This is a genomic window from Sphingobium sp. B1D7B (assembly GCF_025961965.1).
Lineage (GTDB): Bacteria > Pseudomonadota > Alphaproteobacteria > Sphingomonadales > Sphingomonadaceae > Sphingobium.
Genome location: NZ_JAOQOR010000001.1, coordinates 532086 through 757012, shown reverse-complemented (window position 1 = coordinate 757012; position 224927 = coordinate 532086). Strand labels below are relative to the sequence as shown.

Annotated in this window: 220 protein-coding genes, 2 tRNA genes, 1 other RNA gene and 1 riboswitch (2 of these 224 cut by a window edge); of the genes, 128 read left to right on the top strand and 95 right to left on the bottom strand. The window is 65.4% G+C overall.

The window, feature by feature from the left end:
* A protein-coding gene (locus M2336_RS03545; protein ID WP_264573993.1) for a GNAT family N-acetyltransferase crosses the window boundary here: on the top strand, nt 1-1074 show its 3' portion. 84 nt of this gene lie to the left of the window's left edge; 1074 of the gene's 1158 nt are visible here — the last part of the coding sequence; its start codon lies off the left edge, out of view; its stop codon occupies nt 1072-1074.
* 91 nt (nt 1075-1165) lie between these two features.
* Nucleotides 1166-1600, top strand: a complete 435-nt coding sequence (locus M2336_RS03540; RefSeq protein WP_181561090.1) for a TIGR01244 family sulfur transferase — start codon at nt 1166-1168, stop codon at nt 1598-1600.
* A 22-nt stretch (nt 1601-1622) separates the two neighbouring features.
* On the opposite strand, the gene M2336_RS03535 is transcribed toward M2336_RS03540, so the two are convergent.
* The 4 genes from M2336_RS03535 to M2336_RS03520 form a co-directional block, all read right to left on the bottom strand.
* Nucleotides 1623-2024: an MAPEG family protein gene (locus M2336_RS03535; protein ID WP_181561091.1), complete on the bottom strand. Its 402-nt coding sequence runs from the start codon at nt 2022-2024 to the stop codon at nt 1623-1625.
* 199 nt (nt 2025-2223) lie between these two features.
* The gene (locus M2336_RS03530; protein ID WP_264573992.1) at nt 2224-3555 is read right to left on the bottom strand and encodes an ammonium transporter; all 1332 of its coding nucleotides are present in this window, start codon (nt 3553-3555) and stop codon (nt 2224-2226) included.
* A 17-nt stretch (nt 3556-3572) separates the two neighbouring features.
* Nucleotides 3573-3911 (bottom strand): P-II family nitrogen regulator, encoded by a 339-nt coding sequence (locus tag M2336_RS03525; protein WP_181561093.1) that lies wholly within the window; start codon nt 3909-3911, stop codon nt 3573-3575.
* 198 nt (nt 3912-4109) lie between these two features.
* Nucleotides 4110-5000, bottom strand: a complete 891-nt coding sequence (locus M2336_RS03520; protein WP_264573991.1) for a prephenate dehydratase — start codon at nt 4998-5000, stop codon at nt 4110-4112.
* Nucleotides 5001-5185: 185 nt separating this feature from the next.
* Here M2336_RS03520 and M2336_RS03515 point away from each other — a divergent pair, with 185 nt between their 5' ends.
* On the top strand, nt 5186-5824 hold the full coding sequence (locus M2336_RS03515) for a c-type cytochrome (RefSeq protein ID WP_264573990.1): 639 nt from the start codon (nt 5186-5188) through the stop codon (nt 5822-5824).
* A gap of 117 nt (nt 5825-5941) precedes the next feature.
* Here the strand turns inward: M2336_RS03515 and M2336_RS03510 are convergent, their stop codons facing one another.
* Both M2336_RS03510 and M2336_RS03505 read right to left on the bottom strand, forming a co-directional pair.
* Nucleotides 5942-6817, bottom strand: a complete 876-nt coding sequence (locus M2336_RS03510) for an LOG family protein (protein WP_181561096.1) — start codon at nt 6815-6817, stop codon at nt 5942-5944.
* A gap of 44 nt (nt 6818-6861) precedes the next feature.
* Complete coding sequence (locus M2336_RS03505; RefSeq protein WP_264573989.1) at nt 6862-7569, bottom strand: extensin family protein; 708 nt, start codon at nt 7567-7569, stop codon at nt 6862-6864.
* A gap of 223 nt (nt 7570-7792) precedes the next feature.
* Here M2336_RS03505 and M2336_RS03500 point away from each other — a divergent pair, with 223 nt between their 5' ends.
* The 4 genes from M2336_RS03500 to M2336_RS03485 all read left to right on the top strand — a co-directional run bounded on the left by M2336_RS03500 (nt 7793) and on the right by M2336_RS03485 (nt 13492).
* Nucleotides 7793-8941 carry a phosphoserine transaminase gene (locus tag M2336_RS03500; protein ID WP_264573988.1) on the top strand — a complete coding sequence of 383 codons (1149 nt, stop codon included), beginning with the start codon at nt 7793-7795 and terminating at the stop codon, nt 8939-8941.
* 149 nt (nt 8942-9090) lie between these two features.
* Complete coding sequence (serA, locus tag M2336_RS03495) at nt 9091-10674, top strand: phosphoglycerate dehydrogenase (protein WP_264571656.1); 1584 nt, start codon at nt 9091-9093, stop codon at nt 10672-10674.
* A gap of 92 nt (nt 10675-10766) precedes the next feature.
* The gene (locus M2336_RS03490; protein WP_264592556.1) at nt 10767-11903 is read left to right on the top strand and encodes an ATP phosphoribosyltransferase regulatory subunit; all 1137 of its coding nucleotides are present in this window, start codon (nt 10767-10769) and stop codon (nt 11901-11903) included.
* A 98-nt stretch (nt 11904-12001) separates the two neighbouring features.
* On the top strand, nt 12002-13492 hold the full coding sequence (locus tag M2336_RS03485; protein ID WP_264592555.1) for a DUF389 domain-containing protein: 1491 nt from the start codon (nt 12002-12004) through the stop codon (nt 13490-13492).
* 27 nt (nt 13493-13519) lie between these two features.
* Here the strand turns inward: M2336_RS03485 and M2336_RS17995 are convergent, their stop codons facing one another.
* The gene (locus M2336_RS17995; protein WP_319801637.1) at nt 13520-14635 is read right to left on the bottom strand and encodes a DUF924 family protein; all 1116 of its coding nucleotides are present in this window, start codon (nt 14633-14635) and stop codon (nt 13520-13522) included.
* A 68-nt stretch (nt 14636-14703) separates the two neighbouring features.
* Between M2336_RS17995 and M2336_RS03470 the strand changes: the two genes are divergently transcribed.
* Nucleotides 14704-14949, top strand: coding sequence for a type II toxin-antitoxin system CcdA family antitoxin (locus M2336_RS03470; RefSeq protein WP_181561102.1), 246 nt, complete (start codon nt 14704-14706; stop codon nt 14947-14949).
* Nucleotides 14949-15245 carry a CcdB family protein gene (locus M2336_RS03465; RefSeq protein ID WP_181561103.1) on the top strand — a complete coding sequence of 99 codons (297 nt, stop codon included), beginning with the start codon at nt 14949-14951 and terminating at the stop codon, nt 15243-15245. Before M2336_RS03470 ends, M2336_RS03465 begins: the two co-directional genes overlap by 1 nt.
* A gap of 30 nt (nt 15246-15275) precedes the next feature.
* Here M2336_RS03465 and tldD read toward each other — a convergent pair whose 3' ends face one another.
* Nucleotides 15276-16718, bottom strand: coding sequence for a metalloprotease TldD (tldD, locus tag M2336_RS03460; protein ID WP_264574947.1), 1443 nt, complete (start codon nt 16716-16718; stop codon nt 15276-15278).
* Nucleotides 16719-16795: 77 nt separating this feature from the next.
* Between tldD and M2336_RS03455 the strand changes: the two genes are divergently transcribed.
* Entirely contained in the window at nt 16796-17797 is a 1002-nt protein-coding gene (locus M2336_RS03455; RefSeq protein WP_264573985.1) for a ligase-associated DNA damage response exonuclease, read from the top strand.
* Nucleotides 17797-19428, top strand: a complete 1632-nt coding sequence (locus M2336_RS03450) for a cisplatin damage response ATP-dependent DNA ligase (RefSeq protein WP_264573984.1) — start codon at nt 17797-17799, stop codon at nt 19426-19428. The genes M2336_RS03455 and M2336_RS03450 overlap by 1 nt, the downstream gene beginning before the upstream one ends.
* A 15-nt stretch (nt 19429-19443) precedes the next feature.
* Here M2336_RS03450 and M2336_RS03445 read toward each other — a convergent pair whose 3' ends face one another.
* On the bottom strand, nt 19444-20073 hold the full coding sequence (locus tag M2336_RS03445; protein WP_264573983.1) for a TlpA family protein disulfide reductase: 630 nt from the start codon (nt 20071-20073) through the stop codon (nt 19444-19446).
* 31 nt (nt 20074-20104) lie between these two features.
* Here M2336_RS03445 and argH point away from each other — a divergent pair, with 31 nt between their 5' ends.
* From argH to pepN, 3 genes are all read left to right on the top strand, one after another.
* Nucleotides 20105-21487: an argininosuccinate lyase gene (gene argH / locus M2336_RS03440; protein WP_264574946.1), complete on the top strand. Its 1383-nt coding sequence runs from the start codon at nt 20105-20107 to the stop codon at nt 21485-21487.
* On the top strand, nt 21484-21783 hold the full coding sequence (locus M2336_RS03435; protein ID WP_264573982.1) for a hypothetical protein: 300 nt from the start codon (nt 21484-21486) through the stop codon (nt 21781-21783). The genes argH and M2336_RS03435 overlap by 4 nt, the downstream gene beginning before the upstream one ends.
* Before the next feature lie 212 nt (nt 21784-21995).
* The gene (gene pepN, locus M2336_RS03430; RefSeq protein WP_264573981.1) at nt 21996-24596 is read left to right on the top strand and encodes an aminopeptidase N; all 2601 of its coding nucleotides are present in this window, start codon (nt 21996-21998) and stop codon (nt 24594-24596) included.
* A gap of 23 nt (nt 24597-24619) precedes the next feature.
* Here pepN and M2336_RS03425 read toward each other — a convergent pair whose 3' ends face one another.
* The 4 genes from M2336_RS03425 to M2336_RS03410 all read right to left on the bottom strand — a co-directional run bounded on the left by M2336_RS03425 (nt 24620) and on the right by M2336_RS03410 (nt 28213).
* Nucleotides 24620-25273, bottom strand: a complete 654-nt coding sequence (locus M2336_RS03425; RefSeq protein WP_264573980.1) for an ABC-type transport auxiliary lipoprotein family protein — start codon at nt 25271-25273, stop codon at nt 24620-24622.
* The gene (locus M2336_RS03420) at nt 25270-26232 is read right to left on the bottom strand and encodes an MlaD family protein (RefSeq protein WP_181561110.1); all 963 of its coding nucleotides are present in this window, start codon (nt 26230-26232) and stop codon (nt 25270-25272) included. Before M2336_RS03420 ends, M2336_RS03425 begins: the two co-directional genes overlap by 4 nt.
* A 74-nt stretch (nt 26233-26306) precedes the next feature.
* Nucleotides 26307-27107 carry an ABC transporter ATP-binding protein gene (locus M2336_RS03415; RefSeq protein ID WP_264573979.1) on the bottom strand — a complete coding sequence of 267 codons (801 nt, stop codon included), beginning with the start codon at nt 27105-27107 and terminating at the stop codon, nt 26307-26309.
* Nucleotides 27104-28213 carry an ABC transporter permease gene (locus tag M2336_RS03410; RefSeq protein ID WP_264573978.1) on the bottom strand — a complete coding sequence of 370 codons (1110 nt, stop codon included), beginning with the start codon at nt 28211-28213 and terminating at the stop codon, nt 27104-27106. The genes M2336_RS03415 and M2336_RS03410 overlap by 4 nt, the downstream gene beginning before the upstream one ends.
* A 116-nt stretch (nt 28214-28329) precedes the next feature.
* On the opposite strand from M2336_RS03410, the gene M2336_RS03405 reads away from it, so the two are divergent.
* The gene (locus M2336_RS03405) at nt 28330-28974 is read left to right on the top strand and encodes an HAD family hydrolase (protein ID WP_264574945.1); all 645 of its coding nucleotides are present in this window, start codon (nt 28330-28332) and stop codon (nt 28972-28974) included.
* 28 nt (nt 28975-29002) lie between these two features.
* On the opposite strand, the gene pgeF is transcribed toward M2336_RS03405, so the two are convergent.
* From pgeF to M2336_RS03385, 4 genes are all read right to left on the bottom strand, one after another.
* Nucleotides 29003-29767, bottom strand: coding sequence for a peptidoglycan editing factor PgeF (pgeF, locus tag M2336_RS03400; protein WP_264573977.1), 765 nt, complete (start codon nt 29765-29767; stop codon nt 29003-29005).
* Complete coding sequence (locus tag M2336_RS03395) at nt 29764-30783, bottom strand: class I SAM-dependent methyltransferase (RefSeq protein ID WP_264573976.1); 1020 nt, start codon at nt 30781-30783, stop codon at nt 29764-29766. Before M2336_RS03395 ends, pgeF begins: the two co-directional genes overlap by 4 nt.
* Nucleotides 30773-31636: a prolipoprotein diacylglyceryl transferase gene (gene lgt / locus M2336_RS03390; RefSeq protein ID WP_264573975.1), complete on the bottom strand. Its 864-nt coding sequence runs from the start codon at nt 31634-31636 to the stop codon at nt 30773-30775. Before lgt ends, M2336_RS03395 begins: the two co-directional genes overlap by 11 nt.
* A 125-nt stretch (nt 31637-31761) precedes the next feature.
* Nucleotides 31762-32262, bottom strand: coding sequence for a sterol desaturase family protein (locus M2336_RS03385; RefSeq protein WP_264573974.1), 501 nt, complete (start codon nt 32260-32262; stop codon nt 31762-31764).
* 314 nt (nt 32263-32576) lie between these two features.
* Here M2336_RS03385 and M2336_RS03380 point away from each other — a divergent pair, with 314 nt between their 5' ends.
* Nucleotides 32577-33122 (top strand): peptidylprolyl isomerase, encoded by a 546-nt coding sequence (locus tag M2336_RS03380; RefSeq protein ID WP_264574944.1) that lies wholly within the window; start codon nt 32577-32579, stop codon nt 33120-33122.
* Between the two features lie 128 nt (nt 33123-33250).
* Here M2336_RS03380 and M2336_RS03375 read toward each other — a convergent pair whose 3' ends face one another.
* The 3 genes from M2336_RS03375 to sseA all read right to left on the bottom strand — a co-directional run bounded on the left by M2336_RS03375 (nt 33251) and on the right by sseA (nt 36395).
* A complete protein-coding gene (locus tag M2336_RS03375) occupies nt 33251-33988 on the bottom strand; it encodes a TorF family putative porin (protein WP_264571674.1) in 738 nt (245 codons plus the stop codon).
* 320 nt (nt 33989-34308) lie between these two features.
* Nucleotides 34309-35553 carry a cystathionine beta-lyase gene (metC, locus tag M2336_RS03370; protein ID WP_264573973.1) on the bottom strand — a complete coding sequence of 415 codons (1245 nt, stop codon included), beginning with the start codon at nt 35551-35553 and terminating at the stop codon, nt 34309-34311.
* Complete coding sequence (sseA, locus tag M2336_RS03365) at nt 35550-36395, bottom strand: 3-mercaptopyruvate sulfurtransferase (protein WP_264573972.1); 846 nt, start codon at nt 36393-36395, stop codon at nt 35550-35552. Before sseA ends, metC begins: the two co-directional genes overlap by 4 nt.
* Nucleotides 36396-36470: 75 nt before the next feature.
* Here sseA and queF point away from each other — a divergent pair, with 75 nt between their 5' ends.
* A complete protein-coding gene (gene queF, locus M2336_RS03360) occupies nt 36471-36917 on the top strand; it encodes a preQ(1) synthase (RefSeq protein ID WP_264573971.1) in 447 nt (148 codons plus the stop codon).
* Nucleotides 36918-36937: 20 nt separating this feature from the next.
* Here the strand turns inward: queF and M2336_RS03355 are convergent, their stop codons facing one another.
* From M2336_RS03355 to hflK, 4 genes are all read right to left on the bottom strand, one after another.
* A complete protein-coding gene (locus tag M2336_RS03355; protein WP_264573970.1) occupies nt 36938-38539 on the bottom strand; it encodes a DUF853 domain-containing protein in 1602 nt (533 codons plus the stop codon).
* Between the two features lie 116 nt (nt 38540-38655).
* On the bottom strand, nt 38656-40155 hold the full coding sequence (locus M2336_RS03350; protein ID WP_264574943.1) for a DegQ family serine endoprotease: 1500 nt from the start codon (nt 40153-40155) through the stop codon (nt 38656-38658).
* 151 nt (nt 40156-40306) lie between these two features.
* The gene (gene hflC, locus M2336_RS03345; protein ID WP_264571680.1) at nt 40307-41152 is read right to left on the bottom strand and encodes a protease modulator HflC; all 846 of its coding nucleotides are present in this window, start codon (nt 41150-41152) and stop codon (nt 40307-40309) included.
* Entirely contained in the window at nt 41149-42273 is a 1125-nt protein-coding gene (hflK, locus tag M2336_RS03340; protein ID WP_264573969.1) for an FtsH protease activity modulator HflK, read from the bottom strand. The genes hflC and hflK overlap by 4 nt, the downstream gene beginning before the upstream one ends.
* A gap of 124 nt (nt 42274-42397) precedes the next feature.
* Between hflK and M2336_RS03335 the strand changes: the two genes are divergently transcribed.
* From M2336_RS03335 to M2336_RS03315, 5 genes are read left to right on the top strand one after another with little or no spacing between them, the layout of a single operon-like run.
* Entirely contained in the window at nt 42398-43411 is a 1014-nt protein-coding gene (locus tag M2336_RS03335; RefSeq protein WP_319801486.1) for an Mrp/NBP35 family ATP-binding protein, read from the top strand.
* 20 nt (nt 43412-43431) lie between these two features.
* Nucleotides 43432-45711: a xanthine dehydrogenase family protein molybdopterin-binding subunit gene (locus M2336_RS03330; protein ID WP_264574942.1), complete on the top strand. Its 2280-nt coding sequence runs from the start codon at nt 43432-43434 to the stop codon at nt 45709-45711.
* The gene (gene hemH, locus M2336_RS03325; protein WP_264573968.1) at nt 45708-46730 is read left to right on the top strand and encodes a ferrochelatase; all 1023 of its coding nucleotides are present in this window, start codon (nt 45708-45710) and stop codon (nt 46728-46730) included. Before M2336_RS03330 ends, hemH begins: the two co-directional genes overlap by 4 nt.
* A gap of 34 nt (nt 46731-46764) precedes the next feature.
* Entirely contained in the window at nt 46765-47487 is a 723-nt protein-coding gene (gene phbB / locus M2336_RS03320; protein WP_181561125.1) for an acetoacetyl-CoA reductase, read from the top strand.
* A gap of 8 nt (nt 47488-47495) precedes the next feature.
* A complete protein-coding gene (locus tag M2336_RS03315) occupies nt 47496-47735 on the top strand; it encodes a ribbon-helix-helix domain-containing protein (protein ID WP_264573967.1) in 240 nt (79 codons plus the stop codon).
* Nucleotides 47736-47763: 28 nt separating this feature from the next.
* Here M2336_RS03315 and M2336_RS03310 read toward each other — a convergent pair whose 3' ends face one another.
* The gene (locus M2336_RS03310) at nt 47764-48774 is read right to left on the bottom strand and encodes an adenosine kinase (RefSeq protein WP_264573966.1); all 1011 of its coding nucleotides are present in this window, start codon (nt 48772-48774) and stop codon (nt 47764-47766) included.
* A 129-nt stretch (nt 48775-48903) separates the two neighbouring features.
* Between M2336_RS03310 and M2336_RS03305 the strand changes: the two genes are divergently transcribed.
* The 3 genes from M2336_RS03305 to rnk all read left to right on the top strand — a co-directional run bounded on the left by M2336_RS03305 (nt 48904) and on the right by rnk (nt 50579).
* Nucleotides 48904-49569, top strand: a complete 666-nt coding sequence (locus tag M2336_RS03305) for an EI24 domain-containing protein (protein ID WP_264573965.1) — start codon at nt 48904-48906, stop codon at nt 49567-49569.
* Between the two features lie 4 nt (nt 49570-49573).
* Complete coding sequence (locus tag M2336_RS03300; RefSeq protein ID WP_264571685.1) at nt 49574-49939, top strand: hypothetical protein; 366 nt, start codon at nt 49574-49576, stop codon at nt 49937-49939.
* Nucleotides 49940-50180: 241 nt separating this feature from the next.
* Nucleotides 50181-50579 carry a nucleoside diphosphate kinase regulator gene (gene rnk / locus M2336_RS03295; protein ID WP_264571686.1) on the top strand — a complete coding sequence of 133 codons (399 nt, stop codon included), beginning with the start codon at nt 50181-50183 and terminating at the stop codon, nt 50577-50579.
* 44 nt (nt 50580-50623) lie between these two features.
* Here rnk and M2336_RS03290 read toward each other — a convergent pair whose 3' ends face one another.
* Nucleotides 50624-52228 (bottom strand): S1C family serine protease, encoded by a 1605-nt coding sequence (locus M2336_RS03290; protein ID WP_264592554.1) that lies wholly within the window; start codon nt 52226-52228, stop codon nt 50624-50626.
* A 199-nt stretch (nt 52229-52427) separates the two neighbouring features.
* Here M2336_RS03290 and ada point away from each other — a divergent pair, with 199 nt between their 5' ends.
* Together ada and M2336_RS03280 are read left to right on the top strand one after the other, a co-directional pair.
* Entirely contained in the window at nt 52428-53471 is a 1044-nt protein-coding gene (gene ada / locus M2336_RS03285; RefSeq protein WP_264592553.1) for a bifunctional DNA-binding transcriptional regulator/O6-methylguanine-DNA methyltransferase Ada, read from the top strand.
* Nucleotides 53472-54176: 705 nt separating this feature from the next.
* On the top strand, nt 54177-54743 hold the full coding sequence (locus M2336_RS03280) for an LPXTG cell wall anchor domain-containing protein (protein ID WP_264592552.1): 567 nt from the start codon (nt 54177-54179) through the stop codon (nt 54741-54743).
* 78 nt (nt 54744-54821) lie between these two features.
* On the opposite strand, the gene M2336_RS03275 is transcribed toward M2336_RS03280, so the two are convergent.
* Nucleotides 54822-56990 carry a primosomal protein N' gene (locus M2336_RS03275; RefSeq protein WP_264592551.1) on the bottom strand — a complete coding sequence of 723 codons (2169 nt, stop codon included), beginning with the start codon at nt 56988-56990 and terminating at the stop codon, nt 54822-54824.
* A gap of 144 nt (nt 56991-57134) precedes the next feature.
* On the opposite strand from M2336_RS03275, the gene fsa reads away from it, so the two are divergent.
* The gene (gene fsa / locus M2336_RS03270; RefSeq protein WP_181561134.1) at nt 57135-57788 is read left to right on the top strand and encodes a fructose-6-phosphate aldolase; all 654 of its coding nucleotides are present in this window, start codon (nt 57135-57137) and stop codon (nt 57786-57788) included.
* 81 nt (nt 57789-57869) lie between these two features.
* On the opposite strand, the gene M2336_RS03265 is transcribed toward fsa, so the two are convergent.
* Nucleotides 57870-59084 carry a penicillin-binding protein activator gene (locus tag M2336_RS03265; RefSeq protein WP_413716175.1) on the bottom strand — a complete coding sequence of 405 codons (1215 nt, stop codon included), beginning with the start codon at nt 59082-59084 and terminating at the stop codon, nt 57870-57872.
* 10 nt (nt 59085-59094) lie between these two features.
* Between M2336_RS03265 and rsmI the strand changes: the two genes are divergently transcribed.
* The 4 genes from rsmI (at nt 59095) to M2336_RS03245 (ending at nt 62016) form a co-directional block, all read left to right on the top strand.
* Nucleotides 59095-59931, top strand: a complete 837-nt coding sequence (rsmI, locus tag M2336_RS03260; protein WP_264573960.1) for a 16S rRNA (cytidine(1402)-2'-O)-methyltransferase — start codon at nt 59095-59097, stop codon at nt 59929-59931.
* Nucleotides 59928-60302, top strand: a complete 375-nt coding sequence (locus tag M2336_RS03255) for a YraN family protein (protein WP_264571693.1) — start codon at nt 59928-59930, stop codon at nt 60300-60302. Before rsmI ends, M2336_RS03255 begins: the two co-directional genes overlap by 4 nt.
* Nucleotides 60303-60394: 92 nt before the next feature.
* Entirely contained in the window at nt 60395-61354 is a 960-nt protein-coding gene (gene gshB / locus M2336_RS03250; protein ID WP_264573959.1) for a glutathione synthase, read from the top strand.
* 50 nt (nt 61355-61404) lie between these two features.
* Nucleotides 61405-62016, top strand: coding sequence for a DedA family protein (locus M2336_RS03245; protein ID WP_264573958.1), 612 nt, complete (start codon nt 61405-61407; stop codon nt 62014-62016).
* A gap of 4 nt (nt 62017-62020) precedes the next feature.
* Here M2336_RS03245 and M2336_RS03240 read toward each other — a convergent pair whose 3' ends face one another.
* Genes M2336_RS03240 through M2336_RS03230 form a run of 3 tightly spaced genes read right to left on the bottom strand, consistent with a single transcriptional unit; the run spans nt 62021 to nt 63673 of the window.
* On the bottom strand, nt 62021-62929 hold the full coding sequence (locus M2336_RS03240) for a tyrosine recombinase XerC (protein ID WP_264573957.1): 909 nt from the start codon (nt 62927-62929) through the stop codon (nt 62021-62023).
* Nucleotides 62926-63426 (bottom strand): NUDIX hydrolase, encoded by a 501-nt coding sequence (locus M2336_RS03235; protein WP_264588102.1) that lies wholly within the window; start codon nt 63424-63426, stop codon nt 62926-62928. The genes M2336_RS03240 and M2336_RS03235 overlap by 4 nt, the downstream gene beginning before the upstream one ends.
* Nucleotides 63389-63673 carry a BolA family protein gene (locus tag M2336_RS03230; protein WP_181561141.1) on the bottom strand — a complete coding sequence of 95 codons (285 nt, stop codon included), beginning with the start codon at nt 63671-63673 and terminating at the stop codon, nt 63389-63391. Before M2336_RS03230 ends, M2336_RS03235 begins: the two co-directional genes overlap by 38 nt.
* Nucleotides 63674-63723: 50 nt before the next feature.
* On the opposite strand from M2336_RS03230, the gene M2336_RS03225 reads away from it, so the two are divergent.
* From M2336_RS03225 to cobS, 3 genes are all read left to right on the top strand, one after another.
* On the top strand, nt 63724-64347 hold the full coding sequence (locus tag M2336_RS03225) for a J domain-containing protein (protein ID WP_264573955.1): 624 nt from the start codon (nt 63724-63726) through the stop codon (nt 64345-64347).
* Nucleotides 64348-64412: 65 nt separating this feature from the next.
* Nucleotides 64413-65723, top strand: coding sequence for an Hsp70 family protein (locus tag M2336_RS03220; RefSeq protein WP_264573954.1), 1311 nt, complete (start codon nt 64413-64415; stop codon nt 65721-65723).
* Nucleotides 65724-65807: 84 nt separating this feature from the next.
* Nucleotides 65808-66815 carry a cobaltochelatase subunit CobS gene (gene cobS, locus M2336_RS03215; RefSeq protein ID WP_264573953.1) on the top strand — a complete coding sequence of 336 codons (1008 nt, stop codon included), beginning with the start codon at nt 65808-65810 and terminating at the stop codon, nt 66813-66815.
* 45 nt (nt 66816-66860) lie between these two features.
* Here the strand turns inward: cobS and M2336_RS03210 are convergent, their stop codons facing one another.
* Nucleotides 66861-67475 carry a PEPxxWA-CTERM sorting domain-containing protein gene (locus M2336_RS03210; protein ID WP_264573952.1) on the bottom strand — a complete coding sequence of 205 codons (615 nt, stop codon included), beginning with the start codon at nt 67473-67475 and terminating at the stop codon, nt 66861-66863.
* A 242-nt stretch (nt 67476-67717) separates the two neighbouring features.
* On the opposite strand from M2336_RS03210, the gene cobT reads away from it, so the two are divergent.
* Nucleotides 67718-69544, top strand: a complete 1827-nt coding sequence (gene cobT, locus M2336_RS03205) for a cobaltochelatase subunit CobT (RefSeq protein ID WP_264573951.1) — start codon at nt 67718-67720, stop codon at nt 69542-69544.
* A 320-nt stretch (nt 69545-69864) separates the two neighbouring features.
* On the opposite strand, the gene M2336_RS03200 is transcribed toward cobT, so the two are convergent.
* The 3 genes from M2336_RS03200 to pabB form a co-directional block, all read right to left on the bottom strand.
* On the bottom strand, nt 69865-71067 hold the full coding sequence (locus M2336_RS03200) for a pyridoxal phosphate-dependent aminotransferase (RefSeq protein ID WP_264573950.1): 1203 nt from the start codon (nt 71065-71067) through the stop codon (nt 69865-69867).
* Between the two features lie 74 nt (nt 71068-71141).
* On the bottom strand, nt 71142-71735 hold the full coding sequence (locus tag M2336_RS03195; protein ID WP_264574940.1) for an aminotransferase class IV: 594 nt from the start codon (nt 71733-71735) through the stop codon (nt 71142-71144).
* Nucleotides 71736-71770: 35 nt separating this feature from the next.
* Complete coding sequence (gene pabB / locus M2336_RS03190) at nt 71771-72958, bottom strand: aminodeoxychorismate synthase component I (protein ID WP_264592550.1); 1188 nt, start codon at nt 72956-72958, stop codon at nt 71771-71773.
* Nucleotides 72959-73059: 101 nt separating this feature from the next.
* Between pabB and M2336_RS03185 the strand changes: the two genes are divergently transcribed.
* Nucleotides 73060-73761, top strand: a complete 702-nt coding sequence (locus M2336_RS03185) for an NnrU family protein (RefSeq protein WP_264573948.1) — start codon at nt 73060-73062, stop codon at nt 73759-73761.
* Nucleotides 73762-73927: 166 nt separating this feature from the next.
* The gene (locus M2336_RS03180) at nt 73928-74065 is read left to right on the top strand and encodes a hypothetical protein (protein ID WP_264573947.1); all 138 of its coding nucleotides are present in this window, start codon (nt 73928-73930) and stop codon (nt 74063-74065) included.
* 32 nt (nt 74066-74097) lie between these two features.
* Here M2336_RS03180 and M2336_RS03175 read toward each other — a convergent pair whose 3' ends face one another.
* The gene (locus M2336_RS03175) at nt 74098-75033 is read right to left on the bottom strand and encodes a ribose-phosphate pyrophosphokinase (protein WP_181561149.1); all 936 of its coding nucleotides are present in this window, start codon (nt 75031-75033) and stop codon (nt 74098-74100) included.
* Nucleotides 75034-75207: 174 nt separating this feature from the next.
* On the opposite strand from M2336_RS03175, the gene M2336_RS03170 reads away from it, so the two are divergent.
* From M2336_RS03170 to M2336_RS03100, 15 genes are all read left to right on the top strand, one after another.
* Nucleotides 75208-76872, top strand: a complete 1665-nt coding sequence (locus M2336_RS03170) for an NAD+ synthase (protein WP_264573946.1) — start codon at nt 75208-75210, stop codon at nt 76870-76872.
* A gap of 3 nt (nt 76873-76875) precedes the next feature.
* Nucleotides 76876-78216, top strand: coding sequence for a glutamate--tRNA ligase (gene gltX / locus M2336_RS03165; RefSeq protein ID WP_264592549.1), 1341 nt, complete (start codon nt 76876-76878; stop codon nt 78214-78216).
* A gap of 128 nt (nt 78217-78344) precedes the next feature.
* Nucleotides 78345-79025 carry an energy transducer TonB gene (locus M2336_RS03160; protein WP_264592548.1) on the top strand — a complete coding sequence of 227 codons (681 nt, stop codon included), beginning with the start codon at nt 78345-78347 and terminating at the stop codon, nt 79023-79025.
* A gap of 60 nt (nt 79026-79085) precedes the next feature.
* Complete coding sequence (locus M2336_RS03155) at nt 79086-79544, top strand: OmpH family outer membrane protein (protein ID WP_181561153.1); 459 nt, start codon at nt 79086-79088, stop codon at nt 79542-79544.
* A gap of 26 nt (nt 79545-79570) precedes the next feature.
* Entirely contained in the window at nt 79571-80527 is a 957-nt protein-coding gene (gene ribD / locus M2336_RS03150; protein ID WP_264592547.1) for a bifunctional diaminohydroxyphosphoribosylaminopyrimidine deaminase/5-amino-6-(5-phosphoribosylamino)uracil reductase RibD, read from the top strand.
* A 10-nt stretch (nt 80528-80537) separates the two neighbouring features.
* Entirely contained in the window at nt 80538-81146 is a 609-nt protein-coding gene (locus tag M2336_RS03145) for a riboflavin synthase (RefSeq protein ID WP_264592546.1), read from the top strand.
* Between the two features lie 55 nt (nt 81147-81201).
* Nucleotides 81202-82488, top strand: a complete 1287-nt coding sequence (gene ribB, locus M2336_RS03140) for a 3,4-dihydroxy-2-butanone-4-phosphate synthase (protein ID WP_264592545.1) — start codon at nt 81202-81204, stop codon at nt 82486-82488.
* A gap of 2 nt (nt 82489-82490) precedes the next feature.
* On the top strand, nt 82491-83354 hold the full coding sequence (locus M2336_RS03135) for a DMT family transporter (RefSeq protein WP_264573942.1): 864 nt from the start codon (nt 82491-82493) through the stop codon (nt 83352-83354).
* Nucleotides 83355-83386: 32 nt separating this feature from the next.
* Nucleotides 83387-83806: a 6,7-dimethyl-8-ribityllumazine synthase gene (gene ribH, locus M2336_RS03130; RefSeq protein ID WP_181561158.1), complete on the top strand. Its 420-nt coding sequence runs from the start codon at nt 83387-83389 to the stop codon at nt 83804-83806.
* A gap of 61 nt (nt 83807-83867) precedes the next feature.
* On the top strand, nt 83868-84563 hold the full coding sequence (locus tag M2336_RS03125) for a COQ9 family protein (protein WP_264573941.1): 696 nt from the start codon (nt 83868-83870) through the stop codon (nt 84561-84563).
* Nucleotides 84564-84667: 104 nt separating this feature from the next.
* On the top strand, nt 84668-84931 hold the full coding sequence (locus M2336_RS03120) for a FeoA family protein (RefSeq protein WP_264573940.1): 264 nt from the start codon (nt 84668-84670) through the stop codon (nt 84929-84931).
* Complete coding sequence (feoB, locus tag M2336_RS03115; RefSeq protein ID WP_264573939.1) at nt 84931-86796, top strand: ferrous iron transporter B; 1866 nt, start codon at nt 84931-84933, stop codon at nt 86794-86796. The genes M2336_RS03120 and feoB overlap by 1 nt, the downstream gene beginning before the upstream one ends.
* A gap of 108 nt (nt 86797-86904) precedes the next feature.
* Nucleotides 86905-87432 carry a single-stranded DNA-binding protein gene (ssb, locus tag M2336_RS03110; protein WP_264573938.1) on the top strand — a complete coding sequence of 176 codons (528 nt, stop codon included), beginning with the start codon at nt 86905-86907 and terminating at the stop codon, nt 87430-87432.
* Nucleotides 87433-87884: 452 nt separating this feature from the next.
* Nucleotides 87885-87964, top strand: a riboswitch (cyclic di-GMP riboswitch).
* A 435-nt stretch (nt 87965-88399) separates the two neighbouring features.
* Complete coding sequence (locus tag M2336_RS03105) at nt 88400-90061, top strand: ShlB/FhaC/HecB family hemolysin secretion/activation protein (protein ID WP_264573937.1); 1662 nt, start codon at nt 88400-88402, stop codon at nt 90059-90061.
* Nucleotides 90062-90112: 51 nt separating this feature from the next.
* Nucleotides 90113-97033 carry a beta strand repeat-containing protein gene (locus M2336_RS03100; RefSeq protein WP_264573936.1) on the top strand — a complete coding sequence of 2307 codons (6921 nt, stop codon included), beginning with the start codon at nt 90113-90115 and terminating at the stop codon, nt 97031-97033.
* 23 nt (nt 97034-97056) lie between these two features.
* On the opposite strand, the gene M2336_RS03095 is transcribed toward M2336_RS03100, so the two are convergent.
* Together M2336_RS03095 and M2336_RS03090 are read right to left on the bottom strand one after the other, a co-directional pair.
* Nucleotides 97057-97623 (bottom strand): hypothetical protein, encoded by a 567-nt coding sequence (locus tag M2336_RS03095; RefSeq protein ID WP_181561165.1) that lies wholly within the window; start codon nt 97621-97623, stop codon nt 97057-97059.
* A gap of 226 nt (nt 97624-97849) precedes the next feature.
* Nucleotides 97850-98014, bottom strand: coding sequence for a DUF1674 domain-containing protein (locus M2336_RS03090; protein ID WP_264573935.1), 165 nt, complete (start codon nt 98012-98014; stop codon nt 97850-97852).
* A gap of 108 nt (nt 98015-98122) precedes the next feature.
* Here M2336_RS03090 and M2336_RS03085 point away from each other — a divergent pair, with 108 nt between their 5' ends.
* The 5 genes from M2336_RS03085 (at nt 98123) to M2336_RS03065 (ending at nt 104370) form a co-directional block, all read left to right on the top strand.
* The gene (locus M2336_RS03085; RefSeq protein WP_264573934.1) at nt 98123-99433 is read left to right on the top strand and encodes an RsmB/NOP family class I SAM-dependent RNA methyltransferase; all 1311 of its coding nucleotides are present in this window, start codon (nt 98123-98125) and stop codon (nt 99431-99433) included.
* A 79-nt stretch (nt 99434-99512) separates the two neighbouring features.
* The gene (rpe, locus tag M2336_RS03080; protein ID WP_264573933.1) at nt 99513-100175 is read left to right on the top strand and encodes a ribulose-phosphate 3-epimerase; all 663 of its coding nucleotides are present in this window, start codon (nt 99513-99515) and stop codon (nt 100173-100175) included.
* Nucleotides 100172-101929: a heparinase II/III family protein gene (locus M2336_RS03075; RefSeq protein ID WP_264573932.1), complete on the top strand. Its 1758-nt coding sequence runs from the start codon at nt 100172-100174 to the stop codon at nt 101927-101929. The genes rpe and M2336_RS03075 overlap by 4 nt, the downstream gene beginning before the upstream one ends.
* 11 nt (nt 101930-101940) lie before the next feature.
* A complete protein-coding gene (gene purH / locus M2336_RS03070) occupies nt 101941-103530 on the top strand; it encodes a bifunctional phosphoribosylaminoimidazolecarboxamide formyltransferase/IMP cyclohydrolase (RefSeq protein ID WP_264573931.1) in 1590 nt (529 codons plus the stop codon).
* Between the two features lie 138 nt (nt 103531-103668).
* Nucleotides 103669-104370, top strand: a complete 702-nt coding sequence (locus M2336_RS03065; protein ID WP_413716095.1) for a peptidylprolyl isomerase — start codon at nt 103669-103671, stop codon at nt 104368-104370.
* Here the strand turns inward: M2336_RS03065 and M2336_RS03060 are convergent.
* Both M2336_RS03060 and M2336_RS03055 read right to left on the bottom strand, forming a co-directional pair.
* Nucleotides 104367-109022 (bottom strand): NAD-glutamate dehydrogenase, encoded by a 4656-nt coding sequence (locus M2336_RS03060; protein WP_413715953.1) that lies wholly within the window; start codon nt 109020-109022, stop codon nt 104367-104369. The genes M2336_RS03065 and M2336_RS03060 overlap by 4 nt on opposite strands.
* A gap of 139 nt (nt 109023-109161) precedes the next feature.
* A complete protein-coding gene (locus M2336_RS03055) occupies nt 109162-110484 on the bottom strand; it encodes a hypothetical protein (protein WP_264573928.1) in 1323 nt (440 codons plus the stop codon).
* Nucleotides 110485-110708: 224 nt separating this feature from the next.
* On the opposite strand from M2336_RS03055, the gene M2336_RS03050 reads away from it, so the two are divergent.
* The 5 genes from M2336_RS03050 (at nt 110709) to M2336_RS03030 (ending at nt 114586) form a co-directional block, all read left to right on the top strand.
* Nucleotides 110709-110784: transfer RNA gene (locus M2336_RS03050), tRNA-Thr, on the top strand.
* Between the two features lie 200 nt (nt 110785-110984).
* Nucleotides 110985-112055: a hypothetical protein gene (locus tag M2336_RS03045; protein WP_264573914.1), complete on the top strand. Its 1071-nt coding sequence runs from the start codon at nt 110985-110987 to the stop codon at nt 112053-112055.
* Nucleotides 112056-112066: 11 nt separating this feature from the next.
* The gene (locus M2336_RS03040) at nt 112067-112363 is read left to right on the top strand and encodes a hypothetical protein (protein ID WP_264573913.1); all 297 of its coding nucleotides are present in this window, start codon (nt 112067-112069) and stop codon (nt 112361-112363) included.
* Between the two features lie 315 nt (nt 112364-112678).
* Nucleotides 112679-112990: a hypothetical protein gene (locus M2336_RS03035; RefSeq protein ID WP_264573912.1), complete on the top strand. Its 312-nt coding sequence runs from the start codon at nt 112679-112681 to the stop codon at nt 112988-112990.
* Between the two features lie 300 nt (nt 112991-113290).
* Complete coding sequence (locus M2336_RS03030) at nt 113291-114586, top strand: YceI family protein (RefSeq protein WP_264573911.1); 1296 nt, start codon at nt 113291-113293, stop codon at nt 114584-114586.
* A gap of 39 nt (nt 114587-114625) precedes the next feature.
* Here M2336_RS03030 and M2336_RS03025 read toward each other — a convergent pair whose 3' ends face one another.
* The gene (locus M2336_RS03025) at nt 114626-115105 is read right to left on the bottom strand and encodes an SspB family protein (RefSeq protein WP_181561177.1); all 480 of its coding nucleotides are present in this window, start codon (nt 115103-115105) and stop codon (nt 114626-114628) included.
* A 109-nt stretch (nt 115106-115214) separates the two neighbouring features.
* Here M2336_RS03025 and hisB point away from each other — a divergent pair, with 109 nt between their 5' ends.
* From hisB to M2336_RS02990, 7 genes are all read left to right on the top strand, one after another.
* On the top strand, nt 115215-115808 hold the full coding sequence (hisB, locus tag M2336_RS03020; RefSeq protein ID WP_264571726.1) for an imidazoleglycerol-phosphate dehydratase HisB: 594 nt from the start codon (nt 115215-115217) through the stop codon (nt 115806-115808).
* A gap of 6 nt (nt 115809-115814) precedes the next feature.
* On the top strand, nt 115815-116429 hold the full coding sequence (gene hisH / locus M2336_RS03015; RefSeq protein ID WP_264573910.1) for an imidazole glycerol phosphate synthase subunit HisH: 615 nt from the start codon (nt 115815-115817) through the stop codon (nt 116427-116429).
* Nucleotides 116426-117172, top strand: coding sequence for a 1-(5-phosphoribosyl)-5-[(5-phosphoribosylamino)methylideneamino]imidazole-4-carboxamide isomerase (gene hisA, locus M2336_RS03010; protein WP_264573909.1), 747 nt, complete (start codon nt 116426-116428; stop codon nt 117170-117172). Before hisH ends, hisA begins: the two co-directional genes overlap by 4 nt.
* Nucleotides 117173-117282: 110 nt before the next feature.
* Complete coding sequence (gene hisF, locus M2336_RS03005; protein WP_264573908.1) at nt 117283-118047, top strand: imidazole glycerol phosphate synthase subunit HisF; 765 nt, start codon at nt 117283-117285, stop codon at nt 118045-118047.
* Between the two features lie 60 nt (nt 118048-118107).
* A complete protein-coding gene (locus M2336_RS03000; RefSeq protein ID WP_264573907.1) occupies nt 118108-118422 on the top strand; it encodes a phosphoribosyl-ATP diphosphatase in 315 nt (104 codons plus the stop codon).
* 20 nt (nt 118423-118442) lie between these two features.
* A complete protein-coding gene (locus tag M2336_RS02995; RefSeq protein WP_264573906.1) occupies nt 118443-118820 on the top strand; it encodes a histidine triad nucleotide-binding protein in 378 nt (125 codons plus the stop codon).
* A gap of 125 nt (nt 118821-118945) precedes the next feature.
* On the top strand, nt 118946-120469 hold the full coding sequence (locus M2336_RS02990; RefSeq protein WP_264573905.1) for an amino acid permease: 1524 nt from the start codon (nt 118946-118948) through the stop codon (nt 120467-120469).
* Between the two features lie 32 nt (nt 120470-120501).
* Here M2336_RS02990 and M2336_RS02985 read toward each other — a convergent pair whose 3' ends face one another.
* From M2336_RS02985 to M2336_RS02930, 12 genes are all read right to left on the bottom strand, one after another.
* Nucleotides 120502-120816 (bottom strand): (2Fe-2S) ferredoxin domain-containing protein, encoded by a 315-nt coding sequence (locus M2336_RS02985; RefSeq protein ID WP_181561185.1) that lies wholly within the window; start codon nt 120814-120816, stop codon nt 120502-120504.
* Nucleotides 120813-121352, bottom strand: coding sequence for a J domain-containing protein (locus tag M2336_RS02980; RefSeq protein WP_264573904.1), 540 nt, complete (start codon nt 121350-121352; stop codon nt 120813-120815). Before M2336_RS02980 ends, M2336_RS02985 begins: the two co-directional genes overlap by 4 nt.
* Nucleotides 121353-121453: 101 nt before the next feature.
* Nucleotides 121454-121884: RNase P RNA component class A (gene rnpB, locus M2336_RS02975), an RNA gene on the bottom strand.
* A 78-nt stretch (nt 121885-121962) separates the two neighbouring features.
* Nucleotides 121963-123738, bottom strand: coding sequence for an SLC13 family permease (locus tag M2336_RS02970; protein WP_264573903.1), 1776 nt, complete (start codon nt 123736-123738; stop codon nt 121963-121965).
* Between the two features lie 131 nt (nt 123739-123869).
* On the bottom strand, nt 123870-124553 hold the full coding sequence (locus M2336_RS02965; RefSeq protein ID WP_264572348.1) for an N-acetylmuramoyl-L-alanine amidase: 684 nt from the start codon (nt 124551-124553) through the stop codon (nt 123870-123872).
* 53 nt (nt 124554-124606) lie between these two features.
* Nucleotides 124607-125494, bottom strand: a complete 888-nt coding sequence (locus tag M2336_RS02960; RefSeq protein WP_264592544.1) for a CheR family methyltransferase — start codon at nt 125492-125494, stop codon at nt 124607-124609.
* 2 nt (nt 125495-125496) lie between these two features.
* The gene (locus M2336_RS02955; RefSeq protein WP_264573901.1) at nt 125497-126585 is read right to left on the bottom strand and encodes a chemotaxis protein CheB; all 1089 of its coding nucleotides are present in this window, start codon (nt 126583-126585) and stop codon (nt 125497-125499) included.
* A gap of 19 nt (nt 126586-126604) precedes the next feature.
* A complete protein-coding gene (locus tag M2336_RS02950) occupies nt 126605-126970 on the bottom strand; it encodes a response regulator (protein ID WP_181561191.1) in 366 nt (121 codons plus the stop codon).
* 78 nt (nt 126971-127048) lie between these two features.
* Nucleotides 127049-127489 (bottom strand): chemotaxis protein CheW, encoded by a 441-nt coding sequence (locus tag M2336_RS02945; RefSeq protein ID WP_264573900.1) that lies wholly within the window; start codon nt 127487-127489, stop codon nt 127049-127051.
* Complete coding sequence (locus M2336_RS02940; protein WP_264573899.1) at nt 127486-129936, bottom strand: chemotaxis protein CheA; 2451 nt, start codon at nt 129934-129936, stop codon at nt 127486-127488. The genes M2336_RS02945 and M2336_RS02940 overlap by 4 nt, the downstream gene beginning before the upstream one ends.
* A gap of 92 nt (nt 129937-130028) precedes the next feature.
* A complete protein-coding gene (locus M2336_RS02935; RefSeq protein ID WP_264574939.1) occupies nt 130029-130682 on the bottom strand; it encodes a histidine phosphotransferase family protein in 654 nt (217 codons plus the stop codon).
* 9 nt (nt 130683-130691) lie between these two features.
* On the bottom strand, nt 130692-131183 hold the full coding sequence (locus M2336_RS02930; protein ID WP_264573898.1) for a M67 family metallopeptidase: 492 nt from the start codon (nt 131181-131183) through the stop codon (nt 130692-130694).
* 22 nt (nt 131184-131205) lie between these two features.
* Here M2336_RS02930 and M2336_RS02925 point away from each other — a divergent pair, with 22 nt between their 5' ends.
* The 8 genes from M2336_RS02925 to M2336_RS02890 all read left to right on the top strand — a co-directional run bounded on the left by M2336_RS02925 (nt 131206) and on the right by M2336_RS02890 (nt 138994).
* On the top strand, nt 131206-132153 hold the full coding sequence (locus M2336_RS02925; protein ID WP_413715983.1) for an RluA family pseudouridine synthase: 948 nt from the start codon (nt 131206-131208) through the stop codon (nt 132151-132153).
* Between the two features lie 52 nt (nt 132154-132205).
* Complete coding sequence (rpoH, locus tag M2336_RS02920) at nt 132206-133114, top strand: RNA polymerase sigma factor RpoH (protein WP_264573896.1); 909 nt, start codon at nt 132206-132208, stop codon at nt 133112-133114.
* Between the two features lie 64 nt (nt 133115-133178).
* On the top strand, nt 133179-134504 hold the full coding sequence (locus tag M2336_RS02915) for a hypothetical protein (RefSeq protein ID WP_264573895.1): 1326 nt from the start codon (nt 133179-133181) through the stop codon (nt 134502-134504).
* Between the two features lie 73 nt (nt 134505-134577).
* Nucleotides 134578-134964: a fluoride efflux transporter CrcB gene (crcB, locus tag M2336_RS02910; protein WP_264592543.1), complete on the top strand. Its 387-nt coding sequence runs from the start codon at nt 134578-134580 to the stop codon at nt 134962-134964.
* A complete protein-coding gene (locus M2336_RS02905; protein ID WP_264573893.1) occupies nt 134961-136202 on the top strand; it encodes an RluA family pseudouridine synthase in 1242 nt (413 codons plus the stop codon). Before crcB ends, M2336_RS02905 begins: the two co-directional genes overlap by 4 nt.
* 236 nt (nt 136203-136438) lie before the next feature.
* A complete protein-coding gene (gene ligA / locus M2336_RS02900; RefSeq protein WP_264571743.1) occupies nt 136439-136840 on the top strand; it encodes a protocatechuate 4,5-dioxygenase subunit alpha in 402 nt (133 codons plus the stop codon).
* A gap of 1 nt (nt 136841) precedes the next feature.
* On the top strand, nt 136842-137714 hold the full coding sequence (locus M2336_RS02895) for a class III extradiol dioxygenase subunit beta (protein ID WP_264573892.1): 873 nt from the start codon (nt 136842-136844) through the stop codon (nt 137712-137714).
* 170 nt (nt 137715-137884) lie between these two features.
* On the top strand, nt 137885-138994 hold the full coding sequence (locus M2336_RS02890; protein ID WP_264573891.1) for a 5-methyltetrahydropteroyltriglutamate--homocysteine S-methyltransferase: 1110 nt from the start codon (nt 137885-137887) through the stop codon (nt 138992-138994).
* A gap of 55 nt (nt 138995-139049) precedes the next feature.
* Here M2336_RS02890 and M2336_RS02885 read toward each other — a convergent pair whose 3' ends face one another.
* The 3 genes from M2336_RS02885 to M2336_RS02875 form a co-directional block, all read right to left on the bottom strand.
* Entirely contained in the window at nt 139050-140366 is a 1317-nt protein-coding gene (locus M2336_RS02885; RefSeq protein ID WP_264592542.1) for an MFS transporter, read from the bottom strand.
* Nucleotides 140367-140514: 148 nt separating this feature from the next.
* A complete protein-coding gene (locus M2336_RS02880) occupies nt 140515-141186 on the bottom strand; it encodes an RlmE family RNA methyltransferase (protein ID WP_181561204.1) in 672 nt (223 codons plus the stop codon).
* The gene (locus tag M2336_RS02875) at nt 141186-142256 is read right to left on the bottom strand and encodes a Ppx/GppA phosphatase family protein (protein WP_264573889.1); all 1071 of its coding nucleotides are present in this window, start codon (nt 142254-142256) and stop codon (nt 141186-141188) included. The genes M2336_RS02880 and M2336_RS02875 overlap by 1 nt, the downstream gene beginning before the upstream one ends.
* 158 nt (nt 142257-142414) lie before the next feature.
* Between M2336_RS02875 and M2336_RS02870 the strand changes: the two genes are divergently transcribed.
* Nucleotides 142415-142488: transfer RNA gene (locus tag M2336_RS02870), tRNA-Gln, on the top strand.
* 72 nt (nt 142489-142560) lie between these two features.
* Here the strand turns inward: M2336_RS02870 and M2336_RS02865 are convergent.
* The 4 genes from M2336_RS02865 to ispG all read right to left on the bottom strand — a co-directional run bounded on the left by M2336_RS02865 (nt 142561) and on the right by ispG (nt 147276).
* Nucleotides 142561-143169 carry a LolA family protein gene (locus M2336_RS02865; RefSeq protein WP_264573888.1) on the bottom strand — a complete coding sequence of 203 codons (609 nt, stop codon included), beginning with the start codon at nt 143167-143169 and terminating at the stop codon, nt 142561-142563.
* Between the two features lie 139 nt (nt 143170-143308).
* Nucleotides 143309-145639 carry an FtsK/SpoIIIE family DNA translocase gene (locus M2336_RS02860; protein ID WP_264573887.1) on the bottom strand — a complete coding sequence of 777 codons (2331 nt, stop codon included), beginning with the start codon at nt 145637-145639 and terminating at the stop codon, nt 143309-143311.
* A 156-nt stretch (nt 145640-145795) separates the two neighbouring features.
* Nucleotides 145796-146113, bottom strand: a complete 318-nt coding sequence (locus tag M2336_RS02855; protein WP_264573886.1) for a hypothetical protein — start codon at nt 146111-146113, stop codon at nt 145796-145798.
* Nucleotides 146110-147276, bottom strand: a complete 1167-nt coding sequence (ispG, locus tag M2336_RS02850; RefSeq protein WP_264571752.1) for a flavodoxin-dependent (E)-4-hydroxy-3-methylbut-2-enyl-diphosphate synthase — start codon at nt 147274-147276, stop codon at nt 146110-146112. Before ispG ends, M2336_RS02855 begins: the two co-directional genes overlap by 4 nt.
* 252 nt (nt 147277-147528) lie before the next feature.
* On the opposite strand from ispG, the gene M2336_RS02845 reads away from it, so the two are divergent.
* Complete coding sequence (locus tag M2336_RS02845; RefSeq protein WP_264573884.1) at nt 147529-147804, top strand: hypothetical protein; 276 nt, start codon at nt 147529-147531, stop codon at nt 147802-147804.
* Here M2336_RS02845 and M2336_RS02840 read toward each other — a convergent pair.
* Genes M2336_RS02840 through lysA form a run of 3 tightly spaced genes read right to left on the bottom strand, consistent with a single transcriptional unit; the run spans nt 147801 to nt 150841 of the window.
* Nucleotides 147801-148706, bottom strand: a complete 906-nt coding sequence (locus M2336_RS02840; RefSeq protein ID WP_264573883.1) for an SMP-30/gluconolactonase/LRE family protein — start codon at nt 148704-148706, stop codon at nt 147801-147803. The two genes, M2336_RS02845 and M2336_RS02840, sit on opposite strands and share 4 nt — an antisense overlap.
* Before the next feature lie 49 nt (nt 148707-148755).
* Nucleotides 148756-149526 (bottom strand): siroheme synthase, encoded by a 771-nt coding sequence (locus tag M2336_RS02835; protein ID WP_264571755.1) that lies wholly within the window; start codon nt 149524-149526, stop codon nt 148756-148758.
* Between the two features lie 52 nt (nt 149527-149578).
* Complete coding sequence (lysA, locus tag M2336_RS02830) at nt 149579-150841, bottom strand: diaminopimelate decarboxylase (RefSeq protein WP_264573882.1); 1263 nt, start codon at nt 150839-150841, stop codon at nt 149579-149581.
* A gap of 152 nt (nt 150842-150993) precedes the next feature.
* Here lysA and msrP point away from each other — a divergent pair, with 152 nt between their 5' ends.
* The 3 genes from msrP to M2336_RS02815 are packed head-to-tail and all read left to right on the top strand — an operon-like array spanning nt 150994 to nt 153504.
* Nucleotides 150994-151932, top strand: coding sequence for a protein-methionine-sulfoxide reductase catalytic subunit MsrP (msrP, locus tag M2336_RS02825; RefSeq protein WP_264573881.1), 939 nt, complete (start codon nt 150994-150996; stop codon nt 151930-151932).
* A 4-nt stretch (nt 151933-151936) separates the two neighbouring features.
* Nucleotides 151937-152584 carry a sulfite oxidase heme-binding subunit YedZ gene (locus M2336_RS02820; RefSeq protein ID WP_264573880.1) on the top strand — a complete coding sequence of 216 codons (648 nt, stop codon included), beginning with the start codon at nt 151937-151939 and terminating at the stop codon, nt 152582-152584.
* 32 nt (nt 152585-152616) lie between these two features.
* On the top strand, nt 152617-153504 hold the full coding sequence (locus M2336_RS02815) for a CHAD domain-containing protein (RefSeq protein ID WP_264573879.1): 888 nt from the start codon (nt 152617-152619) through the stop codon (nt 153502-153504).
* A gap of 5 nt (nt 153505-153509) precedes the next feature.
* Here the strand turns inward: M2336_RS02815 and galE are convergent, their stop codons facing one another.
* The 9 genes from galE to M2336_RS02770 all read right to left on the bottom strand — a co-directional run bounded on the left by galE (nt 153510) and on the right by M2336_RS02770 (nt 162785).
* On the bottom strand, nt 153510-154517 hold the full coding sequence (gene galE / locus M2336_RS02810; RefSeq protein ID WP_264573878.1) for a UDP-glucose 4-epimerase GalE: 1008 nt from the start codon (nt 154515-154517) through the stop codon (nt 153510-153512).
* A 155-nt stretch (nt 154518-154672) separates the two neighbouring features.
* Nucleotides 154673-155728: a mannose-1-phosphate guanylyltransferase/mannose-6-phosphate isomerase gene (locus M2336_RS02805; protein ID WP_264573877.1), complete on the bottom strand. Its 1056-nt coding sequence runs from the start codon at nt 155726-155728 to the stop codon at nt 154673-154675.
* Between the two features lie 95 nt (nt 155729-155823).
* Entirely contained in the window at nt 155824-156810 is a 987-nt protein-coding gene (locus M2336_RS02800; protein WP_264592541.1) for a type II secretion system F family protein, read from the bottom strand.
* A 15-nt stretch (nt 156811-156825) separates the two neighbouring features.
* Complete coding sequence (locus tag M2336_RS02795; protein ID WP_264573875.1) at nt 156826-157821, bottom strand: type II secretion system F family protein; 996 nt, start codon at nt 157819-157821, stop codon at nt 156826-156828.
* A gap of 46 nt (nt 157822-157867) precedes the next feature.
* Nucleotides 157868-159157, bottom strand: coding sequence for an AAA family ATPase (locus M2336_RS02790; protein WP_264573874.1), 1290 nt, complete (start codon nt 159155-159157; stop codon nt 157868-157870).
* Nucleotide 159158: 1 nt separating this feature from the next.
* The gene (locus M2336_RS02785) at nt 159159-159818 is read right to left on the bottom strand and encodes a CpaD family pilus assembly protein (RefSeq protein WP_264573873.1); all 660 of its coding nucleotides are present in this window, start codon (nt 159816-159818) and stop codon (nt 159159-159161) included.
* Nucleotides 159819-159834: 16 nt separating this feature from the next.
* Nucleotides 159835-161283, bottom strand: coding sequence for a type II and III secretion system protein family protein (locus M2336_RS02780; protein WP_264573872.1), 1449 nt, complete (start codon nt 161281-161283; stop codon nt 159835-159837).
* Between the two features lies 1 nt (nt 161284).
* Nucleotides 161285-162256 carry a Flp pilus assembly protein CpaB gene (cpaB, locus tag M2336_RS02775; protein WP_181561222.1) on the bottom strand — a complete coding sequence of 324 codons (972 nt, stop codon included), beginning with the start codon at nt 162254-162256 and terminating at the stop codon, nt 161285-161287.
* A gap of 55 nt (nt 162257-162311) precedes the next feature.
* A complete protein-coding gene (locus tag M2336_RS02770) occupies nt 162312-162785 on the bottom strand; it encodes a prepilin peptidase (RefSeq protein WP_181561223.1) in 474 nt (157 codons plus the stop codon).
* Nucleotides 162786-162885: 100 nt separating this feature from the next.
* On the opposite strand from M2336_RS02770, the gene M2336_RS02765 reads away from it, so the two are divergent.
* Nucleotides 162886-164007: an NAD(P)/FAD-dependent oxidoreductase gene (locus tag M2336_RS02765; protein ID WP_264573871.1), complete on the top strand. Its 1122-nt coding sequence runs from the start codon at nt 162886-162888 to the stop codon at nt 164005-164007.
* A gap of 36 nt (nt 164008-164043) precedes the next feature.
* On the opposite strand, the gene M2336_RS02760 is transcribed toward M2336_RS02765, so the two are convergent.
* Nucleotides 164044-164691: a c-type cytochrome gene (locus M2336_RS02760; protein WP_181561225.1), complete on the bottom strand. Its 648-nt coding sequence runs from the start codon at nt 164689-164691 to the stop codon at nt 164044-164046.
* A gap of 231 nt (nt 164692-164922) precedes the next feature.
* On the opposite strand from M2336_RS02760, the gene M2336_RS02755 reads away from it, so the two are divergent.
* The 5 genes from M2336_RS02755 (at nt 164923) to M2336_RS02735 (ending at nt 170034) form a co-directional block, all read left to right on the top strand.
* Complete coding sequence (locus M2336_RS02755; protein WP_181561226.1) at nt 164923-165423, top strand: MarR family winged helix-turn-helix transcriptional regulator; 501 nt, start codon at nt 164923-164925, stop codon at nt 165421-165423.
* Nucleotides 165424-165512: 89 nt separating this feature from the next.
* Nucleotides 165513-166481: an NAD(P)-dependent oxidoreductase gene (locus tag M2336_RS02750; protein ID WP_264573870.1), complete on the top strand. Its 969-nt coding sequence runs from the start codon at nt 165513-165515 to the stop codon at nt 166479-166481.
* On the top strand, nt 166482-167708 hold the full coding sequence (locus M2336_RS02745) for a glycerate kinase (protein ID WP_264592540.1): 1227 nt from the start codon (nt 166482-166484) through the stop codon (nt 167706-167708).
* A gap of 88 nt (nt 167709-167796) precedes the next feature.
* Nucleotides 167797-168696 (top strand): TauD/TfdA dioxygenase family protein, encoded by a 900-nt coding sequence (locus M2336_RS02740; RefSeq protein ID WP_264573868.1) that lies wholly within the window; start codon nt 167797-167799, stop codon nt 168694-168696.
* Between the two features lie 168 nt (nt 168697-168864).
* Complete coding sequence (locus tag M2336_RS02735; RefSeq protein ID WP_264571772.1) at nt 168865-170034, top strand: amidohydrolase family protein; 1170 nt, start codon at nt 168865-168867, stop codon at nt 170032-170034.
* Nucleotides 170035-170108: 74 nt separating this feature from the next.
* On the opposite strand, the gene M2336_RS02730 is transcribed toward M2336_RS02735, so the two are convergent.
* The 4 genes from M2336_RS02730 to M2336_RS02715 all read right to left on the bottom strand — a co-directional run bounded on the left by M2336_RS02730 (nt 170109) and on the right by M2336_RS02715 (nt 173875).
* The gene (locus tag M2336_RS02730; protein WP_264592539.1) at nt 170109-171104 is read right to left on the bottom strand and encodes an alpha/beta hydrolase; all 996 of its coding nucleotides are present in this window, start codon (nt 171102-171104) and stop codon (nt 170109-170111) included.
* 32 nt (nt 171105-171136) lie between these two features.
* The gene (locus M2336_RS02725; RefSeq protein ID WP_264592538.1) at nt 171137-172123 is read right to left on the bottom strand and encodes a zinc-dependent alcohol dehydrogenase family protein; all 987 of its coding nucleotides are present in this window, start codon (nt 172121-172123) and stop codon (nt 171137-171139) included.
* Nucleotides 172124-172156: 33 nt separating this feature from the next.
* The gene (locus M2336_RS02720; protein WP_264573865.1) at nt 172157-173092 is read right to left on the bottom strand and encodes an SDR family NAD(P)-dependent oxidoreductase; all 936 of its coding nucleotides are present in this window, start codon (nt 173090-173092) and stop codon (nt 172157-172159) included.
* Nucleotides 173093-173311: 219 nt separating this feature from the next.
* Nucleotides 173312-173875, bottom strand: a complete 564-nt coding sequence (locus tag M2336_RS02715) for a hypothetical protein (protein WP_264573864.1) — start codon at nt 173873-173875, stop codon at nt 173312-173314.
* A 217-nt stretch (nt 173876-174092) separates the two neighbouring features.
* On the opposite strand from M2336_RS02715, the gene M2336_RS02710 reads away from it, so the two are divergent.
* On the top strand, nt 174093-175643 hold the full coding sequence (locus M2336_RS02710) for a TetR/AcrR family transcriptional regulator C-terminal domain-containing protein (protein ID WP_264573863.1): 1551 nt from the start codon (nt 174093-174095) through the stop codon (nt 175641-175643).
* 31 nt (nt 175644-175674) lie between these two features.
* Here M2336_RS02710 and M2336_RS02705 read toward each other — a convergent pair whose 3' ends face one another.
* From M2336_RS02705 to M2336_RS02660, 10 genes are all read right to left on the bottom strand, one after another.
* Complete coding sequence (locus M2336_RS02705; RefSeq protein WP_264573862.1) at nt 175675-176571, bottom strand: pirin family protein; 897 nt, start codon at nt 176569-176571, stop codon at nt 175675-175677.
* A 70-nt stretch (nt 176572-176641) separates the two neighbouring features.
* On the bottom strand, nt 176642-177739 hold the full coding sequence (locus M2336_RS02700; protein ID WP_413715952.1) for a branched-chain amino acid aminotransferase: 1098 nt from the start codon (nt 177737-177739) through the stop codon (nt 176642-176644).
* 114 nt (nt 177740-177853) lie between these two features.
* Complete coding sequence (locus M2336_RS02695) at nt 177854-179104, bottom strand: MgtC/SapB family protein (protein ID WP_264573861.1); 1251 nt, start codon at nt 179102-179104, stop codon at nt 177854-177856.
* Nucleotides 179105-179106: 2 nt separating this feature from the next.
* Nucleotides 179107-179481 carry a DsrE family protein gene (locus M2336_RS02690; protein WP_264573860.1) on the bottom strand — a complete coding sequence of 125 codons (375 nt, stop codon included), beginning with the start codon at nt 179479-179481 and terminating at the stop codon, nt 179107-179109.
* Nucleotides 179478-180236, bottom strand: coding sequence for a HesA/MoeB/ThiF family protein (locus tag M2336_RS02685; RefSeq protein ID WP_264573859.1), 759 nt, complete (start codon nt 180234-180236; stop codon nt 179478-179480). Before M2336_RS02685 ends, M2336_RS02690 begins: the two co-directional genes overlap by 4 nt.
* 15 nt (nt 180237-180251) lie before the next feature.
* Nucleotides 180252-180710 carry a dUTP diphosphatase gene (gene dut / locus M2336_RS02680; protein WP_264573858.1) on the bottom strand — a complete coding sequence of 153 codons (459 nt, stop codon included), beginning with the start codon at nt 180708-180710 and terminating at the stop codon, nt 180252-180254.
* Nucleotides 180691-181944 (bottom strand): bifunctional phosphopantothenoylcysteine decarboxylase/phosphopantothenate--cysteine ligase CoaBC, encoded by a 1254-nt coding sequence (gene coaBC, locus M2336_RS02675; RefSeq protein ID WP_264573857.1) that lies wholly within the window; start codon nt 181942-181944, stop codon nt 180691-180693. The genes dut and coaBC overlap by 20 nt, the downstream gene beginning before the upstream one ends.
* Before the next feature lie 57 nt (nt 181945-182001).
* On the bottom strand, nt 182002-183540 hold the full coding sequence (ubiB, locus tag M2336_RS02670; RefSeq protein WP_264573856.1) for a 2-polyprenylphenol 6-hydroxylase: 1539 nt from the start codon (nt 183538-183540) through the stop codon (nt 182002-182004).
* 48 nt (nt 183541-183588) lie between these two features.
* Nucleotides 183589-184320: a class I SAM-dependent methyltransferase gene (locus M2336_RS02665; RefSeq protein ID WP_264573855.1), complete on the bottom strand. Its 732-nt coding sequence runs from the start codon at nt 184318-184320 to the stop codon at nt 183589-183591.
* Between the two features lie 89 nt (nt 184321-184409).
* Nucleotides 184410-184934 (bottom strand): DUF1993 family protein, encoded by a 525-nt coding sequence (locus M2336_RS02660; RefSeq protein WP_264573854.1) that lies wholly within the window; start codon nt 184932-184934, stop codon nt 184410-184412.
* Between the two features lie 372 nt (nt 184935-185306).
* Here M2336_RS02660 and rpsL point away from each other — a divergent pair, with 372 nt between their 5' ends.
* The 24 genes from rpsL (at nt 185307) to rpmD (ending at nt 199210) form a co-directional block, all read left to right on the top strand.
* Complete coding sequence (gene rpsL, locus M2336_RS02655; RefSeq protein WP_181561246.1) at nt 185307-185678, top strand: 30S ribosomal protein S12; 372 nt, start codon at nt 185307-185309, stop codon at nt 185676-185678.
* A gap of 18 nt (nt 185679-185696) precedes the next feature.
* Nucleotides 185697-186167, top strand: coding sequence for a 30S ribosomal protein S7 (rpsG, locus tag M2336_RS02650; RefSeq protein ID WP_181561247.1), 471 nt, complete (start codon nt 185697-185699; stop codon nt 186165-186167).
* A 183-nt stretch (nt 186168-186350) separates the two neighbouring features.
* The gene (gene fusA, locus M2336_RS02645; protein WP_264571786.1) at nt 186351-188444 is read left to right on the top strand and encodes an elongation factor G; all 2094 of its coding nucleotides are present in this window, start codon (nt 186351-186353) and stop codon (nt 188442-188444) included.
* 106 nt (nt 188445-188550) lie between these two features.
* A complete protein-coding gene (tuf, locus tag M2336_RS02640; protein WP_181561249.1) occupies nt 188551-189741 on the top strand; it encodes an elongation factor Tu in 1191 nt (396 codons plus the stop codon).
* Nucleotides 189742-189885: 144 nt separating this feature from the next.
* Entirely contained in the window at nt 189886-190197 is a 312-nt protein-coding gene (gene rpsJ, locus M2336_RS02635) for a 30S ribosomal protein S10 (protein WP_014077880.1), read from the top strand.
* Nucleotides 190198-190433: 236 nt separating this feature from the next.
* On the top strand, nt 190434-191192 hold the full coding sequence (gene rplC, locus M2336_RS02630; protein ID WP_264573853.1) for a 50S ribosomal protein L3: 759 nt from the start codon (nt 190434-190436) through the stop codon (nt 191190-191192).
* 3 nt (nt 191193-191195) lie between these two features.
* On the top strand, nt 191196-191822 hold the full coding sequence (gene rplD / locus M2336_RS02625) for a 50S ribosomal protein L4 (protein WP_264571787.1): 627 nt from the start codon (nt 191196-191198) through the stop codon (nt 191820-191822).
* A complete protein-coding gene (locus M2336_RS02620) occupies nt 191815-192129 on the top strand; it encodes a 50S ribosomal protein L23 (protein ID WP_181561252.1) in 315 nt (104 codons plus the stop codon). Before rplD ends, M2336_RS02620 begins: the two co-directional genes overlap by 8 nt.
* 14 nt (nt 192130-192143) lie before the next feature.
* Nucleotides 192144-192980 carry a 50S ribosomal protein L2 gene (gene rplB, locus M2336_RS02615; protein WP_181561253.1) on the top strand — a complete coding sequence of 279 codons (837 nt, stop codon included), beginning with the start codon at nt 192144-192146 and terminating at the stop codon, nt 192978-192980.
* A 3-nt stretch (nt 192981-192983) separates the two neighbouring features.
* Nucleotides 192984-193262, top strand: a complete 279-nt coding sequence (gene rpsS / locus M2336_RS02610; RefSeq protein ID WP_181561254.1) for a 30S ribosomal protein S19 — start codon at nt 192984-192986, stop codon at nt 193260-193262.
* The gene (gene rplV / locus M2336_RS02605) at nt 193262-193645 is read left to right on the top strand and encodes a 50S ribosomal protein L22 (protein ID WP_181561255.1); all 384 of its coding nucleotides are present in this window, start codon (nt 193262-193264) and stop codon (nt 193643-193645) included. The genes rpsS and rplV overlap by 1 nt, the downstream gene beginning before the upstream one ends.
* 3 nt (nt 193646-193648) lie before the next feature.
* Nucleotides 193649-194344: a 30S ribosomal protein S3 gene (gene rpsC, locus M2336_RS02600; protein ID WP_181561256.1), complete on the top strand. Its 696-nt coding sequence runs from the start codon at nt 193649-193651 to the stop codon at nt 194342-194344.
* A gap of 24 nt (nt 194345-194368) precedes the next feature.
* Nucleotides 194369-194800 carry a 50S ribosomal protein L16 gene (rplP, locus tag M2336_RS02595; RefSeq protein ID WP_181561257.1) on the top strand — a complete coding sequence of 144 codons (432 nt, stop codon included), beginning with the start codon at nt 194369-194371 and terminating at the stop codon, nt 194798-194800.
* 5 nt (nt 194801-194805) lie between these two features.
* Nucleotides 194806-195009, top strand: coding sequence for a 50S ribosomal protein L29 (rpmC, locus tag M2336_RS02590; RefSeq protein ID WP_181561258.1), 204 nt, complete (start codon nt 194806-194808; stop codon nt 195007-195009).
* A 15-nt stretch (nt 195010-195024) separates the two neighbouring features.
* Nucleotides 195025-195303, top strand: coding sequence for a 30S ribosomal protein S17 (rpsQ, locus tag M2336_RS02585; RefSeq protein WP_181561259.1), 279 nt, complete (start codon nt 195025-195027; stop codon nt 195301-195303).
* 81 nt (nt 195304-195384) lie between these two features.
* The gene (gene rplN, locus M2336_RS02580) at nt 195385-195753 is read left to right on the top strand and encodes a 50S ribosomal protein L14 (protein WP_014077869.1); all 369 of its coding nucleotides are present in this window, start codon (nt 195385-195387) and stop codon (nt 195751-195753) included.
* Entirely contained in the window at nt 195753-196061 is a 309-nt protein-coding gene (rplX, locus tag M2336_RS02575; protein ID WP_264573852.1) for a 50S ribosomal protein L24, read from the top strand. The genes rplN and rplX overlap by 1 nt, the downstream gene beginning before the upstream one ends.
* Nucleotides 196061-196636 carry a 50S ribosomal protein L5 gene (rplE, locus tag M2336_RS02570; protein WP_264573851.1) on the top strand — a complete coding sequence of 192 codons (576 nt, stop codon included), beginning with the start codon at nt 196061-196063 and terminating at the stop codon, nt 196634-196636. The genes rplX and rplE overlap by 1 nt, the downstream gene beginning before the upstream one ends.
* 41 nt (nt 196637-196677) lie before the next feature.
* Nucleotides 196678-196983, top strand: a complete 306-nt coding sequence (rpsN, locus tag M2336_RS02565; RefSeq protein ID WP_181561262.1) for a 30S ribosomal protein S14 — start codon at nt 196678-196680, stop codon at nt 196981-196983.
* 10 nt (nt 196984-196993) lie between these two features.
* Nucleotides 196994-197389 carry a 30S ribosomal protein S8 gene (gene rpsH, locus M2336_RS02560; RefSeq protein ID WP_181561263.1) on the top strand — a complete coding sequence of 132 codons (396 nt, stop codon included), beginning with the start codon at nt 196994-196996 and terminating at the stop codon, nt 197387-197389.
* Complete coding sequence (gene rplF, locus M2336_RS02555; RefSeq protein WP_181561264.1) at nt 197389-197922, top strand: 50S ribosomal protein L6; 534 nt, start codon at nt 197389-197391, stop codon at nt 197920-197922. Before rpsH ends, rplF begins: the two co-directional genes overlap by 1 nt.
* Nucleotides 197923-197925: 3 nt before the next feature.
* Nucleotides 197926-198279, top strand: a complete 354-nt coding sequence (gene rplR, locus M2336_RS02550) for a 50S ribosomal protein L18 (RefSeq protein ID WP_181561265.1) — start codon at nt 197926-197928, stop codon at nt 198277-198279.
* 2 nt (nt 198280-198281) lie between these two features.
* A complete protein-coding gene (rpsE, locus tag M2336_RS02545) occupies nt 198282-199025 on the top strand; it encodes a 30S ribosomal protein S5 (RefSeq protein ID WP_264572349.1) in 744 nt (247 codons plus the stop codon).
* Nucleotides 199026-199030: 5 nt separating this feature from the next.
* Complete coding sequence (rpmD, locus tag M2336_RS02540) at nt 199031-199210, top strand: 50S ribosomal protein L30 (protein ID WP_181561266.1); 180 nt, start codon at nt 199031-199033, stop codon at nt 199208-199210.
* Nucleotides 199211-199312: 102 nt separating this feature from the next.
* Here the strand turns inward: rpmD and M2336_RS02535 are convergent, their stop codons facing one another.
* On the bottom strand, nt 199313-200428 hold the full coding sequence (locus tag M2336_RS02535) for an acyltransferase family protein (RefSeq protein ID WP_264573849.1): 1116 nt from the start codon (nt 200426-200428) through the stop codon (nt 199313-199315).
* A 227-nt stretch (nt 200429-200655) separates the two neighbouring features.
* On the opposite strand from M2336_RS02535, the gene rplO reads away from it, so the two are divergent.
* From rplO to M2336_RS02515, 4 genes are all read left to right on the top strand, one after another.
* Complete coding sequence (gene rplO / locus M2336_RS02530; RefSeq protein WP_264573848.1) at nt 200656-201138, top strand: 50S ribosomal protein L15; 483 nt, start codon at nt 200656-200658, stop codon at nt 201136-201138.
* A gap of 201 nt (nt 201139-201339) precedes the next feature.
* Nucleotides 201340-202707 carry a preprotein translocase subunit SecY gene (secY, locus tag M2336_RS02525; RefSeq protein ID WP_181558375.1) on the top strand — a complete coding sequence of 456 codons (1368 nt, stop codon included), beginning with the start codon at nt 201340-201342 and terminating at the stop codon, nt 202705-202707.
* Nucleotides 202708-202765: 58 nt separating this feature from the next.
* Nucleotides 202766-203413 (top strand): adenylate kinase, encoded by a 648-nt coding sequence (locus M2336_RS02520; protein WP_264573847.1) that lies wholly within the window; start codon nt 202766-202768, stop codon nt 203411-203413.
* A 61-nt stretch (nt 203414-203474) separates the two neighbouring features.
* On the top strand, nt 203475-204665 hold the full coding sequence (locus M2336_RS02515; RefSeq protein WP_264573846.1) for a glycosyltransferase: 1191 nt from the start codon (nt 203475-203477) through the stop codon (nt 204663-204665).
* A gap of 9 nt (nt 204666-204674) precedes the next feature.
* Here M2336_RS02515 and M2336_RS02510 read toward each other — a convergent pair whose 3' ends face one another.
* Nucleotides 204675-206201, bottom strand: a complete 1527-nt coding sequence (locus M2336_RS02510; protein ID WP_264592537.1) for a lipopolysaccharide biosynthesis protein — start codon at nt 206199-206201, stop codon at nt 204675-204677.
* Between the two features lie 265 nt (nt 206202-206466).
* On the opposite strand from M2336_RS02510, the gene rpsM reads away from it, so the two are divergent.
* From rpsM to rplQ, 5 genes are all read left to right on the top strand, one after another.
* Nucleotides 206467-206835, top strand: a complete 369-nt coding sequence (gene rpsM / locus M2336_RS02505; RefSeq protein ID WP_181558379.1) for a 30S ribosomal protein S13 — start codon at nt 206467-206469, stop codon at nt 206833-206835.
* 491 nt (nt 206836-207326) lie between these two features.
* Entirely contained in the window at nt 207327-207716 is a 390-nt protein-coding gene (gene rpsK / locus M2336_RS02500; RefSeq protein WP_014077853.1) for a 30S ribosomal protein S11, read from the top strand.
* A gap of 128 nt (nt 207717-207844) precedes the next feature.
* Nucleotides 207845-208909, top strand: a complete 1065-nt coding sequence (locus M2336_RS02495) for a DNA-directed RNA polymerase subunit alpha (RefSeq protein WP_181558380.1) — start codon at nt 207845-207847, stop codon at nt 208907-208909.
* 175 nt (nt 208910-209084) lie between these two features.
* Entirely contained in the window at nt 209085-210170 is a 1086-nt protein-coding gene (locus M2336_RS02490; RefSeq protein ID WP_264577179.1) for a radical SAM/SPASM domain-containing protein, read from the top strand.
* A gap of 157 nt (nt 210171-210327) precedes the next feature.
* Complete coding sequence (gene rplQ, locus M2336_RS02485; RefSeq protein ID WP_181558381.1) at nt 210328-210753, top strand: 50S ribosomal protein L17; 426 nt, start codon at nt 210328-210330, stop codon at nt 210751-210753.
* Nucleotides 210754-210933: 180 nt separating this feature from the next.
* On the opposite strand, the gene M2336_RS02480 is transcribed toward rplQ, so the two are convergent.
* The 6 genes from M2336_RS02480 to M2336_RS02455 all read right to left on the bottom strand — a co-directional run bounded on the left by M2336_RS02480 (nt 210934) and on the right by M2336_RS02455 (nt 219494).
* On the bottom strand, nt 210934-211734 hold the full coding sequence (locus M2336_RS02480; RefSeq protein ID WP_181558382.1) for an IclR family transcriptional regulator: 801 nt from the start codon (nt 211732-211734) through the stop codon (nt 210934-210936).
* A 138-nt stretch (nt 211735-211872) separates the two neighbouring features.
* Entirely contained in the window at nt 211873-212817 is a 945-nt protein-coding gene (locus tag M2336_RS02475) for a hypothetical protein (RefSeq protein ID WP_264573843.1), read from the bottom strand.
* A gap of 88 nt (nt 212818-212905) precedes the next feature.
* Nucleotides 212906-215509 (bottom strand): TonB-dependent receptor, encoded by a 2604-nt coding sequence (locus M2336_RS02470; protein WP_264573842.1) that lies wholly within the window; start codon nt 215507-215509, stop codon nt 212906-212908.
* A gap of 244 nt (nt 215510-215753) precedes the next feature.
* Entirely contained in the window at nt 215754-217331 is a 1578-nt protein-coding gene (locus M2336_RS02465; RefSeq protein WP_264573841.1) for a tannase/feruloyl esterase family alpha/beta hydrolase, read from the bottom strand.
* A complete protein-coding gene (locus M2336_RS02460) occupies nt 217328-217816 on the bottom strand; it encodes a DUF3237 domain-containing protein (RefSeq protein WP_264571798.1) in 489 nt (162 codons plus the stop codon). Before M2336_RS02460 ends, M2336_RS02465 begins: the two co-directional genes overlap by 4 nt.
* A gap of 16 nt (nt 217817-217832) precedes the next feature.
* Nucleotides 217833-219494: a carboxylesterase/lipase family protein gene (locus M2336_RS02455; protein WP_264592536.1), complete on the bottom strand. Its 1662-nt coding sequence runs from the start codon at nt 219492-219494 to the stop codon at nt 217833-217835.
* A 355-nt stretch (nt 219495-219849) separates the two neighbouring features.
* Here M2336_RS02455 and M2336_RS02450 point away from each other — a divergent pair, with 355 nt between their 5' ends.
* From M2336_RS02450 to M2336_RS02430, 5 genes are all read left to right on the top strand, one after another.
* Nucleotides 219850-220326: a nuclear transport factor 2 family protein gene (locus M2336_RS02450; protein WP_264592535.1), complete on the top strand. Its 477-nt coding sequence runs from the start codon at nt 219850-219852 to the stop codon at nt 220324-220326.
* Nucleotides 220327-220385: 59 nt separating this feature from the next.
* On the top strand, nt 220386-220865 hold the full coding sequence (locus M2336_RS02445) for a nuclear transport factor 2 family protein (RefSeq protein ID WP_264592534.1): 480 nt from the start codon (nt 220386-220388) through the stop codon (nt 220863-220865).
* Between the two features lie 3 nt (nt 220866-220868).
* Entirely contained in the window at nt 220869-223100 is a 2232-nt protein-coding gene (locus tag M2336_RS02440) for a PQQ-dependent dehydrogenase, methanol/ethanol family (protein ID WP_264592533.1), read from the top strand.
* Nucleotides 223101-223229: 129 nt separating this feature from the next.
* On the top strand, nt 223230-224651 hold the full coding sequence (locus M2336_RS02435; RefSeq protein WP_264592532.1) for an MFS transporter: 1422 nt from the start codon (nt 223230-223232) through the stop codon (nt 224649-224651).
* 46 nt (nt 224652-224697) lie between these two features.
* Nucleotides 224698-224927: the 5' end (the start) of a DUF3237 domain-containing protein gene (locus tag M2336_RS02430; RefSeq protein WP_181558391.1), read on the top strand. The gene runs 235 nt beyond the window's last position; 230 of the gene's 465 nt are visible here — the first part of the coding sequence; it begins with the start codon at nt 224698-224700; its stop codon lies off the right edge, out of view.

The window sequence follows — 224927 nt, the reverse complement described above, 5'->3', positions numbered from 1 at the left end:
GCCGATGATCCCCATTGGGTGCCGCCGCTGAAGAGCGAAGTGCGCGGCCTGCTGACACCGGGCAAGAACCCGTTTCACGAACATGCCGAGCATCAATATTTCCTCGCCCGGCGCGGTGGCAAGGTCGTAGGGCGCATCAGCGCGCATATCGATCATCTCGCCATTTCCATGCCTGCCGAGCAGGGCATGGGGCCGGGGACAGGCAATTTCGGCATGTTCGAAGCCATGGATGAAGCAACCGCGCACGCGCTGATCGAGACGGCGGAAGGCTGGCTGCGCGAGCGGGGGATGACCCGGGTGCTCGGCCCGATCTCGCTCTCCATCTGGGAGGAGCCAGGCCTTCTCGTGAAGGGCTTCGACCATTCCCCTACGGTGATGATGGGCCACAACAGGCCGGAATATCGCGCCTGGATCGAATCGGCTGGCTATGCCCATGCCAAGCAGCTCGATACTTATGAGCTCGACATCACGCAGGAATTTCCGCCGCTGATCCAGCGGATCGTCCAATCCGGCGAGCGTAACGAGCGCATTCGCATTCGCCATGTCGACAAGAGCGAGTTCGACCGGGATGCGGCAATCATCCTGCACATTCTCAACGATGCCTGGGGCCGCAACTGGGGCTTTGTGCCGATTACCGACCATGAGGTTGCGCATTTCGGCAAGGCGCTCAAGCCGCTGGTGTTCGAGGATCTGATTCGCATCGCTGAGCTGGATGGCGAGCCGGTGGCCTTCATGATGACGCTGCCGGACATGAACGAAGCGCTCGCCCGCCTTAACGGCACGCTCTTCCCCTTCGGCTGGGCAAAGCTGCTCTGGTGGCTGCGCAAGCCCAAGGTCCGCACCATGCGCGTGCCGCTGATGGGCGTGGTCCAGCGGCTCCAATCCTCGCGCATGGCGAGCCAGCTGGCCTTCATGATGATCGAATATATCCGCCGCGATGCCATCACCCATTATGGCGCGACGCGTGGGGAGATCGGCTGGATCCTCGATGATAATCAGGGCATGAAAGCCATTGCCGAGGCGATCGAGAGCCGCATTAACCGCAGCTATGTGATCTACCAGAAGGCGCTTTGACCGCTTCGCAAATCCGTACCGGCAACCCCTCTCTTGCGCGCAGGGGACTGCCGGGCCTAGGGACGGGCAAGGCCCTTATCGGAGACGCGCCATGTTGCGGCAACTGACCCCATCCCTATTCGTCGCCCCGCAGATCGATGCGGATGTCGTGGCGCAGGCTGCGGCGATGGGCATCTCGCTCATCGTGAACAACCGACCCGAGGGTGAGTCCGCAGACCAGACCTCCGGCGACACGATCGAGGCGGCGGCGCGGGAGGCGGGGCTCGATTATGTCGCCATTCCCGTCTCGCATAGCGGCTTTGCGCCCTGGCAGCTCGATGCGCTGGATGAGGCACTCGCGAAGAATGGCGAGGGCAAGGCGCTCTGTTATTGCCGCTCCGGCACCCGCAGCACGCTGCTTTGGGCCTTGGCGCGGGCGCGGGCGGGCGATTCGCCCGATGTCCTGGCCGAGCAGGCGGCCGCGGCGGGCTATGATCTCTCGCCTATTCGCGAGATGATGCACGCACTGGCCAACCAGAGGGGCTGACGGCCCCCGCCAGCACTCCTGTTCAGAACGCGAGGCGTAGCGCCGGCCAGAGCAGCATCAGCACGCCGATCATGCTGATGCCGAATACCATCGTCCGCACCACGGGAACCCCTGCAGCATAAAGCGGCAGATACACGATGCGCGCGCCGAGCCAGAGCGCGGCGCCAATGGCCGTCCACCGATCGAACAGGCCGAGCTGCGCATCGATGAGGATGGCGATGGCGACGATCGGAAAGGTCTCGAAATAATTTGCCTGCGCTCGCGCCAGCCGCCCGACGAGGGGCTTGGGCTCGGGCAGCGACTGATCGCGCGCGCCGACATTCCAGGCGGTGCCATATTGCGCGGTCTTGGCCCGCACGGCGGCGAAGATGTGAACGAGGGCCAGCAGGCAGCCCCAGGCCAGAATGATCAGTTCAATCGGCATCGTTCAGTCTCCTCATCGGGCGTCTTTCGCCGGACGAGGAATAGGACGGTCAGGCGCGAAATGAAATTGCCGTATCCGGGAAGGCAATCGTCAGCTTGCGGGAGCCCGAAAAAAAAGGCCGGCGCTTTCACGCCGGCCCAGGGATGTTCGCAGGAGGAACAACGGACGGCGGGGACCTTTCGCCCCCGCCGAATTCGGATCAGTTGTAAGCGCGCTCGCCGTGCTCGCCGAGGTCGAGGCCTTCCTGCTCGACTTCGGTGCTCACCCGCAGGCCAGTGAGGGCCTTGGCGATGAACATGGCGATGACGGTGCCGACGGTGGCGATGACGATCGTGGCAAGCACGGCCGTGATCTGGGTGACCAGCTGGTCGCCCATCGCATAGTCGGCGCCACCAGGGCCGCCGAGCGAGGGCGAATAGACCACTGCGGTGCCGATGGCGCCGATGATGCCGCCCACGCCGTGGATGCCGAAGGCGTCCAGCGAGTCGTCATAACCCAGCGCCGGCTTCACCTTCGCGACGAAGAAGTAGCAGACGATGGAGGCAACGGCACCGAGAACGATGGCACCGAACGGACCGGAGTTGCCCGCAGCGGGTGTCACGGCGACGAGGCCGGCGATGATGCCCGAGCAGAAGCCGAGAGCCGAACCCTTGTGGCCCATCACGCGCTCGGTGAGCATCCAGAAGAGACCAGCCGAGGCGGTGGCAACGAAGGTGTTGATCATGGCGAGCGCCGCAGAGCCATTGGCCTCAAGCGCCGAACCGGCGTTGAAGCCGAACCAGCCGACCCACAGCAGGCCGGTGCCGACCATGGTCAGCGTCAGGCTGTGCGGGGGCATCGGCTCGCTGGGGAAGCCCTTGCGCTTGCCGAGGATCAGGGCGGCGACCAGCGCGGACACGCCCGCATTGATGTGCACCACCGTACCGCCGGCGAAGTCCAGAGCGCCCATGGCGAAGAACACGCCGCGCGCTTCCCAGACCATATGGGCGACCGGGAAGTAGACGATGGTCAGCCAGACGATGGCAAAGACCATGATGGCCGAGAACTTCATGCGCTCGACGATGCCGCCAAGCACGAGGGCGATGGTGATCGCGGCGAAGGTCATCTGGAAGCTGACGAACACATATTCCGAGATCACTTCAGACGTGAAGGTCGCGGCGGTCGAATCCGGCGTGATGCCAGCAAGGAAGAACTTGCCCCAGCTGATGAACTGATTGCCTTCAGGACCGAAGGCGAGGCCGTAGCCGTACATCACCCAGATGAGCATCGCGAGCGCCGCAACGGCGCCGATCTGAGTCATGGTGGCGATCATGTTTTTGGAACGCGTCAGGCCGCCGTAGAACAGGGCAAGGCCAGGCAGGATCATGAGGAGAACGAGGACGGTGGCCGTCATCATCCATGCGTTGTTACCCGGATTGGGAACGGCAGGCGCAGCTTCCGCTGCGGCCTCCTGCGCCCATGCGGGCAAGGCGGCGAAGAGCGAAAGGCCCAGAGCCCCCGCCGCGCCGCAGAATGTCTTGAAAGGTGTCATGCGTTACCCCCTTTAACTTACAGCGCGGTTTCGCCGGTTTCGCCGGTGCGGATGCGGATGGCCTGTCCCACGTCGAGGACGAAGATTTTGCCATCGCCGATGGCGCCGCTGTTGGCGGCCTGCTGCACGGCTTCCACGACACGCGGCGCGAGGGCATCGTCACAGACGACCTCGACCTTGATCTTCGGAACCATGTTGGTGGAATATTCCGCACCGCGGTAGATTTCGGTCTGGCCCTTCTGGCGGCCAAAACCCTTCACTTCACTTACTGTCATGCCAGCCACGCCCAGCGCAGAGAGAGCTTCACGCACCTCGTCCAGCTTGAACGGCTTGATGATTGCCATAATGAGTTTCATCTCTTGCGCCCCCATTGGTTGCAGGGGAATGCCAAGCAAGAGATGTGCCAAATCATAAACGAGGCGTTAAAGCGGTTGGCAGTCGAGCCTCGTTGAGGCGATTGCCTCAAATTGAGGCGGCACGTGTGGGCAGTGCTTAAAAAGTACGCACAGATCGTTGGCAGTTATCAGGTAGATGGGCATCGAGGCCCAGCGACGTCAGATCGAGCGGGAGCGCCCCTGCGGATAACTGCCCAGCAGACGGACCCATTTGCTGTGGAACGCCAGTTCTTCCAGCGCGCGATCGACGGCGGGGTCGCCCGGCATCCCCTCAATATCGGCGTAGAATTCCGTCGCCGAGAAGCTGGCGCCGCGCTGATAGCTCTCCAGCTTGGTCATATTGACCCCGTTGGTCGCAAAGCCGCCCATTGCCTTGTAGAGCGCGGCGGGGATGTTTTTCACCTCGAAGAGGAAGCTCGTCATCACCGGCCCGTCGCGCGAGGGCATGATCGCATCGCGGCCCAGCACGACGAAGCGCGTCATGTTGTCGCTGCTGTCCTCGATCTTCTCATCATGGATCGTGAGGCCATAGAGTCGCGCGGCGAGCGAGGGCGCAATCGCCGCTGCGCCGGGCTCGCGGACCTCGGCGACCAGCGCGGCCGCGCCGGCGGTGTCGGCATAGACGATCGGGCGGATGCCACGGCTGCGCAGATATTTCCGGCACTGCCCCAGCGCCTGCACATGGCTGAGCGCGCTGACCGGCGGCGTATCGTCGGCGCTCATCAGGCTGTGGTGGATGGGGAGGAAATATTCGTCGATGATCGACAGGCCGGACTCGGGCAGCAGGAAGTGCATGTCCGCAACCCTCCCGTGCAGCGAATTCTCGATGGGAATCATCGCGCGGTCGGCGCGGCCATCGCGCACGGCATCCAGCGCGTCTTCGAAGCTGAAGCAGGGCAGGGGCAGGCCGTCCGGCGCAAAATCCATCACAGCCAGATGCGAATTGGCGCCCGGCGCGCCCTGAAAGCTGATCGCACGCTCAGGCGCGCGCGCGGCGGCGTCCGTCATCTCGGCGACAAGGCGCTGCGCGGGGAGCGGATAGGTGTCCATGATGGCCGCTGCGCTTAGGGCTTTGGGCCCTGCCGCGCAAGGCACCGGCGCATGTGTCGCGACACAGGCCTTCCGACAGGCTTGCACCCGCGCAATGCAGTCATTAAGGGGAGCGCCGACGGGCACCGGCAGCGCCGCGATTGAGGAGGTCGCGCGTCGGGTAGATTTCTGGAGATTGAGGGCGCATGAGCGATCGTTTCAATACCATTGCAGGCTGGGCACTGTTTGGCGGCATCATTGCGCTTGGCAGCGGCATTGTGAGCAGCAAGCTGTTTCACGCCGAGCGTCCCGAGCCGATGGGCTACGCGATCGAGGGCGTTGAGGCGGAAGGCGAGGGCGGTGCGTCCGGTCCTTCGCTGAACACGCTGCTCGCCTCGGCGGACGTGGCAGCCGGTGAGAAGGTCTTCGCCAAGTGCGTGGCCTGCCACACGGTCAATCAGGGCGGCGCCAATGGCATCGGCCCCAACCTCTGGGCCATCGTTGGCGACCCGATCGGCCATGGCCGTGGCGGCTTCGCTTTCTCGGATGCGCTCAAGAAGGTGGGCGGCAACTGGACCTTCGAGCAGCTGGATCACTGGCTGACCTCGCCGCGTTCCTTCGCCAACGGCACCAAGATGAGCTTCGCCGGTCTCAGCAAGCCTGAAGATCGCGCCAATCTGATCGCCTATCTCAACACGCAGGGCTCGAACCTGCCTCTCCCGGCTGCCGATGCACCGGCCGAGGCTGCGGCAGAAGGTGGCGCCGACAATGCGGCTGCTGCAGACAATGCGGCGGAAGCGGGCGCCGAGGGCGCTGCCGCCAACGCTGCGACGCCGCACGAATAATCTCATTAGCCAGAGCCCAGGCTTGGGTTCGGCCAAATATTCAAGCAGGCGCGGGGCAACCCGCGCCGCTTTTGTTATCCGACCCGCTGGTATCAGCGAGCCGGACGGGCGCGGACCTCAGCAGCCCGGCTGGCTATCCGCATAAAAGCTCTCGACCACGGCCCAGCCTTCTTCTGCCGTTTCGACCCAGCTGATCAGATCGAGATCGCGCGGGCTGATCACGCCTTCCTCGGCCAAAGCCTCGAAATTGACGACGCGTGTCCAGAAGTCCTTGCCGAACAGCAGGATAGGAATGCGCTTCATCTTGCCGGTCTGCACCAGCGTGAGCAGCTCGAAAAATTCGTCGAACGTGCCGAAACCACCGGGGAACACAGCCAGCGCGCGAGCGCGCAGGGTGAAGTGCATCTTGCGCAGCGCGAAATAGTGGAACTGGAAGGATAGATCCGGCGTCACATAGGGGTTGGGTGCCTGCTCGTGCGGCAGCACGATGTTGAGCCCGATGGTTTGCGCGCCGACGTCCGCCGCGCCCCGATTGGCCGCCTCCATGATAGAGGGGCCGCCGCCCGAACACACGACGAAGTGATGGCAGCCAGCTTCGTTCGGCGGACATTGCGCCGCGATTCGCGCCAGCTTGCGGGCTTCCTCATAATAACGCGCCTTTTCGGCGAGGCGCTCGGCGACTTTCCGGGCGCGCTCGTCGGGCGCGGCATCGATCAGCGCCTGCGTGGCCTCTGGCTCAGGAATGCGCGCCGAGCCATAGAAGACGAAGGTCGAGGCGATCTTCGCTTCATCGAGCAGCAGCTCCGGCTTCATCAACTCGAGCTGGAAGCGGACCGGCCGCAGGTCTTCCCGCAGCAGAAACTCGTTGTCCTGGAAGGCCAGCTTGTAGGATTTGCTTTCTGTCTGCGGGGTGGGGATGATCCGCTTGGCATCGATGGCTTCTTCGCGGGCACGGCGAAACTTGCTTTCGCGCACTGTAGGCTGGTCTGTCATCCAGTGGCGCTAGACGATTTCCGCGGAGAAGAAAACCGGCGGGTTCAGCGGCAAAAACTGCCCCGCCCGCCCATGTCGAAATGGAAATGGTCGCGGTGGGCGCTGTTATAGTCCGGGCCGAGCACGGTGCGGAATCGCTTGCACGCGCTCTGGTGGAGGACCCGCAGGAACTGGGCGTGGGTGCTCTCGCCCTGCCAATCGTTCACCAAGCTGATTCGGCGCCCGTCGGCCAGCACGAAGGCGGAAATGTCCACGGCATTGGCGTGCGCATGTTCGCTACGCTTGCCGGCGATTGTCCCGCCGGTGCCACGGACATCGCGGCAGGCATAAGTGCCGAAGGTCTCGACGCGCACCACTTCGCTGCGCAAATAGAGTCGCGCGGCGGGGCGCACCGCATATTGCACCCAGGCCGCGAAATTGGCGGCGAGGGGGCAGGTCATCGGCCCCAGATTGGCCACTGGCGTACCGATCTCCAGCAGGCGGATGGTATCGATTGTCGTGCAGCCGCCGCCCCGATCCTGATTGGGCAGCGGCTCAAAGCGGACCTTCGCGGTCGAGAGGCGCGCCGCGCACATGCGATAGCTCTCGCTGTTCGGCATCGTGCGCTGTGCCGGCGCGGCGGCCACCGGCGCCCTTACACCCGTGCGCGGGCTGGGGCGGTCGGCGCAGGCGGCAAGACTGGTGACCAGCAGAAGGCCGACCAGCCTGCGCGTTCCCGCCCCCAATCCCACCGATGACGCCCAATGGATCATGGCGCCGTTTATCACGCATCGCAGCTGAACAAAACCTAGACGGTGCAAGGGGATGCTTCGACCGCCGCGCGCGGTCTGGCGCCTGTCCGCCGAGGCTCCGTTCACCCCGGGCACGGCACGCCGGTCCCGATCTTACATTGACACCCGTCTGCAAATCTCTATGGCCGCCGGCGGGCCACGCGGTCCCAACGCCGCGCGTGCTCTCTGCAAGGAGACGCATACCATGACTGACGTTACGAAGCCGGCGACCACGCCGGCCCGCCCCCATTTCTCGTCCGGCCCCTGCGCCAAGCCGCCCGGCTATGATCCAGCGAAGCTGGCCACCGAAGTGCTCGGACGCTCCCACCGCTCAAAGCTCGGCAAGGATCGCCTCGCTTATTGCATCGCCCTGATGCGCGAGCTGCTGAACCTGCCCGAGACGCACCGCATCGGCATCGTGCCCGGCTCCGACACTGGCGCCTTCGAGATGGCGATGTGGACGATGCTGGGCGCGCGCCCGGTTACGACGCTCGCTTGGGAGAGCTTCGGTGAAGGTTGGGTCACCGATGCCGCCAAGCAGCTCAAGCTCGATCCGACGGTGCTGCGCGCCGACTATGGCCAGATCCCCGATCTGAATGCGGTCGACTGGTCGAATGACGTGCTCTTCACCTGGAATGGCACCACCTCGGGCGTGCGCGTGCCCAATGGCGATTGGATCGCCGACGACCGCGAGGGCCTCTCCTTCGCGGACGCCACCAGCGCCGTGTTCGCCTACGACCTGCCGTGGGACAAGATCGACGTCGCCACCTTCTCGTGGCAGAAGGTGCTGGGCGGTGAGGGCGGCCATGGCGTGCTGATCCTTGGCCCGCGTGCCGTCGAACGGCTTGAGCAGTACACGCCGAGCTGGCCGCTGCCCAAAGTGTTCCGCCTGATGTCCAAGGGCAAGCTCGCTGAGGGCGTGTTCAAGGGCGAGACGATCAACACGCCGTCCATGCTGGCGGTCGAAGATGCGATCTTCGCGCTCGAATGGTCCAAGACCATCGGTGGCGCCAAGGGCCTCATCGCCCGCGCGCAGGCCAATGCCGATGCGCTCAATGCCATTGTGGAATCGCGCGACTGGCTCGGGCATCTCGCTGCCGATCCGGCGACCCGCTCGATCACCAGCGTATGCCTCACCGTCGAGGGCGCCGATGCCGACTTCATCAAGAAGATGGCCTCGCTGCTCGAGAAGGCGGATGCCGCTTATGACGTCGCAGGTTATCGCGACGCCCCGGCTGGCCTGCGCATCTGGTGCGGTGCCACGGTCGACACCGCGGACATCGAGGCGCTCGGCCCTTGGCTCGATTGGGCCTATGCCGAGACCAAGGCCGCGCTGAGCGCGACTGCCGCCTGATATCTTGCCCGCTCCCCTTGAGGGGAGAGGGTTGGGAGAGGGGCAAACAACCTCTCCTATATCGCTCCATTCATTTAATAAAAGGGCCGGCGCCGAGAGGCATTCCCCTCTCCCCGGCCCTCTCCCCAAAAGGGGAGAGGGAGATTCAAATGACCAAGCCCAAAGTTCTCATTTCCGACAAGATGGACCCGCAGGCCGCGCAGATTTTCCGCGAGCGCGGTTGCGAGGTGGACGAGATCACCGGACTGAAGCCCGACGAGCTCAAGGAAATCATCGGCAAATATGATGGTCTGGCGATCCGCTCGGCCACCAAGGTGACCAAGGAGATCATCGACGCGGCGACCAATCTCAAGGTCATCGGCCGCGCCGGCATCGGCGTCGACAATGTCGATATTCCCTACGCTTCGGCCAAGGGCATCGTGGTGATGAACACGCCCTTCGGCAACTCGATCACCACCGCCGAGCACGCCATCGCCCTCATGTTCGCCCTCGCCCGCCAGCTGCCGGAGGCCGATGCCTCCACGCAGGCCGGCAAGTGGGAGAAGAACCGCTTCATGGGTGTCGAGGTCACGGGCAAGACGCTCGGCCTGATCGGTGCCGGCAACATCGGCTCCATCGTCGCCAGCCGCGCGCTGGGCCTCAAGATGAAGGTCGTTGCCTTCGACCCGTTCCTGACGCCCGAGCGCGCCATCGAAATGGGCGTGGAAAAGGCAGATCTGGACACGCTGCTGGCCAAGGCGGATTTCATCACGCTGCACACGCCGCTGACCGACCAGACCCGCAACATCCTCTCGGCCGAGAATCTGGCCAAGACCAAGAAGGGCGTGCGCATCATCAACTGCGCGCGCGGCGGCCTGATCGACGAGGCGGCGCTGAAGGCCGGTCTCGACAGCGGCCACATCGGCGGCGCGGCGCTGGACGTGTTCCAGACCGAGCCGGCGACGGACAGCCCGCTGTTCGGCACGCCCAACTTCATCTCGACCCCGCACCTTGGCGCGTCCACCAGCGAAGCGCAGGTGAACGTGGCGCTGCAGGTCGCCGAGCAGCTCAGCGACTATCTGCTGAGCGGCGGTGTCACCAACGCGCTCAACATGCCGAGCCTGTCGGCTGAGGAAGCGCCCAAGCTCAAGCCCTATATGGCGCTGGCCGAGAAGCTGGGCAGCCTGGTCGGCCAGCTTTCGCGTGACGTCATCCCCCGGATCTCGATCCACAGCGAGGGCGCGGCGGCTGAGCTCAATCAGAAGCCCATCGTCTCGGCCGTTCTCGCCGGTTTCCTGCGCACGCAGACGGACACGGTGAACATGGTCAACGCACCCTTCCTCGCCCGCGAGCGCGGCATCGAGGTGCGCGAGATCAAGACCGAGCGCGAGGGCGACTACAGCACCCTGATCCGCGTCTCGGTGAAGACCTCGCAGGGCGAGCGGTCGGTGGCCGGCACGCTGTTCGGCAATGGCGCCCCGCGCCTGGTCGAGCTGTTCGGCATCAAGGTCGAGGCCGATCTCGATGGCACCATGCTCTACATCGCCAATGTCGATGCGCCGGGCTTCATCGGTGGCGTCGGTGGCATTCTTGGCGAGGCCAAGATCAACATCGGCACCTTCCACCTTGGCCGTCGTGAGGCCGGTGGCGAGGCGATTCTGCTGCTCTCGGTCGACGAGACCGTGCCGCAGACGCTGGTCGACAAGATCTGCGCCCTGCCGAACGTGCACCGGGTCTGCCCGCTCAAGTTCTAAATCACGGCCCGGCCCGGCGTGTCATCACGTCGGGCCGGTCACGCTTGTAATTTATCCTCGCTTGGCGAGCGGAATCGGCTAAATGCCGCGCTATGACTGAAGCCATCGCTCCCGGATTGCTGCCCGAAGGGCTTGCCGATCGTCTGCCGCCCAAGGCGGAGGCCTCCGCCCGCCTTGTGCGCGAAGTGCTCGATACCGTCGCATCGTATGGCTATCGGCGCGTGATGCCGGCCCTGGCCGAGTTTGAGGAAACGCTGGTCGCGCGCCTGCAGTCGGCCCGCGCCGAAGATCTGCTCCGCGCCGTCGATCCACTCTCCCAACGCAGCCTGGCGATCCGGCCGGACATGACCGCCCAGATCGGCCGCATCGCCGCCACCCGCATGGCCGCGACCCCGCGTCCGCTGCGCCTGTGCTATGGCGGGCCGGTGATGAAGCTGCGAGCCGACCAACTGCGGCCCGAGCGCGAGCGGATGCAGGTCGGCGCCGAGATCATCGGCACAGACAGCGTCGCGGCGGCAGTCGAGATCGTCAATGTCGCCATCGAAGCGCTGCAGCGCGCGGGTGTCAGCGGCATCACCATCGACTTCACCTTGCCCGATCTCGTGACGATGCTGGCCGATGGCCCGATGCCGCTCCCTCAGGGCGATGTCGAGGCGGTCCGCGACAGTCTCGACGCGAAGGATGCAGGCTCGCTGGCGGCGCTGGGCGAAGCGGCGCGGCCCTATCTGGCCCTCATCGAGGCGACCGGGCCATTCCACCCCGCCATGGAGCGGCTGCAGGCCTTCAACGCGGGGCCGGCCAAAGGCAAGCTGGATAACCTCATCGCGGCGCTGCGCGCGATTGCCAAGCCGATCGGCTGGGATATCACGCTGACGCTCGATCCCACCGAGCGCCACGGTTTTGAATATCAGAGCTGGTTCGGCTTTTCTGTCTTTGCCGAGGGCTTCATCGGCGAGATCGGCCGGGGCGGCAGCTATGCGGTGGCGGGCGCGGACGGCAAGGCTGAGCCGGCCATGGGCTTCTCGCTCTACCCTGATCCGCTCATCGATGCCGGGTTCGGCACCACGGCCGCGCAGCGGGCTTTTTTGCCCATTGGACATGATGGCGCCCGGGCTGCGGCGCTCCGGGTGGAAGGCTGGGTGACCATCGCCGCGCTGGACGAGGCCGACGACCCACTGGCGCTGGGTTGCGGAGCGATTTTGGACGGCACCGAGCTTCGGCGGTTGTAAGGTCCCGGCTCGCCCGCAGGGGCAGCGGACTGGAAACGCAGCAATTTTCCCTGCTAGGGCGTCGGTGGAATGACGGACGTGGCAGAGGAGCCGATCGCTTGACCAACAAGACCTACGCGGTTTCGCGCAACCCCCTCTGGGTCAGCTGGCGGGAACGCTCGATTGCGACGGTGGATCACGACGCAATCCTGCGGAGGATCGTCGAGGAATCCGGCTGGTCGCCGCGCTACGTCTTCATGACGGTCATATCCGCCGGTATCGCCATTCTCGGACTGCTGCTGCCGTCCAGCGCGGTCCTCATCGGCGCCATGCTGCTGTCTCCGTTGATGATGCCGATCATCGGCCTGGGCTTTGCGCTCGCGACGCTGGACTTTGCGGAAATGCGCGCATCCGGCTTCGCGCTGGCGGTCGGGGCGGTGATCGCCATTGCGTTCACCGCGCTGTTCGTCCTCGTTTCACCGGTGCAGACCGTGACGACGGAAATTGCAGCCCGCACGCGGCCCAATCTCTTCGACCTCCTCGTCGCGTTCTTCTCGGCGCTCGCGGGCGGCTATGCGCTTATTCGCGGGCGGGGCGAGACGGTCGTGGGCGTTGCCATCGCCATCGCCCTCATGCCGCCGTTGGCCGCCGTCGGCTTCGGCATCGCCACATGGAACTGGACCATTGCCGGCGGTGCTTTCCTGCTCTTCATGACCAACACGGTCACGATCACGCTCACGGCCGCATTCATGGCGCGGCTCTACGGCTTTGGCTCCCACCTCACGCCGGCGCATACTCGACTGCAAAGCATTGTGATGGTGGTCTGCATGACCGCGCTTTCGGTGCCGCTGGCGCTTACCTTGCGACATATCGCCTGGGAGACGTTGGCCGCCCGCCAGGTGCGGGACGTGATCCAGCGCCAGTTCCCCCAGACGGCACGCATCAGCGATCTGGAAACGGATTTCAATCGCCAGCCCGTGCGGGTCGTCGCCACCGTGCTCACACCTACCTATGCGAAGGATGCCGAGCGAGACACCGCGACCAGCCTGCGCGACGCGCTGCAGCGGGATCTGGATGTCACCATCGACCAGATCCAGGTGGGGGCGGGCAATAGCGAGGCGGCTCAGGTGGCGGCCGCCCAGTCCCGCGAGCGCACGCAGAGCCTTGAGCGCTTTGCGACGACGGCCGTGGACCGGCTTGCCCTGGTCGCGGGCGTGTCCAGCGATGCGGTGCTGGTGGATCGGGGCCGGCGCCAGGCCACGGTTGCGGCCGAGCCGCTGTCCGGCGCGTCGCTCGATCTCTACCGCCAGCTGGAACGGCGCGCATCCGACGGGCTGGATGGCTGGACGCTGGTGCTGACGCCGCCGCCCGCCCCGCTGCCGGTCATCGGCTTTTCGGGCGAGGCATTGACGCAGCAGGGCGCTGCCGACCTCGATCTGGCCGTGTGGGCGGCGCGGCGGGTGCCATTGGGCATCACCATTACGGGGCAGGCCGCACGCGCCGAGATGGTGCGCGAGATCCTGCGCGCCCAACAAATTCCGGACCAGCGCCTGCTGATCGCGCCCAACGGCGATTCAGATGTCCGCCTGAACTGGCGCCTGCCGGACTGATGCCGATCCGCTGCGAGCGGCGGTGGGTTACCAGTCGCTGCCCTCCGCCACCGCCTCTTGCTCCTCGGGGCGCGTCTCGCGGCTAAGCGCGGCATTGCGATGCGGGAAGCGGCCGAAGCGGGCGATAATCTCGCGGTGGGCCTTGGCGAATTTCAGATTGTGCTCGAAGCCCGGCTCGCTGAACAACGCCACGCACAAATCCTGATCGGCCAGATTTTCGCTGTGCATGAACGGCATGTAGAAGAAGGCGCGGGCGCCCTCGACGAATGCTTTGTCGAAGCCACGCTCCAATGCCGTCCGGGCGATCTCGCGGGCGAGCGGATCGGTCGCGAAGGCGCGAGCCTCGCCCCGGAACATGTTGCGCGGAAACTGGTCGAAGAGGATCAGGGCGGCGAGCGCCGTGTCGGCATCGGCGAGGAACATATCGGCAGGCTTGTCGCGCTGCGCTTCCCAAAGCGAGCGGAAGAGGTGCGTCAGTCGCACATCCTCTTCCTCGCTTGAATCGAACCAGCCATCCGGGCCGATCTCATTGAGCCAGTGATTGAGCACCGCCGGCACCCAGTCGGGATCGACATGCACCCGCGCCGGCTTGCGCTCGGGGAAATGGTCCTGCACGCGCAGCGGCAGGCCATCGATGCTTTGCGTCCGGGTTGAGATGCGCGCCAGCCGTTCCGGCGTTTCGTTCTGCTCATGATAACGAGAGAGCGTGTCGCGATCCTTCTCGTGCCGCATGAAGGGCACGCCCCAGCCGCAACTCTCCTGCACGCTCTCCACCGCGATCATGAAAATCTGTCGGGTACCGGGCAGGATGGTGAAGGGCCGCGAGGCGAAATCCCATTCATCATCCTGAGGCAGCACCGCCTTGCCTCGCCCATAGAGTCGCAGGATCAGCGGGGGCTGGTCGAACGCACAGAACATGATGGTGATGCGCCCGTCCGCTGAAAGATGGGCCTGGGTCTCGTTGCCGGATCCACCCACATCCAGATAGCCGACCAGATTGGGCCCCAGCACGCGGAAGCTGTCCATGCCCTTGGGACTGAGGTTGATCCGCGCGCCGTCCGCAGCGGTGGCGACAAAGAAGACCGGCTGTTTCTCGATGAAGCTGCGTTGCTTGTCGGAAATGGCAGTGAAGAATTCAGACATGGGGCCTCAGGTCTTGCTGGTCGGATGCGCACATTGACGCGCATGGTTCATGCGCATAGCTTGCGCATATGAAGCTTGATCCTATCGCGTCCGGCAAGCGCAAGCCAGTCAATCTCTCGCTCGATACTGGCGTGGTGGAGGCCGCGCGGGAGGCCGGGATCAATCTCTCCCAGACCTGCGAAGCGGCCCTGCGCGCGGCGGCGAAGGCAGAGCGCGAGCGGCGCTGGCAGGAGGAGAACAAGGAGTGGGTCGAAGCCCACAACGCGTGGGTTGAGAAGAACGGCCTTCCCCTTGCCCGTTACCGCATGTTTTAATGGCCCAATATGATGTCGTTCGGCTGAGGTCGGGGCAGTATGTCGTAGACTGTCAGGCTGAGGTGCTGTCGGGCATCAACACACGGTTTGTCGTTCCGCTGGCTTACCCAAACGACGCGCCGCCGCCCCGGCCGGGCCTCAATCCCCGCTTTCGTATGCAGGGCGAAGACTGGGTGCTTGTCACCCAGTTTGCAGGTGCAGTGTCGGTGTCGGAAATCCAAGAAATCGCCGGCTCCCTCGCGCAAGAAGAATACCGGATCAAGAACGCGCTCGACATGTTGCTGACTGGGGTGTGACGGCGTTGTCTGGTCGTTCCGACCGGCGCCTCAACCCCCGGTGCCGCCGACCGTCAGCCCTTCGAGCAGCAGCGTCGGCTGGCCCACGCCCGCGGGCACGCCCTGACCCGCCTTGCCGCACATGCCGATGCCTTCATCGAGTGCGAGGTCGTTGCCGATGCCGACGATGCGGTGCAGTGCGGCGGGGCCATCGCCGATCAGCGTTGCGCCCTTGATGGGGTCGCCGATCCTGCCATTCTCGACCTTGTACGCCTCGGTGCAGGAGAAGACGAACTTGCCCGAGACGATGTCCACCTGTCCGCCGCCAAAGCTGCGCGCGAAGATGCCGGTCTTCACGCGGCCGAGCAGCTCGGCGGGATCGTCGTTGCCCGCGCGCGCATAAGTGTTGGTCATGCGTGGCATCGGCGCATGGGCATAGCTTTCGCGCCGGCCGTTGCCAGTGGGTGCCACGCCCATCAACCGCGCGTTGAGCCGGTCCTGCATGTAGCCGCGCAGAATGCCGTCTTCGATCAGCACATTCTCCTGCGTGGGGGTACCCTCATCGTCGATGCTAAGCGACCCGCGTCGCGCGTCCATCGCGCCATTGTCGACCACCGTCACGCCCGGCGCCGCCACGCGCTCGCCGATCTTGCCCGAGAAGGCGCTGGTGCCCTTGCGGTTGAAATCGCCCTCCAGGCCATGACCGACGGCCTCATGCAGCATCACGCCCGGCCAGCCAGGGCCAAGCAGCACGGTCATCTCGCCCACCGGTGCGGGCACCGAGCGGAGGTTGACCTGCGCCTGTTTAAGCGCCTCGTCGATCGCGCGCTGCCAGGTCGCCTCCTCGAACAGGGAATCGTAGAGATAGCGCCCGCCAATGCCAAAATAGCCGGTTTCGCGCCGCCCATTCTCTTCCATGATGATCGAGACGTTGAGGCGGACGAGGGGACGCACGTCGGTCGCCACGAAGCCGTCCGGCCGCACGATCTCAACGACCGACCAACTACCGGCCAGCACTGCAGAGACCTGCACCACGCGCGGATCGCGGGCCCGGGCTGCTGCGTCGATCTTGGCCATCAGGTCGACCTTCTGCGCGAAGGGGACGAGATCGAGCGGGTTGGCGTCCGTATAGAGATGCCGATTGGTGCGTTGCGGCGGCGTGGCCATGGCCTGCTGTGCCGGGTCGAGCAACTTCAGCGTCTGCGCTGCCTTGCGGATCGCCCGCTCGCTGATGTCATTGGCGTGCGCGAAGCCGGTCATCTCGCCAGAGACGCCGCGCAGGCCAAATCCGGCATCGGTGGAATAATCCGCTGTCTTCAGCCGCCCATCATCGAAGCCGAAGCTCTCGGTCGCGACATATTGCAAGTAAAGCTCGCCATCCTCGCAGCCGGTCAGCGCCTCGGCGGTGAGCCGGCGGGCGCTATCCGGGTCGAGAGACCCATCGCGATACAGGAAGGAACGCACGTCTGTGGTCTGGGGAGCAGCATCTGTCATGGCCATGATATAGGTCCTTTGGGGCACATCGCAAAGCCGCGCTGGAACCGGGACGTGCCGGTCGCCATTTAGAGGCCATGGCCGACTTCTCCTGGATTCGCGCAGAGGCGCATGGGCTGCATGTCGTGCCGGCCAAGGCGTGGGTCGATCCGGCCGATCCGGTGGAGACAGCCCTCGTCACGCACGGCCATGCCGATCATGCCCGGGGCGGCCATGGCCGCTGCATCGCGACGCCGGAGACGCTGGCCATCATGGACCTGCGGTACGGTCCGCCCGGCGCCGCGCAACCGGTGGCCTACGGCGAGACGATCAGCCTGCCGGGGAGCGTGCAGGCGACCTTCCTGCCGGCTGGGCATGTGCTCGGGTCCGCGCAGATCCTGTTTGAACATGCCGGCGAGCGGGTGATCGTCACTGGTGACTATAAGCGCCGGGCCGATCCGACATGCCCGCCTTTTCAGGTTACGCCCTGCGATGTGTTCATCACCGAAGCCACGTTCGGCCTGCCGGTCTTCCGTCACCCCCCGATTGGCGAGGAAATCGGCAAGCTGCTCAAGGCGCGCGAGGCCAATCCCGAGCGCTGCATCCTTGTGGGGGCCTATGCGCTGGGCAAGGCGCAGCGGGTCATCGCCGAGCTGCGCCAAGCTGGTTATGTCGAGCCGATCTATCTGCACGGCGCGCTGGAGCGGATGTGCCGGTTGTATGAAGACCTCGGCGTCGATTTGGGCGAGCTGAGATTGATCGCCGGAATGCCCAAGGGTGCGCTGGCCGGGCAGATCATCCTGTGTCCGCCCTCGGCGCTCAACGATCGCTGGAGCCGTCGCCTGCCCGATCCGGTCACGGCCATGGCAAGCGGCTGGATGCGGGTGCGACAGCGTGCGCGGCAGCGCAATGTCGAGCTGCCCCTGGTGATCTCGGACCATGCCGACTGGGCGGAACTGACGACCACGATCGCGGAAGTGAATCCGGCGCAGACCTGGATCACCCATGGCCGGGAAGATGCGTTGCTGCGCTGGTGCGAGCTGCACCAACGCCGGGCCCGCGCGCTCGCCCTTGTCGGCTATGAGGATGAGGACGACTGATGGAGGCCTTCGCTGCCCTGTTGGATGCGCTCGTCTACACCCGCTCGCGCAACGGCAAGCTCGCCCTGATCGCTGCCTATCTGCGCGAGACGCCCGATCCTGACAGGGGCTGGGCGCTTGCTGCGTTGACGGACGGCCTCGATTTTCCGGCGGTGAAGGCCGGCACGATCCGCGCCTTGCTGATGGATCGCGTCGATCCGGTTCTGTTCAAGCTCAGCCGCGATTTTGTCGGGGATACGGCGGAGACGGCGAGTCTGCTCTGGCCGGACAATCCCGCTGCGCTCGATCCCCCAAGCCTGAGCGAAACGGTGGCGGCGCTGTCCGCTATGACCCGCCAGTCCGTCGCCCCAGCGCTGGCGCGGCTCATGGATCGGCTAGATGTGAATGGCCGCTACGCGCTCATCAAGATGGCGACGGGTGCGATGCGCATCGGCATTTCGGCGCGGCTCGCCAAGGTCGCCTTCGCGCAGGCGTTCGATGTGCCGGTGGACGATGTCGAGGAATATTGGCACGGCCAGACGCCGCCCTATGGCGCGCTATTCGACTGGGCCGCGAAGGGTGGCCCTCCGCCGCGCGTCGACCATATCCCCACCTTCCGTCCCTTCATGCTCGCGCACCCGCTGGAAGATGATGTCATCGCGCGCGAAACGCTCGACATGGCCGACTATGCCGCCGAGTGGAAATGGGATGGCATCCGCGTGCAGATGGTTCATGTGCCGGAGTCGGATGGCGCGGGGCCGGGCGGGGATACGCGGCTCTTCTCACGCACCGGCGATGATATCACCGGCAGCTTCCCGGATATCGCGGCGGCGTTTCGCGAGCCCGGCGTGCTGGATGGCGAACTGCTGGTGCGCGGCACGCATCAGGGCGGCGAAGAGGGCGGCGCGGCGAGCTTCAACGCCTTGCAGCAGCGGCTGGGGCGCAAGACTGTCTCTAAGGCGATGCTCACCGATTTTCCCGCCTTCGTCCGCCTCTACGATGTCTTGCTCTCCGACGGCGAGGATCATCGCGCGTTGAGCTGGGAGCAGCGCCGCGCCGTGCTGGAGACGCTGGTGCCCCGGCTCGACTCCGCCCGCTTCGACATTTCGCCGCTGATCGAGGCTGCAAGCCTTGCCGATCTTGCCGCCATTCGCGAGCGCGCACGCGATGATGCCATCGAGGGCGTGATGCTCAAGCGGCGGGATAGCCCTTATGTCGCCGGCCGCCGCACGGGCCTATGGTACAAGTGGAAGCGCGATCCCCTGCTCGCCGATTGCGTGCTGATGTATGCCCAGCGCGGCAGCGGCAAGCGCTCCTCCTTCTACAGCGATTTCACTTTCGGCTGCTGGGATGGCGATCCCGATGCCGGCGCCGAGCTGCTGCCTGTCGGCAAGGCCTATTTCGGCTTTACCGACGAGGAGCTGAAGTGGCTCGATTCTCACGTCCGCCGCCACACCGTCAATCGCTTCGGCCCGGTGCGCGAGACGGATAAGAGCCTGGTCTTCGAAGTCGCGTTCGATTCGATCCACGAGAGCAAGCGCCACAAGTCCGGCCTCGCCATGCGCTTCCCGCGCATCAGCCGCATCCGCAATGACAAGCCCGCCCATGAGGCCGACCGGATCGAAAGCTTGCGGGCGATGATCTCCGGCTAGGGGAGCTGGGACGGCTTACCCGCCGATTTCGGCGATCAGTTTCTGCCCATCTTCCTCGTCCCACTCCAGCGCACCGACGATGCGGGCGACTTCCTTGCCCGCGCCATCGTAGAGAATGGTCGTGGGCAACGTGCCGGTGCCGTAATCGAAGCCGAGCGCATTCTCCCGGTCCAACCAGGTCTGCAGCGTAGAGAGCTTGCGGGCCGACCAGAAGGCGGGAACGCCATCAGGTTCCATGTCCTGCGAAACGGCAATCACCTTGACGCCCTTGGCTTCCGCAGCCTTGGCGGCGCGGTCGAGGGCAGGCAGTTCGGCCACGCAAGGCGCGCACCAGGTCGCCCACAGATTGACCAGCATCGGCTTGCCCTGCGCAATGGCCTTGAGCGTCGCCGGCTTGCCCTCGATGGTGGTGAAGGGCTTGTCCGGCATCGCCTCGCCCTTGCGGCTGCGGTCGATGACATGGGAGAAGGTCTTGCCCGCGCTCCCCGGTGCGGCTTCGTCCGGGCTCACTTCATCGGGGGAGAGGGCATTGCCCACTGCGGCGGCGTTGCCGGCGCCTTGCGCGTTTTGAGCGGATTGCCTATCGCAGCCGCTCGCGGCCAGTGAGAGGCCGATCAGCATAGCAAGGGCAGAAATAGAGCGCATGGCAGACTCCGCAAGCAAGGGCGCGAACAGCATGTGGGGCGGTCGCTTCGCGGCCGGGCCGGCCGCCGTCATGCGCGAGATAAATGCCTCGCTTCCGTTCGACAAGCGCTTGTGGCGGCAGGACATTGCCGGCTCCATCGCGCACGCCCGGATGCTCGGCGCGCAAGGCATCCTTGCGCAGGACGAGGCAGCGACGATCATCGGCGGGCTGGAGGCGATCCAGGCCGAGTATGAAGCCGGTGATCTGCCCGAAGATCTCGACCTTGAGGACATTCATATGGCCACCGAGGCGCGGCTGGCCGAGAAGATCGGTCCCGTCGCCGGGCGGCTGCACACGGCGCGCTCGCGCAACGATCAGGTGGCGACCGATTTCCGCCTCTTCGTACGCGATGCTATCGATGAGGTCGATGCCAGCCTCAAGGCGCTGCAGCGGGCGCTGATCGGTCGGGCGGGCGAGCATGCGCAGAGCGTGATGCCCGGTTTCACCCATTTGCAAAGCGCTCAGCCGGTGACGCTCGGCCATCACCTCATGGCCTATTATGAGATGATCGCGCGGGATCGCTCGCGCTTTGCCGATGCGCGCGCCCGGCTCAACCTCTCACCGCTGGGTGCGGCCGCGCTGGCAGGGACGGGCTTCCCCACCGATCGCCATATGACCGCGCAAGCGCTCGGCTTCGACGGGCCGACGCGCAACAGCCTCGACAGCGTTTCCGACCGGGATTTCGCGCTCGATTACCTCATGGCCGCCACCCAATGCAGCCTGCACCTCTCGCGGCTGGCGGAAGAGTTCGTGATCTGGGCGAGCCAGCCCTTCGGCTTCATTTCGTTGCCCGACGCTTATTCCACCGGCAGCTCGATCATGCCGCAAAAGCGCAATCCCGATGCCGCCGAGCTGGTGCGCGGCCATTCCGGGCGGATCATGGGCTGCATGACGTCGCTGTGCGTCACCATGAAGGGCCTGCCGCTGGCTTACTCCAAGGACATGCAGGACGATAAGCCGCCTTTGTTCGAGGCGCATGATCTGCTCGGCCTCTCTATCACCGCGATGACCGGCATGGTGGAGACGACGACCTTCCGCACCGAGCGGATGCGGGCGCTGGCGGAAAGCGGCTTCGCAACCGCAACCGACCTTGCCGACTGGCTGGTGCGGGAAGGCAATGTGCCGTTTCGCGAGGCGCATCACATCACCGGGCGTGCGGTCAAGGCCGCGGAAGAGGCGGGTGTGCAGCTTGCCGCGCTGCCGATCGAAGCGCTCAAGGCCATTGATGCGCGGATCGACGAGCGCGTCTTTGCGGTGCTGACGGTGGATGCCTCCGTTGCCAGCCGCAAGAGCTACGGGGGCACCGCACCCGATCAGGTGCGCGCGCGGATTGCCGAAGCGCAAGCCGCGCTGGATGGAGAGACCGGTCGATGAAGGCGATGAATCACAAGATGATCGCGCGTGCCGCTCTGGCGCTGCTCGTGGCGGCTGGTCTTTCGGGCTGCGGCTCGGTGAAGGATTTGCGCCCCAAGGAGGGCATGGGTCAGGTGCCCAAGGCCGCCGCCGCGCCTGAGCGGGAGACGCCCAAGCAGCTCATGACGCCATCCACTCAGGCAAAGCCGGACCGGCAGGCGGATCTGCTCGACCGCTCCATGGAGCGCGCGGAGGACCCGTTCGATCTGCCGCCCGGGCCGAACAACGGGCGGAGTGGCGCAAACACCACGGAATAAGCAGCGCAACATCCGTTCGTGTCGAGCCCTTCGACTGCTCGCAGGGCGGGCGCTCAGGATAAACTACAGCCTCGGGCTGAAGTCGAGACACCAAGGACGGTCCTAACGTGTCTCGACTTCGCTCGACACGAACGGGAACGTGGTGGTGGAGTTCTCGCCATCGGCGGCTTCCCCCGCTTGTGCCTCGCCTGATGCGGGCATAGGACTGGGGCATGGATATTCAGACCACCCAAGCCGCCGCCACGCCGCCTGTCATCCGCCGCGAGGATTATCGTCCGCCGCTCTGGCAGGTCCCGCAGATCGGCCTCGACTTCGATCTCGATGCCCGCGCCACCCGCGTCAAGGCCCGGCTTGAGGTCACCCGCACCGGCGACCATGCGCAGTCGCTGCGACTGGATGGCGACGGACTGACGCCGCTGCGGGTCGCCGTCGACGGCCGCACGCTCGCCCCCTCCGATTGGAAGCTCGAGGACGGCGACCTGCTGATCCCGCTGACCGGCGAGAGCCACGTCGTCGAGACCGAGGTCGAGATCAATCCTGCAGCGAATACACAGCTAATGGGGCTCTACGCCTCTGGCGGCCTGCTCTGCACCCAGTGCGAGCCGGAGGGCTTCCGTCGTATCACCTTCTTCCCGGACCGGCCGGATGTGCTCTCGCGTTATGATGTGACCCTACGCGCCGACAAGGCGACCTATCCCGTGCTGCTCGCCAATGGCGATCCTGTCGAGGCGGGCGATCTGGAGGGCGGGCGGCATTGGGCGCGCTGGACCGATCCGTTCCCCAAGCCGAGCTACCTGTTCGCGCTGGTCGCGGGCAATCTCGCCTGCAATGCGGACAGCTTCACGACCATGAGCGGCCGGCCGGTGAAGCTCGGCATCTGGGTGGCAGAAAGCGATCTGCCGCGCACGGATCATGCCATGAAGGCGCTCAAGGATTCAATGGCGTGGGACGAGCGCGTCTATGGCCGCGAATATGATCTCGATGTGTTCAACATCGTGGCGGTGGCGGATTTCAACTTCGGCGCGATGGAGAACAAGGGCCTCAACATCTTCAACACGCGCTACATTCTGGCAGACCCGGAAACGGCAACCGACCCGGATTATGACGCCATTGAGGCGGTTGTGGCGCACGAATATTTCCACAACTGGTCGGGCGACCGGGTGACCTGCCGGGACTGGTTCCAGCTCTCCCTCAAGGAAGGTTTCACCGTCTATCGCGATCAGGAATTTTCTGCCGACATGGGCTCGGCAGCGGTCAAGAGGATCGAGGATGTGCGCGTGCTGCGCGCGGCGCAGTTCCAGGAAGATGGCGGTCCGCTCGCCCATCCGGTGCGGCCAGAATCCTATATGGAGATCAGCAACTTCTATACGGCAACCGTCTATAACAAGGGCGCCGAGCTGATCCGCATGATGGCCCGGTTGCTGGGGCCGGAGCGGTTCCGCAAGGGCACTGACCTCTATTTCGACCGGCATGACGGGCAGGCGGCGACCTGCGAGGATTTCGTGCGCGCGATGGAAGATGGCGGCGGCATCGATCTCGCGCAGTTCCGGCTCTGGTACAGCCAGGCCGGCACCCCGCGCGTGACGGTCGAGACCGCGCATGATGCGACGAGCGGCACGGTGACGCTCACCTTGCGCCAGACCGTGCCGCCGACGCCGGGGCAGGGCGAGAAGCAGCCCATGGCGATCCCATTCCTCTTCGCCTTGTTCGACCGGGAAAGGGGCGCCCATGCCGGCGAGGAGTTGGAGGTGCTGACGCAGGCGGAGACGGTCATCACGCGCACCGGCTTCGCGCAGCCACCGGTGCTGTCGCTCAATCGCAGCTTCTCCGCGCCAGTCGTGGTGGACGCCGAGCAGAGCGCCGAGGATCTGGCCTTTCTCGCCGCGCGCGATGACGATGCGTTCAGCCGCTATGAGGCGCTGCAGCAGCTCATGATCAATGGCCTGCTCAGCCATATTGCTGGCGGACCGCTGGAGAGCGGCGTCATCATCGACTCGATCCGCCGGACGATCAGCGACGACACGCTGGACCGGGCGCTGATCGCCGAAGCGGTGAAGCTGCCGAGCGAGGCCTATCTCGGCGATCAGATGCAGGTCGTTGATCCGGATGCCATCCATGCGGCGCGCGAGGCGCTGCAGCACGAGATCGGCGCGCAACTGGAGCAGGACTGGCGCAGGCTCCATGCCGATTGCGCGCGTAACGGCTTCTCGCTGTCGGCGGATGCGCGCGCGGCCCGCAAGCTGCGCGGGGTTGCCTTGAGCTATCTGGTCGCATCAGGCGCATCGGATGGCCCGGCGCTTGCCTTCGCCCAGTTCGAGCAGGCGGATAATATGACCGAGCGCCAGGCCGCGCTGGCTGTTCTCGCCAACGGCACGGCGGCAGAGCGGGACGCAGCACTGGCGGCGTTCCACGCGCGCTATGCGGGCAATGCGTTGGTCATCGACAAATGGTTCCAGACTCAGGCTTTGGCCTTCCATCCGGAGACGGTCGATAATGTCGCGGCGCTGAGCAGCCACCCCGACTTCACACTCGCCAACCCCAACCGCGCCCGCGCGCTTTATGGCGCGTTTGCCGCCAACCAATGGGCGTTCCACCGGGCGGACGGCAAGGGCTATGAGATGGTGGCAGGCGCTATTATCGCGCTGGACAAGCTCAATCCGCAGACCGCCGCGCGGCTCGTGCCGCCACTTGGTCGCTGGCGCCGGTTCGATGCGCAGCGGGGTGCCGCGATGCGCGCGGCGCTGGAGCGGATCATCGCCGAACCCGGCCTTTCGCGGGACGTGATGGAGCAGGCGACGAAGAGCCTCGCCTGAGCGGGATAGGGCTGCGGCCGGCGTCAGGTCCGGCTGGAGACCCAGGTCGCCACGGCATTGGCGACATCATTGGCGGCGGCGCTGATCGCCGGGGCGACGCCATCTGCGTCGATGCGGCTGACCGGCGCGGAGGCGGTGAAGCGCTGGCGCGTCACCGTCAGGCCGTCCGGCGAGAGCATGGTCGCGTCGAACGTGACGACCGCTTCCCGGCGCGTCGCATCGATACCGAATTCGACCAGATCGCCATTGAGAATGTAGCCGGTGCGGGCGAGATACTGGCCGGGGTCGAGCACCAGGATATTGCTGCGCGACCGGATCGTCTCCGATAGGAGAGACTGGAATTGCCGGGCCGGCGTATCGACCCAGATCGCATCCTTCACATAGGCAAAGCTGGTGCTGTTCTCGCGCACCGCCACGCGCGGGGTCGCGAGGGCTTTGGGCACGTTCGGCACGTCGATGAACAGGGCGGATTCGCTTGCACTGGACGCCGACACGCCAGCCGGCACCGTCGCCGTGCTGGCAATGGCGAGCAGCCGGTCGGGCGGCTCGGCACCGAACTTCACGCACCCGGCCGCCGAGATCAGCAGACCCGTGATCAGGGCCGCCCGCGCTGCCTTGCGCATCGCTACTCCGCTGGTCGCCGGGGCTGTCTGCACGTTCGCTCTGCTGTTCGTCATGGCTTGTAATCCGGCAATTTGGGCGAGCCGATCAAGGCGCCTGCACCCTGTTGTTCAACGGTATCCGTCACAGCCTGAAGCGAACGGGAGACCTGACGCAGATCGCGGACCAGCAAGCCGATTTGCGGCATGGTGTCGCGGGTGAAGGTCCGCATGCCAGGCTGTGCTTCCTTCAGGGTCGCATCCAGCGTTTCCAGCGTCGCGCCGGCATTGCGGATCGTCGTGCGCAGGTCGCGGATGAGGGGGCGACCCTCTTCGTTCACCAGCGCATTGGTGTTGTTCGCAGCTTGGGCGAGCGATTCGGCAGCCTTGGAGGCATTTTCGAGCGTCAGCTTGGCTTGTGTGATGGTATCAGCCAATTCCGGCCCACGCGCGGCGATGTCGCCGGTCAGCTTGTCGAGATTCTGCAGGATGCCGGCAATATGCTTCTGGTTGCGATCATCCAGCAGCTCGGTCAATCGCTCGGTGAGCGTCGTCAGCCGCTCCAGCAGCATTGGAGCGCTGTTGAGCAGTTCGCCCAGCGCACCGGGTTTGGTCGGGATGACGGGCACGCCTTCAGGGCAGACCGACTGCGCATTGCGCTCCGGGCAGACGATCGGCGGTGCGCCGCGTACCGCGCCCTCAAGCTGAATTTCCGAGACGCCGGTAAAGCCTACGCCATTGATCGTCGCGGTCGTGCCTTGCAGGACGGGCGTCGTCCGGCTGACGACGATGCGCACGCGCACGAACTGGGGGTCGCGCTCCCAAAGCTCGATCGACTGGACCTGCCCCGAGGGTACGCCAGCATAAGTCACCGCCGAGCCGCGGGCGATGCCGCTCACCGACTGCTTGAAGAAGATGTCGTATTCCTTGCGATCGGATTCGCCGATGCGTGAGAACCAGAAGGCTGCCCCGACCGTCAAGGCCATCAGGAGCAGGACGACCGCGCCCACGAACACATTGTTGGATCGTGTTTCCATCTATTTCCTGCTTTCCCCCAACGGCTTTATGGCGCCGTGGTTCCACCCTGTCCATGTCTGCGGCCGATTGTGCATCACGCGCCTCTCATCTTGGCGCTCTGGCCATGGGCAACGCGCCCGCGCGGCCCGTTGAAATATTCCTGGATCCAGGGATGATCGAGCGCCAGCAACTCGTCGATCGTCCCGACCGCGATGACCTTTTGATCGGCGAGCACGGCAACGCGGTCGCAAATGGCGTGGAGCGTGTCGAGATCGTGGGTAATCAGGAACACGGTGAGGCCCAGTGTCTCCTGCAAGGCCCGTGTCTGCTCGTCGAACGCCGCAGCACCGATGGGATCAAGCCCCGCGGTCGGCTCATCGAGAAATAGCAGGGCGGGATCGAGGGCCAGCGCGCGGGCGAGGCCGGCGCGCTTGCGCATCCCGCCGGAGAGCTCGGAGGGGAATTTCGGCCCCGCATTATCCGGAAGGCCGGTCATCAGAATCTTGTAGGCGGCGATTTCCTCGCGCAGCTGAACCGGCAGATCGGGATAATATTCGCGCAGCGGCACCTGCACATTCTCGGAGACGGTCAGCGTGGAGAACAGCGCGCCGTTCTGGAACAGGATGCCCCAGCGCTTGCGGATTGCCAGCAATTCCGGGTCCGCAGGGTCGCGGTCCAGCATCTGTTCGCCGAACACCTCGATGGAGCCGTCATAAGGGCTTTGCAGTCCGATGATCGAGCGCATCAGCACCGACTTGCCGGTGCCTGATCCACCCACCACGCCAAGAATCTCGCCGCGCCGCACGTCGAGGTCCAGCCCGTCATGCACGGTCTGGTCGCCGAAGCGATTGACCAGTCCCCGGATGGAGATGACGGGATCGTCACTAGCGCTCATTTCCACCCCAGCCAGGTGAAGAACACCGCGAAGATGGCATCGAGCACGATGACGATGAAGATCGCCTGCACCACAGCGGCCGTGGTGCGTAGGCCGACTTCCTCGGCATTGCCACGCACCTGCAGGCCCTGGAAGCAGCCGGCGATCGCGATGATCAGGCCAAAGACCGGCGCCTTGATAAGGCCGATGTAAAGGTCGGTCAGCGGCACGACTTCACGCAGCCGCTGGAAGAAGGTAACGGGCGGAATATCGAGCGAGACCGCGCACAGGAAGGCCCCGCCGATCACCGCCATGACCGAGGCATAGAAGCCGAGCAGCGGCATCATGATGACCGCGGCCATGATGCGCGGCATCACCAGCGCTTCCATGGGCGAGACGCCGATGGTGCGCATCGCGTCCACTTCTTCATTGAGCTGCATCGTGCCGATCTGCGCGGCAAAGGCCGATCCCGAGCGGCCGGCGACCATGATGGCCGTCATCAGCACGCCCAGTTCGCGGAAGGTCAGGCGCCCGACGAGATTGACGGTGAGCACCTCCATGCCGAACTGCTCGAGCTGCACCGACCCTTGCTGCGCGATCACGATGCCGACGAGGAAGCTCATCAGCCCGATGATGAAGAGCGCCGAGATTCCGACGACCTCGATACGCTGGACGACCGCGATCAGACGGATGCGAGACGGATGCCGCAGCAGCATGAATGATGTGATGACGACGGCGCCCAGAAAGCCGAGCAGGCCGATCATCGTGTTGAAGGTCATCCGGGTTGCAACACCCACTTCCTCCAGAATGCGCACGATCGGATGGGGCGGCACATTGCGCGTTTCCAGCGGTTGATCGTTGCGCGAGACGACGTCGATCAGCCGCATTGCGTCGTCACTGGCGCCGGTGATTTCCGCCTGCGTGCGTTTGGCGAGGCTGTGGACGATCCACGCGCCGATTGTGTCGATCTGGGTGACCTGCGTGAGGTCGATCCGGGCGACATCGCCCTCTATCGCCTCGGTGCGATTGGGCAGATCGCCGATCTGGGCGAGCGCAAGGCTGCCGGTGAAGGCAACCGTCCGGCCTGTTGCATCGTTGCTCTCGATGAGGTCGGCAGATTGCGTCATCTGAGCCACAGTGGGCCAGTTTGCGTTGCACGGCAAGCCGAATTGGACCATCTGGCGGGCCGCAGCCCGAGAGTACAGGGAGACATTGAGCGGTGCAGAGGATCGCGATCTACGACATGGACCGCACGATCACCGTGCGCGGCACCTATGCGGCGTTTCTCACGCACATGGCTCTCTCGCTGGCGCCGTGGCGGCTGATTTTCCTGCCTTTGGCGGGTATCGTCATGCTCGGCTACGTGCTGCGGCTGGTCGATCGTGGCCGGGCGAAGGAACTCAATCAGGCCCTGTTGATCGGGCGACGGGTCAATCGCGAGAGGATCCGCCCGGCCGTGGAGGCCTATGCCGACAAGGTGATTGCGCGCAACATCCGCGCCGGCGCGCTGGCCCAGATCGCGCAGGATCGCGCCTCCGGCTGCCGGCTGGTGATCGCTTCGGCATCCTTCCGGCTTTATGTCGAGCCGATTGCGAAGAGGCTGGGCTTCGATGATGTGATTGCTACCGATCATTTCAGCCAGGGTGTCGACTACATCCGGGCGCGCATTGCAGGAGAGAACTGCTATGACGTCGCAAAGTTGCGGATGATCGAGGCGTGGATGTCCCGCGAAGGGATTGCCCGGGACGATGCGCACGTCCGCGCCTATAGCGATCATGTCACTGATGCGCCGCTGTTGGGCTTTGCGGACGAGGGCTATGCGGCCAATCCCCATCGCGCCTTGGCGTCACTGGCGGCGGAAGAGGGCTGGCCGGTTCTTCACTGGTGAAGTTGCGCGGCGCGACACAAGGCCGCGCTTAAGCCGGCAATCCGATCAGCGAAATCTGCCGCCCATAGCCGGGTTCTCCGGCATGGCAGGCGCGACGGTAGGAGAAGAATCGCGCGGGCTGGCTGTATGTGTCCTCGTCGAGCAACGTGACTGTACCGATGCCCGCCTGCGCCAGCCGCGATCCAACATAGCCGGCAATGTCGAACTGCAGATGGCCAGGGCGGCCCTCGGCGAAAAAGCGCTCGTCATCCGGATCGCGTTCGAGGAACGGGCGCTCGAAACCGGCACTCACCTCATAGCTCGCCTTGCCGATGCATGGGCCGATGGCGCAGGCGATGGTGGCGCGTGTCGCGCCCAAGGACGTCATTGCGTCAATGGTCGCTTCCGCCACGCCGTGGAGCGCGCCTTTCCACCCCGCATGGGCCGCCCCCACGACACCATGGGTGGGATCGGCAAAGAGGATCGGCACGCAATCGGCAGTGAGAACGCCCAGCAGCAGCCCGGGGCGGGCTGTCACCAGCGCATCGGCTTCCGGTCGGGCGTCGAGCGGAAAGGCAGCGTCTGCAATGACAACCCGTGCGGAATGCACCTGGTGAAGCGTCACCAGCGTCGCTTGCGGCAGTACGGCTTCGCGCGCCAGATCGCGATTTGTCAGGACGGCATCGCGTTCGTCATCCGAACCCAAGCCGACATTCAGCCCGGCGTGAATGCCGGTTGAAACGCCGCCCGTGCGCCCAAGAAAGCCGTGGGGTACATCGCCCAGCGCGCCGGCGCGCAGCACTTCGATGCTCATGCGAACCCCGCCGATGCCGGCCAGTCCGGGTGACGCAAGGCGAGGGCCTTGAACAGCGTGCCCATCTGATCGGGCTCGACCAGCCGGTCACGCGCTACACGGAGATCATCGGCACGTGCCGGATTTGCGCGGGTCAGCGTGGCTGCGCGCGCATCGATGCCCAGCGCCGTGAGCAGGGCGCCCTGCCCGATGCATGGCTGTGGTCGCAGTCCGTGCGCCCGGCCGACGGCGGCGATCATGCCGAAGTCGACATGGACGGTCAGGTCGCGGGTGCCCGGGGCATCGAGCGGATCGGCAAAGCGGTGCTGGCTCATCGCTTGCAGCGTATCGCCCGATGCCGGTCCCTCATAGCCATAATCGATGGTCAGCAGCGCGCCGCCCTGTCGGCAGAGCCGCTGTGCGAGATCGGCGACGATGGCTTCGGCCGCAAAATTGCGCTCGACCATGGACCCCAAAGGCGCGTCGCCGAGCGGGAGAGGAATGTGCTGGCCGCAATCTTCCCAGCCAAGGATGAAGTCGCCGGGCTCGCGCTGCACGAAGCGTTCGCGCCAGCCTCCGCCAGTACGCTGGAACTGGCGGATCGGCAGCGCATCGAAAAACTCGTTGGCGATGATAATGAGCGGGCGATCGTCGGGCAGCGTCGCCACGCTGTCATGCCAGATCGCCCCCGGCACCGCGGCCTGCTGGCGTGCGCGCAGTGTGGGGCTGGTCTCGACGAGATGGACCGGCGGCGAGAGCCTGGCTTGGCCCATCGCTCGCAGGGCGTCGGCCGCGAGTGTCCCCCGGCCCGGTCCCAGCTCGACATAGGCGAAGGAAGGGCCGACACCGGCGCGCAAGGCAAGATCGGCCACCCAAAGCCCGATCAACTCGCCGAACATCTGGCTGATCTCCGGCGCGGTGATGAAGTCGCCGCGCGCGCCCAAAGGGTCGCGCCCGGCATAATAAGCGGCATTGGCTGCCGCCATGAAGTCGTGGAGCGAGAGAGTGTCGCGGCCCTGCCAGATGTCAGGCGACACTGTCCTGCCCGGCAATCGGCTCGACGCGGGTCCGGCGGCCCTTCGCGGTCACCACCAGATAGAGGCCCAGCACCAGCATCGGCAGGGTCAGCCACTGGCCCATATGCAGGCCGGTGCGTTCCGCGAACTCCATCAACTGGGAATCCGCCTCGCGGTAGAACTCGACGAAGAAGCGGGCAGCGCCGTAGCAGAGCGCGGCAATGCCAAACAGCTTGCCGGGCTCGTAGCGGGCCTTGGTCTTCCAGAAGAAAAAGGCGAGGATCGCGAACATCAGCGGCCCTTCCAGCAGCGCTTCGTAGAGCTGGCTGGGATGCCGGGGCATGTCGCCTCCGCCGGGGAAAACGATACCCCATGGCACGGTGGTGACCTTGCCCCACAGTTCGCCATTCACGAAGTTGGCGAGACGGCCGAAGAACAACCCGAACGGCACGACGCAGGCGATATAGTCCGCCACCCGCAGGAAGGAGAGCTTCTCGCGCCGGGCCATCCACCAGATCGCGGCGACGACGCCTATGGTGCCGCCATGCAGCGACATGCCGCCTTCCCACAGCTTGAAGATGTCGATGGGGTTCTGGAGGATCGACGGCTGATAGAAGAGAATATAGCCGAGCCGTCCGCCCACGATGATGCCGAGCGTGGCATTGAAGATGAAATCGTCGGCATGGCGACGTGCCATGGGTGCGCCGGGCTGGCGGAGTAGCACCGTCAGATACCAGTAGCCGATCAGAATGCCCGCGAGATAGGCCAGACTATACCATTTGATCGCGAAGAAGCCGAGATCGAGGGCGACCGGATCGAGCCCGAGATTCTGGAAATAGATGGGCTGAGCAGCGGCCAGGACAGCAAGCGTCAAGTGTTTTCCCCGTCAGTTTTGCGCTGCATAGTGCAAGACGTCAGCAACACCAAGGCCGGAGAATGACAGGCCGCGCTGCAAGCCATATCCTCGGCAGGGAAATCAGCCGTGGCGGCGGGAGCCTCCTACCGGCCCCGGGCATCGCGGATGCGGCCCGCGTCCATGCCAGCGAGTTGTCGCTTGAGGTCTTCCGGCGCCGGCGCGATCAGGAAGCCGAAGCTCACATTGCCCTCGCGCGTTTCCACCACATGATGCAGGCGATGCGCCTGCACGATGCGCTTCATGTAAGGCGAGCGGGCCACGTAACGATGCTTCACCCGCTGGTGAACGATGATGTCGTGGAAGCCGAGGTAGATGGCGCCATAAGCGGCGATTCCGGCGCCGACAGCGGTCGCCCAGTTGCCCCAGCCCCATTGCACGCCGCCGAGCAACATCAGGATCGAGGGCAGGGCGAAGATCACGAAATAGAGATCGTTGAGCTCCCAATTGCCCTTTCGCGGCCGATGATGGCTGGCATGCAGAAACCAGCCGGGGCCGTGCATCACCCAGCGGTGCATCACATAGGCAAAGCCCTCCATCAGTGCGACGGTAAGGATGAAGAGAGCGGCAAGGCTGAGGAACGACATGGCGCTCCCGCCTATAGGCGCGCAGTCACGGGCTGTGAAGCGAAAGGGCTGCCTTGTCTTGCGGGGAGCGGGCGGGTTAGCATGGCGTCATGATGACCCTCGCGTGCCTTCGCCGGCTGACGATGCCCGTCGCCTTGACCCTCCTGTCTGTAGTGGCGCTGGCCCCGGCCCACGCCCAGCGATCCGAAGCCGAGATTCAGGCGAAGATCGACGCCGAGCTGGAAGCGATCAATCGCGCCGAGGCCGACGCGCGGGCGGCCGAAGCGGCCGCGGCCCAACGCAAGGCTGAGGAGGAGGCTGCCAAGGCGCGGGAGGTGGTCGAGACGCAGGTCTTTGAGACCGTGCCCGTCGTCCTGACGACCAGCGCCGGCACCATCACCCTTGCGATCGAGACAGAGCGTGCACCCGTGACTGCGGCCAATTTCCTCGCCTATGTCGATGGGAAGCGGCTCGATGGCACGTTCTTCTATCGCGCCTTCAAATGGGAGGATGGCACGCCCGGTGGATTCATCCAGGGCGGGACGCAGAACGATCCAAAGCGCATCCTGAAACCCGTGCCGCATGAGCCGACCAGCAAGACCGGGCTGAGCCATATAGAAGGCGTCATTTCCATGGCACAAGGTGCGCCGGGGACGGCGACGGGCGATTTCTTCATCATCGTCGGCGACATGCGTGGCTTCGACGCAACGCAGGATCAGCCGGGTTTTGCCGCTTTCGGCCGGGTGATCGACGGCATGGATGTCATTCGCAGCATCTGGAACGCGCCGCGCAGCGCGACGAAGGGTGAAGGCGTGATGAAGGGGCAGATGCTCGAGCCTGCCATTCGCATCATCACGGCCCGGCGGGCCAAGGCCGACTGACCTGGTTCAGGATCGGTTTGTAAGAGCGCGGCCGCTCCCTCGTCGCCCATAATAAAAAGGGGCCGCGACGGATGTCGCGACCCCTTTGTTCAGCCGTCTCCCCCCGGTGACGGCCGCACTTTATTCGATCAGAACGCTGCGCCGACCGAGAACACGACCGCTGCGTCGCTGCCGCGGATCTGGCCGGGCTCGTCGGTGTCGACATAGCGCACGCCGAAGGTCAGCTGCTTCCAGCTGGCGCTCACGCCAGCCGACCAGTCGAACACTTCGCCGTCAACGCCGCCGAGGAAGCTGTCGCTCGTTGCGTAGCCGATGCTGCCGTCAACGGTGAAGGGCGTGCCGGGGATGGCGAGCGACGGAGCGGCCTTGATGTAGAAGGCATCGTTCTTGCCGAGCGCGTCCTGCTTCCAGGCGTAGTTCGCCGTGACTGCCAGGCCGACCGGGCCGAGCGTGGTCTTGACCGTGACATAGGGCTCGAAGAAGTCGGTCGCGACGTCGGTGACCGTGTCCTTGGGGTACAGATAGTAGAGCAGACCGGCGTCGACCGTCACGCCCGGAGCCAGCTCCGTGGAGTAGCCCGCGAAGAAGTCGAGCTCAGCGGTCGCGCCATTGCCAGCGCCGTCGAGATCCGGGAAGTCGACGTTCGAACCCCAGGTGCCGAAGTAGAAACCGCTGTCGTGCGTGACGGTGATGCCGGCCTGGATGGCAGCATTCTGCTTCGTCTGCGAGAAGCCGCGGAAGCGGTAGTCGGACACAACGGTGGCGGAGCCGGAAACGGTCAGGCCGCTGTCATCGTCCTGCGCGAGAGCAGGGGTGGCAGTGGCAAAAATAGCGAGGGCCGAGAGGCCCAGAATGGACTTACGCATGGGATTCCCCTTAACGAGATAAAAATGCGATCGTCCCTGCCTGCAGCGCCGGGCGATCGCTTCATTTTGGATCCGCATTTTGTTGCGGTTGAGCGGACTTGCCGGCAAGCCGCGATCCTGATGCCTCTGTCTTGTGCGACGCACAAGACAGAAACTGCACATATGTGTTGCGAACTCATGAAGTGTTGCAGCCGCGCCACGCTGGCTATCGACCGAAACCGTAAGGGAAGCAGGCGCATCTGGAGGTTTCGCCAGACTTGCTCAGGCGCGAAGTGCCCCCATGAGCGGTCAGCCAGGGTGCAGTGCAAGCGGCGGGCGACTCAAGGAGCGGCGTGGTCCTCCATCGCAAGCTGCCAACGCTGAAGCCCCTGTTCGAGGTCTGCGATGAGATCGTCAGGCTCTTCCAGCCCGACATTGATCCGCACCAGCAAACCCTTGGTCTCCCACTGTCGCGCCGTGCGCAGGCTGGCGGGATCGACCGGCAGGGCAAGGCTCTCGAACCCGCCCCAGCTATAGCCGATGCCGAACAGCGCCAGCGCGTCGATAAAGGCGGTGCGGGCCGAGTCTTCGTTGCTCGCCAGTTCGAAAGCAAACAAGCCGGCGCTCCCGGCGAAATCGCGACGCCACGCTGCATGACCGGGGCAGGATGCCAAAGCAGGGTGCAGCACGCGCGCAACTTCGGGCCGCGCTTCCAGCCAGCGGGCCAGCGCCAGCGCGCTTTCGCCCTGATGCTTGAGGCGCACGGCCAGCGTCCGCATGCCGCGCAACACCAGCCAGGCATCGTCCGGACTGACGGTCTGGCCGAGCATGTGGCCGCGCTTGTGGATGGCGGGCCACAGCGCAGCATTTGCGGTGACGGACCCCATCATGACGTCACTATGGCCGCAAAGATACTTTGTGCAGGCGAGGATCGACACATCGACCCCCAGGCCGAGGGCCGGCAGCAGCAAGGGTGTCGCCCAGGTGTTGTCGATCAGCGTGATGATCCCGCGCGCCTTTGCCACCGCGACGATGGCGGGCACGTCCTGCACCTCGAAGGTCAGGCTGCCGGGGCTTTCGAGGAAGATTGCCCGGGTTCGCTCGGTGCAAAGCGCAGCGATATCGGCGCCGATCAGCGGATCGTAATAGATCGTCCGCACGCCGAACTCGCGCAGCATTCCATCGCACATCGCGCGGGTCGGGCCATAGACGCTGTCGACCATCAGCAGTTCGTCGCCGGGCTTCAGCACCGCGAGCAAGGCGCCGGCAATGGCGGCGACGCCCGAGGGGTAGAGCATCGTGCCGGCCGCTTCCGGCTCCAACTGGGTGATGGCCTCAGTCAACGACCAGCTCGTGGGCGCGCCACGCCGGCCATAATAGAGGCGGTGCGGATCGGCGGTCGAAGCGCTGCGCAGATGCGCCACGTCCTCATACAATATGGTGGATGCGCGCCAGACGGGTGGGTTGACGATCCCGCCGGGTTGCCCGGGCATCCCGGTCCATTCCGGGCGGCGACCGGCCTGGACCAGTCTTGTGCCGGGGCCAAGAGGTTTGCCGGTCTTTCCGTCGTCGTGGGTGCCGCTCATGCCGGGCCGACCGCCTTGGGCGTCGCAGGATCGGCACCCCATTCGGACCAGCTCCCGTCGTAAATCTGCACATCCTCCTTGCCGAGCAGGGCGGCGCCGAACAGCAGATTGCAGGCGGTGACGCCGCTGCCACAGCTCATGATCAGCGGCTTGTCGAGGTCGACGCCTGCATCGTCAAAGGCTTGCCGCAGCGCGTCGCTCTGCTTCCAGCGTCCCTGTTCGTCCAGCAACAGGTTTGACGGCAGATTGGCCGAACCGGGGATATGGCCTTCCGCCATGCCGGGGCGCGGCTCGGCGGCATCGCCCCGGAACCGGTCGGCGCTGCGGGCATCCACGACTTGCGCGGCGCAACTCTCCAGATTGGCGAGCACATCGGCCTTGCTGACAATGGCGCTGTCATCGCGGGCGGCGGTGAATGCACCGCTGTTGGAGCTGGTTGCCTCGCCTGCTTCGGTCGGGCGGCCTTCGGCGGTCCAGCGCGCCAACCCGCCATCCAAAATAGCGACCTGACGCGCGCCAAAGATGCGCAGCAGCCACCACGCCCGGCCCGCGCTGCTCAGCGGGCTATTGTCGTAGATGACGATGCGGTCGTCCTGCCCGATGCCGAGGGCAGCCATCCGCTCGGCGAACTGGGCGTTGGTCGGCACCATCGCGGGGCGTGGATCGCCCATATCGTTGAGCGTCGAGAGATCGAGGAACACAGCGCCGGGAATATGCTGCGCCAGATATTCCGCCTTCGGGTCGCGCGGGGTGCCCGGCAAGAAGGCCGTGGCATCGAGGACCTTGAGGTCCGGGGCGCCGAGCGCCTTTGCGAGCCAATCGGTGGAAACCAGCATATCCATGGAGACGCATCCTTGAGGTGGGTTGGTTGGCGCAAGGGGTTCGCGCCGGCCGCGAATCATATTAAGGCGCGTGGCATGACACTCAAGCATCTCGGTCAGACAAGCGGCCTTCCGGCAAGCCCGGAGGAGGCCGTTCTCGATTACGTGCCCAATCCCCGCAAGGGCCGGCCCTATCTGGTGCGCTTCACCGCGCCGGAGTTCACATCGCTTTGCCCCGTCACCGGCCAGCCCGATTTCGCGCATCTGGTCATCGATTATGTGCCGGGCAAAACGATCGTGGAATCCAAGTCGCTCAAGCTCTTCCTCGGCAGTTTCCGCAACCATGCCGGTTTCCACGAGGATTGCACGGTCGGCATCGGTGAACGGCTGACGGCCGAAATGCAGCCGCTCTGGCTGCGCATCGGCGGTTATTGGTATCCGCGTGGTGGCATTCCCATTGACGTGTTCTGGCAGTCCGGTCCGCCGCTGGAGGGCGTATGGCTTCCCGCTCAGGATGTCCCCGGCTATCGCGGCCGGGGCTAAGCGGGCGCTAGGGCGAACCGTTATTTGAGCAGTCCGCCCAGCACGCCGCGTACGAGACGCCCGACCAGCCCGCCGCTGCTCTTGCGACTCGATCCGCCGAGAATCGCCTTGCCGATCTCATTGGCGACCTGCCGGCCCACCGATGAGGCAGCCGAGCGCGTCGCGGACTGAATGGCGCGGTCGAGATTGCTTGGCCTGGCAGCTTCCCGCGCCTGAGCGCGCGCTTCTGCTTCGCGCTGCTTGGCTTCCAGACTGGCCTGCTGTGCAGCGGCCTTGTCCGCCTGGGCTTGTGCCTTGGCTGCATCTGCGGCCGCGGCTGCGGCCTGCGTGCGGGCCAGCAGGATCTCCTCGGCTGATTCGCGGTTGATCGCCTCGTCATATTTGCCGTCGCAGGGCGAAATGGACTGGATGATCGCGCGCTCCTTCGCGTCCAGCACGCCCAGCCGCGAGCGGGGTGGCGCGATCAGCGTGCGCTGGACCATCGATGGCGCGCCATCTTCCTGCAGCAGGGAGACGAGTGCCTCGCCCACGCGCAGTTCGATGATCGCGGTTTCGACGTTCAGAGCGGGATTGGCGCGGAACGTCTCGGCGGCGGCCTTGATCGCCTTCTGCTCGCGCGGGGTGAAGGCGCGCAGGGCATGTTGCACTCGGTTGCCGAGTTGCCCCGCCACATCCTCCGGCACGTCGATGGGATTCTGCGTGACGAAATACACGCCCACGCCCTTGGACCGGATCAGGCGCACGACCTGCTCGATCTTGTCGACCAGCGCCTTGGGGGCATCGTCGAACAGCAGATGCGCTTCATCGAAGAAGAAGACGAGCACGGGTTTTGCAGGGTCGCCGACTTCCGGCAGCGTCTCGAAGAGCTCGGACAGCAGCCAGAGCAGGAAGGTCGCATACAGCTTCGGGCTGCGCATCAGCTTGTCGGCGGCGAGGATGTTGATGAACCCGCGGCCCTTCTCATCGGTGCGGATCAGGTCGCTGATCTCCAGCGCGGGCTCGCCGAAGAATTTGTCGCCACCCTGCGATTCGAGCTGCAAAAGCTGGCGCTGGATGGCGCCCATGCTGGCCTTGGTCACATTTCCATAGCGGCTGGTGAGCATGTCGGCATTGTCAGCGCAATAAGCCAGCATCGCCTGCAGATCGCCCAGGTCGAGCAGGAGCAGCCCTTCGTCGTCCGCATAGCGGAAGGCGATGGTCAGCACGCCTTCCTGCGTTTCGTTCAGCCCCATCAGCCGGGCGAGCAGCAACGGCCCCATTTCGGAAATGGTGGCGCGGACCGGATGGCCCTGTTCGCCATAAAGATCCCAGAAGATCGCCGGATTGTCCGAGAAGGCATAGTCAGCCATGCCGATTTCCTGCGCGCGGGCTATCAGCTTGTCGGCGTTCTTTGCCGTCGGCGAGCCAGCCATGGCGATGCCGGACAGGTCGCCCTTCACATCGGCAAGAAAGACCGGAACGCCCTGCGCCGAAAAGCTCTCGGCCAGCCCCTGCAGCGTCACCGTCTTGCCGGTTCCGGTCGCGCCGGCAATCAGGCCGTGCCGGTTGGCGCGACGCAGTACCAGACGCTGCGGTTCGCCGTCGAGACTTTGGCCAATGAAGATGCTCGTGTCGTCGCTCATGCCCGTTCTCCAACCACAGGCCAGAGGTAGCTTGGCAAAGGGAGCAAGAAAAGCGGCACAAACAGAAAAGGGCGCGAGGTCATCGCGCCCTTTCACTCCGTCGGGATGCCCCGCGCTTACATGCCGCGCAGGCGGATCGGCACGAAGGCCGGCGGCGATCCGCGGCGGACCACCTGCAGGAGCACGGCGTTGCGGCCGGCATCCTTGGCAGCCTGCGCGGCCTTGCCCAGTTCCGCCTCGCTGGCGACCGGCTGGCCATTGGCCGTGGTAATGACGAAGCCGCGGCGCAGCCCCTTCTGTCCGGCATCGGTCGCGGGGTCGACAGCCGTCACCACCACGCCGCGCGTATCCGCCGGCACGCCAAGCTGGCGGGCGATGGCGGGCGTCAGCGACTGAACGGCGATGCCTAGCAACTGCTGCGAGGCTTCCTTGGTGGCCTGGGCATCCTGGTCCGAGAAATCGTCCTCGGCCGGCTGGCTGAAGTTGGCCAGTTCCTCTTCCGCCGGACGCTCCTCGATCGTCGCGCGAATGGTCATGCGCTTGCCATTGCGGATCAGCTCGATCGGCACGCTGGAGCCAACCGGCAGATTGGCGACGATGTAGGACAGCGTCTCGTCCGGATTCACCTCGCGATCGTTGACCTTCACGATGACATCGCCAGCCTTGATGCCGGCCTTGTCGGCAGCGCGGCCCGGCTCGACGCCATGCACGAACTCGCCACGGTTGCGGGGCAGGCCGAGCGAATCGGCCATGTCTTCGGAAAGCTGTCCGATCTGGATGCCGAGATAGCCGCGCGTGATGGTCTGGCCCTTGCGCAGCGTCTCGATGATCGGGACAGCCTGCTCGGCCGGGATCGCAAAGCCGATGCCGATATTGCCGCCGGTGGGCGAGAGGATCTGGCTGTTAATGCCGATCACATTGCCGTTCATGTCGAACATCGGGCCGCCGCTATTGCCCTGGTTGATCGAAGCGTCGGTCTGGATGAAGCGCTCGCCGCCGCCGGTGTTGCGGTGGAGCGCCGAGATGATCCCGGCGGTGACCGTGCTGCCGATGCCGAAGGGATTGCCGATGGCGATCACCCAGTCACCCACGCGGGCACGGGTCGAGTCGCCGAACTTCACGAAAGGCAGCGGCTTGGTGGTGGAGATCTTGAGCACGGCAAGGTCCGAGCGCGGATCGGTGCCGATCAGCTTGGCCTCATATTCCGTGCGGTCGGGCAGGGTGACGGTGATCGAGTCGACCCGCGCGCCCCGCGCGCCCGGCGCGATCACATGATTGTTGGTGACCACATAGCCATCTGCCGAGATAATGAAGCCCGAGCCGAGCGACTGCGCCTGGCGTGTCTGGGGCTGGTCGCCCGAGCCGAACAGGGCGCCGAACGGCGTGCCTGCAAATGGGTTTTGCACCTGCACGCGCTGGCGGGTGGAAATATTCACCACGGCCGGCTGCAGGCGCTGCGCCATGTCGGCGAAGCTCATTGGCGCGCCACGCGGCGCGGCTGCGGCCATATTTTCGTTCTGCGCGGTCTGCGCGACGACGGTGGATGAATTGGATGTCAGGGCAATGGCGGTGCCGCCGAGGAGGAGGGCTGCGGTAATAGCATAAGCGTAGCGCACGAAGATGTTCCTCTTCTCTTCATCTTTCGCCGGGTGTTCCGGAACGGAAGGCCCGGAGCCGGGGAGTGACCCACCGGCCATGGAATCGCCCGGATGAACGGGCATTGAATGGTCAGGGCGCGACGTAAAGACGCCGCGCCCTCAATCAGCCTCAGCGCCCCCGGAACTGGCGGAGATAGTCGTTGTCTGTGGACAGGACGGCGCTGGTTTCGCCGGGCGCAGTTTCGGCAAAGGTCGTCCGGTAGGACTGCATGGCGCGATAGAAATCGTAGAACTGCGCGTCCTTGCCGAAGCTGGCGGCGTAGACCTTTGCTGCCGCGGCATCGGCATCGGCGCGGATCAGCTGTGCGCGCCGGGCGCCTTCTGCACGGATGGTCAGCGCCTCCTGCTCGCGTGCCGTGCGCATCCGCTGGAACGCGCTCTGCAGCGGCGTACCGTCGGGCAGGTCGGCGCGCATGATCCGCACGTCGATGATCTCCGCGCCATATTGCCGCGCGACCCGGTTCAGGCTGGCGGTAATGTTGTTCATCACCTCGCTACGCTCAGGGCTGAGCAACAGGTCGAAGCGGCGGCGGCCCAGCTCGTTGCGCAGGGCCGAACCCAGGATCGGGCGCAGCGCGTCCTCAACCCGGGTCTCGCTACCGGCCGAGATGAACATGCGCCGGGGGTCGACGATGCGATAGCGCGCAAAAGCATCCACCTGCAGACGCAGCTGATCGGTGGAGAGCACCTGCTGGCGCTCCATGGCTACCGACTGCACGCGCTTGTCGATCCACACGACTTGATCGACGAACGGCAGCCGGACCTTGAGGCCGGCACCGGTGTTCCCGAACACCTCATTGGGCTTGTAGGCATTGTAGATGCGGACCGGTTCGCCGAAGCGCAGCACGACGGCCTGCTTGGTTTCCGGCACGATCGAGAAGGTGCTGGCCAGCAGGATCAGGCCGACTGTCGCCAGAACGGCCAGCAGGATGGGGTTGCGCAAGGAGAGGTTCATTGTGCGCCTCCCTGCTGCTGGGCTTGCGGCTGTACAGGCGTCTCCACGCTCACATTCGCGCGGGGGCGAAGGGCTGGTAGCGGCAGATAGGGCGTCACACCGGGGGTTTCGACAATGGTCTTGTTCACGCCGGAGAGCACACTTTCCATGGTTTCATAATACATGCGGCGACGCGTCACGTCAGGTGCGAGGCGATATTCCTCATACACCTTGTCGAACGCGGCGGCCTCACCCTGTGAGCGGGCAGAGAGCTGCTGCGCATAGGCGCGGGCCTGATTGAGATAGGTTTCGGCAGCCTGCTGCGCAGCGCTGACTTCCTTGAATGCATCGTTCACGGCGGCTGGCGGATCGGCCTGCTTGATGGCGACGCCCTGAATGCGCACGCCCGCGCCGTAGCTGTCGAGAATCTGCTGCATCCGCTCCTGCACCTGTGCCTCGATGGCGTTACGCCCCGCGCCGAGCGCGTCGGTCAGCGAGACCGTCGCCACCACTGCGCGCATGGCGGATTCGGAAACGGCGGTGATCGTTTCCTCGGGATTGGCGATCTGGAAGAGATATTGCTGCGGGTCGCGGATATTCCAGCGGACAGAATAGCCCAGATTGATGATGTTCTGGTCGCCGGTGAGAACCAGCTTCTCGGATTCATCGCCCGCCGAGCCGAGATCGACCGTGCGGATCTCTTCGACGTCGAGGATGGTCACATTTTCGAGCGGGGCGGGCAGCGACCAGTTGATGCCGGGGCCAAGGGTGCGGCTGTAGCTGCCCAGGATGGAGACGATGCCGCGCTCCTGCGGGCCGATCCTGTGAATGCTGGTGGTGGCAATCCACAGCACGACGATGGCGATGGCGGCATAGAACCAGATCGCGCGCCCGCCGGGGCTGCGTGGCGTGCCGCCACCCTGGCCGCCGAAGCTGTCCCGCGCGCGGCGCATCAACTCATCGATTGCGCTCGGGCCGCGCGAATCCGCGCCACCTCTGTCATCCCGGGGCGGTGGGGTCCACGGGTTGCGCGGACCTTCCTTGCCCTTGCCGGAAGACGGCTCCTCGCCCTGCGTGCCCCAAGGACCACCTTCGCTCATTGGCAAAGTCTGGCCGGGATTTTCCATCAATTCCTTACTCATGCCGTGGTTATAGGGACGGTCTTTGCGGAAATACAGGGCCGTGCTGCGATAATTGCCCCTTGGTGAGCGCGTATTCGGGCGCTCTTCGATTCACAAAACAGTCGGCATGTTCTAGAGCGCCCGCATGACTGACTCTCCGATCGATGATGCGTCCGCCCTTCCTCCCGCTCTCACCGCCCGGATCGAAGGCCTGGCAGCGGGCCGCGCCGGGGGACTTCGCATGCGCGACAATGTCCTCAGCCTGGTGCTGGATGTGAGCGGAATGGACGCAGAGCAGCGTGATTCCCTTGCTGCGCAACTCGTTGCCGCGGGGACCAGCGAATTCGGTCTGGAGGATGTCCGGGTCGCGATGACGGCGGAACGCGCCGCGCGCCCCACGATCATCGCGGTGGGGTCGGGCAAGGGCGGGGTCGGCAAGTCGACGCTCTCGGTCAACCTCGCCGTCGCCCTCAAGGCGCTCGGCAAGCGTGTCGGCATGGTGGATGCGGACATTTATGGCCCCTCTCTGCCCCGCCTGCTGGACAGCGAGGATGCCAAACCCAAGGCGGAAGGCAACCGCCTGTTTCCGGTGCAGAACGCCTATGGCATCCCGATGCTGTCCATGGGGCATCTGGCCAAAAAGGGGCAGGCGATTGCCTGGCGTGGGCCGATGGCCGGCAATGCACTCGGGCAATTGCTGGATGCGGACTGGCAGGGCATCGACCTTCTGGTGGTCGATTTGCCGCCGGGCACAGGCGACGTGCAACTTACCATGATCCAGCGCTACAAGCCGGCCGGGGCGGTGATCATCTCCACGCCGCAGGATCTGGCGTTGATCGACGCGACGCGCGCGGTGAGCTTCTTCGATCAGGCGAAGGTGCCGGTCATCGGCATGGTGGAGAATATGGCGGGCTATGTCTGTCCGCATTGCGGGGAGGTGTCCGATCCGTTCGGGTCCGGCGGAGCAGAAGCGAGCGCCGCGCAAATGGGCTTGCCGTTCCTCGGGCGCGTGCCGCTGGATATCGCCGTCCGCACCGCATCGGATGCCGGCAAACCGCCCGCCGCGGATGAGGGCGTGGCCGGTCAGCCATTCCGCGCCATTGCCGAGCGCGTCGCCCGCTGGCTCGATCGAAACGGGTCGGGCGCCACGGCCGGTTGATGCGGACGCCGCGCAACAGGATGGGCAGCAGCGGCGGCGCAGAGAAGTCCGGCAAGGGGCTGCGTTCATCCATCAACCGCCGAACGCTTCTGATCGGGGCGGCGGCGGGCGGCGGACTGGCTCTGGCCTGGGGGCTCTGGCCCCGCGATTATACGCAGACGGCTGACACGACGGAGAGCGAGACCGCGTTCGGCGCGTTCCTGAAGATCGACCGGAACGGGCAGGTCATCGTCATGGTGCCGCAAGCGGAGCTGGGGCAGGGAGTCTTCACGCTGTTCGCGCAACTCGTTGCGGATGAACTCGGCGCTGACTGGCGCACCGTCGCGGTCCAGCCCGCCCCGCCCGGACCGCTTTACGCCAATCCCACGCTCCTGCGGCAATGGTTCTCCGGACCGGTCACCGAGCAGTTCGGGGATCTCAGCGATCGGGCGATCGAGGAATATGCGCGTCGGTATAATCTGGTCCTGACGGGCGGGGCGACCTCGGTTGCCAATTTCCGCGACGCCTTGCGCGAGGCCGGTGCAACCGCGCGGGTGCTGCTCTGCATGGCGGCGGCCGATCGCTGGGGCGTCGGCTGGGAAAGCTGCGACATTGTCGCGGGGATTGTCAGCGATGGGACGAACAAGGCGCGGATCGGCGCGCTGGCCGAGGAGGCCGCCGCTTTCACGCCGCCCGAGCCGCTGCCCTTCCGGCCAGAAGGGCGCGAGGATGCCTTGATCGGCACCGAAGCGCCCCGGTTGGATGTGCCGGCGAAGATCGACGGATCGGCCAATTACGCGGCCGACATTCGGTTGCCGGACATGATCTATGCCTCGATTCGGCAGGGGCCAGTCAACGCCATCGCGCTCGAATCGATCAACGAGGCGGCGGCGCGCGCGGTGCCCGGCATGATCGACATCGTGCAGGAGGCAGGCTGGGTCGCGGTGACCGGCCGCACCTGGTGGGCGGCGAATCAGGCGCTGAGCCGGCTCGATCCCGTGTTCCGGCTCGATGGGCCGGAGTTGGACGACGCAGCCATTGATACCGCGCTGGAAGCGGCGTTCGAGAGCGGTCAGGGCGGGCGCTATTTCCGCCGGGGTGATCTGGAGCCGGTCTTTGCCGGTGCGCAGGTCGTCAGCGCCGTCTACGATGTGGCGCCGGCGCTGCATCTCGCGCTCGAACCCATGGCGGCGACGGCGCGCGTACGGCCGGAGGGCGTGGAGCTGTGGATGCCCACCCAGGCCCCGACGCTGGCTCGCGATGCCGTGGCCAAGGCGCTGAGTGTGTCAGCCCGCGACGTCACCATTTATCCCCTGTTAGCGGGCGGCTCTTTCGGGCTCAAGATGGAGGTCGATGCCGGAGTCCAGGCAGCGCTCATCGCCCGTGCCGCCAATGCGCCGGTGCAACTCATGTGGTCCCGCGCGGAGGACATCATCCGCGATTATCCGCGGCCGCCGGCCCGCGCGCGGATGGTTGCCAAGCTGGGGCCGACCGGTCTGATCGAGGGCTGGTCCGCGAAGGTTGCGGCACCCGCCACGCTGGCCCAGCAGTGGCGACGGATCGCGCATGGCCGCACTCGGGAGGAGGCGCGGGCCGACACGGCAGGCAAGGCCGATGCACTGGCTGTCTCCGGTATGGACCTGCCCTATGCGATTCCCAATTTCGCCGTGGATCATTTCCCCTCCGACCTCGCGCTGGCGACGGGCCGCTGGCGAGGCAATGCGGACAGCTATGGCTGCTTCTTTTCCGAGAGCTTCATCGACGAGCTGGCGGTGGTCTCGCAGGTCGAGCCGCTTTCCTTCCGGATGCAGTTGCTCGGCAACAATCCCCGTCTGGCGCAATGCCTCACCGCCGTCACCGCGCTTGGCGATTGGCAGGGCGGCGTGCCGGGCAGCGGCCAGGGCATCGCCTGCCACAGCATGGCTGGCGGCCACATCGCGGTGCTGGTGGAGGCCGGCTTGTCGCAGGGACGGGTCGCGGTGAAGAAAATCTGCGCGGTCGCCGATTGCGGGAAGCTGATCAATCCGGGGATCGCCCGTCAGCAGATCGAAGGGGGGCTGATCTTCGGCCTCGCCATGGCGCTCGGTGGCGCGCCGGCCTATGCCGGATCGTTGCCAGCCGGTCTGCAGCTTGGCGATTATGCCCTGCCGCGCATGGCGGATGTGGGGGAGGTGAGCGTGGAATTCATCGACAGCAGCGCGGCCCAGTCCGGCCTTGGGGAAATCGGCGTGCCGGCGGTTGCGCCAGCGCTCGCCAGTGCGTTGGCGACGGTCACGGGGCGACGTTACCGTCGCTTGCCGGTCATGGGAGAGGATGGATGAACGAATCGCAGGTGACGGGCAGCGCTATCGGCGCTCAAGGGGGCCGGGTGGCCGTGCTGGTCGTCAATCTCGGTACCCCTGATGCGCCGACGCCGGCAGCGGTGAAGCGCTATCTGCGCGAGTTCCTGTCCGATCCCCGCGTCGTCGAGATTCCGCAGGCAGTCTGGCAGCCGATCTTGCGCGGTGTCGTGCTCAATGTGCGCCCGCGCAAGTCGGCGCATGCCTATCAGCAGGTGTGGACGGACGACGGCTCTCCGCTGGCGATGCACACGCGGGATACGGCGCGGGGCTTGCGGGTCATCTGGGGGGATGCGATCACGGTCGACTGGGCGATGCGCTATGGCGCGCCATCCATTGCCGACCGGCTGACCGCGCTGAAAGAGAGCGGCCATGAGCGCATTCTCATCGCGCCGCTCTATCCCCAATATTGCGGCGCCACTACCGCGAGCGTGATGGATGCGGTCGGCCAGGCGCTGAAAGCGATGCGATGGCAGCCCGCCATCCGCACCCTGCCGCCCTATTTCGACGATCCCGCCTATATCGAAGCATTGCGCGCCCGCACGCAAAGCCAGTTGGCGGCCCTGCCATTCGCGCCGGATCGCCTGCTGGTGAGCTTCCACGGCATGCCCAAGCGCACCCGCGAACTGGGCGATCCTTATTATGTGCAGTGCTTGGAGACGGCCCGTCGGCTCGGCGAGGCGCTCGGGCGTGAGATCATCGTCACCTTCCAGTCCCGCTTCGGGCCCGCCAAATGGCTGGAGCCGGCGACGGACACCGTGCTTGAGGGGCTGCCCGGCCAGGGCGTGCGCTCCGTGGCGGTGATGACGCCGGGCTTCTCGGCGGACTGTCTGGAGACGCTCGAGGAAATCGCCCTGCGCGGCAAGGAGAGCTTCGTCGCCGCGGGGGGCGAGCATTTCGCCTTTTTGCCCTGTCTTAACGCTCAGGCGGACGCTATTGCCATGTATCGGCAGCTTCTCGGGCGAGAACTTGCCGGCTGGGTGGAGCCGTCCAGCATTTGACCGAACCCTTGATGACGCGCAGGAGAGGCATTGAATGAGCAGAGTAGCGATCGTGACCGGCGGAACCCGCGGCATCGGCGAAGCAATCAGTCTGGCACTGCGCGAGAAGGGGTTTGAGGTCGCTGCCAACTATGCGGGCAATAGCGAGCGCGCCAAGGCCTTCACGGACAAGACCGGCATTCGGTCCTACGCGTGGGACGTGGGTGATCATCAGGCCTGCCTCGATGGCTGCGCCCAGGTCGCGTCCGACCTTGGTCCGATCGACGTTGTCGTGAACAACGCCGGCATCACGCGAGACGGCGTGCTCATGAAGATGAGCTTCGAGGACTGGAATGAGGTGATGCGCATCAACCTCGGCGGCTGCTTCAACATGGCCAAGGCCACCTTCCCCGGCATGCGCGAGCGGGGCTGGGGCCGCATCGTCAACATCGGCTCGATCAATGGGCAAGCCGGCCAATATGGCCAGGTGAACTATGCCGCCGCCAAGTCAGGCATCCACGGCTTCACCAAGGCGCTGGCTCAGGAAGGCGCCAAATATGGCGTCACCGTCAACGCGATCGCGCCGGGCTATATCGATACCGACATGGTCGCGGCCGTGCCGGCCGCAGTGCTGGAGAAGATCGTGGCGCGCATTCCCGTCGGGCGTCTGGGCCATGCGGAAGAAATCGCGCGCGGCGTGGCCTTCCTGTGCAGCGAGGATGCCGGGTTCGTGACCGGATCGACCCTGTCGATCAACGGCGGCCAGCACATGTATTGAGCCGGGCGGTGGAAGAGACGCCACCGCTTTATGCCGGCCCGGTCAAGCGCAGCATGACCATTGCCGGCCACACGACCTCGATCAGCCTGGAGCCTGTCTTCTGGCGGGCGCTGGAAGACAGCGCCCGCGCGGCAGACCTGCCGCTGAGCGCGCTCGTCGCCCGCATCGATGCCGAGCGGATTCTACAGAGCGAGCCGCCCAACCTCGCCAGCGCGATCCGGTGCTGGTTGCTGGTGCGGGCAGGATAGGCGCCGGTGTTCCAGCGCCTGCCAAGCCTCAGGCGAGCAGCGTGCCGGCCAGATCCTTGAGATCGGCCTCGGGCCGCGCGCCATAATGTGAGATGACCTCTGCAGCGGCGATGGCGCCGAGCGTGAGGCAGGTCGTCGGGTCCTGCCCACGCACATGGCCGGTCAGGAAGCCGGCGGCGAAGAGATCGCCCGCGCCGGTCGTGTCGATCACCCGCTCGACGGGCGCGGCTGCCACTTCATAGCGGGTGCCGTTCTGGATGGCGATGGCGCCCTTCTCGCTGCGAGTGACGATCAGCGTCGGCAGCTTGTCCGCAAAGCGCGCAATGGCCTCTTCGCAGTCCTGCGTTTGCGCCAGCGAGCAGATCTCGGTTTCGTTGGAGAAGAGGATGTCGATCATCCCGCCGTCGATCAGGCTGATGAAATCCTCGCGATGCCGCTCGATGACGAAGGCGTCGGACAGCGTGAAGGCCACCTCGCGGCCCGCCTCGCGCGCGGCGGCGATGGCATCGCGCATGGCGGCGCGGGGCTGCTCGGGGTCCCACAGATAGCCCTCAAGATAGAGGATGCGGGCCGAGCGGATCATGTCGAGATCGAGCGCGGCCGCGGGCAGGAACTGGGATGCGCCGAGGAAGGTGTTCATCGTGCGCTGAGCGTCGGGCGTCACCATGATGAGGCAGCGCGCGGTCGGCGGACCATCGCTCGCCACGTCTGTGTCATAGCGGATGCCCAGCGCGCGAATGTCGTGCGCGAAGATGCGGCCGAGCTGATCGTCGGCGACCTGGCCGATGAACCCGCATTTGCTGCCCAATGCGGCCATGCCGGCCAGCGTATTGGCTGCCGACCCGCCGGAAATCTCAAGGCCGCTCGCCATATCGGCATAGAGCGCCTCGGCCTGCTCGGCATCGATCAGCTGCATCCCGCCCTTGGTGAGCGCCCGGCTGGCGATGAAGGCATCGTTTTCCTGGGAAATCACATCGACAATGGCATTGCCGATGGCGACGACATCAAGAACAGCTTCGGACAAGAGGCATTCCTTCATGAAGGATGAGGCAGGGCGGGAGAAAGCCCGTCCTTATCCGCCTGATCTCGCCCCGGCAAGCAGCGTGGGGCAGGGCATGAGGAACGCCGGCCGCTTGACCGCCGCGCGTGCTCGGGCAAAACCTGTCCCATGGTGTTTCCCGCCTTGCTGCGCGCCCTCCCGCAAATCCTGTTGCCCGGCATTCGCGCGGTGCTCTGGCAGAGTCTCGCCATCACCGTGGCGATCTTTGCACTTATCGGCGCGGGCGTCTGGTTTGGATTGCGCCTGCTGCTGACCCGGACCGGCTGGCTGGATGCAGACGGTTTCGCCGGCGCAGCGCTCGCCGTCGCAATCGCGCTGGTCATCGGCTGGCTGCTGTTTCGCGCCGTGGCCATCGCCATCGTTGGACTCTATGCGGATCGCATCGTGGCGGTGGTCGAGCAGACGGACTATCCCACACGCCATGCGCAGGCGGCGGCCGTGCCTTTCGCCACTGGAATGCGGATCGCCTTGCGCTCGGCCGGCCGCGCGGTCGGCTGGAATCTGGCGGTGCTGCCGCTCTATGTAGCGCTGCTGGTCACAGGCGTCGGCGCGCCGATCCTGTTTCTCATCCTCAATGCCTATTTGCTCGGCCGCGATCTTGCCGAGCTGATCGAGGGCAGGCATCCGGGCCTCCCGGCATTCACGGCTGGCCAGCGCTGGCAGCTGGGCCTCGTTTCGGCGCTTCTATTCCTGCCACCCGTCGTGAACCTGTTGGCGCCGATCTGGAGCGTGGCTATGGCCGCGCACATGTTCCACGCGCGGCGGAAGACCTGAACAGATGCTCTTGCGCTTTGGCTTTCCCCTGCTTGCCCTGCTCCTCTCCGGCTGCGGCGCGTCGCTGGTCCCGCAGACTGGCGGCCAGGCGCCCGCGGTCGGCTATGCCCCTGCTAAGCGGCCCCAGCCGGGCGGCATCGTCGGGGCGGATGCGCGAGGCCTGCAACGGCTCTTCGGGGAGCCTCGGCTGGACATTCGCGATCCTGCAGTGCGCAAGCTGCAGTTCGCCAACGGCCAGTGCGTGCTGGATGCCTATCTTTATCCCCCGGCTGCGAATCGGGAGCCGGTCGTAACGCATGTCGATGCACGCAACAGCGCGGGCGATGACATGGACGCCGCTGCCTGCGCGGGCCTGCTCCGCAGGCGCTAGGATGGCGCGCCCGGGCGCATCGATTGACTTCCCGATCAGGCAATGACAGCTTGCAGGCATGACTGAGCATGTTGGCCAGCCTTGTTGCCTGTCGGGCAACCGATCTTATCGAGGTCAGATCCTCACGGGACGATAGCCCCGGGAGTCGGTGCGTCTCGCCCCGACTGTCGGGGTGAATTCGCGCATCTTGCCCAGCGTCCCCCCTAGGTGGCGCTGGCCCTCCATCTTGAAAGATCCATCCATGACCAGCACACAGGCGGGCCGCAGGCCGGCCATCCATATGATCGACACCGAAGCCGATCGCCTGACCGAACTGGCGCTCGGCGCCGAAGACCGGTTTCCCGAGGTCAGCGCCTTGTTGCTCGACGAAGTCGGGCGCGCGACAGTGAAGACCGCCAGCCAGATCGGCCCCGATGTTGTGAGGATGCAATCCACGGTGGCGTTCATCGACGAAGAAAGCGGCGCCGAACGGTCTGTCCAACTCGTCTATCCCGGCGAGGCGGACATCAATGCCGGGCGCGTCTCCATCCTCACCCTGATCGGCGCGGCGCTGATCGGCCTGCGCGAGGGTCAGTCGATCAACTGGCCGGATCGCAGCGGCAAGCGGCGGCGGCTGCGCATCCAGTCCGTCAGCCACTGAAGCGCCATGTGGGCAGGCCGGGCGTCGGGACAGGGCGTCGGGACTTAGGGCGCTGTGCCTGGTCCCGCCGTCTCCGGCACCTGCCGCTCGCAGTGATAGACGAGGCGCTCGTTCGGGCTGGATGGCAGCCGCGCCTCGATCTCGCCCTGAATCTGCATCAGCTTGGCGAGCCGCTCGGGGTCGCTCGAGCAGCTGGACCAGCCGATCTTGTCCCGCAGCGCGCGCATCTCGGCGGCGCTCTGTGCGCTCACGAGATAGTTATCGGTGCGATATCGGCCAATACCGGGGTCGAAGCGCCGCACCGAAACAGCGGCCTCGTCAGCCGGCACGAGGGCGCGGGACCAGCCGGTCGCTCCGTTCTGGAACTGGGTGCGCCCGTCAAGGCACCCCTGCTGCGTCCAAGTAAAGCTCAGGTCCGCCGTTTCCGAGACGGTGACTCGGCTCAGCCCCGGTTCGAGCCGGCATAGCCAGCGACCGCTTTCGGCCGACGCAGCGCCGTCCGTCTCGTTGCCGACCGCATTGCCGGCATCCGGCAGCGGCTCGGTCGGTGCGCCGGCGCTGTCGAAACTCGGTCGGAGCGCGAAGGTCAGCACTGCAGCCAGCAGCAGCACGCCTGCCGCCCCGCCAAAGCGCCGGGCGTGGCGGATGTTGCCGCGCGACTGGCCCAACACTGCCGCGCCACCAGTAAGAGCCGCAGCGGCGAGAAGCAGCGCGGCGATGGCAATCATGTTCTCCCGCCGGGCGATGACCTGCTGCTGGGCCTGCTCGCGCGCGGCGATGGCGCGCTCGCGGTCCTTCAGGGCGGCTTCGTTCTGCCGTCGCGCCGCCTCAGCCCGAGCGCGCTCGTCGGCGGCCTGTTGGGCCGCGTCGATTTCCGCCATGGATCGGCAGGTTTCGCTCGATCGGCGTACCTGAACATTGGCCTGCCGCAGAAAGCTCGCAATCTCGCGCGTCGATACCGCAAAACCATATTCAGCATCGCTGCCGTCCGAGAGCGAGCCAAAGCTGTTGATGCCGATGACGCGGCCGCAATCGTCCACTAGCGGCCCGCCACTGTTTCCCGCCGCCAGTGGGGCGGTGTGCAGCACGGTGTCGAACTGGCGGGAGGCGCGCCCTGCCGAGACATTGCCAGAGGTGCGCACGGCGCTCATGGGGCGGATGATATCCTCGATGCTCATGCCCTGCGCGCGATCGACCGAGCCGGGATAGCCAATGGCGGTCACTCGCGTGCCGTCTTCCACCGGGCCGGCCAGGAAGGTCGCTATGGGAATCGACGGCGCGTCATCAACGGCCAGCAAGGCCAGATCATTGCCCGGCGAATAGGCCAGGATGCGGCCGCCATAGCTGTTCGTGCCCTCGGAGGGGATGATGCCGATGACGATGTTGGACTCGCTGCGGGCGAGTTCGACGACATGGGCATTGGTGAGCACGCGGCCCGGCGCGATCATGACGCCGCTGCCATGACCGACGAAATAGGCATTCTGGCCGTCCGTTGCCACCAGCGCCACCCGCACGACGCTGCGCGAGGCGGCGGCGATGTCCTGCACATCTGCCCGTGCCGGCGTCAGGGCAAGAGGCAGCAGTAGCGCAAGGGCGAGGTGGAGGACCGCTTTGAAGGAACCGAACAGTCCGGTGCGAGGCTTGATCATGGGGAACCTTTAACGCGCCCTTCGAGCTCTCGACAGAGGTTTTCACGGTCCACGCGCTTTGAACGCAATTTACGGGAAGCTTACCCGCATTGCCGGTGAGACAAGGACCCGCGGCTGAGCCCGCGCCTTGCGTGAGCATGGCCGGCCCGCTTACATCGGATAGCCTCCGCTCGATTGCGGAAGAGATAGGAAAGTTGTTATGCGCGCCACCGCGCCGGCCATTGATGAAGAGACGGCATGGGCGGCCTTCGCGGCGCGCGACCGCCGCATGGACGGGCGTTTCGTCGTCGCGGTCAAGACGACCGGCATCTATTGTCGCCCGAGCTGCCCCGCACGCCGCCCCCGGCCGGAGCATGTCACGATCCTGCCCGATGGCGGCGCGGCACGAGCGGAGGGTTATCGGCCCTGCCTGCGCTGCCGGCCGGACGATGTCGCGCCGGATCGCGCTGCCGTCACGCAAGCGCTGGCGTTGCTGGAAGCTGGTGAGGTCATGCCGCCGCTGGCCGAGCTGGCACGCGCCGTCGGCTACACGCCCCACCATTTCCAGCGCCTGTTCAAGCGGGCCGTGGGGGTCTCGCCCGCGGCCTACTGGCGCGGTTTGCGGGCGAATCGGCTGACGCGCGCGCTCCACAAGACTGAAAGAATCACAGATGCGATCTACGATGCCGGCTATGAAGCACCCAGCCGCGCTTATGCCGATGCGCGGGCGCGACTTGGCATGACACCGTCCGCTTGGCGCAATGGCGGCGCGGACGTGACGATTCGCTTCACGGTCACGGCGACGTCTCTGGGCGACATGCTCGTTGCGGCGACCAACAAGGGCCTGTGCCGGATCAGCTTCGATGAGGAGGAAAGCGACCTGCGGCGGCATTTCCCGCGCGCGACGATCGTTGCTGGGGGTGCCGATTTTGCGGCATTGGTGGCGCAGGTCGTGGCTTTGGTGGATGATCCCTCACGCGCGGTCGATCTGCCGGTCGATGTCGCCGGTACGGCATTTCAACAAGCGGTATGGGCGGCCTTACGGGCGATCCCCATCGGTGAAACGCGCACCTACACGCAGATCGCAGCAGCGGTCGGCAAGCCGGCTGCCGTCCGCGCGGCGGGGTCGGCCTGTGGCGATAACAAGCTGGCGGTGCTCATTCCCTGCCACCGGGTTCTTCGCAGCGATGGCGGATTGGGCGGTTATGCCTATGGGACGGATCGCAAGACGGTCCTGCTGGAGAAGGAAAAACGGCAGAAGTAGGACTTTACTGCGGGAACATGAGGATAGCGTCGGCCCCCAATAGACCAGTGGCGAAAAAACCACGAAAACTCATTACCTTACGCGCCGGCCGCCAAGTAAATTTTCCATTCAACTTGTCGCCATTGCCTAACAACTGGCCGGATTCAGCCGGGGGACACGAAACCAGCAGACATGTTCGGCGGTTTTTCCCTCACTATGACACGTAACCATGAAACCCCTCGTACAGCGCTGACCGCGATTGCCGCCGTCTTGGCGCTTGGCTCCACCTCGGCTCTGGCGCAGGAGGCCGGAACCGCTCCACCCGCGGTCGATCCCGCAGGTAGCGAGATCGTGATTCCGGATGCGCAGCGTGCGCCTACGGCGGTCCCGCTCCCGACAACCGCGCCGCCGCTGACGACCGTGGCTCCGATCGTCACGCAGAGCCCGGCAGCGCCTTCATCTAGCGCCTTAACCGCTGCGCCCATTGTTGCTCCGGAGGCTACAACCGCCCGTACTGCCGAAAGCCCTCCCCAGGCGCGTCAGGCCGCTCCGGCTTCCGCGGAGACCGCGTCAGCACCTGCAGAGCGTACATCCAGTGCCGGCGCGATATCGACGCGTCCGACTGCGGGGCGTGAACCGGCTCCGCAGCCGGCCGCCAGCGATATTGTTGCACCGGCCGAAGCCCAACCCCAGGCGGTTGAGACAGCCCCCGCGACTACGGCGCCGATGGTCAGTGAGACGCCGCAACCCGCGCCGCTTGAAACCACCGGTGAGTTTGCTTCCAGCGATAACACCGCGATCATCATCGGCGGTGCTGGTGCGCTCGTGCTTCTCGGGGCTGGCTTCATGGCCTTCCGTCGCCGCAAGACCTATGATCGTGAGATCGAAGCAGATGCGATGGAGCGGGAGGTGATCCGTGAGCCCGTCGTCATGCCGAAGCAGGATAGGGTCGTGAACCCAGCCTATGCACCTGCTGTTGCGGCGCGTGCCCCGATGGATTCTTCTGCCCCGCTCATGCAGCGCTCCACTGTCGTCCGCGAGGGCGATCTGGAACAACAGGTGGCCTCGGCGCCGTCGCGGGAGAACCCGTTTCTCACCCGCAAGAATCGTCTGCGTCGCGCCAACTTCCTGATGCGCCATGGCGCACTGCCTGAGGCTGCGCCGGCAACGGTGGACCGCCAGACTGCGGACGCGGCAGCGCCCGCAACCCAGCCGCAAGCCCCTGCGCGTCAGACGGTTTATAGCTTCGGCGGGACGACCGTCCGCCCGACCCAAAAGCCGCGCACGACCTGATCTCCATCGGTCAATAGATTCAGATGCAGCCGCTCTTCCTAACGAGGAGCGGCTGTTTCATTACAGCGCCGTTCGCAATCAGACGAAGCTGTAGGGATCGATATCCACGCTCACCCGCGTCGTAGACTTCCAATCGATCTGGCCCAGCCATTTGCGGACGATGGCCTGCAAATCCACCCCGCGCCGCGCGTGGACGAGCAATCGGAACCGGTGTCGACCGCGCAGCACGGCTAGAGGCGCTTCGGCTGGCCCGTAAACGTCCAGACCATCCTGATGGGGCGCGATCTTCCCGATTCGCTGGGCCGTCTCCCGGGCCAGTGCTCCGTCGGTATCGCTGACGATGATTGCCGCGAAGCGCCCGAAGGGCGGCGCATTGGCGATCCGTCGGCTTTCCGTCTCCATCGCATAGAAGCGCGCGCCATCGCCATCGAGCAAGGCGCGGATCACCGGCGCCTCCGCAGCGCGGGTCTGGATGAAGACCCGTCCAGGCTTCTCGCCACGCCCCGCGCGCCCCGAGACCTGCATGATCTGCTGATAGGTGCGCTCAGCGGCACGCAGGTCGCCGCCATCCAGCCCAAGATCGGCATCGACCACGCCGACCAGCGTGAGTTCGGGGAAGTGGTAGCCCTTGGTGACCAGTTGCGTGCCGATGATGATATCCACGGCCCCGCCCGCCACGTCCCGCACAAAGGCAGCAGCCCGAGCCGGAGACCATAAGGTGTCGGAGGTGACGATGGCGGTGCGTGCCTGCGGGAAGAGCAGCTTCACCTCGTCCGCGATGCGCTCGACGCCGGGGCCGCAGGCGACCAGTGCATCGCTTTCATGGCATTCCGGGCAGGCGTCGGGCGTGGGGATGCTGTGGCCGCAATGATGGCAGGCGAGGCGCCGGGTCAGGCGATGCTCGACCATCCAGGCGGTGCAGTGCGGGCACTGGAAGCGATGGCCGCAATGGCGGCAGAGCGTGAGCGGGGCATAGCCGCGCCGGTTGAGGAACAGCAAGGATTGCTCGCCGCGCTCCAGCGTCTCCGCCATGGCCTTGACCAGCGGCGGCGCGAGCCATCGCCCGCGGTCGGGCGGGTCGCGCGTCAGGTCGAGGCCGATGATCTCCGGCAGTTCGGCGCCGCCAAACCGGCTAGGCAGGGCAATCTCTTCATAGCGGCCCAGCGCGACCTGATGGCGCGTCTCGATGGCCGGCGTCGCCGAGGCGAGGATGATCGGGCAGCTCTCGAACATGCCGCGCATCACCGCGACGTCCCGCGCATGGTAGCGCACGCCTTCTTCCTGCTTGAAGCTGGTCTCATGAGCCTCGTCCACGATGATGAGGCCGAGCTTTGGGTAAGGCAGGAACAGCGCCGAGCGCGCGCCCACCACCACCTGCGCCTCGCCGCGTGAGATCGCCCGCCAGGCGCGACGCCGGTCGGATTGCTTGAGGCCGGAATGCCAGGGCACCGGCTCACAGCCAAAGCGGGCGGTGAACCGGTCGAGAAACGGCTCAGTCAGCGCGATCTCGGGGAGCAGCACCAGCGCCTGCTTGCCCTGCCGCAGAGTCTCGGCCAGCGCCTCGAAATACACCTCCGTCTTGCCCGATCCGGTGACGCCATCGAGCAGCACGGTCTGGAAGGCATGGGCGCGAACATGCTCTGTCAGCCTGTCGGCCGCGGCCTGCTGGTCGGCGCTGAGCGTGACGGTCACGAAGTCGGGGTCCGGATCGGGATAGGGTTGATCGGTGGAGACTTCGACAGCCTCCAGCGCGCCCTGCTTCACCAGCCCGCGAATCACAGCGTCGCTCACCTCGCCAAGGGCGGCGAGTTCACGCACGAGCCCCTGTCGCTCGCCGATGCGTTCCAGCGCCTGCGCGCGCTGGGGCGTCAGCCGATCCGGCACGGCGCCGGTTGGACGATATTCCACCACTGTCTTCTCGCCATCCAGCGCGGACATGGAGGCGAGCGCCATGCGCAGCACGGCAGCGGGCGGGGCAAGGTAATAATCAGCCGTCCACTCGATGAGGCGGCGTAGCGAGGCAGGCAAGGGCGGCGCATCCAGCACGCCGGAAATCGGGCGCAGACGATTGTCGCCGACCGGCGCGACCTCCGGGAAGCGATCCGCTTCCCACACCACGCCGATCATCGGGCGCGGACCCAAAGGCGCGACCACGATCTGCCCCGGCTCCACGCTCATGCCATGCGGCACCCGGTAATCGAGCGGGCCGAGCGCGGCGTTGAGCAGAATGATCCGGGCGCGGGTCATGCCCCGGCCTTAGAGACTGTCTGGCTCGGAGGAAATGGCATCGTCGCTCTGCCTTGGCCCGTCCCGCGGCAGGCGGGCCTTACATCCGGGGGCGTGCGGCGCTATAGGCGGCGCCAATCTCTCCACAACCGGGAACCTCTGGCCATGAAATTCTTCGTCGATACCGCCGACACTGCCGACATTCGCGAGCTTGCCGCCACTGGCCTGCTAGACGGCGTGACGACCAATCCCAGCCTCATCCACAAATCGGGCCGCAAGTTCCTCGAGGTGGTGGAAGAAATCTGCGGGCTGGTCGATGGTCCCGTCTCGGCGGAAGTCGTGGCGCTCGATCATGAGACGATGATGAAGGAAGCCGCCGTGCTCCGGAAGATCGCCGAGAATGTCTGCATCAAGGTGCCGCTCACCATCGATGGCCTCAAGACCTGCAAGGCGCTCACGCAGGATGGCTGCCAGGTCAATGTGACCCTGTGCTTCTCGGCCAATCAGGCCCTACTGGCCGCCAAGGCCGGCGCGACGTTCATCTCGCCCTTCGTCGGGAGGCACGATGACAATGGCTTCGACGGCATGCGGCTGATCGAGGACATCCGGCTGATCTACGACAATTACGCCTTCGAGACGGAAATTCTCGCGGCTTCGCTGCGTCACCCCATCCATGTGCTCGAATGCGCGAAGATCGGTGCGGACGTGATTACGGCGCCGCCAGCGGTCATCAAGTCGCTGGTCAACCATGTGCTGACCGACAAGGGCCTCGCCGCTTTCGCTTCGGACTGGGAGAAGACGGGTCAGTCGATCCTCTGAGTCCTACGGCAGTCCAAAAAGAAGGGCCGCTGTCTCCCGGGAGGCAGCGGCCCTTTTCTTTGGCTCAAAGGACGGCGCGATCTACCGCCCAAAACCCTTCGGCGCGGCATCAACCACGGTCGATCCACTGGCGCCGACCTGCTGGACTTCCAGTGCGCGCTCGGCGATCCCGTCCCTGCCGAAGCGGAAGGCGCCGTCGATGCCGGCGAAGCCCTCGGCGTCGCGTAGCCGCGCCGCCGGGAAGGCGCTCCCGGGCTTCCAGTCCTGCGCGATCCGCACGGTGAGCAGCACCGAATCATAACCGAGCGACGCGAGGCGGTAGGGTGCCGTGCCGTAGGACGAGCGATATTTGGTCGCGAGCGTGCGATAAAGACCATCCGAGACGCCCGCATACCAGGCACCGCGCAGCGCCGTGCTGGCGGAAAGACCGGATTCGGTCGCCCATAGCTCGGTGCCGAGAATGCGCGCGTCCTTGGCGCCGGCGGTGCGCACCAGCGGCGCGGCCTGCAACGCGATGCGACCGACATCTGCGATCAGCAGCGCATCATAGCTGGAACTGGCGGACAGGCGCTGGACCGCCGACTGCACCGAATTCGCCGAGCGATCGAATGTCTCCATCGCCACGACCGTGCCGCCGGCGGCTTTCACCTCGCTGAGGAACGCCTTGCCGGCCCGCTCGCCATATACGCCACGCGGCACGAGCGCCGCGAAATCGCTGAGGCCCCGCGCCCTCGCAAAGCGCACGACGCGCGAGACCGATTGCTCCGGGCTGTAGCCGAGCAGATAGACGCCGTTGCCAGCGACGCTCTCGTCATTGGAATAGCTCAGCACCGGAATGTTGGCGGCGCGCGCAATCGGCGCGACGGCCCGCACCTCGTCCGCCGTCAGCGGGCCGAGGATGAGCTTGTTGCCCTCCGCCACGGCCTTGCGCGCCGCCTCGGCCGGGTTGCGCCCGGTATCATAGGTGGTGACGCGCAGCCGCTCGGTCTTGGTATCCAGCAACGCCATGGTGGTGGCATTGGCCAGCGAGCGCCCGACGCCGGCATTTGTGCCACTCATCGGCACGAGCAGGGCAATGCGGTGCCGCTCCGTATCGGTCGGCAGGCCCTGCGTCACATCCGGCTGCTGTGTCTTGGGCGGCGGAGCAGGCTGCTGCGCCGGCGGCACCACGCGCGTACAGGCCGCCAGCAGCATGGCGCCGATCAGCACAATGCCCTGCAGAATGCGACGGGGCGTCGGGGTGCCTCCAGCCGCGATGTCGAACCTCACTTGCCCCGCAAGGCTCCTCTCTGCCATGGCACACCTCATGTCCGCTTCACTTGAGCCTGGCCTATATATCGTTGCGGGACCGATCGGCAACTTGTCCGACCTCTCGCCCCGCGCTGCCGCCGTGCTGCAGGGTGCGGACGTGGTGGCCGTGGAGGACAGCCGCGTGAGCGCCAAATTGCTGCGCCATGCCGGGTCCGACCGGCCCATGATTCCCTACCATGACCACAGCGATGAGCGGGTTCGCGCCCGTCTGGTCGAGCGCATGGCGAGCGAAGCGGTGGCGCTGCTCTCGGACGCAGGAACGCCGCTCATCTCCGATCCGGGATACAAGCTGGTGCGAGACGCCCGTGCGGCGGGCCGATCCGTGAATACGGTGCCCGGTCCCTGCGCGGCCATTGCGGCGATCACGCTCTCCGGCCTCCCCAGTGACCGTTTTCTGTTCATGGGCTTCCTGCCCCCAAAGACGAAGGCCCGCACTGATACGCTGATGGAAGTGGTGGCGCTCCGTGCGACGCTGGTTTTCTACGAGAGCGGGCCGCGCTGCGCGGCATCGCTGGCGGACATGGCGGCCGTGCTCGGCGATCGTCCGGCCGCGCTCTGTCGAGAGATCAGCAAGGCCTATGAGGAAAGCTTGACCGGCACGCTGACCGAGCTCTCGGCGGCCTGCGCGCAGAAGGAGCCGCGGGGCGAGATTGTGCTGGTGGTCGGCCCGCCGGGAGAGCGCGCCGCGCCGGAAGCCGACGAGATCGATGCGGCGCTGCGCGAGGCGCTGGAGCGGCTGACCGTCTCACAGGCGGCGGGTGAGGTCGCCCGCGCATTGGGGGCGGACCGCAAGGCGCTCTACGCGCGCGCCATGGAACTCAAGGGAAAGTGAAAGGCAGTCCGCCCACGCCGGCGCGGCTTGCGGCCGAGAAGCGGGGCCGGCAGGGCGAGCGGATCGCGGGCTGGTGGTTGCGGCTCAAGGGCTGGACCATTCTTGCGCGGCGGGTGCGTACCCGCGCCGGGGAGATCGACCTGATTGCCCGGCGCGGCAAGATCGTCGCCTTTGTCGAAGTGAAGACGCGGGCCAGCGAGGCGCTGCTCGATGAGGCCATCGACGAGCGGCGGCTGGCGCGCGTTGCGGCGGCGGCGGAAGCGGTCGCCCATAACTGGCTGGGGCCGGATGATGACATGCGCATCGACGTGATGCTGCTTGCGCCGGGTCATCGGCCACGCCATCTGGAAAATGTCTGGCACGGCGGCTAGCGCCTGCGGTCCCGATTGCGTCGCGTGTCAGGGTCTCGGTTCAGAACAAGAACAGGGCTTGAAGCAGCCCGAACGGTGGAAGGTAAGAACGGATGTCGCTCAAGGTCGCTCTGCAGATGGACCCGATGGAGTCGCTGAATATTGCCGGCGATTCGACCTTCCATATCATGATCGCCGCTCAGGCGCGGGGGCACCGGCTCTATCATTATCGCACCGATGATCTGAGCTGGCGCGGCGGACGGCTCTATGCGCAGGCGCGCGAGGTGACGGTGCAGCGTGTGGAGGGCGACCATTATCGCTTCGGCGAGACGATCCGACTGGACCTCGGCCGCGATGTCGATGTGGTCTGGATGCGCCAGGACCCGCCTTTTGACCTCAATTATATCACCGCCACACATTTGCTGGAGCGGATCACCAGCGAAACGCTGGTCGTGAACGATCCAGTGGCCGTGCGCAACGCGCCGGAAAAGCTGTTCGTGCTGGATTTCGCGCGCTTCATGCCGCCGACGATGATCACGCGCAATCTTGAGGAAACGCGCGATTTCCTTACCGAGCATGGCGAGATCGTCGTGAAGCCGCTGTACGGCAATGCCGGCTCGGCGGTGTTTCGCATCGGCGCAGATGGCGCCAATCTCGCCGCACTGGTGGAACTTTTCGGCGAGATGTGGGTCGAAAGCTTCATGGTGCAGGCTTTCCTCAAGGACGTGGCGCAGGGCGACAAGCGGATCGTGCTCGTCGATGGCGAAGTGGCCGGCGCGATCAATCGTATTCCCGGCAAGGGCGAGATTCGCTCGAACCTCGCTGCCGGCGGCACCGCCGCCAAGACCGAGCTGACGGCGGAGGAGCAGGAAATCTGCGCCGCCCTGGGGCCGGAGCTCAAGGAGCGCGGCCTGCTGTTCGTCGGCATCGACGTCATCGGCGGCAAGTGGCTCACGGAAATCAACGTGACGTCACCGACCGGCATTGTCGCCATCGACGCCTTCAACGGCACGGATACCGGCGGCATGATCTGGGATGCGGTCGAGCGTCGCCTGGCGGAGCGGGCGGCCTGAGGCTGCTGCGACAACCAGATGATTGATATGTTGATGATGGGTGACGACAGATGAGCGATTGGGTCGTTCATCTGATCGATGCCGGCGGTTATTGGGGCATCGCTTTGCTGATGGTGCTGGAAAATGTGTTTCCGCCCATCCCTTCCGAGTTGATCATGGGCATTGGCGGCATTCGCGTTGGTCAGGGGAAGATGGACATAGTGCCGCTGCTGGCAGCGGGGACCATCGGCACCACGGTGGGCAATCTTTTCTGGTATCATCTGGGGCTATGCCTCGGCTATGCGCGACTGCGGCCCTTGGTGGAGCGCTATGGTCGCTGGGCGACGGTGCGCTGGCGGGAGGTCGAGTGGCTGGAGCGGATTTTTCTGCGCCATGGCGACAAGATCGTCTTCATCTTCCGCTTCATGCCGGTGTTCCGCACGATCGTCTCGCTGCCGGCGGGGCTGTTCGCCATGCCGTTCTGGCGCTTCGTCATCTGGACGACCGGCGGCGCGCTGATCTGGAACGTGATACTGGTGGGCGCGGGCTATTATCTTGGCGTGCGGTTCGAGCGCATCGATGATTATCTTGGTCCGCTGACCAATATCGCGGTGGCGTTTCTGGTCGTCGGCTATCTTTGGCGGCTGTTCACTTGGAAGTGCGAGCCGCGCGACCGGCCGTAATGTCTTATCCTTCCGCGCGCGGGTGCGCGTTGCGATAGACATCGAGCAGATGCGCCGCATCGACCTGCGTGTAGATTTGCGTCGAGGACAGGCTGGCATGACCGAGCAGTTCCTGCAGTGAGCGCAGGTCCGCGCCGCGCCCGAGCAGATGGGTGGCGAAGCTGTGGCGCAGCGCATGCGGCGTCGTGCGATCGTGCAGGCCAAGGCGCCCGCGTGCCCCCTGAACGGCGCGACGAATCAGCGCCGGGGAAAGGGGGCCGCCGCGCGCGCCCCGGAACAGGGGTGCGTCCTTGCGCGTCGGATAGGGGCAGAGCGCGATATATTCCTCGATCGCGCTGCGCACTTGCGGCAGCAGCGGCACCACCCGCGTCTTGCTCCGCTTGCCCAGCACCCGCAGCGTTTCACCCAGCGGCAGGGCATCGCCGGTCAGTCCCAAGGCTTCGCTGATGCGCAGGCCCGCGCCGTAGAGCAGCATCAGCACGGCCCAGTCGCGCGCCCCGATCCATCCGTCCCGCGCGGTTTCGGCAATGTCCTCGGCGAGCGCGACGGCTTCATCCGGGCTGATCGGTCGCGGCACGCCGGGCTTAACGCGCGGCCCGCGCATCACCGGAATCGTGGCGCCCTCGCCGCCCACAAACCGCAGAAAGGCGCGCAGGGCAGAGAGCTCCCGCGCCGCCGAACTGTTGCCGATGCCTTCCGCCCGGCGCGCCGCCAGAAAGGCGCGCAGATCGCTTGTCGTCAGCGTGGTGATGGCCGCCGATGTCGGCGCGCGGCCGTCCATGTCCGCCATCCAGTCGAGCAGGCGTTCGGCGGTGGAGACATAGGCGCGCACGGTGTGAAGCGAGCGGCGCCGGCCTTCGGCGAGATGCGCGCGCCAGCCTTCCAGCAGCCCTGCCCGCGTTTCGCCGGTCATGACGGCACGGTGCCGGCGAGCAGCTCCTGCCAGATGTCCAGCAAATCGACCGGATACCAGGCCTCGTCATGGGCCGCCAGTTCCTGTGGCGTCCACCAGCGGTGCGAAAGCATGACGGCCTTCTCGAGATCGGTGTGACCCGCCGTGTCGATTCGCGCCTCCGCGACGGGGACCGCGTAAAAGCGCTCCTCGGCATCGACGGGAATGCCCTCGAGCGTGACGAAGGTGACATCGCGCACCGCCACGAGCGGACCGGGTTCGAGGTCGAGCCCTGTCTCCTCGCGCAGTTCGCGCCGCGCGGCCTGCTCAAAGGTTTCGCCCCGATCGACCGCGCCGCCGGGCGTCACCCAAAAAGGCGGGCGATCATCGGGCGTGAAGCGGAAGAGCAGCAGCCGTCCTTGCGGATCGGTGACCAGCAGGCGGGCCGCTGGACGTTTCGCGCGACGGGTCACGCCCCGCTCATTCACCCGGCGCGCGGGCTCGAATGGCGAGGGCATGCACCTTCTCACGCAGCAGATCGGCGAGCGCCGCGTTGACCATGCGCTGCCGCGCAACGCGGGATTGGCCGGTGAAGGAGTCGGCGACGATCTCCACGGTGAAGTGGCTTTCGCCGCTGCCATCATCGCCCATATGCCCGCGATGCTTGGCGCTGTCATTGATGACGGCGAGCTGTTGCGGGGACAGGGCATTTTCCAGCCGCTGTGCGATCTCTTGCCCGACCGGGCCTAGCGAAGCGTCAACCATGCGCCCTATATAAGCGTTTTGGGTCACGCAGCCACAGGGAAGAGACAGTCGTGTCAGGGTCGGGGTTCAATCAGGGTGCATCGCGCCGCCACACGCGCTTTCACGGTCGCGTGGAAGGTGAGGCGCGCCGCTGCTCGCATCCCGGCTGCATGGAAGCAGGTGAGTTCCGCGCGCCGCCCGAGGAAAAGCGCGGCGCACCCGATGGTCCGCCGCAATGGCGCTGGTTCTGCCTGGATCACATCCGCGCGTTCAACACCGAATATAATTACTTCAAGGGCATGAGCCCGGAGGAGATCACGCAGGCGCAGCGCCCTTATGGCGGCTGGGAGCGGGAGACGCGGGCTTTTTCGTCCGCCGCAGCGAGTGGCACGCCGCCGCCGCGCTGGGCCGATTTCTCCGATCCGCTCGATGCCATTGGCGCGCGCTTCAAGATGCGGGCAGCGGAAACCGCGCAAAGGCAGGATGGCAAGCCGCTGTCCGGCGCGGATCGGTCTGCCCTCAAGACGCTCGGCCTTTCGACCGATGCCGACCGGCGCGCCTTGCGCACCCGCTATACCGAGTTGGTCCGCCGCTTTCATCCGGACCATAATGGCGGCGACCGCGCGCATGAGAAAGCGCTGCAAGACGTGATCGCGGCCTATTCCCATCTCCGCAAGGCGCCGGCCTTCGCCTGACGGACCTTGCCGCGCCGGGTCTACGCTGCCATAGGCGCCGGCCCGCTTTCAGGAAGGTGATTGATATGGCGACCGGCACGCCGGCCCGCGCGATGGGCTTCGACTTCGGCACGACGAATAGCGTCGCCGCGATCGCCGAGGGTGGCACGTCGACCATGGTGGAGTTCGCAGGCGACGTGGCGACGGGCGCTGTCTTCCGGTCCGCGCTCTGCTTCTGGGAAGAGGGCGATCGCCGGGCAGCGCTGGCGCGGGAGGCGGGGCCGTGGGCCATCGCGGAATATCTGGAATTTCCACAAGGCTCGCGATTCATCCAGTCATTCAAGTCGGTCGCGGCCAGTCCGCTGTTCGACCAAGCCAGCATCTTCGACCAGCGCATGACCTTCGAGCAGTTGGGCGAGGCATTTCTGGACCGTATGGTTGCGCATGCCGGACGCGCGCTGGGTACGGGGCCAGACGGTCGCCCTGAGCGCATCATGGTTGGACGGCCGGTGCGCTATGCCGGGTCGCGACCGGATGAGGCGCTGGCCCGCACGCGCTACGATGCCATGTTCCGCACCTTCGGCACGGACATCCACTATGTCTATGAGCCGCTCGGCGCCGCCTTCAGCTTTGCCAGCCGCCTGTCCGAGCCGGCGACTGTGCTGGTCGCGGACTTTGGCGGCGGGACGAGCGATTTTTCCATCGTGCGGATGCGCCCCGCCGGCGACGGGCGGCGCTGCGAACCGCTGGGTCATGCCGGTATCGGTATTGCGGGCGACCGGTTCGACTATCGCATCGTCGATCATCTCGTGCTTCCCATGCTCGGCAAGGGCAGCAGCTATCGCTCCTTCGACAAGGTTCTGGAGATCCCCCGGAGCCATTTCGCGGACTTTGCCGATTGGTCGCGGCTCGCCCTGATGCGCAACCGGCGGACCATGGAAGAGCTGGCGCGGCTGCAGCGCGCTGCCGTCGATCCTGCCGCTATCGGCCGGATGATCGCCATCATCGAGCGGGAGCTCGGCTATGCGCTCTACGATGCAGTCGGCCAGCTCAAGCGTGCGCTGTCGAGCGAGGATGGAGCGCATTTCCGCTTCGAGAGCGATGATCTGGCGATCGATGCCGATGTGACGCGCGCCCAGTTCGAGCGCTGGATCGCGCCGGATGTCGCGCGGATCGAGGAGACGGTCGATCAGGCCCTGGCAGACGCCGCATTGGACGCCGGCGCCATCGACCGGGTGTTCCTCACAGGCGGATCGTCCCTCATCCCCGCAATTCGCGCGATATTCGAACGCCGGTTCGGTGCCGAGCGGATCGCGACCGGCGGAGAACTGACGTCCATCGCGCACGGTCTCGCGCTGATCGGGTTGGAGCACGATCCGGCGGAATGGGCGGTCTGATCCGCCTGATGGAACCCTACCTTCTATCGACAGGGCGCGCGGCAATCGGTTAGGGGCTGTGTGACTCGCAGGAAGATGATGACTATGACCGATCTGCCCAACACCAATTCCGACATGCGCAGCGAGGTGCTGCTCGATGCGCCCGATCGCGTCGTGAGCGCGCGCGAGGTGTTCGGGGTCGATATCGACATGGAGATCCCCGCCTTTTCCGAAGCGGACGAGCGCGTTCCGGATACGGACCCCGCCTATGTGTTCGATCCGGACACGACGCTCGCGATCCTGGCGGGCTATGCCTATAATCGCCGGGTGATGGTGCAGGGCTATCACGGCACCGGCAAGTCGACTCACATCGAGCAGATCGCGGCGCGGCTCAACTGGCCCTGCATCCGCATCAACCTCGATGCGCATATCAGCCGCATCGATCTCGTCGGGCGTGACGCCATCGTCCTCAAGGACGGTCAGCAGGTCACCGAGTTCAAGGAGGGCCTGCTGCCCTGGGCCCTGCAGCGTCCGGTGGCGTTGGTGTTCGACGAATATGACGCCGGTCGGCCCGACGTGATGTTCGTCATCCAGCGCGTGCTGGAAGCCGACGGCAAGATGACCCTGCTCGACCAGAACCGGGTGATTCGTCCGAGCCCCTGGTTCCGCATGTTCGCCACCGCCAACACGGTCGGCCTGGGTGACACCACGGGCCTCTATCATGGCACCCAGCAGATCAACCAGGGCCAGATGGACCGCTGGAATCTGGTGGTGACGCTGAACTATCTGCCGGCCGAGACCGAAGCGCAGATCGTGCTCGCCAAGTCCGGCGAATATGATCATCCGGGCGGGCGCGAGGAAGTCGCCAAGATGATCCGCGTCGCGGAACTGACCCGTCAGGGCTTTATCAACGGGGATATTTCCACCGTGATGAGCCCGCGCACGGTGATCTCATGGGCGCAGAACACCCTCATCTTCAAGGATGTCGGCTTCGCCTTCCGCCTGTCGTTCCTCAACAAGTGCGACGAGGCGGAGCGGGCGCTGGTGGCGGAATATTACCAGCGCGTGTTCGGCAAGGATCTGCCGGAAAGCGTCGTCAGCAAGAGCGCCTGACGCGGCAAGGCGGCCCGAGCGCGGGCCGCCTTCGCGAATGGGTGATCAGGCGATGCGCGTGCGGGTCACCCGGTAGCGCAGGGCGACGCCGGCCAGCGCGAAGCCGGCAATCATCATGGCCCAGGTCGCCGGCTCCGGAATGGCGGGCGGCGGCGCCATCATCGCGCGCATCAGCGGGCCGGCGGTCTCCGTGTGCGACGCTGCCTGCGGCTCCGCGGCCTCGTCGAAATAGCTGCCCAGCACCGAATGGGTGAACTTGTAGGGCGCGCCTTCGAACACGGTTGGCGTCGGTTCAGTCACGGTCGCCATCGGCGTGGCAGGTGCCGGACTGGTGAAATAGCTGTCGAGCACGGAGTGGGTGAATTTGTACTGGCCGCCCTCGAAAACGCCTTGCGAATCCGCATAGTGGCCCAGCCAATTGTTGAGCTGGGCATAATTGTTGAAGTTGCGCACGCCATCCAGGCCCTTGAAGACCATCTGCTGGCTGCCGCCGCTGTTGATCGCAAAGCTGAAATCGCGCTGCGAGAAGCTGGCCTCCGTGTGCAGAATGCTGGTCAGCAGGGCGATGCGCGCATTGAGATTGACCGCCGCGCTGACGCTCTGGATCGGCAGGAGTGCGCCGCTCGTCAGCATCGCGGCAAGGCAGGCAGTCCGGATCATGGGCAATCGTCCTATCACAAAAAGCTGCGCGGCCTGGCCGCTCCAGCACCGTCCCTTGGGGACGCTGATAGGCAGGCAGGCCGCGTTCGAAAATGGATTTAACCAAGAAATCCTAATAATTTGGGTGCTGTTCCACAGCGGCACAGCTGCACGCGCAAAGGTTGACGGGCTGAGATGGGCCGCTCTGCCAAAGGGCAGGAGGGTTGACAGGATCGGGGCACTGGACCAGCCCATTGTACATCATGGCTGACCGTTCCCCCCTCGACCGCTTCAAGGAAGTACTCACCGGCGCCTCGCGCGCTGTCGCACATGATGCCGAGGTTGAGCTCGGCTTCACGCCCGATGCACCGCACCTCGCCGGCAAGCAGATCAAGGTGCCCACGCCGATGCGCAATCTGCCGGCGGATCAGGTCGCGCTCGCGCGCGGCTTTGCAGACAGCTTCGCGCTCAAGCTTCGCCACCATGATGCGCGACTCCATTCCGCGCGGGCGCCGAGCGAGCCAGCCGCGCGCGCCGTCTATGATGCCGTCGAGATGGTCCGCTATGAGGCGCTGGGCTCCAAGAACTACGCCGGCATGCGCGCCAATCTCGCTGCCGCGCTGGACATGCGCACCCATTCCGACCCGATCACGCGCGCGCAATCGGCCGATGAAGTGCCGGTGCAGGGCGCCGTTGCCTTGCTGCTGCGCGAGAAGCTGACCGGGGAAGCGCCGCCGCCCGAATCGCTCAAGGGCATCGAATTTCTGCGCGAGTGGATCGACGAGAAGGCCGCTGACGACTTTGAAGGCCTGTCTTTGTGCCTCGACGATCAGCAGGCCTTTCAGGACAAGGTGCTCTCGATGCTCCAGCATCTCGAGCTGGTGCGCGCGGAGGTTCCCCCCGAATCGCCCGATGAGGATGACGAGGACCAGGACGAGCAATCCGAGCAGCAGGATGAGGACAAGGAAGAAGACGAGGGCGAAGAGGACGATCAGTCCCGCGCCGACACGCGCGGCGAGGATAAGGGCGAGCCGGGCGAGGAGATGTCCGAAGAGCGCCAAGAGCAGGACGGCGACTCGGATGAGGATGGCGATGGCGACGCGCAGGATGACGATGGCGCCATGCCCGTGCGCCCCAATCGCCCCTTGTCGGACCTGCCGCCGGACTTCGACTACCACGCCTATACGACGAAGTTCGACGAGGTGGTGACGGCGCTCGACCTGTGCGATGCCGATGAACTCGTGCGCCTGCGTGGTTTTCTTGACCAGCAGCTCGCCCCGTTCCAGGGCGCGGTCTCCAAGCTGGCGCACCGTCTGCAGCGGCGCCTGCAGGCCCAGCAGAACCGCAGCTGGGATTTCGACCAGGAAGAAGGCATGCTCGATGCCGCGCGACTGGCGCGCGTTGTCGTCAATCCCGCGCACTCGCTCTCCTACAAGATGGAGCGGGACACCGATTTCCGCGATACGGTGGTGACGCTGCTGATCGACAATAGCGGCTCTATGCGGGGGCGCCCCATCGGCATCGCAGCGATCAGCGCGGACATCATGGCCCGCACGCTGGAGCGCTGCGGCGTGAAGACCGAGGTGCTGGGCTTCACCACCCGCGCCTGGAAAGGCGGGCAGAGTCGCGAACAATGGCTGGCCGCCGGGCGCCCGCCGCGGCCCGGTCGTCTCAACGATCTGCGCCACATCATCTACAAGAAGGCGGATGAGCCCTGGCGCCGTGCCAAGGCCAGCCTCGGCCTGATGATGCGCGAGGGGCTACTCAAGGAGAATATCGACGGCGAGGCGCTGCTCTGGGCGCACAATCGCCTGCTCGCCCGGTCCGAGGAGCGGCGCATCCTGATGGTGATTTCCGATGGCGCGCCGGTCGACGATTCGACGCTGTCGGTGAACAACGGCACCTATCTGGAGCGGCACCTGCGGCAAGTGATCGGGTGGATCGAAGGGCGCTCACCGGTCGAGCTGATCGCCATCGGCATCGGCCACGACGTCACCCGCTACTACAAGCGCGCCGTGACGATCATGGATGCCGAGCAACTGGGCGGTGCGATGGTTGAGCAACTCGCGGCGCTGTTCGACAAGGACTAGTGGGACGAGCCTTGCGTCGGGGAGCATTTCTTCGCCTGGGGAAGCGCCGATCATGACGCCGAAGCGGTCTTCGCCGATCTTCACCGTTCGTGCTGAGTAGGCTCTGAGGAGCGCCGCAGGCGCATATCGAAGAGCCGTATCGAAGCATCGTAGCGCAGGGGCCGGTCCTTCGATATGCTGCTTCGACGGGCTCAGCAGCTACTCAGGACGAACGGAGAGCTGCTCGAAGAATATCTGTGCCGACGCCGGCAATGGCGCCCATCAGGCGGCGCTGGAGGCAGGCCGGCCCAGCGTTCCCGCTCAGACCGGCCTGTCCTTTATCACTTGAGCGCGGCGCAGGCTTCCTGGATGCGCGTGCAGGCCTTGCGGAGGATTTCTTCCGAGGTCGCGTAGCTCACGCGGAAGGCCGGGGCGAGGCCGAAGGCGCCGCCGTGGACGGCTGCGACGCCCTTGCTCTCGAGGAAATAGGTGATCAGGTCCTCGTCCGTGGCGATGGTCTTGCCCTCGGGCGTGGTCTTGCCGATGCAGCCGGCGGCATCCGGGTAGACGTAGAAGGCGCCTTCCGGCGTCGGGCAGTTGAGGCCCGGCGCGTCGTTCAGCATCGCCACCACCAGATCGCGCCGCTTGCGGAATGCCTCGTTGCGCTCGATGAGGAAGCTCTGGTCGCCATTCAGTGCGGCCGTTGCCGCGGCCTGGCTGATCGAGCAGGGGTTAGAGGTCGACTGCGACTGCAGCTTGGCCATCGCCTTGATGATCCACTGCGGGCCACCGGCGTAGCCGATGCGCCAACCGGTCATCGAATAAGCCTTGGACACGCCGTTCACGGTCAGCGTGCGCTCGTAGAGATCCGGGCAGACCTGCGCGATCGTCTTGAACGGTGTCGGCGCGTACCAGACATGCTCGTACATGTCGTCGGTGAGGATCAGCACATGCGGGTGCTTGCGCAGCACATCGCCGAGCGCCATCAGCTCCTCGCCGGAATAGGCCGCGCCCGTCGGGTTGGAGGGCGAGTTGAGCAGCACCCAGCGCGTCTTGGGCGTGATCGCGGCGTCGAGCTGGGCCGGCGTGATCTTGTAGAGCTGGTCGGCACCGGCCGCGATGATCACCGGCGTGCCGCCGGCAAAGTTCACGATGTCGGGATAGCTCACCCAATAAGGCGCCGGGATGATGACCTCGTCGCCGGCTTCCACCGTCGCGACCAGCGCGTTGAACAGGGTGTGCTTGCCGCCCGAGTTCACGCTGATCTCGCTCGTCTTGTAGGAGAGCTCGTTATCGCGCTTGAACTTGGCGGCGATGGCTTCCTTCAGCTCGGCGGTGCCGTCGACATTGGTATATTTGGTCTGGCCACCGCGGATCGCGGCGATGGCGGCATCCTTCACGAAATCGGGCGTGTCGAAGTCCGGCTCGCCAGCGGAAAGGCCGATGATGTCCTTGCCTTCCCGCTTGAGGGCAATGACCTTGTCGGTCATCGCGAGCGTGGCGCTGGGCTGAATACGGCCGAGGGCGGCGGAAGTCCGGGACATGGAAAGCTCCTGACAGTCAGGGATGATGCGCGTGGCGCCCGGGACGCTCCCGGACGGCGCGGTGCATAGTGCGCTCAGCCTTGCGGTGCAACCAGCCTCGCAGCCATCAGCCCGCGCGCGGCATTGCCGATGAGGAAACCGTCTGCCAGATCTTCCGGCCGCAGGTCGGCCTCCTGCGCCTTGCCCTGGTCGATCAGGCTCTGGCGCAGCACGCCCGGCAGCAGGCCGCGCGCAAGGGGTGGCGTCAGCAGGGTCTCGCCCCGCTGGAGGAACAGGTTGGTGAAGCAACCCTCCGTCAGATAGCCGGCCTCGTCGGTCAGCAGCACTTCGAACGTGCCCGATTGCCGCAGGGGCACTTCATAATGGCGCCGGTCCGTGGTCTTGTGCCGCACGCGAATATCGTCTCCGCCGAGCAGGCGGGGCGCGATGCTCACCGACGTCGGTCCCTCCAGCAAGGGCGGCATTTCGCGAACCTCGATGCTGAGCGTGCCGATCCGGCCGAGCAGGATGCGCACGCGCCTCGGCTCGACAAAGCCGAAGGTCGCGGCCTGCAGTTCGTTGCGCAGCTCATGCCGGTCGAGAATGAAGCCAAGTTCGTGCGCGCTGCGTTCGAGTCGCCGGATGTGGAGGTCGAGAAGCGGCAGCCCGATCTCGGGATCGAAGGCCATGGTTTCGATGAGGTCGAAATGATGGGCCTTTGCGATCAAAGCACGTTCTCCCCAACGGCCAGAAACCGTCCCTTGTCGAGGCATTCCTGCCATTCTGCCTCCGGCTGGCTGTCCGCAACGATGCCGGAGCCCAGCCCGACGATACCCGCCTCAGCGTCCTTCTCCAGCACGATGGTGCGGATGGCGACATTGAACCGTGCGGTGCCGTCCGGTGCAATATGGCCGATGCTGCCCGTATAGAGTCCGCGCCCGAACCGTTCGACCTCGCGGATGATCTCCATGGCGCGCAGCTTGGGCGCGCCGGTGATCGATCCGCAGGGGAAGAGGGCGCGCAGCACGTCCGCCGGCCCGAGTTGCGGTTGCAGCCGGCCCTCGACGACGGAGATCATCTGATGGACCGTGGGATAATGCTCGACATGGAAGAGAGCGGGCACCGCGACGCTACCTGGCTCCGTGACGCGCGAGATATCGTTGCGCAAAAGGTCAACGATCATCAGATTTTCGGCGCGCTGCTTGGGGTCGCTGGCGAGGTCGCGTGCGGCGGCGGCATCGCGGTCCGGATCGGCATCGCGCCGCGCAGTGCCTTTCATCGGCCGGGTCGTCACCATGCCATCGGCCAGCGTGAAGAAGCTCTCGGGCGAGAAAGACAGGACATGCCGGTCATCATGACGCAGCAAGGCGCCGTGGCCGGCGGCGGCGCGGGGCCGGATGGCGCGATAGGCGGCGAGGGGATTGCCATCGATGGCGACGCGGGCGGGAAAGGTCAGGTTCGCCTGATAGATGTCGCCGGCGCGGATATAGTCCAGCACTGTCCCGATGGCGCGGCCATAGTCCGCGCGCGAGATCATCGGCTCGATCGGGCCGATCGTGACGGGCGTCTCCGGCAACAGAGCATCCACGGCATCCGCCGCGATGGGCTGGAGCGCGTCGAACAAGCCGAACCAGAGCAAGGGTCCGGCATCGCCCTCGCGCGGCACACAGCCGTTCAGCCGCGCCTCGAAGGCGTGGCCCGCGGCGTAGGAAAGGTAGCCGGCGGCGTGGAGGCCGGTTTTGACGGCAGCCTCAACCCGCGCCAGCGCAGGCAGCACATCGGCCAGCCGATCGGCTCGGATGATGTCGCACGGGTCGCGGAACAGCGTCGCGCTGCCCGATCCGTCTGCCCGCGCATCATCGAGCAGCACGAAAGGCGCGTCGGACGATATGGGCAGGGCGAGGCGAGTCATGGCGCCCTATTGGCAGCGTGATGGCATCAAGGCCAGCGTTTCAGGACCGTCAGACTCGGTGTAGAAGCTGGACAGGCGGCAGCGTCGAGGAGGTTCGTCTCATGCAGGCTTTGATACATCTGGCTTTGGCGATGGGGAGCTTCGTCGGCACGCACCTTCTCCTGTCCCATCCCCTTCGTGCGCCTCTGGTGGCGCGGCTGGGCGAGCGGGGCTTTCTTGGCCTCTATACCCTCACCGCCTTTGCCACGCTGGGCTGGACGATCCTCGCTTTCCGGGCCGCGCCCGCCGCGCCGCTGCTGTGGATGGCGCCCATCGGCCTGTGGCACCTTGGCGGGCTGGTGATGGCGCTCGCCGGCGTCATGCTGGTTGGCTCGCTCATCGGTAATCCGGCGATGGTCGATCCCACCGGGCAGATGACCGCGCCCGAGCGCGCCCGGGGTGTCTATGCCGTAACGCGCCACCCGATGATGTGGAGCTTCATTCTCTGGGCGCTGGTTCACGCCACGCTCTGGCCATCCGGACGGACGCTGATCCTGAGTGGCGGCATCGCCCTGCTCGCCTGTGTGGGTGCGCTGGGGCAGGACCGGAAGAAGGCGCGGCTCCTGGGTGCGCCATGGCGCCAGTGGCAGGCGCGCACGAGCTTTGTGCCATTCGTCGCGCTCCTGTCCGGGAAGGCGGAGTGGCACGCGCTGTGGCCGGGCGTCGTTCCGGTGCTCGGCGGCGTCATCCTCTGGCTCGGTGCCACCTGGGCGCATCCCTTGCTGGGCGGACCGTTCGTGCCGCCTTGGCTGTGGATTGGATGACACAGTCTCTCCCAAAATCGACGCGCCACCCCGGTTTGGGCCGGCCGGCACCGTCAATGTCGTGGATTGTCAGCCGCTGTTCGGCGCATGGCGAATCCGTGTCATCGGCTATCGCGGGAGCGGAAGGCGTATCATGTTCGGGTTTGGCAGGATCGCAGGCGCAATAATGGCTCTGTTCGCGGCGCTGGGCCTTGCGCTGTTGCTGCGTTCCGCGCCCGAGGCGGCGCGCTGGTCGCTGATGATCTGCGTGATGGGCTTTGTCGGCGCCACCATGCGTCTGCGCCGACTCGACGCCGGTTTCTGATCTGCGGCCGGGTCAGCTGCCCCGGCGCCCGATCAGTCGAACAGCGAGCTGACCGAGCTTTCGTCCGCGATCCGGCGGATCGCTTCACCGAGCAGCGGCGCAATCGGCAACTGACGGATCTTGGTCGAGGCCGCGACGGAGGGCGTGGCGAGAATCGAATCGGTGATGACCAGCTCGCGCAGAGCCGAGCCTTCCACCCGCGCGACTGCGCCGCCCGAGAGCACGCCATGCGTCACATAAGCGACGACGTCGGTCGCGCCGGCATTCTTGAGCGCGGCGGCGGCGTTGCAGAGCGTGCCTGCCGAATCGACGATGTCATCGATCAGGATGCAGAAGCGGCCCTTCACGTCGCCGATGATGTTCATCACTTCCGATTCGCCGGCGCGCTCGCGGCGCTTGTCGACGATGGCGAGCGGCGCATTGTCGAGCCGCTTGGCCAGCGCACGAGCACGGACCACGCCGCCCACGTCCGGCGAGACGACCATCAGATTCTCATTCGGGAAACGGGCCTGAATGTCTGCGGACATCACCGGTGCGCCGAACAGATTGTCGGTCGGGATATCGAAGAAGCCCTGGATCTGTCCGGCATGGAGGTCGACCGAAAGGACACGATTGGCGCCGGCGGTGGTGATGAGGTTTGCCACCAGCTTGGCCGAGATCGGCGTGCGCGGGCCGGGCTTGCGGTCCTGCCGGGCGTAGCCGAAATAGGGAACCACCGCCGTGATGCGCCGCGCCGATGCGCGCTTGAGCGCATCGATCATGATTAGCAGTTCCATGAGATTGTCGTTGGCCGGATAGCTGGTCGACTGCACGACGAACACATCCTCGCCGCGCACATTCTCGTGAATCTCGACGAAGATTTCCTCGTCCGCAAAACGCCGCACGCTCGCATCGGTGAGCGGGAGCTCCACATAATCGGCAATCGCCTGGGCGAGCGGCATGTTGCCGTTGCCAGAGATGATCTTCATGTCGGGGTCCCCATGGCTGCGGTTGTCGCGGCCCCTCTAGCGAGCAGGTGCCCCGCTGAAAAGGCGCTTGTGACGGTTCGGGGACAAGGGGTTGCGGTCAATGGTGCGGCAAGGCCGCATATCCGGCTCGGCGACGCCCTTGCTCCCGCCCCCGCCCGCCCATAAAGCGGCGCTATGACAGCCTCTCTCCGGATCGCCATGGCCCAGCTCAACCAGAGCATGGGTGATATCACGGGTAATGCAGAGGCCATGCTGGCCTGCCGGGACAAAGCACGCGAGCAGGGCACGGATCTGATCGTGTATCCCGAGTTGCAGCTCATCGGCTATCCGCCCGAGGATCTGGTGCTCAAGCCCGCGCTGGCCGCACGCGCCGAGACCGCGCTGCATCGGCTTGCCGAGGCGACGGCGGATGGCGGCCCGGCGATGCTTGTCGGCACGGTCATCGCCAACAAAGGCCTGCTGTTCAATTGCGTGGCGCTGCTCGATGGCGGCAAGGTCGTCGCGATCCGCCAGAAGCGCGAGCTGCCCAACTACGGAACCTTTGATGAGAAGCGCCTGTTCGCGCCCGGGCCGCTGCCCGACCCAGTCGAGTTTCGCGGCGTGAAGCTGGGTCTGCCGATCTGCGAGGACATCTGGTTCCCGTTCGTCACCGGGCATCTGGCGGAAAAGGGCGCGGAGCTGCTCATCTCGATCAACGGCAGCCCCTATGAGGTGGCCAAGGATGATTTCCGCGTCCGCGGCGTGTGCATGGAGCGCGTCAACGAGACAGGCTTGCCGCTCCTGTATCTCAACCGCGTCGGCGGGCAGGACGAGCTCGTGTTCGACGGTGCTTCCTTCGTGCTGAATGCGGATGGCGACATCGCCCATATGCTGCCGGACTGGGAGGAAGCGCTGGTCATCACTCAGTGGGACCGAGGCGACGATGGCCGGTGGTTCTGCAAGCCGGGCGAGGTGCACGCGCTCGATGCGCATCCGGCGGATATTTATCACGCGATGGTCGTGGGCCTGCGCGACTATGTGAATCGCAACCGCTTTCCCGGCGTGGTGCTGGGCCTTTCGGGCGGGATAGACAGCGCGCTTTCCGCAGCTGTGGCGGTGGATGCGCTGGGGGCGGATCGCGTCTGGTGCGTGATGATGCCGTCGCGTTTCACCGGCCAGGAAAGCCTGGACGATGCAGCGGAATGCGCGCGGCTGCTCGGCTGCCGGCTCGATACCATCCCGATTTCGCCCGCTGTCGGCGCGTTCGATGCCATGTTGGCGGAGGCGTTCACCGGGCGGACCGCGGATCTGACCGAGGAGAATATCCAGTCGCGCATTCGCGGTGTGACGCTGATGGCGCTCTCCAACAAGTTCGGCCACATGCTGCTGACCACCGGCAACAAGAGCGAAATGAGCGTGGGCTATGCCACCATTTATGGCGACATGGCCGGCGGCTATTCGGTGCTCAAGGATGCCTATAAGACAACCGTGTTCGATCTCTCGCGCTGGCGCAACGCGGAGAAGCCGTCGCTTGGGCTAGGGCCGGATGGGCCGGTGATGCCGGAGCGGGTCATCACCAAGCCGCCCACCGCAGAGTTGCGCGAGAACCAGAAGGATTCGGACAGCCTGCCGCCTTATGAGGTGCTGGACCCCATCCTCTACGGCCTGGTCGAACAGGAAAAGTCGGTCGATCAGCTTGCTGCCATGGGTTTCGATCGCGCAACCGTCGCCCGCATCGAGCGGCTGCTCTATGTGGCGGAGTATAAGCGTCGTCAGGCGCCGCCGGGGGTGAAGCTGGGTGGCCGCAATTTCGGCCGCGACCGACGTTATCCCATCACCAATGCTTTCCGGACCGCCTGAACCATGACCGTCATCACCCGTTTCGCGCCGTCGCCGACCGGCCATCTGCATGTTGGCAACATCCGCGCGGCGCTGCATAACTGGCTGTGGGCGCGCAAGATGGGCGGGCAGTGCCTGCTGCGCATCGATGATACCGACACCGCGCGCAGCGAAGAGCGCTTTGTCGAGGGCATCCGGGCTGATCTCGCCTGGCTCGGCCTCGATATGGACGGCGAGGTGCGCCAGTCCGCGCGGTTCGATCTCTATGAGGAGAAGTTGGCGGCTCTGCGGGCCGCCGGGCGGGTCTATCCCTGCTTTGAGTCGGCGCAGGAGCTGGACTTGCGGCGCAAGATCCTGCTCGGGCGCGGTCTGCCCCCGGTCTATGATCGCGCGGCGCTGGCGCTGAGCGCAGACGAGATCGCGGTGAAGCAGGCTGCGGGCGAGCAGCCGCACTGGCGCTTCAAGCTGGACCATGATGCGCCGATCGAATGGGTCGACCTGATCCGGGGCGACCAGCATTTCGACCCCAAACTGCTCTCCGATCCCGTGATTCGCCGGGCGGACGGCAGCTGGCTCTATATGCTGCCCTCGGTGATCGACGATATCGACATGGGCGTCACCCATGTGCTGCGCGGCGAGGATCATGTCTCCAACACGGCCACGCAGTTGCAGATGTTTGCGGCGCTGGGTGCGCCGCTGCCGCAGTTCGCTCATATGGCCCTGCTCACCGGCGCGGAAGGCAAGCTCTCCAAGCGACTCGGCGCGGTGGGTGTTGGTGATCTCCGGGAAGCGGGGGTCGAGGCGATCACCATCAGCGCGCTGCTCGCGCGGCTCGGCACCAGCGATCCGGTGGAGCCGGTGATCAACATGGCCCCGCTGATCGAGCGCTTCGATTTCGCGCATTTCGGGCGAGCGCCCGCCCGCTTCTCGGATGAAGAGCTGTTCGGCCTCAACGCCAAGATCGTCCACATGCTGCCCTATGAGGCGGTCGCCGATCGCCTCCCGGCGCAGATCGAAGCTGCCGCCTGGCCAGTCGTGCAGCCCAATCTCGAGACGGTGGCCGGGGCTGCGGACTGGATCGCCGTGCTGAGCGGCGATATCGCGCAGCCTGACCTCGACGCCGAAGACCGCGCGTTCCTTGCCGAGGCGGCCGAGGCTGCGGCGGAGATCGACTTTGCCGCCGATCCCTGGCGGGCGCTGACCGGCGCCCTCAAGCAGAGCAGCGGGCGCAAGGGCAAGGCCTTGTTTCTGCCGTTGCGTCTCGCCCTGACCGGCGTAGACCACGGTCCTGACATGGCCGCGTTGCTGCCGTTGATCGGGCGGGATCGCGCGATTGCCCGGCTGCGGACTGCCGCTAGCAGCTGAGCGATCGTCGGCGCCGCTGAGCCCACTCCCGGCCGACCCATGCGTACTCTGACACCCGATAAAAACCCCTTCGCCTGATCTCTATTTAGTGATAGTATAACATCACAAATAAAATCAGGAGAGGTGTCATGTCCCTTGTGTCGTCTCAATCATCCTATGCACCCCAGAGCGGCTATGCGGCCCGGCGGTCACCGGGCGCGCTGGCAGCGGCCATTGCCTTTAATGGCGGGCTCATCGGGCTGTTGATCGCCTTGCCGGCCACACATTATCTGAGGCCCGCACCGACCCCTCCCATTGATGTGCGGTTCGTGCCGACCGCTCCGTTGCCGCCGCCCGTCACACCGGAGCCGGACGCGAAAGTGGAGACTCAGCCAATTCGTCCGCTCGATACGCCACGCGACCCGGTGAGGGTCGATCCGCAGATCAACCTCGGCACCATGACCGATTTGACGACGAAGCCCTACCCGCCTTTGCCGGACCCAGATGCCGGCAAGACCATCGTCACGCCGCCCGCTGCGCCAGTCATCGTGCCCGCTCAGCCGGATGCGCGGTTTGCTGACCGGTTTCGCCCGCCTTATCCGCCCGCCATGCAGCGCGAAGGGCGCGAGGGCAGCGTCACGGTGCGGGTCAGCATCGACGAGCGTGGACGGGTGACCGCGGTCGAGCAGGTCCGCGCGAGCGATCCGGCCTTCTTCGAGGCGGCCCAGCGCCACGCGCTGCGGGCCTGGCGTTTCCGCCCGGCGACGCGGGATGGCGTGCCGGTCGCGTCCGAGCAGGTGCTCACCTTGCGCTTCGAACTGGAACGTTAAGCGAGGCGTCACGATGACGCGCTGCTTTTCAAGGCCATGGTGGCTCCCTATGTAGGCGCCATGGCCATTTTTCCCCGCCCGGTTTCTCCACGGAGCGCTGCGTCCGATTTGCGCGAGATGTTCGCGCCCGATCGCCCGCACCGCTGGAGCATTCTTGCGCTCTCGGTGACGCTGACTGGCGTTCTGCTGTGGGGGTTCGCGATCGACTCGCGCAAGCCGGAGCAGGAACGGCAGATCATCTACATCGAGAACTGGGAGGCCAACCGGCCGGACAGTGCGATCATCCAGCGCCAGATTGAGGATTTCGCGCGGTATCGGGTGGCGCTTGAGAGCAAGCAGGGCGAGTTTCAACGCCTCGCCGATAGTCTCGGCATCGACTGGCGCGAGGATGCCGCGCGCACCAAGCGTGAGCGCGAAGAACTGTTCGATGCGAAGGAAAAGGAGCTGCAGCAGAAGCTCGCCGCGGCTCTGGCCAAGGAAGGCGGCGTAGCGGGCAATACCGCGACGGCAACGCCCTGACTCTTCCGGGCGACAGCGCCTGGCTGATGGCAGCCATCGCCTTGTCCCACCGCTCACGTGGTCGCACCGCGCCCAATCCCAATGTCGGATGCATAATGCTCGATGCCGCTGGCCGCGTCGTCGGGCGGGGCTGGACCCAAGCGGGCGGCCGCCCCCACGCCGAGGCGATGGCACTGGCCATGGCCGGGGCATCGGCGCGGGGCGGCACGGCCTATGTCAGCCTGGAACCCTGCGCGCACCAATCCGCGCGCGGCCCTTGCTGTTCGGATCTGCTGGTGGAGGCCGGCGTGCGCCGCGTCGTCGTGGCGGCAGGCGATCCCGATCCACGGACCAACGGTCGCGGCATCGCGCGCTTGCGGGACGCGGGGCTGATCGTCGATACTTTGCCAAAGCTGGCGCCCGCGGCGCGGGCCGCAATGGCTGGCTTCTTCATGCGCCAGCAGGCCGGGCGTCCTCAGGTTACACTCAAGCTTGCCACCTCACTCGATGGCTGCATTGCGCTGGAAGACGGGACGAGCCAGTGGATTACCGGCCCGGCGGCGCGGGCACATACCCATCTGGAGCGGGCGCGGCACGAGCTGATCCTGGTTGGGCGCGGCACGCTCGCACAGGATCAGCCCCGGCTGGACGTGCGCCTGCAAGGGCTGGAGTCGCGTTCGCCCGTCCGGGTGCTCCTAAGTCGCAGCGGTGCGGCGCCGGATGATTGGCTTTCGATCCAGACTCCGGCTCAAATCGCGGGCCTTCCCGGCGATCATCTGATGGTCGAGGGCGGCGCTCAGACGGCTGGCGCCTTTCTCGCGGCCGATCTGGTTGATCGTCTGCTGCTGTATCGCGCGCCGATCCTCATCGGGCGCGGCAAGGCTGCGCTGGGCGACATCGGGCTCAATCGTCTGGCCGATGCCCACGGCCGCTGGCGGCTGGTCGACGCGCGCAATTTGGCGCCAGACCGGCTGGAGGTTTACGAACGCGTGCGGCCCGCATAGAGCAGCAGGCATGTTTACCGGCATCATCACCGACATCGGCACCATCCAGAGCGCGCAGCAGCGCGGCGACCTGCGGCTGGTCATCGGCTGCCATTACGACATGGAGGGCGTGGATATCGGCGCTTCCATTGCCTGTTCCGGCGTGTGCCTCACCGTGGTGGACAAGGGCGCCGACTGGTTCGCGGTCGATCTGTCGGCCGAGACCGTCTCGCGGACCGCGCAGGGCGCCTGGGCAGAAGGGCGGTTGCTCAATCTGGAGCGCGCGCTCAAGCTCGGGGACGAGCTGGGCGGGCACATCGTTACGGGTCATGTCGATGGCATCGGCGAAGTCGCAGACATCACAGCCGAAGGTGATTCGCACCGGGTCACCGTGCGGCTTCCGGCCGATCTTGCCCCCTATGTCGCGGCCAAGGGGTCGATCACGGTCGATGGCGTGTCGCTGACCGTGAATGCGGTGGAAGACGGCCCCGAGGGCTCGACTTTCGGCCTCAACATCATCCCGCACACCTGGTCGGTGACAACCTTCGGCGAGCTCGCGCCGGGCCAGCCAGTGAATCTGGAAATCGACGTGCTGGCCCGATATCTGGCGCGCATGAAGGATCATCAGGCCCGCAGCTAAGGCGCAGTTGCCGAGAAATATTGGCAATCACATTGCAATGTGATATTTGCCCTTCATGAGCAGCGACTTGATCGAAAACGTCCGTAAGCTGGTGCGCGATGGCATTCTGTCCCGCTCCGGTCTTGCCCGCGCCGCCGGGCTCCACGCCAACAGCCTGCGTCGGCTGGATGAAGCCGACTGGAATCCGACGGCCGATACGCTGGGCAAGCTGGAAAGCTATCTGCTTGCCCGCGCCCATGGCACCGCGCTGGCCAGCGCCGAGGAGATCATCAACGAGGCGCGCAATGGCCGGATGTTCATTCTGGTCGACGACGAGGATCGCGAGAATGAGGGCGATCTGGTCATACCCGCGCAGATGGCGACCCCGGATGCGATCAACTTCATGGCCACGCACGGCCGCGGCCTCATCTGTCTGGCGCTGACCCGTCAGCGCGTCGAAACGCTGGGCCTCAACCTAATGAGCGCCAGCAACGGCACCCGGCATGAGACGGCTTTCACGGTGTCAATCGAGGCCCGCGAAGGCGTGACCACCGGAATCTCCGCAGCCGATCGTGCACGGACCGTCGCCGTCGCCATCGATGCCTCCAAGGGGCGCGAGTCTATCGTGACGCCGGGCCATGTCTTCCCGCTGATCGCACGCGATGGCGGGGTGCTCGTGCGCACCGGCCATACTGAGGCGGCGGTGGACGTCGCGCGGCTGGCGGGTCTCAATCCCTCCGGCGTGATCTGCGAGATCATGAAGGACGACGGGACCATGGCCCGCCTCGATGATCTCATCCCCTTCGCGCAGAAGCATCGCCTCAAAATCGGCACCATTCGCGATCTCATCGCCTATCGCCGCCGCAACGATCACATGCTGGAGCGGCGCGCGGAGGCCACGTTCACCAGCCGCTGGGGCGGCGAGTGGCGCGCGGTGACCTTCTTCAATCGGGCGACCGAGTCCGAACAGGTTGCGCTCATCAAGGGGCATGTCACCCCCGAGCAGCCGACGCTCGTGCGCATGCATCAGGTGTCCGTCTTCACCGACATTTTCGGGGAAGAGGGGCCGCGCGCCAGCCTGCTCTCCCGCGCGATGGAAATGATCGCCGAGGCAGGGGCCGGCGTCATCGTCGTCATCAATCGCCCGAGCGAAGACCGGTTCAGCCGGCAGATGAAGATCCGTACCGGTGAGGCGAGCCCTGCCGGCATGGACGAGCTACGCGATTATGGCGTCGGCGCGCAGATCCTGGCCGATCTCGGCGTGCATGACATGATCCTGCTCACCAACAGCCACCACAATCTGATCGCGCTGGATGGCTATGATCTGGCGGTTGTCGAGGAGCGGGCGATCACGGGCGTCTGACCATGATCGAAGGGAGCGCTGCGGCGGTTCTGACCGGCCTCCTGCTCGCTTTGTTCTCGGCACTCGCCTCGGCGGCGGCGCATGCGCTGCTCAAATCGGGAGAGAACAAGCTGGCGGTGCTGGCCTGGATTCGCTGCGTCGAATTCGTGCTCGCCCTGCCATTCGTGCTGTGGATCGGCCTGCCACCGGCGGTGCTCTGGCCCTGGCTGCTTGCTGCCGTCGTGGTTCATGCCATCTATCAACTCGTCCTCTCCTGGTCCTATTCGGTCAGCGATTTCAATGCGGCCTATCCCATCGCCCGCGGCTTCGTGCCGGTGTTCACCGCCTTGCTCGGCATGGCGCTGCTGGGGGACCGGCTGGATGGTTTCGTCCTGACTGGGATCGCGGTCGTGAGCGCCGGCATATTGGTGCTGGCGAGCGGCCGCTCCATTTCGCCAGCCGGCTTTGCCGCCGCCGCCATCGCCGGGCTGCTCACCACCTGTTACACGCTGGTCGATGCCAAGGGCGTGCGCGCCGCGCCGGATTCGCTGACCTTCATCGCCTGGTTCTTCCTGCTCGGCTCATTCCCCATGCCGGCCGCTCTGGTGGTGCGCCACGGTCGCAACGCCTTGTCCCTCATGATCCGCGACCGGGTCGCCGGGCTTCGGGCGGGGGTGATGGCCGTGGTTGCGTTTGCCCCGGCGCTGTTCGCGCTCGGTCTGGCGCCAGTCGGCGCGGTGGCGGCGGTGCGCGAATCGAGCATCGTCTTCGGGCTTGTGCTCGGCGCTTGGATGCTCAAGGAGAGGCTCGGCTGGCGCCGCCTGACGGGCGGTCTGCTGGTGATGGCGGGCACGCTCGCGGTGATTGCCGGCACGGCGTTCAGATAAGCTCACGAACATATGTCTTGAAAGGAACCGACATGGCCAAGTTTCTGATCGTCGAAGCACGCTTCTATGACCACCTCAATGATATGCTCATCGCCGGCGCGCGGGCGGCGCTGGAGGCGGCGGGGCATCTGGTCGACGTACTCACCGTGCCCGGCGCGCTGGAGATTCCGGCTGCCGTGTCGCTGGCCGCGGAGAGCGGGCGCTATGAGGGCTTCGTCGCCATCGGCGTCGTGATCCGTGGCGAAACCTATCATTTCGAGATTGTCTCCAACGAGAGCGCGCGTGGACTGATGGCGCTCACCATGGATGGCATCCCGATCGGCAATGGCATTCTGACCGTGGAAAACGAGGCGCAGGCGCTCGAACGTGCCGATCCGGCCCGCAAGAACAAGGGTGGCGAGGCCGCCGTTGCTGCGATCCGCATGCTGGAGATCGCCGAAGAGTATCGCTGAGACGGTCATGGCGATGGCGGCAGCGATTTCCTCGCGCGTGAAAATGCCGTAGAGCAGAGGCATGACCCTCGCGCCCTCCACCGCCGCGCCGCAGACCGCCGGTCTGCTGGCTGATGAGACCCTGGACGACCTGCGACTGCGGCTCGCGCCGTTGATCGCGGCCAATGCCGCCTTCGATGGCTGGTCCGACGCGGCGCTCGCGGTCGCAGCCGACACCGCTGGTGTGGATCGGGACGTGGCGGCGCTGGCTTTCTCCGGCGGCGCTCTGACCATGATCGATGCGTGGTTCGCCAGCGTCGATCAGGCCATGCTCGATGCCCTGCCGGCGGAGCGTCTGGCTGCGATGAAAATTCGTGAGCGGATCACGGCACTGGTCGAAGCCCGGCTTGCGGTGCTGGCGCCCAATCGCGAGGCGCTGCGCCGCGCTCAGGCCGTGCTGGCGATGCCGCTCAACCTGCCGCGGGCGACCCGGCTGGGCTGGCGCGCTGCCGATGCGATGTGGCGTGCCGCTGGCGACCGCGCGGTGGACTATAATCATTATTCCAAGCGCACCACGCTGGCAGGGGTCTATGCCGCGACCCTGCTCGTCTTCGTCAATGACGAGAGCGCAGATTATGCCGACACCCGTGCCTTTCTGGCGCGGCGGATCGAAGGGATCATGCGGTTCGAGAAAGCCAAGGGCCGGCTGACTGGGCAGACCGACCAGCATTTCAGCATGGCGCGCTTCCTGGGCAGGCTGCGCTACCGGGGGCGCTAAACATCTGGCGTCCTGCCGATAAGCCACGGCCGCGCCAGCATCGCCTTGCTTCTATCGGGCGATATTGATAGTCGTTCGCAAAACCACCAGAGATCGATATTGCGTTGCGCCTGACCTCCCTAGAACCCAATCGCCCAGCCTATGTCGACAGTGTCGACTGGAACGCCATATCCGAGATGGACGGTCGCCGCTTGCGTGAGCTCGGCCTGCATGAGGGCGCCAGCGTTGAACTGCTCCATCGCGCCGGATTTACCGGTCGCGGCGCGCATGCCTGCCGCATCGGGCGCATGATCGTCGCCATGAGGGCAGCGCATGCCGATGCCATCCATGTCCGTACTGCGGCTGATGCAGGTGGGGCAGCGGCGTGATGGATGATCGCTTCACCATCGCGCTGGTCGGCAACCCCAATGCCGGCAAGAGCGCGCTCTTCAATGCGCTGACCGGCGCGCACCAGAAGGTCGGCAATTATCCGGGCGTCACCGTTGAGCGCAAGCTCGGAAGGCTGGTGCTGCCGGATGGGCGGACAGCCGATCTCGTCGATCTTCCCGGCACCTATAGTCTCGATGCGAAGAGCCCGGACGAGCAGGTGACCCGCAACGTCGTGTTCGGCCATCAGGAAGGCGAACGGCGGCCGGACCTCCTCGTCATCGTCGTCGATGCCGCCAATCTCGACAATCACCTGCGCTTCGCGCTGGAATTGATCGCGCTCGGCTCGCCCTGCGTTCTGGCGCTGAACATGGTCGATCTGGCGACCCGCGACGGACTGGAACTGGACGCGACGCAGCTTGCGGCCGACCTCGGCGTACCGGTCATCCCGACCGTCGCCGTGCGCCGGCGCGGGCTGGATGATCTGAAGGCGGCCATGGTGGCGGCGGTGCCAGCCCATGCTCCCGCGCCCGCCGTCCTCGCAACGCACGCAGCGCGGGACGCAGATGATCTGCGGCGCGAAGCGCGCCGGATCGCGCAGCGCGCCATCGTCGCCGAAACGCCGACCCGCCGGATCACGGCCCAGATCGACCGGATCGTGCTCCACCCGCTCCTGGGTCCGCTCATCCTGCTGGCGCTGCTGTTCGTCATCTTTCAGGCCGTGTTCGCCTGGTCAGAGGCCCCGATCGCGATGATCGAGGAAGCGTTCGCCTCCCTTCAGGCAGCGATGGAAGCGATCCTGCCCGAAGGCTTCGTGCGCGATCTCATCGTACAGGGCGTCATCAACGGCGTGGGGTCGGTGGTCGTCTTCCTGCCGCAGATCCTCATTCTCTTCTTCTTCATCCTCATGCTGGAGGCGACGGGCTACATGACCCGCGCCGCCTTCCTGATGGATGGTCTGATGGCGCGGGTCGGCCTGTCCGGTCGCGCGTTCATTCCGCTGCTCTCCAGCTTCGCCTGCGCGATTCCCGGCATCATGGCGACGCGGACCATCTCGGACCCAAAGGATCGCCTCACGACCATCCTCATTGCGCCGCTGATGACCTGCTCGGCGCGCTTGCCGGTCTATACGCTGATCATCGCCGCCTTCATCCCCTCGACCACGGTCTGGGGCGGGGTTGGCCTGCAGGGTCTGGTGCTCTTCGCGCTGTATGTCTCCGGCATCATCGGCGCGGTCATCGTCGCGATGCTGCTGCGCATGGGCGTCATCAAGGGGCCGGGCGGCAGCTTCCTGATGGAATTGCCGAAATATCAGATGCCGATGCTGCGCGACGTCATCATCGGCCTGTGGCAGCGTGCGTGGATCTTCCTGCGCCGCGCCGGCACGATCATCTTCGGCACCACCATTGTCCTGTGGCTGCTGCTCTCCTTCCCCAAGCCGCCGGCGGGCAGTTCGGCCAGCCTGGTCGAGTATAGTGCGGCGGGGCGCATCGCGAGCGTGATCGAGCCGGTGCTGCGGCCCGTGGGGTTCAATCATGAAATCGCGCTGGCGCTGATCCCGGCCATGGCAGCGCGTGAGGTCGCGGTGTCGGCGCTCGCGACGGCCAATGCCATCGAGGCCAGTGAGGATGAGGACGAGACCGCCCGCACACTTGGCGAACGCCTGCAGGGGCGCTGGTCGCTGCCGACGGCGCTGGCCTTCCTCGCCTGGTTCGTGTTCGCTCCGCAATGCCTGTCGACCATCGCGGTTGCCCGGCGGGAGACCAATGGCTGGCGCTGGCCGCTCTTCATGACGGCCTATCTGTTCGGGCTGGCCTGGCTGGCCGCGGGCGCGACCTATTGGACGGCCGTCGCCTTCGGCCTTTAATCGACGCAAGGCACATGCAGAGCGGTATTGCGATCTGGACGAGACGCCGTTCAGCTTTATAAGCAGCCGTTCGATTTCCTATCCTCGTCGCGTTTTTCGGAGGGCTCCATGGCAGGCAGCGTCAACAAGGTCATTCTGGTCGGCAATCTCGGTGCCGATCCTGAAGTGAAGAGCTTCAGCAATGGCGGACGCATCTGCAATCTGCGCATCGCGACGTCGGAAAACTGGACCGATCGCGCCTCCGGCGAGCGCCGTGAGCGGACCGAATGGCACAGCGTCGTGATCCGCTCGGATGGCCTGATCGGCATTGCCGAAAAATATCTGCGCAAGGGCAAGAAGGTCTATCTCGAAGGCTCGTTGCAGACCCGCAAATGGCAGGACCAGAACGGGCAGGACCGCTATTCCACCGAGATCGTGCTCTCCGGCCCCGGCGCTGTGATGACGATGCTCGACGGCGGCCAAGGCGGTGGCGGTGGCGGCGGCGGTCAGGGCGGTGGTGGCGGCAGCCGCAACGATAGCTGGGGCGGCGGTAACGACGACTTCGGCGGTGGTCGCTCCTCGTCTGGCGGCAGCGGCGCGCGCTCGAGCAGCAGCGCGTTCGACGACGGGCTGGACGACGACGAAATTCCGTTCTGACGGTCGCCCGGCGCGCCGAGGTGCGCGCGGGTTCCTTCCAGCGATAAAGCTAGCGCCGGCAGTCTGAATGGACGTGCGGAGCGCTTCTGCGCGTGGGTCTGTCCGCGCCTACGGCGTAAGCAGTTGGCCGCCAGGGGAGCGACCGCGCCGCCGATCGCAGTGAGCATGTCAAAATCCCAGGGTCCGCGTCAGTTAAATAGAGTTTAACTATAGTCTTCAGCGCAACCTAGCAGAGCAATTGCGATGCGCGAGTAGCGAAGCCGCAATGCCATAAGACAAATCTCGTTCCTTATCTTGGCGACTGCCCGGATTATTCCGGAATCTACGAAATTTTCACGCGAACGTGGGTCAGCGCGAAATTTCTATTAATCCTTCATCTTTGCAATCGGCTCTCATTAACCTTGACGGGCTCGATTAACTATGCCCATTAACAGACCGATGAGATCGCCTTGATCTCGAAAGGGCAAACCGTCGGTAACGGCGGGACGCAAAGCCTCCGGTCCTGAGCCTTCAGGATAGCGGGGTTGCCGAAAGGTCGAACATGACACCGCGTGATCTTCCGGGCTCCCCCAGGAGCCTTCGAAAGCCGCCATGCTCCGTCGTGGAGCTATGCGGGTTTTCCTTTGAATATCTTGAAAACAGGCGCGTTTTCGCGCGCCGAATGTGGGGCGCGCGATGGCGTAGCCTTGAGCCGCTGACATCGCTGCCACCGCAGAATGAGCGGGCCGGCACGGTGAGGTGGCCCTGCGGAGCCCTGCGATCACGGGCTTTGCAGCAAGAGCAAAAGGCTTGTCGGGCTTCAGCTGGGCCGGGACTTGGCCGCCAGCCTGTCACGGTTACCGACCGCCGCGCGACAACCGCTCTCGTTAAAGATTTCAGAGCCGCCTGACGGCGCTCGCACACCGCGATGCAGGGGGGCTGCATCGTGGCGCTCAATCACTTTCCGATGGGGAACAAGGGGATCGGAATGACCATGACGACTCGTAGCTTATTGCTGGCCGCCATCGCGCTGGCGGGCACATCCGCGCATGCGCAGCAGACTGTCGATCCCGGAAGGGTCGACGAGCGTCTGCGCGGGCAGCCGGCCATGCCCTCGGTCGCGCCGGTGGAACTCCCGCAGGCGCCCACATCGGAGGCTGCGCCGGAGAGCACGGCGCCGCTCCGCCTCTCCCTCATCCGGTTCGAGGGAGCGACCGCGGTGCCGCTCGACGTTCTGAACGCTCTGGCCCAACCCTATCTCAACCGCGACATCACCTTGGCCGACCTTTTCCGGCTCGCGGAAGCGGTGACGACGGAATATCGGCGCCGGGGTTTCGTGCTGTCCCGCGCGGTGGTCGCGCCGCAGCGTATCGAAAACGGCGTTGCGACGATCAACATTGTCGAGGGCTTCATCGGTGACGTGCGCGTCGAGGGCGATCCCGGCGGCTATCGCCCGCTCCTCGAAGGCTATTTCGCGCCGGTGCGGGCCGAGCGGCCGACCTCGGGCGATGATCTCGCACGTGCGCTGCTGCTCGCGCGCGACCTCAAAGGCGCCAGCGTGCGTGCCGTGCTGACCCCGTCGAGCGACGAAGGGGCCGCCGACCTCTCTCTCCTCGTCGCGCGCCAACCGATCGAGGCCTTTGTCGCGGTGGATAATCGCGGATCGCGCTGGCTCGGGCCGGTGCAACTCTTCGGAGGGCTGGTTTTCAACGATCTCGCGCAGCTGGGCGGACGCCTTGCCCTCACCGCGGTGGCCGCCCCTGATGAAAGCGGTGAACTGGCCTTCGTGTCTGGTGCCTATGATCAGCCGCTCGGCGGTTCCGGGCTGCGGATGAGCGGCTTTGCCAGCTTCGCGCGCACCAAGCCGGGCGACGAGCTGCGAGTGCTGGCCGTGAAGGGCAAGAGCTTCAGCTGGGGCCTTGCTCTCCAATACCCCTTGGTGCGCAGCCGGCAGACCAACGTTCTCGGGCGGTTCTCCTGGCAATCGCGGGAGAGCAGTTCCCGCAATCGCCTGATCGATCCGGTTTTCGATGACCGCATTCGCACCGTCACCGCCGAATTGCTGGGCAATCATGCCGACCGGCTGGGCGGCCAGACGACGCTGCGCGCCTCCGTGACGCAGGGGCTCGACGTTTTCGATGCGACAAGGCTGGGCGACCCCGCGAAATCACGAGGGACTGCATCGGCGATGTTCACCCGTCTCAATGGCGAAGTCACGCGGGTGCAGCCCCTCTATCGCGGCCTGCATCTTCTGCTCGGCGCCACGGGTCAGTGGTCGGCCGAAAGCCTGCTGGCCTCTGAGGAGTTCGGCTTGGGTGGCGCCCAATATGGCCGCGCCTATGATCCCTCCGAGATCACCGGGGACAAGGGCATCGCCGGCAAGGTGGAGCTTTTCTACACCATCGCCGCGCGCGGCATGGGGACGGTCGAACCCTATGTCTATTATGAAGGCGGCCGTGTCTGGCAGAACGATCTGCTGCCGGGCGAGCGCCCGCGCGCCGGATTGCGATCCTATGGCGTCGGCCTGCGGGCCGGCATTGCCGACCGTTTCAGCCTCTCGATGGAATACGCCAAGCCCGTCCACCGCGCCGTCAGCGCAGAGGGCAACCGGGATGGCCGCATCTTCGTGTCCCTGAGCGCCGCTTACTGAGCCGGCGCGACCCTCGTCGCGCCGATCGTTCCGATTTCGTGGAGACCTGATATGAGCACGTCCACTCTCGCAGCACAGCCCGCCCTCTCACCCCTTCGTGGCCGCCGGACCGCGCTGCTGCTCTCGGCAGCCATTCTCGCGCTGGCCAGCGCACGCCCCGCTCTCGCGCAGGACGCAAATACTCTGCCGACGGGCGGCGTCGTGGTCGGCGGCAGCGCCATCATCGGCGCGCCTGCTTCCTCCAGCCTCGCCATCACCCAGACGAGCGATCGGGCGCTGATCGAGTGGAACAGCTTCGACATCGGCTCGAATGCGCAGGTCACCTTTTCGCAGCCGGGCGCCAGCGCCGTCGCGCTGAACCGCGTCGTCGGGGGCACCGCGCCATCGCAGATTGCCGGGTCGCTCAATGCCAACGGGATCGTCGGGGTGATCAACAGCAATGGCGTGATGTTTGCCGGCACGGCTGACGTGAATGTCGGCGGTTTGATCGCCAGCAGCGCCAATGTGGTGGATGCCGATTTCATGAACGGCGGCCCGCTCGCCTTCACCGGTATGCAGGGATCGACAGCCGAGATCGTGGTCAGCGCTGGCGCCAATATCAGCATTGCCGATCAGGGCCTTGCCGCGCTTTTTGCGCCGAGCGTGCGCAATCAGGGCGTGATTTCGGCCCGGCTTGGCCGCGTCGTGCTCGCCTCGGGCAGCAGCGCCACACTGGATCTGGATGGCACCGGCTTTCTGGAAATCGGCCTCGGTGCAGACAATGCGCTGGTCGAGAACAGCGGCACGATTGCCGCGCGCGGGGGCCAGATCCTGCTCACGGCCCGGACAGCCGGTGCCCTGATCGATCAGGTGGTCAATAGCGGCACGCTCACGGCGTCCGGCATGACCTCCGAACCCGACGGGACGGTCGTGCTGTTCGCCCAGAGCGGCGACCTTGCGATGAGCGGAACCATCGATGCCGGTGCGGACGGTCTGGTCGGCGCCAGAGCGGCCGGCGGGATCGACGTCACCTCGGCGCTGTCCGTGTCTGGCGATATGCTCGTGGAGGGCGCCCGCATCGGCGGGGCCGGGCAGATCAATGTAGGCAACGGGGCGCTGGAAATGTCCCTCAACATCGGCGGTGCCGATGTGAGCGGCAATGGCGATGTGATCGGGGATGCGCTCGGTGTGATCGGCACCGTCGCCGGTGGCACGCTGCTGAACCTGGGCGAGGGCATCTACGCCGCCGGCGCGACCGTTTCGCGTAACAACGTCACCATAAATGGAGATGGTCTCGCGACAATTTTGCTCCCGCTAACCGGCGGGCAGATCAACGGCCTGACCGTCAATGCCGATGACGTGACGATTACCGGCATGCGGTTCATCGGTAAGCTGCCCGAAGGCGCGACCGCATCGGGTTTTGATTGGGGAGGCTCGGTTACGCGTGGCATCGCGCTGCTCAATAGCGCGGATAACGCAACGATCGCCGGCAACAGCATCATCGGCGTGCGCAACGGCATTCTCGTCGATGGACGCAATGTCGCCGATCTGCGGATCACCGGCAATCTGATCGACAATACAAAGAGCGGCATTTCCCTCCAATATGTCGATGGGTCCGCCCCCGGGTTCGTGATCAGCGGCAACAGCGCGGGTGCTTTCGGCAACGAGTGGGGCATCAACCTGCATCTGAACGGGGTGTGGAACGGCACCACGACCACGTCCGGAAACGGCCTGCTCGGCGCCAATATCTCGCTGGAGGAGCAGGGGCGACTGCTGGCGCTGAGCGGCGCCAATGGCGGTATGTCCGTGTTCAACCAGGCCTATACCGCCTCGAACCGAACGCATGTCACAGTCGCAACAAACGGTTCCGGAGGCGCTCAGGGATCGGCGGCGACGCCTCTGTCGTCGGTACAGGCTGGCGTGAACGCCGTCGTGTCCGGCGGCATGGTGGAGGTGCGGGACGGCACCTACGATCTTGGCAGTTCGCAACTCGTCATCCGCAAGGCGCTGACCCTGACTGGCCAGTCGGAAAGCGGCGTGATCCTCGATGGACGCGCGGTCAGCGGCAACGGGCTCGGGACGATCTCCGTCTTTGCCGACAATGTGTCTCTGTCGAATTTCACGCTATATGGCAGCACGCTCGCCGGCGGTAATTACGGTATCAAGGTCCAGCCCAATCCGGCGGGGCATGTTAGCACGCCGGGCGGAACGAGCGAGCGGGTCCACGACTTTGCGATCAGCAATGTGACGGTGCGTGGCTCGCGGCGAGCCGAGCTGGACCTTAACGGTGTGGTCGGTGCTCGCATCACCAACTTCACCGCCGATGGCCGCAGCGTCGCCGACGACGCAATTCTCACGGAAGGGGCCGGTGTGCAGATCACCGATAGTGCCAATGTGGTGCTGGAGGGCGTGCATACCTTTGGCAATGATTGGGGCGGCGTTGCCCTGTATCAGAGCAACAAGAGCAGCGGCTATAATGGGCAGACGACGAACATCACCATCGATGCTGCTCTCAACAGCTTCGAAGAACAGCTGGGTCTGTTCAGCCAGCTTGAATCGACCACGCAGCAGTTCGGCCAGCTCAACCTCACCGGCTTCGATTATGCGGTGCGCAACAGCGATCATCGCAGCGATGATCTCGACCGGCAGTTCATCTTCTATCGCACCGACCTGGCGGATGCGCTCAGCTTCGCGCGGGACGTGGGCAATGCTGCGGCCAGTTCGATCGAGGGATACGGCCCGGGCGGCCTGACCAACATCTTCACCGTGGCCGAAGGTCTGTCGATCAACACAGCGATCGGCGATGCGCGGTCCGGCGCGGCGGTGAATGTCGCCGCCGGCACCTATGAAGAGACCGCAGCCATCACCAAGGCGCTGACCCTGAGCGGCGCAGGCATGGATGAGACGATCATCACCGGCGGCATGACGATCAGCGGCAGCCCGAGCGGACTGACCCTGCGGAACTTCGCGGTGCGGGGCTCGGCCGGCTCCGCGGTGATCAGCAACAGCGGGACGATCACCGGGCTAACCCTGAGCGGCGTGCGGATCGACGGCGAGAATGTCGCTGGTCGCCACGGCTTCATTGGCGGGCAGATTGGCGGCGATATCGCGATCACCGGCTCGGAATTCCTCAATATCCGTGGCTGGGCAGCGTTCGATACGCGCAGCGGTGCGGGTGGCGCCAATGACGGCGCGCAGATTGGGAGTGTCGTGTTCAGCGGCAATCTGCTCGACCACACGGCAGGGCACATCGCCTTCCGGCAGCAGAGCGGCGACTTCGATTATCCGGATGTAACGATCGCCCAGAATATCGTGCGCAATGGCGGCGATTCGGACCTCTCGTTCGGCGCGATCTTCAAGGCGTTCCGCGCCGGAACCGTCGATTTCGTCGGCAACAGCGTCAGCGATGTCGGCGTGAGCAGTTGGACTCCCGGCGGCGAAGCCACCTACGGCGCCGTGCTGATGATGCGCGGCGTCGAGGCGCTGAACCTCACCGACAACATCTTCACCAACAACAATCAGGTTCTGGCTGTCGAGCCCGGCTTTGGCCTGCCGACGGCGACGACCATCACCGGCAACAGCTTCATCAACAATCGCTATGATTTCTACCTGCCGACCAATGTCGCCGGCGGGGGGACACTCAGCTTCGGCAGCGGCAACAATTTCGTCGCGGGTGACGCCACCGTGCAGCATATTGTGTGGCGCAGCGCGAATGATCTCGATCTGACCGGAGTCAGCTTCAACGGGGTGCTGGCGAGCGCACTGACGCTGGACCAGCTCTTCGCTGTCGAAGATCGGATTACCCATGGCGTCGACGTGGCCGGCGCGGGTCTCGCCCATGTGGTGGCCGGCCAGCTCTTCGTCACCACGGTATCCGGCCCGGATGCTGTGCGGCGCGCCCTGGCGCTGGGCCAAGATGGCAACAGGCTGAACCTGTCGGCGGGCACCCATAGTCTCACCGACACGCTGTTTATCACAAAGGATATCGACGTGGTTGGCCAAGGCTCCGGGCTGACCGTGATCGATGCCAGCGGGCACGGCCATTACGGCATAAGGGTGAATGCCGACGATGTCGCCTTGAGCGGCTTTGCGTTGCTCGGCTCGCAAGCGAACACCAGCTCTACCTATGGCATCAAGGTTGAAAAGCGCGGCGATGCCGACTCCCGCAACACTGGCTTTGCTATTACTGATGTGGCGATCAGCGGATCGCACAAAACCGGTCTCGATCTGAACGCCGTCGTCGGCGCGACCATCGATGGGGTTTCGGTCAGCGGCGTCGTGGCCGGCAACGGCATTTCGATCACCGACAGCGCCAATGTCGTTGTGCGCAACAGCCAGACGGCCGGCAATGCCTGGGGTGGGCTGGCGCTCTATCAGGCCAACAACATCGACGGTGGTGGCAGCACCCAGCAACTCACCAATATCACGATCGAGGCGAGCAACAGCTTCAGTGAATCGAACGGCCTCTACCTGCAGAATTCTTCCACGATGACGGCGCCCGGTGCGATCAACATCCTAGGCTACGATTATATCGTCCGGAATGCGGAGCACCGGCAGGACGGCGCGCAGTTCACCTTCTTCCAGAAGAGCCGGCAGGACGCCTTCAATTATGCCGTCAACCTTGCAGCGGCGAACGCGAGCCTTGTTCAGGGCTGGTCGGGCACGGCGAGCAGCGGCATCTATTATGTCGGCGAGGGGCAGCTCGATGGCGGGGGGACGGCGATGCTCTCGCTCCAGTCGGCCTTCGACGACTCTAACACGGGCGACGCGATCTTCGTCGGCGCCGGGCGCTATAATGAAGCGGCCAGCCTGTCCGGCCTGCGCGCGCTCATCTTCGAGGGCGCGACTGTGGACGGGATGACGCTTGGCGGCGGCGCGGCCGGCAGCAGCATCAGGGGCTCGGTGACGGTGGGGCAGGGTGGCTTTACCGCCGCCGGTCTCCTCACCCTTTCCGGGGATATGGTGATTGGAGCGCAGGCGGGCACGATCAGCTTGGCCTCGGTCGACGGAAACCATGGGCTGAGCCTGAGCGGCAACAATGTGGCGATCAGCAGCGCCGCGATCGGCCGTCTGGACGCCATGGGTACGACGCTCTCGGCCACCAACATCGCCACGACCGCCAGCCAGACCTATACCGGCGCGACCAGCCTCTCCGGCACGTTCAGCACAGGCGGCAGCGCCTTCCGAGTGGATGGCGCGACCACGCTTGGTGGCGCAACCACGTTGGTGACGAACGGCGGAGCTGTCCGTCTGGGTATCGTCAGCGGACCCCAGACGCTGGCCGTGAACGCCGGGCAAGGCGCGATCGAGCTGGGGTCGGTGAACCTCGGCAGCATCACGGCGACCGGCGGTCAGATCATGACCGCAGGTGCTGTCACGACGGGAGCGCAGAGCTACACCGGCGCGACGACGCTGGCCGGCACCTACAGCGCAACCGGCTTCTCCGTGAACGGCGCCACCACGCTGGCCGGCGCCACCACGGTCGATGCGCTGGCGGTGGCCAGTTTCCTCGCCATCAACGGCAGTGCAGGCGGTGGCCAGACGTTTACGCTGAATGCGAGCACGGCGGCTCTGGGCAATATCGGCCAGATCACCCGGCTTGGCGCAACGCGCGTGACCGGCAATCAGGTCGTGCTGAACGGCAGCAGCTACACGGCGAGCGGGCTGGCGTTCAGCGGAACGGCGAGCGGATCAGCGCTGCGCCTGACACAGGCGCTCACCCAGTTCGATGCGCGTCCCGGCGGGTCGATCGCGATCAGCCCCAATCTGATCGGCACCGCCAATGCGGCGCAAAGCGTGGCGTTCCTCACCGGCACCGGTCTTGCGGGTGCCACAGGGGATGGTAACGTCAGCCTCGGCAATCTGGGCAGCGAAAGCGTGCGGCTGGGCAGCCTGTCCGTCACGGGCGGGAACTTCTCCGCCGCAACCGTCAAGCTGGCGGGCGACTTCACCTCGCAATTAAGTGGCAACCAGCTGTTCAGCGCGAACACGCTGGATACGCTCGGCAATGTGAGCGCTTCGGTGACTGGCAGCGAGAGCGGCCCCATCGTGGCGGGTGGCTCCGTGGCGGTCAGCGCGGGCGGTTCGGGCACTGGCTCGATCATAGCGGGCGGCCCGGTGCAGCTTGCCTACACCAGCAATGTCTCGCGCGACGTCAGTTCGCAAAGCAGCGTCTCGCTCACCTCGAGCGGCAGCGTGGGTGGCTCCATCCAGGCGGCCGGGCCGGTGGCGCTGAGTGCGACGGGGCCGGTCAGCTCGTCCGTCACCTCCGGTGGCTCTGCGTCCATCGCCTCGCAGTCGGGCATATCGAGCACGGTCAATGCGGGCGGCGGCGTGAGCGTCTTGGCGGGGTCCGGCAATGTGAGCGGATCGATCAAGGCGACCGGCCCGGTCACCGTGCTGGCCAGTGCCGGGTCGATCAGCTCGCAGATCGTCACGGCGGGCAGCGCGTCGGTCACCTCGGGCACGGGCAGCATTTCCAGCGCGATCAACGCCGGTGGCGCCGTGTCGGTGGCGGCACCGGGCGCGGTGACCAGCACCATCAGCTCGGGCGGCACGATCTCGCTGCAGTCGAACACGCCGCTCAACGTGCAGGTCAACGGCGGCGCGCTCATCGTCGATGCGCCCGGCGGCACCATCGAGGGTGTGTTCAAGGAGATCAGCAGCAATGGCGACGGGTCGTTCGTGGTCAACGATCAGCCTGTGGTGGCTGGCGGCAAGATCAACCCGAACCAGATCATCACGGACACGTTCATCACGCCCGTCGGCGGTCAGGTGACCGGCACGGGCGAGATCATCCTGCCCGCCAATCTCACGCTGGGCGTAATCGCGCCCACCAGCGCTTTGGCTGGGCCAGCGCGGCCTCCGATCGTCGTCAACACGGTCCAGCGGCTGGGCGAGCTGCTGCGGCAGGGCTACAGGGCGATCATCATCCAGATCGACGAGGGCCAGCAGGAGGTGGAGCGGGAGCTGGAACTAGCCAGCGCGCGCTAAGGATCAGCCTCGCCCCCGCTCGCCTAGATTTCCGCGATCTGCGCGCAAATCCGGTCAAGTGAGGCGGCTTCCCGCTCGACTTCCCGCAGGCCGATTTCCAGCGGGCAGTTCTTGATATCCCGGCAGTTCAGGATCTTGCCGGATGCGCCCTGTGCGCCGTCGATGATCAGCTGGCGGAACTGCGCGGTGCGCTGGAGGCTGCCATCGATGGTGGCGATCACCGCCAGCGCATCCTGATCGTGCCGGTCGCGCATGGCGACCAGCGCGCGCAGTTCGGCGAGCAGCTTTTGCAGCGTGGGGCGGGTTCGTCCGCCGACGGAGCGCACATCGCCGAACGACTCGCGCATGGTCGAAACCTTGTCGGCGGTCGTCCGCTCAAGCTGGCCCCAGGCGAGAATCAGGCGGCCGACCGCCTGCAACAGCGCAGCATCGCCATCGGCAGGCGCAGTCGCAGGTCGTGCGCCGGGGAAAAGATCGGGCTGGTCTTCTGAAAGTGGTTCGCCGGTCGGCGTGGGAGAACCGACCGGCGTTCCTTGCTCGACACCGGCATTGTTGCCGGGCGAAGCAGAAGTTCGGTGGGAATCGGACACGTTGCTCATCCGTCAGGCAACAGCGCGCATCGGCATGATGGTGGGATCATCACAGCAGACACAATGGCATCTCGCCCCAAGACCAGCGAACCGACTCTTCGTCCCACTCTCTTTGTGGAGTGTTAAGTGTACTATATGACTGATAGCCGCCGATAGTGCATCCGAAAATTGCGTTGTACCAAGGCGAACGCCAAAAAAATGCAACATTGCGTGCAGGGGGCGGCGCTCAAAAATCAACGGCGATGCCCTTGCGCTCCCAGTCGCCGAAGCGGGTCGGGTCCAGCTCCTCGTCAGAAGGGCGCGGCTGCGCCGGGGCTTCCTCGGGCTGGGGCACCGGCGGGCTTTTCGAAAGGTAGCTCGGCGGCTTGAGATGATCGGGGCGTTTTCCCACGCTTTAGTGCTCCGTTTTCGTGCCAATGGCACGCGGTTCGTGACCTGATGATGCCATAAGCGGCATTTCCCGGCCACGTATCGACTTTAGCTGTTATAGGGCCTAGCCATGTCCCGCCCAACCGCCAAATCGCAGCACGTCCCTCAAAATGCCCAACCTGCCGGTCTGCCTGCGCGGCGAGCGGCGCTCAGCCTGCTCGATGCCGTGATCCGGCGGGGGCAGCCGCTCGAACAGGCGCTGGGGGCTGCGGCCCGCAACATCAGCCATCCGCCAGACCGCGCCTTGGCGCATGGCATCGCGGCCGGGGTGCTGCGTTACATGACGGAACTGGATGCGCTGATCGACAGCGCAACCGCCCGTCCGCTGCCCGTGGACGCGAAGGCGCGCATGGTGCTGCGGCTGGCGCTGGCGCAGGCGCTCATCCTCGAAACACCCCCTCATGCCGTGATTGCGACGTCCCTGCCCCTAGTCGATGGCGGGCCGCGCAAGCTCGTTCATGGCGTTCTGGGCACCTTGTTCCGGCGCCAGCTGGCCGTCCCCGAGGCGCCACGCCTGCCGGACGAAGTCGAGGCGCGCTGGGGCGCGGCGTGGGGCGAAGAGGTCGTCGGCGCGGCGCGGCAGCTGATCGCGCACCGCCCCCCGCTCGATCTCACATTGCGCGATGCCGGAACGACTGACCAATGGACGAAGCGGCTTGGCGGCGTATCGCTCATGCCCGGTCACGTCCGTTTGCCGGCGGATAGCGAGGTAACAGCCCTGCCCGGCTATGCTGAGGGGCAATGGTGGGTGCAGGATCTCGCCGCCTCGCTGCCGGCCCGGCTGCTCGGGGCGGGGGGGGGCCGTTCCGTGCTCGATCTGTGCGCGGCGCCGGGCGGCAAGACCATGCAGCTTGCGGCTGCGGGCTGGCGCGTCACCGCCGTCGACCAGTCCCAGCGCCGGCTGGAGCGGATGCAGGCCAATCTCGCGCGCACCGGGCTTGAGGCAGCTGTGCTGCGCGCCGACCTCACCAACTGGGCGCCGGACGCACCTGTCGACGCGATCCTGCTCGATGCGCCCTGTAGCGCGACCGGCATTTTCCGGCGTCACCCGGATGTGTTGCACCGCGTTGGCCCGCGACAGATTGCCGAGATGGCCGAAATCCAGGCGGCGCTCGTCGCGCGCGTGTCAGGCTGGCTGAAGCCTGGCGGCGTGTTGGTCTACGCCACCTGTTCGCTGGAGTCCGAGGAGGGCGAGGCGCAGATGGACACCCTGCGTGCGAACCATCCCGACATGCTGCCACGGCCGATCGACACGGCCTTGCTGCCCGAGGGACTCGTGGCAGAAGGGCATGTGCTGCGCCTTCTCCCCGGCGCGTTGATGCCGGCGGGCGGGCTGGATGGATTCTTCATCGCCAGCCTGTCCCGCTCTGACTCGGTTTAGGGCACGCGCGGCGCAATCCATCCACAACTTTCGGCCTGTGGCAGTTGCACTGTCCGAATCGCAGGGTTAAGCGAAATTCATGATGCCATCCGTGCGTATTTCCCCGTCGATCCTCTCCGCTGACTTCGCGCGCCTGGGCGAGGAGGTCCGCGCGGTCGACGAGGCGGGTGCCGACTGGATCCATGTCGACGTGATGGACGGACATTTCGTGCCCAACATCACCATCGGCCCGATGGTCGTGAAGGCGCTGCGGCCGCACACTCAAAAGCCGCTTGACGTGCATCTGATGATCTCGCCGGTGGACAGCTTCCTCGATGCGTTTGCGGAGGCCGGCGCGGATATCCTGACCGTGCATCCCGAGGCCGGGCCGCACATTCACCGCACGGTTCAGCGGATCAAGGCGCTGGGCAAGAAGGCGGGCGTCTCGCTCAATCCCGGCACGCCGGCCAAGATGCTGGACTATCTGCTCGAGGATCTCGATCTGGTCCTCATCATGAGCGTGAACCCCGGCTTTGGCGGGCAGAGCTTCATCGACAGCCAGCTGCGCAAGATCGAGGCGGTCCGCAAGGCCATCGACAAGACCGGCAAGGAGATTGCGCTGGAAGTCGACGGCGGCGTGGATGCTATCACCGCCCCGCGCGTCATTGCGGCGGGGGCCGATGTGCTGGTGGCGGGCACCGCGACCTTCCGGGGTGGCCCCGCATCCTATGCCGACAACATCCGGATGCTGAGGGGCGGATGAGCGCCCGGCCGCTCCCCACGCCTACGCCGCCCCCGGAACCCCCGGTGGAAGACGGTATTGAGCGGGGCAAGCGGCTGATTCGCGTCTCGGATGATCGCGGCGTGTCGCTGACCGAGCGGCTCGCCAATCATTTCTACCGCCTGAGCTGGGCGACGCCGTTCCACAATATGCGGCTCAAGGGCAAATATCCGCTCAAGCTGCTCGCCGTGCCGGATGACGGCATTCCGGGCGACGCGCGGGCGGGCAAGGCGCTGCGGGCGGGCTATTTCCTGTTTCGCGGCCTCAAGCAGCCCGTGGCCACGCTGGACTGGCGCCGCATCGAGCAGCCGGCGGAGTTCGTGGATTATCTCCACAGCTTCCGCTGGATGCGCGATCTGGCGGCCGCCACCACGCGGGACAATGCGGTGCCCGTCGCCGAGGCACAGATGCGGGCCTGGCTGACCGCCCATGCCGAAAAGCCGACCGACCCTGCCTGGCGCGCCGATAATGCCGGCTGGCGTATCCTGTACTGGACGGCCTATTCGCCGCTGATCCTCTCGAGCAACGATCTCGTCTACCGCAGCCTGGTGCTCAACAGCATCGCGCGCACGGCGCGCCATCTCGATCGGGGCGCGGACAAGGCGCCGCTGGGCCTGCCGCGCGTGATCGCGTGGACCGGCATCGTTGCGGCCGGCCTGCTGCTGCCCGGTGGCGATCCGCGACGGATGTTTGGCGAGGCCGGGCTGCGGCGCGCGCTGGAGACGGGCTTTTCGAGCGATGGCGGCATCATTTCCCGCTCGCCGCTGGAGCAGGTCGAGGCGATCACGCTGCTTGCGATGCTGCGCGCCGTCTATGACGTCCGCCGCGCCGACCTGCCGGCCTGGCTGGCTGAAACGATGGAGCGCATCGTCGCGGCTCTGCTCGGCATATTGCATGGCGATGGCGCGCCCGGAAGCTGGCAGGGCGGGGCGCCGCTCGATCCCGCACGGATTACCGCTATCGTCGCGGCCTCCGGCATTCGCGCCCGGCCGCTGCGGCAGGCACGCGACTGGGGCTATCAGCGGCTGAGCGGCGGCACGACTGTCGTTCAGGTCGATGCGGCCCCGCCGCCGGTGGCCCGGCTGGCCTCCAATGGCTGCGCCTCGACCACGGCGCTGGAAGTCTCGGATGGGCCGGTGCGGCTCATCGTCAATTGCGGCGGCGCGGCATTGGCGGGCGCGTCTCTCCCGGCTGATCTGACCCAGGGTCTGCGCACAACGGCGGCGCATTCCACGCTGGTGCTGGACGATACCAATTCCACCGCGATTCTTCCCGATGGCGCGCTCGGTAAGGGCGTGAGCGAAGTGGAGCTGGATCGGCAGGAGCATGAGCAGGGCAGCCGGCTCGAGATTGCGCATGATGGCTATGCGCGGCGCCTTGGCCATTTGCATCGGCGCACGCTGGTTCTCACGCATGAAGGGCGGGAGCTGCGCGGCGAGGACGTGCTGCTGCCCGGCAGCCGCCGCCGCAAGCCGGTCAGCTGCCCGCTCGCCATCCGCTTCCATCTCGGCCCGGATATCGAGCCGACGTTAACCGCCGATCGGCAGGGCGCCCTCTTGCGCTTGCCGAGCGGTGCCTTGTGGCAGTTCCGGGTCGGCGCCGGGGAACTCGCAGTGGAAGAAAGCCTCTGGGTGGACGGCGAAGGCAGGCCCCACCCCACGCAGCAACTCGTGGTGAGCGCCACCACGGGGCCGGGCGGAACAAGCATCGGCTGGCTGCTCAAGAAATCGGGATAAGGACAAGACAGATGCAGGATGTGACGATCCGGCGGGCACTCCTTTCGGTGTCCGACAAGACCGGGCTATTCGAGCTGGGCGCCGCGCTGGCGCGCCATGGCGTGGAACTGGTTTCCACCGGCGGCACGGCCAAGGCGCTGCGCGAGGCGGGGCTTGAGGTGCAGGATATTTCGGACCTCACCGGTTTTCCCGAGATGATGGACGGGCGCGTCAAGACGCTGCACCCCAAGGTCCATGGCGGCCTGCTCGCGGTGCGCGATAATGCCGAGCATGTCGCGGCGATGGAGGCGCATGAGATCGGCGCGATCGATCTCGTCGTGGTCAATCTCTATCCCTTCGCCGCCACCGTCGCCAAGGGCGCCGACCGGGACGAGGTGATTGAGAATATCGATATTGGCGGCCCTTCGATGGTCCGTTCTGCGGCCAAGAACCACGCCAGCGTGACGATCCTCACCGATCCGGCCGATTATGCGCGTCTGATGGACGAGATGGACGAGAAGGGCGGCGCGACCAGCTATGATTTCCGGCGCCTCTGCGCCGCCAAGGCCTATGCCGCGACCGCGGAATATGACGCCATGATCGCAAGCTGGTTCGCCACGGTGGATCAGGGCGAGCCGTTCGCGCCGCGCATGGCGGTCCCGCTGCGGCTCGGCCAGTCGCTGCGTTATGGTGAAAACCCGCACCAGCAGGCCGCGCTGTATCTGCCGGCCTTCGCGCCCGAGGGCGGCCTTGCCGATCACCGGCAGGTGCAGGGCAAGGAGCTGAGCTACAATAATCTGGCCGATGCCGATGCGGCGATGGAGCTGGTCAGCGAGTTCCGCGACGGGCCGCCCACGGTGGTCATCATCAAGCACGCCAATCCCTGCGGCGTCGCCACCGGCGAGACGCTGATCGACGCCTATCGCGCCGCCTTCCAATGCGACACCGTCTCGGCCTTTGGCGGCATCATTGCAGTCAACCGGCCGCTCGACGGGCCGACCGCAGAAGCGATCACCGAGATCTTCACCGAAGTCGTCTGCGCGCCGGATGCGGATGATGCGGCGCGCGCCGTGTTCGCGAAGAAGAAGAATTTGCGACTCATCCTCACCGGTCCGCTGCCCGATCCGGCACGCGCGGGCATGACGATGAAGTCCATCGCCGGCGGCATGCTGGTGCAGACGCGCGACAATGGCCGCATCAGCCGGGATGACCTCAAGGTGGTGACCAAGCGGGCGCCGACCGATCAGGAACTGACCGACTGCCTGTTCGCCTGGACCGTCGCCAAGCATGTCCGCTCCAATGCCATCGTCTATGCTAAGAATGGTGTGACGGCGGGCATCGGTGCCGGGCAGATGAACCGGCGCGATTCCTCCCGCATCGCGGCCATCCGCGCGCGCGAGGCGGCCGAGGCTGCGGGCTGGAGCGAGCCGCGCACCGTCGGTAGCGCCGTAGCGTCCGATGCCTTCTTCCCCTTCTCCGACGGCCTGCTCGCAGCGGCCGAGGCTGGCGCACGCGCGGTGATCCAGCCGGGCGGGTCGCTGGGCGACGACGCGGTGATCGCGGCGGCGGATGAGGCCGGGCTGGCGATGGTCTTCACCGGGATGCGTCACTTCCGCCACTAAGCTGTGCCGGCAGACGTAGGCATGCAGCCGGAGCGCGCCTCGGTCCGCCCGGTTCTGCGCGCCGGCGGGTTGATGCCGGGCGCCGCGATGTGACATGGTGCGGCTTCGCCCGCCCTGCCACTGCCCGGATCGATGCTCTTGTTTCTTCAGCCTGTCCCCGTCCTGCGCCTGAACCTCATCTTCCTCGCTCTCTTCACCCTGCTGCTGGTTGCGCTGCCCGGCCCGGTGCTTGCGCAAAGCGCGACGAAGCCGACGCCGGGCTTCATCCGCGTGCGGCTGGAGACGGACATGGGCAACATCGTGCTCGCTTTGAACGCCCGCCGCGCGCCCAAGACAGTCGCCAATTTCATGATCTATGTGGATGATGGCCGGCTGGACGGGACGAGCTTCTACCGCGCCTTCCGCCGCAAGAACGATCCCAAGTCGGGCTTCGTCCAGGGCGGGATCGATACCGAGGCGCGGCGGGTCTACTTCCCCACTGTGGAGCTGGAGCCGACCGATCAGACCGGCCTCAAGCATCTCGATGGCACTATTTCCATGGCGCGCCACAAGGAGCCGAATTCGGGTACCGGCAACTTCTCCATCCAGGTCGGCGCCAACCCCACGCTCGATGCAAGGCCGGGCTATGCGGGCTATGCCGCCTTCGGCCAGGTGGTCGCGGGGATGGATGTGGTCAGGCGCATCATGGCGCGCGACACCTGCTGCGGGCGCGGCGTGATGTTCGGCCAGATGATCAAGGACCGCGTCACGATCAAGCGCGCCGTGCGGCTTGATGGCACGGCCAAGCCGAGCGGCGTGGTGAAGCCCTGGCTGGTGAGCCCGCGCGGCGCGGTTCGCTAGCGGCTGAGCAGCGTTCGGGCCTGTCCGGTCAGTTCTGCGACCATAGCGGCAGAGGGTGCCGGGGCCTGCCGGGCGCGGGCGATGAAGTCCGTGAACTTCTCCACCGCAACCTTGTTCTCCGCGAGCCAGCGATCGAGATGCTCCTCGCTCGTCTTCGCGCCGGCGCGGGCCAGGAAGCCGAGCCGCATCTGCTGCAATTCCCGCGCGCTGCCGGCAACCAGCAAGCGTTCCCACGGGTCGCTCGGCGTCATCTGGGCGGCGAGGGCCTGAAGCCAGTCAATGCCGAGCAGGCTGCCCAGCCGCGTGAAGGCGGCGGCAACGCTCAGCGCGTCCTGCGACCCCTTCTGCGCGAGCAGGGCAAGGCCGATGGCGCCATCCATCTTCACCAGCATCACGGTCCGTTCGGCCAGCGCATCCGGCACGCCAAGGCTGGTGAGCATGGCTCTCATGGCTTCGGCGGCCTTGAGCGGCTCGGGCTGCAGCAGGCTGTCGACCTTGGTCTTGAGCGTGTCGATGGCGCCATCGAGCATCGCCATCGCTTTGTGCGGCGCGATGCCGGTCGGCAAGGAGCGGTGCGCATCGCCGATATGGCCTGCCATCGCGTTGGCGACGCTGCGGTAGAGGGCGAGCCGCGCCTGCTCGGAGAGATCGGCGCTATCGATATCGTCCCAAAGCTGCCGCACGCCGAACAGGCGCTCGGCGATCACGAAAGCATGGGCGATTTCATCGAGCGAGCAACTGGCTTCCTCGGTGAGGGCAAAGGGCAGAATCACGCCGAGGCGATTGACGATGCGGTTGGCGATCTTGGTGGCGATGATCTCGTCGCGCAGCTGGTGGGCGGCAATCGCATCCCCCTCGCGCTGCTGCATCAGGGGCGGGAAGGCACCGATCAGGTCGCTTTCCAGCGCGGGATCGCGGGCAAGGTCGCTCTTCTCGATGGCGTCCTGCAGCGTCAGCTTCGCGGTCGAGAACAGCACGGCCAGCTCCGGCCGTGTCAATCCCAACCCTTCGCTGGCGCGGCGCATCAGCTCCTCATCCGGGGCAAGACCTTCCACCTTGCGGTCGAGATGCCCGCCATCCTCCAGCGTGTGGATCAGGTGGACATAGGAGGCGAGGTCTGCGCTCCCCCCCTGCTCCGCAATGGAGAGGCCGAGCGCCTGCAGGCGGTTGTCTTCCAGAACGATGGCGGCGACCTCATCGGTCATGGCCCGCAGCAGGTCATTGCGCGCCTCCTGCGCAAGCCGCCCTTCGGCGACCTCCTTGTTGAGCGCGATCTTGATGTTCACTTCATTATCGGAGCAATCGACGCCCGCGCTATTGTCGATGAAGTCGGTATTGATCCGGCCGCCCTTGAGCGCATAGGCGATGCGCCCGGCCTGGGTGACGCCCAGATTGGCGCCCTCACCGATTACCTTGGCGCGCACGTCCTCTCCATCCACGCGCAGACGGTCGTTCGCGGTGTCGCCGACCTCGGCGTTGTTCTGGTTGGCGGCCTTGATGTAGGTGCCGATGCCGCCGAACCAGAGCAGATCGGTCTCCGCGCGCAGCAGCGCCGAGATCAGCGCCGCCGGCTCCATGGCCGTCTGGTCGGTGCCGACCAGCGCCTGCATCTGCGGGCTGAGCGGGATGCTCTTTTCGCTGCGGGCGAACACGCCGCCGCCTTCGCTGATCAGGCTTTCCTTGTAATCCGCCCAGCTTGAGCGCGGCAGCTTGAACAGGCGCTGGCGCTCCTTCCAGCTCGCCGCGGCATCGGGATCGGGGTCGATGAAGATGTGGCGATGATCGAAGGCTGCGACGAGGCGGATGCTCTTGCTCAGCAGCATCCCATTGCCGAACACGTCGCCGGACATGTCGCCCACGCCGATGACCCGCACCGGGTCCTTCTGCACATCGACGCCCATTTCCGCGAAATGGCGCTGCACGCTGATCCACGCTCCGCGCGCGGTGATGCCCATCGCCTTGTGATCATAGCCGTTGGAGCCGCCGCTGGCGAAGGCATCGCCCAGCCAGAAATGATGATCGATGGCGATGGCATTGGCGATGTCCGAGAAACTCGCCGTGCCCTTGTCGGCCGCGACCACGAAATAGGGGTCGGCGCCGTCGCGGATGACCATGCCCTTTGGGTGCACGGTCTTGCCCTTGACGATATTGTCAGTGACGGAGAGCAGGGCCCGGATGAACACCCGGTAGCTCTCGGTGCCTTCGGCCAGCCACGCATCGCGGTCGCTTGCCGGGTTGGGCAGCATCTTGGGGTAGAAGCCGCCCTTGGCGCCGGTCGGCACGATCACCGCATTCTTCACCCGCTGGGCTTTCATCAGCCCCAGGATTTCGGTGCGAAAGTCGTCGCGCCGGTCGGACCAACGCAGCCCGCCGCGGGCGATGCGCCCGGTGCGCAGGTGGATGCCCTCTACGCGCGGCGAATAGACCCAGATCTCGCGCCAGGGCAGCGGTTTAGGCAGGCCGGGCACCAGCGCGCTGTCCAGCTTGAAAGCCAGCGCCTCCTGCGCGGCCGGGGTGAAGGCGTTGGTGCGCAGCGTGGCGTTGACCACAGCGCGGTAGAGCCGCAGGACGCGGTCTTCATCGAGGCCTTTGACGCCTTCGAGTGCGGTGTCGATGGCGGCATTGAGCGTCGCGGCGTCATCGGCATCCTTACCGCGCGCGGGATCGTGCAGCGCAAAGAACAGGTCCACGATCTGGCGGGCGATATGCGCCTCGCGCCGCAGTGTTTCGACGACGGTCAAAAGGCCGTAGGCAAGCCCGGTCTGGCGCAGATAGCGGAAGATGGCGCGCAGGAAGACGATGTCGCGCGGCCCCAGCTGCGCTGTAACGATGAGTTCGGCAAAGCGATCATTTTCCGCCCGGCCCTCCAGCACGGCATCCAGCGCCTCGCTGACAATTGCCGCGCGGTCGAGCACCTCGGCCGCGGGGCCGCCATCCTGCCGCTCGAGGGTGAAGCGCTGGATATGGCCGAGCGACCCCTCCGAGCCCGCGCTGGTGCTGCGCTCCTCCAGCACCCGGAAGCCGAAATTCTCGAACGCCGGCACCGCTTCGGACAGAACGAGCGGTTCAAGCGAATAGATCTTCACCCGCAGCTGGTGGTCGCCATCCTGCGCGATGCGGTAGAAGCGCACGCTGCGATCATCGGGGCCGGTGAGCTGGTGCAGCGCCAGCACGTCCCGGGCGGCTTCATCCGGCCCGGCGCTTTCCCGGTAGGACATCGGGAAGGTGGGCGCATAACGCTGGGCGAGCACGGCGGCGCGTGAGCTTTCGCCAAGCTCGATCAGGCCCTGTTCCACGGCGGGGGTCCAGCCGCGCAGCAGTTGCGCGATCTGCAGGTCCAGCGCCTCGGCATCGGGCACCTGTCCTTCATCACGCAGGTCGAAGGTGAAGCGCACCAGCGCCAGCCCGCTTTCCTCCAGCGCGATGGACCAGCCGAGCAGGCTGGCGTGCGCCGCCGAGGCGATTAGCGCGGAGATGCCTTCGCGGCGGCTGGTCGAGAGGTCGTCGCGCATCATCCAGACGAAGGCGAAGAGGTGCCGGCCCAACACGTCGCTCACCAGCTCCAGCTTGGGGCGGGGCCGGTCGGCCAGCGACATGGCGGTGAGCGTGATGCGGTCCCGGTCCTGCGCGCTGAACGCCAGCATCAGGTCGTGCGGCAGGGCGGTGAGGGCGTGCACCAGCGATTTGCCGGCATGACCGGAGGGATTGTAGCCGAACCGCGCCATCAATCCAGAAAGCGTGTCGCGCAGGATGGGCACATCCTCCGGCGCGGTGGCGAGCGCCGCGCTCGTCCACAGGCCGGCATGGATGGAAATGGCGGTGATCTTGCCCTCTTCCCGCACCGGCACGAGGAACAGGTCGATCAGCACATGGCGATGGACCTTGGCCATCATGTTGGATTTGAGGATCAGCGGCCCGGCATGGCCAGATTCGAACCAAGCCAGGGCCGCAGCGGCGGACTGGTCCGAAAGCACGGGGCTTTCGGCGGCCCGGCAGATGCCCTTGCGCCGGCTTGGCTGGGCATTCGGCGTCCACAGCTCGTGCCCCAATTGAGTGAGATTGCCCTTGAGCAGCCAGCGCAGAAAGTCGCCGCCTTCGCCGGCACCCAGGCGATTGGCGTCGGCATTGAGCGCATCGATCATCGCCCGCCAGTCGCTTACCGCCGCGCGGACGTGGCACAGGGTTTCCTCCAGCGCCCGACAAAGCTCCCGCCGACCGCGCGCGTCGATGCGGTCGGTCTCGATATAAATCAGCGATTCGCGGACGGCGCCGTCCTCATCGCCAATGGCCAGCAACCCGCCGTCCTCGTTACGCCGCACCGGGAGAATCGGGTGGGCGAGCACGTGGATCACCAGATCGGCCTGGCTCAGGCAATTGCCGATGCTGTCGACAAGAAAGGGCATGTCGGCGTTGATGATGGCGATGCGCTGCCGCCGGCTCGCGGCGCCGGCACTGCGCTCATCGGTCAGGCTGTCGATGAGGATGGCGCTCTCGCCATCCTTGCGCATTGCGGCGGCTTCCAGCACGAAGCGCGCCGCCTCGTCCCATTGGTCCGGTTGGGGCGATTGTTGCTCGCTTTCGAGCACGCCCTTGGCCAGTGCCTCCGCGATGGCTGCTGTCAGCGCGTCGTCGCGATTGGTCTTGATGGTCATGGACATCCTCTTCCACTTGTGCCGGCCCTTGTCTGCCTAACGCACATCTGTGGAAGCAGTGTCGGGCCTGTGTGGTTAAACCCCCCCGGCAGGGTCCGCAACCGGACCCTTGCTCGGCCTGCTTAGGCTCCGCGCCGGCTCAGGATGCCGGAAGGGCCTTGGCTGCCTTCGCCAGAACCCGTTCGGCAAGCTGGTCGGCGCCATCGAGCGCTGCGACCATGGCAAGTGAGCCGTCGGCCTCTCGCCGCATGATCACCACGGCCAGCCCTTCGCCGTCCATGGCCAATTGATCGGCGGGGAGGGCAGGGGCCTGCTTCAGCACCCGGCGGGAGCGCATGATGGCCTTGTGCGGCTCTTTGGGAGCTTCGTTGCGGCGCGCCGCGCGGACCTGCGCTACCACGCCCTTGAGGCCGCCCACCGTGGCATGAAGATGCGCGATCAGGGCGCCAGGCTGCATCCGCGAATCGAGCGCGAACTGGATGGCGCAGACGAACTCGGCCAAGCGCGTCTTGTCATAGTGCGTGCCGAAGACCAGCTTTACCAGCGCCGTCAGCGGGCTGCGGGGCTGCACGGCTATGCCGGAGTCGGCGAGCAGCGCGGCATAATCCTCCGGCCGGGCGGCGGCGACCTGCGCCAGCGCATGCGCGAGCCCGACCGCGCGGTAGAGCGCGTGGCGTGTCCGCCCCTCCTGGGCATGGGCGGCCATGGCGGCATCGCGCGCCAGGGCCAGCATGTCGGCCAGCGCCGTATCTTGGTCCGGCAGGGTGATCGTCTCGCTGGTCAGGTCCAGCGCATCGTCGGTCGGCACGTCTTCGGCGAAATCGGTCACGGACGCAGCCGCGATCGTCTGCGCGGAGGGGCCATCGGCCCAGATGGCGGTGGCGTCGGTCGTCCTCACACGCACCGGCGCGGCGGCCTCGGCCTGCGCGATGATGCTTTCGGTCAGCGCGTCCGTCGCGACCTCCTTCCAGTTGATCACGCCATAGACGAAGTCGATCGCGTCATCGCGTGTCGAGAAGGGCATCATGATGCCGCGATACATGACCTCGACGCCACGCTGGTTGGTGAACTCCGCCTCGAACCCGATCGGTGCGGCGTTGGCCACGATCTGCAGATAATGGTCGGTCAGGCGGGAGAGCAATGTGCGCGCCGGAACCTGGCTGGCCCGGCGCACGGAGGTGTCGATATCGCACTGCGCGGCCAGAGCAGGACCGATGAAGGCAATGGTCGGATCCTCGACGCCCGCCGTGAAGTCCAGCAGCACGCTGTGCGAGCCGAAATCCTGCAGTTCCTCGGGATTGAGATCCTCGATGCTCGGCAGCGACCGGTCGCGCAGCAGCGAAGACCAGTAATTATAGGCGCGGATGTGCATGCGCCGCTCGTCGAAGCGGACGAGCGGAGGGGCATCCATGGCTTCGTCCAGCGTAGTGACCGCGTCGGCCTGGCTGTGATGTACGTCCATTCGAGGATTCGCCTGTGGTCGCGTGCAACGGGCGAACCCTGCGCCATGAAGGGTAAAGGCCCGGTAAAGGCACCAAATATCGCCGCCGGCCCGCGCGATACCACAGGCGAAAACGCGATCGGCGCTTGCCATGCCCGGCACACGCTGATAAGCGCCCCGCCTGCATGATCGTGTGCCGCACTGGACACGCATCATGATGATCGCCGGTTTGCCGGCGAGCCGGAGCCGCTTTAGCTCAGCCGGTAGAGCATCGCATTCGTAATGCGAGGGTCAGGTGTTCGAGTCACCTAAGCGGCACCATTTTTGAACCGGCAGGAAAGCCGGATTGAGACAAGCCACATACATTATCAGCTGAGAACAATTCTCTGTGGCTTTACCGCCGGGAGCCGTCGCGGTGTCGCGTGATTCTTGAAGACCGGGGTAGAAACCGACCAGCTCCCGCTTGACTTGTTGGAAAAATGTTCCTGAAATGTTCTCTCCTCAATGTAGGGGTGCGGCGAATGATCGAGTTATCAGAGGACGAATGGCGTCGTGCCTTTTCGACGTGGTTGCGCACCGGCAAAGTGGCTTCGGTGCCAAAAAACGATGCAATAGAGTGCAAGTTTAATCCGTGGCATGATCCGGAAGATGGCCGGTTCACTTTTGCCGGATCCGGAAATTATCATGGCAGAGGCCGGAGTGGGCCAGCGTCTCGTACGCCAGGAAACGTACGTCGCGGCAATCTCCGTATCGCGCGGACACCGAGACCAGAGACGTCATCTGCCAAGCAACCACAGGGTTTCGGCAAAAGGCCGAACGGGGGCACGGGAAACGAGGCGCAGCCGAGGCCTGCTGGTTCGCCGCGCGAGCAGCCAAATCCCGCCGCCGAGTTTGTCGGCGGTGTCGGTGAAGGTCTTTACGGTGTGGCGAAAGAGACGGTCGTGGGGGTGCGCTCGGTCTTGACGACAAATCCGGTTACGACGGTTCGGAATGCCGGCCGCGGGATCGCCACCATGATCGATACGGCCATAGCGGCGGAGGATACGCCGGCTCATACGCAAATATCACGCGCCGCCGATGCAGTCGCCAATGCGTCGGCGCGCGATATCGGCCGGGCCGCGGGATCGGTCGCCGGCAATACCGCATTGGCAGTCGCGCCCGGCGCGGTGGTTGGCAAGGTTGCGGCGTTACGCCGTCTGCGCGGAACCGTCCCTCGCCCACCTCATGAGCCGCCGCAGATCGGCTGGGTTAAGGAAAACCTCGGTCGCGAAACGCTGGCGAAGCGATATAATGATGCCGCGACGGGTGCTCGGCCCGGTCAGGCGCCCACGTTGATGCGGACGATGCCGGATGGCTCGAGAAGACCGGTCAAGTTTGATGGCGTGCAGGGTGAATATGTGATCGACCGAAAGTTCAGGGTCGTGAACCGCCCCAGGGCGCGTGCCCAGTTATTGCGGCAGTCGGAAGCACTAGCGCATAATCGCGCCACTGGAACTTGGGAAGTGCCCAACGAAGCCGAGCGAATCGCTGCGCTCAAGCTGTTTAAAGAGATGAAGATCACGAACATCAAGGTGAGGGTGGTGAAGCCATGAGTGTGCTAGGGGTGGCGCGGATCATCGCTGATTTCATATTGTTTCTCGATCTCACCGATGATGAGGTTCTTGATCCTGATGCAGCTGTCCTCATGATGGAGGATATGGCGGCGAGGCTTCAAGATTTGGACAAAGCTTTCCTTAGAGAGCTGGTCGACGCATTTCCTGTGATCGCCTCAGAATATAGCGGCGAGGCCCAAAAATTGGTGCTCGACATACCCTATAGCTTCTACCTTGAGGAAACACTTGCTGCGGGCGACCCGGTGAGGCTGGCCGAACTGGAAGCGCTCCGCGACGCGAGGGATTGAACGTCCGGTTTTAGGGCGGGTTGCGCGTCACCTATGCCGACGGCTTTGTGCTTCATCGCGTGCTGAAGGGTGGCTTCCGCAGTTTGGCCTTGCCGGCGAGCGCGACCAACCACGCGAGCGATGTCAGCTTTACGGGCAGGGTCTCAGATGTGTCGGCAAACCGGGCGATCACCAGCTATTGCGCCAGTCGGAGGCTCTAGCGCATAATCGCTCTATCGGAACCTGGGAAGGTCCAAATAAAGCTTAGCGTATTGCTGCGCTCAAGCTGTTTAAAAAAATGAAGATAGGCAACATCAAGGTAAGGGTGGTCAAGCCATGATTGTTGAACAGATCGCCAGAATAGTCGCAGATTTTTTTCTGTTCTTGAATATGACTGATGAGGAATTGCTAGATCTTGATGTGTCTGTCCTCATGATGGAGGATATGGCAGCGAGGCTTCAAGATTTGGACAAAGGTTTTCTTCGAGAGCTGGTCGACGCATTTCCTGTGATCGCCTCAGAATATAGCGGCAAGGCCCACAAATTGGTGCTCGACATACCCAATAGCTTCTATCTTGAGGAAACGCTTGCCGCCGGCGACCCAGTGAGGCTGGCCGAACTGGAAGCGCTCCGCGACGCGAGGGATTGAACGTCCGATTTTAGGCGGCGGTCGTGTCACGCACCTTTCGAAGCCGCCCTATGACGCGCGATCAATAGAAACTTCTCGGTGATTTGAGTGCCCATCTTTTTCGTCTGTGGCAGGATTTTTCCCTAACGGCGGGTGTTGTGCCGTCGCCCCGGTCTGGCGGCTGCTCCGACTTCCTTGTCTTTTGAGCGCTTACCCTCGCCGAAGCGGTACGCCGCTCGCCTGCGCGCTTGCTAAGCGCCTGTCCGGCTGGCAGGTTCGGCGGCACTCTATTCGACTGGGTGTTGGGGGAACGCGACGGACATGAGCCTGCATCAATCGCCTGCGCGCTATTCGCTTGCCGCGATTATTCTGCACTGGTCGCTTGCCGCTTTGCTGCTCTTTCAGGTGTCGCTGGGATGGCGCCTGGAGGATCTGACCGGCCTGCCGCAGTTCGCGGCCTATCAGCTTCACAAGACGATCGGCATCAGCATCCTGCTGCTCAGCGTGGCGCGCCTGGTGATCCGGCTGCTGGTGCCCCGGCCCCGCCCGCTCAACACGAGCCTGCTGCTTGCTGCCCTCGCCGGCGGTGTCCATGCCCTGTTCTATGTGGTGATGATCCTCGGACCGCTCACGGGCTGGATCATCGTCTCGACCTCGGCGATCAAGGTGCCGACACTGCTGTTCGGCGTCATTCCATGGCCGCATCTGCCGGTGAGCGCTGCCCTGCACGACCCGGCGGAAGCCGTGCACAGCCTGCTTGGCTGGCTCCTGGCCGGGCTGGTGATTCTGCATGTCGCGGGAGCACTGCGGCACCACTTTTTGCGCAAGGATATTCTTGGCCGCATGGTGCCTAGTGCCTTGAGCAGACGGGGCGCGCTCAATGTGGTGGCCGGTCTCGCGATTGCGGGCGCGCTAACGGCCTTTGCACTGGCCTGGGTGCTGCCGTTCGGCGGCAAGGCCCCGGCGCAAGCGGAAGCCGGTCTTGCGGGCTCAAACGTGGCGGTCGCGGATAACGCGGGTGACCCTGCTGTCAACGCCAGCAACGCAGCCGAAGACGCGCTGGCGGCCAATCAGGCTGCGGCGCCAGCGGACGAGCCAGCCAAGGACGAGGCGCAGAAGGCCGTCGCCTGGACGGTGCAGCGCGGCGGCACGCTCAATTTCCGCACGGCCTATTCCGGCTCCGACATCGAAGGCGGCTTTGCACGCTGGGATGCCGACATTTTGTTCAGCCCGGATGATCTGCCCGCTTCGCGCATCGCCGTGACGGTCGATCTGGCGTCGGTCGACAGTGCCGACAGCCAGCGTGACGACATGCTGCGCGGTGACGAGTTCTTCGGCGTGGCGGCGCATCCGCGCGCGACGTTCCGGGCAACGCGCATCACGCATCGCGATGGCAATCGCTACCGCGCGACGGGCACGCTCTCGCTCAACGGGCAGCAAAAGCCAGTGACGCTCGATTTCACGCTGGATATCGACGGAATGGTTGCCCGCGCCCGCGGCTCCACGCGCATCGACCGCACGGCCTTCGGCGTTGGAACCGGAGAATGGTCCGACACCGGTACGATTCCGGATGCCGTAACGATCAGCTTCAATTTTCAGGCAAAGCGGGCGGAGTAAGCGGGAATAGGACGTGCGCGGGTCCCGCTCGCGTGGCCCTTACTTCTTCTTTCCGAAGTCTACCGTCACCACGTTGGAGCCGTCTTCGGCCTGGGCGACCGGCGTATCGTTTTCCGCCATCTCCATGGTTTCGACGGCCTCGCCGCTCTCCATCACCTGGAATTCCAGCGAGAAGTTGACGGCCGGGTCCACGAAGAAGCGCAGCGCCGCGAACGGAATCACCAGGTGCGCCGGCACCTGATTGAAGGTGAGGCCGACCTCGAAGCTGGTATCGGTAACCTTGAGATCCCAGAATTTATGCTGCAGCACGATGGTCATCTCGTCCGGGAAGCGCTCGGCCAGCCAGGTGGGAATGCTCACCCCCGGCGCCTGCGTCTTGAACGTGATGTAGAAATGATGATTGCCCGGCAGGACGCCCGTCAGCGCAATATCCTGCAAAACGCGCCCGGGAATCGCGCGCAGCGCCTCCTGCACGATTTCGTCATAGGGAATCAGGCTGTCTGCTGGCTCTTCCGTCATGGCCACAGTCCTAGCGCGGGGGGCTCGCCGGTCAAGCACAGAGCGTTACAGCCGTTAACGGTCGAGAAGCGCATTGCATGGTCCGCCGCGCGCGTTATAGGCCGCAGCCATGCGTAGCGCGGAGATCAGGCGGAAAACCGGCGAGACCGATATCGAGGTGCGCGTCAATCTCGATGGGTCCGGCACTTATTCCATTTCGACCGGCATCGGGTTTCTTGACCATATGCTCGAGCAGCTCTCGCGCCATTCGCTCATCGATCTCACAGTGAAGGCGGTCGGCGATCTGCATATCGACCAGCACCACACCACCGAAGATACCGGTATCGCGGTCGGCGAGGCGATCGCCAAGGCGCTCGGGGACAAGCGCGGGATCGCCCGTTATGGCGAGGCGCACGCGCCGATGGACGAGACGCTGACCCGCGTCGCGCTCGACATTTCCGGTCGCCCCTGGCTGGTCTGGAAGGTGGAGATCCCCATGCACCGGCTGGGTGAGTGGGACACCGAGCTGATCGAGCACTGGTTCCAGAGCTTCGCGCAGTCGGCGGGGATCACCCTGCATGTTGAGAACCTTTATGGCAGCAACAATCACCACATCGTGGAAAGCTGCTTCAAGGCGCTCGCCCGCGCGCTGCGGCAGGCGGTGGAGATCGATCCGCGCAAAAGCGATGCGATCCCCTCCACCAAGGGCACGTTGGGCGGCTGACAGTCCATGACCATCGCGCTCATCGATTATGGCGCGGGGAACCTCCACTCCGTGCACAATGCGCTCCGGGCCGCCGGGGCGCATGGCGTTGTCATTACGGCCGATGCCGAGGTGGTGCGCCGGGCCGACCGCATCGTCCTGCCGGGCGTGGGCGCCTTTCGCGCCTGCATCGAGCCGTTGCGCGCGCTGCCGGGCATGATCGAGGCGATGCACGAGGCGGTGTTCGCGGTCGGTCGGCCGTTCCTCGGCATTTGCGTAGGGATGCAGCTGCTGGCCGATGCCGGCGAGGAATTCGGGCGGCATGAGGGGCTGGGCTGGATCCCCGGCACGGTGCGGCGCATCGAGCGCGACGATCCGGCGATCAAGATCCCGCATATGGGCTGGAATGATGTGGTCGGCGCGCGCGCCCATCCGCTGGTCGAACCGGGCGAGGCCTATTTCCTGCACAGCTATCATTTCGAGGCGGCGGAGGCGGCGCATGTCGTCGCCACCACCGACCATGGCGGACCGCTGGTGGCGGCGGTCGGCAAGGACAATATTTTGGGCGTTCAGTTCCATCCGGAAAAGAGCCAGGCTTATGGCCTTGCGACCCTCGCCCGTTTTCTGGAGTGGGCGCCATGAGTGATATTCCGCCGTTCATCGTTTTTCCAGCCATCGATCTCAAGGGCGGGCAGGTCGTCCGCTTGGCCGAGGGCGATATGGACCGGGCGACCGTCTATGGCGATGATCCCGCCGCGCAGGCGCTCATCTGGGCCGAGCAGGGCTCGGATTTCCTGCATGTGGTCGATCTGGATGGCAGCTTTGCCGGCCATGCCGTCAATGGCGCCGCGATTGCGTCGATCGTCCAGGCCTTCCCCGGCCATGTCCAGCTTGGCGGCGGCATCCGCGATCCGCAGGCCGTGCAGGGCTGGTTCGCGCTCGGTGTGTCGCGTGTCGTCATCGGCACGGCGGCGCTCAAGAACCCGCAATTCGTCAAGGATATGGCGGCGGATTATCCCGGCGGCATCGTCGTCGCGGTGGACGCGCGCGAGGGCATGATCGCGACCGACGGCTGGGCTGAGAAATCGGATATGCCGGTCGTCGATCTCGCCCGCCGCTTCGAGGATGCCGGGGTTGCTTCGCTGCTGTTCACCGATGTGGGCCGCGATGGCCTGCTCAAGGGCGTGAACATCGATGCGACGGTCGAACTGGCGCGCGCCGTGGACATTCCCGTGATCGCCAGCGGCGGCGTGGCGGATATCTCGGACATCCGCGTGCTCAGCCTCCATGCTGGCGATGGCATCGAGGGCGTGGTGACCGGCCGGGCGCTTTACGACGGTCGTCTCGATCTGCGCGCCGCCATTGCGGTGGCGAATGCGGGATGATGATTGCGCTTCCACACCCCGTTCGTGTCGAGCGAAGTCGAGACACGGCCAGCACTGTCCTCGCGCGTCTCGACTTCGCTCGACGCGAACGGGTGTAGGGGCGTAAATCCATGACCGTCCGCACCCGCATCATCCCCTGTCTCGATGTTGCCAATGGCCGTGTGGTCAAGGGCGTGAACTTCGTCGATCTGCGCGATGCCGGTGATCCGGTGGAGCAGGCGAAGGTCTATGATGCTGCCGGCGCGGACGAATTGTGCTTCCTTGATATCACCGCCAGCCACGAGGATCGCGGCACGCTGCTCGATATCGTCGCGCGCACGGCGGAAGTCTGCTTCATGCCGCTCACCGTCGGCGGTGGCGTGCGCAGCGCGGAGGATGCACGCGCGCTCCTGCTTGCCGGCGCGGACAAGGTCGCCGTGAACAGCGCCGCCGTGTCGCGTCCCGAGGTGGTGAGCGAGATTGCAGATCGGTTCGGCAGCCAGTGCATCGTGGCCTCCGTCGATGCCCGGCGGGTCGGTGAGGGCCGCTGGGAAATCTTCACCCATGGCGGCCGCCGTGCCACCGGAATCGACGCGCTTGCTCACGCGGCGCGGCTTGCAGAGCTTGGCGCGGGCGAATTGCTCGTCACCTCCATGGATGGCGATGGCACGAAGCAGGGCTATGACCTTGCGCTCACCCGCGCCATTGCCGATACCGTCACCGTGCCGGTCATCGCCAGCGGGGGCGTCGGCACGCTCGATCATCTGGTCGAGGGCGTGATGCAGGGCCATGCCAGCGCGGTTCTGGCGGCCTCCATCTTCCACTTCGGCCAGCACAGCGTGCGTGAGGCGCGGGCGGCATTGGCCGCTGCGGGCATTCCCGTCCGCCATCTCTGAGCGCGGCGTCAGCCGGAAAAGCCATTGACGCCCGGCGGCGCAGCGGCAAGGACAAGCGCCATGGACAGCCTCTTCCGCCTCGAACAGACCATCCTCGCCCGGCGCGAGGCCGATCCCGACAGCTCCTATGTTGCCCGCCTGCGCGCCAAGGGGCTTGGCAAGATGGCGCAGAAATTCGGAGAGGAAGCCGTCGAGACGGTGATCGCCGCGCTGAGTGAGGACAAGGCGGCCCTGACCGGCGAAGCGGCCGACCTCATGTTCCACCTGCTCGTCCTGCTCGCCGAGCGTGGCGTTACCCTTGCCGATGTCTGCGCCGAGCTGGACCGGCGCGAGGGCGTTTCTGGGCTGGATGAGAAAGCCAACCGTCCGAAATGACCGTCTTTCCGGAGTGAGCCATGGCGATCGACCCGACCCTTCCCTATGACGAAAACAACATCTTCGCGAAGATCCTGCGCGGCGAGATTCCTTGCAACAAGGTGTTCGAGGACGATCACGTCCTCGCCTTTCACGACATCGCCCCGCAGGCGCCGACGCACATTCTCGTGATTCCCAAGGGCGCCTATGTGAGCTGGGATGATTTCTCGGCCCGTGCAAGTGAGGGCGAGATCGCGGCATTCGTGCGCGCGGTCGGCGTGATTGCCCGCGAGGCGGGGCTGGTGGAGCCGGGCTATCGCCTGCTCGCCAATGTCGGCGCGCATGGCGGGCAGGAAGTGCCGCATCTGCACGTTCATCTGTTCGGCGGACGCGCGCTGGGGCCGATGCTGGCGCGCTGAGCGCGGTTTGCCTGCCCGCGACGCCTTCCCCTGTCGCAAGCCCCTTGCGCGTCGCCGATAAGCCTATAGGCTTGGCGGTCAGTTCAGGGGGAGCGGCTGCAGCCGCGCTGTATAGAGAGACGCGCATGATCTTTGGCCGCATCAAGCCACTCGACGCCATTCTCGCCACTGCCGAAAAGAAATCACTGCACCGATCGCTCGGGGCCTTCCAGCTGACCATGCTGGGTGTGGGCGCCGTGATCGGCACCGGCATTTTCGTGCTCACGGCGGAAGCGGCGCAGAAGGCGGGGCCGGGCATGATGCTCTCCTTCGTCATCGCCGGCTTCGTCTGTGCCGTGGCGGCGCTCTGCTATTCGGAAATGGCCTCGATGGTCCCGGTTTCGGGATCGGCCTACACGTATAGCTATGCGGTGATGGGCGAGCTGATCGCCTGGATGGTCGGCTGGGCCTTGATCCTCGAATATGCCGTGGCGGCGGGGGCAGTCTCGGTCGGCTGGTCCGGCTATGTCGTCGGCCTGCTGGAACATGCGCTGGGCATCGACATTCCCAACATGCTGGTGCGCGGGCCGTTCGATGGCGGTCTGGTCAATCTGCCGGCCATGGGCATCGCCCTATTGGTCACCTGGCTGCTGGTCATCGGCACGCGTGAGAGCGCGATGGTCAATGCCGTGCTCGTGGTGATCAAGGTCGCGGCACTCACCTTGTTCATCGTGCTGGCGCTGCCAGTGATGAACATGGAGCAGTTCTCGCCGTTTGCGCCTTTGGGCTTCGGCGGCATCGGCGCGGCGGCGGCGTCGATCTTCTTTGCCTATGTGGGCTTCGATGCGGTCTCCACCGCGGCGGAGGAAACCAAGAATCCCCAGCGCAACATGCCGATCGGCCTCATTGGCTCGCTCACCATCTGCACGATTTTCTACCTGTTGGTTGCTGCCGGGGTTGTCGGCACGGTGGGCTCGCAGCCTTTGATGGGCCCGGCCGGGGAAGCGCTGGCGCCGGGCAGCAAGGCGCTGGCCGATCAGTGCGCGGCCATCGGCGATCAGGCAGTGGTCTGCTCGAAAGAAGCGTTGGCCTGGACGATGCGGGAGATCGGCTGGCCGCAGATCGGCAACCTCATCGGTTTGGCTGCTGGTCTTGCCCTGCCGTCGGTCATCCTCATGATGATGTTCGGCCAGACGCGCATCTTCTTCGTCATGAGCCGGGACGGGCTGCTGCCGGCGGTGTTCTCCAAGGTCCACCCCAAGTTCCACACGCCGCATGTCATCACGATCATCACCGGCGTTTTCGTGGCCCTGTTCGCGGCCTTCTTCCCGGTCGGCATTCTCGCCGACATTTCCAATTCCGGCACGCTGTTCGCCTTTGCCGCCGTCTCCATCGCCGTGCTCGTGCTGAGGCGGACGGACCCGACGCGCAAGCGGCCGTTCCGTACGCCGGCCATCGCCATCACCGCGCCGGTCGCGATCCTCGGCTGCATCTACCTCTTCTTCAAACTCGGTATCGAGACGAAGCTGATGTTCGTGGCCTGGGCTGTAGTCGGTCTCGTCGTCTATTTCGCCTATAGCCGCTCGCGCAGCCATGTCGGGCGCGGCACCGTCGAGGTGCCTGAGGCCGATCCCGACGCGCCGCCGCAGCCCGTGCCGCCCATCGACTGACGGCACCGGTCAGCCGCGCCGCATCGATCATCTCAGGATTTGTTGCGCAGCCCCAAATCGTGCGCGAGAACATCCAGATTGGCGCCGGGGTGGATGATCAGCCATCGGTCCGGCTTGCTGGTGTCGACCACCGTCACCGCGCGCTTGGGGCAGATGTCGAGGCAGCCGACCTCGAGAATGCCGGCACCGGCCTTGCGACCCTTGCCGAGCTGCAGATGCTTGCGCAGGGCCTTGCCGAGGGTCTTGTTCCCCTCCGGCCCGAAGCCGCCGCCCTTGATCTTCTTCTCGCATTTGCGACAAACCAGCACCGCGTTAGACCAGCGACTGCGGACCTGACGGGCGCTCATGGCGCGGGCTTCCAGCTCTTGCGCTCCTCGGCCACGCGCAGCACGTCATAGGCGGCCTGGATAGCCTGAAAGCGCGTGGCGGCGTCGGCATCGTCGGGCCGCACATCGGGGTGGCATTCCTTGGCGAGTGCGCGCCAGCTCCGCTTCACCGCCTCGAAATCGGCATCGCTCTCCAGCCCCAGCACATCGAGCGCGCGCATCTCGTCGCGCGAGCGGGTGCCATCGCCGGGGCCGGCCCATTGATTATGGGCGCTGGTCCGATAGCCGGAGGCATCGCGCTGCTCATTGTGCATGCGCTCGTTGCGCTCTTCCTCGTCCAATCCCGCGAAATAATCCCAGCCCTTGTTATATTCAGCGGCATGAGCCTGGCAGAAATACCAGCGGTCCGGGCTGTTGGGGGATTTGGGCGCGGGGCAGTTGCCGGGCTGGTCGCAGCCATGCCGGTCGCACAGCCGAACGGCCTGCGCTTCCCGCGCCGAGCCATAGCTGCGCCAGCGGGGAAAGCCCCAGTCATTGTTCCGTCCGCTTCTGGCCATCCGATCTCACTTAGTGCGGGTTCGTAGTGAAATCCACCGTAGCGCGGTGAAAATGCGGGCATCGCGACGGTCGCGCCATTGCCCTGCAGGCGATCAGCAAAAATGCCAGGCGGTCTGTAAGCCGGGTTCTGTCCACCGCCGCCGTATCCCGTAAAGGGACGCGCATGCGGATGGGCGACCATTCCTCTAGGGCCATGCTCTCGCAGGGCCTCAAGCAACCAACCCGGGCGATCTCGGCCGAAACAAGCCTAGCAGGCCCGAAGACCTGCGCGCCGCCCCTATTCGGTCTTGCTCCCGGTGGGGTTTACCGTGCCGTCCGCCGTTGCCGGGGACGCGGTGCGCTCTTACCGCACCCTTTCACTGTTCACGCGGCCGAAGCCCAAGCCCGAAGGCGCACGTGACCTGCTCTCTGTTGCACTGTCCCTAACTCCCGCGAGGAGAGCCGCCGGACGTTATCCGGCACCGTTGTTTCGTGGAGCCCGGACTTTCCTCGCCGGACGCAAGCGCCCGCCGCGGCCGCCCGACCGCCTGGCGAACGGGGCTATAGCGGCGCGGGGGAGGGGAGTCACGCACGAGGCGATTCTTTCCAGCTTCCCCGGTCCTCGCTCCCTTACTGCAGTGGCCAGGTCCAGATGATGAGCGGCGTGCCGATGAGCACCACCAGCAGCGAGAGCGGCGCGCCCAGGCGGGCGTAGTCGCTGAAGCGGTAGCCGCCGGGGCCGAGGACCAGCGTGTTGCACTGGTGGCCGATGGGCGTGAGGAAGTCGCAGCCCGCTCCCACGGCGGTGGCGATGAGGAAGGCTTCCGGCCGGTAGCCCAAGTCATGCGCGAAGACGCCGGCGATGGGGGCCATCACCAGCACCGTCGCGGCATTGTTGAGGAACGGCGTCACGGCCATGGCCGCGACCAGAATGAGCGCGACGGCGCCCCAGGGGGGCAGGGCGGCGGCGACATGAGCGAGATTGGTGGCGATGACATCAGACGCGCCGGTGCTCCGGATGCTGTCGCTGACCGGGATGAGCGCGGCGAGCATGATGAGGATGGGCCACTCGACCGCATCATAGGCTTCCCGCACCGGCAGCGCGCCGCTGATGACTGTGAGCGCGGCGGCAGCGAAGAAGGCGATGGCCACCGGCACATAGCCGCTCGCCGTGGCGGTCATCGCAACCGCGAGGATGAGCAGCGGCAGCCAGCCGCGATGTGACTTGCCCAGCTTGACGCCCCGCTCCGCCAGCGGCAGCGCGCCGAGATCGCGCAGCCGCGCCGGCAGCAGGCCGAGGGGCCCCTGCAGCACGATGACATCGCCCGCACGCAGGCTGATCTCGCCCAGCTTGCGCCCGAGCATCTGCCCGGCGCGCGAGACGGCGATGAGATTAACGCCATAACGTTGCTGGAGGAGCAGCCGCTCCGCGCTCTGCCCGACCAGCGGGGACTCGGCCGTCACGACTGCCTCGGTGACGCCGATCTCGTCCCCTTCGCTGCCTTCGGGCAAATCGCGCGTCTCGCCGTCCAGCTCCAGCGCGTCGCGGGCGATGACCCGCTCCAGCGCATCCGGCTCGCCGTAGAGAATCAGCACGTCGCCTTCCTGCAGTCGCGCATTGCCCTGCGTCGAGAGCGGACGCCGGCCGCGCAGACGGCTGGTGATCTGCACCTCATGGTCGTGGCGCTTGAGGAAGGCGGCGATCGTCTCGCCGTCGGGCGGCGTGTCCTCGCGCACGGTTGCTTCGGTGACATAGCCGGAGATGTCCATGGCATCGCCCATGGTCGCCGCGCCGCGACGATCGCGCGGGAGCAGTCGGTAGCCGAAACGCAGGAACAGCAGGCCCACGATAAACAGGCCAAACCCGGTCGGGAAATAATCGAACATGCCAAAGGGCTCGCCGGTCATCTCCGTGCGCACGCGGCTGACGATGATGTTCGGCGAGGTGCCGACCAGCGTCATCAGCCCGCCCAGCAGCGAGGCGAAGGCCATGGGCATGAGGAAGACCGAGGGACTGGCGTTGTTGCGCTTGGCCATCTGGAAGGCGGCGGGCATCAGCATGGCAAGCGCGCCGACATTCTTGACCAGCGCCGAGGCCGTGCCGACCGTGGCGGTAAGCAGCAGCAGTTGCGAGCGGACATGGCGCACGCGGCCCGCGACGAATTTGAGCCCCACCTCGATCGCGCCGGAGCGCTGCACGGCGGCCGAAAGCACCAGCGCCGAGCCGACGATGATGACGATATCGTCCGAGAAGCCGGAGAAGGCGTCGGCCGGATCGACAATGCCGATCAGGACCGCGAAGAGCAGAACGATGACTGCCGTGACGTCATAGCGGAAGCGCCCCCAGAGGAAGAGCACCATCATGCCGGCAAGCGTGGCGATAGAGAGCCATTGCGGCCCGGTCATCGCATTCTCCCCCCAAGCCCGTCGCGGCGCTGCGCGACCACCCTCGCTGTCATCATCCCCGCCAAACGCCCGAAATGGATTTCAGTGTGCGGGCACTGAAAAATATTCCGGTCCGTCTTGTCCGATCGCGCTCAGTCGTCGCCGCGGGGCCTTGGCAGCAGCAGCGCGAGCAGGATGGCGCGGCATTCCCCGTCGATCACGCCGTCGATCAATTCCGGCCGGAAACGGCGCTGGAACGCCGTCACCGCGGCTTCCGGCTCGGCGATATCATAGCCGAATCGCTCGAGCGCGAGCATAAAGGCGCCGTCGCTCCAGAGTGGGTCCATGAGATTGCGGGTCGGGCGCGGCAGGGCGAGGCGCAGCCGGGCGAGCTTGCTCCAGGGGAACAACTCGCCGGGGTCCTGCTTGCGTGCGGGCGCCACATCGCTGTGGCCGACGACATTGCCGCGCGTGATGCGGTGGCGCTGCATGATGTCGTGGACGAGCGGGATCAGCGCATCGATCTGCGCCTGCGGGAAGGGCCGATAGCCCCATTCATGGCCGGGATTGACGATCTCGATGCCGATGCTCGCGGAATTGACGTCGGTGATGCCGCGCCACCACGCCCGTCCGGCGTGCCAGGCGCGCTTGGTCTCGTCGACCATGCGGACCACCTTGCCCTCCTCCGTGACGACATAATGGGCGGAGACCTTGCTATCCGGATTGGCCATCCAGTTGATCGCGCTCTGGGCGTCCGGCATCCCCGTATAGTGCAGGACGAGGATGGACACCGGGAGCGTTCGGTCGTCAAAATTGGGTGACGGCGTCTCGATCATGCAGAACTGGGCCACTTTCCTTGCGCATGCCGGCATGTTGCCGGGCGGTGCGGTCAGCCCTGTCCTAGCTCAATGGCGGGTGCGGAGGAAGCGCCGCCTGCAGGCAGCATCATGCGCGGTTGATCGGGCCGGGCTTCACGGGCCTGATACAGGCAGCTGAGGCCCCGGCAGGCCGAAAAGCCGGACTCGGCACAGGCCATTTCGCCCGCCCCGAGCGCGAGATAGCCGCCGGGCCGAACCCGGCCCGACAGCGTTTTCCATGCCCGGCGGCGCCTCTCTTCGGAAAAGTAGAAGAGCACGTTGCGGCACAGAATGAGATCGAATGGGCCTGCGCCATGAACGGGGTCGAGGAGATTGTCCTGCTGGAACACGATCATCTGCTGAAGCTCGCCGGCAATCTGCCATTCGTTATCGACAGGATGGAACCAGCGCAGCAATTCGCTGATCGGCAGGCCGCGCTGCATGTCCATCTGCGAAAACCGTCCGCGCTTTGCCTTGGCGATCGCGAGGGCCGATACGTCCGTGGCGTGGATGCTGACCGTGCAATCGGCCAGCGCGGCCGAGCGGTGGACGATCATGGCCAGCGAATAGGCTTCCTGCCCGGTCGAGCACCCGCCGCACCAGATGCGCAGTCGCCGATCCGCGCGCGTCCGGGCGAGTGCGGGCAGGACGCTGTTTTCGATCGCGTGGAAGACGCTCACATCCCGGAAGAACGAGCTTTCGTGATTGAGCAGCGCGTCGATCACTTCGGCCTGTAGGAGCCCGTGAGGCGCCCGTTCGATCGCGTTCACGAGCTCTTCCAGCGTGCTCAGCCCGTGTGCGCGCAACAGCGGTCGCAGCGACGTTTCGATGCGCCATCGCCTCGCTTCCGAGAGCGTCTGCCCGGTCTCCCGGTGGAGCAATTCGGCGAGGCGACAGGCGGCGTTGGAAACTGGCTGCATGGTCATGCGCCTGCATGCCATTGCTGCAGGATCAACTCGGCGATCTGAGCGGGGGGCAGAATGGCACTGGCGAGACCTCCCTTCACGACCGAACCGGGCATGCCCCATACCGCGCTCGACTGGTGGTCCTGCGCGATCAGCCAGCCGTCCGCGCCGACAATGGCTTGCGCGCCAGCCAGTCCGTCGCGTCCCATGCCGGAGAGGATGACGCCACAGGCGCCGCGTCCGTAAAAGCGCGCCAGGGCGGTGAACATCGGGTCGACCGCCGGGAAGCTTTCATGCAGGCAGCGCTGGGTGCTCAATCGCACCAATATTTGCCCGCGCGCTCCTTTGCCGAGCGAAAGATGGGCAGTGCCGGGTGCCAGATGGATGGTGCCCGGCTGCACTGGCATGGCCTGTTCCGCCAGAACCACGGGCAGATGTGTGGCGCGGCGGAGCTGTTCTGCCAGCAGCGGCTGGAAGCTGGCAGGCAGATGCTGGGTGATGAAGATGGGAAAGGCCGGGTTGTCCTCAAGGCCCTTGATGACGGAGAGAATCGCGCTGATCCCGCCGGTCGATCCGCCGATGGCCACGGCGCGCACGAGCGTGCCTGGTGGCCGCAGGCGTGCGCTCGCCTCATCGAATCGTTCCGGCGTGCGGCTACGTTCAGCCGCTGGCGCCAGATGGGCCAGGCGATCGAGCAGATGCTCGACGAATTGCGGGCTGAAATGGCCGGCGCTGGGCTTGGCCACGACATCACCGGCACCCAAAGCCAACGCCTGCAAGGCGACCTCGCTGCCCTCGCTGCACGAGCCGCTGAGCAGCACCACCTGCCGGCGCTGATCGGGGCCAAGCAAGTGGGGGAGCACCTGCAGGCCGTCGAGCTCGGGCATGTCGATATCGAGAAGCACCAGGTCCACCGACTTTCTGGCCACGAAAGCCAGAGCCTGCTTTCCGCTGGCGACCGTCCCGACCACGCGGAAGCGCGGATCTTCGCCCAGCACCCGACCCAGCACGCGGCGGACGACCAGCGAATCATCGACGATCAGCACATCGATGCGCGAACCATCGGTTCCGGAGCTGGCATCGGACAGGAGGGCAGCGCACGCCATTCCCGGCGCTCCCGAGCCCCTAGAGAACCCCGACGATCTGGAGCTTGCTCTCCAGCGTGTCGCGATCGAAGGGCTTCATGACATATTCGTCGGCACCGGCATCGACGGCGGCGCGGATATGGTCCACGCCATTCTCGGTGGTGCAGAAGATCACCTTGGGCGGATGGGCGAAATTGCGGCGGGAGAGTTCCTTGAGGAATTCCAGGCCGCTCATCACCGGCATGTTCCAGTCGAGCAGCACCACGTCCGGCACCTGCCCTTCGCACATGTCGAGCGCTTCACGTCCGTCCTGCGCTTCGTGAACGTCGAGATCGAGGGATTCCAGAATGTGGCGTGCCACCTTTCGGATCACCTTGGAGTCATCGACAATGAGGCAGTTCGGCATGAGTCGCGACCCCTGATACTTGCTTGGCTACGTAACCTACGGGCAGAGCGTGTCATTTTGGTAAATTCGTTAAATATCTCACGCGGCCAGCGCGCCAGACGGGGCGTTGGTGAAATCGGCGAGCGTGAGCAGAAGATGGCTGCGGCCATCATAATCGACGAGGCCGGAAACGAATGGCCGCCACGCAGGATCGATGCGGCCGCGCAATGGCTGCACGCCGCCCTGCGCCTGGCAGATATCGGTCACGGCATCGATGAGGAAACCATAGCTGTGCCCGGCAATGTCCGCGACGATCGCCAGCGGTGCGGTCTGTGCATCCCCCGCCTTGCCAAAGATGCGCGATTGCAGATCGATTACCGTGAGCACACGGCTGCGCAGCGCCGCGAGCCCGCGCACGTGCGCAGGCGCCAAGGGCACGGGGACGATATCCCCCAGCCGCACCACGGCTTCGATGGCACAGGCACGCACGGAAATCGGGGCGCCCGCGATGGATGCGAACAGGAACAGCGAGTCGGTCATGCGGCTTTCCGTGCGAAGCTGGAAATCGCCGCCATCAGCCCGGCGCGATCATAGCGGTAGATGGAGGGGGGCGCATTGGGGTCGGCCGGCAATTGCGGCTGCTCCCGCAGGGCAAGCACCGGAACGCCCATGAGCGCCGGGGCATGTCCGCTTCCACATAGCACAACATCGGGCGGCGCGTCGCCTGCGGCGCCCAGAACGACGTCATAGCCGGCCTGAACGAGCAGCGGCGCCAGGATGTTGCGCATCCACGGGTCTTCGACATCGGCGATCATGCAGCGCACGGCCTGCGCGGCAGCGTCAGAGGCCGGGCGGGCCGCGACCTCCTCAAACAGGGTGAACGGATCGACCAGCTCCAGTTGCTGCTCGCCAACCAGCACCAGGCCGGCGATCCGTCCCCGGCCGATCGGCACTTCCAGCCGGGCGGGGATTTCCAGGATGTCGAGCACCTCTTCGATGAGGAAGATGAGCAGATCGCGCCCATCGTGCAGGCGCATGGCCTTTAGCACACCGGTCTCATCCGGGCGGACATTGAGCGCCGGCAGCAGGCGCTCCTCGATCCGCGCGAATGCCCGTCCCTCGGAGCGCCCGATCTGCGTACAGTCCAGTTCCTCGACGCGCTCGACGATGGGCAGCGGCATCAGCCGTTCCACGCCATCCCGGTCGCGATAGAAGAGCACCTGCAAGGTATCGATGGCCTCGGTCGGTTCCTGGCTGTGATGATCCCGCCGCGCCTTGTCGGCATCGACCACGGGCAATTGCGCGATCTGGAAGAGCCCGGTGGCGTCGAGCAGCAGCATTGGCTGGCCGTTGTCGGGGAGCGTCATGCCCGCAAATGCCCCGGCGGATGCGATCACCGGTGAGGCCGGGCGAATGACCAGCTCCTCATTGCTGTCGACGGTTTCGACACCCAGCACATAATTTTGCCCGGCCGAGGAGCGAATGACCATCAAGGTCCGCGGCCCGTTCGCTTCGGCCTGACGGGCAAGGCCCAGCACGTCCTCAAGCGTCACAACCGGATGACGCTCGCCGCGAATGGTCGCGATGCGTCCGCCGGCGACCTCCTCGATCGAGACCATGTTGCTGTTTTCGTGAATGAGTTCCACGACATTGCCACGCGGCATGGCGAAGGTCTGCCCGCCGCACCGCACGATCAGGCCCGGAATGATGGTCAGTGTCAGGGGCACGCGCATGGTGATCACCGTGCCGTCGCCAGGCGTCGTGGTGATGTCGATCACGCCGCCGATCTGCTCGATATTGGCCCGCACGACATCCATGCCGACGCCACGCCCGGAGATGGAGGTCACCTCCCGCGCCGTGCTGAGGCCGGGCAGGAAGATCAGGTTCAGCTTCTCGGCGTCGCTCATCCCGGCCGCCTCGGCAGCGGTGACAAGTCCGGCCGCGACCGCCCGATCGACCAGGGCGGCCCGGTCCATGCCGCGCCCGTCGTCGGCCACCTCGATGACGATCTGGTTGCCCGATTGCCGGGCGACGATGTTCAGCCGCCCGACGTCCGGCTTGCGGGCGGCGATGCGGTCTGCCGGCAACTCAAGACCGTGATCGAGGGCGTTGCGGACGATGTGGGTGAGCGGGTCGGCGACCATCTCGATCATTTCGCGGTCCATCTCGACATCGCCGCCGTCGAGAGTCACGGTGACCTTCTTGCCCAGTTCGCGGCTGAGGTCGCGCACCATGCGCGGGATGGCCGCATACAGGCGGTCGACCCGCTGCATGCGCGTCTTGCTGATCATGTCGCGCAGGTCCGCGACATTGGTCGACATCCGCTCGAAGCTGCTCTCCACATCCGGCGCGACGCCATGGTCACGCATCCGGCGCGCCAGATCGTTGCGGGCGAGCACCATGTCGGAGATGCCGTTCATCAGCTGATCGATGAGCGCCAACGGCAGCCGAATCGTGCGCGGGGCTTTGTCGCGCGGCGGGGCGGTCGGTTGCTGCGGGCTGGGCATCGCGGGAGCGGGTGTCTCTAGCGAGTCCGCGCGCTGCGCGGGCGGTTCGTGGGGCGGGGCCGGCATCGTTGCGGCACGCGCGGCGATCGGGTGAAAGAGCTCGAAGCCGCCGGATCGGAGTGACAGGGCATCCAGCAGCCCGTCATCATCGGCTTCATCCGGGACGGGCTCGCCGCCCAGACCACGCGCCAGCGCGCCGATTCGGTCCATAACCGCCAGCACAGCCGTGACGGTGGCGGGATCGGCCAGCCGTTCGCCGCGCCGGATGGCTGCCAGCACGTCCTCGGCGCCATGCGCCAGCCGCTCGAAACGGGGCAGGTTCAGGAAGCCGCAGCTTCCCTTGACGGTGTGGAAAAACCGGAAAAACGCGTCGAGGCGAGACTTGTCGGTCGGGTCCGCTTCCCACGCGACGACTTCGCCGGAGAGGACCTCCAGCGTTTCAAGAGTTTCCGCAATGAACTCCCCGATGATCTCGTCCATGCCGCCGCCTGTGGTTAACGCGGCGACACCTTTGGGGCCAAGTCGTGAAAGCCCGGTTAAGACCTGCCGGTCGGGCTCTCACACAGGCGGGATCAAGCCGGCAGGCGCGCGCCGAACAGCAGGTGGGGCTCGTCGGCGCCGGAGATCATCAGTTCGCCGCCGGCTTCGGTCGCCACCGTGCGGATCATCACGGCTGCGGCCGTGCGGGTGGTCAGATCGCCATGCCCTTCCAGCCCGGCACGAATGGCGGGGTCGAAGGTGATGCGTGCGCCTTCGCCGCGCACCGCAATCTCGGTCGTTCCGCCCTGTTGCTCCGCGCCGATCGCGATCACGCCGCCGCGCGGCAGGGCTTCGCCGGTCAACAGCACCAGATTGAGCAGCAGCTTGGCGGCCGGCTTGGAGAGGCTGTCCCCGGCAATCATCCAGTCGAGCGAGATCTTGCCGCCGGGCGGAAACATGCCTTCCACGGCAGAGCGGATTTCGTGCACGGGAATGGCCTCGCCATATCCGCCCCCGGCTCCGAAGGCCAAGCGGAAGAATTTGAGCTTGCCGGCCGTCGTCCGGGCACTGTCCGCCAGCAGCGTGAGGCATTGCTCGCGCATTCGCGGGTCGGTCTCATCGGCAAGCAGTTCGATGCCGTTGTTGAGCGCGCCGACGGGGCTGAGCAGATCATGGCACAGGCGAGAGCAGAGCAGGCTGGCGAAATCGATGGAGTCGGACGCGGTGGATTTGACCAAGACGGGGATATCCTCTCTTCAGGCGATGGCCGTGCCCTCATGGCGCTGCGGGCGCGCGGGTGCAAGCCGCCCATGCGGCGAACCGACCAGTTCGACGGGATCGAAAACGCCATGGATGCGGCCTGACGCGACAACCTGCCAGGCCAGAAGGTCGCCGCGCGCGTCGACGAGCAGCCAGATCTCGCCCGCCGCCCCCGCCATGGCCGCATCGACCGCCGAGGGGACGGCCTCGCCATGGGGATGCGAATGATAATGGCCGACAATAGCCGGTCCGCCCTGCCGCGCCTCGCGATGCGCGGCGATGAGCACGGCCGGATCGACCTCGAAGCGGTGCTCGGGCTGGTTTGCGACATTGGCGGCAGCGCGAAGTTCGGTGATGGTGATGGTCGTCCCGCCGTCCGCGCCGGCCAAGCGCTGGCCCATCAGTAGGCCGCAGCATTCCAGCGGGGCGGCAGCCTTCGCCTGCGCGCGGATCGCATCGCGCAACGGTCTTGATATGTGCACGGCCATCCCCAGATATTAGGCCGTGGAAATGGGGGTTACCAGCATTACGGCGCTGATCACGCAGGCCGAGCACGGCATGAGACTGGACCGCGCGCTTGCGAGCGTGCTGCCAGCCCTGTCGCGCGAGCGCGTGAAGGCGCTGATCCTGGCAGGGCAAGTGACCGGGCCGGACGGTCGCCCGGCGGCTGATCCGGCCTATAAGGTGAAGGCCGACATGGCCTTTGCCGTAGAGATTCCGGAGGCGATCCCCGCCGAGGCGCAACCGCAGGCGATCGATCTGGTGATCGCTCATGAGGATGCGCATCTGATCGTGGTGGACAAGCCGGCTGGCATGGTGGTGCATCCCGCCGCCGGCAATCCGGATGGCACGCTGGTCAATGCCTTGCTCCACCATTGCGCCGGGCAGCTCTCCGGCATTGGCGGGGTCGCGCGGCCCGGCATCGTCCACCGCATCGACAAGGATACCTCCGGTCTGCTCGTCGTCGCCAAGACCGATCAGGCACATGAGGGGCTGGCCCGCCAGTTCAAGGATCACAGTATCGACCGGCGCTATCTCGCCATCGTGCAGGGGCGGCCTACGCCGCCTTCCGGCAAAGTCGATCAGTGGATCGGCCGTTCGGATGCGGATCGCAAGAAGATGGCGGTGCAGCGCGAGGGGCGCGGCAAGCACGCCATCACCCATTATCGCACGCTCGAGCGACTGGACCGGGCGGCGCTGATCGAATGCCGGCTGGAGACGGGACGGACCCATCAGGTGCGCGTGCATATGGCCCATCTCGGTCATCCCCTGCTGGGCGATCCTGTCTATGCCCGTGGCGGCATCCACAAGGCGCTGCTCGCTGAACTCGGTTTTCATCGTCAGGCGCTTCATGCGGCCCGGTTGGGCTTCATCCACCCGGTCACAAGCCAGCCTCTCAGCTTTGAAAGCCCGATTACGGATGACATGCAGCAACTGTTCAGCCATCTTTGCGTATAAGGATGAGCGCGATGCCCCTTCTTGTTTGCGCGCTCCAGAAGGATGAAGTTTCGTGAGTAACGGCAGTAATCTCCCTGCAACGATCCCTGCGCTTGGCGGCGATGCGAGCCTGAACCGCTATCTGTCGGAGATTCGCAAGTTCCCGCTCCTCAAGCCCGAGGAGGAGTATATGCTCGCCAAGCGCTATCAGGAGCATGGCGATCCGGAGGCTGCGGCGCGGCTGGTGACGAGCCATCTGCGACTCGTGGCGAAGATCGCCATGGGCTATCGCGGCTATGGCCTGCCCGTCTCCGAGCTGATCTCCGAGGGCAATATCGGGCTGATGCAGGGCGTGAAGAAATTCGAACCGGACCGGGGCTTCCGCCTCGCCACCTATGCGATGTGGTGGATTCGCGCGTCGATCCAGGAATTCATCCTGCGCTCGTGGAGCCTCGTGAAGATCGGCACCACGGCGGCGCAGAAGAAGCTGTTCTTCAACCTGCGGCGCATGAAGAACCAGATCGAAGCCTTCGAGGATGGCGATCTGCGCCCCGAGGATGTGACGAAGATCGCGACCGATCTCGGTGTCTCGGAAGATGACGTCATTTCCATGAACCGCCGCATGGCCATGGGCGGCGACACATCCCTCAACGTCTCGATGAACGATGACGGCGAAGGGCAGTGGCAGGACTGGCTGGCGGACGAGGGGCCGTTGCAGGATGAGCGGATTGCCGACGCGCAGGAAAGCGACGTGCGGCACGACATGCTGCTCGATGCATTGGACGACCTCAATGACCGCGAACGGCATATCCTGCAGGAGCGGCGCCTTGCGGAGGAGCCCAAGACGCTCGAGGAGCTGAGCCAGGTCTATGGCGTCAGTCGCGAGCGCGTCCGCCAGATCGAGGTTCGTGCGTTCGAGAAACTGCAGCGCGCCATGTTGCGAATCGCCGGTGAAAAGCGCCTGATGACGGTGGCCGGCTGACGAGTCTGCGGGTTGCGCTCATCGCGATAGGCGAAGAGGGCAGTCGTAACGGATAGGGGACGCGATGCAGCGCAAGCGTGCCTCTGGCTCGTGGATGGGATTGGCAGGCCGTAGCCCGCGGGAGCAGGTCTGGCGTGTTCTGGCGATCCTCTTTGTCCTGTTCGTCCTGCCGGTGCTCATCGGCGCGGTGCTGTTCACCAGCGGGGCGCCCCTTGCCGACGCACGCCCCACGCCCACCCCTCTGCAGGTCGGTGCCGGTCGGGCCGCGATCGAGCAGTTGCAGGCCAGCAGGCAACGGCCGGGCGGTGTCAGCCTGCTCACCCTCACGCCCACTCATCTCGATGGCTTGAGCGCGCTCGCAACCCATGGCTTCCGCCCTGACCGGCTTGATCTCTATCTCCACGATGAGCGGCTTCATGTCGCCGCGAGCCATGCCCTGCCGCTGGGGCGCTGGCTGAATGTCGGTCTGGTCGTAAGCGGCCCGAGTAACGGATTTCCCGAAGTAGAGGCGCGCATCGGCGCGGTCTCGTTGCCGGCATATCCGACTCGGCTGCTGCTGGAGGGGTTGCGTCAGCTGCTGCGTCTGCGCGGCGCCGTGATCCCGCCGCTCGACACGGTCGTCCAACGCTTCTCCATCCGCAATGGCGCGGTGATGGCGGCGGTGCAGTTGCCGCCCAAGACCGGCTTGCTCGATCAGTTTACTGGCGGTGACGCGATAGACGGCGCGCAGGTGCTCGATCGCTATTGCGCGCTGGTGGCGCTGCAGGCGCGCGATCCGCAAAGCGACTTCGCCATACAGGTCCGCCGCGCTTTCCCCCCGGGCCAAGTCGCGACGGCGGAAACGAATCGGGCGGGCTTTGTGGCGCTGGCGATGCTGGTAGTCGATCCGCGCGCCGGGCAACTGGCCGGGCTGGAACCGAGCGCCACGCGCCGCTGTCCGTCGCCTGCGGCGGCAATCACGCTCCATGGCCGGGACGACCTCCCCAAGCATTGGGCGCTGTCCGCTGCGCTGGCTGCGCAGACCGGTGTGCAGTTTTCATCCGCGATGGGCGAATGGAAGGAACTAGCGGACAGCCTGTCTGCCGCGTCGGCATTCCAGACCGGCACCGCCTCGGGCTTCTCCTTCGTCGATCTGGCGGCGGACCGCTCCGGCTTCCAGATCGCGCAGGCCGCTGGCGATCCGCGTCGGTCGCAGGACGTCGCGCAACGCCTGGCGACCGCGACGCAGGAACGACTGCTGCCGCCTGCCCTGCTTCAGAACGACGAGGGGCTGAGCGATGCCGCCTTCGCCGCGCGCTACGGCAGTGTCGAAGACCCGCGCTACACAAGGCTCGTTGCCGAGATCGACTGGACACTGGCTCGGGATGGATTGCTGGCGCCATCCGACTGAGCAGGCTGGCCACCAAGGCTTCGCCACCGAACGCCCATTTGCCTGTTGCGCAAAAGCGGCTAGGGCGTGGATCATGCTCAATACAGTTCTCGTGATGATCGGCGGCGCCATCGGCGCGGCCCTGCGCTACCAGTTGGGACGCGCGAGCCTGCGCATCATGGGGCCGGGCTATCCCTGGGGTACGCTCGCCGCCAACGTGCTGGGCGGGCTGGCCATGGGCCTTGTCGCGGGCTGGCTGGCCGCGCGCTATCAGGGCCAGCAGGGCGAGCAGATCCGGCTCCTGGTCGCCGTGGGCGTACTCGGCGGCTTCACCACCTTTTCCGCCTTCAGCCTGGAGACGATGCTGATGATCGAGCGCGGCGAAGCGCTGAACGCGCTCGGCTATGTGCTGCTCTCCGTTGCAGCCTCCATCGGCGCGCTGGCGCTTGGCCTTACCCTCATGCGGAGTGCCACGGCATGAGCAAGACCGATCTTGCTGGCGTCCGCCAGTTCACCGTGCGCGCCGAGGACGATGGCATCCGCCTCGACCGCTGGTTCAAGCGCCACATGCCGGAAGCCAGCTTCGCCATCGTTTCGCGTTGGGCGCGGACCGGGCAATTGCGCGTCGATGGCGCCCGCGCGACACCGGGCGACCGCATTGCCGAGGGGCAGACCTTGCGCGTGCCCCCGCTCGATGTCGCTGCGGCAAAGGAAGCGGGCAAGGCACCCCGCCCGCGCCCCATCCTGACCGAGGATCAGATCAACTTTGCCGAGGGTCTGGTCATTCATCGCGACGCGCAGGCCATCGTCATCAACAAACCGCCGGGCCTTGCCACGCAGGGCGGCACCAAGACGCACGAGCATGTCGATGGACTGCTCGATGCTTTGATGTTCGAGCGCGACGACCGGCCGCGCCTCGTCCACCGGCTGGACAAGGACACCAGCGGTGCGCTGCTGCTCGCCCGCACCTCGCGCAGCGCCGCACATTTCGCCAAGAGCTTCTCGTCCCGCACAGCGCGCAAGGTCTATTGGGCCATCGTGATGGGCGTGCCATCCGTCTCGGACGGCTTCATCGATCTGCCACTGGCCAAGCAGCCGGGCACCGGCGGGGAGAAGATGCATGTCGATGAGAAGGACGGCCTGCCCGCCCGCACGCGCTACCGGGTGATCGAGCGCGCCGGCAACCGCGCCGCGTGGGTGGAGCTGCAGCCGCACACCGGCCGCACCCATCAGCTGCGTGTCCATATGGCCGAGATCGGCCACCCCATCGTGGGCGACGGCAAATATGGCGGCAAGGAGGCGTTCCTTAGCGGATCGATCAGCCGCAAGATGCACCTGCACGCCCGGCGCATCCGCATCGACCATCCCGATGGCTCTCCGCTCGACGTGAAGGCCGAGCCGCCCTTCCATTTCGCTGAAACGCTGGCGAGCCTGGGCTTTGACGTGAACGAGGGCGATCTGCCGCTGGAGATCGACATCCAGCCGACCGCCTCCGACCGCAAGGCCGCCGACAAGCGCGCGTCGACCGCGCACGCCAAGGACATGCGCAAGGCCCGCCGCGGCGAACGCCGCTCCCGCAGCGCGCCGGACAAGCCCGAGCGCTTCAAGGGGCCGCCCAAGCCGCGCGGCAAGGGGGCCAAGCCGGCCGGGCCAGCCGCGCGCCCGGGTGCCAAGCGGCCCACCGGCGGCGCACGGCCGCGAAAGCCGGGGCGGGATTAGCAAAAGGCACAGCGGACTGAGGCGACCTTCTCCCCTCCTCGTTGGAGGAGGGGCTTGCGTATCCTTTTGAAGGCGAGGTGTTCTCATTCGATTTTGCGCTGCAGGCAGGGCCAATCCGCACGTCCGACAGCATCACCCCGCTTGATTTCGCAGGCGCACAATGACAAGGGCCTCTGCCATTGGAAAGGCGCAGGCCTTCCATTATATTCTTCATTCGACCGATCGAAAGGTCCGCCATGCGCACTCGCCTTTATCCGCTCAGCGAGCTGGAAGACATTCCCGGCACGACCGTGTTCAATGCCCGCCGTTCGCGCGAGGCTTATCACCTGCACAAATTCTGCATGTCGCTGATGGATGCAGGCAACCGCGCCGAGTTCAAGGACCATGAGCGCGCCTATCTCGACAAGTTCAAGATGAGCGAAGAGCAGAAGCGCGCCGTGCAGGATCGCGATTTCAGCAAGCTCATCGATCTGGGCGGCAACATCTATTTCCTCGTCAAGCTCTCCAATACAGACGGCTGGAGCACGCAGCGCGCGGTGAGCTCGATGACCAACATGACGCCCGACGAATATGCCGCGATGATGCGGTCCGGCGGTCGCTCGCCGACTGGCCAGCGCTCCAAGCGGGAGGGCAACTGACATGGCACGGATCACTGCCGGCATTGCCACCAGCCACGTCCCCGCCATCGGCGCGGCCTTCGACACCGGGCGCTCGACGGACGATTACTGGAAGCCGATCTTCGATGGCTATGAGTGGGTGAAGACCTTCGAGCAGGAAGAAAAGCCCGACGTGGTCATCCTCTGCTACAACGATCATGCCTCCGCGATGATGCTGGACGTGGTGCCGACCTTCGCGCTCGGCATGGCCGAGGAATTCGAGCCGGCCGACGAAGGGTGGGGCAAGCGCGACGTGCCCGTGGTCGAAGGACATATCGAGCTGGCGGCGCACATGGCCGAGCAACTCGTCATCGACGAGTTCGACATGACCCTGATGAACAATATGGATGTGGACCATGGTTGCACGGTTCCGCTCAGCCTGATGTTCGGCAAGGTCGACAAATGGCCGTGCAAGGTCATTCCGCTTGCGGTGAACGTGACGCAGTTCCCGACGCCCTCGGGCGCGCGCTGCTGGGCGCTGGGCGAGGCGATACGCTATGCGGTCGAAACCTATCCCGAGGATCTCAACGTGCAGATCTGGGGCACTGGCGGCATGAGCCATCAGTTGCAGGGGCCGCGCGCCGGGCTGATCAATCCCGAGTTCGACAATGCCTTTCTGGACAAGCTCGTCGGCGAGACCGATGAGCTGCGCGCCATCACGCGGCTGGAATATCTGCGCGAGGCGGGCACTGAGGGCATCGAGCTCATCATGTGGCTCATCATGCGCGCCGCGCTCGGCACCGAGGTGGAGGCGTTGCATCGTTTCTATCATGTTCCGGCCTCCAACACCGCCGTCGGCCACATCGTGCTGCGGCCCAAGGAGATCGCGGAAGCGCCTGCGAAGGCGCGCGCCTGAGCGGCTTGGCCCTCTTCGCAGCATCCCAGGAAAGCCCGGCCTTGCGCCGGGCTTTTTCGTTTGTCGGCTCAGCGTGTCGGTTTGTCACATAAAGCTTCCTATATATAAAGAATCCTTTATATGAGGGTTTCGTACGGCGTGCGTTGCGCCGGTTGGAGCTGGAGACTGCCATGACGTCCAAACCCCCTTTCCGCGCCGACCATGTCGGCAGCTTCCTGCGTCCGCAGGCGCTTATCGAGGCCCGGCACGATCATGCCGCCGGCAAGATCGACGCTGCCGCGCTGCGCGCGATCGAGGACAAGGCCATTGCCGATGTCGTGGCGTTCCAGGAGAGCGTCGGCGTCAAGGCGGTGACGGACGGCGAGTTCCGCCGTAAATTCTTCCACACCGACTTCCTGCTGCAGCTCGACGGGATCGAGGAGCAGGGCGGCATGGAAGTGCAGTTCCAGAATGCGATCGGCAAGGACGTGCATTTCGCGCCGCCCAAGATGGTGGTGACGGGCAAAATTCGCCACGCCAAGCCGATCCAGCGGGCGGATTACGAATATCTCGCCAGCGTGGTGAGCGAGACGCCCAAGGTGACCATTCCCTCGCCCACCATGCTGCATTTCCGCGCCGGGCGTGAAGGGATCAGCGAGGCGGTCTACCCCGACATGGCCGATTTCTTCGCGGACGTGGCATCGGCCTATCAGGAGGAAGTCGCCGATCTCGCCGATGCCGGCTGCCGCTATCTGCAGCTCGACGATACCAACCTGGCCTATCTGTGCGATGACAAGCAGCGCGAGAATGCCCGCAAGCGCGGCCTCGATCCCGATGATCTGCCGCGCCATTATGCCAAGATGATCAACGATGCGCTGGCCACCGCGCCGGATGACATGTTCACGGCGATGCACCTGTGCCGGGGCAACTTCCGCTCCAGCTGGGCCGCCGAGGGTGGCTATGAACCGGTCGCCGAAATCATGTTCAATGAGGTCGATATCGACTCCTTCCTCCTCGAATATGACGATGCGCGGTCGGGCGACTTCGCGCCGCTGCGCTTCCTGCCCAAGGGTAAGATCGTCGTGCTCGGCCTGATCACCACCAAGCTGGGTGAACTGGAGACCAAGGATGAGGTGAAGCGCCGGATCGACGACGCGACGAAATTTGCCTCGCTCGACCAGCTTGCCCTGTCGCCGCAATGTGGCTTCGCCTCGACCGTCCACGGCAATGACATCGCCTTCGACCAGCAGAAGGCGAAGATGGAACTGGTCGCCGAGGTTGCCCAGGAGGTCTGGGGCTGACGAGGACTAGACGCGCTCCTTCCCGCCGCGCCGCGCGGGGGAGGGAGCGTCGCTCCTAAAGCGCCCGATCTGGCGGTAGCACCGCCGGGCCGGGTTCGCGCAGATGCGGGTCCGGGTTCATGTGCAGGCGCGGTCCTTCGTCATCCCAGATGAAGCGCAGGTTGCGCACGCGGATCAGATAGCTGAGGCCAATCGCTGCGGAGAGAAAGCCCGCCGCGCCCCCCACGCCCATCGCGGCCCGCGCGCCATAGGTGTCGGCGACCCAGCCGATCAGCGGCGCACCCAGCGGCAGGCCGCCCAAGGTGATCGCGACATAGATGGCCATCACCCGCCCGCGCATCGCCCGATCCGTCGCCAACTGGACGAAGCCGTTGGATGAGGTGAGCGAGGTCTGCGCCGCAAGCCCCACGCCGATCAGCACCAGTCCAAACAGGATGTAGCTCGGCGAGAGCGCGGCGGCGGTCATGAAACAGCCGAACAGGAAGGTGCCGATGACCGCGTGATGCATCCGGGGCCGGTCGCGCCGGGCGGTCAGCAAGGCGCCGGTGACCGAGCCGATCGCCATGATGGAGGTCAGCAGGCCATATTCGCTGGCACCCTGCTGATAAACGGTCGCCGCCATCACGCTGATGAAAATGCCGAAGTTCATGCCCAGCGTGCCGAAGAAGAACAGCATCAGGAACACCGTGCGAATGTCCGGTCGCCCGGCCACATAGCGAAAGCCGTCGAGCAGCCGGCTCACCCCGCGCGGCTGCGCCGCCGCATAGGCATGCCGTGTCACCCGCACGTTGAGCAGGCCGGTGGTGACGATCAGGTAGGACAGGCCATTGATCACGAACACCCAGCCCGTGCCGACCAGCGCGATGCACAGGCCCGCCAGTGCCGGGCCGATCATGCGGGCGGTCTGGAAGGCCGTGCTGTTCATGGCCACCGCGTTGCCGATGATCTCGTCCCCCACCAGATCAGAGACGAAGCTGTGCCGCGCCGGCGCCTCGAACGCCATGCAGCACCCGAGCGCAAAGCCGAAGATGTAGACGTGCCAGAGCTCCGCCAGCCCCGAAATGATGAGCGCGCCAAGGCTGAGCGCCAGCAGGGTCTGGAAGCACTGGATCGTGATGAGCAGCTTGCGCCGGTCGACATGGTCGGCGACCGATCCGGTCACCGCCACAAGCAGCACTTGCGGCAGGAACTGCAGCGCGGTGAGAATGCCGACCGCGCCGGCGCTATGATCGGTCAGTTCGGTGAGCACCAGCCATGTCTGGGCCGTGCCCTGCATCCAGGTGCCGATGTTGGAAAAGAGATTGGTGCTGACCCACAGCCGGAAGTTGCGGTTGGAGAGGGAGCGAAACATGCCATTGCCGCCTGACCTCATGCCGCCTCCTCTATCCTGTTCCGGCACAACGCCCGACGCGGCGTCTGGTCGCATGTCCATGCGGGTGAGCGACGCTGCTTGCCCGCGCAGTGGCAGGCCAGATCGCGCTAGTCCCCTTGTGCGGTCCGGGTCAACCGCACAACCGTCTTTATGGCGCCTGCCGGCCCTTGAACCCCTGCGCGACGACGAACCACTCCACCGACCCTTTGCGGCTGGATGGCGGCTTGGCGTGCTTGACGGTGCGAAAGGCTGCCTTGAGCTGGCGCAGCAGGCCATCATCCGTCCCGCCGGCAAAGACCTTTGCGACGAAGGCGCCGCCGGGCCGCAGAGTCTGCATCGCGAAATCGGCGGCCGCTTCGACCAGGCCCATGGTGCGCAGATGGTCCGTCTGCTGGTGGCCGACCGTGTTGGCCGCCATGTCCGACAGGACCAGATCCGGCGCGGCGCCCAGCTCCGCGATCAGTTGATCGGGCGCTTCGTCTGCCATGAAGTCCATCTGGAGCAGGGTCACATCGGGCAGCGGCTCGATGGGCAAGAGGTCGATGCCCACGACCTTCGCTTTGGGCAGCACCTTTCGCACCACCTGCGTCCAACCGCCCGGCGCCGCGCCCAGATCGACCACATGGCGGACATCCTTGAGCAGGCCGAACTTCTCGTCCAGCTCCAGCAGCTTGTAGGCGGCGCGGCTGCGATAGCCCTCCGCCTTGGCCCGCTTCACATAGGGGTCGTTCAGCTGGCGTTGCAGCCAGCGCGTCGATTGGGCCGTGCGCCCGCGTGCCGTGCGCACGCGCGTGCCGACAGATTTGTCACCTCTGGCCATTATCCCAGGTCCCGGCTTGAGGCGCTGTCCGTCAGCGCACGGAGAATCCCTTCGCGAATACCGCGATCGGCGACGCCCAGCCGGTCTGCCGGCCAGATGTCGAGGATGCTTTCCAAGATGGCGCAGCCCGCCACCACCAGATCGGCGCGCTCGTCGCCGATGCAGGGCTGGGCGATGCGCTCCGCTATGCTCATGGTGGAGAGGCGGCCGGCGATTTCCCGCATGGCATCGGCCGGTACGGTCAGCCCGTCGATCGCCTTGCGATCATAGCGCGGCAGGCCCAGATGGACGCTGGCGAGCGTGGTGACAGTGCCGGACGTGCCGAGCAGGCGCACCGGCCCGGTCTTGGGCAGCCGCTCGGCAAAGGCGGCAAAAGCCTCGCGCATCCGCCGGAGCATTTCGGCATAGGCGGCGGCTCGCTCGCTGGCGGTGTCGCCATGGCCCGCCACAGCTTCCGCCAGCGACACGACGCCATGCGGCGCGCTGTGCCAATCGACGATGCGCAACTGATCGCCATCGCCATCGAGCAGCACCAGCTCGGTCGAGCCTCCGCCGATGTCGAAGATGAGCGCCGGGCCTTCGCCACGTTCCAGCAGCGCCTTACAGCCGAGGACCGCAAGCCGCGCTTCCTCGCGGGGCGAAATGATGTCGAGCATGATGCCGGTTTCGCGCTGCACCCGGTCGACAAAGGCGCGCCCGTTTTCTGCCTGCCGGCAGGCTTCGGTCGCAACAGAGCGCGCCAGGACCACGCGGCGGCGGCGCAGCTTCTCGGCGCAGACGGAGAGGGCGGACAAGGTGCGGTCGATCGCGGCGTCCGACAGGCGCCCGGTGGCGGAAAGGCCTTCGCCAAGGCGCACGATACGGGAAAAGGCGTCCACGATCACGAAGCGGTCGCCATCCGGCCGCGCAATGAGCAGGCGGCAATTGTTGGTGCCGAGGTCGAGCGCAGCGAGATTGCCGCGCGGCAGCGGACGATTGAAGGATCGCGCCTTCTGTTTCGCGCTCCCGGCGGACACTAGTGTGCCGGGCTCCTGCCCCATGCGCGGCGCGGGCGTCGCCTTATGCGCCATGACTTCTTGACCTTCTCTTCCGGCGGGACTTCCGCCGGGACTTGCCACCACGCTAGACGTGCGTGGCGGGCGACGCAAGGTGGCTGCCATGCTCCGAACGATGAGGGTGGAAAATCGCCTTGACCGCAGGCAGTCCGCGCCCTATCTGCGCCCGCTCTTGCCCCGTCGTCTAAAGGTAAGACTACGGACTCTGACTCCGTCAATCGAGGTTCGAATCCTCGCGGGGCATCCAGCTTTTCAGATCATCGCGACCGTGTCCGCCCCTTTGGGGGTGGCGCGGCCGGTCGTCGGTTTCGCGGCCGGATCAGCGCGGGCCGCGGGTTCCGCGCGGGTCGCGCCAGCGGAAGGCCGAATCGGCAATGGGCGCGCCATATTTGAGATTGCTCAGGCGAATATTGGTGCGATTGCCCTGCGCATCCAGCGCCACCCAGCCATAGAGGGAGAGCCCACCCGGCACGCCTGCCTTGCGCGTGAAGATGAGCGTGATCACGCCATATTCGGGATGCTGGGGATCGCGAACCTCGACCGAGACGACGCGCGGATCGCCGGTGTCGACGATCTTGCCGTAGCGGGTGATGTCGCGCTTGGGGTCGAGCAACGCGCCGAGCGGTGAATTGCGGATCGGCCAGCGCTGCACCTGCGCAACCTGATAGTCGATCATGTAGAGCGAGCTGCCGTCGGCAACGATGAGCAGATCGCCGGCGCCATAATCGAAGCGGATCTTGCCCGGCTGCTTCCAGAGCAGCTTGCCGTTCTGCACCTGCCCGTTGCGGTCGGTCTGGGTGAAGTCGCCGCTCAGCGTGGTGATGCCGCGAACCGCCGTGCTGACGCTCGCCAGATCGCTCGACCGCGCGGCTTGCGCAGCAACCGGGCTCGCCGGCACCAAGGCCGGTGCCGCGAGCGCGCTGAGCATCAGAGAGAGCATGGCGGAACGTCGAGTGAATTTGGGAAGTCTGATCATCGCGCCCGGATAGGTCCCTGCCGTTGAATATCCACTGAATGCCGCGCGCCGCAGCGCGTTCCCGCGCCGGGGGCGGGGCAACGGGCCGCCCTTACTTGGGATTGCCCATTTCGTCGCGCAGCACTTCCCGGCGGCCGACATGGTTGGGCGCGCCGACCATGCCTTCATTTTCCATCCGTTCGATCAGGCGGGCCGCGCTGTTATAGCCGATGCGCATCTGGCGCTGGAGCCAGCTGGTCGAGGCCTTCTGGTTCTCGAAGACGAGCTGGCAGGCCTTGCGGAACAGCTTGGCATCGGCGCTGTCATCGCCGAGATCGACGCCATCGAGCGCGAAGCTGCCATCCTCGGGCTCCTCGGTGACCGCGGAAATGTAATCTGGCTGGCCCTTGGAGCGCCAATGGTCGGCGACGCCGCGCACCTCGTCATCGCTCACGAACGGGCCGTGGACGCGCATCAGGCCCTTGCCGCTCGCCATGTAGAGCATGTCGCCCTTGCCCAGCAGCTGCTCGGCGCCCTGCTCGCCAAGGATGGTGCGACTGTCGATCTTGGAGGTGACGAAGAAGCTGATGCGGGTCGGCAGGTTTGCCTTGATGACGCCAGTGATGACGTCGACCGAGGGGCGCTGGGTCGCGAGGATGAGGTGGATGCCGGCGGCGCGCGCCTTCTGCGCGAGGCGCTGGATCAGGAATTCGACTTCCTTGCCCGCCGTCATCATCAGGTCGGCCAGCTCGTCGACCACCACCACGATCTGCGGCAGCGGCTGATAATCCAGCTCCTCCTCCTCGTAGATCGGCTGGCGGGTCTGCTCGTCGAAGCCAATCTGCACGCGGCGCCCCAGCGACTTGCCCTTGGCACGGGCGCCGCGGACCTTCTCATTATAGCCGGCGAGGTTGCGCACGCCGATGGAGGCCATCATGCGATAGCGATCCTCCATCTGCTCGACCGCCCATTTGAGCGCGCGGATGGCCTTGGCCGGCTCGGTGACGACCGGGGAGAGCAGATGCGGAATGTTGTCGTAGATGCTCAGTTCCAGCATCTTCGGGTCGATCATGATCAGGCGCAGATCGTCCGGCGTCATCCGGTAGAGCAGCGAGAGCAGCATGGTATTGAGGCCGACCGACTTGCCCGAGCCGGTCGTACCCGCGACGAGCAGATGCGGCATACCGGCGAGATCGGCGATGACCGGCTCACCGAAGATGTTCTTGCCGAGGATGATGGGCAGGCCGCCCTTCTGCTCGGCGAACTGCTGGCTGGTGATGAGCTGGTGCAGCACCACGGATTCACGGTCAGCATTGGGCAGCTCGATGCCGATCACCGTCCGTCCCGGAATGGTGGCGACGCGCGCCGAGAGCGCGGACATGTTGCGGGCGATGTCGTCGGCGAGCTGGATGACGCGGCTGGCCTTGATACCGGGTGCCGGCTCCAGCTCGTACATGGTGACGACGGGGCCGGGGCGCACCTCGGTGATCGCGCCCTTGACGTGGAAGTCATCGAGCACGCTTTCCAGCAGCCGCGCATTACGCTCCAGGCCGGGCCGGTCGATCTTGCTGACCGCGCTGGCAGGCGCGGGCGACAGCAGGTCGGGAGAGGGCAGCGCGCCATTGCCGAACAGATCTTCCTGTCCTGAGACGGGGCCGAACGCCTTGGGAATGGCGGCGCTGCTCGGCGACTGGATGGTGATCGGCTGGCGGGGTGTGGTGTCCACCGGGCGGCGTGGTTCCGCCTCGCGTTCGGGGTGCGGGTCGCGTTCGGGCTCGGCGACATCCAGGCTGCCAGCTTTCGCCGTTCGCAAGGAGCCAAGGCTGGAGAGCAGCGGCAGGGCGGGGCGGGCGAGATGCCAAAGCGGCTTTTCGAGCGCGAGGCTGCGGACCCACAGCCACAGGCCGGACGCAATGAACGCCGCCAGCAGTAGCCATTGCAGAATGAGGTCGGCGGTTTCGCCGAGGCGCGCGGTCAGGGCCGTGAGGCCGTGGGCGAACAGGAAGCCGATGACGCCGCCCCAGCGGGCCGGCAGCCCGACCAGCGGTTCGGGCTGGGCAATCCACAGGCCGGTGCCGATGAGCAGCAGGCCGCCGATGCATTTGGCGATCTGCCCCCGCCAGCCGCTCATGTCCGCATCGGCCCACAGGCGCCGCGCGAAGACGAGGATGAAGGGCAGCAACAGCAAGGCGGGCAGGCCAGCAAAGGTGAAGAGAATGTCTGCCGCCCAGGCGCCGGCGACGCCCATCAGGTTGCGCGTCTCCGGCCCGGCAGCGGTGTTCAGCGCCTGGTCGCTCACCTTGTAGCTGAGCAGTGCCAGCAGCAGAAACAGCGCCAGCGCGTACAGCCCTACCGAGCCAGCAAAGGTGCCGATGCGGATCAGGCTCCGGCGCAGCATCGCCTGCCATTCGGGGGTCCGATTCATCGGTGCCCGACTTGCCATTGCCACTCACTCCTTCGTCCGGCGCGGCGGGGTCACGCACGCGCCGTGCCCGAAATGTTCCGCGCGGCGACAATCCTCTTTCAGGGACTCGGCGTCAAGAGTCCCCGGTTTTTCGGCATGCTGGGGGCGCTACGGCCGACGCCGAGACTGCGAGCCTCACCGGCGAGGCGTCTCCCCGGTGCGAATGGCATTTCCGATTTCCAGCGTGTCGATCCGCAGCCGGCTGATCCGGGCCTGGCCAATGCGCAGCCGCCCGATGGCGAGCGTGCCGATCGCAATCGCGCCCATGGCCAAGGCACCCAATGCGAAGGCGCCGACCGCAATTGCGCCGGTCGCTGAGGCCCCCGTCGCCCTCGCACCGGTTGCCACCGCACCCGTGGCGCTGGCGCCGGTGACGCGCGAGGCAGCCTGCGTCTGCGGAGCGCGCAGATCACGGCTCGGCGCGGACGGGGCCATGTCGGGCCGGTCGGTCATTCGGCCGCCACGGCGCTGGCATTGCCAGCATCGCTCATTTCGGCCTCAAGCTTGGCCGCTTCGATCTCGGCCGCCTTGGCTTCCACCAGCGAAACGATGTGGTCGATCATCTGGGCATCGTTGATGTGGTGATCGGTCACGCCGGAGAGGTAGACCATATGTTTGCCATTGCCGCCTCCGGTGAGGCCGATGTCCGTCTCCCGCGCTTCGCCGGGGCCATTGACCACGCAGCCCAGCACGGAGAGCGAGATTGGCGTGTTGATGTGCTGAAGGCGGCTCTCCAGTGCCTCGACCGTGCGGATCACATCGAAGCCCTGCCTTGCGCAGCTCGGGCAGGAGACGACGCGGACACCGCGTGTGCGGATGCCGAGCGACTTGAGGATTTCGTAGCCGACACGCACTTCCTCTTCCGGCTCGGCGGAGAGCGAAACGCGAATGGTGTCGCCGATGCCGGCCCAGAGCAGGTTGCCGATGCCGATTGCGCTCTTCACCGTGCCGCCGATCAGCCCGCCGGCTTCGGTGATGCCAAGGTGCAGCGGGCAGTCCACCGCGTCGGCAAGCTGCATATAGGCCGCGACGGCCAGGAACACGTCGCTCGCCTTCACCGCGACCTTATAGTCGTGGAAGTCCTGGTCCTGCAGCAGCTTGATATGGTCGAGCGCGCTCTCCACCAGCGCCTCGGGACAGGGCTCGCCATATTTCTCCAGCAGATCCTTTTCGAGGCTGCCGGCATTCACGCCGATGCGGATCGCACAGCCATTGGCCTTGGCGGCATCCACCACTTCCTTCACGCGCGCGGCAGAGCCGATATTGCCGGGGTTGATGCGCAGGCAGGCCGCGCCCGCATCGGCGGCTTCCAGCGCGCGTTTATAGTGGAAATGAATGTCCGCGATGATCGGCACCTTGGCCGCGCGGACGATCTGCTTCATCGCCGCCGTGCTCTCCACGTCCGGGCAGGAAACCCGGATGAGGTCGACACCGGCCTCCTCGCAGCGGCGGATCTGGTCGATCGTCGCCTTCGCATCGTGGGTCGGCGTGTTGGTCATCGTCTGCACGGTCACCGGCGCGCCGCCGCCGACCGGCACGTTGCCGACCATGATCTGGCGGCATTCGCGCCGCGCAATGTCGCGCCACGGGCGCAGGCCGGGATTATGCTCTGACATGATTGTCCTTGGAGAGGGGGCGTGTCCGGGGGTCGGTCATCATCCCGGCGCTTATAGCCCCGCTCTAGGGCAGAGGCGAGGGGGGATTGCGCGGATCAACCCGCCGCGGGGGGCACGGGACGCACCCGTCGCAAGTCGCCATCATGGCGCGCGCGGTAAATCGTCCCGACAAGAGACAGATGCGCCGAGCCGTTGGCACAGGCAGGAACCCGCGAACGCGCGGGACGTTTTCATCGCCGGAAGGATCGTGACATGGCGCATTCACCTGTGCAGGCTTTGAGCTCTGCCGTTCGTCACCCGGGCATTCACGTCAAACCATTCGATGGCACGGCCATTGGCGCGCGCTACGAGCCAGGCAAGCTCAATCACTGTCCCGATTGCGCCAGCACCCAATGGTATGTCGGACGCGTCAGCGCCCAATGCGCCGTCTGCGAAACGGCGCTGCCGCTCGCACAGGCCTGCTACGCGACCAGCCCACCGGTGTTCGTGACCCGCTTTGCCAAGCGAGCCAACAAAGCCCAGGCTTAGCCGCCAAAGGGCGCCTCGGGCAGACCCGGCACATCGATGGGGAAGCTGAAAATCGCGCCCGCATGCGGCTCGCGCGCCAGTGCCGTCTCGTCCAGCCCGGCCCGCGCCGTGGTGACATAAGCGGTGCGCAGATCCTCCCCCCCAAATGCGATCATGGTCGGCCGGCTGACCGGCAGTGTCACCGTCTGGAGGAGTTCGCCCTCGGGCGAGAGCCGCACCACCCGGCCACCCTCGAACAGGGCGCTCCAGTAACAACCCTCCGCATCGAACGATCCGCCATCGGGGCGCCCGGTGCCGTGCTCGAACTGGTGAAGGATGCGACGGTTGGAGAGCGTGCCGCTCGCCGGATCGGCATCATAGGCGCGCAGGGCGTGGCTGGGGGTGTCCGCGTGGCAGAAGGTCGTCCCCGACGCATTGAAGGCAGCCGCGTTGCAGGTGAGCATGCCGCTTTCGATCAGGTCGATCGCCCCGTCCGTGCCGACGCGATAGAGCGCGGCATCATGCGCACTCTTGGCCATGTTGACGCTGCCCACCCAGAACCGCCCGGCCGAATCCGTCCGCCCATCATTGAAGCGCAGGTCCGGCTTGCCCGCGAGGATCTGATCGCCAAAGGGCTGCGGCTCGGAGCCCCAGTCGGCCAGAATGGCGAGGCCGTCCTTCATCGCCAGCAGCAAGCCACCGGCCGCGCGGAAGGCGAAGCAGCCGACCGGCTGGGCGAAGGCGCGCATCTCGTCCGCCCCAGTTTCTGGGTCGAAGCGGTGCAGTTCATTGCGCAGGATATCCACCCAATAAAGCCGGCGCTCGGCTGCGTGCCAGCGTGGCCCTTCGCCAAGTGCGGCGCGGGCATCGAGCGCGACCGATACGGCGGGCGAGGCTGCGGGGGCGGAGGGATGTGACGTCATGAACGATCTCCTGAGCCGGTATTCCCGGCGCTCACGGCGGAAAGGCCTATCAATCCTCGGCCGGGACGAGCCAGACGGTCAGCCCCGGCAGTTCGGGCGGGGCTTCTTCCGCGCTGAGCGGCAGGCGTTCCGCGTCGGCGCGGGCGCGGGCGAGAATTGCGGGCGGGGTGTCGGGCGCGAACAGGATGCGGTCTGCCTGGCCGAGCGTGCGGGCTTCCCGAACCGTCAGGTCATCCGGGTCGTCCGAGCGCAAGGCGATGACATGCACGGCGCGGGAGGCCGGCGCGATGCGCGCTTCCAGCCACGGGTCCACCGCAGGCGTGCCGAAGGGGTCGAGCATGCCGCCCGGCGCCAGCGCCTCGCCAAGCGCGCGGCGGCGGTCGCGGGCATCGGGCCAGGCCTCCCGCATTGCGACCTTGGCGGCATTGAGCGCGCTGGCGAGGGCGCCGAGCCGGGCCGGGAGGATCGTCTCCAGCCGCTGACGCAAGGCTGCGGCCAGCCCTGAGGAGGCGCCGCCCGTGGAAACGGCGATCAATACCGGATCGCGGTCGACAATGGCGGGGGTCGTGAAATCGCACAGCGCCGGCCGGTCGACGACATTGACCAGCAGTCCGCGCGCCTTGAGCCGGTCTGCGGCGGCTTGGGCGGCTGTTTCATCCTCCAGCGCCACGAAGGCGATGCGGGCAGTGGCATTCTCGTCCGCAACCGGCACGCCGCCGGCCCGCTCGATCAGCCGGCGCTTGGCGTCCGCGGCCTCCCCAGTGCCAAGCAGGATGACCGGCTGGCCCGACAGGATGACGAAGAGCGGAAGGCTGTGCATGGCGCTCTCCTAGCCGGTCCTGGCCCGTCCGTCTGCCCCTTGCGGCCGATGCTCAGTCCTTAAGAAAATCCGGCAGGCGCTCGGCGGCGATGATCGCCTCGGGCATGATGCGGTCGGCAACGACGGCGAACTGGTCGCCATCCACCATCACTTCGGGCACCAGCGCGCGCGAATTGTAGGTGCTGGCCATCGTTGCGCCGTAGGCCCCGGCGGTGCGGAAGATGCCGAGATCGCCGGTCTTCACCACGTCGATATCGCGGGCCATGGCGAAGGTGTCGCCGCTCTCGCAGACCGGGCCAGCGATGTTGGCCACGATCCGCTCACCGGTCGGCGCGACAGCCTCGAAATCGTGAAAGGCATCGTACATGGCGGGCCGGGCGAGATCGTTCATGGCCGCATCGACAATCACATAGGGGCGGATGACGCCGGGCTTCACCCAGATGACGCGGGTGAGCAGCACACCGGCATTGCCGACGATCACGCGGCCCGGCTCGAAATAGAGCGTGACGTCCCAGCCCTTGGTCGCCCGCTCCACCATTGCGCCATAATCGGCCGGCGTCGGCGGCACCTTCGTACGCTCATAGGGCACGCCCAGGCCGCCGCCCAGATCGATGCGGTCGATAGTGTGGCCGGCCTCGCGGAGTTCGCCCATCAGCGCGCCGATCTTGCCATAGGCGGCTTCAAGGGGGGCGAGGTCGAACAACTGGCTACCGATGTGCGTGGCGATGCCGCGCAGGTTGAGGCCGGGCAGGGCGCAGAGCCGCTGGAAGATGCCGCCCGCCTGATCGATGGCGACGCCGAACTTGTTTTCCTTCATGCCGGTGGAAATCTTGGCGTGCGTGCCGGCATCGACATCCGGGTTGACGCGCAGCACGGCATCGGCGGTCTTGCCCATCGCGGCCGCGATCTCGGCGAGAACGGCGCCTTCCTCCTCCAGCTCGATGTTGAACTGGCCGATCCCGGCTTCCAGCGCCGCGCTCAGCTCGGCGCGGGTCTTGCCGACGCCGGAGAAGACGATGTCCCCAGCCGGCATCCCGGCCGCCAGCGCGCGCTGCATCTCGCCGCCCGAGACGATATCCGCGCCATAACCCTCGCGCGCCAGCACGCGCAGCACGGAGAGATTGGGGTTGGCCTTGATGGCAAAGGCGATGTGCTTGCGGGGCAGGCCGGCCAGCGCCTCGCGGAACACGCGGGCATGGCGCTCCAGCGTGGCGCGCGAATAGATGTAGACCGGTGTCCCGACGGCCTCGGCAATCGCCGCCATCGGCACGTCCTCGGCGTGCAGCACGCCATCCTTGTAAGCGAAATGATCCATGATCTGCGCCCCTAGAGGCTGGTGCGGCGGATGGAAACCGGCTTTTGCGTCTGGCGGGAGGGGTTTATTGCCCCTTCGGCCATGGGCATGTTCATTGCACATGCAGCCAAGGGCAGGCATTGTTCCCGCTCTGGGGGCAGGAGAGTCTTGCCATGCTGATCCGTCAATCTGCCGACCTGACCGAAAACGACGTCACCGATGAAGCGCTGTATCTGCGCCGGCGCGAGTTCATTGCCGGGGTGGCCGGCATCGGCGCCGCCGGACTGATCGCGCCGGCGGCGATGGCGGCGGATGCGCCCGCGACGGTAAAGTTCTCGCCCAACAAAATGAAGATCGACGAGACGCTGACGCCCTTTGCGGACGTCTCAACCTACAATAATTTCTACGAGTTCGGCACCGACAAGAGCGACCCGGCGGCGAATGCCGGCAGCCTGCGAATCGCGCCCTGGACCGTCACCGTGGATGGCCTGTGCCAGAAGCCGCGCAAGTTCGATATTTCGGACATCGTGCGCCGCTTTCCGTTGGAAGAGCGCATCTACCGGATGCGCTGCGTCGAGGCGTGGTCGATGGTCATTCCATGGATCGGCTTTCCGCTCTCCGCGCTGCTGCGCGAGGTGGAGCCGCTCGGCAGCGCTAAATATGTGGCTTTCCAGACCCTCAACGATCCCAAGCAGATGCCCGGCCAGCGCCGGAACGTGATCGAATGGCCCTATCGCGAAGGCTTGCGGCTGGATGAGGCGATGAATCCCCTCACGCTGCTTTCGGTGGGCCTCTATGGCCGCCTGCTGCCCCGCCAGAACGGCGCGCCGATTCGCTTGGTCGTGCCGTGGAAATATGGCTTCAAGGGCATCAAGTCGATCGTGCGGATCACGCTGACCGACCGCCAGCCGCGCACGAGCTGGCAGATGCTCGCGCCCGACGAATATGGCTTTTACGGCAATGTGAACCCGGATGTGGATCATCCCCGCTGGTCGCAGGCGCGTGAGCGGCGGATCGGCGAGCTGCTGCGCCGCAAGACGCTGCCGTTCAATGGCTATGGCGATCAAGTTGCGAGTCTCTATCGCGGCATGAACCCCAAGAAGCTTTACTGACGGCATGACCAGGAAGACGCGCGATCGCCTGATCTCGGCACTGGTCTGGCTGCTGTGCGTGGCGCCCCTACTGCTGTTCGTCTGGCAGGGCCTGACCGATGGGCTGACGGCCAATCCCATCGAATATGTGTTGCGCGAGCTGGGCCTGTGGGGCCTGCGCTTCCTGTGCATCACGCTGGCGATCAGTCCACTGGCCAAGGTGCTCAAAATGCCGGCGCTACTCCGTTATCGCCGCCGCATTGGCCTGTGGGCCTTCGCCTATGTGGCCCTGCATCTGATCATGTATGTGGCGGTGGACCAGCAGTTCGGCTGGTCGTTCATCGTCGCGGATATCGTCAAGCGGCCCTACATCACCATCGGCATGGCGGCCTTCGTGCTGCTGGTCCCGCTGGCGATCACCTCCGCCAATCGCATCCGGCGCAAGATGCGCGTGCGCGCATGGCGGCGTTTGCACCAGCTTGTCTACCTCATCGCGATCATGGGCGTCGTGCACTATTTCCTGCTTGTGAAGGCCGATACACGCTCGCCGCTGATCTACGGGGGGATCGTGGCGGCGCTGCTCGGCTGGCGAGCGGTCATGCGGCTGCGCGCAGGGAGTGCGCGGCCGGCTTCCGCCGCATCCCAGCTGGACCAGCCTGCCCCGAGTCTTTAGCGTCAAGCCCGTCACGAGGGGGTGGGCGCGACATGCCGTTTCGGTTCAGATCGTCCGATACATCCGTGGAGGAGGGTTTCCGCCGGATCGCCTGTGAGCGACTGGACGAGGCCCTCGCTCTCCTTCGCAGCGGTGAGGCGCTGCCCGCTCGGACCGTTCATCAGCTGCGACGGACCTGCAAGGCGATGCGCGGCCTGCTGCGGCTCGTCCGCCCCGCCTTTCCAGCCTATCAAACCGAAAATGCCGCCTTCCGGGATATCGCAGCAATGCTTTCCGGCGCGCGGGACAGCGCGGTGCTGATCGAGACGCTGGATAGCCTGATCGATGCGGACGAGGCGCGCCAGGATTGGGCGATGCTGCGGTCACATTGGGCAGCGCCGGGGCATGGTGCTGCCGGGGCTATGGCCGAGCAGATCGAGTCATGTCGGGCGCCGTTGCTCGCAGCCCGCGTCCGCGCGCCGACATGGGCGCTCACCGCGCGGGGCGAGGACGCGATCCTGCCGGGCTTGCGCAAGACGTATCGGCAGGCCCGGCAAGCGATGCGCGCGCTCGAGGCCATCGCCGGAACCCCCGCTGCTGCGCAAGCCAGTCATGCATGGCGCAAGCACGTCAAATATCACGGCCAGCATATCCGCCTTCTGAGCCGGTTGAACCCGGACCTCGCGAAGCGGCGCCTCGCCAGGACCGATCGTCTCGGCGACCTGCTGGGCGACCGGCACGATCTCGACATGCTGATCGCGCGCCTGCGTCAGGATGGTGGATTGCTGTCCGACCCTGCTGCGGCGGCGCAACTCGCAGCCCTGGCGCACCAACGCGCCGAGGCTCTTGCCCGCAAGGCTGCCCGGCTGGGCGAGGCGTTGTTCGCGGAGAAATCCTCAGACTTCGCCGCGCACTGGGCTATCCCGCCGCACCGGCGCTGAACCGCTCAGCTGTCGCCGCGGATGTCCGAGAGCTTGCGCTCCCATGCCAGCGCGTGATCGACGATGGTGTTGAGATCCGCATAAGCGGGTTGCCAGGGCAGCGTGGCCTTGATGCGGCTGTTATCGGAGATGAGCGCCGGCGGATCGCCAGCGCGGCGGCCTTCGATGCGGCGCTCGACCTTTCGGTTTGTGACCCGGTCCACGGCGTCGAGCACGTCGAGCACCGAGAAGCCGCGACCATAGCCGCAGTTCATCGTCAGATTGCGCTCCGGCTCGGCCATCAGGGCTTCCAGCGCCAGCACATGCGCGGCAGCCAGATCGCTCACATGGATATAATCGCGCACGCCCGTGCCATCCGGCGTATCGAAATCCGTGCCGAACACTGCGACGCTCTCGCGTTTGCCCAGCGCCGCTTCCACCGCGACCTTGATGAGGTGGGTCGCGCCCGCCGTCGACTGGCCGGAGCGCCCCTGCGGGTCCGCGCCGGCGACGTTGAAATAGCGCAGCGCGCAGAAATTGAGCGGATGGGCCGCGGCGACGTCCGCCAGCATGATCTCGGTCATCAGCTTGGACATGCCATAGGGATTGATCGGCTGCTTTGGACTGTCTTCGCGCACCGGGCTTTCCTTCGGAATACCGTAGGTGGCGGCGGTGGAGGAGAAGATGAAGTGCGGCACGCCGGCCTGCACCGCGGCCTCGATGAGGGCGCGGCTGTTGGCGGTGTTGTTACGGTAATATTTGAGCGGATTTTCAACGGATTCAGGGACGATGATGGAACCGGCGAAATGCATGATGCCCTTGACGCCATGCTGCCGCAGCACGCCTTCCATGAACGCGGCGTCGCCGATATCGCCTTCCACGAACGCGGCTTTCTCATGCACGGCCCAGCGGAAGCCGGTGGTGAGATTATCGACCACGACGACCGGCCATCCCCCATCAACCAGCGCCAGCACGGCGTGGCTGCCGATATAGCCGGCGCCGCCGGTGACGAGGATGGTGGGCTTGTCGGTCATCGGATTGTCCTTGCTGCGTGGGGCCGCCTTGCCACGAGCGTGTTGCGCTTGGAAGTGCCCTTTGCCGCTCTACACGAACTGCGCGACAACCGGCAGGATGATCATCAAGGCCAGGACGATCAGCAGTGCCCGCAGCCAGTGCGGGCGGGCGCGATTCATGACCGCCCCGACCGCTCACTCAGCGCCGCGACAGCCTTGCGGACCTCCTGAGAGCGCCCGCGCGGGAGGATGACGATCTCGTCGCCCGACGCGATGACGATCAGGTCCTCCGCGCCGACGACCGTCACGGCCGGGCCATCGCTGCGGATCAGGCAGCCCTTGGCATCAATGGCATAGGCGGCGCCCTGCAGGGCATTGTCCGCCTCATCCTTGTCGGCAAGGTCGTAAAGCGCATCCCAACTCCCCACGTCCGACCAGCCCATGCTGACCGGGACGCAGGCGACCTTGTCTGCCCGTTCCATGACGGCATAATCGATCGAGTCGGACGGGCATTGCGCGAAGGCTGCGGCATCCGGCAGAATCGCGGCGCCCTGGCGGGTGGCTGCCGCCATCGCCGCGCGCGCAGCGGCCAGCATCGCGGGCTGGTGCGTCGCCAGTGCGGCCAGAAAGTCGCGGGCGCCGAACAGGAAGATGCCGGCGTTCCACACATGCCCGCCCTGTGCGAGCATCTGTGCGGCGCGGGTTGCGTCAGGTTTTTCGACAAAGCGGCTGACGGTGTTGACGCCCGCAGCCAGTTCGTCCCCGAGCGCGATATAGCCAAAACCGGTTTCCGGTGCGGTCGGTTCGATGCCGAAAGTCACGAGCCAGCCATCGGCGACCAGCGGCCGGGCGCGCTCGATGGCGGCATGGAAAGCCGGGACGTCAGCGATCACATGATCGCTCGGCATCACCAGCAGGGCGCTGTCGCTCTCTTCCAGAGCCAACGCCGCCAGCGCGATGGCGGGCGCCGTGTTGCGGGCGCTCGGCTCGAGTATCAGCGTCAACTCGGACCCCGCCTGCTTGCGGATGATCTCGGCATGGGCCGCGTTCGCAACAACCAGGGGCGTCGCGCCGCCTTCGAGACCGGCTACCCGGCCCAGCGTCAGCTCGAACATGGTTTCCGGCGCCGTGAGAGCGATGAATTGCTTGGGATGCTCGCTGCGGCTGACCGGCCAGAGCCGCGTGCCCGATCCTCCCGAGAGGATGACCGGCGTGATGATCTGAGCGGGCAATGACGGTCTCCTGATAGTCCGTGCCAAATGGCGATTCTGGCCCTAGTGGCGCAGGGACGGCCTGACCGCAAGGCGGCCCGCAATGTAACCTGAGGTTACAGCAACGCTTTCTTGATGGAGCAGGCCGCCGGGCCGAGGATGACGACGAACAGCGTCGGCAGGATGAACAGGATCAGCGGGATGGTCATGATCGCCGGCAGGCGCGCCGCTTTTTCCTCGGCGCGCATCATGCGCTCATGACGGAATTCGGCGGAGAGGATGCGCAGCGCAGAGGCCAGCGGCGTGCCGTATTTCTCGGTCTGGATCATCGTGGTGACGACACCCTTGAGCGCCTCGACATCCACCCGCTCGGCCAGATTCTCGAAGGCCATGCGCCGCTCGGTGAGGAAGGAGAGCTCGATGGAGGTGAGTTGAAATTCCTCGCCCAGTTCGGGATAGGCCGAGCCCAGTTCGCGGGCGACGCGCGCGAAGGCGGCGTCTACGGTCAGGCCGGCCTCGGCGCAGATCACCAGCAGATCGAGCGCATCGGGAATACCCTTGCGGATCGCATCGGAGCGCTTGGTGACCTTGTTGCCGACATAGAGGTCCGGCGCCTTGTAGCTGAGCAGCAGGGCCCCGGCGAAGGCGCCGAACTTCTTGAGCGGCCCCCAGTGCGGCCAGAGGTCAAGACCGTAGATCAGCAGAGCCGCCGAGCCGCCCACGGCGATCGGCAGCACCAGCCGCGCGAAGATGACCGCGATAGCATATTCCTTGGAGCGGATGCCGGCTTGGGCGAGCTTCTTCTGCGCATCCCGCAACTGATCGTCCTGCAGCACCTTGAGCGAGGACAGGAAGCTCTGCATCCAGTCCGTCGTGTCGCTCTGGTGGACTATCTTGGTCCGCCGCTTGGACGGGGCAACGATGATGCCGGCCTTGAGCTGCTCGCGGCGATCGTTCAGCGCCCGCAGTCGCCGACCCATCGGGTTGCGCACGGTCGTAGCGGCGTAGAGCGCGACCAGCACGGCGAAGGTCGCCATGGCGGCAAGCAAGGTGCCGAGATCGGCTGCGGTGAGGCCAAAGAGCGTGGCGCCGGTGGATTGCATGATCGCGCGCTCCCCTCAGATCTCGAAGCTGATCATCTTGGCCATGATGAACACACCGATGCTCATCCACATCATCGCGCCGATGGCGATGACCTGCATCAGGCTGAGGCCGAACACGCCATTGGGATCGCCGATGAAAAAGGCCGACATATATTTGAAGTTGATCCAGCTGATCAGCCCGAAGACGATGAAGGGCAGAGCGCCGATGATGTAGGCCGATGCCTTGGATTCGGACGACATGGCGCGAATCTTCAGCTTCATCTGCGCGCGCTGGCGCAGAACGTTGCTGAGGTTGGCGAGCGTTTCGGCCAGATTGCCGCCCGTCTCGCGCTGGATGTTGATGGTGATGCAGAAGAACTTGAATTCCGCCGTGCCGAGGCGGGCGGCGGTTTCCTGCAGCGCCTGGTCCATCGACTGGCCGATCTTGATCCGCTCGGTGATGAGCTTGAATTCCTCACCCACCGGCCCGGGGATTTCCTGGCTGACGACCATCATTGTCTCGCCCACCGGCAAGCCAGAACGCAGGCCGCGCACGAGCAGGTCGAGCGCGTCAGGGAAATTGGTAGTGAACTTGTTGACCCGCCGCGCAATCAGCCGACCGACGACGAAATGCGGAATCCCGAAGCCGATCGCAATCGCGACGAGCACCGACAGAAGAAACGAATAATCGCGCAGCACCATGATGGCGAGCACGCCAATCGCCAGCGCGACGGATGTCGTGACATATTGGCTGAGCGTCCATTTCTTGCCCGTCATGCGCAGTCGGGTGGCGAGCAGTTCCGGGTTCGGGATCAGCGATGTGAACAGATGCCCCTGATCGAGCCCCCGCGCGGCAATCGCCTTGCGCATCCGCGCTTCGATCTGGTTGCTCTCGCTGCTTGCATGGCGCCCACGAATGGCGGCGATCCGGCGGCTCCCGACGCGGTCGGCGGACGGCCCGGAGAGGGCCATGACCAGCAAGGCGATGGCCATCGCCGCGAGCAGGATCAGCAGGAGAAGCTGGCTATTCATCAGGGTCTCATCCAGTTACGTCTTGCTCGCAGGCGCTTGCGCCGCGTCAATCATTGCCCGGCACAGGATCGGCATCCATCTTCTTCTTCGCCTTGCCGGGGATCTTCACCTCCAGCAGCCGGCCGATCAGCGATCCGCCGCTCTTGCCTTTGGCGCCCGTCTCGGCGAGGTCTGCCGAGTTCAGTCGGTTGCTCAGATCGAGCAAGGCCTGGCCCAGCTTGCTGGAGCGGCCGCTTTCCGCTGCCGTCTTGCCCAGCTTGGCCGCCTGGGCGGTGACCTTGGCGTCATAGGGCAGCACCACGTCGATGGCCCGCTCGATGCTCTGCTCGAAGTCCTTGCGGGTGATCTCCGCCACGCCGACCTGCACCTTGTTGGCGGCTACGATCACCTGCGATTGCGGGGCGTTCGTCTTGAGCCAGGAGAGGATGCGGATGGTATCGCGCGCCGCCGCGAGCGTGAAGTCGGTGACCAGCACGATGGCGCTGGATTCATGGATCAAATGCGGGTGCTGGACCAACATGCCACGCGGCATATCCACGAACGTCCATTCGAAAGCAGACCGCAGCTCTTCCTCCAGCTGGAAGTAAGCCGATCCGTCCGTCAGCAATGGCTGGCTGATCGGCGCTTCGGCCGAGAGCACGGCCAGCGTTTCGCTGGCGCGGACCATGGCGCGCTCGATGAAGAGCCCGTCGATGCGGCTGGGATTTTCCACCGCATCAGTGAGGCCGCGCCCCGGTTCGAGATCGAGCGCGAGGGCGCCGGTGCCGAAATGCACGTCGAGATCGAGCAGGGCCGTCGAGCGCTTGCCGCGCGCGCTGGTGAGATAAGCGAGTGACGTGGCGACAGTGGAGGCGCCGACGCCCCCGCGCGCGCCAACGACAGACACCATCATGTGCGCCCGCTCACTCGCCACCTCTGCCTTGGGCGTCAGGAAGACCGCCTGAGCGCCGGTGAGAATATCGCGCATGGTGTCGACGGCGAGCGGCTTGAGCAGATAATCCTGCAGGCCGCTGGCGACGAGATCGCGGTACAGGCGCACGTCGTTCACCTGCCCCGAGGCAATCACCACCGTGCCCGGCTCGCAGACCTCCGCCAGACTGTTGATGTCGGTGAGCGGGTCGGCCGATTCGGAGAGGTCGACAAAGAGGATGTTGGGGCTTGCGGACATCGAGAGCGACTGCACAGCGTTGCGCAGCCCGCCCTTGTAGAGCTTCTCGGTGGGCCAGCCCATCTCCTGCACCGCCGTCCGCAGAACCTCGAGGCTATGATCGTCGCAGACATAGGCGTGAAACGCATCGCGGCCATGCGGTCCGCCGGCTTTCCAGGGTGCGTTCATCTCACTTGCCTCCCACCGACATGCCCTGCAGGCCGCCGGCGCCCGTCGGGGCCGTCTCCTGATAGGTCTTGATGGCTTTGCTGTTCACGACATTGGTGACGTCCAGGCCGCCCTCGCGCCCTTCCACCAGGTCGCGCGGATCGGCGACCATGGCTGCGAGGTTGGTGGCCATGGCACACCCATAATTGTCGCTCAGGCCGCCACTCAAATTGGCTTCCGCCTTGTCCCGCCATGTCGGGCAGCCCGGCACGCTGGCGACCGAGCGGCTGACCACGACGCGCAGGCCGCCGATGGGCGGTGCGCCTGCCGTCAGTGGCGCCTCGCCATCCACGAGCAGACCGTAGCGCCCCACGACCTGCGTCACGCCATCGCGCAGCGCCAGAGAACCGCTGGTATCGCCGGCGAGCGTCACATGGTCGCCATAGCCAAGGCCAAGGGCGTTGAACCAGACGGTCAACCGGCGCTCGTCCATGCGGCTGAGCGTGCCTGCGCCGTCCGGGTTCAGGTCGAAGACGAAATCGGTGCGCTCGACGACCGGTTGATGCACTGGCTCGACCCCGCGATTGACCTCGCGGGAGCGGGCATCGGCGGACTGGCCGATGAGGGCCAGCGCCATCAAGGTTGTGGTGCCGGCTGCGCGGAAGAAGCTTGTCTTGATCATCTCTCGTCCTTCCACCTCAGAAGCTGAAGCCGGGTGCGGCATTGCCCGAGCGCGCGGCGACGCTGCCCTGCTCGACCGTCTTGGGAGGCAGGGGTTGCGGCGTGGGCCGGGCATCGCCGGATCTACCGTCGTGGATCTGACCACCCAGAATGCGTTGCGCGTCATCGGCACTGCGATAACCGTCAGTCGGCAGCGCGATCTGGCGCGCGTCGACCGGGCGCACGAGATAGGGCGTGACGATGATCACCAGCTCGGTTTCCTGGCGCCGATAGCTCTGCGACTTGAACAGATTGCCAAGAATGGGGATGTCGCCCAGGAACGGCGTCTTCTCGATCGTGTTGCCGCTCGCCGTGGAGAGCAGGCCGCCGATCATGAAGCTCTGGCCCGAGCCCAGTTCCACGGTCGTCTCCGCGCGGCGGGTCTGGATGCCGGGAATGTCGAACCCACTCACGCGCACCGCCGAGCTGCTGTCGAGCTGCGAGACCTCGGGCCGCACGCGCATCGAGATGCGGCCATTGGCAAGCACCGTGGGAGTGAATGCCAGACTGACGCCATATTGCTTATATTCGACGCTGACCTGCTGCTGGGTCGCGATGGGGATCGGCACCTCGCCACCCGCGAGAAAACTCGCCGTTTCGCCGGAGAGGGCCGTCAGGTTCGGATTGGCCAGCGTGACCGCCAGGCCCTGATTCTCTGCGAGATCAAGCGTGCTGAGCACGTTGAGGCCGAGCAGATTGCCCGCGAAGGCCATGGACGTGCCATTCTCGATGACGTTGAACTGGCCCGTCGCCAGCGAGCCGGGGTTGCCCCGGCCAATGCCGAACTGGAAGCCGCCCGTCGTATCCTGCGTAAGGATGTTAAAACCGAGCGATTTCGTGAAGTTCTTGTTCACTTCCGCAATGCGGACCTGCAGGTTGACCTGCAGCGGCGTCGCGGTGCGCAGTCGGCTGACGACGTTGGTGTCGGCGCCCGAGAAGGCCTGGACGAGCCGCTGGACCTCCGCTGCGTCTTCCGGCGCTGCGACGGTGCCGGTGAGCAGCACCATGCCGTTCATGGTGTTCACCTGCACGTCCGATTCGGGCATGGCGAGGCGGAGCATCTGGTCGATGCTGGTGATGTTGTTCCCCACCCGCACGGCATTGGCGTAGAGCATCTTGCCGTCGCGCGCGGTGATGAACACGTTGGTTTCGCCCGATGCCTTTGCGATCAGATAGACCTGCCGCTGCGAGCGGACATGCACATCGACCACATTGGGGTTGGCGATCACCACGTCGGTGAGATTGGCCGGCAGGTTGATCACCCGGCTTTCGCCAACGGCCAGCAGCAGCGTGCCGTCGGTCTTGGGCGCCATGGTCGCCTGGGCATGAAGGGCCGGCGCCACGGTAGCGCTGACGGTCAGGGCGAGCGCGGTGGCAAGAACGCCGGTCGCGGTGCGCGCCATACGGAGCCTAGACGGGCTGCTCATCTCACTTGCTCCCCAGCTCGACATTGGTGACCGCCGTCCCCCGCGCCACGCGCACCATCGGACCATTGCCGGACGGCGCGCCCGAGGGATCGATGGGCTTGGCGGGAACCGTGCTGCGCTGATAGCGCGAGACGTCGGCACCGGTGGAATAGGTGGAGCGGCCATCGACCGGCCGCGCGGCGGTGATCAGCGTGTTGCCGCCATTCTCGGCATCCACCGCATCGATGTCGCCGGAGGCCAGCGCGGCTTCCAGCTCCTGCGTGTTGTCCGCCAGCGAGCGCAGCGCCAGCGACAGGGCACCGACAGTCTGGGCGACGCTGATCTTTTCGGCCATGCGCGGCGTGACTTCCATGGTCACGTTGGAGAATGTCCGCACCACCGGATTGCCCGATTCGTCGAGGGCGTTGGTGCGTTGATCGGTCGCCAGCACGCGCAGGTTACGCAGGATGGTCTCGGAGACCTTGAGGGGCGGGCCGTCGCCGCCGCCAGGCACGCTCTGCGTGAGAACCAGATCGACGCGATCACCGGGGAAAACAAAACCGGCAACGCTGCTCTGCACCGAGACGGGCACCGTCACGGCGCGCATGCCGGGGCTGAGGGCTGCGGCGAGAAAGCCGCGATCGCCCGGCTTGATCAGCGATCCCTGCGTGACCGGCTGCCCAGCAGCAATGGCGGTGCGCACGACCGCGCCCACCATCTGGGCCTCGTCGGCTTTCCCCTGAATATAATAGGCGTCCTCGACCAGTTCCTTCGGCCAGGGCTGGAAGCGATAGGCATCCGGCCCGACGATCGTCCCGACCGGCAGCGGCTTGGTCGCCACCAGCACATGCGGCATCTGCGCGGTATCGGGCATGGCCGATGCCGTTGCCTGTGGCGATCCCCCGCCGCTGGTGAACATGGACCGGGCGAGAAACGCCGCCGCCACCGCTATGATCAACGCGCCAGCAAGCAGCGCGATCTTCTTCGGTTCCATTTCGAAACTCGCCTCCAGTCGGCGGAGCCACCCCCGGCCCCAATCCGCGTGATCATTAAGTCAAATGGTTAAGATAGCGTTCGCCGAGAACCCAAAGGCCCGCGAGCGCAATGGCGACGCCGTAGGGGATCTCCGGCTGGCCGATTCGGCGCGTCGTCCGGTGGTGGACGACGGTCACGATGGTGACGAGGCCGCCGATCAGCGCCATGACGATGATGAGGGTCGACATTGCCGCCAGCGGAAGCCACAAGGCCAGCGCGCCAAGCATCTTGACGTCGCCCCCGCCCATCATGCCGAGCGCGAACAAGCCCGTGAACAGCAGGAAAACTGCGGCGGCCAGGCCGATTTGCAGCAGAACGTCAGGATAGAAGGACAGGCCATTGGCCCACCACCAGCAGGGCGCGAGCAGCGCGATGGCCAGATTGAGTCGGTTGGATATGATTCGGCTGCGCAGGTCCGTCGTCGCTCCCCATATGAGAAGCAAAGCCAGCATGGCGCTGAGCGCTGTCGATATCCAGACACCCGACATGATGGGGCACGACTAGAGTGTACGCCTTACCAAAGCGTAACCACTATCTGGCGCGCATTCCCTGGCTTTGTCGCGCTGCCACCGATTCGGAGCGGTGCCGATGACCTCGGTCGATATCCTAATCGTCGGCGGCGGTATCGCCGGGTTCAGTCTGGCCGCTGGCATTGCTGGCAACGCTCGGGTCATGCTCATCGAGCAGGAAGATCAGCCCGGCTATCACGCTTCCGGGCGGTCGGTGGCGTTCTGGGAAGAAACCTATGGCGGCCCCGGCGTGCAGCCGTTGACCAGTGCGAGCGGGCCGATGCTGGCGCGGCCGGAACCGTCATTTTCCGAGCATGGCTTTCTCTCGCCGCGCGGCGCCATCCATCTCGGCCGTCATGATCAACAGGTGCTAGCCGACCGCTTGATTGCCGATTTCGCGAGCAGCGACGTCCAGTTCACGCGACTCGGGCGGGAGGCGCTTGCCGAGGCTGTGCCGGGCATCCGCGACGAATGGACGATCGGTGTCGCGGCCCCCTCCTGTGCGGACATCGATACCGGCGGGCTTCTCGCTGCCTATCGGCGGGCCGCACGACGCGGCGGCGCGGAAGAGCGGCTGACGAATCGGCTGCTTTCAGCGCGCCGGGAGGGCGCTGGCTGGGCTGTGGAGACCAGCGACGGGCCGCTGGTGTGCGGCATCATCGTCGATGCAGCCGGCGCCTGGGCCGATGATGTCGCCCGGCGTTGCGGCGTCGTGCCGCTGGGCATCACGCCCCTGCGCCGGACGGTCGTGCAACTGCGCTGCCCAACGGCGCCCGCGCATGTCCCGCTGGTCATCGCGCTCGATGGAAGCTTCTACTTCAAGTCGGAAGGGCAGGGGCGCTTGTGGGTGACCCCGCATGACGAAACGCCGGACGATGCACGCGACGTGGTGCCGGAAGAGCTGGATGTCGCGCGCGCGGTCGATCGGTTTATGCAGGTCACCGACTGGCCGGTCGCGGCCGTGGAGCATAAATGGGCAGGACTCCGCAGCTTCGCGCCCGACCGGCTGCCGGTCTACGGCTATGACCCGGTTGTGCCCGGCTTTTTCTGGTTCGCGGGGCAGGGCGGTTTCGGCATGCAGACGGCGCCTGCCGCAGCACAGATCGGCGCGGCCACGTTGCTCGGCGAGGCGCTGCCGACGGCGCTCCGGCACATCGATGCATCCATCTATGCGCCGGATCGGTTCGGGTCGTCCCGCTGAAGCCGGACCTCATGGGCTCGGCTTCAGCCTGGCGGCTTATTTCAGGGTCTGGAGATAGGCGATGACGTCGGCGCGCTTGGCATCGTCGGCAATGCCCGCAAACGCCATCTTGGTGCCCGGCATCGCCTTCATCGGCGAGCGCAGATAGGTATTCAGCGCAGATGCCGACCAGGTAATGCCGCTCCCCTTGACGGCCGGCGAGTAATTGAACCCGGCGAGCGTTCCGGCCTTGCGGCCGACCACGCCGTGAAGCGAGGGGCCAAGACCATTTTTGTCAGGCTCGACAGAGTGGCACACGCGGCATTGTGCGAACAGCTTGGCGCCATTGGCGGCATCGCCCTCCGGCGCGGCGGCTGGGGCACTGGCGGGCGCCGAGGTTGCGACCTTCGCGGGGGCCGGTGTGGCCGCTGCGGTTTCCTTGGGTGCTGCAGTTTCGGCGGCAGGCTTTGTCGCTGCAGCCTCTGTCGCCTCGGCAGCCGGCGCGGGTGTGGTCGCCGCCTGATTGCCGGCTTCATTTGTGACAGGCACCGCCGCCGCGTTCACGGCGTTTTCCTGCACATTGTCAGGTTCGGAAACATTGTTCTGGGCCGGTTCGGCACTGCCGCCACAGGCCGAAAGCACGGCAAGGCAAGGCAGGATCAGGGCAGCGTGAGCGCGAGTCGACAGCGCGCGAAGGGTGGACATTGCAGCAACTCCCAACAATCTTATCTGTCGTCCTCTCCAACCCTCGCGGGCTTGTGCCCAAGCATCTGGCGTGGCGGACGGGCAGCGTCAACACTCAATTGTGCATTGCGATACGCTGGCCCGGCTAGGCGGCAATCCGGCCGGGCGTCAGCTCTCGGGTTGACAGGGGGCAAATGATCGGGCCTTTGGAACGACTTGCAATCAGGCGCGCCGGCCACGTGGGGGTTACTATTGGCTGAGAATTCTGAGGAACCGGCAGCCATCGTCCTGCCGACGATCACCGGCGGGAGCCGGCTGGATCGCGAATATGGGTTCACCTATCGCATGATCCTCGTCGCGCGCCGCTATCGCGCGATGCTGGACGAGCGCCTGCGTCCGCTGGGCTATGGTTCGGCCCGCATGGAAGCGCTCTCGACGATCGCCCGGTCGCCGGAACCGAGCGCGCAGATTGCCATCGCCAAGCGGATCGGTATCGAAGGGCCAACCCTGACGCGGATGCTCGATACGCTGGAAGCCGATGGCCTGGTGGTGCGGTTGCAGGACCCCAGCGACCGGCGCACCAAGCTGATCCAGCTCACGCCGGCCGGGCAGGAAGCGCTGGATGAAATCATGGCGGTTGCCCACGCCTTCCGCGCGTCGGTGCTGGAAGGGCTGAGCGACAAGGAGATTGATCAGGTCAATGTCGTCACCGACAAGCTCATGAGATTATTGTACGAATCTCCAATGGGCTGATTGCCTTTCGGGTCCGTCGCATCAGGCGCTGGACTTGGCCTGCCGCGCTAGATAGTTGCATTGCGAACGATCTAGGGAGAGCGATCCGCATGGCAACGGGCACGAACGAGCAGGTAGCGCACGGCGCGCCGCGCATTGTGCATCTCGACAAGATAACGATGGGCGGGTTCGAGATTCCCCGGCCCGGCACGGCCCATGAATGGATCGAGCATGATTTCACCGAGCCGCAGGAGGTGGCGGCTCGCCTCGCCGGCGCGCAGGTGGCGATCATCAACAAGGTGCGGCTGGACGCCGCCATGCTGGGCTCGCTGCCGGCCCTCAAGCTCATTGCCGTGACGGCGACCGGGACGGACGTGGTCGACAGCGTCGCGGCCAAGGCCCGGGGCATCGAAGTGCGCAATGTGGTGGGTTACGCCGGCACATCCGTCGCCGAGCATGTGATGATGCTGATCCTCGCGCTCGCTCGCGGGCTGGTGCCGTTTCGCAATTCGGTGGTTGATGGCCAATGGGAGAACGGCCGGGCCTTCTGCGTCTTCGCCGCGCCCGTGCGGGATCTTGCCGGGCAGCGGCTCGGTCTGTTCGGCAGCGGCGCGATTGCGCAGGCCGTCGCCAGTCGCGCGCAGGCGATGGGCATGGATGTCGTGTTCGCAGGGCGCCAAGGGCAGCCGGCCGGTGAGGGGCGGCTGGCCTTCGAGGAGGTGCTGGCGACCAGCGACATCATCAGCCTGCATTGCCCGCTGACGGACGACACGCGGCACATGCTCAACGCGCAGACGCTGGCCGGCATGAAGGCCGGTGCCGTCATCATCAACACCGCGCGCGGCGCCCTGATCGATCTCGATGCGCTGGAGGACGCGCTGGCGTCAGGCCATATCGGCGGCGCCGGAATCGATGTGGCGCCGGTCGAGCCGCCACCACCGGGCAGCCCCATTCTGCGCCTTGCTCAACGCGACAATGTGATCGTCACGCCGCACTCGGCATGGCTGAGCGCACAGGCGGTGACGGAAGTGGCGCGGCGCACCGGCGAGAATGTCGCAACCTTCCTGGCGGCCCGCTAAATGGCGATGAACCGGCGCGCTTTGCTGCAGGAGGCTTTTGCCGTCGCTGTGGCGGCGTGCAAGCGGGCCGAGACGATCATTGCGGCCCTGCCGCCCCGGCCCGAGGGGCGCGTGCTCGTCATCGCCGCAGGCAAGGGCGCCGTGCCGATGGCGCAGGCGGTGGAGCAGCACTGGCCGGATGCCACCGGCCTCGCCGTGACCCGCACTGGCTATGGCGGCCCGCTCACCCGCATCGAGCTGGTCGAAGCCAGCCATCCCGTGCCGGATGCTGCAGGTCTTGCGGCGGCAGAGCGATGCCTCGCCCTGGCTGAGAGCGCCGAGGAAGGCGATCTGCTGCTGGTGCTCCTTTCGGGTGGAGCCTCGGCCCTGCTCGCAGCGCCATCCCCGCCACTCGATCTCGCGGCCAAGCAGGCGGTGACCCGCGCGCTGGTGCGCTCCGGCGCGTCGATCGGCGAGATCAACATGGTGCGGCGCCACCTGTCGCGCATCAAGGGCGGACGCCTCGCGGCGGCTGCCTGGCCGGCGCAGGTCGTGACCCTTGCCGTCTCGGATGTGGTCGGCGATGTGCCGCAGGACATCGGCTCCGGCCCGACCGTGGGCGATGAAAGCACGGTGGCACAGGCGCAAGCCGTGCTGGCGCGCTATGGCATTGCCGATCCGGGCGGCTGGAGCGAATCGATCAAGCCGGATGATCCCCGCCTGGCGGAGAGCCGGTTTGAGGTGGTCGTCCGCCCCGATGACGCGCTGGATGCCGCCGCCGCATTTTTGCAGGCGCAGGGTTATGAACCGGTCATTCTCGATCGGGAGGCCCATGGCGATGCGCGCGAGGTCGCGCGCCGTCATGCCCAGGCCGCGATCCTGGCGCATAATCGTGCCCAACGCTGCGCGCTGCTCTCGGGCGGCGAATTGACGGTGACGGTCACCGGCCATGGGGTCGGTGGCCCCAATCAGGAATATGCGCTGGAGCTGGCCGGGCAGATTGCCGACCATCCCGGCGTGGCCGCGCTGGCTGCCGATACGGACGGGGTGGATGGCAACCGGGATGTCGCCGGAGCCTATGTCGATGGCGAAACCGGCTTTGCGCTGGACGAGGCCGGCATCGATGTCGAGGCAGTGCAGGCCGCCAACGATGCCGGCGGCGCTCTCGGTCAAGTGGGTGCGCTGTTCACGCCTGGGCCGACGCTCACCAACGTCAACGACTTGCGGATCATCCTGGTCGATCCTTGACGGCTCGGCATCGCAAGCATTGAATTTGCAAATCATTTGAATCGGAATTAATAGAAGCTGCATAAATAGGTGAGACGGGAGAGGTGCGATGGACGTCAGGAGGCTGCATCCGATTTTTGGCGCCGAATTGTCCGGTCCCGACCTGTCGCAAGTCCCAGACCAAGCGCTGATCGATCTCGTCGAACGCCTCATGGACGAGCACGTCGTGCTGTGCATCCGCTGCCAGGGGCATATCACGGATGAGGAGCATCTGCGCTTTGCCCGTGCCTTCGGCCCGCTCGAACTGCCCGGCATGTATCGCCCGGATGAGCCGCGCCGGATGGCCTACGGCCTCTACGATGCCTCCAATCTCGACGTGAACGGCGAGATCGTGGACCGCGAATCGCTGCGGGCCAAGTTCGCCAAGGGCAATGAGATTTTCCACGCGGACAGCAGCTTCAACGACATGCCGAGCAAATGGTCGATGCTGCGCGGTGTGATCGTCCCGCCGGAGCGCGGCGACACCGAGTTCGTGGATCTGCGCCATGTCTATGATGAACTTCCGCAGGCGATGAAGGATCGCATCGAGACTCTTGTTGCCGAGCACAGCTTTGCGGCCAGCCGCATCAAGGGCGGCGCCAGCCCCGAGGAAGCGGCCCGTATCCGCGAGATCATGCCGGGCGCGATGCAGCCTATGGTGCGAATCAGTCCCTCGGGTCGCAAGAGCCTGTTCGTGGGCAGCCATGCGTTCCGCGTCGAGGGGCTGAGCGATGCCGAGGGCACGGCCCTGATCGACGAATTGATCGCCTTCGCTAGTCAGGAGAAGTTTATCTACGCGCACAAATGGCGCCAGGGCGACCTGCTGATCTGGGACAATCGCTATGCGCTGCACCGTGGGACTGCGTTCGATTATGTGCGTTACAAGCGCGATTTGCGCCGCGCCAACGTCAATGAATATGGCGAGGAGCGCAGCGCGATCACCGCGCCGTTACGCTCCATTTCCAATTGAGGAGCGCCGGCCGGGTTGAACCGAAGGGCAAAGGCGACGGAAATGCTTGCATTGCTCCATGAAAAGCTGCAAGATAGTTAGGTAGCTAATTACATTGCTGAGGACCGAAGGCTGTCGGCACAAAGCCGTCCTCGTTTCATTCGGTCTTCAGGCGAGAGGAGCAGGCCCATGGATTATCCGCTGATCAGTTGTGACGATCACCTCGATCTCAATCAACTTCCCACCGATCTCTGGACGAGCCGGCTGCCCGACCATCTGAAGGATCGCGGCCCCAAGGTCGAGATGGTCGATGGCCGCGCCACCTGGATGAGCGACGGCAAGAGCCTGGGCGGCTGGTCGGGTGCGCCGAGCACGATGACCGGTCCCAAGCCGATCTTCACCGCCCTGGATCGCGGTGGCATTGTCGATCAGACCGAGCGTCGCCCTGCGGTCGCCGAACTGCGACTGGCCGACATGGATCGGGATGGCGTGTACGCGCATGTCATCTTCGGCCCGGTCACCTCGCTCGATTTCGACGACAAGGAACTGCGCGACGCCTGCTACGGCGCCTATAATGAATGGCTCAAGGAGTTCTGTTCCGCCGCTCCTGACCGGTTGATCGGCGTGCCAATGCTGCCGCCCGAGCCGGAGGCGGCCGTCGCGATGCTGCAGAAGATCGTCGATCTGGGCGGCTTCAAGCAGGCCAATCTGCAGATCGCCATGGCCCAGCCGCGCCTTGAGGACGAGCGCTGGGAGCCGCTGTGGACCATGCTGGAGGAGAATAACATCATTCTCTCCTTCCACGTGACTGTGTTCCCGAGCGTCAGCCGCGCGTTCGACAAGTATAAGGGCAGCCCGGGCGCCACCTTCCTGCACGTGAAGATGTTCATCGAGCAGTTCATGGACCCGTTTGTGGACCTCTTTGCCTGGGGCATTCTCGAGCGTCACCCCGGCCTCAAGATCGTCATTGCAGAGAGCGGCATTGGCTGGCTGCCATGGGTGATCGAGGAGCTGGATTATCGCCACTGGCGCCTGTGGGAAGCCGAGGAATTCTGGAACGCGCGCGGTGGCATCCCGCACAAGATGAAGCCGTCCGAGCTGTTCAAGCGGCAGGTTTATGGCACGTTCCAGCAGAGCCCGACGGCAATCGCGCTGCACAAGTTCTACGGTGAGGACAAGCTGCTTTGGGCGACGGACTATCCGCACCCGGACAGCATCTGGCCCAACAGCCGCAAGGTGCTGGCCGAGTTCACCGAGGGTGCCGATCCGGCGCTGGTGCGCAAGATTGCCTATGAGAATGCCGCCAAGCTCTATGGGCTCGACATTCCGGCCCGCGTGGACGCGATCGCCGCTGAGTAAGCGCGCAATTCGCTGTGAGATAGGAAAAGGGAGGGCGCGCGCTCTCCCTTTTTCATGGCCAGCCCGCGGCTGCGCTAGCTCTGCTGCGGCACCACGCGCCCGATGAACCGGGCAACCTCGCGCTCGATTTCCCTGTTCTCCGGCACCTCGCCCCAGCCGAACCCGGCGTGCGGCATCGCTTCCCACACGTGCAATTCGGCATCAACGCCCGCCTCTCGCAACTTGCGGTGGAAGAGCACGGAATTGGACAGGAAGAGATCGCGCGTTCCAGTCTGCACCAGTGTCGGCGGAAAGCCCCGGGTGAAGTCGCCGAAGAGCGGGGAAAGATAGGCCTGCGTGAGGTCATGGCCGCTGGCGTAGAGCGCGTTGCACTCCGGCAGCCCGCGCTTGAGCACCACATCCAGCTCTTCATTGGTGAGGAAGCTGTCACCCGACTCGGTCAGATCGACTTCGGGCGTCAGCAGCACGAGACCGGCGGGGAGCGGCAGGCCCTGATCGCGAATCATCAGCGTCACAGCCGCGGCGAGATTGCCGCCGGCGGAACTGCCGCCAATCACGATGCGGCGCGGATCGGTCCCGGCCTGCAACGCCCGATATACCGCAAGGCAATCCTCCGGCGCAGCCGGGTAAGGGTGGTCGGGCGGCATACGATAATCCACCAAGACGACCCGGCAGCCCAGCGCCGCTGCCTGCCGGGCACCGGTCGCCTTGGCGAATGCGCCACCGCCGAAAACAAACGCGCCGCCATGAATGAAGAGATAGACCGGACCATCATCTGCTGTTCCGGCGTCCGGCACGCAATCATGGCAGGTCACGCCGGCGATCTGCACGGTGTCGATGGTCACCGGCAGCGTGGCGAGCATGGCTTGCGCCATGGGCTCCCACATGGCGTTGCTGGCCGCCAGCTGTTCCCGCCAGCCTGCCAGATCGGTCGCGGCAGGCCAGTTCGTCGCCGGCGTGGCGGCGCCCGCGATCAGCGCTTGCCGGGCTTGCGGGCTGATCGTCCGGGGTGGCGGGATGTCCCGCGCCGGGAGCTTCACGCTGGTCTGGCCGTGCTCTTCATCCGCCATATTTCTCTCCCGCATCGACGCCGCCATCCGGTTCAGACAGTGACGACGATCTTCCCGATTTGCTGGTTCGATTCCAGATAGCGATTGGCTTCCACGATCTCGCTGAACGGGAAGGTGCGCGCGATCACCGGTTTGAGCTTGCCCAGCTTCAATCCCAGCAGGATGTGTTCCTGCGCGCGCTTGTACCGCTCGGGGTGGTTCCAGATTTCCGAGGCGACCCAGCCGCGCATCGACAGGCCTTTGAACGCCATATTCCAGTGGGGATAGGGGGTCGGCTGTTCGGACAGGCCGCCATAGATGAACAGGATGCCGCGTTCGGCCATCGCGCTGGTGAGCGTCTGCACATAGGGCCCCTGCACCGGGTCGAACACTAGTCGCGCGCCTTTGCCGTCGGTGATCTGCATCACGGCCTCGACCAGATCCGTCTCCCCGGTCGCGATGACATGGGCGGCCCCGTGCGCCTTGAGCGCCTCGGCCTTGTCGCTGGTGCGCGTGGCGGCAATCGAGACGGCGCCGGCCCAGTTGGCGAGCTGAATCGCAGCGAGACCGACACTGCTGGAGGCTGCGGGAATGATGACATAGTCGCCGATGCCGGCCTTGCCGACCTCGATGATCGCATAGGCCGTCATATACTGCATCCACACTGCCGCAGCCTGCGCGGCGCTGAGGCCGGGTGGTGCGTGCAGGAGGCAGCGGGCCGGCACGATCGCCTGCTCGGCCCAGACGCCATATTGGCCGAGCGGATACATGGGCAGGGCACAGACCCGATCACCGACGGTGAAGCCCGACACGCCATCACCCAGAGCTTCGATGATGCCGCAGGCCTCATAGCCGATCAGCGTCGGCAATGTCGGCTTGGTGGGATAGCGCCCCGCCCGGAACATCGCTTCGGAGCGGTTGAGGCCAATGGCTTCGACCCTGATCCGCACTTCACCAGGGCCGGGCGCGCCGACCGCGATCTCGTCGAAACGGAGCACGTCAGGCGGCCCCAGTTCATGCACGCGGACGACCTTTGCCATCTGTTCTCTCCTGTTGCGGTCAGTTCCGCCGTCTCAAAGCGGTTCGTCGAGCGGCTGCTGCTCGTCGTAGATCGGGTTGTACATGAGCGTTCCGAACTGGGCGACGAGATTGGCGCGGGCCTCGTTCGGTGCTTCAACCGGAATGGCACGGACCAGCGCCTTGCTGCGCGCTTCGATCCCGCGCTGGAACTCCGGGTGGGTCATGATGAACAGGTCGCGGCGGCGAATGCCGCGCAGCACGCGCTCACCCACTTCCTCGCTGGACATGAAGAGGCTTGGGTCGAACCCGGGTGCCGGCCGCGCATCCTTCTTCGCGCCGACGGCCTCGGAGGCCGGGGGCGGCGCATCGTTGCGCAGATGCTCGGGGCGGGTGGCGTTGGTCGTGCTGCCGAGCTGGGTCTGCACTGGGCCGGGGAAGAAGACCGAGGCGCCAAGCGCGGTGCCGCGCAGATCGGTGGCAAGGCTCTCGAACATGCCGGCCACGCAGAACTTGGCGGCGCAATAGAGCCCGGCATTGCCGACCGCAGAAAAGCCGCCGGTCGAGGATGTGACGACGATCTGTCCTTCCTCGCCATGCTTGAGCATCCGCGGCAGCATGGTGACGAGCCCGTTGACGACGCCGCCGACATTGACCGACATGTTGAAGTCCCAGTCCTTGTAGGTCGCCGTCAGCATCGAGCCGGTGACGCCCACGCCGGCGTTGAGCGCCAGCACATGGATATTGCCGAACTGCGCCTCGGCTTCATCGGCGGCGCGTGCCCAGCCATCGCGGTCTGCGACATCCAGCTTGATGGCGTGAACGGCCAGATTGGTCTTGGCAAAGCCTTCCATCGCCTGATCGAGCGCGTCCTGACGGATGTCGGCGATAACGACCCGCATCCCCGCTTCGCCGAAGGCCTTTGCCATGCCCCAGCCCATGCCGCTCGCGCCGCCGGTGATGAAGGCCGTCTTGCCACTCACGTTCAACATCAGATCACCTCTCCTCAATCCGCCTGCTCATGCGGGATGGCACGGCCCTATCGAGATCAGGATGACTAAGTCCACAAAAAAGCGGCGGCGCGTGTCTGGCATGGCTGCGGCTAGCAACGGGCGGATGTGCAATAAGCCGGCGGTAGGCGCGGCGCCGCTCCTGCTCGCAGCGAGCCGGCGGTTTGTTGATTAGGTCTTTCCGCCGGATGCCGCGCGCGATCAGCGCACGCGGTTCACGCGCACAGCCGCCTGCCGCCCGACCTGCATCAGATAGCTGCCGAGCGCGCCCTTGCGGATGGTGACCGAGTCCTGGGGGGCGGGCGGCTGGAAGGCAGTCATCCGCTCCGTCATCCGCCAGACCGCGCCATCCCCGAGCGTGACCTGCCAGAGCCCCGGGCCGATCTCGCGCACGCTTGCCACGGTGGCGCTTGTTTCCTTGTCGTCCTGCGATGCGCGGGGCTGGCGCGTGGCGCGCTCCACCTGCTCGGCGCCAAAGCCGGTCGTCGCTGCGGGGGCGGGCGGGGCAGCCGGTGCGGGCGCGGGGTTGCGGCTCGCACTGCCGGATGCGGGGGCGCCCGGCACAGGCGCGGGAGAAGAGGCGCCGCCTTGCGGCTGATTATACTGCGCCACCGAATCGTAGCAGGCGAGGCGAGCTTCCGTGGACCCAATTCTCGCGCAGGTCGCCAACTGGTCGTTCAGGCTGCCCTGCGCTTGGACCACACCGCCCAGTCCGGCTGCGACGATGATGAAGGCGCTGACTGTCGCCACGGATTTGCTGATCACCGGTCCTCTCGCTCCCACATATCTTGTCTTCTCGTGACGCGGTCGTCCGCGTGGCGAAAATCTTACTACGCCATCTATTGCGGGTCTAACGATTTTACGGGATCGCCCGGGGATGACTATTATGTCTGATTATTTTGCATAAACATTGACCGCTGCTCGAAAATGCGATGAATCTGGCCGAATCACGCGAAAGGTGGGTCTTTGGGGATCGGTCATCATGAATAAGGGGCGCGCGGCGCTCGGTTCGGTCCGGGCGCGCATCAGCAGGGCTTCGATTATCAGCGCCGGGCTGGCCCTGTTGGGCCGGTCGGGCCTGGACGGCTGCACTCTGCAGGCCGTCGCTGCCGACCTTGAAGCCGATCCGGCCGAAATCGAAGAGCATTTCGCGAGCGACGATCAACTTCTGACGGCGCTGGCGCAGGATATGGTGCGTGCTGCCGAGGGCGGCGCGGCAGGCCCGGGCTGGCGCGGTCGCCTTGCCTTGCGCGCGCAGACCAGCCGGGCCGCTATGCTCTCCAGTCGCGATGGCGCCAGGCTGTTCGCGCATGTCGCCTCGCGCTTTCCTCTCGCGGTGGGGACGCCGGACGCGGTCGCACCCTTGTGCGAGGTCGGCCTCGCACTCGATGAAGCCCGCGTGATCGCGCAGGCGCTCGAGCATTTCGTGATCGGGTGGACGCTGGTCGAGCAGGCCCGTGCCGAACCATCGGGACCGGACAGTTCCTTCGATCGCCAGCTGGATGTCCTGCTCGACGGCATCGACGCCGACGCCCCGTCGCCGGCGCCCGGCCCGCGGGACGAGCGTCAGGCCCGGTTCCAGTCCAAGCTCTGGGTCTTTCTGCGCAATGCCCGCGAGAGCGCGAATATCTCCTTCGCCCGCACCGCGCATATCAACGAGCTGGACCGGCGGATCCTGCTGCTCCTTCATGTCCAAGGGGGCATGACCCTCGCGCAGATTTCCCTGGCCTGCGGTGTCGACAAGGCGCAGATCAGCCGTGCCATCAAGCGCATGGGCGAGGTCGCCCTGCTGCTGCGCAGCGGCATCCGCAGCCCCATCCGGCTCAGCCCGAGCGGCAAGCAGCTGGCGGATCGGCTGCAGCGCCATGCCGAGCTGCGCAATCGGGAGCTCACCTTCGGCATCAGCGATGAGGAACTTCAGACGCTCTCCGGAGTGCTGGACATGCTGCTGACCCGCGCCATTGCCCTGTTCGAGCAGGAGCGCAAGCAGGCGGCGAGCAATCAGCGGCCCGAGACCGTGGCATTTCAGGATCTCGTCGATGAAGGCCTGCCGGACGAAAACGGTGTCGCGGCGGACCGCTCACGCGTGCTGCCGCCGTTCGTCACTCTGTGCTCCTACATGCTGCGCGGCGGTGCCCTTGCCCATAAGCGCCAGACCAGCCTTTCGAATTTCGAGACCTGGGTCATGGCGGAAATCTGCCGCAATCCGCCGATCAGCTGGCCCCAGCTGGTGCTGGCATTGGCGCGCGACCAGAGCCAGGCGGGCCGCACCGTCAATCATCTCATCGAGATCGGCCTGATCGAGCGGACCGGACGCCCGGGACGCCGCCACGGCTTCTTCGGTCCGACCGAGAAGGGACGCGCGGTGAGCCAGATCATTGAGGAGACAGCGGTTCGGCGCAGCGAGTTCCTGTTTCAGGGCATCCCTGCCGACCAGCTCGACAGCTTCATGACGACATTCGATGCGCTGACGCACAATGCCGAAGTCCAGCTCGATCGGGAGCGGGCGATCCAGGAAATGGATCGGGATTGAAGGCCTCCGCCCGGCCTGAAATCGTTCAGGCCTAGTCGGGCAGCGGAATGAACTCGCGCTCGCCGGGCACGATGTCGAACCGGCCCTGTCGCCAGTCGTCCTTGGCCTGTTCGATGCGATCGCGGGAGCTGGACACGAAGTTCCAGTAGATGTGCCGTGGCCCATCCAATGGCTCGCCGCCGACCAGCATGATGCGGGTCGGGCCATTGGCGCGCAGGACGATCTCGCTGTCCGGCTTGAAGATCACCAGTTCGCCGGCGTTGAAACCGCCGCTCTGGCCTTCCACCGCCAGCCCGCCCGAGATGACATAGACCGCGCGTTCGATATGGTCGGTGCCCAGCCGGTAGCGCGCGCCGTCCTGGAGCGCGACGTCGGCGTAGAGCATGTCCGAGAAGGCCTGCACCGGCGAGGTCAGCCCGTCGCTGCTCCCAGCGACGACGCGGATGCGCACGCCCTCTGCCTCCGTTTCGGGAATCGTGTCGGCGGGGTGATGGAAGAAAGCCGGATCGACCTCCTCCTTCGCTTGCGGCAGCGCGACCCAGGTCTGAAGGCCGAACAACGGCCCGCCTGCGGCGCGGGTATCATCGGCGCTGCGCTCGGAATGGACGATGCCGCGCCCTGCCGTCATCCAGTTGACGGCGCCGGGGCGCACCGGCTGGACCTTGCCCAGCGAATCGCGGTGGAGGATTTCGCCCTCCAGCACATAGGTCACCGTGGCGAGGCCGATGTGCGGATGGGGGCGGACGTCCAGGCCCTCGCCGGCCGAGAAGGTCGTCGGGCCGAACTGATCGAAGAACACGAAGGGGCCGACCATCCGGCGATGGGCCGATGGCAGCGCGCGCCGGACCTGAAAGCCATCGCCCAGATCGCGCACGGGCGGCAGGATGATCATGTCGACACTGTCGATGCCGGTCTGGCGCAAGGTCATCGGGACTGCTCCTTCAGATTGACTGCTTCATATCCTTTTACCGAATGACCAGCTCGGCTTGCCAACCGGCTTAGGCCAGTCTGGTCATCCAGCCATGCTCGTCCGGCTTCTGGCCGAGCTGCACGCCGACCAGTGCCTCGCGCAGCGCGCGGGCCACCTCGCCGCCGTCGCCATTGCCGATGACGAAATTGCCTTGGGTCGAGCGCACTTCGCCGATGGGCGTGATGACCGCAGCGGTTCCGCAGGCGAAGGCTTCCTTCAGCTTGCCGATCTTGGCGTCGGCCATCCACTGCTCGAAACTGTAGGGCTCTTCCTTCACCGTGTAGCCGGCATCCTCCGCGACGAGCCGCAACGAATCGCGGGTGACGCCGGGCAGGATCGAGCCGTTGAGCGGCGGGGTGATGATCGTGCCGTCATTGAACACGAACATGATGTTCATGCCGCCCAGCTCCTCGATCCACTTGCGCTCAACCGCATCGAGGAACAGCACCTGGTCGCAGCCATGTTCGATGCCGACGGATTGCGGCTGCAGGCTCGCCGCATAATTGCCGCCGCACTTGGCAGCGCCTGTGCCCCCGGGCACCGCGCGGACGTAATCATGGCTGACCCACAGCGTCACGGCCGACTTGCCGCTCTTGAAATAGCCGCCGACCGGGGACGCGATCACGCAATAGACATATTCGCGCGCCGGGCGGACGCCGAGGAAGGCCTCGCTGGCGAACATGAAGGGGCGCAGATACAGGCTGCCCTTGTCGGCATCCGGCACCCAGTCGATGTCCGCTGCGACCAGCTTGCGGATGCTCTCGACGAACAGATCCTCGGGCAGATGCGGCATGGCGAGGCGTGTGGCGCTCTGGTTGAAGCGGGCGGCGTTGGCCTCCGGGCGGAAGCTTGCGACGGACCCGTCCGGTAGGCGATAGGCCTTGAGCCCCTCGAAAATCTCCTGCGCATAATGGAGCACGGCGGCTGCCGGATCGAGCGGGATGGGCTGGCGCGGACCCAGTACGGCATCATGCCAACCCTGTCCCTCGGTATAGCGGATCGTCACCATATGATCGGTGAAGAGCGTGCCGAAACCGAGCGTGGCCATGGCGGCAACACGGTCCTCGGGCGAGGTGGGGGTGGCGAGCGGCTGGGTCGTGAAGTCCAACATACGAAATCTGTCCATTGAGGCTGGATGGGTTCAGGTGGCGCAGGCGGTATCAGGATAAAAGCAAGCTGTCATGCCCCCCGCGCGTCCGCTGGTGGCATCAGTTGCCGCGCCGTTGCAGGTGCGCCGCGCTCAGCCCAGCCAGAACAGGGCAGCGCCCGCCAGCGAGGCGAGCAGGGACGCAAAGAGCGGAGCGGATGCGATGATGCCATTGCGTCCCCCGGCCAGTACAAGCGCCATCACGCCTTTGACGGCGGTATTGGCGAAGACCGGGGCGGCGAGGATGAAGCCCGCCGTGGCGTTGTCGAGCGTTTGTGCGGGCAGGCCGGCAAGGGTGAGCACCGCCGCGTCCACATCCATGAAGCCGGTGAGGCCTATGACGACGGCGATGCCTTCGTCGCCCCAGACATCCAGCGCCCATCGCGCCACCAGCGAGAAGACGGCAACGAAGCCCGCCAGCATCAGCGCCGGGCCAAAATCAAAGGGATTGCCGAGCTTCACCGGTGCCCCATCCGGCGAATCGTCGCGGCGCCAGGCGATCAAGGCCATGATCGCCGAGACGACCAGCGCTGGGGCCAGCACCAGCGCAAGCGTGGGCAGGGCGCGGGGCACGAGGATGGCAGTCAACACCTGCACGCGCACGAACATGACGATGGTGGCGATGGCGATGCCGGCGGTCAGCACGCCGCGTAATTCCGGCTCGGTGCGCAGGCGGCGGGCGTACCAGGCCGTCACGGCAGTGGACGAGACGATGGCGCCGGTCAGCGCCATCATCAATACGCCCCGGCTGCTGCCGAACCGGCGCGCGACGACATAGCCAGCAAAGGAGAGCCCGGCGACCAGCACCACCACCATCCAGATCTGGCGGGGGTTCCAGGCCTCGTAGGGGCCATAATTGGCATCGGGTAGCAGTGGGAGGACGACGAGGGCGACCAGCGCAAAGCGGGCGACGCCCTCGATCTCGGCTTCCGTCAGCCCGCGCAGCAGGGTGTGCATCGAGTGGCGGGCGCTCAGCAACACGAAGGCCGCGCCCGCCGCCGCCAGAGCGATGGCTGGCGAGAGCGCCACTGCGGCATAGCCGATGGCGAAGGTCAGGAGCGCCGCCACAATCGTGGTGGCCGAAAGCTGGTCGTCGCGAATCGCCTGGCCGAAACCAATGAGTAGCGCGCCGACGACGCCAAGCGCCATGATCGCGGCGATCATCTCCGGCAGGAGCGCCGACAGGCCACCGGCAAAGCCGATCAGGCCGAAGGTGCGGAACCCCGCCACCCGTTGCCCGGCCTGCTTGTCGCGCTGCGTCCAGCCTCGTTCGAGGCCGATCAGAAGGCCGGCGGCGAGAGCAGCGAGAAGCCCGAGCAGCGATGGAGATAGAGCAAGGCTCATGGTCAGAGCGTCAGCAGGCGGATGTCCGGCCCAGCCGCTGCGAGAAAGGCAATGGGGCCAGTGATCTCGATACGGGAGTCGAGGCCGTCCGCCGCCACGCCTGCCATGGCAAGGCCGCTCTGGCAGAGGCTGATCGCCACGCCTTCATCCAGCGCATCATCCAGCAATTGCGCGAGCGTCGGCTCCCCAGCTGCAGTCCAGGCGGCGTCCTGCGGGGCGCGGATCGGGGTGCGCAACAGGGCAGCCGCCTCGCCTTGCAGGAAGATGCGGGCCGCGCTTCCCAGGGCGATCTCCGCCCGCGCGAGGGACAGGGCCGCGCGCAACCGAGACGGCTCGGCGCTGATGACGACGAGAGCGAGAGGCGGCCGCGCGCTCATGCGCAGGCCAGCGCGGCCTTGCAGGCCGGGTCCGGCGGAATGGCCATGGTCCGCAGACGACGGGCCAGCAGATCGAAGACAATGAGCTTGCCGGTCGTCGCTTCACCGAAGGGCACGAGGGCGCGGATGACCTCCAGCGCTGCCATCGATCCGATGATGCCGGTCAGCGCCCCAACAATGCCTTCCTCGGCGCAGGTGCGGGCGGGGTCGGTGCGGGTGTCGCCGACCAGGCAACGGTAGCAGGGCTGGCCGTCCTCCCATCCCCGCCAGACCCCGATCTGCCCCTCGAACTGGCCGACAGCAGCGCTCACCAGCGGAATGCGCAGCCGGGTCGCGGCGTCCGACACGGCGAGGCGCGTCTCGAAATTGTCGCAGCCATCCAGAATGATGTCGGCATCGCGCAGCAGCGTCGCGGCATTGTCGGCATCCAGCGCGGTGTTGATCGGAATGGCATGACAATCCGGGTTGAGGCGGCGCACGGCGTCCCGCGCGGCTTCCGCCTTCGGGCGACCGATGTCGTCGCTGGCGAACAGGATTTGCCGCTGCAGGTTGGAGAGGCTGACCCTATCATGATCGATGATGCGCAGGGTGCCGATGCCGGCTGCCGCCAGATAGGCGATGGCCGGGCACCCGATGCCCCCCGCACCGATGATCGCGACATGCGCGCCCGCCAGCCGGGCCTGCCCTGCGCCGCCGATCTCGCGTAGCACGATGTGGCGGGCATATCGCTCAAGCTGATCGTCGGTGAAGTCCATCGGTGCGACCGTGTGTCAGGCCGTGCGCACGCCGGTGGAGCCGAAGCCGCCTGCGCCGCGTGCTGTATCGTCCAGCGTCGTGACCTCCACCATCCGCGCGATCTGGACCGGCGCCACGATCAGCTGGGCGATACGGTCGCCGCGCTTGATCTCGAAATCCTCCGCGCCGAGGTTGATGAGGATGATCTTCAGTTCGCCCCGATAATCGCTGTCGATCGTGCCGGGCGTGTTCGGCAGCGTGATGCCGTGCTTGAGCGCCAGTCCTGACCGTGGCCGCACCTGCACCTCGAACCCCTCAGGAATGGCAAGCGCGAGACCGGTGGCCACCGCATGGCGGGCCATGCTCGGCAGCGTTACATCCTCGGCGGAGACCACGTCCATGCCGGCCGCCCCGGCGGTAGCATAGCTGGGCAAGGGTAGGTCTTCGCCATGGGGCAGGCGCTTCACCGCAATGTCAACGAGCGGCCAGTTCATCGGAAATCCTTTCAATCAGCCGCGTGGCGACAAGGGCTTTGGGCATGTCCGGCCAGTCTTCAACGCCCTGCGCCGTGACCAGATGGACGCTGTTGCGCGATCCGCCCATGACATCGCCGGACACGTCATTGGCGACGATCCAGTCCGCGCCCTTGCGCTGGCGCTTGGCGATGGCGTGGTCGACCACCGTTTCCGTCTCAGCCGCGAAGCCGACGAGCAGGGCGGGGCGCTGGGCGTGGCGCGCGAGCGTCGCGAGGATATCGGGATTCTCGGCCAGCGCGAGTGGGGCGGGCGCGCCCGAGCCATCCTTCTTGATCTTCTGCTCGGCCTCGTCTGCGGCGCGCCAATCGGCCACCGCTGCGACGAGGATGGCGATATCGGCCGGCAGCGCTGCCTCCACAGCGGCCTGCATCTCTCGCGCGGTCTGCACGTCCACCCGGGTGACGCCACGCGGCGTGGGCAGGCTGACCGGCCCTGCGACGAGCGTGACGCGCGCACCGGCCTGGGCGGCGGCGGCGGCAATCGCAAAGCCCTGTTGCCCGGAGGAGCGGTTGGCGATGTAGCGCACCGGGTCGATCGGCTCATGAGTCGGCCCGGCGGTCACCAGCACATGGCGGCCAAGCAGATTGGCGTGGCTGAGATCGGGCGCGTGGATCGTGCGGCTGGTGTCGGTCAGCAGGGCGGCCGGCGACGGCGCTTCCGCCAGCAGCCGCTCGATCTCCTGCACGATGGCGGTCGGGTCGGGCAGGCGGCCCTTGCCCCACTCGTTGCAGGCCATGGTGCCGACGTCCGGCTCCATCACATGGATGCCATCGCCGCGCAGCGTGTCGAGGTTTCGCTGGGTGGCCTTGTGGTGCCACATCCGCACATTCATCGCGGGGACGGCGAGTACCGGCTTGTCGGTGGCGAGCAGCACGGTGGTGGCAAGATCGTCGGCGATGCCCGATGCCATTTTGGCCAGGATGTTGGCGGTCGCCGGCGCGACGACGATCAGGTCGGCCTCGCGGCTGAGCTGGATATGGCCGATCTCGCGCTCCTCCTTGAGGTCGAACATGTCGCCATAGACATGATCCTCGGTGAGCACGCCGAAGGAGAGCGGCGTCACGAACTGGGTGGCGGCGTCGGTCAGCACGGCGCGCACGGCAAGGCCCTTGCCCTTGAGCAGGCGCACCAGTTCCAGCGCCTTGTAGGCGGCGATCCCGCCGGAGACGATGAGGAGGATCCGCTGGGTCATGATGGTTCCATAGCGGCTGGGCGCCGGTCCGGCTAGCGGCTCGGTAGGGGCGGGGCGTCAGGCAAGGAGCGCCATGGCACCCGCGCCGGCTGCTGCCGCCAGAATCGCCACGCCCGCATATCGCCAGAACCAGCCGACCTTCACCTGCACCAGCTTCACCGCCGGCAGGGGCGGCGGGGGCGGGGCGCCACCCGGCTCGGGATAGGCTTCCTCCAGTCGCCGGATGAGGCCGGGCAGGCGGCGGATCGTGTCCACGGTTTCATGGATCGAATCGGCGAGCTTGGCTTCGGGGCCGAGTTCGTCGCGCAGCCAGCTCTTCACATAGGGGCCGGAGACGTCCCACATGTTGATCGTCGGGTCGAGCATGGTCGCCACGCCTTCGACCATGACCATCGTCTTTTGCAGCAGCAGCAGATGGGGCTGCGTCTGCATGTCGAAATCGCGGGTGATGGCGAACAGGCCATCCAGCATCTGACCTACGGACAGCTCGCTCACCGGCTTGCCGCGCATCGGTTCGCCGACGGCACGCAGGGCGGTCGCGAACTCGGCGACATTGTGGTGGGCCGGCACATATTGCGCTTCGAAATGGATTTCCGCCACGCGGCGATAGTTGCCGGTGATGAGACCATAAAGGATCTCTGCCAGCCACAGGCGCGCGCGCCGGTCGATCCGTCCCATGATGCCGAAGTCGATGGCGACGATGGTGCCATCGGCCTGCACGAACAGATTGCCCTGGTGCATGTCGGCATGGAAGAAGCCGTCGGCGATCGCTTGCCGCAAGAAGGTGTTGACCAGCCGCGCGGCCAGATCCCTCAGGTCATGCCCGGCCGCGACCAGCGCCGCTCGGTCGCTGATCTTGATGCCGTCGATCCATTCGAGAGTCATCACCCGGCCGTTGGTGCGATCCCAGTCGATCTGCGGGATGCGATAGCGCGGCACGGCGGACATGGCCTCGGCCAGTTCGGAGGCAGAGGCCGCCTCGCGCCGCAGATCCAGCTCGCGCGCTGTCCAGCGCTTGAGATTGGCCACAACCAGACGCGGTCGGAGGCGCGAGGCCTCGCCGCCCAGTTGCTCCAGATGCGCCGCCGCCCATTCATAAGTGTCGATGTCGCGGTTGAATCGCTCGCGAATGCCCGGGCGCAGCACCTTGATGGCGACCGCGCGGCCGTCCGTCGTCACGGCACGATGCACCTGCGCGATGGACGCCGCGCCGACGGCCTGCTCATCGACGCTGGCGTAGATCGATTCGAGCGGTCGCCCGAAGCTGGCTTCGATCTCGGCGCGGATCGCGGAGAAGGGCATGGGCGGGAGCGCGTCCTGCAGCGACAGCAGATCGCGGGCAGCATCCTCACCGACCAGATCGGGGCGCGTCGCCAGCGACTGGCCGAGCTTGATCGCGGCCGGGCCAATGGCTTGAAACGCCTCCGCATAGCGCGGCTCCTTGGGCACGCGCGCACCGAGCCGCGCCAGCCGTGCGAGGCGGCGGACTGGGGCGGGCGTATTGCCATCCCGCTCGATACCGCGCAGCGCGCCATGCCGGGCGAGGGTCCGCCCCCATGAGAGCAGGCGCCAGAGATGGGTGATGTGGGCTGTCATGACCTTATCGCCTTGCGAAACGCACCATGGCGCTGCTGCGCTGGCGAATCATATCTTCCATCCAGAATGAATGGCGACGAGGCCGCCCATGATCGGCTCGGCCTTCGCTTGCACGAAGCCCGCCTCTTCGATCATGCCCTTGAACTTGGGCATGTCCGGGAAGCGGCGGATCGACTCGATGAGATAGCGATAGCTCTCCGCATCGCCGGCGATCATCTTGCCCAGCTTGGGCACCAGCTTGTGCGAATAGGCGTCATACACATCGCCGAAACCGGGCCAGGTGGTGCTGGAAAACTCCAGGCAGAAGAAGCGGCCGCCATATTTGAGCACGCGATGCGCCTCGCGCAGCGCGGCCGGGATATCGGTCACATTACGGATGCCGAACGCGATGGTGTAGGCATCGAAGCTGCGATCCCCGAAGATCAGCTGCTCGGCATTTTGCGGCTGCCAGACCAGCCCCTCGATGCCGCGCTTCTGCGCCCGCTTCATGCCGACGGCGAGCATATCCTCGTTGATGTCGCTCACCGTCACGCGCGCGCCATGCTTGGCCATGCGGAAGGCGATGTCGCCGGTGCCGCCCGCCATGTCGAGAATCGCCTCGTCCTTGCGCGGCTTTACGCGGCGGACGAACTGGTCCTTCCACAGCCGATGCATCCCGCCGGACATCGCGTCGTTCATGATGTCGTAGTTGCGGGCGACATTGGAGAAGACGTTGCCGACCAGCTTCGTCTTTTCCTCGGGGGCTACCTCACGATAGCCAAAGGACACTGTCTCGCTCATGGGGCCGGGCTCTAGCCGACTCTGCCTGTCGCGCAAAGGGCGAACCATGCCGGAGCGGCCGATGCCGCGCGGGATAGGCCGCTGTCAGCTCATGCCGGGTCGGCGAGCGGGACCGGCGCGCCGAGATGCGCCAGGAAATCCGGCTTGCCGATCGCGATCCCACGTGCCCGCAGCAGCGCATAGGCCGTCGTCGCGTGGAACAGGAAATTGGGCAGCATGAAGCCGGTGACATAATCCCGCCCGTGGAACCGATAGCCCTGACCGTTCGGGAAGCGCAGCACGATCTCGCGGTCCTCGCTGCTCTCCAGTTGCGCGGGCGTGACGCTCTGGACGAAGGCGATGGTCTTCGCGCACCGCTCTTGCAGGGCATCGAGACTCGTCTCGTTATCCGGCATGGCGGGCGGCTCGATGCCGGCGAGACGGGCGATGCCGTTCTTCGCGCTGTCCGACGCCATCTGATATTGGGCGGTGAGCGGGCGCATATCCTCGATCAGCCGGGCGCCCAGCAGATCGGCCTCGGCAGCCCGCACATCCGGGCGCGCGAGCCACCTCTCCATGTTGGTCAAGCTGTTGACGAGGAGGGGAACGGTGATCGCGTGCATGGTCAGGGTCATCAGCTCTCGCCTTTGCTGCCAGGGTATTGGGCCGGGTGATTGGGATGTGCGCGCGCAGGCCGAAAGAGGCAAGGCGGCATTTCAAAACGCCTCGCCGCCACGCGTGCCCCTTGGGGTGAGCCGTGCTTGACCGGTTGCCGGCCTCTCTGTATAGGCCCGCCTGCCTCGCGGCCCGCAACCTGTGCTTTCACTAGGATTCGGTCGCTCGTCCGCTGGGTCATACAGAGCTTGAACATTGCCTATGCTCTTGCGGGGCCAGGGGGTCTTTACCGACCGCCGGGTCTCTTGTCGTTTGGAGGTCAGCCCCGGCTGGCCATCGGCCGACCCAGGACATGCAGATGGCAGAGTAACTGAAAAAAGGTGAAGGGCTTCATGCCAACGATCAACCAGCTGGTCCGCAAGGGCCGCGAGCCGCAGAAGGCCAAGAGCAAGGTCCCTGCGATGGAGCAGAACCCGCAGAAGCGCGGCGTCTGCACCCGTGTCTACACCGTGACCCCGAAGAAGCCGAACTCGGCTCTCCGCAAGGTCTGCAAGGTGCGCCTCACCAACAGCCGTGAGGTCATCAGCTACATTCCGGGCGAAGGCCACAACCTCCAGGAACACAGCGTCGTGCTGATCCGTGGCGGCCGTGTGCGCGACCTTCCCGGTGTGCGCTATCACGTTCTTCGCGGCGTTCTGGATACCCAGGGCGTCAAGGACCGCAAGCAGAGCCGTTCCAAGTACGGCGCGAAGCGTCCGAAGTAAGCAGGGGAGAACAGAGATATGTCACGTCGTCGTCGCCCCGAAAAGCGCGTCATCCTGCCCGATCCCCAGTATGGCGATCAGGTTCTGTCCAAGTTCATGAACAGCGTCATGTATGACGGCAAGAAGGCGGTCGCTGAGCAGATTGTTTATGGCGCACTGGCCACCGTCGAGACCCGCGCCAAGAAGGATCCGATCTCGGTCTTTCATGACGCCCTCAACAATGTGAAGCCGGGCATCGAGGTCCGCAGCCGCCGCGTTGGCGGTGCGACCTATCAGGTGCCGGTGGAAGTCCGTCCCGAGCGCGCCCAGGCGCTGGCCATTCGCTGGCTCATCAATGCGGCGCGCAGCCGCAGCGAGACCACGATGGCGGCCCGCCTCTCCGGCGAGCTTCTGGATGCCGCGAACAACCGTGGCAATGCCGTGAAGAAGCGTGAAGACACGCACCGGATGGCCGAAGCCAACCGCGCCTTCTCGCATTACCGCTGGTAAGCACTATATTGGACGCCGGGGCAGTCACAGGACTGTCCCGGCTTCCTGCACCACCGTTCGCTCGGGCCTGTCGAAGGGCTGTTCTTCCGTGAGGGGAGAAACGGGTCCCCGCCGAGCCAACCCGAACGGAGAGGAACCTTTCAGACCGCAGCCCCGCCGCACGCGGGCAATGGAGTAAAGATCATGGCCCGCAGCCACCCGCTCGAGCGTTACCGCAATTTCGGCATTATGGCGCACATCGACGCCGGCAAGACGACGACGACCGAGCGCATCCTCTATTACACCGGCAAGTCCTACAAGATCGGCGAAGTGCACGACGGCGCCGCCACGATGGACTGGATGGAGCAGGAGCAGGAGCGCGGCATCACGATCACGTCGGCTGCGACGACCTGCCTGTGGAAGGCCGATGAGGGCAAGGGCCCCGAGCATCGCCTGAACATCATCGACACCCCCGGCCACGTGGACTTCACCATTGAGGTGGAGCGCTCGCTGCGCGTGCTCGACGGCGCGGTCGCCGCGTTCGACGGCGTTGCCGGCGTGGAGCCGCAGTCGGAGACGGTGTGGCGTCAGGCCGACAAGTACGGCGTGCCCCGGATGTGCTTCATCAACAAGCTCGACCGCACGGGCGCCAATTTCTATTATTGCGTGCAGACGATCATCGATCGCCTGGGCGCGACCCCGGCCGTCCTGTATCTGCCCATCGGCGCGGAATCGGACTTCAAGGGTCTCGTCGACCTCGTCAACAACCGCGCGATCATCTGGAAGGATGAGAATCTGGGCGCCGAATTCTTCTATGAAGAAATTCCGGCCGACCTCGCCGACAAGGCTGCCGAGTATCGCGAGAAGCTGGTCGAGCTGGCCGTCGAGCAGGACGATGCCGCGATGGAAGCCTATCTCGAGGGTAACGAGCCCGACGTCGCGACGCTCAAGAAGCTGATCCGCAAGGGCACGCTGAACCAGAGCTTCGTGCCGGTGCTGTGCGGCTCGGCCTTCAAGAACAAGGGCGTGCAGGCGCTGCTTGACGCGGTCGTCGACTATCTGCCCAGCCCGCTGGACATCGAGGACGTGCAGGGCATCAACCCCGACACGGAAGAGCCGGACAGCCGCGCGACCAGCGACGAGGCGCCGTTCTCCGGTCTCGCGTTCAAGATCATGAACGATCCGTTCGTCGGCTCGCTGACCTTCCTGCGCGTCTATTCCGGCACGCTGAGCAAGGGCACCTATCTGAACTCCGTGAAGGACAAGAAGGAAAAGATCGGCCGTATGCTCCTGATGCATGCGAACAGCCGTGAGGACATCGATACGGCTTATGCCGGCGATATCGTCGCGTTGGCCGGCATGAAGGAAACGACGACCGGTGACACGCTGTGCGCCGAACGTCAGCCGATCATCCTGGAGCGTATGGAATTCCCCGAGCCGGTCATCGAGCTGTCCGTGGAGCCCAAGACCAAGGCCGACCAGGAGAAGATGGGCGTTGCGCTCAATCGTCTGGCTGCCGAGGATCCGTCGTTCCGCGTCTCGACCGACCACGAATCGGGCCAGACGATCATCAAGGGCATGGGCGAACTTCACCTCGAAATCCTGGTCGATCGCATGAAGCGTGAGTTCAAGGTCGAGGCGAACGTCGGTGCGCCGCAGGTGGCCTATCGCGAGTATCTCAAGAAGGCCGTCGACGTCGACTACACCCACAAGAAGCAGTCGGGCGGCACCGGCCAGTTCGGCCGCATCAAGGTGAAGGTCACGCCGGGCGAGCGCGGTGCGGGCATCATCTTCAAGGACGAGATCAAGGGGGGCAATATTCCCAAGGAATATATCCCGGCGATCGAGAAGGGTATGCGCGAGACGGCGGCCACGGGCTCGCTCATCGGCTTCCCGATCATCGACTTCGAGATCAACCTGTATGACGGCGCCTATCACGACGTCGACTCGTCGGCGCTGGCATTCGAAATCACCGGTCGCGGTGCGATGCGTGAAGTCGCGCAGAAGGCCGGCATCACGCTGCTCGAGCCGGTGATGAAGGTCGAGGTGGTGACGCCTGAGGAATATCTGGGTGACGTCATCGGCGACATGAACTCGCGTCGTGGCCAGATCCAGGGCACCGACAGCCGCGGTAATGCGCAGGTTGTCGAGGCGATGGTCCCGCTGGCCAACATGTTCGGCTATGTGAACTCGCTCCGCTCGTTCACCCAGGGCCGCGCGAACTACTCCATGCAGTTCTCGCACTATGACGAGGTGCCGCAGAACGTCGCGGACGAGGTGAAGGCGAAGCTGGCCTAAGCCGGCACTTTCATCTGGATTTATGTAAATTTGCTGTTATGGGGGCGCCTTCGCGAGGCTTCCCCGAGCGGTTGAACCCAAGCTATTGAGCGAAAAGAGGTAGGAAATGGCTAAGGCTAAATTCGAGCGGAACAAGCCGCACTGCAATATCGGCACCATCGGTCACGTCGACCATGGCAAGACCACGCTGACCGCCGCCATCACCAAGGTGCTGGCCGAAACCGGTGGCGCCACGTTCACGGACTATGCCAACATCGACAAGGCTCCCGAGGAGCGCGAGCGCGGCATCACGATCTCGACCGCGCACGTCGAGTACGAGACCGGCGCCCGTCACTATGCGCACGTCGACTGCCCGGGCCACGCTGACTATGTGAAGAACATGATCACCGGTGCCGCCCAGATGGACGGCGCGATCCTCGTGGTGAACGCTGCTGACGGCCCGATGCCGCAGACCCGCGAGCACATCCTGCTCGCCCGTCAGGTCGGCGTGCCGGCGCTCGTCGTGTACATGAACAAGGTCGACCAGGTCGACGACGAGGAGCTCCTCGAGCTCGTCGAGCTGGAAGTGCGCGAGCTGCTCTCCAGCTACGACTTCCCGGGCGACGACATCCCCATCGTCAAGGGTTCGGCTCTGGCCGCTCTCGAAGGCCGTGACGACGCGATCGGCAAGGATTCGATCAAGGCGCTCATGGATGCCGTCGACGCCTACATCCCGCAGCCGGCCCGTCCGGTTGACCGTCCGTTCCTGATGCCGATCGAAGACGTGTTCTCGATCTCGGGTCGCGGCACCGTGGTGACCGGCCGCGTCGAGACCGGCGTTGTGAAGGTTGGCGAGGAAGTCGAGATCATCGGCCTCAAGCCCACCAAGAAGACGACCGTCACCGGCGTGGAAATGTTCCGCAAGCTGCTCGACCAGGGTGAAGCCGGCGACAACATCGGCGCGCTGATCCGTGGCGTTGGCCGTGAAGAAGTCGAGCGTGGTCAGGTTCTGGCCAAGCCGGGTTCGGTCACGCCGCACACCGAGTTCGAAGCCGAGGTGTACGTGCTGTCGAAGGACGAAGGTGGCCGTCACACGCCGTTCTTCGCCAACTATCGTCCCCAGTTCTACTTCCGCACGACGGACGTGACCGGCGAAGTCGTCCTCCCCGAGGGCACCGAGATGGTCATGCCTGGCGACAACGTGAAGCTGGCCGTCAAGCTCATCGCGCCGATCGCGATGGACCCGGGTCTCCGCTTCGCTATTCGCGAAGGTGGCCGCACGGTCGGTTCTGGGGTTGTCGCGACGATCTCGAAGTAATATAGGCAGCGAGCCGCTCGGATCAGGTGATTCGAGCGGCCTGCTTTTTTTGCCGCTTCGCGCGGGCTCGTGAGTGCCGGAACGGCACCGGGGCCATCAGGGTGAAGCGGTTTTGTTTTGGCTCTTTCACATCGGTTAGTGGACATGGAAACGCAGAATATCCGTATTCGTCTCAAGGCATTCGATCATCGCGTGCTGGATCAGGCGACCGGCGACATCGCCGATACCGCTCGTCGTACGGGTGCTCTCATTCGCGGTCCCATTCCGCTGCCGACCCGCATCGAGAAGTTCACGGTCAACCGTGGGCCGCACATCGATAAGAAGAGCCGTGAACAGTTCGAGGTCCGCACCTACAAGCGCATGCTTGATATTGTGCAGCCGACCCCGCAGACCGTCGACGCGCTGATGAAGCTCGATCTGGCTGCCGGCGTGAACGTCGAGATCAAACTGGCCTGATGGCCGTAGCGGGGCGGCCTTCGGGTCGCCTTGCAGGACATTTGGATACCGCCGGCTTCGGCCGGGCAGCGTCCTCCGTCGTTTCCGCCTCGCTTGTCGAGGGTCCGGAAGCATCCAGCCCGGACGGGGGAACGCATCGCAAAATCGGGTTGGCTGCCTGGGTCTTAGGGTCCTGGCGGTTTTTTCGTTGGATAAGCCCCCGCATCATGCAGGGGCCTCTATTGGAGGATTGGATCATGCGTACCGGCGTGATCGCGAAGAAAGTGGGTATGACCCGCCTGTTCCAGGATGATGGCCGCCATGTGCCCGTCACCGTCCTGGCGCTCGAAGGCAACCAGGTCATTGCCCGTCGCGAAATGGATAAGGACGGCTATGTAGCCGTGCAGCTGGGTGCCGGCGTTGCGAAGGCGAAGAATGTCGCCAAGCCGCAGCGCGAGCACTTTGCCAAGGCTCAGGTGGAACCCAAGGCGCAGGTCGTCGAGTTCCGCGTGGCCGAGGACGCCCTGCTCGATGTCGGCGCGGAAATCGCTGCCGATCACTTCATCGCTGGTCAGCTCGTCGACGTGACGGGTCAGACGCAGGGCAAGGGCTTTGCCGGCGCCATGAAGCGCTGGGGTTTCGGCGGTATGCGCGCCACGCACGGTGTGTCGATCAGCCACCGTGCCCATGGTTCGACAGGTAACCGTCAGGATCCGGGCCGCGTGTTCAAGAACAAGAAGATGGCCGGCCACATGGGGGACCGTCAGCGCACCCAGCAGAACCTCGAGATCGTCCGCACGGACGTCGAGCGCGGCCTGCTGTTCGTGAAGGGCAGCGTGCCCGGCTCGAAGGGCGCCTGGCTTCTCGTCAAGGACGCCGTGAAGGTCGATCGTCCGGCTGACGTGCCGTACCCGGCCAGCATCAAGTCGGCTGCCAACAATAACGCCGAGGCTCCGGCCGATACGCCTGCGCAGGACGGCGCGGCGCCCGAGGCCACTGAAGGCCAGGAGGGCTAAGTCATGAAGATCAAGGTTCTCACTCTGGACGGCGGCAAGGCCTCCGGCGATGTCGAGCTGAATGACGATGTGTTCGGCCTCGAGCCGCGCGCGGACATTCTGCACCGTGTCGTCACCTGGCAGCTTGAAAAGCGCCGTGCCCCGGCATCGGCGACGCGCGAGCGTTCTGACGTTGCCCGCACGGGCAAGAAGTTCGGTCGCCAGAAGGGCGGCGGTACGGCTCGTCACGGCGATCGCCGCGCCCCGATCTTCATCGGTGGTGGTAAGGCGCACGGTCAGCGCGCCCGTACCTTCGGGCACTCGCTCAACAAGAAGGTGCGTGCACTGGGCCTGAAGATGGCGCTTTCGGCCAAGGCCAAGGGCGGCTCGCTCACGGTTCTGGACAATCTGGACGTCAAGGACGGCAAGACCAAGGAACTGGCGGGTCAGCTCGCCAAGCTCAACCTCGGCAAGGTGCTGTTCATCGACGGCGAGGCGACCAACCTCTCCTTCGCCAAGGCCTCGTCCAATCTCGTCGGTGTCAATGTGCTCCCCGCCATCGGTGCCAATGTCTACGATATCCTGCGTGCGGACAGCCTGGTGCTGACCCGTGCCGCGGTCGAGCAGCTGGAGGCGCGCTTCAATGGCTAAGAAGCAGGCAGCAGCGGTGGCCACGCGTCATTACGACGTGATTGTCGCCCCGCACATCACCGAAAAGGCGACGCTGGTCTCCGAGCACAACGCGGTTGTGTTCAAGGTCGCGCGGGACGCTTCGAAGCCCGAGATCAAGGCCGCTGTCGAGGCGCTGTTCAATGTCAGCGTCAAGTCGGTCAACACGATCGTCCAGAAGGGCAAGACCAAGCGCTGGAAGGGCAAGCCCTACACGCGCTCGGACGTGAAGAAGGCTGTCGTGACCCTGGCCGAAGGCCAGTCGATCGACATCACCACGGGCATTTGAGGGCGGACTGAACAATGGCACTCAAGCATTATAACCCGACGAGCCCGGCCCAGCGTGGCCTGATCCTCGTCGACCGGTCCGGCCTCCACAAGGGCAAGCCCGTCAAGGCGCTGACCGAAGGCAAGCGCAAGACCGGTGGCCGCAACAACAAGGGTCATGTGACCTCGCGCGGTATCGCCGGCGGTCACAAGCAGCGCTATCGCATCATCGACTTCAAGCGTCGCAAGTGGGACGTTGAAGGCACGGTGGAGCGTCTGGAATATGACCCGAACCGCACGGCGTTCATTGCGCTGGTCAGCTATGCCGATGGCGAGCAGGCCTACATCATCGCCCCGCAGCGTCTGGCTGTCGGCGACAAGGTGATCGCAGGCAAGAAGACCGACGTGAAGCCGGGCAACGCGATGGAACTGGGTCAGATGCCGGTCGGCACGATCATCCACAACATCGAGATGAAGCCGGGCAAGGGCGCTCAGATCGCACGCAGCGCGGGCACTTATGCCCAGCTCGTCGGTCGCGATCGCGGCATGGTCATCGTCCGTCTCGGCTCGGGTGAGCAGCGCTACATCCGCTCGGACTGCATGGCGACCATCGGTGCGGTGTCGAACCCCGACAACCAGAACCAGAACCTCGCCAAGGCCGGCCGCAGCCGCTGGCTCGGCCGTCGCCCGCTCACCCGCGGCGTCGCCAAGAACCCGGTCGACCACCCGCACGGCGGTGGTGAAGGCCGGACCTCGGGCGGCCGTCATCCGGTTACCCCGTGGGGCAAGCCGACTAAGGGTGCTCGTACCCGTCACAACAAGTCGACCGACAAGATGATCATCCGGTCGCGTCACGCCAAGAAGAAGAGGTAAGCGATGGCTCGCTCCGTCTGGAAGGGTCCCTTCGTGGACCTGCATCTGCTCAAGAAGGCAGAAACCGCGCAGGAGAACAACGGCCGTGGCGGTCCGATCAAGACCTGGTCGCGCCGCTCCACCATCCTGCCGCAGTTCGTTGGCCTGACGTTCAACGTCTACAATGGTCGCAAGCACGTTCCCGTTTCGGTGAACGAGGACATGGTCGGTCACAAGCTGGGTGAATTCGCGCCGACGCGCTACTTCCCCGGCCACGCCGCTGACAAGAAGGGCAAGCGCTGATGGGCAAGGCAAAAGCTCCCCGCCGCGTCTCGGACAATGAGGCGCTGGCCGTCGGCACGCAGATCCGCGGTTCGGCCCAGAAGCTGAACCTGGTCGCCGCGCTCATCCGTGGCCGCAAGGTCGAGGACGCGATGAACGTGCTCGCCTTCTCCAAGCGCGCGATGGCGGTCGATGTTCGCAAGGTGCTCGCCAGCGCGGTCGCCAATGCGGAAAACAACCACAATCTCGACGTCGACGCGCTCGTCGTCGCCGAGGCGAGTGTCGGCAAGTCGTTCACCATGAAGCGCTTCCATGCGCGTGGTCGCGGTAAGTCCACCCGCATCCTGAAGCCCTTCAGCCGCGTGCGCATCGTCGTGCGTGAAGCTGCGGAAGAGGAGGCCTGATCCATGGGTCACAAGAGCAATCCCATCGGTCTGCGCCTGCAGATCAACCGCACCTGGGACAGCCGCTGGTTCGCGGAAGGCCAGGACTATGGTCGCCTGCTGCTTGAGGATCTCAAGATCCGCAAGTATGTCATGAAGACGCTGCCCCAGGCCGCGATCTCCAAGGTGGTTATCGAGCGTCCGGCCAAGCTGTGCCGCGTGTCGATCTATGCAGCCCGTCCCGGTGTCATCATCGGCAAGAAGGGCGCGGACATCGAGAAGCTGCGCAAGAAGCTGAGCGCGATGACGTCCAGCGATGTGAGCCTGAACATCGTCGAGATCCGCAAGCCGGAAATCGACTCCAAGCTCGTCGCCCAGGGTGTTGCCGATCAGCTCGAGCGTCGTATCGCTTTCCGTCGCGCCATGAAGCGCGCCGTGCAGAGCGCGCTGCGTCTCGGCGCCGAGGGCATCAAGATCACCTGCGGCGGCCGTCTGGGCGGCGCGGAGATCGCCCGTGTCGAGTGGTATCGCGAAGGTCGCGTTCCGCTGCACACGCTGCGTGCGAACGTCGATTATGCAGAAGCCGAGGCCCACACGGCCTATGGCGTTTGCGGCATCAAGGTCTGGATCTTCAAGGGCGAGATCCTCGGCCACGATCCGATGGCGACCGACCGTCTCATGCTGGAGGCTCAGACCTCCGGTGTGCGTCCGGCTCGCTGAGAATTGAGAGCAAGGTAAAGCATCATGCTACAGCCGAAGAAAACCAAGTTCCGCAAGACCTTCAAGGGTCGCATCAAGGGCGATGCCAAGGGTGGAACGGACCTCAATTTCGGATCCTACGGCCTCAAGGCTCTGGAACCGGAGCGGGTCACCGCGCGCCAGATCGAAGCGGCTCGCCGCGCGATCACGCGTCACATCCGTCGTCAGGGCCGTCTCTGGATCCGCGTCTTCCCGGACGTGCCGGTTTCCAAGAAGCCTGCCGAAGTCCGTCAGGGTAAGGGCAAGGGTTCGATCGAATATTGGGCGGCGCGCGTAAAGCCCGGCCGCATCCTGTTCGAGCTGGACGGCGTGCCCGGTCCGCTGGCTGCGGAAGCATTCAGCCGCGCAGCGATGAAGCTGCCGATCAAGACGAAGGTGGTGGCGCGTCTCGGCGACACCTCGCATCTGGGAGCATGATGGTCATGACCAAGATTTCTGACCTCAAGGCGAAGAGCGACGATCAGCTGTCGACCGATCTGGGCGAGCTGAAGCGCGAGCAGTTCAACCTGCGCTTTCAGGCTGCGACCAACCAGCTTGAGAAGCCGAGCCGCGTGCGCGAAGTGCGTCGCGACATCGCGCGGATCAAAACCCTCCAGGCCGAGCGTTCGCGCTCGTCCGCGAAGTAAGAAGGAAACAGGCCCATGCCCAAGCGCGTGCTGACGGGAACGGTGGTTTCCGACAAGGGTGACAAGACGGTCGTCGTCAAGGTGGAGCGCAAGGTGAAGCACCCGCTCTACGGCAAGATCATCCGTCGCTCGAAGAAGTATCACGCCCACGATGATGCCAACGAGTATCACGAGGGTGAGACCGTCCGTATCGAGGAGACGGCGCCGATCTCGAAGCTGAAGACCTGGAAGGTCATCGCGCGGGTCGACACCCACAAGTCTCCCGAGCAGGTCGCTGCAGACGCAGCAGCCTGAGCAGGTCTCAAGGATTTAACGGAACCACCGGGCCAGACACAGGCTGTGTCCCGGCAGGCCAATTGAGAAGGAACCGGATCGATGATCCAGATGCAATCCAATCTTGATGTCGCTGACAACAGCGGCGCCAAGCGCGTCCAGTGCATCAAGGTGCTCGGCGGCTCGAAGCGTCGTTTTGCCAGCGTTGGCGACATCATTGTCGTCTCCGTGAAGGACGCCGCCCCCCGTGGCCGCGTGAAGAAGGGTGACGTTCACCGCGCCGTGATCGTGCGCACCGCCAAGGACGTTCGTCGTCCCGACGGCAGCGTCATTCGCTTCGACGGCAACGCGGCCGTGCTGGTCAACAAGAATGCGGAGCCGATCGGCACGCGTATCTTTGGCCCGGTGGTCCGCGAGCTGCGCGCGAAGAACTTCATGAAGATCATTTCGCTTGCTCCCGAGGTGCTGTGATGAGCGCTGCACGTATCAAGAAGGGTGACACGGTCGTCGTGCTCGCCGGCAAGGACAAGGGCCGTACCGGTTCCGTCCTCCAGGTGATGCCCAAGGATGACAAGGTGCTGGTCGACGGCATCAACGTCCACGCCCGCCACCGCAAGCCCGACCAGGCAAATCCGCAGGGCGGCATCGATCGCAAGCCGGCGCCGCTGCACATTTCCAATGTCGCACTGGCTGTCGACGGCAAGGCCACGCGCGTCCGCTTCGAGGACCGTGACGGCAAGAAGGTCCGCGTCGCGGTCAAGTCCGGGGAGGTCATCTGATGACTGACAAGTACATCCCGCGCTCGCGCAAGCTGTATGACGAGACCATCGTCAAGGCGCTGAGCGAGAAGTTCGGTTACAAGAACCACATGGAAATCCCCCGGATCGAGAAGATCACGCTCAACATGGGCGTGGGCGAGGCGACCCAGGACAAGAAGAAGGTCACCCAGGCCGCCGAGGAAATGGAACTGATTGCCGGCCAAAAGCCGGTCATCACCAAGGCGAAGAAGTCGATCGCGCAGTTCAAGCTGCGTGAAGGCATGCCCATCGGCGCAAAGGTGACCCTGCGTCGCGAGCGCATGTACGAGTTTCTCGATCGTCTCGTGACGATCGCGATGCCCCGCATCCGCGATTTCCGTGGTCTCAACCCGAAGAGCTTCGACGGCCGTGGCAACTATGCCTTCGGCATCAAGGAGCAGATCATCTTCCCCGAGATCAGCTATGACCGCGTCGACAAGGTGCGTGGCATGGACATCATCGTGACCACCACGGCCCGCACGGACGAAGAAGCGCGCGAACTGCTGCGTCTTTTCGGTTTCCCGTTCCCCGCCGAGGCGGAAAAAGAGGCTGCGTGAGCGTGGCCGGATCCAATTTCTAAGGAAGAGAGCTTAAGTCCATGGCGAAACTGAGTTCGATCAACAAGAACGAACGGCGCAAGAAGCTGGTGAAGAAGTACGCCGGCAAATATGCCCGTCTCAAGGCAGTGGCGAATGACACGTCGCTTGATGACAGCGAGCGTCTGATCGCGCGTCTCAAGCTGGCCGAGATCCCCCGCAACGGCAACCCGACCCGGGTGCGCAACCGTTGCGAGCTGACCGGTCGTCCCCGCGCTTACTATCGCAAGTTCCGGCTTTGCCGTGTTCAGCTGCGCGATCTGGCCAACAAGGGCCTGATCCCCGGCGTCACCAAGTCGAGCTGGTAAGGATTAAGAGATGGCACTGACCGATCCCCTGGGTGACCTGCTCACCCGCATCCGCAACGGCCAGCGGGCACGCAAGGACAGCGTGGTTTCGCCCGCGTCCAAGCTGCGTGCGCGTGTGCTCGACGTGCTTCAGCGCGAGGGTTACATCCGCGGCTATTCCGAAGAGCAGGTGGCTGGCCATGATGGCCTACGCATCGAGCTGAAATATTTCGAAGGCGAGCCGGCGATCAAGCACGTCGCGCGCGTTTCCAAGCCTGGCCGTCGCGTCTATTCGGGCTCCAAGGAGCTTCCGGTGGTACGCAATGGCCTCGGTATCACCATCGTCTCGACGCCCCGTGGCGTGCTCTCGGATGCCGAAGCGCGTGCACAGAACGTCGGCGGCGAAGTGCTGGCGGAGGTGTTCTGATGAGCCGCATCGGCAAAAAGCCGGTCACGATCCCCAGCGGGGTGACGGCCACCATCGAGAACGGTCAGCTTTCCGTGAAGGGCCCGAAGGGCACGCTGGCGCTCCAGATGCGCGACGAGATCAGCTATGAGCTGGAAGACGGTGCGATTTCGATCAAGCCGGCCAACGCCACCAAGGCGGCTCGAGCATTCTGGGGCATGCAGCGCACGCTGGTGCAGAACCTGGTCACGGGCGTGACCGAGGGTTACACCAAGGTGCTCGAGATCACCGGCGTCGGCTATCGTGCCACGGCCCAGGGCAAGAACCTGAAGCTGCAGCTCGGCTACAGCCATGATGTCGATTTCCCGGTTCCGGCCGGCATCGAGATCAAGACCCCCGATAACACCACGGTGGAAATCAGCGGGATCGACAAGCAGCAGGTCGGCCAGGTCGCGGCGGAAATCCGTCGCTGGCGCAAGCCGGAGCCCTATAAGGGCAAGGGTATCAAGTATCGCGGCGAGTTTATCTTCCGCAAAGAAGGCAAGAAGAAGTAAGCCATGGCGAAACTCTCTCTCTTCGATCGTCGCGCCCGGCGCGTGCGTACCGCGATCAAGGCGCGGGCGGGTGGCAAGCCCCGTCTGTCCGTGCACCGTTCCGGCCGGCATATCTATGCGCAGGTCATCGACGACACGCAGGGCAAGACCCTGGCCGCAGCGTCGACCCTGGACAAGGATGTGCGTGGCAAGACCGGCGCCACTTCATCGGCTGCAGCCGATGTCGGCAAGCGCGTCGCCGAGGCTGCCGCCAAGGCCGGCGTTACCAAGGTCGTGTTCGATCGTGGTGGCTTCCTCTTTCATGGTCGCGTGAAAGCGCTGGCCGATGCCGCTCGTGAAGGCGGACTGGAGTTCTGATGATGGCAGACGAAAACACCACCGGTGAGGGCAATCAGCCCGAGGCTGTTCTCGCGCCCGAGACCACGCCCCAGGACGTGACGGGTGTGGCCGCCGAGCCGCAGCAGCAACAGCGCCGTGGCCGTGGCGGCCGCAGCGGTGGCGATCGGGATCGTGGCGGCCGTGGCCGTCGTGACGACCGTCGCGGTCGTGGCGGTGAGGACGACAATGGCGAGGAATTCGTCGAGAAGCTCGTCCACATCAACCGCGTCTCGAAGACCGTGAAGGGCGGCAAGCGCTTCGGCTTTGCGGCACTCGTGGTCGTGGGTGACGGCAAGGGCCGTGCCGGCTTCGGCCATGGCAAGGCTCGTGAGGTTCCCGAGGCGATCAGCAAGGCGACCGCCGCTGCCAAGAAGGCAATGGTTCGCGTTCCGCTCAAGGAAGGCCGCACGCTGCACCATGATGGTCGCGGGCACTTCGGCGCCGGCAAGGTGACCGTTCGTACCGCGCCGGCAGGCACCGGCATCATCGCCGGCGGTCCGATGCGCGCCGTGTTCGAGAGCCTTGGCGTGGCCGACGTGGTGACCAAGTCGGTCGGCACGTCGAACCCGTACAACATGATCCGGGCGACGTTCGCGGCTCTGACCGAGCAGACCAGCCCCAAGTCGGTCGCTCAGCGTCGCGGCAAGAAGGTCGCTGACCTGCTTCGTCGCGGTGGCGCCTCTGCCGAGGTCGCTGCGGCTGACGCCGAAGCGATTGCGGAGTAACTGACATGGCGAAGATCAAGCTGAAGCAGATCGGTTCCCCGATCCGCCGTCCGGCCTCTCAGGAGAAGATCCTGATCGGCCTCGGCCTGGGCAAGATGAACCGTGTCGTCGAGCTCGAGGACACGCCGGAAGTGCGCGGCGCGATCCGCAAGCTGCCGCACATGGTGCAAATCGTCGAAGGCTGAAGCCTTTTACGACCGACATTGAAAACGGAGCGCGTAGCCTTGAAGGTTACGCGCTCCGTTTTCGTTTGTAGGTCTGCCGAAAGGTTTCTGGTTGAAGGCGGGTCAGTGACCGCGCGGGACGGCCGGGCGGGATGATGCTGCCGGAAGAGCCAGAGCGGATGCAGGTGCGCGCGGTTTGACATGCTGGGCCGGAGCGCTGCGGGGCGCGGGCGCCTTGGTCCGGATGCCCAGGGCCAGCGGGCCGACGACGGGCGTCTTGAGCAGAATGAGATGCAGTGCCACCGGGCCGACCAGCCCGGCGAGGATTCCGACCGGCAGATGAATCGCGAGCGCGTCGATACCGACTGTGTGGAGCGCCATCCGCGCGGCGGCGGTGGCGAACACATGATAGAGATAGATGGTAAAGCTGAACTGCCCAACCTTGCGTGCATAGGGGTGGTGTGGCCAGCGCAGCAGAACGAGCAGGCTGACCGACATGCCCAGCAGCAGCGATGAGGCAATGCTCGTGTTCGGAGAGACGCCGAGCATCAGATAATCATAGAAGGCGCCACTGAAGGCAAGCAATGCAGCCACGGCGGCCAGCGGGACGATCAGCCGCCCATGCTGCGCGATCCACGCCCAGCTTCGATAGACGCACATGCCGAAGATGAAGAAGGGCGCCAGCAGGATCGCTTGGGGCAGTGCGAAAAGAGTCGGGATGGGCGGGGGCCACAAGGCAAGCAGCAAGGCGCCGGCGAACATTGGCCACTGCCCGCGATGACCGAGCGCGATGTCGATCAGGCCGACGACGATGAACAGCGCAAGGATCGCCTGCAAAAACCAGAAGTGGGCATAGGGGAAGATGGCCAAGCCCCAGAGAGCTTCGGGCGGGATGCCGAACCGCGAGCCTTGCATGTAGGCGACCGTTCCAAACAGGACGGCGGCGATCAGGCCAGGGAGCGCGATCCGCCGCGCCTTGCCGCGCAGAAAGTCGCGCATATGCCCTCGCGTGGGCGGACGCAGGCAGTAGATGAAGCCGGCGACGAAGGCGAAGGCCGGCATCCGGAAGCTGGCGCCCAGATCGACGATGAACCGCGCGGGGTGCCCGTCCTCGATTCGCAGCCCGCTGTCGGTCTGGCCCACGACATGGAAGGCAACGAGGAGAACGGTCGCGATAATGCGCAACTCGTCAATGGAGCCGGGCGCGCTCGGGCGCGACTGATCACGAGCGTTAACCATGTAAAGCCCTAAAGCGAATGACTTTTCGAGCCTTCGCACTTGCAAAATTTGTGAATGCCGGGGTGCCGCTTAACCATGAGGCTTGTCACGCCGATAGCGCCGAGCCGTGTGCAGGACGCGAAGGACGGAGATCGGCCAAGACAGATTCTATGGGGTGACAAAGCAAAGTGCGGCGGCTATGGGCCGCACTTTCCACCAGCGCGACAACAGCGAAAGCGAGTGCACTTATGAAGCTGAATGAACTCAAGGATAATGCCGGTTCCCGCAAGGGCCGGATGCGCGTCGGCCGTGGTATCGGCTCGGGCAAGGGCAAGACTGCCGGTCGCGGCCAGAAGGGTGCCAAGGCACGTTCGGGCGTCGCCATTAACGGTTTCGAGGGCGGCCAGATGCCGCTCCATATGCGTCTGCCGAAGCGCGGCTTCAACAACATCTTCCGCAAGGACTATGCGGTGGTGAACCTCGGCATGGTCCAGAAGGCGATCGACGCCGGCAAGCTCGATGCGGCCGCAACCATCGACCAGGCGGCGCTGCGCGCGGCCGGCATTTCGCGCGGCGGCAAGCATGGCGTGCGTCTGCTCGCCAAGGGCGAACTGACCACCAAGGCGAACTTCGCCGTGGCGGGCGCCTCCAGCGCTGCCATCGAGGCGGTCGAAAAGGCTGGCGGCAAGGTGGAGATTCTCGCCAAGGCTGCACCGGCCGAGGCCGCATAATCTCCTTGATCGGGAGACAGGCCTGACTGTGAGCTTGCATAGCCGACCCCTCCCGCCGATATGGGCGGGTGGGGTCGCTTGCATATGCCGTCATATAGTCAGGCACCGCTATTCGACAGGCGCCGGTCAGACGTCTAAGGGATAAGGCTGTTCGTCCCCCAAATCCTGGGCGAGCATCATTTTTCGGGATTGCAAGCGATCATGGCATCACGCGCCGACCAAATGGCAGCCAATCTGAGCCTCGCTAACTTCGGCCAGGCTACAGAGCTCAAGAAGCGGATCTGGTTCACGGTGGGTGCGCTCATCGTCTTCCGCTTTTTCTCGTTCGTCCCGCTCCCCGGTGTCGATCCGACCGTGCTGGCCCAGCTCTATCAACAGACGCAGGGCGGCATTCTCGACATCTTCAATACCTTCTCCGGCGGCAGCCTGCAGCGCATGAGCCTCATCGCGCTGGGCATCATGCCCTATATTACCGCCTCCATCGTCGTGCAGCTCGGCTCGTCGCTCTCGCCCAAGCTGGCCGCGATCAAGAAGGAAGGCGAAGCAGGGCGCAAGAAGCTCAACCAATACACCCGCTATGGCACGGTCGGCCTCACGGCGATCCAGGGCTATTTCATTGCCGTCGGGCTCGAGGCCTATGGCGCGCAATCCGGGCTGCAGGCCGTGGTCGATCCCGGCATGTTGTTCCGCATCAGCGCGGTCATCTCGCTGATCGGCGGCACGATGTTCCTGCTGTGGCTGGGTGAGCAGATCACCAGCCGCGGCATCGGCAACGGCATCTCGCTGATCATCATGGCTGGCATCGTCGCGCAGTTGCCGGTGACGCTCACCAACCTCTTCGAATCGGGCCGCACCGGCTCGATCTCGGGTCTGGTCATCCTCGGCATCATTATCGTCGGCCTCGGCCTCATCGCGGGCATCTGCTTCGTCGAGCGCGCGCAGCGCCGCGTGCTGATCCAGTATCCCAAGCGCCAGACCAAGCAGGGCGTGATGCAGGCGGACCGCAGCCACCTGCCGCTGAAGATCAACACCGCCGGTGTGATCCCGCCGATCTTCGCCTCGTCGCTGCTGCTGCTGCCGCTCACCATCACGCAGTTCTCCGGTGCGGGTGCCAATGCGTCGACCGGTGCGTGGGGCGACTTCGTGCTGTCGATCAACCAGTATCTGTCGCACGGCACGCCGCTCTACATGGCGCTCTACGGCGCAGGCATCATCTTCTTCTGCTTCTTCTACACCGCGGTGGTCTTCAACCCGGAAGAGACGGCGGAGAATCTCAAGCGCAACGGCGGTTTCATTCCGGGCATCCGTCCCGGCAAGAACACCGAGAACTATCTCGATTACGTGCTGACGCGGATCACGGTGATCGGTGCCATCTATCTGGCCCTGGTCTGCCTGATCCCCGAGTTCGCCATCGCCCGTGCCGGGATTCCGTTCTATCTCGGCGGCACGAGCCTGCTCATCGTCGTCAACGTGACCGTGGATACCGTCACGCAGATCCAGAGCCATCTCATCGCCCACCAGTATCGCGACCTCATCAAGAAGGCGCGTCTGAAAGGCCGGATGCGCTGAGCCGGCCGGGGCAAACCGGCCGCAGGCTTATCCTTCTTGTGAATTTTGGGGGAGTGACATGAACATCATCCTGCTGGGACCGCCCGGCGCCGGCAAGGGCACTCAGGCGCAGCGTCTGGTCGCTGCGCGTGGCATGGTTCAGCTCTCGACCGGCGACATGCTGCGGGCGGCGGTGAAGGCCGGCACCCCGGTAGGTCTCAAGGCGAAGGCGGTGATGGATGCCGGCGAACTCGTCTCGGACGAGATCGTCTCGGGAATCATCGGCGAAGCGCTGGACCAGCTCGGACCGGATGTCGGTGTGATCTTCGATGGCTATCCGCGTACGGCGGCGCAGGCTAAGAGCCTGGACGTGCTGCTGGGCGCGCGCAACCGTCAGCTCGATCATGTCATTGAACTGGCGGTCGACGAGGATGCACTGGTCGACCGGATCACCGGCCGCTTCACTTGCGCAAGCTGCGGTGAAGGCTATCATGATCGGTATAAGACACCGAAGATCGAGGGCGTTTGCGACCGGTGCGGAAGCACCGAGTTCAAGCGGCGGCCCGATGACAATGAGGAAACGGTGCGCACCCGCATGGCCGAGTATCGCGCGAAAACAGCGCCGATCCTCCCAATTTATGAGGAACGCAACATCGTCAGCCGGGTTGACGGCATGGCGGATATCGATGAGGTGTCGAACGCGATTGTGACCATTCTCGATCGCTGATCCTCCCCTCGTTCGCAAACGAGGCTGGTGCGCTGGGCGCAAATAGGACGGAGCGATAGTGGTGACGGGGATCGAAGCGCGGGTGATAAGCCTTCTGGATGATGGAAGGCGCCGCTACGATCCGGTCAAGCCTGTCATCCGGTCCCATCTCGCGCGCCGCTTCCCTCGCCAGGCCCAGACGCGGATTCTGTTCATCTATGCCGATGACCAGATCGCCTGGCCGCAAATCTACCCTTTCTATCATGACGCGGATCGCTTTGCCCGACAGGGCTATGCGTTCCGCGCCGTGCCCTATCCGGCGGAAAATGCGGAGCATCTGATCAAGGACGCGTCCGCCATCCTGATCCAGTCCTTTTATGTGTTGCCGGATGGCGAACTCGAGCGCGTATTGGAGCGGGTCAAGTCCGCCAATCCGCACGCGCCGATCACCTATCTCGACTGGTTCGCGCCGACCGATGTCCGCTTTGCCGACCGGGTTGCGGATTATGTCGATCTCTATGCCAAGAAATCGCTGATGCTGGATCGCGATCATTATCGTGTCCCTCAAGCAGCGCATACCAATCTCGCGGCTTATTACAGCGACAAGGCCGGGCTGATCGTGGACGAGCCGAACTGGCGCTGTCGGCCGGACATCGTCGACCGCCTCGTGCTGGCGCCGGCTTTTGCGACCGCGCCGGTGCTGCTCAAGGCGTTCGAGCAGCGTCAGGCGATCCCCAGCGGTCCCCGCCCCATTGACGTTCACGCGCGCTTCGCGCTCGCACCGGCGCAGTTGCACGCCGAGGGTCGCGTCGACGCGGGTGAGCGCACCCATTGGTATGTGATCATGCGCCGCGAGGCCGAGCAGGCCGTGCGAGCCCTTGCCGCGCGCCATCTGGTGGCGTGGCAGGGCCGGGTCGATCGGGCCGCGTTCATGAGCGAGATGGACCAGTCGCAGCTGTGCTTCAGCCCGTTCGGTTTTGGCGAGATCTGCTGGCGCGATCTGGAGGCGGTGCTGACCGGTGCCGTGCTGGTGAAGCCCGACATGAGCCATCTGGAAACCTTCTGCGACATCTACCGGGCCGGGGAAACCTATGTGCCGGTGCGTTGGGATCTGTCGGACCTGGAGGATGTCGTCGCGGACTTGCTCAAGCGGCCCGACGAATGCCGGGCCATTGCCGAGCGTGCCTTCGCTGCGATCAAGAGCCATCTTGATGGCCCCAAGCTCGAAATGCTGCTGCAGCGATTGACGGCAGGGACCGCCTCGGCCGGCTAAGCCTGCGTCTTATCGCTCGGACAATCCGGGCTGGGGTCTTTTGAACCGTCCCAGCTTGCGCAGGACGCCGCTGAAGATGGCGATCAGATCCGTTTCCGGCCCTGCAGGCCGTCCGCGCAGGATCCACACGCCCAAATGGCAGGCGATATAAGCCACACCGCCGACCGCAATCGTCGCCAGCAAACCGGACACGCTGTGCGCGACATGGGCGGGCAGGGCCATCTTGAAGGCGATCACTCCCGCGCACATGCCGCCCACGGCGACAAAGGTGCGCGCGCAGCCGAGAAACTGACGGCGGATGCTGACATGCACGATTTGCTTGGCGAGCAGCATGTTGAGCAGGACAGAGGCGAGGGTGGACAGCACGCGCGCGCCCAACAGCCCCGTTATGCCGAACAGCAGAAGCCCGGTGATGATAAGCGGCACGCGGAATGCAAAGGTCATGAGATCGCGAACGAACAGCGCGCGGGTCGCGCCCATTGCCATCGCGAGCGGCGCGGTAGCGGTGACCAGATTCTCGAACGCGAAGGTAAAGGCCAGCACTTGCATGATCGGGATGATCTCGATCCATTTCGGACCGAGCAACACGTGAACGAACATGTCGGCAACCAGGCCGAAGCCGGCGCCAGCCGGCACGCAGACGGCGAAAATGACGGTCAGCGTGCGCTGATAGGCCGCGGCGAGCCGGGCGGGATCGTGCCGTACCGCGGTGAGGCCGGGAAATAGCAGTCGGATGAGCGGCGTTGAGAGCTCGCGCGTGGGCATCCGCGCCTTCTCATCGGCATAGCTGTAAAATCCGACTTCGCGCTGCCCCAGAACACCGCCCAGCACGAGACTGTCGATGCGCGCGTTGACGGTCGTCAGCACCGAGCTGAAAGTCATCCAGATCGAGAAGGACCAGATCTCGCGCACCTTCGAGAGCCTGAGGCGCGGCAGATAGGGCGCATAGAGATGCGTGACCACTACGCTCAGGAACTGCATCAACACGATCGGGATCACGATCGCCCAATAGGTCTGGTACAGAAAGGCGATCACGACCGAAGCGGTAACGGCCGCCACGCGGGTCACGACACCGGCGATAGCATCCGGCGCAAAGGAGAGCTGCTTCTGGATCATCGGCCAGCGGGCACTGTAGAAGCCGCTGATGAAGGCCTGCCCCGCAAGCGCAAGCATGATCGGCGCCAGGCGACTGTCGTCATACATGGCCGCGACCGGCCAGGCTGCCCCGGCCAGCAGCAGCGTGAGCATCATCGCGCGGAGGAAGCCCAGCGTGAACGCGCTGTGGAAGTGATCGTCCTCGATATCGTTGATCTGGATGAGCGCCTCGGACAGCGGCATGGAGGTCAAGGCCGTCACGACCGCGCTGACCCCCAGTGCAATGGCGACCAGGCCGAAGTCTTCCGGCATCAGCAGGCGCGCCAGCACGATCGACGAGGCGAACGACACTGCGTTGATGATGACCTGCGAGGTCATCACCCAGCCGGCCCCCTTCACGAGTCGCGTGGTCACCGAGGATGTGGGAGCGCTTTGGGACATGAAAAAGGGGCTCTGATTCGGAAACGGGCGACAGGGCGGCGGGCTGGAAGGCTCATAAGAACCCGGCAGGGGTTTTGATACTGTTAAAGAGGCGGTCCGTTCCGGCCTGCCGTTGACAGGGCACGAGCGTTGCAGTAACGACCGCCGTTCCCAATGCGACAAGGTCAACGGCAGCGCGAGCGAGCGCTCGCCGTGCTTTGCGCGTCCGGGTTCAACGCTACGAGATAGGATGCCCGCCAGAGCATCCTGTGGAGCAGGAGGATATATGGCACGTATTGCGGGGGTCAACATCCCGACCAACAAGCGCGTGATCATCGCGCTGACCTACATCCATGGCATCGGTCCCCGGACCGCCGTGGGCATCGCCGACAAGCTCGGCATCGATCACAGCCGCCGGGTTCAGGATCTGACCGACGCGGAAGTGTTGCAGATCCGTGAAACGATCGACGCCGACCTGACGGTCGAGGGCGATCTGCGTCGCGAAACCGCGATGAACATCAAGCGCCTGATGGATCTGGCCTGCTATCGCGGCCTGCGTCATCGCAAGGGCCTGCCGGTCCGTGGCCAGCGCACGCATACCAATGCGCGCACCCGCAAGGGCAAGGCCAAGCCGATCGCCGGCAAGAAGAAGTAACGCAAGGCCGGATGGCGCGATGCTGGCATGGCTGCGGCCATGCCATCGCGAGCCGCCCGGCGCCGGAGCGATCCGGCTTCTTCTGTTCCGCCGGGCGCATGTGCTGAAACATCGCATCCGCACCCGCCAGAACAGTCCGGACCAGACGTCCCCGCCGTAGCAGGCCCGCCCAATGGGGGCGCGCCGGACCCGGCAAGGCCCGCAAGGCCAGGGGCGTGCAGGGGCAAGGCGAGACCACCGGACCATCCGGTTCCTCGCTCTCCGCCCCGGCAGCGTGCTAGCGCTCAGGTCTTGGTCCCGCATGGGATCGCCTCTTCCCGCAGGTCTGCCGATCATTCGGCGCCCGAAGCGAGATGGGTGATCGACATGGGGACCGGCAAAGGGACGATGCTCCCGGCGCGGACAGGCATGGCAGGGTGTGTGCGACGCAGAAATTGCGGAAACAGGCGCAGGCACCGGTTCAACCAGTTTCGAGTAGGAAAGTTAGTCAGATGGCACGGGAACCCCAGCGGCTTCGCAGGCGCGAGCGCAAGAATATCTCGGCAGGCGTCGCGCATGTGAACGCCAGCTTCAACAACACCATGATCACCATCACCGATGCGCAGGGCAATGCGATCAGCTGGTCCAGCGCCGGCATGATGGGCTTCAAGGGCAGCCGCAAGTCGACGCCTTATGCCGCACAGGTCTGCGCCGAAGACGCCGGCCGCAAGGCCGCCGAGCATGGCGTGCGCACCCTCGAGGTGGAAGTCAAAGGCCCCGGTTCGGGCCGCGAATCGGCTCTGCGCGCGCTGCAGGCCGTCGGTTTCACCATCACGTCCATCCGTGACGTCACGCCGATCCCGCACAATGGCGTGCGGCCGAGCAAGCGCCGCCGCGTCTGATTCGGCCCGACGAGCAGGGCGGGGGTTTCTTTGCGGAAACCCCATCCCTGCCCGACCATTCCTTCTAAGGCCGGGGCCGGATCGCAGCTGCACTCCACCGTCCTCCGCCCAACTCCCAGGGGAAATACATGACTGTCAACATCCGGAACTGGCAGGAATTGAAGAAGCCCAATGGCCTCGAGATCAAGGCCGGGGGCGACCCGAAACGCCGCGCGACCTTCGTCGCCGAGCCGCTTGAGCGCGGCTTTGGCCTGACGCTGGGCAACGCGCTTCGCCGCGTGTTGCTCTCCTCGTTGCAGGGCGCCGCCGTCACCGCGATCAAGATCGAGAACGTGCTTCACGAATTCTCGAGCCTCGCCGGTGTGCGCGAAGACGTGACCGACATCGTGCTCAACGTGAAGCAGATCGCGCTCAAGATGGAGGGCGAAGGCCCCCGCCGTCTTCAGCTCAGCGCCACCGGGCCCACGACCGTCACCGCTGGTGACATCGTGGTGACCGGCGACATGGCCGTGATGAACAGCGATCTGGTGATCTGCCATCTGGACGAAGGCGCCAGCTTCAACATGGAGCTGACCGTCGACACCGGAAAGGGCTATGTGCCTGCCGTGAACAACCGCCCGGCCGACGCGCCGATCGGCCTCATCCCGGTGGATGCGCTCTACTCGCCCGTGCGCCAGGTGGCGTATAAGGTCGAGAACGCCCGTATCGGCCAGGAGCTGGACTATGACCGGCTCAACCTGACGGTCGAGACGGACGGCACCGTCAGCCCCGAGGACGCCGTGGCCTATGCCGCGCGCATCCTGCAGGACCAGTTGCAGCTCTTCGTCCACTTCGAGGATGCGCTGCCGACCGCCGGCCCGAGCACGGGTGCAGGCGCCGGTGCCGCGGCCGACGAAGGCGAGGGCGATGCCAACCAGATCAACCGCTATCTGCTCAAGAAGGTGGACGAGCTGGAGCTTTCGGTCCGTTCGGCCAACTGCCTCAAGAACGATAACATCATCTACATCGGCGACCTCGTTCAGAAGACCGAGGCCGAGATGCTCCGCACGCCGAACTTCGGCCGCAAGAGCCTCAACGAGATCAAGGAAGTGCTTTCCAGCATGGGCCTGCGCCTCGGGATGGATATCCCGGGCTGGCCGCCGGAGAACATCGAAGAGATCGCCAAGAAGCTCGAGCAGGAGCTTTTGGGCTGAAAGCATGGGGTCAAAGCGAACCTTTGACCCGGTTCAGCTTGGATGATGAGAAAGGCCCCTGCCGCAAGGTGGGGGCTTTTTCTATGTAGGTGCAACGCAAGTGTTATTTTGAATGTACAACGTTTATAAATTTCAATGATATTTGCATACTTCACCAGCGAATCTGTGAGGCCCTGTGCAAATTGGAACATTGAGCCGGCTTGGCGCCAAAGCGTTGCGTAGAAGCTTTACCGAAGCATTGTTTTTTCGATCGCGCATTAATTTCACGCGCCCGTCAGACATCAAAGCGACATTGACCGAGCGATGCAATTATCGGTGCGTCTATTGTGCGCACTGGCGGCAGAAACATTATACGGACGAAATGCCGCTGGAAGCTTGGAAGCACGCTCTTCGGTCGTTGAAGGATTTCACACCCGGCTGTGCGGTCCAATTTATCGGCGGCGAGCCGATGATCGTCCCGTGGTTTTTCGATTTGGTTTCATTTTGTCACGAGGAAAGAATCGACTGGGGCGTCATCACGAATGGCTCCAGCCTCAGCGAAGCCCGGGTACAGGATATCGTCGCCGCAAAGCCTCTCAACATTGATGTCTCGATAGATAGCGCCCTTTCGGCCGAACATGATTCCTTACGAGGGGTAGCAGGATCATTGGGAAAAGTGCGTGCGGGCGTCGAGCGGCTGGTCGCTGAGAGGACGCGGACGCACAGCCGGTTCCTCATCCGGCTGAAACCGACGGTTACCAGGCAAACGATGACCTCGTTGCCAAACTTGGTAGATTGGGCCGAAACGCAAGTTGGCGTGTTTGTCGACTTTTCCCCGGTACGTCTCTGGCGCCAGTCTGATGTCCAAGCACTTTATCCGGCCACCCCGGAAGAATTACGTCAACTAGAGGCGGTGGTCGGCATCCTGATTAGGCGCAAAGTCGCCGGTGCACCGATTGAAACGAGCGCAGACAAGCTGCTGGCGATGATTGATCATTTCTCGGGTCGTCCGAACAGTCACGGTGTTGGTCGATGTAGGGTGGGACTACGTAGCCTCGACATTCGCCCGAACGGCGATGTCATCCATTGCTGGAACTTCAATCGGATCGGAAATGTCCGCGAAGCTTCGATTGCAGATATCTGGGAGAGCGCCGAGAGGCGGGCCATGATCGAGCAAACCGTCGCGTGCGATCTCTTCAAGACGACATGTAGCACCTCCTGTCATGCTCACAGGACCTTGCGTCAGGAGATTGCGCGCGGGATTCGCTATTTGCGCAGCTGACGCACAGAATGCTTTCCCTTGACTCTTCGCCCCCAACCCGCTTTAGGGCGGCGCTTCAAGTCCTTCTTGCAGGAGGCCGGGTTTTGGCGGTGCCCGTTATGCATCGCCTGGTACGGGGTGCCTTGCACGGCCCCATAACGAACGAAGGACTGGACTCATGCGTCACAGATATGGCGGCCGCAAGCTGCAGCGTACTTCCGCTCACCGCACCGCGATGTTCCGCAACATGGCGGCCGCGCTCATCAAGCACGAGCAGATCAAGACCACGCTGCCCAAGGCCAAGGAACTGCGCCCCTATGTCGAGAAGCTGATCACGCTCGCGAAGCGTGGGGGCCTTTCCAATCGTCGTCTGGCGCATGCCCGCCTGCTCGACGACGCGCAGCTCACCAAGCTGTTCGACGTGCTGGCCGAGCGCTACAAGGATCGCGCCGGCGGCTACACCCGCATCATCAAGGCGGACATCCGCGCGTCGGACGCCGTGCAGATGGCGATCATCGAGCTGGTCGACCGCGACGAGAGCGCCAAGGGCCAGGACAGCGGCCCGGTGCAGACCGCCGATGAGGACGAGCTGGAAGCCGCCTGAGGCCTCTACGGCCCGGCCTGACCGGACCAAGCACTTAAAAGGCCCCGCTGGCACGACCGGCGGGGCCTTTTGCTGTCTGCTGACAGGAAGCCGGAGGAGACGGCGAACCCGACGATGCCTTAAGCGCGCGGGGCCGCATCCCCACCCCGCAGCGAGGCCTCTCCGTCATGTCCCTATCGGTCAGAGGCTCTTGCGCTGTCGGCTTCCGCCATGGCCGAGCGCCGCGCTCATGCCGCGCGCGGCCTTGATCACGGCCGCGCTGAGGCTGGGCTGCATCTCGGCATCGTAGCGCACGGCGGGAATGGCGACGCCAAGGCTGCCGAAGATCTGGCCGCGCGCATTGAACACCGGCGCCGCCGTGCCATTGGTGCCAAGCGCGCTGGGGCTGGTTGCCACGAAGCAGCCCTGCTTGCGTACCCGCTCATTCTCGGTCTGCAGCAGCTCGTAGGTCATTGGCGGCGTGCCCGCCTCCAGCGGCGGCCCTTGCCGCTCGATGGCGATGCGTACATCGGCCTCGTCCAGCCAGGGCAGCATGGCGCGGCCGAGCGCGCCCCAGACGAGCGCGCGGGTCTTGTAGGTCTCCACGACATATTGGAGCGGGTGGAGCGCGTTGATCGTCTCGATGATCGAGCAGCTATGCTCGTTCGGCAAATAGAGCGCGAAGGCACAGGTCTCCTGAAACGCATCCGACAGGTCGGCGAGGAACGGCCTTGCAATGGCGCCATAATCGAATTGCGCGGCGACCATGGAGGAGAGGCGCACCAACTCGCGGCCGACGCGATAGCTGCCATGGCTCGACTTCTCGACAAAGTTCATCGCGCCTAGCGACTGCAGCAGGCGATAGGCGGTGCTGGTCGGGATGCCGACATCCTCGGCGAGGTCGCGCGGGGTGAATTCGCCATGCTCGGCGACAGACTTGAGCGCCCGCAGCGCGCGCTCGATCGCGCCGGTCATTTCGGGAGCTTCACTGGCCTTTGCCATCACCACGCATCCTTCTTGCCGCGCCGGCCGTTTCCCGCCCGCTCCGCGCAGCCCAGCTTCGCAGGCTCTTAGGGAGTGGGCGGTAAATTCGCAATCACCGGACCCCGGTCGCGCGCAATGCCAATTTGCGGCGCGGCTTCAGGGGAAGTTCTTGCGTTGGACCGTCCAGCGCGGATCGGTGCAGAGCGTGCAATCCGCGCCGACGAACCAGCGCGCGGCGCGCGCATCGCCCTTGAGCTGCCAATCCAGCCAGGCCAGCGCCACCGTGCCGTAAGCCCCGCCATTTTTGAGCAGGAAGGTGCCGGAATGGGCGACATCCTTGCGCACCGCGAGCATCGCCGGGATGCCGTTGATGCGCGAGAAGTCGTCCGTGCCGTTGGGCAGGGCGCTATCCTTCTCGCCATGAATATAGGCAATGGTGCCGTGGATCGTCTCGAGCGATTTCTTGGTGATCTCGGGCGCGCCGGGCAGGCCGCCGGTGCCGATGTTCCACACACCGCCATTGAGCATCAGCGTGGTCGTGACGCGCGGATCGGTGGAGGACATCGCCAGCGCCTGCAGCGTGCCGCAGCTATGGCCGGAAACGCCGATCTTGCTGGTATCGAGCCGGCCCTTGAGCGGGCTGCCCTCCTTGCTGTTCTGCGCCACTGCCCAGTCGATCGCCGCCTTCATCTCGTGCGGCAGCGTGCCGGTGGGGCCATCGAGCGGCGGCGGCGTTTCCGGCATGCCGAATTCGCGCGGCCAGCGCCCGAAATTATTCTCCTCGCCCTTGGGACCGATCTTGCCCAGCGCCACGACGAGATAGCCATGCGCGGCAATGTGATCGAGCATGTAGCGATAGGCATTGCCCTTGTCCGCGCAGCCGCCATTGGCCCAGATGAAGATGGGGAGCTTCTTGTCCCCGAGCGCGGCCAGATTGGCCGGCTGATAGACGGTGTGATGATCGAGGCCGTCAATCTCGTCGGTCATCGTTACCCGATAGGGGCCGGCTCCGCCGCTGGTGGAGGTGGTCGCTGGGGCCGTCGTGGCCAGCGCCGCACCGAGCGCGAGGGATATCAGGGCTTTGCTGCTGCTGTTCAACATTGCTGCCTCTCCGGCTTCATCGGGGGATTTGAGAAATGGCCGGGGCGGCGGCGGGATGATGGCCATCCCGCCGCCGCCTGCCGGTGCATCAGAAGATGCGCTTGAGCGACAGCGACCACTCGCGCGGCATGCCGGGATTGGCCGCCACCGTGCCCGAGTTGTTGTTGGGGCCGATGCCGGTCCAGTACAGCTTGTTGGTGATGTTGGTCACCTGCAGGGCAAGCTGCCAGTCATCATCCGCCGAGTTCCAGGCAATGCGGCCGTTGAGCAGACCGTAGGACGGCAGATAGGACAGCACGTTGTTCTGCACCGTCAGGGTCTGCTGCCGCGAACGCCAGCTCCAGTCGAGCCGCGGCGTGATCGAACCGGTGGAACCGAGATCGAACTTGTATTGCGCGCCGACGCTGATCTGGCGCTTGGGCGCATAAGGCAGCGTCATGCCGTAACGCAGGCCGGCGCCCAGACCGCCCGACGGTGCCGTGCAGGTCGTCGGCGTGAGGGCCGGCGAGCAGCCCGACAGCTGGTCATATTTGAAGTCCAGCAGTGCCGCCGATGCATCGATGAGCAGATTGTCGACCGGCTCGAGCGACAGTTCGGCTTCCAGACCCTTGAGCGTCGCCTTGCCCGCGTTGACGAAGTAGGAGCAGGTCAGGTCGTTGGGCGAAATCGGGCAGCCCGCATTCGGTGCGGTCGTCACGCGGGAGAAGACGCTCGCGATGAAGTCCGAATATTTATTGACGAATGCCGAGACGTTCAGCTGCGCGCGCCGATCGAAGAACCGCGACTTGAAGCCGATTTCATACGCCTTGAGGTTTTCGGGATCGAACGGAACCGCCTGCGCCGGTGTATAAGGACGGGGATTGATGCCGCCACCCTTGAAGCCGGTGGCGACGCTTGCATAGGTCATGATGTCCGGCGTCCACTGATATTGCAGCACAGCGCGCCAATCGACATTGTTGCCCTTGTAATCGCCCTCAGCGCCATTCAGTCCGCAGAACGCAACGTGGACGACGCCATAGTTCACGCCATTGACCGTGCAGGGGAAATAGGGCGCCGGGTTGCCGGCCTGCACGCCGGGACGACCGCCCCGGAAGAAGCGGAACGTCTTTTCCTCCTCGGAATAGCGGATGCCGCCGTTCAGCTCGAGCTTGTCGGTGATCCGCCAGGAGGCGTTGGCGAAGGCCGCCCAGTTGGTGGCGGGGATTTCGTCATATTCGGTGAAGATCAACAGACCCTGGTTGATCGTGCCGCGATAGGTGCCGAAGCGATTGATGTAGAAGCCGCCCACGACCAGATCGACCTTGTTGTCGAAAAGGCTGGAGGCAAGGCGCAATTCCTGGCTGAACTGCCAGTTGGTCGCTTCATAATCGATCAGCGCGTTGCTGAGCGGTGTGGCATCGAAATCCTGCACCCAGTTGGCCGTAAAGCTGCGATAGGCGGTGATCGAGGTCAGCTTGAGATTGTCAGAGAAGCTGTAATCGATGTTGCCGCTGACACCCCAACCATTCACCCGGCTCTGCGACTTGAAGCAATAGGGCGCGGAGCCATCCACCGGCTGCGCATCGCAGTAGGTGGAGTAATTGACGTAGGGGCTCTTGGTGAAGCTGTCTCCCGCCACGCCCCAGGGCGAATAGGGTACGAACGGCGAGGTACCGGTCGTGGGATTCCACAGGTTGAGGCCGTTGGTCGGGGCCGTGGAATACATGGGATAATTGCGGCTGAGGTTCAGCCCCGTCGTGCCCGGCGTGTAGCTGGTCGCGTTGGCCGTGCCGACGAAGATCAGCGTCTGCGGCGCGGCCTCCGAATCATCGCGGGTAATGTCGCCACTGATGTTGATCTCCAGATCCTCGGTCGGCACCCAGCGCAGGGAGCCGCGCGCCGCGACATAGGATTTGCCACCCTCCGTGCCGAGCTGGCACTTGCGGCCATCGGCTTGCGAGGGAATGTTGTAGACCGCGTCCAGTTGCGGATGGGTACAGGCGAAGTCATAGACCTTCACATAACCATCCTGATTGCGCGACACGCCCGAGATGCGGGCGAACAGGCGATCCGGCACGATGGTGAAGTTGGCGGCAGCGCGCACGTCCACGCGATTGAGGCTGCCAACGGTCGCTTCCACGAAGCCGCCGTCATTGCCATCGGGCTTCTTGGTGTAGAGCTTGATGGCGCCACCGATGGAGTTCATGCCCGCCAGTGTGCCCTGCGGCCCGCGCAGCACTTCGACCCGCTCCAGATCGAGCAGATCGAGCACCGATCCGGTGAGCGTCGAATAATAGACGTCATTCACATACACGCCCACGCCCGGCTCGAAGGCGAGGCTGAAGTCGGCCTGGCCGATGCCGCGAATATGGGCCTGCAGCGACGGGCCCTGCGGATTGCTCTCGCGCAGGTTCACGTTCGGCGCCTTGGTGGCGATCTCGGTGATGCTGGTCTGGCCGCGTGCCTCAAGCTGCTGCGCGCTCAGCGCGGTGATGGCGATCGGCGTCGACTGCACGTTCTGCGAGCGGAACTGGGCGGTGACGATGATGTCTTCCGTCTTGCCGCCCTCTTGCGGGGCGGCATCCGTCTGTGCGGCGGCCGCGTTGGCGAACAGGCTGGCGGGCACGCACAATGCGGCGGCTAGGGTAATGCGTGATATGCCACCGAGGCGGACATGGCCACGCGCGCGTCCTTTCAGAAACTCGGAAATCATTGGCTCTCTCCCTCAACTCGAATTTTGAAAAAATCGGCTGTCTGGACTCAGAATTTTGTCATTTTACGTCGTCTGAAAACTGGCCTGGCCCGGTCGCTGCGGTCTGGCTTCGTGCTTGTGTTTGCGCGATTGCGTGAACCGGATCGGGCCTTGCTCCCCCTTCTTCCCCTCCTTCTTCAGTGTCTGGCGCGCACTCTCCGGCAGAGTCGCTCAGGCGACGATCCATAGGGTGTCGCGAGTGTCGTTACGTGCCTCCCCGCGCATGGCTGTCGCAGCGCAGATCGGCGGCTGGCCCGGTCTCGGCAGCCTCGGAATGTGATGCTTGTGCGGGCCATGCGCAGAGCGGGCGGACCGCCGTTACGGCCCCGTTCGCGTCCGCATGCCGGGCGAGGATCGCGCCGGGCGCGGTGCCCTGCTCCACCCATGCCACCAGCGCCGCGAGCAGATCGCTCTCGGGCTTGCCGGTCGCGCTGCGGTCTTCCGATCCGCCGAAGCGGTCGGCGCCGGCCCCGCCCCGGCAGTGCTGCATGCCCGGGACCATGTAGAGCCGGGCGAAGGCGTCGCGGTCCTGCTCCGCCTCTGCGCCCATGCGCGCGAAGAGATCAAGCGTGGAGAGTGGCTGCACGGATGCATCGGCCCAGCCATGATAGAGGATCAGCTTGCCCCCGCGCGCCGCGAAGGCCCGCATGTCCGCGCTGCGGGCATCCATGGTCGCGAAGCTTTTGCGGGCGGCCGCGAGATCGGCGGCGAGATCGAAGCTGGCCGGATCCCAGCCGGCGTCGCCCCGGCCTGCACTGTGACGCGCATGGCCGAACATCTGGACAGGCAGCGGTGGCAGGCCGCCGGGGCGGGCCGTGATGCCGGGCAGCAGACCGAAATCATGGGTCTTGCCGGTGCTGTCGGTGAGCGGTGCAACGATGTTCGCGATGGTTCTGACCGTGGCGGGCGCAAGGCAGTCTTTGGATTGGCCTGGCTTGCAGGCGAGCTCCTCGACGCGGAAAGCGCAGCTGCGCGGATCGTCGATGATGCCATCAGCCGCGCCGTCATTCGCGTCGCAGCGCGCAATGGCGCGGCGGGAGACCAGATCCCAGTCCGCCGCGCTGATCGCGACGCCGTCGTTCTGCGTCTGGGCCAGATGCACATGCAGCAGCCGGGCGGCGAGCAGGGGCACGTCCAGACCCGGCGCGCCGATGAGCGCGCCGTCATAATCGCCGGGGTAGAGCTGTAGCTCGCGCAGGCCCTGCCGTCCCCCGCCGGAGCAGCCGAGAAAATAGGCGTGCGCGGCCGGCGCGCCGTAAAAGCCATCGATGATCGCCTTGGAGACCTGTGTCAGCCGGTGATAGGCGATATGGGCATAGGTTTCCGATTTGCGGGCATCGTCGATCCAGCGCTCGCCTTGGCGATGGCCGGTATCGCTGGAGGCAGCGGCAAAGCCCTGCTCCACGCCGCGCGCCATATCGGCATAATTATAATAGCCGGCCTCGCCGCCGACGCCGGTGCCGAGCAGGCGCCGATTCCAATCGCGGGGAAGCCAGAGCTCGAAGCCGATGTCGCCGTCGATCATGCCGGCCAATCGGCAGAAGTCCGCTCGCACCGCTTCGCCTTTCGGCGATGTCGGCGAGGTGGGACTCTGCCAGTGCGGCGCGGGGGCCACCGTTTCGAGTGTGGTGAGCGTCACGTTGGCAGGCAGGAGGGCGCGGGCCGCTGCGCAGCGATCGGCAAAGGCGGGTGCCTCATCGGCGGCGAGCGCAGCGGAGGCGCTGCCGAGCAGGCCCGCCAGAGCGAGGGTCTTACAAGCTGTGAGGGATCGCCGCGCGATCACAGCACCGCCCAGTAGGAGAAGACCGCGCGGTCGGCGCGGCGATCGATCTTGCCGACGAACATCGTGCGGCAGAGCCAGTCATGCGGGCCTTCCGGCGCATCGAACACCGGGCTGGCGCCGGCATAATAGTCCGCCGGGTCGACGGCCTCGTAATTCTGGAGCCGGGCCAGCACATCCTTGTTGCCATGCCGCACGCCGCGGTTCTGCAGCTCGATGATCGTGCCGTCATCCGCCTGGATCAGATAGCGCGCCTCGAACTTGACGGTGTGGTCGGTGCGGATGGTCGGCCAGTCGCCGCCACTGTGCGGGACGACGATCCCATTCAGGCGCGGGCCGCGTACGATGCCGCTTTCCACGCCCACAAAGCCGCGCTCGGCACCCCAGAAGGTGGGGCCGTAGCGATAGCGCTTGGTCAGCTCGATCTCGATCTCGAAGGCGAAATCGAGCGCGGGCGGCTGGCGCTCGGGCGTTAGCGATCTACTCATTAGCGGCCCCTCCTCATCAGCGTATCCAAGGCCCGGGCGGGCGCGGTTCGCGTTCGCCGAGCTGCTCGGAGCCGAAGCGCGCCATGTAGCTGCGCTGCGCGGCCAGCGGATCGGATTCGAGCCGAACGGTCTTGCCGAAGCGCATCGTGGCCCGCAGCGAGGTTTCGTAGGGCAGCCACACCGGCATGTGCGGATTGTCCGGCCGGCCGGTCCGCGCGAAGGACGTCCACGCGCCGGACATGGCGGCGCGCAACGCATCGGCCTCGGGCGTCACCGTGCCGACGCCGGAGTGCGCCTCGATATTGCCGAAGGTGAAGGCCAGCTCGATACCGTGAGGCGAAACGCCGTGCAGGCTGCCGGTGTCGGTCGGCCAGTCGACCAGATAGAGATAGGCCGGCGCCCGCCCGAGCGCAGCCTTGCTTTCGGCCTGGATCGTCGCGTCGAGCAGATAGGACCGGTCGGTGGTCAGCCGTGCGAACAGCCGGGTGTTGCTATGATCGGGGAACATGCCCCGCCAGGTCTCGATGGCCTTGGGCGCCTCGCCAGGCGGGAAGAACCGCAGCGATTCCTCCTGCACCCGCGCATCGCTCATGGTATCGTAAGAAGGCACATGGCCGAGGAAGATCGTCGTTTCCTCGATCGTGGTGCCGAGCATCATCGGCACGTCAGCGCTGAGCAGCGGCGCGTGCGGCAGGAACGGGTGCTGGACCACGCTCAACCCATCCACGAAGGGACGGAACTGGCCGGTCTCGTTGCGCACCTCGATGCCGGTGGCGGTGAGCGTGCGGGTCGGCACGTCCGCCAGCCGGCGGAGCCCGCCTTTGCGGATGCCGAGCTTGTGCAACAGGCGGTCGGCGCGATCGAGCGAGACTTCTCGCGAGTCGAGCCGGATGCCGGGGCCGCTTTGTGAGATGGCGCGGTGGAACAGGCCCGAGGCCGATGGCATCGTCATCATCGCATTGATTTTGCGGCCGCCGCCGGAATGGCCGAAGATCATCACCCGGCCGGGATCGCCGCCGAACTGGCCGATATTCTCGCGCACCCAGGCGAGGGCCAGCGCAATGTCGAGTGCGCCGGCATTGCCGGAGAGCGCATAGCGCTCATCGCCCGCTTCCGAGAGATTGAGATAGCCATGGACGTTGAGGCGATGGTTGATCGAGACCAACACGACGTCATGATTGCGCGCCAGCCAGGCGCCATTGCTGACAGGATCGTCCGAGCCGCCGACTTCCCAGCCGCCGCCATGGACCCAGACCATCACCGGCTTGCTGCCGGTCAGCGAGCCGGTCCAGACATTGGCGACGAGGCAGTCTTCCGAATGCGTGGGCGTGTCGGGACCCCCGAGAAAGCCATGCTGCGGGCAGCGCGGCCCGTAGCGCGAGGCGTCGCGCACATCGCTCCAGGGCTTGCGTGGGACAGGCGGGAGGAAACGTGCGGCGCCGCCCGTCGGCTCGCCATAGGGAATGCCCTTGAACGCATAAACGGCGCCCTCGGTAATGCCCTGCACCATTCCGGCCGAGGTCGAAACAATGGGCCGCTCACCGACGGTGCCGATGGCGGCGAGCGAGGGCGCGGCGATCAATCCGACGCCAGCGCCGAGCAGGCCGCGCCGCGAGAAGGTCATGTGTGGCCGCCGTGACGGGCTGCCGGTGCGCGCGGTGGAGAACGGATCGCTCATCGCATCGCCTTCCGCGCCCGGAAGGCGCGCTGAGACACGCGGATGCAGCCGGGATGCAGCATTGTCCTCTCCTGTGAACCAAGCTCCTGCCGCGACTCTTTCTTGAATCGTCTAGCAATCGTGAGATGAAACTTGCAAATTTGTTCATTCAGTGCAAGCTGGTTCCGTTCAATGAGAAAAAATCGCCGTTTCCCATTTCGTTGCGGAGCGGTTGAGCGGGGGAATGCGGATCGCCGAGTCGGGCCAGAGCTCTAAACCAGGCGGCCGCGCGGAGAGGGTGCGATTCGGTCCGGCGCGTGCGCGACGGGCCGTCGACACCGGATCGGACGATCATGGGTCGGGGAGAGGTGAGAGGATGAAGATATCGCTAGTGCTGGGTGCCCTTGTGCTGGTGGGCGTGACCGCCGCGATCAGCTGGTGGCTTGGGATCAATCACGAGCGCAGGCGTGAGCAGGCCAATATCGAGATGGTGCTGGCGATGTGGGATGGCGTCATCAATCGCGCCGATCCCGATGCGGTGATGAAATACATCGATGAGGATTACATCCAGCATAACCCCAATGTGCGGCAGGGCCGCGAGGGCGTGCTGGAGCTGATCTCGCTGATCCGCAATCCCCCGCCCGCAATGGTCCCGCCCGGCAAGAAGACGCTGAAGAAAGCCATCGCGCAGGGCGACTATGTGGTGGTGATCTGGACCCAGCCGCAGCCCGATCCGCACAATCCCGGCGAGACCTACTCCGGCGAAGCCTTCGACATGTTCCGCATCGCCAATGGCAAGGTGGTCGAGCATTGGGACGATACCCGCAAGGCGCTGACACCCTGGCGGCGCTAGGGGCTGACCCCAGTTCCGGCGCCCAAGACAAGATTTGAGACCTGAGGAGAGGAACGTTCATGGCCAGTTTCGCTGATGACCGCGCGGAAATCGAGGATCTGCAAGCGCGCTATCTGTTCGCGCTCGATTGGCAGGACCCGGATGGCTACGCCGGCACCTTCGCGCCGGAAGGCGTGCTGGACTGGGCCGGCGGCATCGTGCGCGGGCGCGAGGCGATCCGCGAGGAATGCAAGGGCATGCGCACCTACTTTTCGGGGCGCGGCAAGGGCGAGGAGCCGACCCGCCCGCCGCGGCTGCGCCACTTCATCACCAACATCACGGTGAAGGTGGAAGGCGACAAGGCCTGGAGCCGCTCCTTCTGGTTCGAGATCGACAACGATACCCGCCTGCGCACGCCCTATGTCGGCGGCTACGGCCATTATGAAGACGAGTTGCGCCGCGTCGATGGCAAGTGGCTCTTCACCTTCCGCAAGATCTGGAACGAGTGCATGGAGGACCGCGCCGCCGAATATGTGAACCCCGTCACGCAGATGGGTTGAGCAGTGTCCGGGCGTCCTGCCGTGCCGCCATCCGGTGTGTCGAGCCTGCTTGGCGCCATGCTGGGCCTTGCCCTGCTGGCGGCCTGCTCGAACGCGCCGCCCGGCAGCATGGCGGGACCGCCTCCGTTCGGTGCGGGCGACGATTGGGACAATCCGGGCGGGGACTGGGCGGAAAGCCGCTACTCCCGCCTCACCGACATCGACAAGACCAATGTGGGTAGGCTCGGCCTCGCCTGGGATTATGATCTCGGCACCACCCGCGTGCAGGAAGCGACGCCGGTCGTCATCGACGGGGTGATGTATACGTCGGGCAATCTCGGCCGGGCCTATGCGCTGGACGCGGCAACGGGCCGCCAACTCTGGGCCTTCTCGCCCGAGGTCGACATGCAGGTCAATCGCTACGCCTGTTGCGATCAGGCCAATCGCGGCGTGGCCGTGGCGGACGGGAAAGTGTTCGTCGCCGCGCTCGACGGATGGCTCTATGCGCTCGACCAGAAGACCGGCGCGGTCGTCTGGAAGGTCGACAGTTTTCTCGATCGCAGTCGGGCCTATACCAGCACCGGCGCGCCGGAAGTGGCGGGCGACCTCGTCATCATCGGCAATGCCGGCGCGGAATATGACACGCGCGGCTATGTCATCGCGTTCGACATCCGCACCGGCAAGGAAGTCTGGCGCTTCTACACCATACCGCGCGATCCCGCGCTTGGGCCGCAGGAAAGCAAGGCGCTGGAGGCGGCGCTCAAGACCTGGAATCCGAAAAGCCGCTGGGATATCGGCGGCGGCGGCACGGCCTGGGATGCGATCACCTACGATCCCGAATTCGATCAGGTCATCATCGGCGTCGGCAATGGCGGGCCTTATGCGCAGGCGATCCGTTCGCCGGGCGGCGGGGACAATCTCTACCTGAGCTCGCTGGTCGCGCTCGACCGCAAGACGGGCGCGATGAAATGGCATTTTCAGGAGACGCCGGGCGACAACTGGGATTTCACCTCCGTCCAGCCCATGATCCTGACGCGTATGGCGGTGAACGGCGCCGAGCGCCCCGTGCTGCTGCACACGCCCAAGAACGGCTTCTTCTTCATGCTGGATCGGGAGACGGGCAAGCCGCTCGCGGTGCATAGGATGGTGCGCACAAGCTGGGCCTCGGGCTGGGACCTCAAGACCGGCAAGCCGATCGCCACGCCGGAATATTCGGACATCAACGCCGGCCCCAAGCTGGTCTTCCCGGCCCCGCCCGGCGCGCGCAACTGGTATGGCGCGGCTTATGATCCGCAGCGCAAGATGTACGTCGCCCATTTTCTCGACATGGGTAATCTCATCATGGTGCCGCCCGCCAATCTGACGATGCCGCGCCGCAATCTGGCGCTGAACGCGGGCACGGAATCGATCTTCACGCCCTTTCTGGAAGCGGCGCTTCCGGGTCTGCCGAAGGATGTGCAGAAGACCATCACCGATCTGCCGCAATGGCAATGGGTGAAGGACAAGCCCTGGGCGGCCGATGTGCGCGCCGTCGATCCGGTGACCGGCAGGACGATCTGGAGCTATCCGCGCGAGGACGGCTGGCAGGACCGCAGCGGCGTACTCGCGACGCAGAGCGGCCTCACCATCTTCGGCACGCTGTCGGGCAAGCTGGTCATCCTGGATTCCGATACCGGCAAGGTGCTGCGCACGATCGACACCGGTCGCTCGATCCTTGCCGCCCCCATGACCTACCGGGTGAAGGGCGTGCAATATATCGCGGTGCAGACCGGCTGGGGCGGGGGCGGCTGGGGGTTGGTCCCCGATTATTCCGCCGCCTATGCCAAGGGGAACGCCAATCGCATCCTGGTCTTTCGGCTGGATGGCGGACCAGTGCCGATCCCGCCGGACGTCCCGCCGGAGGGGCCGATCCCGGCCCCGCCCGTGCAGATCTCCGGCACCGATGCCGATCGGTTGGCGAAGGGCCGGGTGCTCTTCTCAAAGAATTGTTCGATCTGCCATTCCAACATGCCGCGCGCACCGCTGCCGAGCCTGACCCGCATGAGCGACGGCGCGCATCAGGCGTTCGAGCAGATCGTGCTGGAAGGGCTGCTGCTGCCCAACGGAATGCCGCGCTGGGACGATCTGCTGACGCGCGCCGACGTGCAGGCGATCCATGCCCATCTGATCGATCTGCAGAGCAAGACATACGCCCGGCAGCAGGCCGGAGCGCCGCCGGAAACCCCGATCTACTCCCGCATCACCACGGCCAACTGATGAGAGCATGAGCGAGATGGATACCATATTCTCACTGTCTGGATTGATGTCGCTCTCGAGAGATGTGGAGAGGCGCGCCCTGAGGATGAGCATTCTTGTCTGCCCGGCCTCGGACGCGGGTGCTCGCGTATGACTGCCGCAGCGACGGCCCTGCCCGAGCAGGATGGCATCGACATCTTTGAATCGGCCCGGCTCAAGCCGCGCTACTGGCTGCTCGTCGTCCTGTTGATGACGCAGGGCTTGTTCGAGTTTTTCGATTTCTACATCATCGGCTTTCTGGTCAGCGTCATCGGGCCGGAATGGAACCTCACCTTCGGCCAGGTCTCTATCGTGCTGCTCTCGGCGGGCGTGGGCCAATTGGTCGGTGCGCTCCCCTTCGCCTGGTTCGCGGACCGCTATGGGCGCAAGCCGGCACTGATTTCCGGGATTGTGCTCTATTCGCTGGCGGCCGGCTGCGCGGCCTTCGTGCCGGACGGGAGCTGGATGCTGTTCGCGTTCCTGCGCTTCATCGTCGGGGTGGGCTATGGCGGCACGCAGATCACCTTGCTGATAGAGATCGCGCCGACGCGCTGGCGCACCATGATCGCCAGTGCGAGCGGCCTGATCGCGCCCGGCGGGGTGTTGCTGGCCTCGTTGCTGGTCGCCAATTTCCTGCCGACCATCGGCTGGCGCGGCTTGGCCCTGCTCGGTTTCTTCCCGCTGGTCATCGCCTTCGCGCTTTACTTTCTGGTGCCGGAATCGGTCCGCTGGCTGGTCTCCCAGGGCCGCGCGACCGAAGCGCATGATGTGCTCGCCAAATATGTCGATCTGCCCAAGGACCAGATCCCGCTGCCGCGCGTTCCCAAGGAAGTGCGCCGTGCGCGCTTGCGCGACATTGCCCTCTATCCGGGCCGCTTCTGGCTGATCGTGGCGACCAGTTCGGGGCTCGGCATCGCCGGCTTCGGCGTGGCCTTGTGGGGGCCGACGGTGCTCACCATGCTGCTCAAGATCCAGCCGGCCGAGGCGGCTGCCTATTTCGTGTTCGTGAGCATCGCCGGCATCGCCGGCCGGGCGCTGTGGACGGTCACCCCGCACTTCATCGGTCGCTGGCGCTCCGCGCTCATCTGCCTGTTCGGCACGGCGGTGACGATCAGCGCGGCGGCCTTCCTGCACCCTTATTTCGTGGCCGGGGTGCCCGTGTTCCTGCTGTGCCTGATGTGCGGATCGCTCTTCTACGATGGCGGGGCCTCCAACAGCTCGCCTTACGGGACGGAATTATTCCCGGTCCGCCTCGCCGGGCTGGGCGGCGGCCTCGTCCAGATGGTCAGCGGCTTCGGAAAGCTGCTCGGGCCGATCATTCTCGCGCTGATCGCCGGCAGCGGCAATCTGCTCTCGCCGCAGGCAACGGAAGCCGCGATTACGCCCGGCTTCCTCACGCTCGCCGCCTTTGCCGTCGTCGGCTTCCTCGCCACCTCGATGCTGCGATACGAAACCCATGGCGTCCGCATGGTGACCGACGAGGACGATTTCGTCTCCGGCAAGGTCAACGCCAAGCCGCCGCCGCTCGCCTGAGCGCCGCCACCCGCCTCATCCACACACCCACATGCAAGGAACCGGTATGCAACCGCCTGAACTGGAATATGTCTTCACCATCGAGATCGATCTGAGCCCCCGCTTTCGCTACGGCCCGACCACGGACGGGCTGGAGCGCGGCTATGTCGGCGTGCTCGGTGGCCGCATCACCGGTCCGCGCCTCAACGGACGCATCGTGCCCCACACCGGCGGGGACTGGCCCAGCATCCGCCCGGACCAGACCTGCGACTTCAATGCGCGTTACCTGATCGAGGC

Excerpts from the sequence above, each read along its gene's own strand:
- M2336_RS02475 (WP_264573843.1), bottom strand. The coding sequence starts at position 212,817 with ATGTTGAACAGCAGCAGCAAAGCCCTGATATCCCTCGCGCTCGGTGCG.
- rpsH (WP_181561263.1), top strand. The coding sequence starts at position 196,994 with ATGGCACTGACCGATCCCCTGGGTGACCTGCTCACCCGCATCCGCAAC.
- tuf (WP_181561249.1), top strand. The coding sequence starts at position 188,551 with ATGGCTAAGGCTAAATTCGAGCGGAACAAGCCGCACTGCAATATCGGC.
- M2336_RS03125 (WP_264573941.1), top strand. The coding sequence starts at position 83,868 with ATGACCCTCGCGCCCTCCACCGCCGCGCCGCAGACCGCCGGTCTGCTG.
- M2336_RS02940 (WP_264573899.1), bottom strand. The coding sequence starts at position 129,936 with ATGGACGAGATCATCGGGGAGTTCATTGCGGAAACTCTTGAAACGCTG.
- M2336_RS03510 (WP_181561096.1), bottom strand. The coding sequence starts at position 6,817 with ATGACAGACCAGCCTACAGTGCGCGAAAGCAAGTTTCGCCGTGCCCGC.
- coaBC (WP_264573857.1), bottom strand. The coding sequence starts at position 181,944 with ATGACCCAGCGGATCCTCCTCATCGTCTCCGGCGGGATCGCCGCCTAC.
- rplC (WP_264573853.1), top strand. The coding sequence starts at position 190,434 with ATGCGTACCGGCGTGATCGCGAAGAAAGTGGGTATGACCCGCCTGTTC.
- pepN (WP_264573981.1), top strand. The coding sequence starts at position 21,996 with ATGGATATTCAGACCACCCAAGCCGCCGCCACGCCGCCTGTCATCCGC.
- M2336_RS03330 (WP_264574942.1), top strand. The coding sequence starts at position 43,432 with ATGGGCAGCAGCGGCGGCGCAGAGAAGTCCGGCAAGGGGCTGCGTTCA.
- M2336_RS03535 (WP_181561091.1), bottom strand. The coding sequence starts at position 2,024 with ATGCCGATTGAACTGATCATTCTGGCCTGGGGCTGCCTGCTGGCCCTC.
- M2336_RS03445 (WP_264573983.1), bottom strand. The coding sequence starts at position 20,073 with ATGCGCTCTATTTCTGCCCTTGCTATGCTGATCGGCCTCTCACTGGCC.
- hisH (WP_264573910.1), top strand. The coding sequence starts at position 115,815 with ATGACCATCGCGCTCATCGATTATGGCGCGGGGAACCTCCACTCCGTG.
- M2336_RS03505 (WP_264573989.1), bottom strand. The coding sequence starts at position 7,569 with ATGATCCATTGGGCGTCATCGGTGGGATTGGGGGCGGGAACGCGCAGG.
- M2336_RS03105 (WP_264573937.1), top strand. The coding sequence starts at position 88,400 with ATGACCATGACGACTCGTAGCTTATTGCTGGCCGCCATCGCGCTGGCG.
- M2336_RS03045 (WP_264573914.1), top strand. The coding sequence starts at position 110,985 with ATGATCGAGTTATCAGAGGACGAATGGCGTCGTGCCTTTTCGACGTGG.
- M2336_RS03415 (WP_264573979.1), bottom strand. The coding sequence starts at position 27,107 with ATGAGCGCTAGTGACGATCCCGTCATCTCCATCCGGGGACTGGTCAAT.
- M2336_RS03290 (WP_264592554.1), bottom strand. The coding sequence starts at position 52,228 with ATGATCAAGCCTCGCACCGGACTGTTCGGTTCCTTCAAAGCGGTCCTC.
- M2336_RS02765 (WP_264573871.1), top strand. The coding sequence starts at position 162,886 with ATGACCTCGGTCGATATCCTAATCGTCGGCGGCGGTATCGCCGGGTTC.
- M2336_RS03030 (WP_264573911.1), top strand. The coding sequence starts at position 113,291 with ATGAGCCTGCATCAATCGCCTGCGCGCTATTCGCTTGCCGCGATTATT.
- rplB (WP_181561253.1), top strand. The coding sequence starts at position 192,144 with ATGGCACTCAAGCATTATAACCCGACGAGCCCGGCCCAGCGTGGCCTG.
- M2336_RS02535 (WP_264573849.1), bottom strand. The coding sequence starts at position 200,428 with ATGGTTAACGCTCGTGATCAGTCGCGCCCGAGCGCGCCCGGCTCCATT.
- M2336_RS02800 (WP_264592541.1), bottom strand. The coding sequence starts at position 156,810 with ATGCAATCCACCGGCGCCACGCTCTTTGGCCTCACCGCAGCCGATCTC.
- rplE (WP_264573851.1), top strand. The coding sequence starts at position 196,061 with ATGACTGACAAGTACATCCCGCGCTCGCGCAAGCTGTATGACGAGACC.
- hisA (WP_264573909.1), top strand. The coding sequence starts at position 116,426 with ATGAGTGATATTCCGCCGTTCATCGTTTTTCCAGCCATCGATCTCAAG.
- M2336_RS02725 (WP_264592538.1), bottom strand. The coding sequence starts at position 172,123 with ATGGCAAAGGTCGTCCGCGTGCATGAACTGGGGCCGCCTGACGTGCTC.
- msrP (WP_264573881.1), top strand. The coding sequence starts at position 150,994 with ATGCTGATCCGTCAATCTGCCGACCTGACCGAAAACGACGTCACCGAT.
- rpsN (WP_181561262.1), top strand. The coding sequence starts at position 196,678 with ATGGCGAAACTGAGTTCGATCAACAAGAACGAACGGCGCAAGAAGCTG.
- M2336_RS02980 (WP_264573904.1), bottom strand. The coding sequence starts at position 121,352 with ATGGCCAGAAGCGGACGGAACAATGACTGGGGCTTTCCCCGCTGGCGC.
- M2336_RS03355 (WP_264573970.1), bottom strand. The coding sequence starts at position 38,539 with ATGAGCGACGACACGAGCATCTTCATTGGCCAAAGTCTCGACGGCGAA.
- M2336_RS03465 (WP_181561103.1), top strand. The coding sequence starts at position 14,949 with ATGGCCCAATATGATGTCGTTCGGCTGAGGTCGGGGCAGTATGTCGTA.
- pabB (WP_264592550.1), bottom strand. The coding sequence starts at position 72,958 with ATGACTCGCCTCGCCCTGCCCATATCGTCCGACGCGCCTTTCGTGCTG.
- M2336_RS03220 (WP_264573954.1), top strand. The coding sequence starts at position 64,413 with ATGGCGACCGGCACGCCGGCCCGCGCGATGGGCTTCGACTTCGGCACG.
- M2336_RS02790 (WP_264573874.1), bottom strand. The coding sequence starts at position 159,157 with ATGAACGCACCCTGGAAAGCCGGCGGACCGCATGGCCGCGATGCGTTT.
- M2336_RS03155 (WP_181561153.1), top strand. The coding sequence starts at position 79,086 with ATGGCCATTTTTCCCCGCCCGGTTTCTCCACGGAGCGCTGCGTCCGAT.
- M2336_RS03420 (WP_181561110.1), bottom strand. The coding sequence starts at position 26,232 with ATGGAAACACGATCCAACAATGTGTTCGTGGGCGCGGTCGTCCTGCTC.
- M2336_RS03435 (WP_264573982.1), top strand. The coding sequence starts at position 21,484 with ATGAAGGCGATGAATCACAAGATGATCGCGCGTGCCGCTCTGGCGCTG.
- M2336_RS02960 (WP_264592544.1), bottom strand. The coding sequence starts at position 125,494 with ATGCAGCCAGTTTCCAACGCCGCCTGTCGCCTCGCCGAATTGCTCCAC.
- rplR (WP_181561265.1), top strand. The coding sequence starts at position 197,926 with ATGGCGAAACTCTCTCTCTTCGATCGTCGCGCCCGGCGCGTGCGTACC.
- ssb (WP_264573938.1), top strand. The coding sequence starts at position 86,905 with ATGGCAGGCAGCGTCAACAAGGTCATTCTGGTCGGCAATCTCGGTGCC.
- purH (WP_264573931.1), top strand. The coding sequence starts at position 101,941 with ATGCAGGATGTGACGATCCGGCGGGCACTCCTTTCGGTGTCCGACAAG.
- M2336_RS03195 (WP_264574940.1), bottom strand. The coding sequence starts at position 71,735 with ATGGCCTTCGATCCCGAGATCGGGCTGCCGCTTCTCGACCTCCACATC.
- M2336_RS03520 (WP_264573991.1), bottom strand. The coding sequence starts at position 5,000 with ATGGACACCTATCCGCTCCCCGCGCAGCGCCTTGTCGCCGAGATGACG.
- M2336_RS03540 (WP_181561090.1), top strand. The coding sequence starts at position 1,166 with ATGTTGCGGCAACTGACCCCATCCCTATTCGTCGCCCCGCAGATCGAT.
- M2336_RS02895 (WP_264573892.1), top strand. The coding sequence starts at position 136,842 with ATGGCACGGATCACTGCCGGCATTGCCACCAGCCACGTCCCCGCCATC.
- rplD (WP_264571787.1), top strand. The coding sequence starts at position 191,196 with ATGAAGATCAAGGTTCTCACTCTGGACGGCGGCAAGGCCTCCGGCGAT.
- M2336_RS02865 (WP_264573888.1), bottom strand. The coding sequence starts at position 143,169 with ATGCTCAGCGCGCTCGCGGCACCGGCCTTGGTGCCGGCGAGCCCGGTT.
- rplX (WP_264573852.1), top strand. The coding sequence starts at position 195,753 with ATGAGCGCTGCACGTATCAAGAAGGGTGACACGGTCGTCGTGCTCGCC.
- M2336_RS03075 (WP_264573932.1), top strand. The coding sequence starts at position 100,172 with ATGAGCGCCCGGCCGCTCCCCACGCCTACGCCGCCCCCGGAACCCCCG.
- M2336_RS02840 (WP_264573883.1), bottom strand. The coding sequence starts at position 148,706 with ATGACGTCACATCCCTCCGCCCCCGCAGCCTCGCCCGCCGTATCGGTC.
- M2336_RS03185 (WP_264573948.1), top strand. The coding sequence starts at position 73,060 with ATGCAGGCTTTGATACATCTGGCTTTGGCGATGGGGAGCTTCGTCGGC.
- M2336_RS02985 (WP_181561185.1), bottom strand. The coding sequence starts at position 120,816 with ATGAGCGCCCGTCAGGTCCGCAGTCGCTGGTCTAACGCGGTGCTGGTT.
- M2336_RS03275 (WP_264592551.1), bottom strand. The coding sequence starts at position 56,990 with ATGACCCGCGCCCGGATCATTCTGCTCAACGCCGCGCTCGGCCCGCTC.
- M2336_RS02855 (WP_264573886.1), bottom strand. The coding sequence starts at position 146,113 with ATGACCGACCGGCCCGACATGGCCCCGTCCGCGCCGAGCCGTGATCTG.
- M2336_RS03490 (WP_264592556.1), top strand. The coding sequence starts at position 10,767 with ATGACTGAAGCCATCGCTCCCGGATTGCTGCCCGAAGGGCTTGCCGAT.
- M2336_RS03060 (WP_413715953.1), bottom strand. The coding sequence starts at position 109,022 with ATGACCATCAAGACCAATCGCGACGACGCGCTGACAGCAGCCATCGCG.
- M2336_RS03100 (WP_264573936.1), top strand. The coding sequence starts at position 90,113 with ATGAGCACGTCCACTCTCGCAGCACAGCCCGCCCTCTCACCCCTTCGT.
- M2336_RS02970 (WP_264573903.1), bottom strand. The coding sequence starts at position 123,738 with ATGACCGGGCCGCAATGGCTCTCTATCGCCACGCTTGCCGGCATGATG.
- M2336_RS02875 (WP_264573889.1), bottom strand. The coding sequence starts at position 142,256 with ATGGCGCATAAGGCGACGCCCGCGCCGCGCATGGGGCAGGAGCCCGGC.
- M2336_RS03025 (WP_181561177.1), bottom strand. The coding sequence starts at position 115,105 with ATGACGGAAGAGCCAGCAGACAGCCTGATTCCCTATGACGAAATCGTG.
- M2336_RS02620 (WP_181561252.1), top strand. The coding sequence starts at position 191,815 with ATGGCTAAGAAGCAGGCAGCAGCGGTGGCCACGCGTCATTACGACGTG.
- ubiB (WP_264573856.1), bottom strand. The coding sequence starts at position 183,540 with ATGACAGCCCACATCACCCATCTCTGGCGCCTGCTCTCATGGGGGCGG.
- M2336_RS02665 (WP_264573855.1), bottom strand. The coding sequence starts at position 184,320 with ATGAGCGAGACAGTGTCCTTTGGCTATCGTGAGGTAGCCCCCGAGGAA.
- M2336_RS02915 (WP_264573895.1), top strand. The coding sequence starts at position 133,179 with ATGCAGCGCAAGCGTGCCTCTGGCTCGTGGATGGGATTGGCAGGCCGT.
- argH (WP_264574946.1), top strand. The coding sequence starts at position 20,105 with ATGTGGGGCGGTCGCTTCGCGGCCGGGCCGGCCGCCGTCATGCGCGAG.
- M2336_RS02835 (WP_264571755.1), bottom strand. The coding sequence starts at position 149,526 with ATGCACAGCCTTCCGCTCTTCGTCATCCTGTCGGGCCAGCCGGTCATC.
- M2336_RS17995 (WP_319801637.1), bottom strand. The coding sequence starts at position 14,635 with ATGTCTGAATTCTTCACTGCCATTTCCGACAAGCAACGCAGCTTCATC.
- M2336_RS02705 (WP_264573862.1), bottom strand. The coding sequence starts at position 176,571 with ATGACCTTGCGCCAGACCGGCATCGACAGTGTCGACATGATCATCCTG.
- ribH (WP_181561158.1), top strand. The coding sequence starts at position 83,387 with ATGGCCAAGTTTCTGATCGTCGAAGCACGCTTCTATGACCACCTCAAT.
- rpsE (WP_264572349.1), top strand. The coding sequence starts at position 198,282 with ATGGCAGACGAAAACACCACCGGTGAGGGCAATCAGCCCGAGGCTGTT.
- M2336_RS03410 (WP_264573978.1), bottom strand. The coding sequence starts at position 28,213 with ATGACGCAATCTGCCGACCTCATCGAGAGCAACGATGCAACAGGCCGG.
- M2336_RS02965 (WP_264572348.1), bottom strand. The coding sequence starts at position 124,553 with ATGATCGAGACGCCGTCACCCAATTTTGACGACCGAACGCTCCCGGTG.
- hisB (WP_264571726.1), top strand. The coding sequence starts at position 115,215 with ATGCGTAGCGCGGAGATCAGGCGGAAAACCGGCGAGACCGATATCGAG.
- M2336_RS03455 (WP_264573985.1), top strand. The coding sequence starts at position 16,796 with ATGGCCGACTTCTCCTGGATTCGCGCAGAGGCGCATGGGCTGCATGTC.
- M2336_RS03170 (WP_264573946.1), top strand. The coding sequence starts at position 75,208 with ATGACAGCCTCTCTCCGGATCGCCATGGCCCAGCTCAACCAGAGCATG.
- M2336_RS02480 (WP_181558382.1), bottom strand. The coding sequence starts at position 211,734 with ATGGCAAAGGCCAGTGAAGCTCCCGAAATGACCGGCGCGATCGAGCGC.
- M2336_RS03175 (WP_181561149.1), bottom strand. The coding sequence starts at position 75,033 with ATGAAGATCATCTCTGGCAACGGCAACATGCCGCTCGCCCAGGCGATT.
- lysA (WP_264573882.1), bottom strand. The coding sequence starts at position 150,841 with ATGGATCATTTCGCTTACAAGGATGGCGTGCTGCACGCCGAGGACGTG.
- pgeF (WP_264573977.1), bottom strand. The coding sequence starts at position 29,767 with ATGAGCATCGAAGTGCTGCGCGCCGGCGCGCTGGGCGATGTACCCCAC.
- M2336_RS03385 (WP_264573974.1), bottom strand. The coding sequence starts at position 32,262 with ATGTCGTTCCTCAGCCTTGCCGCTCTCTTCATCCTTACCGTCGCACTG.
- M2336_RS03405 (WP_264574945.1), top strand. The coding sequence starts at position 28,330 with ATGGACCGCACGATCACCGTGCGCGGCACCTATGCGGCGTTTCTCACG.
- M2336_RS03525 (WP_181561093.1), bottom strand. The coding sequence starts at position 3,911 with ATGAAACTCATTATGGCAATCATCAAGCCGTTCAAGCTGGACGAGGTG.
- M2336_RS03425 (WP_264573980.1), bottom strand. The coding sequence starts at position 25,273 with ATGACGAACAGCAGAGCGAACGTGCAGACAGCCCCGGCGACCAGCGGA.
- rpsQ (WP_181561259.1), top strand. The coding sequence starts at position 195,025 with ATGCCCAAGCGCGTGCTGACGGGAACGGTGGTTTCCGACAAGGGTGAC.
- serA (WP_264571656.1), top strand. The coding sequence starts at position 9,091 with ATGACCAAGCCCAAAGTTCTCATTTCCGACAAGATGGACCCGCAGGCC.
- galE (WP_264573878.1), bottom strand. The coding sequence starts at position 154,517 with ATGACCGACAAGCCCACCATCCTCGTCACCGGCGGCGCCGGCTATATC.
- M2336_RS03310 (WP_264573966.1), bottom strand. The coding sequence starts at position 48,774 with ATGAAGGAATGCCTCTTGTCCGAAGCTGTTCTTGATGTCGTCGCCATC.
- hisF (WP_264573908.1), top strand. The coding sequence starts at position 117,283 with ATGACCGTCCGCACCCGCATCATCCCCTGTCTCGATGTTGCCAATGGC.
- M2336_RS02820 (WP_264573880.1), top strand. The coding sequence starts at position 151,937 with ATGACCAGGAAGACGCGCGATCGCCTGATCTCGGCACTGGTCTGGCTG.
- M2336_RS02520 (WP_264573847.1), top strand. The coding sequence starts at position 202,766 with ATGAACATCATCCTGCTGGGACCGCCCGGCGCCGGCAAGGGCACTCAG.
- M2336_RS02695 (WP_264573861.1), bottom strand. The coding sequence starts at position 179,104 with ATGAGCCTTGCTCTATCTCCATCGCTGCTCGGGCTTCTCGCTGCTCTC.
- rnk (WP_264571686.1), top strand. The coding sequence starts at position 50,181 with ATGACCAGCACACAGGCGGGCCGCAGGCCGGCCATCCATATGATCGAC.
- crcB (WP_264592543.1), top strand. The coding sequence starts at position 134,578 with ATGCTCAATACAGTTCTCGTGATGATCGGCGGCGCCATCGGCGCGGCC.
- ligA (WP_264571743.1), top strand. The coding sequence starts at position 136,439 with ATGCGCACTCGCCTTTATCCGCTCAGCGAGCTGGAAGACATTCCCGGC.
- M2336_RS02945 (WP_264573900.1), bottom strand. The coding sequence starts at position 127,489 with ATGACCGACTCGCTGTTCCTGTTCGCATCCATCGCGGGCGCCCCGATT.
- feoB (WP_264573939.1), top strand. The coding sequence starts at position 84,931 with ATGGATGATCGCTTCACCATCGCGCTGGTCGGCAACCCCAATGCCGGC.
- M2336_RS02995 (WP_264573906.1), top strand. The coding sequence starts at position 118,443 with ATGGCGATCGACCCGACCCTTCCCTATGACGAAAACAACATCTTCGCG.
- M2336_RS03450 (WP_264573984.1), top strand. The coding sequence starts at position 17,797 with ATGGAGGCCTTCGCTGCCCTGTTGGATGCGCTCGTCTACACCCGCTCG.
- ribD (WP_264592547.1), top strand. The coding sequence starts at position 79,571 with ATGGCAGCCATCGCCTTGTCCCACCGCTCACGTGGTCGCACCGCGCCC.
- rpsC (WP_181561256.1), top strand. The coding sequence starts at position 193,649 with ATGGGTCACAAGAGCAATCCCATCGGTCTGCGCCTGCAGATCAACCGC.
- M2336_RS02740 (WP_264573868.1), top strand. The coding sequence starts at position 167,797 with ATGGACGTCAGGAGGCTGCATCCGATTTTTGGCGCCGAATTGTCCGGT.
- M2336_RS02785 (WP_264573873.1), bottom strand. The coding sequence starts at position 159,818 with ATGATCAAGACAAGCTTCTTCCGCGCAGCCGGCACCACAACCTTGATG.
- metC (WP_264573973.1), bottom strand. The coding sequence starts at position 35,553 with ATGAGCGGCACCCACGACGACGGAAAGACCGGCAAACCTCTTGGCCCC.
- M2336_RS03160 (WP_264592548.1), top strand. The coding sequence starts at position 78,345 with ATGTCCCTTGTGTCGTCTCAATCATCCTATGCACCCCAGAGCGGCTAT.
- secY (WP_181558375.1), top strand. The coding sequence starts at position 201,340 with ATGGCATCACGCGCCGACCAAATGGCAGCCAATCTGAGCCTCGCTAAC.
- hflK (WP_264573969.1), bottom strand. The coding sequence starts at position 42,273 with ATGAGTAAGGAATTGATGGAAAATCCCGGCCAGACTTTGCCAATGAGC.
- cobS (WP_264573953.1), top strand. The coding sequence starts at position 65,808 with ATGACCGATCTGCCCAACACCAATTCCGACATGCGCAGCGAGGTGCTG.
- M2336_RS02930 (WP_264573898.1), bottom strand. The coding sequence starts at position 131,183 with ATGGCCGTGCACATATCAAGACCGTTGCGCGATGCGATCCGCGCGCAG.
- M2336_RS02845 (WP_264573884.1), top strand. The coding sequence starts at position 147,529 with ATGGCGCATTCACCTGTGCAGGCTTTGAGCTCTGCCGTTCGTCACCCG.
- M2336_RS03135 (WP_264573942.1), top strand. The coding sequence starts at position 82,491 with ATGATCGAAGGGAGCGCTGCGGCGGTTCTGACCGGCCTCCTGCTCGCT.
- rpsL (WP_181561246.1), top strand. The coding sequence starts at position 185,307 with ATGCCAACGATCAACCAGCTGGTCCGCAAGGGCCGCGAGCCGCAGAAG.
- M2336_RS03470 (WP_181561102.1), top strand. The coding sequence starts at position 14,704 with ATGAAGCTTGATCCTATCGCGTCCGGCAAGCGCAAGCCAGTCAATCTC.
- ada (WP_264592553.1), top strand. The coding sequence starts at position 52,428 with ATGCGCGCCACCGCGCCGGCCATTGATGAAGAGACGGCATGGGCGGCC.
- fusA (WP_264571786.1), top strand. The coding sequence starts at position 186,351 with ATGGCCCGCAGCCACCCGCTCGAGCGTTACCGCAATTTCGGCATTATG.
- ispG (WP_264571752.1), bottom strand. The coding sequence starts at position 147,276 with ATGTCAGAGCATAATCCCGGCCTGCGCCCGTGGCGCGACATTGCGCGG.
- M2336_RS02460 (WP_264571798.1), bottom strand. The coding sequence starts at position 217,816 with ATGAGTAGATCGCTAACGCCCGAGCGCCAGCCGCCCGCGCTCGATTTC.
- M2336_RS02890 (WP_264573891.1), top strand. The coding sequence starts at position 137,885 with ATGACGTCCAAACCCCCTTTCCGCGCCGACCATGTCGGCAGCTTCCTG.
- cpaB (WP_181561222.1), bottom strand. The coding sequence starts at position 162,256 with ATGGAACCGAAGAAGATCGCGCTGCTTGCTGGCGCGTTGATCATAGCG.
- M2336_RS02880 (WP_181561204.1), bottom strand. The coding sequence starts at position 141,186 with ATGGCCAGAGGTGACAAATCTGTCGGCACGCGCGTGCGCACGGCACGC.
- M2336_RS03230 (WP_181561141.1), bottom strand. The coding sequence starts at position 63,673 with ATGGTTGACGCTTCGCTAGGCCCGGTCGGGCAAGAGATCGCACAGCGG.
- M2336_RS02730 (WP_264592539.1), bottom strand. The coding sequence starts at position 171,104 with ATGGCGGATGAAGAGCACGGCCAGACCAGCGTGAAGCTCCCGGCGCGG.
- M2336_RS02925 (WP_413715983.1), top strand. The coding sequence starts at position 131,206 with ATGGGGGTTACCAGCATTACGGCGCTGATCACGCAGGCCGAGCACGGC.
- M2336_RS03375 (WP_264571674.1), bottom strand. The coding sequence starts at position 33,988 with ATGCGTAAGTCCATTCTGGGCCTCTCGGCCCTCGCTATTTTTGCCACT.
- M2336_RS02720 (WP_264573865.1), bottom strand. The coding sequence starts at position 173,092 with ATGTTGAACGTGAGTGGCAAGACGGCCTTCATCACCGGCGGCGCGAGC.
- gltX (WP_264592549.1), top strand. The coding sequence starts at position 76,876 with ATGACCGTCATCACCCGTTTCGCGCCGTCGCCGACCGGCCATCTGCAT.
- rpsK (WP_014077853.1), top strand. The coding sequence starts at position 207,327 with ATGGCACGGGAACCCCAGCGGCTTCGCAGGCGCGAGCGCAAGAATATC.
- M2336_RS02990 (WP_264573905.1), top strand. The coding sequence starts at position 118,946 with ATGATCTTTGGCCGCATCAAGCCACTCGACGCCATTCTCGCCACTGCC.
- rplP (WP_181561257.1), top strand. The coding sequence starts at position 194,369 with ATGCTACAGCCGAAGAAAACCAAGTTCCGCAAGACCTTCAAGGGTCGC.
- M2336_RS03145 (WP_264592546.1), top strand. The coding sequence starts at position 80,538 with ATGTTTACCGGCATCATCACCGACATCGGCACCATCCAGAGCGCGCAG.
- cobT (WP_264573951.1), top strand. The coding sequence starts at position 67,718 with ATGGCTGACCGTTCCCCCCTCGACCGCTTCAAGGAAGTACTCACCGGC.
- M2336_RS03300 (WP_264571685.1), top strand. The coding sequence starts at position 49,574 with ATGCTCTTGCGCTTTGGCTTTCCCCTGCTTGCCCTGCTCCTCTCCGGC.
- M2336_RS03085 (WP_264573934.1), top strand. The coding sequence starts at position 98,123 with ATGTCCCGCCCAACCGCCAAATCGCAGCACGTCCCTCAAAATGCCCAA.
- M2336_RS02955 (WP_264573901.1), bottom strand. The coding sequence starts at position 126,585 with ATGGCGTGCGCTGCCCTCCTGTCCGATGCCAGCTCCGGAACCGATGGT.
- M2336_RS02495 (WP_181558380.1), top strand. The coding sequence starts at position 207,845 with ATGACTGTCAACATCCGGAACTGGCAGGAATTGAAGAAGCCCAATGGC.
- rpsM (WP_181558379.1), top strand. The coding sequence starts at position 206,467 with ATGGCACGTATTGCGGGGGTCAACATCCCGACCAACAAGCGCGTGATC.
- tldD (WP_264574947.1), bottom strand. The coding sequence starts at position 16,718 with ATGACAGATGCTGCTCCCCAGACCACAGACGTGCGTTCCTTCCTGTAT.
- M2336_RS03280 (WP_264592552.1), top strand. The coding sequence starts at position 54,177 with ATGGTCAGTGAGACGCCGCAACCCGCGCCGCTTGAAACCACCGGTGAG.
- M2336_RS03200 (WP_264573950.1), bottom strand. The coding sequence starts at position 71,067 with ATGTCCCGGACTTCCGCCGCCCTCGGCCGTATTCAGCCCAGCGCCACG.
- M2336_RS03000 (WP_264573907.1), top strand. The coding sequence starts at position 118,108 with ATGGACAGCCTCTTCCGCCTCGAACAGACCATCCTCGCCCGGCGCGAG.
- rplN (WP_014077869.1), top strand. The coding sequence starts at position 195,385 with ATGATCCAGATGCAATCCAATCTTGATGTCGCTGACAACAGCGGCGCC.
- M2336_RS02885 (WP_264592542.1), bottom strand. The coding sequence starts at position 140,366 with ATGAGGTCAGGCGGCAATGGCATGTTTCGCTCCCTCTCCAACCGCAAC.
- M2336_RS03055 (WP_264573928.1), bottom strand. The coding sequence starts at position 110,484 with ATGGACGTACATCACAGCCAGGCCGACGCGGTCACTACGCTGGACGAA.
- M2336_RS02450 (WP_264592535.1), top strand. The coding sequence starts at position 219,850 with ATGAAGATATCGCTAGTGCTGGGTGCCCTTGTGCTGGTGGGCGTGACC.
- M2336_RS02445 (WP_264592534.1), top strand. The coding sequence starts at position 220,386 with ATGGCCAGTTTCGCTGATGACCGCGCGGAAATCGAGGATCTGCAAGCG.
- M2336_RS02860 (WP_264573887.1), bottom strand. The coding sequence starts at position 145,639 with ATGGCAAGTCGGGCACCGATGAATCGGACCCCCGAATGGCAGGCGATG.
- queF (WP_264573971.1), top strand. The coding sequence starts at position 36,471 with ATGACACTCAAGCATCTCGGTCAGACAAGCGGCCTTCCGGCAAGCCCG.
- M2336_RS02780 (WP_264573872.1), bottom strand. The coding sequence starts at position 161,283 with ATGAGCAGCCCGTCTAGGCTCCGTATGGCGCGCACCGCGACCGGCGTT.
- M2336_RS02510 (WP_264592537.1), bottom strand. The coding sequence starts at position 206,201 with ATGTCCCAAAGCGCTCCCACATCCTCGGTGACCACGCGACTCGTGAAG.
- sseA (WP_264573972.1), bottom strand. The coding sequence starts at position 36,395 with ATGGATATGCTGGTTTCCACCGATTGGCTCGCAAAGGCGCTCGGCGCC.
- phbB (WP_181561125.1), top strand. The coding sequence starts at position 46,765 with ATGAGCAGAGTAGCGATCGTGACCGGCGGAACCCGCGGCATCGGCGAA.
- M2336_RS03180 (WP_264573947.1), top strand. The coding sequence starts at position 73,928 with ATGGCTCTGTTCGCGGCGCTGGGCCTTGCGCTGTTGCTGCGTTCCGCG.
- M2336_RS02660 (WP_264573854.1), bottom strand. The coding sequence starts at position 184,934 with ATGACCCTGACCATGCACGCGATCACCGTTCCCCTCCTCGTCAACAGC.
- M2336_RS02455 (WP_264592536.1), bottom strand. The coding sequence starts at position 219,494 with ATGAGCGATCCGTTCTCCACCGCGCGCACCGGCAGCCCGTCACGGCGG.
- M2336_RS03530 (WP_264573992.1), bottom strand. The coding sequence starts at position 3,555 with ATGACACCTTTCAAGACATTCTGCGGCGCGGCGGGGGCTCTGGGCCTT.
- M2336_RS03245 (WP_264573958.1), top strand. The coding sequence starts at position 61,405 with ATGAGCGATTGGGTCGTTCATCTGATCGATGCCGGCGGTTATTGGGGC.
- fsa (WP_181561134.1), top strand. The coding sequence starts at position 57,135 with ATGAAATTCTTCGTCGATACCGCCGACACTGCCGACATTCGCGAGCTT.
- M2336_RS02735 (WP_264571772.1), top strand. The coding sequence starts at position 168,865 with ATGGATTATCCGCTGATCAGTTGTGACGATCACCTCGATCTCAATCAA.
- rpsG (WP_181561247.1), top strand. The coding sequence starts at position 185,697 with ATGTCACGTCGTCGTCGCCCCGAAAAGCGCGTCATCCTGCCCGATCCC.
- M2336_RS02745 (WP_264592540.1), top strand. The coding sequence starts at position 166,482 with ATGGCGATGAACCGGCGCGCTTTGCTGCAGGAGGCTTTTGCCGTCGCT.
- rplQ (WP_181558381.1), top strand. The coding sequence starts at position 210,328 with ATGCGTCACAGATATGGCGGCCGCAAGCTGCAGCGTACTTCCGCTCAC.
- M2336_RS02815 (WP_264573879.1), top strand. The coding sequence starts at position 152,617 with ATGCCGTTTCGGTTCAGATCGTCCGATACATCCGTGGAGGAGGGTTTC.
- rplF (WP_181561264.1), top strand. The coding sequence starts at position 197,389 with ATGAGCCGCATCGGCAAAAAGCCGGTCACGATCCCCAGCGGGGTGACG.
- M2336_RS03305 (WP_264573965.1), top strand. The coding sequence starts at position 48,904 with ATGGTGTTTCCCGCCTTGCTGCGCGCCCTCCCGCAAATCCTGTTGCCC.
- M2336_RS03500 (WP_264573988.1), top strand. The coding sequence starts at position 7,793 with ATGACTGACGTTACGAAGCCGGCGACCACGCCGGCCCGCCCCCATTTC.
- M2336_RS02770 (WP_181561223.1), bottom strand. The coding sequence starts at position 162,785 with ATGTCGGGTGTCTGGATATCGACAGCGCTCAGCGCCATGCTGGCTTTG.
- rpmC (WP_181561258.1), top strand. The coding sequence starts at position 194,806 with ATGACCAAGATTTCTGACCTCAAGGCGAAGAGCGACGATCAGCTGTCG.
- gshB (WP_264573959.1), top strand. The coding sequence starts at position 60,395 with ATGTCGCTCAAGGTCGCTCTGCAGATGGACCCGATGGAGTCGCTGAAT.
- rpsS (WP_181561254.1), top strand. The coding sequence starts at position 192,984 with ATGGCTCGCTCCGTCTGGAAGGGTCCCTTCGTGGACCTGCATCTGCTC.
- rplV (WP_181561255.1), top strand. The coding sequence starts at position 193,262 with ATGGGCAAGGCAAAAGCTCCCCGCCGCGTCTCGGACAATGAGGCGCTG.
- M2336_RS02760 (WP_181561225.1), bottom strand. The coding sequence starts at position 164,691 with ATGTCCACCCTTCGCGCGCTGTCGACTCGCGCTCACGCTGCCCTGATC.
- M2336_RS03265 (WP_413716175.1), bottom strand. The coding sequence starts at position 59,084 with ATGGCAGAGAGGAGCCTTGCGGGGCAAGTGAGGTTCGACATCGCGGCT.
- M2336_RS03210 (WP_264573952.1), bottom strand. The coding sequence starts at position 67,475 with ATGATCCGGACTGCCTGCCTTGCCGCGATGCTGACGAGCGGCGCACTC.
- M2336_RS02470 (WP_264573842.1), bottom strand. The coding sequence starts at position 215,509 with ATGATTTCCGAGTTTCTGAAAGGACGCGCGCGTGGCCATGTCCGCCTC.
- M2336_RS03235 (WP_264588102.1), bottom strand. The coding sequence starts at position 63,426 with ATGCCCTCGCCATTCGAGCCCGCGCGCCGGGTGAATGAGCGGGGCGTG.
- dut (WP_264573858.1), bottom strand. The coding sequence starts at position 180,710 with ATGAACTGGCCGCTCGTTGACATTGCGGTGAAGCGCCTGCCCCATGGC.
- M2336_RS02750 (WP_264573870.1), top strand. The coding sequence starts at position 165,513 with ATGGCAACGGGCACGAACGAGCAGGTAGCGCACGGCGCGCCGCGCATT.
- rplO (WP_264573848.1), top strand. The coding sequence starts at position 200,656 with ATGAAGCTGAATGAACTCAAGGATAATGCCGGTTCCCGCAAGGGCCGG.
- M2336_RS02435 (WP_264592532.1), top strand. The coding sequence starts at position 223,230 with ATGACTGCCGCAGCGACGGCCCTGCCCGAGCAGGATGGCATCGACATC.
- rpsJ (WP_014077880.1), top strand. The coding sequence starts at position 189,886 with ATGGAAACGCAGAATATCCGTATTCGTCTCAAGGCATTCGATCATCGC.
- M2336_RS02905 (WP_264573893.1), top strand. The coding sequence starts at position 134,961 with ATGAGCAAGACCGATCTTGCTGGCGTCCGCCAGTTCACCGTGCGCGCC.
- rpe (WP_264573933.1), top strand. The coding sequence starts at position 99,513 with ATGATGCCATCCGTGCGTATTTCCCCGTCGATCCTCTCCGCTGACTTC.
- M2336_RS02685 (WP_264573859.1), bottom strand. The coding sequence starts at position 180,236 with ATGGACTTCACCGACGATCAGCTTGAGCGATATGCCCGCCACATCGTG.
- ribB (WP_264592545.1), top strand. The coding sequence starts at position 81,202 with ATGAGCAGCGACTTGATCGAAAACGTCCGTAAGCTGGTGCGCGATGGC.
- M2336_RS03035 (WP_264573912.1), top strand. The coding sequence starts at position 112,679 with ATGATTGTTGAACAGATCGCCAGAATAGTCGCAGATTTTTTTCTGTTC.
- hemH (WP_264573968.1), top strand. The coding sequence starts at position 45,708 with ATGAACGAATCGCAGGTGACGGGCAGCGCTATCGGCGCTCAAGGGGGC.
- M2336_RS02700 (WP_413715952.1), bottom strand. The coding sequence starts at position 177,739 with ATGGACAGATTTCGTATGTTGGACTTCACGACCCAGCCGCTCGCCACC.
- M2336_RS02710 (WP_264573863.1), top strand. The coding sequence starts at position 174,093 with ATGAATAAGGGGCGCGCGGCGCTCGGTTCGGTCCGGGCGCGCATCAGC.
- M2336_RS03240 (WP_264573957.1), bottom strand. The coding sequence starts at position 62,929 with ATGACCGGCGAAACGCGGGCAGGGCTGCTGGAAGGCTGGCGCGCGCAT.
- M2336_RS02795 (WP_264573875.1), bottom strand. The coding sequence starts at position 157,821 with ATGAATAGCCAGCTTCTCCTGCTGATCCTGCTCGCGGCGATGGCCATC.
- M2336_RS02690 (WP_264573860.1), bottom strand. The coding sequence starts at position 179,481 with ATGAGCGCGCGGCCGCCTCTCGCTCTCGTCGTCATCAGCGCCGAGCCG.
- hflC (WP_264571680.1), bottom strand. The coding sequence starts at position 41,152 with ATGAACCTCTCCTTGCGCAACCCCATCCTGCTGGCCGTTCTGGCGACA.
- M2336_RS02950 (WP_181561191.1), bottom strand. The coding sequence starts at position 126,970 with ATGCCGAACTGCCTCATTGTCGATGACTCCAAGGTGATCCGAAAGGTG.
- rpmD (WP_181561266.1), top strand. The coding sequence starts at position 199,031 with ATGGCGAAGATCAAGCTGAAGCAGATCGGTTCCCCGATCCGCCGTCCG.
- rsmI (WP_264573960.1), top strand. The coding sequence starts at position 59,095 with ATGTCCGCTTCACTTGAGCCTGGCCTATATATCGTTGCGGGACCGATC.
- M2336_RS03335 (WP_319801486.1), top strand. The coding sequence starts at position 42,398 with ATGACTGACTCTCCGATCGATGATGCGTCCGCCCTTCCTCCCGCTCTC.
- M2336_RS03515 (WP_264573990.1), top strand. The coding sequence starts at position 5,186 with ATGAGCGATCGTTTCAATACCATTGCAGGCTGGGCACTGTTTGGCGGC.